Source organism: Aequorivita antarctica, from assembly GCF_007997155.1.
In the GTDB taxonomy this organism is placed as follows: domain Bacteria; phylum Bacteroidota; class Bacteroidia; order Flavobacteriales; family Flavobacteriaceae; genus Aequorivita; species Aequorivita antarctica.
In genome coordinates, this window is sequence record NZ_VORT01000010.1 from 1 (window position 1) to 192,944 (window position 192,944).

169 protein-coding genes and 2 tRNA genes are annotated in these 192,944 nt (G+C 37.7%); 86 read left to right on the plus strand and 85 right to left on the minus strand.

The genetic code is table 11. The annotated features are described in order from the left end of the window. Both ESU54_RS13350 and htpG read right to left on the minus strand, forming a co-directional pair. On the minus strand, positions 1-2,576 hold a 2,576-nt coding region (locus ESU54_RS13350; RefSeq protein WP_249041329.1), incomplete at its 3' end, for an HYR domain-containing protein. Between the two features lie 188 nt (positions 2,577-2,764). Next, entirely contained in the window at positions 2,765-4,657 is a 1,893-nt protein-coding gene (gene htpG, locus ESU54_RS13355; RefSeq protein WP_111845276.1) for a molecular chaperone HtpG, read from the minus strand. A gap of 236 nt (positions 4,658-4,893) precedes the next feature. Between htpG and ESU54_RS13360 the strand changes: the two genes are divergently transcribed. From ESU54_RS13360 to ESU54_RS13375, 4 genes are all read left to right on the plus strand, one after another. Beyond that, positions 4,894-5,583: a TetR/AcrR family transcriptional regulator gene (locus tag ESU54_RS13360; RefSeq protein ID WP_111845275.1), complete on the plus strand. Its 690-nt coding sequence runs from the start codon at positions 4,894-4,896 to the stop codon at positions 5,581-5,583. Beyond that, positions 5,583-6,890: an ABC1 kinase family protein gene (locus tag ESU54_RS13365; protein WP_111845280.1), complete on the plus strand. Its 1,308-nt coding sequence runs from the start codon at positions 5,583-5,585 to the stop codon at positions 6,888-6,890. Before ESU54_RS13360 ends, ESU54_RS13365 begins: the two co-directional genes overlap by 1 nt. Positions 6,891-7,172: 282 nt before the next feature. Continuing rightward, entirely contained in the window at positions 7,173-8,180 is a 1,008-nt protein-coding gene (locus tag ESU54_RS13370; RefSeq protein ID WP_111845274.1) for a 3-oxoacyl-ACP synthase III family protein, read from the plus strand. Between the two features lie 21 nt (positions 8,181-8,201). Further along, on the plus strand, positions 8,202-8,822 hold the full coding sequence (locus tag ESU54_RS13375; RefSeq protein WP_111845273.1) for a TMEM175 family protein: 621 nt from the start codon (positions 8,202-8,204) through the stop codon (positions 8,820-8,822). A gap of 197 nt (positions 8,823-9,019) precedes the next feature. Here ESU54_RS13375 and ESU54_RS13380 read toward each other — a convergent pair whose 3' ends face one another. Next, positions 9,020-11,458, minus strand: coding sequence for a TonB-dependent receptor domain-containing protein (locus ESU54_RS13380; RefSeq protein WP_111845272.1), 2,439 nt, complete (start codon positions 11,456-11,458; stop codon positions 9,020-9,022). 372 nt (positions 11,459-11,830) lie between these two features. On the opposite strand from ESU54_RS13380, the gene ESU54_RS13385 reads away from it, so the two are divergent. Next, positions 11,831-12,193: a CoA-binding protein gene (locus ESU54_RS13385; protein ID WP_170253290.1), complete on the plus strand. Its 363-nt coding sequence runs from the start codon at positions 11,831-11,833 to the stop codon at positions 12,191-12,193. On the opposite strand, the gene ESU54_RS13390 is transcribed toward ESU54_RS13385, so the two are convergent. Further along, positions 12,164-13,609, minus strand: a complete 1,446-nt coding sequence (locus ESU54_RS13390) for a sodium:solute symporter (protein ID WP_111845270.1) — start codon at positions 13,607-13,609, stop codon at positions 12,164-12,166. The genes ESU54_RS13385 and ESU54_RS13390 overlap by 30 nt on opposite strands. A gap of 135 nt (positions 13,610-13,744) precedes the next feature. On the opposite strand from ESU54_RS13390, the gene ESU54_RS13395 reads away from it, so the two are divergent. The 13 genes from ESU54_RS13395 to ESU54_RS13455 all read left to right on the plus strand — a co-directional run bounded on the left by ESU54_RS13395 (position 13,745) and on the right by ESU54_RS13455 (position 24,914). Next, positions 13,745-16,237: a T9SS type A sorting domain-containing protein gene (locus ESU54_RS13395; RefSeq protein WP_111845269.1), complete on the plus strand. Its 2,493-nt coding sequence runs from the start codon at positions 13,745-13,747 to the stop codon at positions 16,235-16,237. Positions 16,238-16,321: 84 nt separating this feature from the next. Beyond that, positions 16,322-16,942: a recombination mediator RecR gene (recR, locus tag ESU54_RS13400; RefSeq protein WP_111845268.1), complete on the plus strand. Its 621-nt coding sequence runs from the start codon at positions 16,322-16,324 to the stop codon at positions 16,940-16,942. A gap of 112 nt (positions 16,943-17,054) precedes the next feature. Then, complete coding sequence (locus ESU54_RS13405; RefSeq protein ID WP_111845267.1) at positions 17,055-18,176, plus strand: glycosyltransferase family 2 protein; 1,122 nt, start codon at positions 17,055-17,057, stop codon at positions 18,174-18,176. Between the two features lie 98 nt (positions 18,177-18,274). Continuing rightward, complete coding sequence (locus tag ESU54_RS13410) at positions 18,275-19,639, plus strand: dihydrolipoamide acetyltransferase family protein (protein WP_111845266.1); 1,365 nt, start codon at positions 18,275-18,277, stop codon at positions 19,637-19,639. 113 nt (positions 19,640-19,752) lie between these two features. Then, entirely contained in the window at positions 19,753-20,526 is a 774-nt protein-coding gene (locus tag ESU54_RS13415; protein ID WP_111845265.1) for a 3'-5' exonuclease, read from the plus strand. A 7-nt stretch (positions 20,527-20,533) separates the two neighbouring features. Beyond that, on the plus strand, positions 20,534-21,145 hold the full coding sequence (locus ESU54_RS13420) for a fumarylacetoacetate hydrolase family protein (RefSeq protein ID WP_111845264.1): 612 nt from the start codon (positions 20,534-20,536) through the stop codon (positions 21,143-21,145). Position 21,146: 1 nt separating this feature from the next. Further along, positions 21,147-21,488 carry an Hpt domain-containing protein gene (locus ESU54_RS13425; RefSeq protein ID WP_111845263.1) on the plus strand — a complete coding sequence of 114 codons (342 nt, stop codon included), beginning with the start codon at positions 21,147-21,149 and terminating at the stop codon, positions 21,486-21,488. Between the two features lies 1 nt (position 21,489). Further along, positions 21,490-22,737, plus strand: a complete 1,248-nt coding sequence (locus tag ESU54_RS13430; RefSeq protein WP_111845262.1) for a competence/damage-inducible protein A — start codon at positions 21,490-21,492, stop codon at positions 22,735-22,737. A gap of 77 nt (positions 22,738-22,814) precedes the next feature. After that, positions 22,815-23,054, plus strand: a complete 240-nt coding sequence (gene rpmB, locus ESU54_RS13435; protein WP_111845261.1) for a 50S ribosomal protein L28 — start codon at positions 22,815-22,817, stop codon at positions 23,052-23,054. Between the two features lie 27 nt (positions 23,055-23,081). After that, on the plus strand, positions 23,082-23,264 hold the full coding sequence (gene rpmG / locus ESU54_RS13440) for a 50S ribosomal protein L33 (RefSeq protein WP_014782808.1): 183 nt from the start codon (positions 23,082-23,084) through the stop codon (positions 23,262-23,264). 8 nt (positions 23,265-23,272) lie between these two features. Beyond that, positions 23,273-23,425 (plus strand): DUF4295 domain-containing protein, encoded by a 153-nt coding sequence (locus ESU54_RS13445; protein ID WP_111845260.1) that lies wholly within the window; start codon positions 23,273-23,275, stop codon positions 23,423-23,425. A 181-nt stretch (positions 23,426-23,606) separates the two neighbouring features. Beyond that, positions 23,607-24,560, plus strand: a complete 954-nt coding sequence (gene ftsY, locus ESU54_RS13450; RefSeq protein ID WP_111845259.1) for a signal recognition particle-docking protein FtsY — start codon at positions 23,607-23,609, stop codon at positions 24,558-24,560. Beyond that, positions 24,561-24,914 (plus strand): hypothetical protein, encoded by a 354-nt coding sequence (locus ESU54_RS13455; RefSeq protein ID WP_111845258.1) that lies wholly within the window; start codon positions 24,561-24,563, stop codon positions 24,912-24,914. Positions 24,915-25,017: 103 nt separating this feature from the next. Here ESU54_RS13455 and ESU54_RS13460 read toward each other — a convergent pair whose 3' ends face one another. Further along, on the minus strand, positions 25,018-26,916 hold the full coding sequence (locus ESU54_RS13460; protein WP_111845257.1) for a S9 family peptidase: 1,899 nt from the start codon (positions 26,914-26,916) through the stop codon (positions 25,018-25,020). A 152-nt stretch (positions 26,917-27,068) separates the two neighbouring features. Here ESU54_RS13460 and rimO point away from each other — a divergent pair, with 152 nt between their 5' ends. Continuing rightward, positions 27,069-28,373 carry a 30S ribosomal protein S12 methylthiotransferase RimO gene (gene rimO / locus ESU54_RS13465; RefSeq protein WP_111845256.1) on the plus strand — a complete coding sequence of 435 codons (1,305 nt, stop codon included), beginning with the start codon at positions 27,069-27,071 and terminating at the stop codon, positions 28,371-28,373. 69 nt (positions 28,374-28,442) lie between these two features. Here rimO and ESU54_RS13470 read toward each other — a convergent pair whose 3' ends face one another. Both ESU54_RS13470 and ESU54_RS13475 read right to left on the minus strand, forming a co-directional pair. Then, a complete protein-coding gene (locus ESU54_RS13470) occupies positions 28,443-29,201 on the minus strand; it encodes a LytR/AlgR family response regulator transcription factor (protein ID WP_111845255.1) in 759 nt (252 codons plus the stop codon). Positions 29,202-29,204: 3 nt separating this feature from the next. Next, positions 29,205-31,232, minus strand: a complete 2,028-nt coding sequence (locus ESU54_RS13475; RefSeq protein ID WP_111845254.1) for a histidine kinase — start codon at positions 31,230-31,232, stop codon at positions 29,205-29,207. 207 nt (positions 31,233-31,439) lie between these two features. Here ESU54_RS13475 and ESU54_RS13480 point away from each other — a divergent pair, with 207 nt between their 5' ends. From ESU54_RS13480 to ESU54_RS13520, 9 genes are all read left to right on the plus strand, one after another. Beyond that, the gene (locus ESU54_RS13480) at positions 31,440-32,648 is read left to right on the plus strand and encodes a Rossmann-fold NAD(P)-binding domain-containing protein (RefSeq protein ID WP_111845253.1); all 1,209 of its coding nucleotides are present in this window, start codon (positions 31,440-31,442) and stop codon (positions 32,646-32,648) included. A 510-nt stretch (positions 32,649-33,158) separates the two neighbouring features. Beyond that, positions 33,159-34,406 (plus strand): glycosyltransferase, encoded by a 1,248-nt coding sequence (locus ESU54_RS13485; RefSeq protein WP_111845252.1) that lies wholly within the window; start codon positions 33,159-33,161, stop codon positions 34,404-34,406. A gap of 126 nt (positions 34,407-34,532) precedes the next feature. Further along, complete coding sequence (locus tag ESU54_RS13490) at positions 34,533-35,168, plus strand: porin family protein (RefSeq protein ID WP_160113296.1); 636 nt, start codon at positions 34,533-34,535, stop codon at positions 35,166-35,168. A gap of 81 nt (positions 35,169-35,249) precedes the next feature. Continuing rightward, positions 35,250-36,443, plus strand: coding sequence for a porin family protein (locus ESU54_RS13495; RefSeq protein ID WP_111845250.1), 1,194 nt, complete (start codon positions 35,250-35,252; stop codon positions 36,441-36,443). Positions 36,444-36,509: 66 nt separating this feature from the next. Then, a complete protein-coding gene (locus tag ESU54_RS13500; protein WP_111845249.1) occupies positions 36,510-36,998 on the plus strand; it encodes a DinB family protein in 489 nt (162 codons plus the stop codon). 139 nt (positions 36,999-37,137) lie between these two features. Beyond that, positions 37,138-38,031 carry a hypothetical protein gene (locus ESU54_RS13505; protein WP_111845248.1) on the plus strand — a complete coding sequence of 298 codons (894 nt, stop codon included), beginning with the start codon at positions 37,138-37,140 and terminating at the stop codon, positions 38,029-38,031. Between the two features lie 135 nt (positions 38,032-38,166). Beyond that, complete coding sequence (locus ESU54_RS13510) at positions 38,167-38,838, plus strand: hypothetical protein (RefSeq protein WP_111845247.1); 672 nt, start codon at positions 38,167-38,169, stop codon at positions 38,836-38,838. Between the two features lie 86 nt (positions 38,839-38,924). Continuing rightward, complete coding sequence (locus ESU54_RS13515) at positions 38,925-39,500, plus strand: pentapeptide repeat-containing protein (protein WP_111845246.1); 576 nt, start codon at positions 38,925-38,927, stop codon at positions 39,498-39,500. Positions 39,501-39,994: 494 nt separating this feature from the next. Then, positions 39,995-40,393, plus strand: coding sequence for an RDD family protein (locus ESU54_RS13520; protein WP_111845245.1), 399 nt, complete (start codon positions 39,995-39,997; stop codon positions 40,391-40,393). A gap of 241 nt (positions 40,394-40,634) precedes the next feature. On the opposite strand, the gene ESU54_RS13525 is transcribed toward ESU54_RS13520, so the two are convergent. Together ESU54_RS13525 and ESU54_RS13530 are read right to left on the minus strand one after the other, a co-directional pair. Continuing rightward, positions 40,635-42,245 (minus strand): FG-GAP-like repeat-containing protein, encoded by a 1,611-nt coding sequence (locus ESU54_RS13525; RefSeq protein WP_111845244.1) that lies wholly within the window; start codon positions 42,243-42,245, stop codon positions 40,635-40,637. Between the two features lie 18 nt (positions 42,246-42,263). After that, positions 42,264-43,649, minus strand: a complete 1,386-nt coding sequence (locus ESU54_RS13530; RefSeq protein ID WP_160113295.1) for an Ig-like domain-containing protein — start codon at positions 43,647-43,649, stop codon at positions 42,264-42,266. Between the two features lie 551 nt (positions 43,650-44,200). Here ESU54_RS13530 and ESU54_RS13535 point away from each other — a divergent pair. Beyond that, a complete protein-coding gene (locus ESU54_RS13535) occupies positions 44,201-44,737 on the plus strand; it encodes a hypothetical protein (RefSeq protein ID WP_111845243.1) in 537 nt (178 codons plus the stop codon). 10 nt (positions 44,738-44,747) lie between these two features. Here ESU54_RS13535 and ESU54_RS13540 read toward each other — a convergent pair whose 3' ends face one another. Next, on the minus strand, positions 44,748-44,930 hold the full coding sequence (locus ESU54_RS13540) for a hypothetical protein (protein ID WP_146744020.1): 183 nt from the start codon (positions 44,928-44,930) through the stop codon (positions 44,748-44,750). On the opposite strand from ESU54_RS13540, the gene ESU54_RS13545 reads away from it, so the two are divergent. The 10 genes from ESU54_RS13545 to ESU54_RS13590 all read left to right on the plus strand — a co-directional run bounded on the left by ESU54_RS13545 (position 44,915) and on the right by ESU54_RS13590 (position 55,797). Next, the gene (locus ESU54_RS13545) at positions 44,915-45,718 is read left to right on the plus strand and encodes a PIG-L deacetylase family protein (protein ID WP_111845242.1); all 804 of its coding nucleotides are present in this window, start codon (positions 44,915-44,917) and stop codon (positions 45,716-45,718) included. The two genes, ESU54_RS13540 and ESU54_RS13545, sit on opposite strands and share 16 nt — an antisense overlap. 204 nt (positions 45,719-45,922) lie before the next feature. Further along, positions 45,923-46,876 carry a T9SS type A sorting domain-containing protein gene (locus ESU54_RS13550; RefSeq protein WP_111845241.1) on the plus strand — a complete coding sequence of 318 codons (954 nt, stop codon included), beginning with the start codon at positions 45,923-45,925 and terminating at the stop codon, positions 46,874-46,876. Positions 46,877-47,177: 301 nt separating this feature from the next. Next, complete coding sequence (locus tag ESU54_RS13555; RefSeq protein ID WP_111845240.1) at positions 47,178-47,747, plus strand: RDD family protein; 570 nt, start codon at positions 47,178-47,180, stop codon at positions 47,745-47,747. Between the two features lie 168 nt (positions 47,748-47,915). After that, the gene (locus ESU54_RS13560; RefSeq protein WP_111845239.1) at positions 47,916-48,977 is read left to right on the plus strand and encodes a DUF3471 domain-containing protein; all 1,062 of its coding nucleotides are present in this window, start codon (positions 47,916-47,918) and stop codon (positions 48,975-48,977) included. Between the two features lie 156 nt (positions 48,978-49,133). Next, positions 49,134-49,859 (plus strand): DUF6090 family protein, encoded by a 726-nt coding sequence (locus ESU54_RS13565; protein WP_111845238.1) that lies wholly within the window; start codon positions 49,134-49,136, stop codon positions 49,857-49,859. 159 nt (positions 49,860-50,018) lie between these two features. Beyond that, positions 50,019-50,768 carry a DUF6090 family protein gene (locus ESU54_RS13570; protein ID WP_111845237.1) on the plus strand — a complete coding sequence of 250 codons (750 nt, stop codon included), beginning with the start codon at positions 50,019-50,021 and terminating at the stop codon, positions 50,766-50,768. A 475-nt stretch (positions 50,769-51,243) separates the two neighbouring features. After that, complete coding sequence (locus tag ESU54_RS13575; RefSeq protein ID WP_111845235.1) at positions 51,244-52,341, plus strand: hypothetical protein; 1,098 nt, start codon at positions 51,244-51,246, stop codon at positions 52,339-52,341. 81 nt (positions 52,342-52,422) lie between these two features. After that, positions 52,423-52,767 carry a hypothetical protein gene (locus ESU54_RS13580; protein WP_146848137.1) on the plus strand — a complete coding sequence of 115 codons (345 nt, stop codon included), beginning with the start codon at positions 52,423-52,425 and terminating at the stop codon, positions 52,765-52,767. 178 nt (positions 52,768-52,945) lie between these two features. Continuing rightward, positions 52,946-54,943, plus strand: coding sequence for an excinuclease ABC subunit UvrB (gene uvrB / locus ESU54_RS13585; RefSeq protein WP_111845233.1), 1,998 nt, complete (start codon positions 52,946-52,948; stop codon positions 54,941-54,943). A gap of 206 nt (positions 54,944-55,149) precedes the next feature. Next, a complete protein-coding gene (locus ESU54_RS13590; RefSeq protein WP_111845232.1) occupies positions 55,150-55,797 on the plus strand; it encodes a hypothetical protein in 648 nt (215 codons plus the stop codon). Between the two features lie 154 nt (positions 55,798-55,951). Here the strand turns inward: ESU54_RS13590 and ESU54_RS13595 are convergent, their stop codons facing one another. Further along, the gene (locus ESU54_RS13595) at positions 55,952-57,481 is read right to left on the minus strand and encodes a GH3 family domain-containing protein (protein WP_111845231.1); all 1,530 of its coding nucleotides are present in this window, start codon (positions 57,479-57,481) and stop codon (positions 55,952-55,954) included. A 111-nt stretch (positions 57,482-57,592) separates the two neighbouring features. Here ESU54_RS13595 and rluF point away from each other — a divergent pair, with 111 nt between their 5' ends. Then, positions 57,593-58,507, plus strand: coding sequence for a 23S rRNA pseudouridine(2604) synthase RluF (rluF, locus tag ESU54_RS13600; protein WP_111845278.1), 915 nt, complete (start codon positions 57,593-57,595; stop codon positions 58,505-58,507). A 73-nt stretch (positions 58,508-58,580) separates the two neighbouring features. Here the strand turns inward: rluF and ESU54_RS13605 are convergent, their stop codons facing one another. After that, positions 58,581-59,015 (minus strand): Hsp20/alpha crystallin family protein, encoded by a 435-nt coding sequence (locus ESU54_RS13605; RefSeq protein WP_111845230.1) that lies wholly within the window; start codon positions 59,013-59,015, stop codon positions 58,581-58,583. 130 nt (positions 59,016-59,145) lie between these two features. Here ESU54_RS13605 and ESU54_RS13610 point away from each other — a divergent pair, with 130 nt between their 5' ends. After that, positions 59,146-60,438, plus strand: coding sequence for a DUF2254 domain-containing protein (locus ESU54_RS13610; RefSeq protein WP_111845229.1), 1,293 nt, complete (start codon positions 59,146-59,148; stop codon positions 60,436-60,438). A gap of 55 nt (positions 60,439-60,493) precedes the next feature. Here the strand turns inward: ESU54_RS13610 and sucC are convergent, their stop codons facing one another. After that, a complete protein-coding gene (sucC, locus tag ESU54_RS13615) occupies positions 60,494-61,684 on the minus strand; it encodes an ADP-forming succinate--CoA ligase subunit beta (RefSeq protein ID WP_111845228.1) in 1,191 nt (396 codons plus the stop codon). A 197-nt stretch (positions 61,685-61,881) separates the two neighbouring features. On the opposite strand from sucC, the gene lysA reads away from it, so the two are divergent. The 5 genes from lysA (at position 61,882) to ESU54_RS13660 (ending at position 74,548) form a co-directional block, all read left to right on the plus strand. Continuing rightward, positions 61,882-63,087 carry a diaminopimelate decarboxylase gene (gene lysA, locus ESU54_RS13620; RefSeq protein WP_111845227.1) on the plus strand — a complete coding sequence of 402 codons (1,206 nt, stop codon included), beginning with the start codon at positions 61,882-61,884 and terminating at the stop codon, positions 63,085-63,087. A 95-nt stretch (positions 63,088-63,182) separates the two neighbouring features. Beyond that, positions 63,183-64,865, plus strand: coding sequence for a phytoene desaturase family protein (locus tag ESU54_RS13625; RefSeq protein WP_111845226.1), 1,683 nt, complete (start codon positions 63,183-63,185; stop codon positions 64,863-64,865). A 160-nt stretch (positions 64,866-65,025) separates the two neighbouring features. After that, positions 65,026-65,217, plus strand: coding sequence for a cold-shock protein (locus ESU54_RS13630; RefSeq protein ID WP_014780844.1), 192 nt, complete (start codon positions 65,026-65,028; stop codon positions 65,215-65,217). Positions 65,218-65,375: 158 nt separating this feature from the next. Then, positions 65,376-71,987: a M36 family metallopeptidase gene (locus ESU54_RS17985; protein ID WP_211362150.1), complete on the plus strand. Its 6,612-nt coding sequence runs from the start codon at positions 65,376-65,378 to the stop codon at positions 71,985-71,987. Between the two features lie 317 nt (positions 71,988-72,304). Continuing rightward, positions 72,305-74,548, plus strand: a complete 2,244-nt coding sequence (locus ESU54_RS13660) for a T9SS type A sorting domain-containing protein (protein WP_146848138.1) — start codon at positions 72,305-72,307, stop codon at positions 74,546-74,548. Between the two features lie 96 nt (positions 74,549-74,644). Here the strand turns inward: ESU54_RS13660 and ESU54_RS13665 are convergent, their stop codons facing one another. From ESU54_RS13665 to bshC, 13 genes are all read right to left on the minus strand, one after another. After that, the gene (locus ESU54_RS13665; protein WP_111844823.1) at positions 74,645-75,586 is read right to left on the minus strand and encodes an NAD(P)H-dependent flavin oxidoreductase; all 942 of its coding nucleotides are present in this window, start codon (positions 75,584-75,586) and stop codon (positions 74,645-74,647) included. Further along, positions 75,586-77,220: a S8 family peptidase gene (locus tag ESU54_RS13670; RefSeq protein WP_111844822.1), complete on the minus strand. Its 1,635-nt coding sequence runs from the start codon at positions 77,218-77,220 to the stop codon at positions 75,586-75,588. Before ESU54_RS13670 ends, ESU54_RS13665 begins: the two co-directional genes overlap by 1 nt. 9 nt (positions 77,221-77,229) lie before the next feature. Further along, positions 77,230-78,420 carry a tRNA 2-thiouridine(34) synthase MnmA gene (mnmA, locus tag ESU54_RS13675; protein ID WP_111844821.1) on the minus strand — a complete coding sequence of 397 codons (1,191 nt, stop codon included), beginning with the start codon at positions 78,418-78,420 and terminating at the stop codon, positions 77,230-77,232. 82 nt (positions 78,421-78,502) lie between these two features. After that, on the minus strand, positions 78,503-79,195 hold the full coding sequence (locus tag ESU54_RS13680; RefSeq protein ID WP_111844820.1) for a toxin-antitoxin system YwqK family antitoxin: 693 nt from the start codon (positions 79,193-79,195) through the stop codon (positions 78,503-78,505). A 79-nt stretch (positions 79,196-79,274) separates the two neighbouring features. Continuing rightward, the gene (gene yidC, locus ESU54_RS13685) at positions 79,275-81,161 is read right to left on the minus strand and encodes a membrane protein insertase YidC (protein WP_111844819.1); all 1,887 of its coding nucleotides are present in this window, start codon (positions 81,159-81,161) and stop codon (positions 79,275-79,277) included. A 98-nt stretch (positions 81,162-81,259) separates the two neighbouring features. After that, the gene (locus tag ESU54_RS13690; protein WP_111844818.1) at positions 81,260-82,879 is read right to left on the minus strand and encodes a CTP synthase; all 1,620 of its coding nucleotides are present in this window, start codon (positions 82,877-82,879) and stop codon (positions 81,260-81,262) included. 99 nt (positions 82,880-82,978) lie between these two features. Next, positions 82,979-83,632, minus strand: a complete 654-nt coding sequence (locus ESU54_RS13695) for a spermidine synthase (protein ID WP_111844817.1) — start codon at positions 83,630-83,632, stop codon at positions 82,979-82,981. Next, positions 83,629-83,859, minus strand: coding sequence for a DUF3820 family protein (locus ESU54_RS13700; RefSeq protein ID WP_111844816.1), 231 nt, complete (start codon positions 83,857-83,859; stop codon positions 83,629-83,631). Before ESU54_RS13700 ends, ESU54_RS13695 begins: the two co-directional genes overlap by 4 nt. Next, positions 83,843-84,373: a DUF922 domain-containing protein gene (locus tag ESU54_RS13705; RefSeq protein ID WP_111844815.1), complete on the minus strand. Its 531-nt coding sequence runs from the start codon at positions 84,371-84,373 to the stop codon at positions 83,843-83,845. Before ESU54_RS13705 ends, ESU54_RS13700 begins: the two co-directional genes overlap by 17 nt. A gap of 54 nt (positions 84,374-84,427) precedes the next feature. Then, a complete protein-coding gene (locus ESU54_RS13710) occupies positions 84,428-84,832 on the minus strand; it encodes an OsmC family protein (protein ID WP_111844814.1) in 405 nt (134 codons plus the stop codon). Further along, complete coding sequence (locus tag ESU54_RS13715) at positions 84,829-86,763, minus strand: LysM peptidoglycan-binding domain-containing protein (RefSeq protein WP_111844813.1); 1,935 nt, start codon at positions 86,761-86,763, stop codon at positions 84,829-84,831. Before ESU54_RS13715 ends, ESU54_RS13710 begins: the two co-directional genes overlap by 4 nt. Positions 86,764-86,848: 85 nt before the next feature. Beyond that, positions 86,849-88,378 carry a glutamine-hydrolyzing GMP synthase gene (guaA, locus tag ESU54_RS13720; RefSeq protein WP_111844812.1) on the minus strand — a complete coding sequence of 510 codons (1,530 nt, stop codon included), beginning with the start codon at positions 88,376-88,378 and terminating at the stop codon, positions 86,849-86,851. Positions 88,379-88,531: 153 nt separating this feature from the next. After that, entirely contained in the window at positions 88,532-90,127 is a 1,596-nt protein-coding gene (bshC, locus tag ESU54_RS13725) for a bacillithiol biosynthesis cysteine-adding enzyme BshC (protein WP_111844811.1), read from the minus strand. A 113-nt stretch (positions 90,128-90,240) separates the two neighbouring features. Here bshC and ESU54_RS13730 point away from each other — a divergent pair, with 113 nt between their 5' ends. Beyond that, positions 90,241-92,715 carry a M14 family metallopeptidase gene (locus ESU54_RS13730; protein WP_111844810.1) on the plus strand — a complete coding sequence of 825 codons (2,475 nt, stop codon included), beginning with the start codon at positions 90,241-90,243 and terminating at the stop codon, positions 92,713-92,715. 154 nt (positions 92,716-92,869) lie between these two features. On the opposite strand, the gene ESU54_RS13735 is transcribed toward ESU54_RS13730, so the two are convergent. The 15 genes from ESU54_RS13735 to ESU54_RS13805 form a co-directional block, all read right to left on the minus strand. Beyond that, positions 92,870-93,526 carry a DsbA family oxidoreductase gene (locus ESU54_RS13735; protein WP_111844809.1) on the minus strand — a complete coding sequence of 219 codons (657 nt, stop codon included), beginning with the start codon at positions 93,524-93,526 and terminating at the stop codon, positions 92,870-92,872. Between the two features lie 70 nt (positions 93,527-93,596). Then, positions 93,597-94,160, minus strand: a complete 564-nt coding sequence (locus tag ESU54_RS13740) for a carboxymuconolactone decarboxylase family protein (RefSeq protein WP_111844808.1) — start codon at positions 94,158-94,160, stop codon at positions 93,597-93,599. A 73-nt stretch (positions 94,161-94,233) separates the two neighbouring features. Further along, the gene (locus ESU54_RS13745) at positions 94,234-94,797 is read right to left on the minus strand and encodes a TetR/AcrR family transcriptional regulator (protein WP_111844807.1); all 564 of its coding nucleotides are present in this window, start codon (positions 94,795-94,797) and stop codon (positions 94,234-94,236) included. A gap of 156 nt (positions 94,798-94,953) precedes the next feature. Continuing rightward, positions 94,954-95,709: a DUF6503 family protein gene (locus ESU54_RS13750; protein WP_111844806.1), complete on the minus strand. Its 756-nt coding sequence runs from the start codon at positions 95,707-95,709 to the stop codon at positions 94,954-94,956. Between the two features lie 128 nt (positions 95,710-95,837). Further along, positions 95,838-96,542, minus strand: a complete 705-nt coding sequence (locus ESU54_RS13755; RefSeq protein ID WP_111844805.1) for a VIT1/CCC1 transporter family protein — start codon at positions 96,540-96,542, stop codon at positions 95,838-95,840. A 79-nt stretch (positions 96,543-96,621) separates the two neighbouring features. After that, on the minus strand, positions 96,622-97,335 hold the full coding sequence (locus tag ESU54_RS13760) for a ZIP family metal transporter (RefSeq protein ID WP_111844804.1): 714 nt from the start codon (positions 97,333-97,335) through the stop codon (positions 96,622-96,624). A 57-nt stretch (positions 97,336-97,392) separates the two neighbouring features. Beyond that, positions 97,393-97,713 carry a hypothetical protein gene (locus ESU54_RS13765; RefSeq protein WP_111844803.1) on the minus strand — a complete coding sequence of 107 codons (321 nt, stop codon included), beginning with the start codon at positions 97,711-97,713 and terminating at the stop codon, positions 97,393-97,395. A gap of 109 nt (positions 97,714-97,822) precedes the next feature. Further along, a complete protein-coding gene (locus ESU54_RS13770) occupies positions 97,823-98,200 on the minus strand; it encodes a hypothetical protein (RefSeq protein ID WP_111844802.1) in 378 nt (125 codons plus the stop codon). A gap of 95 nt (positions 98,201-98,295) precedes the next feature. Continuing rightward, on the minus strand, positions 98,296-99,087 hold the full coding sequence (locus tag ESU54_RS13775) for a YceI family protein (RefSeq protein WP_111844801.1): 792 nt from the start codon (positions 99,085-99,087) through the stop codon (positions 98,296-98,298). Between the two features lie 84 nt (positions 99,088-99,171). Continuing rightward, entirely contained in the window at positions 99,172-99,639 is a 468-nt protein-coding gene (locus ESU54_RS13780) for an OsmC family protein (protein WP_111844800.1), read from the minus strand. A 55-nt stretch (positions 99,640-99,694) separates the two neighbouring features. After that, positions 99,695-100,414, minus strand: coding sequence for a peroxiredoxin (locus ESU54_RS13785; RefSeq protein ID WP_111844799.1), 720 nt, complete (start codon positions 100,412-100,414; stop codon positions 99,695-99,697). A 32-nt stretch (positions 100,415-100,446) separates the two neighbouring features. Next, a complete protein-coding gene (locus ESU54_RS13790) occupies positions 100,447-101,730 on the minus strand; it encodes a hypothetical protein (RefSeq protein ID WP_111844798.1) in 1,284 nt (427 codons plus the stop codon). A gap of 28 nt (positions 101,731-101,758) precedes the next feature. Beyond that, the gene (locus ESU54_RS13795; protein ID WP_160113282.1) at positions 101,759-102,358 is read right to left on the minus strand and encodes a YceI family protein; all 600 of its coding nucleotides are present in this window, start codon (positions 102,356-102,358) and stop codon (positions 101,759-101,761) included. A gap of 26 nt (positions 102,359-102,384) precedes the next feature. Further along, on the minus strand, positions 102,385-103,485 hold the full coding sequence (locus ESU54_RS13800; RefSeq protein WP_249041330.1) for a zinc-dependent alcohol dehydrogenase family protein: 1,101 nt from the start codon (positions 103,483-103,485) through the stop codon (positions 102,385-102,387). Positions 103,486-103,952: 467 nt separating this feature from the next. Continuing rightward, complete coding sequence (locus ESU54_RS13805; protein ID WP_111844796.1) at positions 103,953-104,474, minus strand: sigma-70 family RNA polymerase sigma factor; 522 nt, start codon at positions 104,472-104,474, stop codon at positions 103,953-103,955. Between the two features lie 771 nt (positions 104,475-105,245). On the opposite strand from ESU54_RS13805, the gene ESU54_RS13810 reads away from it, so the two are divergent. The 3 genes from ESU54_RS13810 to ESU54_RS13820 all read left to right on the plus strand — a co-directional run bounded on the left by ESU54_RS13810 (position 105,246) and on the right by ESU54_RS13820 (position 109,819). Beyond that, positions 105,246-106,490, plus strand: coding sequence for an ice-binding family protein (locus tag ESU54_RS13810; RefSeq protein WP_111844795.1), 1,245 nt, complete (start codon positions 105,246-105,248; stop codon positions 106,488-106,490). A 351-nt stretch (positions 106,491-106,841) separates the two neighbouring features. After that, positions 106,842-107,909, plus strand: coding sequence for a methyltransferase (locus ESU54_RS13815; protein ID WP_111844794.1), 1,068 nt, complete (start codon positions 106,842-106,844; stop codon positions 107,907-107,909). A 137-nt stretch (positions 107,910-108,046) separates the two neighbouring features. Then, the gene (locus tag ESU54_RS13820) at positions 108,047-109,819 is read left to right on the plus strand and encodes an ABC transporter ATP-binding protein (RefSeq protein WP_111844793.1); all 1,773 of its coding nucleotides are present in this window, start codon (positions 108,047-108,049) and stop codon (positions 109,817-109,819) included. Between the two features lie 222 nt (positions 109,820-110,041). Here the strand turns inward: ESU54_RS13820 and ESU54_RS13825 are convergent, their stop codons facing one another. Further along, entirely contained in the window at positions 110,042-110,620 is a 579-nt protein-coding gene (locus tag ESU54_RS13825) for a HutD/Ves family protein (RefSeq protein WP_111844792.1), read from the minus strand. A 250-nt stretch (positions 110,621-110,870) separates the two neighbouring features. Here ESU54_RS13825 and ESU54_RS13830 point away from each other — a divergent pair, with 250 nt between their 5' ends. Further along, a complete protein-coding gene (locus tag ESU54_RS13830; protein ID WP_111844791.1) occupies positions 110,871-111,641 on the plus strand; it encodes an RNA polymerase sigma factor in 771 nt (256 codons plus the stop codon). Positions 111,642-111,795: 154 nt separating this feature from the next. Here ESU54_RS13830 and ESU54_RS17990 read toward each other — a convergent pair whose 3' ends face one another. Together ESU54_RS17990 and ESU54_RS13840 are read right to left on the minus strand one after the other, a co-directional pair. After that, a complete protein-coding gene (locus tag ESU54_RS17990; RefSeq protein ID WP_200830110.1) occupies positions 111,796-112,590 on the minus strand; it encodes a hypothetical protein in 795 nt (264 codons plus the stop codon). 27 nt (positions 112,591-112,617) lie between these two features. After that, positions 112,618-113,073 (minus strand): DUF1772 domain-containing protein, encoded by a 456-nt coding sequence (locus tag ESU54_RS13840; RefSeq protein ID WP_111844790.1) that lies wholly within the window; start codon positions 113,071-113,073, stop codon positions 112,618-112,620. Positions 113,074-113,547: 474 nt separating this feature from the next. Here ESU54_RS13840 and ESU54_RS13845 point away from each other — a divergent pair, with 474 nt between their 5' ends. Together ESU54_RS13845 and ESU54_RS13850 are read left to right on the plus strand one after the other, a co-directional pair. After that, a complete protein-coding gene (locus ESU54_RS13845; RefSeq protein WP_111844789.1) occupies positions 113,548-114,822 on the plus strand; it encodes a T9SS type A sorting domain-containing protein in 1,275 nt (424 codons plus the stop codon). A gap of 144 nt (positions 114,823-114,966) precedes the next feature. Then, entirely contained in the window at positions 114,967-116,844 is a 1,878-nt protein-coding gene (locus ESU54_RS13850; RefSeq protein ID WP_111844788.1) for a B12-binding domain-containing radical SAM protein, read from the plus strand. Between the two features lie 53 nt (positions 116,845-116,897). Here the strand turns inward: ESU54_RS13850 and ESU54_RS13855 are convergent, their stop codons facing one another. The 8 genes from ESU54_RS13855 to ESU54_RS13890 form a co-directional block, all read right to left on the minus strand. Further along, entirely contained in the window at positions 116,898-117,662 is a 765-nt protein-coding gene (locus tag ESU54_RS13855) for a DUF4386 domain-containing protein (protein ID WP_200830109.1), read from the minus strand. Positions 117,663-117,752: 90 nt separating this feature from the next. After that, positions 117,753-118,457 (minus strand): porin family protein, encoded by a 705-nt coding sequence (locus ESU54_RS13860; protein ID WP_200830108.1) that lies wholly within the window; start codon positions 118,455-118,457, stop codon positions 117,753-117,755. Positions 118,458-118,537: 80 nt separating this feature from the next. Further along, positions 118,538-119,308: a LuxR C-terminal-related transcriptional regulator gene (locus tag ESU54_RS13865; protein ID WP_111844787.1), complete on the minus strand. Its 771-nt coding sequence runs from the start codon at positions 119,306-119,308 to the stop codon at positions 118,538-118,540. Between the two features lie 179 nt (positions 119,309-119,487). After that, a complete protein-coding gene (gene ppsA, locus ESU54_RS13870) occupies positions 119,488-121,881 on the minus strand; it encodes a phosphoenolpyruvate synthase (RefSeq protein WP_111844829.1) in 2,394 nt (797 codons plus the stop codon). Between the two features lie 42 nt (positions 121,882-121,923). After that, entirely contained in the window at positions 121,924-122,607 is a 684-nt protein-coding gene (locus ESU54_RS13875) for an ABC transporter ATP-binding protein (protein ID WP_111844786.1), read from the minus strand. Further along, positions 122,608-123,867, minus strand: a complete 1,260-nt coding sequence (locus ESU54_RS13880) for an ABC transporter permease (protein ID WP_111844785.1) — start codon at positions 123,865-123,867, stop codon at positions 122,608-122,610. Then, a complete protein-coding gene (locus ESU54_RS13885) occupies positions 123,864-124,949 on the minus strand; it encodes an efflux RND transporter periplasmic adaptor subunit (protein ID WP_111844784.1) in 1,086 nt (361 codons plus the stop codon). The genes ESU54_RS13880 and ESU54_RS13885 overlap by 4 nt, the downstream gene beginning before the upstream one ends. A gap of 65 nt (positions 124,950-125,014) precedes the next feature. Next, on the minus strand, positions 125,015-125,545 hold the full coding sequence (locus ESU54_RS13890) for a CIA30 family protein (protein WP_235004589.1): 531 nt from the start codon (positions 125,543-125,545) through the stop codon (positions 125,015-125,017). A 623-nt stretch (positions 125,546-126,168) separates the two neighbouring features. Between ESU54_RS13890 and ESU54_RS13895 the strand changes: the two genes are divergently transcribed. Beyond that, on the plus strand, positions 126,169-128,061 hold the full coding sequence (locus ESU54_RS13895; protein WP_111844783.1) for a vWA domain-containing protein: 1,893 nt from the start codon (positions 126,169-126,171) through the stop codon (positions 128,059-128,061). 70 nt (positions 128,062-128,131) lie between these two features. On the opposite strand, the gene ESU54_RS13900 is transcribed toward ESU54_RS13895, so the two are convergent. From ESU54_RS13900 to ESU54_RS13915, 4 genes are all read right to left on the minus strand, one after another. Further along, entirely contained in the window at positions 128,132-130,516 is a 2,385-nt protein-coding gene (locus ESU54_RS13900) for a T9SS type B sorting domain-containing protein (RefSeq protein ID WP_111844782.1), read from the minus strand. 104 nt (positions 130,517-130,620) lie between these two features. Then, positions 130,621-131,457, minus strand: a complete 837-nt coding sequence (locus ESU54_RS13905) for an ABC transporter permease (protein WP_111844781.1) — start codon at positions 131,455-131,457, stop codon at positions 130,621-130,623. Positions 131,458-131,462: 5 nt separating this feature from the next. Beyond that, on the minus strand, positions 131,463-132,359 hold the full coding sequence (locus ESU54_RS13910; RefSeq protein WP_111844780.1) for an ABC transporter ATP-binding protein: 897 nt from the start codon (positions 132,357-132,359) through the stop codon (positions 131,463-131,465). Between the two features lie 188 nt (positions 132,360-132,547). Next, positions 132,548-133,072 carry a hypothetical protein gene (locus ESU54_RS13915; RefSeq protein WP_146743997.1) on the minus strand — a complete coding sequence of 175 codons (525 nt, stop codon included), beginning with the start codon at positions 133,070-133,072 and terminating at the stop codon, positions 132,548-132,550. A gap of 328 nt (positions 133,073-133,400) precedes the next feature. Here ESU54_RS13915 and ESU54_RS13920 point away from each other — a divergent pair, with 328 nt between their 5' ends. Next, positions 133,401-134,333, plus strand: coding sequence for a peptidylprolyl isomerase (locus ESU54_RS13920; protein ID WP_111844778.1), 933 nt, complete (start codon positions 133,401-133,403; stop codon positions 134,331-134,333). A 174-nt stretch (positions 134,334-134,507) separates the two neighbouring features. Then, complete coding sequence (locus tag ESU54_RS13925) at positions 134,508-135,044, plus strand: YfiT family bacillithiol transferase (protein ID WP_111844777.1); 537 nt, start codon at positions 134,508-134,510, stop codon at positions 135,042-135,044. A 64-nt stretch (positions 135,045-135,108) separates the two neighbouring features. On the opposite strand, the gene ESU54_RS13930 is transcribed toward ESU54_RS13925, so the two are convergent. Next, complete coding sequence (locus ESU54_RS13930) at positions 135,109-135,666, minus strand: thioredoxin family protein (RefSeq protein WP_111844776.1); 558 nt, start codon at positions 135,664-135,666, stop codon at positions 135,109-135,111. Between the two features lie 178 nt (positions 135,667-135,844). On the opposite strand from ESU54_RS13930, the gene ESU54_RS13935 reads away from it, so the two are divergent. Genes ESU54_RS13935 through ESU54_RS13945 form a run of 3 tightly spaced genes read left to right on the plus strand, consistent with a single transcriptional unit; the run spans position 135,845 to position 137,039 of the window. After that, complete coding sequence (locus ESU54_RS13935) at positions 135,845-136,156, plus strand: phosphoribosylpyrophosphate synthetase (protein ID WP_111844775.1); 312 nt, start codon at positions 135,845-135,847, stop codon at positions 136,154-136,156. Beyond that, complete coding sequence (locus tag ESU54_RS13940) at positions 136,146-136,484, plus strand: tRNA-binding protein (RefSeq protein WP_111844774.1); 339 nt, start codon at positions 136,146-136,148, stop codon at positions 136,482-136,484. The genes ESU54_RS13935 and ESU54_RS13940 overlap by 11 nt, the downstream gene beginning before the upstream one ends. Before the next feature lie 45 nt (positions 136,485-136,529). Further along, complete coding sequence (locus tag ESU54_RS13945; protein ID WP_111844773.1) at positions 136,530-137,039, plus strand: DUF6265 family protein; 510 nt, start codon at positions 136,530-136,532, stop codon at positions 137,037-137,039. Positions 137,040-137,042: 3 nt separating this feature from the next. On the opposite strand, the gene ESU54_RS13950 is transcribed toward ESU54_RS13945, so the two are convergent. The 6 genes from ESU54_RS13950 to ESU54_RS13975 all read right to left on the minus strand — a co-directional run bounded on the left by ESU54_RS13950 (position 137,043) and on the right by ESU54_RS13975 (position 146,339). Continuing rightward, complete coding sequence (locus ESU54_RS13950) at positions 137,043-138,659, minus strand: SulP family inorganic anion transporter (protein ID WP_111844772.1); 1,617 nt, start codon at positions 138,657-138,659, stop codon at positions 137,043-137,045. 54 nt (positions 138,660-138,713) lie between these two features. Next, complete coding sequence (locus ESU54_RS13955; RefSeq protein WP_111844771.1) at positions 138,714-139,943, minus strand: DUF3999 family protein; 1,230 nt, start codon at positions 139,941-139,943, stop codon at positions 138,714-138,716. Continuing rightward, the gene (locus ESU54_RS13960) at positions 139,927-142,287 is read right to left on the minus strand and encodes a DUF2339 domain-containing protein (protein ID WP_111844770.1); all 2,361 of its coding nucleotides are present in this window, start codon (positions 142,285-142,287) and stop codon (positions 139,927-139,929) included. Before ESU54_RS13960 ends, ESU54_RS13955 begins: the two co-directional genes overlap by 17 nt. Positions 142,288-142,347: 60 nt before the next feature. Beyond that, a complete protein-coding gene (locus ESU54_RS13965; protein WP_111844769.1) occupies positions 142,348-143,988 on the minus strand; it encodes a phytoene desaturase family protein in 1,641 nt (546 codons plus the stop codon). A 130-nt stretch (positions 143,989-144,118) separates the two neighbouring features. Further along, positions 144,119-144,514, minus strand: coding sequence for a PUR family DNA/RNA-binding protein (locus ESU54_RS13970; protein ID WP_111844768.1), 396 nt, complete (start codon positions 144,512-144,514; stop codon positions 144,119-144,121). Between the two features lie 67 nt (positions 144,515-144,581). Continuing rightward, positions 144,582-146,339, minus strand: coding sequence for an ABC transporter ATP-binding protein (locus ESU54_RS13975; protein WP_111844767.1), 1,758 nt, complete (start codon positions 146,337-146,339; stop codon positions 144,582-144,584). Positions 146,340-146,459: 120 nt separating this feature from the next. On the opposite strand from ESU54_RS13975, the gene ESU54_RS13980 reads away from it, so the two are divergent. The 4 genes from ESU54_RS13980 to yajC all read left to right on the plus strand — a co-directional run bounded on the left by ESU54_RS13980 (position 146,460) and on the right by yajC (position 149,452). Next, positions 146,460-147,557: a Glu/Leu/Phe/Val family dehydrogenase gene (locus ESU54_RS13980; protein ID WP_111844827.1), complete on the plus strand. Its 1,098-nt coding sequence runs from the start codon at positions 146,460-146,462 to the stop codon at positions 147,555-147,557. Positions 147,558-147,645: 88 nt separating this feature from the next. After that, positions 147,646-148,590 (plus strand): transcription antitermination factor NusB, encoded by a 945-nt coding sequence (gene nusB / locus ESU54_RS13985; RefSeq protein ID WP_111844766.1) that lies wholly within the window; start codon positions 147,646-147,648, stop codon positions 148,588-148,590. Between the two features lie 55 nt (positions 148,591-148,645). Beyond that, entirely contained in the window at positions 148,646-149,137 is a 492-nt protein-coding gene (locus tag ESU54_RS13990) for a DUF1573 domain-containing protein (RefSeq protein ID WP_111844765.1), read from the plus strand. A 24-nt stretch (positions 149,138-149,161) separates the two neighbouring features. Next, complete coding sequence (gene yajC, locus ESU54_RS13995; protein WP_111844764.1) at positions 149,162-149,452, plus strand: preprotein translocase subunit YajC; 291 nt, start codon at positions 149,162-149,164, stop codon at positions 149,450-149,452. A gap of 116 nt (positions 149,453-149,568) precedes the next feature. Here yajC and pepT read toward each other — a convergent pair whose 3' ends face one another. Continuing rightward, entirely contained in the window at positions 149,569-150,831 is a 1,263-nt protein-coding gene (pepT, locus tag ESU54_RS14000; protein WP_111844763.1) for a peptidase T, read from the minus strand. Between the two features lie 85 nt (positions 150,832-150,916). Between pepT and ESU54_RS14005 the strand changes: the two genes are divergently transcribed. The 9 genes from ESU54_RS14005 to guaB all read left to right on the plus strand — a co-directional run bounded on the left by ESU54_RS14005 (position 150,917) and on the right by guaB (position 159,621). Then, complete coding sequence (locus ESU54_RS14005; RefSeq protein WP_111844762.1) at positions 150,917-151,978, plus strand: quinone-dependent dihydroorotate dehydrogenase; 1,062 nt, start codon at positions 150,917-150,919, stop codon at positions 151,976-151,978. Then, on the plus strand, positions 151,975-152,589 hold the full coding sequence (locus ESU54_RS14010; protein WP_111844761.1) for a LysE family translocator: 615 nt from the start codon (positions 151,975-151,977) through the stop codon (positions 152,587-152,589). Before ESU54_RS14005 ends, ESU54_RS14010 begins: the two co-directional genes overlap by 4 nt. 130 nt (positions 152,590-152,719) lie before the next feature. After that, complete coding sequence (locus tag ESU54_RS14015) at positions 152,720-153,583, plus strand: hydroxymethylglutaryl-CoA lyase (RefSeq protein WP_111844760.1); 864 nt, start codon at positions 152,720-152,722, stop codon at positions 153,581-153,583. Beyond that, entirely contained in the window at positions 153,584-155,125 is a 1,542-nt protein-coding gene (locus tag ESU54_RS14020; protein ID WP_111844759.1) for a bifunctional metallophosphatase/5'-nucleotidase, read from the plus strand. Positions 155,126-155,127: 2 nt separating this feature from the next. Beyond that, positions 155,128-155,607 carry a heme-binding domain-containing protein gene (locus tag ESU54_RS14025; RefSeq protein WP_111844758.1) on the plus strand — a complete coding sequence of 160 codons (480 nt, stop codon included), beginning with the start codon at positions 155,128-155,130 and terminating at the stop codon, positions 155,605-155,607. A 125-nt stretch (positions 155,608-155,732) separates the two neighbouring features. After that, complete coding sequence (locus ESU54_RS14030; RefSeq protein ID WP_111844757.1) at positions 155,733-156,911, plus strand: hypothetical protein; 1,179 nt, start codon at positions 155,733-155,735, stop codon at positions 156,909-156,911. A gap of 66 nt (positions 156,912-156,977) precedes the next feature. After that, on the plus strand, positions 156,978-157,508 hold the full coding sequence (locus ESU54_RS14035) for an FMN-binding protein (RefSeq protein WP_111844756.1): 531 nt from the start codon (positions 156,978-156,980) through the stop codon (positions 157,506-157,508). Next, complete coding sequence (locus ESU54_RS14040; protein WP_111844755.1) at positions 157,509-158,003, plus strand: hypothetical protein; 495 nt, start codon at positions 157,509-157,511, stop codon at positions 158,001-158,003. Positions 158,004-158,148: 145 nt separating this feature from the next. Next, positions 158,149-159,621 carry an IMP dehydrogenase gene (gene guaB / locus ESU54_RS14045; protein ID WP_111844754.1) on the plus strand — a complete coding sequence of 491 codons (1,473 nt, stop codon included), beginning with the start codon at positions 158,149-158,151 and terminating at the stop codon, positions 159,619-159,621. A 68-nt stretch (positions 159,622-159,689) separates the two neighbouring features. Here the strand turns inward: guaB and ESU54_RS14050 are convergent, their stop codons facing one another. From ESU54_RS14050 to ESU54_RS14065, 4 genes are all read right to left on the minus strand, one after another. After that, positions 159,690-160,262: a hypothetical protein gene (locus tag ESU54_RS14050; RefSeq protein WP_111844753.1), complete on the minus strand. Its 573-nt coding sequence runs from the start codon at positions 160,260-160,262 to the stop codon at positions 159,690-159,692. Between the two features lie 77 nt (positions 160,263-160,339). Beyond that, positions 160,340-160,846, minus strand: coding sequence for an OmpH family outer membrane protein (locus tag ESU54_RS14055; protein ID WP_146743996.1), 507 nt, complete (start codon positions 160,844-160,846; stop codon positions 160,340-160,342). Positions 160,847-160,914: 68 nt separating this feature from the next. Continuing rightward, complete coding sequence (locus tag ESU54_RS14060; protein ID WP_111844751.1) at positions 160,915-161,358, minus strand: DinB family protein; 444 nt, start codon at positions 161,356-161,358, stop codon at positions 160,915-160,917. Beyond that, positions 161,355-161,597, minus strand: coding sequence for a hypothetical protein (locus ESU54_RS14065; protein ID WP_111844750.1), 243 nt, complete (start codon positions 161,595-161,597; stop codon positions 161,355-161,357). Before ESU54_RS14065 ends, ESU54_RS14060 begins: the two co-directional genes overlap by 4 nt. A 239-nt stretch (positions 161,598-161,836) precedes the next feature. Between ESU54_RS14065 and ESU54_RS14070 the strand changes: the two genes are divergently transcribed. The 6 genes from ESU54_RS14070 to ESU54_RS14095 all read left to right on the plus strand — a co-directional run bounded on the left by ESU54_RS14070 (position 161,837) and on the right by ESU54_RS14095 (position 170,184). Continuing rightward, the gene (locus tag ESU54_RS14070; protein ID WP_111844749.1) at positions 161,837-163,795 is read left to right on the plus strand and encodes a peptidylprolyl isomerase; all 1,959 of its coding nucleotides are present in this window, start codon (positions 161,837-161,839) and stop codon (positions 163,793-163,795) included. Continuing rightward, positions 163,792-164,649, plus strand: a complete 858-nt coding sequence (locus ESU54_RS14075; RefSeq protein WP_111844748.1) for a peptidylprolyl isomerase — start codon at positions 163,792-163,794, stop codon at positions 164,647-164,649. The genes ESU54_RS14070 and ESU54_RS14075 overlap by 4 nt, the downstream gene beginning before the upstream one ends. After that, the gene (locus tag ESU54_RS14080) at positions 164,642-166,078 is read left to right on the plus strand and encodes a peptidylprolyl isomerase (protein WP_235004588.1); all 1,437 of its coding nucleotides are present in this window, start codon (positions 164,642-164,644) and stop codon (positions 166,076-166,078) included. The genes ESU54_RS14075 and ESU54_RS14080 overlap by 8 nt, the downstream gene beginning before the upstream one ends. A gap of 13 nt (positions 166,079-166,091) precedes the next feature. Further along, positions 166,092-167,045: an AAA family ATPase gene (locus tag ESU54_RS14085; RefSeq protein ID WP_111844746.1), complete on the plus strand. Its 954-nt coding sequence runs from the start codon at positions 166,092-166,094 to the stop codon at positions 167,043-167,045. A 211-nt stretch (positions 167,046-167,256) separates the two neighbouring features. Beyond that, on the plus strand, positions 167,257-169,521 hold the full coding sequence (locus ESU54_RS14090; protein ID WP_111844745.1) for an aconitate hydratase: 2,265 nt from the start codon (positions 167,257-167,259) through the stop codon (positions 169,519-169,521). Positions 169,522-169,620: 99 nt separating this feature from the next. Beyond that, a complete protein-coding gene (locus tag ESU54_RS14095) occupies positions 169,621-170,184 on the plus strand; it encodes a TlpA family protein disulfide reductase (protein ID WP_235004587.1) in 564 nt (187 codons plus the stop codon). 11 nt (positions 170,185-170,195) lie between these two features. Here ESU54_RS14095 and ESU54_RS14100 read toward each other — a convergent pair whose 3' ends face one another. From ESU54_RS14100 to ESU54_RS14135, 8 genes are all read right to left on the minus strand, one after another. After that, positions 170,196-170,780 carry an SET domain-containing protein gene (locus tag ESU54_RS14100; protein WP_111844744.1) on the minus strand — a complete coding sequence of 195 codons (585 nt, stop codon included), beginning with the start codon at positions 170,778-170,780 and terminating at the stop codon, positions 170,196-170,198. 119 nt (positions 170,781-170,899) lie between these two features. Beyond that, positions 170,900-171,604 carry a lycopene cyclase domain-containing protein gene (locus tag ESU54_RS14105; RefSeq protein WP_111844743.1) on the minus strand — a complete coding sequence of 235 codons (705 nt, stop codon included), beginning with the start codon at positions 171,602-171,604 and terminating at the stop codon, positions 170,900-170,902. A 3-nt stretch (positions 171,605-171,607) separates the two neighbouring features. Continuing rightward, positions 171,608-172,057, minus strand: a complete 450-nt coding sequence (locus ESU54_RS14110) for a sterol desaturase family protein (RefSeq protein ID WP_111844742.1) — start codon at positions 172,055-172,057, stop codon at positions 171,608-171,610. A gap of 34 nt (positions 172,058-172,091) precedes the next feature. Further along, positions 172,092-172,934: a phytoene/squalene synthase family protein gene (locus tag ESU54_RS14115; RefSeq protein WP_111844741.1), complete on the minus strand. Its 843-nt coding sequence runs from the start codon at positions 172,932-172,934 to the stop codon at positions 172,092-172,094. Continuing rightward, complete coding sequence (locus tag ESU54_RS14120; RefSeq protein ID WP_111844740.1) at positions 172,931-174,394, minus strand: phytoene desaturase family protein; 1,464 nt, start codon at positions 174,392-174,394, stop codon at positions 172,931-172,933. The genes ESU54_RS14115 and ESU54_RS14120 overlap by 4 nt, the downstream gene beginning before the upstream one ends. Positions 174,395-174,515: 121 nt before the next feature. Continuing rightward, entirely contained in the window at positions 174,516-175,418 is a 903-nt protein-coding gene (locus ESU54_RS14125; protein ID WP_235004586.1) for a MerR family transcriptional regulator, read from the minus strand. Between the two features lie 141 nt (positions 175,419-175,559). Further along, positions 175,560-175,642, minus strand: a tRNA-Leu gene (locus ESU54_RS14130). A 77-nt stretch (positions 175,643-175,719) separates the two neighbouring features. After that, positions 175,720-175,792, minus strand: a tRNA-Lys gene (locus tag ESU54_RS14135). 383 nt (positions 175,793-176,175) lie between these two features. Here ESU54_RS14135 and ESU54_RS14140 point away from each other — a divergent pair. Then, positions 176,176-176,697, plus strand: coding sequence for a shikimate kinase (locus tag ESU54_RS14140; protein ID WP_111844739.1), 522 nt, complete (start codon positions 176,176-176,178; stop codon positions 176,695-176,697). Here the strand turns inward: ESU54_RS14140 and ESU54_RS14145 are convergent. Both ESU54_RS14145 and ESU54_RS14150 read right to left on the minus strand, forming a co-directional pair. Next, positions 176,689-177,192 carry a phosphoribosyltransferase family protein gene (locus ESU54_RS14145; protein WP_111844738.1) on the minus strand — a complete coding sequence of 168 codons (504 nt, stop codon included), beginning with the start codon at positions 177,190-177,192 and terminating at the stop codon, positions 176,689-176,691. The genes ESU54_RS14140 and ESU54_RS14145 overlap by 9 nt on opposite strands. 28 nt (positions 177,193-177,220) lie before the next feature. Next, positions 177,221-177,607, minus strand: a complete 387-nt coding sequence (locus ESU54_RS14150; RefSeq protein WP_111844737.1) for an RNA-binding S4 domain-containing protein — start codon at positions 177,605-177,607, stop codon at positions 177,221-177,223. A 76-nt stretch (positions 177,608-177,683) separates the two neighbouring features. On the opposite strand from ESU54_RS14150, the gene ESU54_RS14155 reads away from it, so the two are divergent. Continuing rightward, positions 177,684-178,610, plus strand: a complete 927-nt coding sequence (locus ESU54_RS14155; RefSeq protein ID WP_249041331.1) for an FKBP-type peptidyl-prolyl cis-trans isomerase — start codon at positions 177,684-177,686, stop codon at positions 178,608-178,610. Between the two features lie 84 nt (positions 178,611-178,694). Here ESU54_RS14155 and ESU54_RS14160 read toward each other — a convergent pair whose 3' ends face one another. Together ESU54_RS14160 and ESU54_RS14165 are read right to left on the minus strand one after the other, a co-directional pair. Then, the gene (locus ESU54_RS14160; RefSeq protein ID WP_111844735.1) at positions 178,695-179,648 is read right to left on the minus strand and encodes a transketolase family protein; all 954 of its coding nucleotides are present in this window, start codon (positions 179,646-179,648) and stop codon (positions 178,695-178,697) included. A gap of 17 nt (positions 179,649-179,665) precedes the next feature. Then, on the minus strand, positions 179,666-180,511 hold the full coding sequence (locus ESU54_RS14165; RefSeq protein WP_111844734.1) for a transketolase: 846 nt from the start codon (positions 180,509-180,511) through the stop codon (positions 179,666-179,668). Positions 180,512-180,731: 220 nt separating this feature from the next. Here ESU54_RS14165 and tgt point away from each other — a divergent pair, with 220 nt between their 5' ends. From tgt to ESU54_RS14195, 6 genes are all read left to right on the plus strand, one after another. Further along, complete coding sequence (gene tgt, locus ESU54_RS14170) at positions 180,732-181,862, plus strand: tRNA guanosine(34) transglycosylase Tgt (protein WP_111844733.1); 1,131 nt, start codon at positions 180,732-180,734, stop codon at positions 181,860-181,862. 2 nt (positions 181,863-181,864) lie between these two features. After that, positions 181,865-182,944 (plus strand): LptF/LptG family permease, encoded by a 1,080-nt coding sequence (locus ESU54_RS14175; protein ID WP_111844732.1) that lies wholly within the window; start codon positions 181,865-181,867, stop codon positions 182,942-182,944. Further along, positions 182,931-183,833: a DMT family transporter gene (locus tag ESU54_RS14180; protein WP_111844731.1), complete on the plus strand. Its 903-nt coding sequence runs from the start codon at positions 182,931-182,933 to the stop codon at positions 183,831-183,833. The genes ESU54_RS14175 and ESU54_RS14180 overlap by 14 nt, the downstream gene beginning before the upstream one ends. A gap of 51 nt (positions 183,834-183,884) precedes the next feature. Beyond that, positions 183,885-184,838, plus strand: a complete 954-nt coding sequence (locus ESU54_RS14185) for an acetyl-CoA carboxylase carboxyltransferase subunit alpha (RefSeq protein ID WP_111844730.1) — start codon at positions 183,885-183,887, stop codon at positions 184,836-184,838. A 168-nt stretch (positions 184,839-185,006) separates the two neighbouring features. Next, on the plus strand, positions 185,007-186,560 hold the full coding sequence (gene dnaB / locus ESU54_RS14190; RefSeq protein WP_111844729.1) for a replicative DNA helicase: 1,554 nt from the start codon (positions 185,007-185,009) through the stop codon (positions 186,558-186,560). A gap of 97 nt (positions 186,561-186,657) precedes the next feature. Then, entirely contained in the window at positions 186,658-187,917 is a 1,260-nt protein-coding gene (locus ESU54_RS14195) for an asparagine synthetase B (RefSeq protein ID WP_111844728.1), read from the plus strand. Between the two features lie 42 nt (positions 187,918-187,959). Here ESU54_RS14195 and ESU54_RS14200 read toward each other — a convergent pair whose 3' ends face one another. From ESU54_RS14200 to thrS, 5 genes are all read right to left on the minus strand, one after another. Further along, a complete protein-coding gene (locus tag ESU54_RS14200) occupies positions 187,960-188,907 on the minus strand; it encodes an OmpA family protein (protein WP_111844727.1) in 948 nt (315 codons plus the stop codon). Positions 188,908-189,019: 112 nt separating this feature from the next. Beyond that, on the minus strand, positions 189,020-189,364 hold the full coding sequence (gene rplT / locus ESU54_RS14205; RefSeq protein ID WP_111844726.1) for a 50S ribosomal protein L20: 345 nt from the start codon (positions 189,362-189,364) through the stop codon (positions 189,020-189,022). A gap of 98 nt (positions 189,365-189,462) precedes the next feature. After that, a complete protein-coding gene (gene rpmI / locus ESU54_RS14210) occupies positions 189,463-189,660 on the minus strand; it encodes a 50S ribosomal protein L35 (RefSeq protein ID WP_111844725.1) in 198 nt (65 codons plus the stop codon). 106 nt (positions 189,661-189,766) lie between these two features. Then, positions 189,767-190,279 (minus strand): translation initiation factor IF-3, encoded by a 513-nt coding sequence (gene infC, locus ESU54_RS14215; RefSeq protein WP_262510806.1) that lies wholly within the window; start codon positions 190,277-190,279, stop codon positions 189,767-189,769. A gap of 58 nt (positions 190,280-190,337) precedes the next feature. Beyond that, positions 190,338-192,284, minus strand: coding sequence for a threonine--tRNA ligase (gene thrS / locus ESU54_RS14220; protein ID WP_111844723.1), 1,947 nt, complete (start codon positions 192,282-192,284; stop codon positions 190,338-190,340). Positions 192,285-192,944 lie beyond the last annotated feature (660 nt).

A 192,944-nucleotide genomic window follows, 5' to 3' on the forward strand; every position in this document is an offset into this window, starting at 1 on the left:
GGAGCATCAAGAACAACATTACTAGGTAAATCTGTACCAGCACCGGTTCCAGAACCAGTAGCGGCAACAGCACCCCAAGCAGCTGCGTTGGTTTCGTTACCTACATAAGTTCCTGTAAGAACATATAAATCTAAATCAAACGCCGTTGTACTCGTGCTGTTAATGTCTAGTTCAGTCACCTGAATATCAGCTGGGCCTACAGTTACGTCGTACATTACTGTCCAACCTGAGGCACCACCGTTTGTTCCTATAAAGAAAGTGCTTAAAGAACCTGTGGTTCCTCCACCAACACCGCCAGCGGTAACAGTGTATCCACAAGCTTCGTTCACACTAACAAGAAGATCGTTAGGATCTACACTAGCCATTCCGTTTGCATCAAGGAAAACATCAAGACCACCACCAGAAGCAGCTTCATAGCTCAACAAGAAGTTGTCAACACCAGCTCCCCAGCCCCATTCGCCTCCGTTGTCATCAAATGTCCAACGTACTTGGAAGGTTGCATTCACATAAACTGAAACATCGATTGATTCACTCTGGATGTCTGGATCCAAATCGGCATCGTAGAATGCAATTTGTTGCCAAGCTGCACCGTCGAATACCTCAACGGTAAATGTTTGTGTTCCGGATTCCTGGAAGGCCACATCATAGTCAACGGTTACGTTGGAAGCTCCGGTAAGGTCATATACCGCAGAAAGAAGTGATACATTGCTTGCGGGTGCGCCAGAACCACAGGCGTCATCGTCAAATAACATTGCCAAGGTAGGGAAATCATCACCAGTAGGCATATCTCCGCTGTTTATCCAATCGCAGGTCCCTGTATTCATTACGGTTGACCAGCCTGATGGAAGGCCAGCTTCAAAGTCCTCAGACTCTGTGAAGATTCCAAATCCTCCCACACAGAATACCTCAGGAGCGGTAACGTCCTGAACGGTAACGGTAGATGTACAGGTAGATGAATTACCAGAGTTGTCGGTAACTGTTAACACTACTGTATTTGCACCTGTCATAGAGCAATCGAACGAAGAAACGTCCAAGCTCATAGAGGCGATGCTACAGTTGTCAGTCGAGCCATTGTCCACATCGGCGGCAGTAATGGTAGCCATTCCTGTTACAGGGTCAAGGTCCACTGTTATATCTTGGCAAACAGCAACTGGAAGTTCGTTGTCCAAAACGGTAACCATAAACGAGCAAGTGGCGGTATTGCCATCGCTGTCGGTTACGGAAAGTTCAACCATAGTATCTCCAACCGGGAAAGTGCTTCCGCTTGCAGGGGTGGCCACGATAGAAGAGGAGATATTCCCATCTTCAACATCAAAGGCTACACCGGCAAAGTTTGCCACACCGCCACAAGTGCCAGCGGTATTGTTTATAGTAATGTCTGCTGGACAAGCAATGGTTGGTGCGTTGCCAACAACTGTTATTTCACTGAAGTTTATGCAATAGCTTAATAATGTTCCGCTATCACCAGCAGCACCATCACAAATTCTAAGGGTCCAGTTTCCATTAATAGGTTCTCCGGCAAAAGTAGCGGCAAAGGTTCCTCCTTCAGCTTGAAATGTTCCTGTAAAAGGAGCAGAACCAGTTGTGATGCTTGGCGCACCATCCATGAAAACTGTATTTGTATAATTGTCTCCACTACCGCCATTACCACTAGAAAGATCAAGAGATGTACCCATTGGGGAAACCAATGAAATTGACAAATCTGAATCCCAAGTGTGGGTAAGATTAATTTGTACGTTATCTAAGATATAATCTCCAGAGGCAGCACCTATATTACCAGTTGCGGTAACGGTTGCAGGTGAAAGGGTAGGGAAAGCACAGCCAGCACCTCCAGTTCCTGATGCAGGAATTGGTTGTGGATTGCCAGTGCCACATTCTGCTACTGGACCACCAGAAGCTGGACTACAATCTCCGGAAAGCAAAAACACCATATCTCTGGGTACCCCGAAAGTTAATGTTCCTGGCTGCCAAACATACCCGTTAGTAGAAGCCTTGTAGGCAGACTCATTTCCAGTAACTAAATCTTTTGCAAGCCAGAAAGGATTGTCAGCTACATTTGGAATAGCATTTTCTAAAGCTACCCAATATTTTGTGCCGGAAGCCCCTCCATTTAAGGAAACACCACTAGTGGAAAGATTAAAAACAACTTCCCTTAAGTTTCTGCCAAAGGCTGTGCCCACAATATTTTGAGATACAGGTACCTGCGAAGATAAGGTGGAAATCACCGTGCCTGGAAGACCCGCATTGTCTGAGTAGAAGACAATGGTAGTGCTACTTATAACGTTTGGGTCAAACAAAGCGACTACAAAAGAAAAATTGTCTGGTTCAAATACCTCATTAGCTGAAACCGTAAAATCATCAGCAACACTTCTCCCTGGATCGGTCGAAGTGATGCTGTAGCCATTTGGCGCACCTACAACAGGTTGCGAAAAGCTACAGGGAGCTAACATGAAATTTTGCAGTGCCCCATTTCCGTTGAGGTACACATCGGAATGTGCGCCTGTTGCCACTAAATTACTGGTTTGGGAATATCCAATACCAATGATAAAGAGCATTAATAATGTAATTTTTTTCATAATTCAATATATTTAAAGTTAGAACAATAAATATATGTTAAAACATTCACATTTAAGCTATTATTTCAGAATTTTATGTTAAAATATAGTGAAATTCATTTTATCGTAAAACATTGCGCAAACACCATAAAAAAAGCCATTCCTTTGATTTAGGAATGGCTTTTTTGTGATTTAAATTAATGAAAGAGCTATTTAATCATCTCATAACTGCGCTTTATAAATGCTGTAAGTTCTTCTCCTTTCAATAAATTCTTACTAAGTCTTGCCAAATCAAGTGCTTGGTTAACCAACCTTTCTTTCTTTTTTTCTGTTTTAGTCTTCAAAATTTCGCTAACCAATTCGTGATTGGTATTTACTATCAAATTATACATTTCAGGAAAACCTCCCATCCCGAACATACCGCCACCGCCAGTTTTCTGCATATCTTTCATTCTTCGCATAAATTCAGGTTCGGTGATGATGAAAGGATTGGCATTGCTATCCAAAGCTTCCAGTTGTACACTGAATTTTTCCTTCGGAATAATCCCGTCCAGAAATGTTTTTAAGCTTTCTTTTTCCTCATCAGATAGTTTTGAAATCTGCTCTTCATCTTTTTTGATTAGGTTTTCCACATGATCACTGTCTACACGCACAAAAGAAACTTTTTCTTCGCTTCCTTCTACTTTTTGAAGAAGATGTGTAATTATTGGTGAATCTAACAGCAATACTTCATAGCCTTTTTCCTTAGTAGCTTCAATATAGCTATGTTGTTCCTCTTTGTTTGAAGCATAAAGAATAACAAGATTTCCGTCTTTATCGGTCTGTACATCTTTTATCTTTTCCTTTAATTCTGAAAGGGTGTAATAATTACCGTCCACCGTTGGGTAAAGCGCAAAATCCTGTGCCTTTTCGAAGAATTTATCTTCTGTAAGCATTCCGTACTCAATGACAATTTTGATATCGTTCCATTTCTTTTCAAAACCTTCACGGTCACTGTTAAAAAGGCTTTTCAGCTTGTCGGCAACTTTTCGGGTGATGTAGCTTGAAATTTTCTTAACTGCACCATCTGCCTGTAAATAACTTCTTGAGACATTTAATGGAATGTCTGGACTGTCAATAACCCCGCGGAGCATCGTTAAAAACTCAGGCACAATTCCCTCCACGTTATCGGTTACAAAAACCTGGTTTTGATAGAGCTGGATTTTATCCTTTTGAATGCTCATATCGTTACTCATTTTTGGGAAATAAAGAATTCCAGTAAGATTGAACGGATAGTCAACATTTAAGTGAATGTGGAAAAGGGGCTCCTCAAATTGCATTGGGTACAATTCTCTGTAAAAAGAATTATAATCCTTGTCCTCCAATTCAGTAGGTTGTTTGGTCCACGCCGGATTTGGATTATTAATAATATTGTTAACTTCCTTAGTGGGAGCTTTATCCTCTTCTTTTGCATCCTCAGGTTTTGGAAGTGTTTCGGTACGGGTTCCAAATTTGATTGGAATTGGCATAAACTTGTTGTACTTCACCAAAAGTTCGCTAATACGACTTTCTTTCAAAAACTCTGTAGAATCTTCAGCAATGTGGAGGATTATTTCTGTGCCTCTTTCTTTTTTATCAGCTTTTTCTATAGTAAATTCTGGCGAGCCATCGCAAGCCCAATGAACCGCTGGTTCGTCTTTGTAACTTTTGGTAATGATTTCTACCTTTTCGGCAACCATAAACGCAGAATAGAATCCAAGACCGAAATGCCCAATGATTCCAGCATCTTTTCCGTTTTTGTCTTTGTATTTTTCAATGAATTCTTCAGCGCCGGAAAAGGCAATTTCGTTGATGTATTTTTCAACTTCGTCTTTGGTCATCCCAATGCCTTGGTCTATGATACGAAGCTCTTTTTTCTTTTTGTCCAGCTTCACTTCAATTATTGGATTGCCGTATTCAACGCCTTCTGCTTCACCAATGTTGGCCAAATGCTTCATTTTTAGGGTAGCATCTGTAGCGTTCGAAATTAACTCACGAAGAAAAATCTCGTGGTCGCTGTATAAAAACTTTTTTATCAGCGGGAAAATATTATCCACTGATACATTGATAGTTCCTTTGCTCATTTTATTTTATTGTTTGTTGTTATTTTTTATTGTGTTGAAATCTAATTCCTATTAGTCAAATAAAGTACCAAGCCCCAAAATGCTGACACGATGTCACGAAATAACCTTTAAAAATAGACCCGAAACTTTAACAGAATATTCTGTTTAAACAATCATACAAAACATTAAACAGTGGTTATCTTTGTGTTTTAATACAAGTAAATTTTTTTAATTCATTTCTAAATACTTACGATATAATGGATACTGCAAATATAATTTCACCAGCCTCCAAAAAACCCATCCCAAAAAATAAAATGAGCAAGGAGAAAATAATTTCCGCTTATATGGAATGGGTGCTTTTGAAGGAAAAAACGCCGCTCAGCGTTTTCAAATTCTGTAAAGAAAACAATTTTAAAGAATCTGAATTTTACAACTATTTTGGTTCTTTTGAAGGGCTGCAAATGGCAATTTGGAATTCTTTCTATGAGCAGACAATTATTTTGGCGAGTAAAGACGAAAATTACTCTGGCTATTCCAACCAAGAAAAAATGCTCACCTTTTTCTATACTTTTTTTGAAATGCTTACTCTAAATAGGAGCTATATTCTTTTCAGCTTGCAGGAACATCGAAATATGATGAAAAGCCTGAGCCAGCTAAAAGGACTTCGAAAAAATGTAAAACATTTTGCTGCAGAACTTATCCGCGAAAATAACGAAGACAAAAAACTAAAAATTTTGAAGCAATCCGTAACAATTTTCTCTGAAGGCGCTTGGTTGCAAACCCTTTTTTTATTGAAATATTGGATGGATGACAATTCTGCTGGTTTTGAAAATACAGATATTGCGATTGAAAAATCCGTTCGGGTTATCTTCGATGTTTTTGATACTCAGCCGCTGGAAAGCATTCTCGATTTTGGAAAATTTTTATGGAAGGAAAAAATGACTTAATGAAGACGATAGACAAAATTCCCACAAACAAAATTCAACGAGCTTCAAAATTAATGACCACCGGCGTAAAAGTTGGCGGTAATTATTTGAAGTATTACGGAAAAAAGTTAGTCAATTCTGAAACAACAAAAGATGAATTGAACGAAAGCAATGCCGAGGATATTTACGACGGCTTGAAAAATTTGAAGGGCAGCGCGCTAAAAGTAGCGCAGATGTTGAGTATGGAAAAAAACATTATGCCGAAAGCGTATGTTGAAAAATTTTCCTTAGCGCAATTTCAGGTTCCACCTCTTTCCGCGCCTTTGGTTCGGAAGACTTTTAAAAAATATTTTGGCGATACGCCCGAAAGTCTTTTTGACACTTTTGATGCAGAATCTGTTGCCGCTGCAAGTATTGGGCAAGTTCACAAAGCCACAAAAGACGATAAAAATCTTGCTGTAAAAATTCAATATCCCGGAGTTGCCAAAAGCATTAGCAGTGATTTGGCAATGGTAAAACCGGTGGCAATGAAAATGTTCAACATAAAAGGAAAAGACAGCCAAAAGTATTTTAAGGAGGTTGAAGATAAATTGCTGGAAGAAACCGATTATTTATTGGAAGTTGCCCAAAGCAAGGAAATAACGGAGGCTTGTAAAAACATCTCTAATTTGAAATTTCCCAAATATTACGAAGAACTTTCCGGCGAGCGAATCATAACGATGGATTGGATGACGGGAGAGCATCTTTCCGAATTCACAAATACAAATACTGATACTGAAAAAGCGAACAGAGTAGGGCAGACGCTTTGGGATTTTTATATGTTCCAAATGCACCATTTGAAACGCGTGCACGCAGATCCGCATCCGGGAAATTTTTTGGTGGATAAAGATGCAAACTTGATAGCGATAGATTTTGGTTGCGTAAAAACCGTCCCCGAAGAATTTTATGTTCCCTATTTTGAATTGGCAAAACCGGAAAACATCAACAATCCCGATGTATTTTTAGAGAAAATGTACGCCTTGGAAATTTTAAAGGAAGAAGATTCTCCCGAGGAGACAAAATTCTTTTCAGAACTGTTTTACGAAATGCTCAGTTTATTCACCCAGCCTTTCCACAGTGAAACATTTGATTTTTCGGATGAAGAATTCTTCGGGAAAATTGCAGAGTTAAGCACAAAATACTCAAAAGACACCGAAATCAGGAAAATGAATGGCAATCGCGGTTCAAAACATTTCCTTTATATAAACAGAACCTTTTTTGGTCTTTATAATTTAATGAATGATTTGGGAGCAAAAGTAGAAATCAACAACTATAAAAAGTACCTCTAAACTTTAACAAAACTTTGTTTAATCCTTTAACAATTACACTAAACAAAGTGTGGTATCTTTACAGAGAATAATCGAATATTAAATTGCTATGAAAAAGTAAAATGTTCTATTATTTAATTGGTTAGGTTGTTTAAGAAGGGCGCATCTTTTGCGCCCTTTTTTATTTTTGGAAACTCAGAAGACATGTTGCATTTGCTATGCATGCATACTATATAAACTGCAATTTGTTTCTCTGAAATGCGGTATATACTTATCTTTCCTCACTATTAAAAATTGAAATAAATGTACACTTCAAAAATTACTGGTTTGGGATATTACGTGCCCGAAAATATTGTTACCAATGATGATCTTTCAAAATTAATGGATACCAATGATGCTTGGATTCAAGAACGCACAGGTATCAAAGAGCGAAGACATATTAAAAAAGGTGATGGCAATTCTACTTCGGTGATGGCCGTAAAAGCTTCAACAATTGCTTTGGAACGCGCTAAACTTGTTCCTAACGATATAGATATGATCGTTTTTGCTACGCTAAGCCCAGACATGTATTTTCCGGGCGGTGGGGTAGAAGTGCAGGAAATGATGGGTATGCGTACCATTCCAGCCCTGGACGTGCGCAACCAATGCAGCGGTTTTGTATATGCGATTTCAGTTGCAGATCAATTCGTGAAAACAGGAATGTATAAAAACGTTTTAGTAATTGGTAGTGAAAACCACAGTGGCGGACTCGATTTTACCACGCGAGGCAGAAATGTTTCGGTTATTTTTGGTGATGGTGCGGGAGCTGTAGTAGTTTCAAGAAATGAAACAGGAAAGGGTGGAATTCTATCAACACATCTTCACAGCGAAGGGCAGCATAAAAATGAACTTTCATTAAAAGGCCCTAGCACCGAACATTGGGTACCGCAAATTATTGCTGAAAATCCGCAGGAAGATATTCCTTATTATCCGGTAATGAATGGGCAGTTTGTTTTTAAACACGCCATTGTCCGTTTTTCGGAAGTAATCAGGGAAGGTTTGGAAGCTAATAATCTTGAAGTGAAAGACATTGATATGCTAATTCCGCATCAAGCAAATCTTCGCATTTCGCAATTTATTCAGCATAAATTGAAATTGACTGACGACCAAGTTTTTAATAATATTCAAAAATACGGAAATACTACGGCGGCCTCTATTCCAATTGCGCTTACAGAAGCTTGGGAAGAAGGGAAAATTAAGGAGGGCGATTTGGTTGTTTTGGCGGCCTTCGGAAGCGGCTTCACCTGGGGAAGCGTAATCATTAGATGGTAAACAACCGAACAGAGATAATTTATGGATGATATTACTTTTGATAAAAGTAGAATAATCGGTTTTAGCGATGCTATTTTTTCAATAGCAATGACGCTGCTCATTTTAGAAATAGCAGTTCCAAATGTAGCATCTGTTAATGAATACGGAACTTGGAAAATTCTTGAAGCGAGAATACCTAGTTTTATTGGTCTTGTAGTAAGTTTTCTTGTTACGGCAATCTATTGGGTAGCTCATTTAAGATTGATGAAATACGTTACTGATGTTGACAGTAAACTACTTTGGCTAAATATATTTTTGTTGCTTTTTGTAGTATTGCTGCCTTTTTCTACTGCATTTTATGTCGGGAGCTTCTTCTTAACGGGACCGTATGTTTTTTACTGCTTTAATTTAGCCGTGATTGGTTTATTTAATTATTTGATGATTAGATATGTTGTTAAAAAGGAGAATGGCAAAACGGGTCTTACGGGAGTATTGGCGAAATGGCACAAAGCACGAGCAATAAATGGTATATTAATTTGGGTGATTTCAGGGATATTGGCATTTGCTTTTCCTATATTTTCCAGATTTGTTTTTGTATTTCTCTTCTTGATTATTTTGCTCATAAATAGATATTATAAAAAGAAGATGAAACGCGATTTATAGTCAATTCAAAGAACTTATGAAGTAAGAAAGCCTTTCATTTTTTTGAAAGGCTTTTCTTTTACCTAAAAAAGGTATAATTCGTTAAAGGCTAATTTAAATAAATTATAAAAGTAAATTTTAGGTGTTATATCTTAATAGACGATATGAAGTCTATAATTGTTTCATTCCATATTGTATTTTAACAAAAGAATAACGGTTTAGAAAATGCCCCCACCTCCTGAGGATGTGTTGTCATCTCTGTTTTTTCGGCTCTTCGCACGGTAATTTCCTCCGCCAAACCTATAGGATAACCCTACGTAAATAGTATTGCTTTCATTTCTGAACTCGCCGCTTTGTGGATATGGAGTGTTACCACTAAAAGCAAATTTCATAGAATCAAAAATGTCATTATAATTAACGCTAAAAGTTCCTCGTCCATCCCATAATGTATATCGAGCTCCCAGATTGACAAAATATAGTGGCTCAGATTCAAACTGAATGCCCTTGTTTTTTGCACGGTAAAGTCCAAATGCCGAAAATGTAAGGTCTTTTGTGAGGGTAAAATTATTCATCATTCTCACATTCCACGTTACTCTGTCTGCTTCTACAACTTGTGTTATTATGTCTTCAACAGATGGGGTTTCAGTAGGGTTTTCAAAAATTTCAGTAATACCTTTTTGAGTTCTCTTGTAAAGTTCAAAACTTGAGTTAAAGCTCCACCACTTAGTTGGTTTATAATTTGCTGAAACTTCAATTCCGTATGCATTGGTACTACTGAAATTTTGAAATGTGAGAATGGATCTGTCCAAATTTGTCCGATCTACAAGTATAGTGCGATTAATTTCGTCATCCACAACCCGATAGAATACCCCTCCAGTTAGGCTTCCCTTTTCGAAATTGCGGGTATAATTGACCTCTATTGAATTGGTAAATTGCGGCTTCAAGCTTATGTTTCCAAAGGATGAAATTAGTGGCGTGCTAAATTCGCGAATTGGGTTTACTTGATCAAGACCAGGTCGGTCCACCCTGCGACTGTAACTTAACTGAAATTGGTTTTTTTCACTAGGAGAATAGGTAACAAAGGCACTGGGATATACCTGAAAGTAATCATTAGTGAAAGCGCGCAAATTGTTGGTGTCGACTTTTACACTAACGTTTTCCACTCGTGCACCTAGCTGATATGACCATTTTTCATAGGTTTTTCCATAAGTGGCGTAAAGGGAATAAATATCACGGACATATTCAAAACGGGTTGAAGGTGTGGGCACCAGTTCGCCATCGGCATTGTAGCTTTTACCATTGGAGGCATAATCTATATTAGTCTCGAAAAGGCGTGCTTCTGCTCCAACTTCAAGCTTTACACTTTCTGAGAGGGGATTTACATAATCGAGATTGACGGTGAGTTGATTTCGGTCAGTTTCATCATTATCTGCAAAATTAGCTAATGGGGAAGCCCCGCTATACAAATATTTTCCATCGGTCTCATTTGAAAATACGTTATAATCAGCCTCCAGTTCAAGCGTATGGTCAGTCTTTTCAAAGTTCAACTTATAATCAAAATTATATTGTGAAGAAATATTTTCATTGTCAAAATAAAATAACTGTTTCTGGTTAAAGGAAGGTTGATCTAAATAGAATATTGAGGAACTGCCAACCCCAGTTCCATCATATAAATTTTGATTGGTGAAAAATGATATTGTGTTTTTTTCATTCAGATAAAAATCCAATCCCACCTTGAAAAGGTTGGATTTACTTTCATCCAAAAAATGAATCACTTCATTTGAATTGTTTAGTGATCGCGAGATGAGGCCGTTATTCTCGTTTTTGGAAACATTGTTACTTAGGTTGGCATATAGATTGAATTTTCCATTTCTGTAATTCATATCCAAACCAGCATTAAATTTAGCATTTTCTCTAAAAGTAAGACCTACGGAGGCGTTGCCATTAAAGCCCACATTTACGTTTTTATGAAGGATAATATTGATTATTCCGCTCATTCCCTCAGGATTATACTTTGCAGAGGGATTTGTGATGAGCTCAATTTGTTTGATGGATGAGGATGGAATCTGCTTTAACAATTGTGCTACGGGAATATTTGAAAGTTTTCCATCCACCATTACACGTACGTTTTCATTACCTCGTAACGAGAGTTCACCTGTTTGCTGGTCAACGCTTACGGTTGGTAGGTTGTTCATGATATCCGAAGCCGTGGGACCGGCGGTAGAAAGATCTTTCCCCACGTTTATCACCTTTTTGTCCAAACGTTGTTCAATGGTGGATCGTTCGGCAACAATGCTAACCTCATCAAGTGACGCTATGTCTTCCTCTAGAAATATATTTCCTAAGTCAATGTTTTCATTGCCTTTGGTGATATTTATTTCTGTGGTGAAAACCTTATATCCTATATACTGGATAAAAACATTGCCTCTGCCTTCAGGAATCTTGTGAATCTCAAATTTACCTGTATCGTCGGTTACCGCACCGGTAATAATTTCGCCATTTAGATTTTTCACCACCACGGTTACATAAGGAAGAGGCTCATTGAGAATTTTGTCTGTTACAATACCATAAATATTGCCGGGTTTGTCTGTAGGATCGACGGAAGCTTTGGTTGTTCCAAAGGTGATAAATACGATTAACAATAAAATGTTTTTCATTTGTTTGTTTGATTGATGTTAATGATTGATGAATTAAAAAAACTATATTGCATTAGATATTACCTTGCATAACATACTAAATGCACAAATGTTTCTCTGCTTATATATACAAGACGAAATAATTTTTTTTCTGTTACACCAGAAAGAAAGTTTTTTATAAAAACAAACAAACCCGAAGCAAGTGCCTCGGGTTTGAATCTTTACTGCAATTATTAACACTAACCATCAACGTAAAAAATACAGCAGTAAAGAATAAATCCTAACTTCTATATAGACGCTCAAACTTTCTGAATGTTTCATCGTCTTTTTCATTTTAACGAACATTTATGAAATCTTGAAAAAGAGTATTGTATTTTCATAAAAAAAATATCATTGATGAAGAATACATTAGTACTTGGCGCGAGCCTTAATCCCAGCCGTTATTCAAATCTGGCAATCAATCGTTTGGTAAATCACGGCCATCCCGTTGAAGCTATTGGATTAAAAAAAGGAGTGGTTTCAGGTGTAGCTATTTTGACTGAAAAAGAGCCTTTTGAGGATATTGACACCGTAACACTTTATTTAAACCCCAAAAGGCAAGTTGAATATTACGATTACATCATCTCCTTGAAACCGAAGCGCGTAATTTTCAATCCAGGTACGGAAAATCCTGAATTTTACACATTACTTAAAAAACATAATATTGAATCGGAAGTAGCCTGCACCTTAGTTCTTTTGGGTACGAATCAATACTAAACCGAAGAAAGTAATCGCTCCATTTAAAATAAGTATAAAAAATCCGAATTCAAAATTCAAGTATTCCGCACTTAAGGCACTTATTGCATATCCTAAAAAGGGAGTTAATATGGCGACTACTGGAACAAGTTTGTCCTTTACGTTCCATTTTGTAAAGAGCCCATAAGCATACAATCCCAATAATGGGCCGTAGGTATATCCCGCAAAAACAAAAAGTTTTGCAATCACGGAATCATCTGCAATTACGTATTTGAAAATTATAATTACCAAAATAAGCACTAGCGAAAACAGAATGTGAATTAATTTGCGGACACGTACCTGTTTTTTTTCGTCATATCTTTTTTCAATATTCAAAATATCAATACTAAAGGAAGTCGTCAGCGCTGTCAAAGCACTATCTGCGCTACTGTAGGCCGCAGCAATAAGGCCTAAAATGAATAAGACCGCGATACCAACCCCGAATTCATTTTGCATGGCAAGTGTGGGGTACAATTGATCTTTATGTACGTCAATCCCGTTTTTTTGAGCATAAACAGTTAACAAAAGTCCTAAAACTAAAAACACAAAGTTTACAATCGTTAAAACAATGGTAAACCAAAACATATTTTTCTGGGCATCTTTCAAGTTACGGCAGGTTAGGTTTTTCTGCATCATATCTTGATCTAGTCCCGTCATTACAATAGCGATGAATGCTCCGCTTATAAACTGTTTCACAAAATAATCGCTTGATTTCCAATCGTCAAAAAAGAAAATTTGGCTCATATCGCTATCTGCAATAAAGTTGAAAAGATTACTTCCAGAGAGTCCTAAGTCTGTGGAAACATAATAAACCGAAACCCCAACGGCCACAAGCATAAAGAGAGTTTGTAATGTATCTGTCCACACGATGGTTTTTATTCCACTTTTGAACGTATATAGCCAAATCAATAAGATTGTAATGGTTACGGTTATCCAAAAAGGGATGTTCATATCGTCAAAAATCAAACTTTGCAACACAACTGCCACTAAATACAACCGAAAGCTTGCACCCACAACTCTGGAAAGTAAGAAGAACGAAGCGCCTGTTTTATAGGAAGCCTTTCCAAACCTTCCTTCCAAATAGGTGTATATTGAAGTCAAATTTAAACGATAATAAAGAGGAAGCAATACAGTTCCTATAACCGCATAGCCCACAATATATCCCAGAACCACCTGAAAATAACTGAACTTTGAGGCTTCCACCCAGCCCGGGACAGAGATGAAAGTTACACCGCTTAGTGAGGCCCCAATCATTCCGAAAGCTACCAAATACCAAGGTGACTGCTTCCCGGCTTTAAAGAAATCGGCATTGCTTCCGTCTCTATTGGTTAAAAAGGAAACAAAAATTAAAACCAAAAAATAACCAACAATTAAAAGAAGTATGTGTAAGGGTTGCATAAAATTTAAGACTTTATTAGTAAAGAGATACTTTTAGTGGTAAAAATACAAAGTTTGGTTTCTCCACAATTTTTATTTTTAATACTTTTGAAAACTTTGAATATATAGTCATATAACTCCTTAAAAATTAATAAAATGCGTTTCAAACTACTTCTACTTATTGCGTTATTTTTTGGTTCTTTTGCCAGTCAGGCACAGGAATATCTTCAGATGATCGATGCCGGCACCTATAAAGTGCAGGATGTTATTGACAATGCCGAAGCCTACTTTGCTAACAGAGACAAAGGCCGTGGAACTGGCTATAAACAGTTTAAAAGATGGGAATACAACGCCCTAAGAATGGTAAAGGAAGATGGATATCTTCCAACAACTGAAGAGCGTTTGAATGAACTTCAACGATGGAACGCATATCTTAACAGCACATCTCAAAACCGTGCAGTCCTCAATGATAACTGGGAAGAACTTGGTCCTACAGCATGGAACGCTACTTCAGGATGGAATCCTGGCGTTGGTAGAATCACGGGCCTTTCTATAGATGAAGGGAATATTAACCATATGATTATTGGTGCCAATACTGGCGGTGTATGGCGAACCACAGATGGCGCACAAACTTGGACTCCACTGAATGATTATTTTTCAAACCTTTCAGTATATTCAGTTGCTATCGACCCTACAGATTCTGATACTTACTTTTTTGGTTCTACAGGTGGGAAAATATTTAAATCTACTGATGCTGGTGCAACATGGAATTTACAGGGACAAACAGGAAGTAGTAACGTAAATAAAATTCTTATAAACCCTTCTAACACAAACATGATGTTTGCAACTGCCGAAAATGTTGGTATTTATAGATCAACTGATGGTGGAGCGAACTGGGTAAAAGTTGTTACTGGAGACAACAGAGGCTATGATGTAGAATTTAAACCAGGAGATCTCTCTGTAGTTTATGCTTCTGGGAGTGGTTTTCATAAATCCATTGATGGTGGTGCAACATTTACAACTATAGGCGGATTTACAAACGGACCTAAAATGATTGGAGTTTCTGCTGATGATGCAAGCGTTGTTTATGTTGTAGAGGCTTCTAACGGAATATTTGGAGCTTTTTACACTTCAAGTAATAGTGGTGACAGTTTTACAAAACTTAATCACGGAGGTCTTAACTTTTTTGGATATAGTACCAGTGGAAATGACAACAATGGTCAAGCCCCACGAGATATGGGTATAGCTGTAAACCCTACCGATGTAAATGAAGTGCATATTGCAGGAATTCTTACATGGAGATCCATGGACGGAGGAACCAATTTTACCTGTACCGCAGATTGGATACCAGGAAATGCTGCTTCAGCAAATATTGGATACTGCCATGCCGATGTGGACGACCTTATGTTCTATGGAACAACACTTTACGCGATAACAGACGGTGGTATTTATAAAGCTACTGATACTGGTAATTTAAATGCGAATTATTACGAAGATCTTACAGATGGTTTAGGAATTCGTCAATTTTATAAAATTGGAGTATCCCAAACTGCTGATGTAATTGTTTCAGGCGGCGCTCAGGACAACGGAACTTCATTTTACAGTGCCGCAACTGGATGGAAAGATTGGTTAGGTGCCGATGGAATGGAATCATTTATTGATAAAACAAGCAGCAGTATATTTTATGGTACAAGCCAAGGTGGCCAACTGTATCGTACTAACAACGGTGGTACTAGTTACGTAGGCCTTAATGAGCCAGGTAGCGGTTCTGGAAACTGGGTTACGCCATTTGAACAAGATCCCGTTCTAGCAAATACTATATATGTAGGCTATAATATTGTATATAAATCCAGCAATTTTGGATCATCTTGGGCGGCTATTTCACAAAATTTTGGAGGCAATTTGGATAATTTGAAAATTTCCCCTTCCAACAATCAAGTAATGTACTCTTCAAGAGGTCCTATACTTCATAGAACCGCAGACGCAGGAGCTACAAATTGGGTTCAAGCTACAACACCAGGTGGCGTTATCAACTCTATAGCTATTCACCCAACAAATCCAGATAAAATAGCAGTGGCAACAACAAGTGTCAATCGTGTTTTTATTTCCAATGATGGTGGAACCACTTGGACAGATTACAAATTGAACCTTCCAAGTTTTAGTGCTTTGGCTGTTGTTTGGGATGATAACGGTAAAAATGGACTTTATTTGGGTATGGATTACGGAATTTATTATATTGATGATACTTTCACAGATTGGCAACCATACAGCAACCTTTTGCCAAACGTAATTATAAACGAATTGGACATTAACAACACAACCAATATGCTTTATGCGGCCACCTACGGAAGAGGTCTTTGGGTTTCCCCATTGGTTGATGGCACTGTAGGTATTGAAGATGTAATTTCTGAAAGCACCATGAGCATTTATCCAAACCCAGCAACTTCAGAATTTACAATCGCATTGCCAAAATCAATGAAGGCGGAAGTACGTGTGTTTGATATCACTGGAAAACTGCTTATTTATGAAGCAGATGCACTAATTGCAAATAAGCATACAGTTAATGTTTCTTCACTTTCTTCAGGCACTTATTTTGTTCGCCTAAGTACAGAGGAAGGGACTGCAACTAAAAAACTTCTTATAAATTAAGAACCTTTTTTACAACAGGAATGCTTCAGTAAAAACTTCTTTTTTCTGAAGCATTTTTTTTATCTTGGCTGCAGGTAAAATACTATGGAATTTTCTTCAAAACTTCTTGAAAATGCAGTGAATGAAATGTCCCAACTCCCTGGAATTGGGAAACGGACCGCGCTGCGTTTGGCACTTCATTTATTGAAACAACCCAAGGAGCAATCGCAAAAATTAGCTTCTAGTTTGGTAAAAATGCGTGACGAAATAAATTTTTGCGCAAACTGCCATAATATTAGCGATTCAAAGCTTTGCGAAATATGTGCAAATCCGCGTCGCGATGAGCAATTGGTTTGTGTGGTTGAAGACATTCGCGATGTAATGGCTATTGAAAATACCAGCCAATATCGTGGCCATTACCACGTTTTGGGCGGAAAAATTTCTCCAATGGATGGCATTGGCCCAGGCGATTTGACTATTCCTTCTTTGGTTGAAAAAGTAAAAGCGGGAAACGTCCGTGAACTTATTTTTGCGCTTAGCTCAACAATGGAAGGCGATACCACAAACTTTTACATTTATAAACAAATTGAAAATTTCAATATAACCACAACCACCATTGCCCGGGGTATTTCCGTGGGCGACGAGCTAGAGTATGCAGATGAGGTTACTTTGGGTCGAAGTATTTTACACCGTATTCCTTTTGAATCTTCACTTAAAAGCCTGTAGTTTTGAAAAGCCCATTTACAATTAACAAACCGACCCAAGATTTATTCAAGGGCATTCCATTCCTTTGCAGAGCGCAGTCGAAGCAGTCCTATTTTTCAAATAAATTTTTCTGATGAAACTCTCCGTTGTAATCCTTAATTATAATGTACACTACTTTTTAGAACAGTGCATTCGTTCCGTTCAAAAAGCAATCGAAAACTGGGATGCTGAAATTATTGTGATAGACAACGACTCCAAAGACGATAGTTGCCTAATGGTCAAAACTCTCTTTCCAAATGTGGTTTTGATTGAAAACAAAGAAAACGTTGGTTTCAGCAAAGCAAACAATCAAGCAGTTGCGATTGCCAAGGGCGATTACGTTTGCATTTTAAACCCTGATACCGCGGTTTCCAAAGATACTTTTAGACAAGCAATTGAATATTCCGAAAGCATTAAAAATATTGGAGCTCTGGGTGTTTATTTGATGGATGGTACGGGGAATTTCCTTCCCGAAAGCAAACGCAACCTCCCAACACCAAAGGTTTCATTGATGAAGCTTTCCGGTTTTACAAAGAAATATTATGCCAAGCATGTTTCCGAAACCTCCCATGGAGAAGTTGAAGTATTGGTGGGCGCCTTTATGCTTTTAAAAAGAAGCATTTATAACCAAGTTGGAGGTTTTGACGAGGACTATTTTATGTATGGTGAAGACATTGACCTTTCTTATAAAATAACTCAGGCAGGCTACAAAAACCATTATTTGGGAAGCGTGACAGTGCTTCACTACAAAGGCGAAAGCACCAAAAAAGACGATGCTTATTTTGAACGTTTTTACGGCGCAATGCAGATTTTTTACAGAAAGCATTTCAATAAAAATTTTCTTCTTGAAAGTTCCGTTTCCGCGGGAGTTGCTTTAGCCAAAGCGAAAAGTAAAATTACTTCAGATAAAAAAGCGAAGTCTGTCCCAAAACTGGAGCGAAATTATTTCTTCACTGAAAATATTGAGTTGCTGGAAAAGCTATCTGCTTCTACGGCGACAGTTTTTCAAATGGCTTCAAAAAATGTGCATTCGCAGATTATTCTCCAAAACAGTTTGCTCGTCTTTGATGCCGAATACATTTCATATGAAGAAATCTTCCAACTAATGAAACAGTTAAAAGGGCACAACAATCTTTTTCGCATACGTCCGCCTGGCTGCAATTTCATAATAGGAAGCGACCAAAGCGACGAAAAGGGTGGCGTGGTTGTTTTTTAAGAAATTTGAAACCTAAAACGAACAAATTTTGACTAATTTTGCAAGGTTTTTAAAACAAGTACTTTTGTGCTTACTAAATTCGACATTGAAATAATATTATGGCAAAATTTGAATTGAAACTACCCAAAATGGGCGAAAGCGTTGCAGAGGCAACCTTAACTAACTGGCTAAAAGAAGTGGGCGATACCATTGAGGCCGATGAAGCTGTGCTTGAAATTGCTACCGACAAGGTTGACAGCGAAGTGCCCAGTGAGGTAGATGGCGTTTTGATTGAAAAACTTTTCAATGTTGATGATGTGGTTCAAGTGGGCCAAACCATCGCTATAATTGAAATTACTGGCGGTAGCAACGGAACTGAAAAAGCTGTTGCAGAAAGCGCTCCTTCACCTGAAGCATCCTTAACTTCCGCTAAAGCTAAGGAGGACGCAGGAAAGGAGTTAGAAAAACATGCTGAAAGTGCAAAACAAGCTATTCAAACACCGATTGAAAATACGGGCGATCTTTTTTATTCGCCATTGGTAAAAAATATTGCTGCTGCTGAAGGTATTTCGCAAGCAGAGTTAGATAAAATTTTAGGTAGCGGAAAAGATGGTCGCGTAACTAAAAACGATATTTTGGCGTATGTAGAAAACCGTTCTTCTGCAAATGTACAGCCAGAGCAAAGCCAGCAACAAACTGTTGTTGAGGCTAAAAACCAAGAAACGCCACAAACTACAGCACCTGCAAAACCCAAAGCTGCAGTTTCAGTAAGCGGCGACGATGAGGTTATTGAAATGACAAGAATGGGGAAACTAATAGCCCATCACATGGTTGAAAGCACGCAAACTTCTGCACACGTTCAATCTTTCGTGGAATGTGATGTTACCAACGTTTGGAATTGGAGAAATAAAGTGAAAGGAGCTTTTGCAAAACGCGAAGGAGAAAATTTAACTTTTACTCCAATATTTATGGAAGCTGTGGCGAAAGCGCTAAAAGATTTCCCCATGATGAATATTGCAGTTGATGGCGACAAAATCATAAAGCGTAAAAATATAAACTTAGGAATGGCGGCAGCCCTTCCAGACGGAAACTTAATAGTACCGGTTATTAAAAACGCAGACCGATTGAATTTGTTGGGAATGAGTAAAGCAGTAAACGACCTTGCTAGCCGTGCTCGTGAAAATAAACTTAAACCGGATGATATTCAGGGAGGAACCTACACAGTTACCAATGTGGGAACATTTGGAAGCATTATGGGAACGCCCATAATCAATCAACCACAAGTTGGGATTCTGGCTTTGGGAGCAATCCGAAAAGTGCCTGCGGTTATTGAAACTCCAGAAGGGGATTTCATTGGTATCCGTTTTAAAATGTTCCTTTCACACAGTTATGACCACAGAGTTGTAAACGGTGCTTTGGGCGGACAATTCGTAAAGCGAGTTGCTGATTATTTGGAAGATTGGGACGTTAATAGAGAAATGTAACTTAAAACATAATTATGGTTAAAAGGGGATTTTGTTTTCAAAATCCCCTTTTCTTTTTTATAAGTTCTTTCAAAACTTCAATAAAAAGTATCTTTGCCTAACAAAACAAAACAATGGAACTCAACTTAAAAAAACCAATCTGTTTCTTCGATCTTGAAACAACAGGAATCAATGTGGCAACGGATAGAATTGTGGAAATAGCAATATTGAAAGTATTTCCAAACGGAAACAAAGAAAGCCATACGTGGCGGGTGAATCCTGAAATGCCAATTCCAGCAGAATCTTCTGCAATACACGGAATTACCGATGAGATGGTGGCAAACGAACCAACTTTTAAGGAACTTGCATCAAAAGTGTACGCTTTAATAAAAGACAGTGATTTAGGAGGATTTAACTCCAACCGTTTTGATATTCCGTTACTCGCAGAGGAATTGCTCCGTTCCGAAATTGATTTTGATATGAAAAAAGCAATGTCCGTCGATGTACAGACCATTTTTCACAAAATGGAAAAACGCACATTGGAAGCAGCCTATAAATTTTATTGCGATAAGGATTTAAAAGACGCGCATAGTGCAGCAGCTGATACGAATGCTACCTATGAAGTTTTAAAATCGCAATTGGACAGATACAGCGAACTTGAAAACGATGTAAACTTTTTGGCAGATTTCAGTTCGCACCGAGACCACGCGGATTTCGCAGGTTTTATAAGTTATAATGAAGATGGTGTTGAGGTTTTTTCCTTCGGAAAATATAAAGGAAGTTTGGTTACAGAGATAATGGAGAAGGATTCAGGGTATTTTGGATGGTTGCTAAATGCTGATTTTCCACTTTATACCAAAAAAGTATTGACCCGTATCAGACTTCAAAAGTTGAATACAAAACTTTAATTACAAGATGAAAATAATTTGTATTGGCCGAAATTATGCCGACCATATCAGTGAACTTAAAAGTGCCACTCCAACTGAACCTGTTATCTTCTTAAAACCCGACACGGCTATATTATTAAAGAAACAGCCATTTTTTATTCCAGAGTTTTCAAATGATGTACATCACGAGGTTGAATTGTTAGTTCGAATTAATAAAATTGGGAAGCACATCGATCAAAAATTTGCTCATAAATATTATGACGAAATTGGATTGGGGATAGACTTCACTGCTAGGGATTTACAAACGGAATTGAAGGAAAAAGGTCTTCCGTGGGAGAAGGCAAAATCATTTGACGGCGCTGCGGTTGTGGGAAATTTCTTAAAAAAAGAACAATTTGAAGATATAAATAATATAGATTTCAGCTTAAAAAGGAACGGAAATGTAGTTCAAAAAGGCAATTCTATGCTGATGATATGGAAAATCGATGCGTTAATCGAATATATTTCAAAATATTTTACGCTGAAAATTGGGGACATTATCTTTACAGGAACTCCTGCGGGTGTTGGCAGCGTTAAAGCCAATGATATGTTGACGGGATTTATTGGTGAAACAGAGATGTTTTCCATAAAAGTAAAGTAGAATGATAAAGTATTATGCAAAAGAAAATCTTGCCGAGATCGCCGATGGCGACCAAGATTTTTTAAAGATATTGGCTCAAACCTTTTTAGAGGAGATTCCACCGGATCTGCATTCCATGGAAGAGGCCATCGAAAACGAAAACCGCGAATTGGCATACCAATTTGCCCACAAAATGAAACCGAACATTGAAATGTTCGGCATTGATGCTCTTAAAGACATAACCAGCATTGAGGCTTGGTCTAAAACTTCTAAAAATAAAGCTACAGTTCTTCCGCATCTTAAAAACGTAACTACTACATTGAACCTCGTTTTTGATGATTTGAGAGAAGATTTCCAATTATAAAATGCTTGCAGAAATAATTACCATAGGCGATGAGATTCTCATAGGCCAAATTATTGATACTAATTCAGCCTATATTTCAAAAGAGCTGAACAGGATAGGGGTGAAGGTATATCAAATCACCTCGGTTCAAGACGATCAGCACCATATTTTGCAGGCTTTTGAAGATGCCAAAAAACATGCTGATCTTGTTATTGTTACTGGTGGCTTGGGCCCTACAAAAGACGATATTACAAAGCAAACCTTTTGCGATTTTTTTAATGATACCCTAATTGAAGACCAAAGCGTTATTGAAAACGTTAAGCAGCTTTTCAAAAAACACCAACTAAATAAACCGCTGCCTGCCAATTTTCAGCAAGCGATGGTTCCTTCCAAAGCAACTATTTTAATGAATCTTTACGGCACCGCTCCCGGAATGTGGATGGAAAGAGATGATGTTGTATTTGTATCCTTGCCTGGCGTGCCTTATGAAATGAAGCATCTGCTGCAGGATGAGGTTTTGCCCAGGATTATAATGAGATTCAATCGCCCCCATATTTACCACAAAACACTTTTGACGTATGGACTTGGAGAAAGCGCCATTGCCGAAAGAATTGCCGATTGGGAAAACGGTTTACCTGAAAATATAAAACTCGCTTATCTGCCTTCTTTGGGAAAAGTACGTTTAAGATTGTCTTCCAGCAGCAATGACGAAAGCGTTTTAATGGAAAGTATTGATTCGCGGATGGAAGTTTTAAGTGAAATACTTTCGGATATTGCTATTGGGTATGAAGACGAAACAAGCATTATAGATAGGATTGCACATATTCTAAATCAAAAGAAACAAACCTTGAGTCTGGCTGAGAGTTGCACAGGAGGTGCAATTGTACAACAAATTACGGCCGAGGCTGGTGCTTCTTCTTTTTTTATAGGAAGCATTATACCCTATAAAACCGAACTAAAAACTAAAATTCTTGGCGTTCCTGCTTCTTTAATAGAAGAGTTTTCTGTGGTGAGTATTCAAGTTGCTGAAAGTATGGCGATTAATTGTTGCAAGCTTTTCAGTACCGATTATGCCATCGCCACCACTGGAATTGCAGGACCCACTAAAGGCGATGGCGTAGATGAGGTAGGTACGGTATGTATTGCTATTGCTTCGCCGACAGGTGTTGTTTCAGAAAAATTCAACTTTGGAAATGACCGTTATAGGGTGATTGAAAAAACCATAAATAAAGTCTTTGAAATGTTTCTGAAAGAAATTTCAAAAAACTGATTTTCTTTTGTTGTACATCACAAAAGAATTACTTAAATTTGCACCCTGTTTAAAAAATAACTAATAAAGTAAAGGAAATGTCAAGAGTTTGTGAACTTACCGGAAAGAAAGCGATGGTTGGAAACAACGTATCGCACGCGATGAACAAAACCAAACGTAAGTTTGATGTAAATTTGCTTAAAAAGCGTTTTTACATTCCTGAAGAAGATAAGTGGGTAACCCTTCGTGTTTCAGCTTCAGCAATTAAAAACATCAATAAAAAAGGTATTTCTGCGGTTATGAAAGAAGCTCGCGAAAAAGGCTTTTTAACTAAATAATTGCAATAATCAATAAAGTCTATTACAATGGCTAAAAAAGGAAATAGAGTACAAGTAATTTTGGAGTGCACAGAGCACAAGGAGTCTGGTCAAGCTGGAACTTCCCGCTACATCACTACCAAAAACAAAAAGAACACACCGGACAGAATGGAGTTGAAGAAGTTCAACCCTATCCTTAAGAAAATGACCGTTCATAAAGAGATTAAATAATATAAGTCATGGCAAAGAAATCAGTAGCATCGTTACAAACAGGTTCAAAACGTTTAACCAAAGCAATAAAAATGGTTAAGTCGGAAAAGACAGGAGCTTATACATTTACTGAGTCTATCATGGCTCCAGAATTTGTAAATGACTGGTTGAACAAAAAATAACCAGCTTAAAATATTGAGATAAAGCCACTTTTTTACGAAGGTGGCTTTTCGTATTTTTGTACCCCTTCCGTCTTTCAAATCGCCTTAGGGCAATTTGAAATCCACCTTTCCTGAAAAAGGGAAAGGAGCGGTATAGATTAAACTTTATCAAAGCTGAACAACCGATAACTGACAACGAACGATGAGTCTATTTAAAAAAATATTTTCCAAAGAGAAAAAAGAAACGCTCGATAAAGGACTTGAAAAAACGAAAACTTCCTTTTTTGATAAGCTGAGCAAAGCTGTTGCCGGGAAAAGCAAAGTGGATGACGATGTTTTGGACAATCTGGAAGAAGTGCTTGTTTCCAGCGACGTTGGTGTAAATACTACGCTGAAAATAATTGATAGAATTGAAGCCCGTGTTTCTAAGGATAAATATTTGGGAACCGATGAGCTCAACCAAATTCTTCGCGAAGAAATTGCCGGACTTTTAAGTGAGATTGATTCTGGAAATGCCATAGAGTTTGAAGTTCCCGAAAACAAGAAGCCATATGTTATCATGGTCGTAGGTGTGAATGGTGTTGGAAAGACAACAACAATCGGAAAACTTGCATATCAGTTTAAAAAAGCTGGAAAGAAAGTTGTTTTGGGTGCAGCGGATACTTTCCGTGCAGCGGCAATTGATCAATTACAGATTTGGGCAGATCGGGCCGATGTTACCATCGTAAAACAAAGTATGGGCAGTGATCCTGCCAGCGTTGCGTTTGATACGCTGCAAAGCGCAGTAAACCAAAATGCCGATGTGGTTATCATCGATACAGCGGGACGACTTCACAATAAAGTGAATTTAATGAACGAACTCACAAAGGTGAAGCGCGTTATGCAAAAGGTAGTTCCAGATGCGCCACACGATGTGCTTTTGGTATTGGATGGTTCCACTGGCCAAAATGCTTTTGAACAAGCGAAACAATTTACTGCAGCAACTGAGGTAACTTCACTTGCCGTTACAAAGCTCGATGGAACTGCAAAGGGTGGTGTAGTAATTGGTATTAGCGATCAATTTCAAATTCCTGTGAAATATATTGGCGTAGGCGAAGGGATGGAAGACCTGCAGGTATTCAACAAATTTGAGTTTGTAGATTCATTTTTTAAATAGATGGAAGAAAAAGAACCACAGAAAAAAAACAAACTATTTATGTATGTTTTGTGGGCTTTGGTTGGCTACATAGGAATACTAACCGGGTACCATTCTTTTAAAATCATTGAGTACTTTATAAAGCCAGTTCCAAATCCATTAATGCCTTTGGATTTATACAAATACATCGCTTTTCCTTACTTATCTATTATTCCTTTTCTTTTTGGTTTGCTCTTTTTGGGAATCTATTTCATTAAAAAGAAATATGTAACAAAAGGATATGCTGTGTTTTATGGCATTTTAATTCTCTTATTGCATATTTCTCAGAATAGCCTCTTTGAGTTTTTTAATAGTTTTAATCCTTATGGGGGATAAAAAAAAGCCACAAACCCAAAAATAACTTTAAAGTTTATTTGTGGATTTATGGCTAGAATTAGACACTCACGTCTTTATTCTTTGCTCTTTTTTCTATCTTCTCTTACAATGTTTCTTTTAACCAACTGAAAAATTCCCGTTGCCAAACCAGTGCATTTTGAGGTTGAAGTACCCAGTGATTTTCTTCTGGAAGATAGAGAAGTTTACTTTTTATCCCTTTTAACTGAGCTGCCTGAAAAGCCTCCAAGCCTTGTTCAATCGGTACGCGGTAGTCTTTTCCTCCCTGAATGATCATAATTGGAGTGTTCCATTTATCAACGTAACTAATTGGATTGAATTCATTAAATGCTTTCTGTGCTTTTGCATTGTCTTTTTCCCAGTAAGCCCCACCAAAATCGTAGTTTACGAAGAAAAGTTCCTCAGTGGTTCCATACATAGAGCGGGTGTCAAAAACGCCATCATGGGCAATAAAGGTTTTGAAACGCCCATCGTGATTTCCTGCTAACCAAAATACAGAATAACCTCCGAAACTTGCCCCAATAGCACCCAGACGGGTTTTATCTACATAAGGTTCTTTAGAAACATCGTCAATAGCGTCAAGATAGTCTTGCATTGCACCACCACCCCAATCTCCACTAATTGCTTCATTCCACTCCACACCGTGGCCTGGCATTCCGCGACGGTTTGGTGCTACAATAATATAACCTTGTGAAGCCATCAATTGGAAATTCCATCTGGTGGAATAGAATTGTGACAAAGCAGATTGTGGTCCGCCTTGAGCATAAAGTAAGGTTGGGTATTTTTTATTTTTGTCAAAATTGGGAGGAAGTATTACCCAAACCAACATCTGCTTGCCGTCTTTGGTGGTAACCATTCTTTTTTCAACTGTTGGCAGATCCAACTTTCCGTAGAATTCGTTATTTACTTGGGTGAGTTGCCTAAAAGTTTTGCTCTTCAAATCAAAAGAGAAAATTTCTGAAGCGTGGTTCATATCGGTTCGGGTAACGATCAACTGACCATTGTTTTCGGCAACGATGCCAGTAACATCAAATTGTCCTTTTGAAAGTTGCTTCACAACGGGCATCTTTCGTGTTCTTCCCGGATGGTCCACTTTAAAAATCTGAATGGTTCCATCAACCGGTGCTGTGAAATAAATGTCTTTGCTATTGCTTCCCCAAATAAAACCATTTACCGTTCCGTCCCATTGTGAAGTAAGGTTTTGTTTCACGCCATCTTGCAGAACAACTATGTCATTTTTATCGGCTTCATAACCCTCTGTGACCATTTGTAGCCATGCCAATGAGCCTTCTTTTGAAAACGCTGGCTGAGTGTCATATCCTTTGTTTTCTTCAGTAATATTTTCAGTTTTTTTATCGGCTAAATTGAATTTGTAAATATCTGTATTAGTACTAACAGCATATTCTGTGCCCGCCAATTTCTTGCTTACGTAATAGATGTTTTCACCTTTAGGATCCCATATATAATCTTCATCGCCGCCAAAAGGAGCTTGCGGGGTATAATAAGGTTGTTGCGGTGTAATGTCAGTCTCAACTCCGGTTTTTACATCTTTGTAAAAAACGTGATTGTAGCTACCATCGTTCCATGTGTCCCAATGGCGATAATCTAAAGAGGTATAAACGTAAGCATCGCTTTTTGGAAGATCGCTGTAAATATCTTTTCCAGCAACATCTTTCACCTGAACGGCTTTGTTCATCAAAAGATACTGCCCGTTTGAAGAAAGATTTTTATCTGTCACTTTTGCTTCGTCTTTGGAAATTTCCCTAAAATTCCCACCTGTTATAGGCATTTTGTAATACTTGGAATCAAAATTGTTTTCTTCCATGTTTGGGGTTGAAACCTTATAAAAAAGGTCTTTTCCGTCGTTGGAAATTCCCATTGGGCTTACTTTTTTAACCTGCCATAAAAGCTCAGGAGTCATTGTTTTTTGAGCGAACAAAAAGCCAGCGCAAAGAAAGGCCAGCAGGAATGTTATTTTTTTCATCTGTATAAAATTATTGAATTTTTAAGAAGTGCAAAGTTACTTAAAAAAAGTTGGCAGAATTCTAGTATTCAGTACTCACTATTGAGTGGTGAATTTTATGATTTGTTTCATTTAATTCGTGGTATCTTTGCACCCCGATAATAAAAATTTATATGCGTACCAAAACCTTAAAGAAGAACAAGATAAACGTTGTAACCCTTGGTTGTTCCAAGAATGTATATGACAGCGAAGTGCTTATGGGCCAACTGCGCGCCAGCAACAAAGAAGTGGTGCACGAAGAGGAAGGCAATATCGTGGTTATAAATACCTGTGGTTTTATTGCAAATGCAAAGGAAGAGAGCATCAACACCATTCTTGAATACGTTCAAAAAAAGGAAGAGGGTTTGGTGGATAAGGTTTTTGTTACAGGTTGTCTTTCAGAAAGGTACAAACCAGATCTTCAAAAGGAAATCCCGAATGTAGATGAGTATTTTGGCACTACGGAACTTCCTGGTTTGCTTAAAGCTTTGGGCGCGGATTACAAACATGAACTTATTGGTGAACGAATAACTACAACTCCAAAAAACTACGCATACTTTAAAATAGCCGAAGGTTGTGACCGTCCTTGTTCATTCTGTGCAATCCCAATTATGCGAGGAAAACACAGAAGTACGCCAATGGAAGATTTGGTTATTGAAGCCGAAAAGCTTGCTGCGAAAGGAGTGAAAGAGTTGATATTGATTGCCCAAGATTTAACGTATTACGGTTTAGATTTATATAAAAAACGAAATCTTGCAGAATTGCTTCAAAAGCTAGCAAAGGTTGAGGGTATTGAATGGATTCGGTTGCATTATGCGTTCCCAACAGGTTTCCCTATGGACGTTTTGGAAGTGATGCGCAACGAGCCTAAAATTTGTAACTATATCGATATTCCGTTACAGCATATTTCAGATTCAATTTTGAAATCCATGCGCCGCGGAACTACAAAAGCGAAGACTACTAAACTTTTAGAAGATTTTAGAGCTGCAGTTCCAGAAATGACAATTAGAACAACACTAATTGTAGGCTATCCAGGCGAATCCGAAGAAGATTTCCAAACGCTGAAACAATGGGTTAAGGATATGCGTTTTGAGCGTTTGGGTTGCTTTACATATAGTCACGAAGAAAATACCCACGCGTATAATCTTGAGGACGATGTGCCGGAAGATGTAAAAATGGACCGCGCTAACCAAATAATGGAAATACAATCCCAGATTTCCTGGGAGCTGAACCAATTGAAAATTGGTAAGGAATTCCGAGTAGTGATTGACCGTAAAGAAGGCGGTTACTTTGTGGGAAGAACAGAGTTTGACAGCCCAGATGTAGATAACGAAGTGTTGATAAATGCTGAAGATGATTATTTGCGTACAGGTGAATTTTTCAATGTAAAAATTACCGCTGCTGAAGATTTCGATCTTTATGCTGAAGTTGTTAAATAGTTAAACTGTGCCTGGTCACAGAGCAAAGCCGAAGCATTTGCTCTGTATGTTGAGGTAGTTAATTCATAGTTATTTAAAGCGAAGCATGGTCTCTAAGATTTCATTGATCTGTTTTCGTTTTTGTCTTGAAACGGGAATTTCAGTGTTATCGCCCATAATTAAACTACCTCCGTCCTGTTTTAAAATTCCTTTTACAAATATGGGATTTATAAGGTGTGATTGATGAACCCTTATGAAGTTGTGATCCGTCAACATATCTTCTATTTCCTTTAAAGTTCGGCTGATCAAAATTTTTCTTTCGTCCTTTAAGAAGAAGTTGGTATAATTGTTATCAGACTGGCAACGAATAATATCTTTAATTTCAACAATATTATAACCAACTCCTGTTGGCAGCGCAATTTTTGTGCGCTCTTTAATTGAATCTTGAAGATTGTTCTGGAATAATTGCCACTGCTCCGGACTTGTTTTTTTTCTTCTTTTTTCCCAGTTAGCGAGTGCTGTTACAATGTTTCTCTCTGTAATTGGCTTCAAAAGATAATTGATGGCACTATAATTAAAGGCGCGAATGGCATACCGATCATAGGCTGTTGTAAAAATTATATCGAAATCTATCGGTAACAGTTTATCTAGTAAGGCGAAACCGTTTAAATTGGGCATTTCAATATCTAGAAAAAGTAAATCGGGTGGATTTTTTTGTATGAATTCTAAACCTTCTAATGGATTCTTGGATATGCCAGTAATCACATAGTCCGAATGAACTTTTTCAATAAGATTTGCAAGTACATTGGTGCAGTGCGCCTCGTCGTCAATTATTATTACCTTTGTCATATTTCAATAAGAATAGGTTAGTGTTACTCTTGTGCCGAGTGCTATATTTTCAGCTTCAAGATCAATAATCGCAAGACTTATAGAGGTGTCGTTAGAATGATTATATAAAGACAACCGTTCCTGAGTAATGCTCATTCCTATTGATTTATGAAGTTTTTTCTTTTCGCTACTTGCTTTTCTGCCAATGCCGTTGTCTTCAATTGTTATTTTTAAACATTCGCTCGTATCAAATGTAATAGTCAGATTTTTTTCAGGATTATTGCTTGTGTTCAAGCCGTGCCAAATAGCGTTTTCAACAAAAGGCTGCAATAAGAGCGGGGGAATTTGAAATTGAGATAGCTCTTCTCGTGAAGAAACTTGGATACTATAATTAAAGTTGTTGCCCATTCTATTTTTTTCTAAAGAGAGATAAAGTTCCAGAATTTCCAGTTCTTCCTCTACAGTAATAATTTCCCGATTACTATTCTGCAGTATGCCGCGAAGCAGTGTTGAAAAATCGTCAAGATATTTCACTGCATCGTCGTTACGAGAGGTCATTATTAAATGTTTTATAGAGTTAAGACTATTGAAAAGGAAATGTGGATTCATCTGTGAACGCAGGGCAAGCATTTCCATTTCCTGCAGCTTTTGGGTGAATGAATTTTTTATCTGTTCCTCCTTTTGTTTTTCTATTTTGGAATAAAGCTGAATAAGTTCTTCAGTTTTTTCATTTATTTTTTTATCTAGTTCAATTCGCATGTTCTCTTGCATGAGCTGGTTTTTTTTCAATTGCTCAATAAGATTTTGACTCGCTGTTTCTTTTTCCTTTTGAAGGAGAAAAATGTTTTCTCCAATAGCAATTGAAAAACAGAAGACCTCCGCAAGTAAACCGACCTGAAAAACAATGTTGGATGAATATGGAAAAGAAAAAATACTCTCTGGATGCGTAGGATTAAAACTATAAGCTAAATAAAAGGCCAAGATGGCACCTATAAAAAAAAACGTTTGGCCTACAATAAAATACTTCAGAAGCGGATGTTTTACTTTATATACTATCCAAAATATTAGCACAAAATTTAGTGGTAACACTATAAATCTTACAGTTGAAAATATGAAGTCCCCAACAGTAAGGTACTCCCAAAAAATATTATATATAAAAATGGCAATGGCATACAGAAAGCAAAACCTTCCAAAATAGATGAGAATCTTAGAAAGCCTTTGATCATATTTTTTAATTTCCAGCAAATTCAGAATAAAAAATATATAAAAACCAATGAACAAGAATTGGGAGGACTCTGTAAATTTTGTAGCAATTATCGGAAAATTCAAGAAAAAATTACCCACTGTTGCTGAAGAGGTTCGTACTACTGTAAAAGCATAAATTATTTGAAAAAATAAATATCCCAAATAATAGAGGTACAATTTTTGGCGAAGCCGCATCCAAAAAACTAACCCGAAAACGAAAACGGTTAAAAGTGAAACAATATAGAAGAAAATAAATGCTACTGGCTTGGCCTCATATTTTGATTGTATATATGTTTGTAGCAAGTACTCTTCTTTTGAATAGAGCATGGTATGTGAAAAGTCTTTTTTCTTTTTGATACTACTAAGCCTTACGTAAAAAAGAGATTTCTCAAACGAAGGTATTTTGAGTTCCGTGAAATAAAATTCATTTTTATTGGTGCGATTGTATAAAGGAACAAGGCTTCCATTTTTGAACATTTTAACGTCACTATCAATAAATTGATAAATGTCAGTGTAGTCATGGGCACTCAAGTAATATGCTTCTAATAATTCTTTTGAAGTGTTTTCAACATCAAATTTTAACCAAATAGCTGAACCTGGCTCGTTTTCAAAAAGGGAGTCATATTTTTTCCAAACACTTTCTTTTTGTACTTCTTCAAAAGTGGTTTCAAGGTTTGTACGTATTGCATATACTTCAGGATTATTGAATAGATGCACATTCCCAATTATGGAATCACTAACTATCTGTGCGGAAATCTGCCACACACCAGCCAAAAAACAAAATATTATTAATAAGGAGTTTTTCATTAATCAGCTAAAATACTATTCTAGCATCTATAATTTTAAGTTTTTTAGAATTCAGTTGTTTTTAATGAGTATTTGGTATTTTTTTCTCTTTCTGCCGAATTCTAATTTACACTATCCAAATTCTCGCTGCCCATTTTACAAGGCATAAGCAATCTTTAGGTTTGCCCTACAAATTCTACAATACGTAAAATCTAAACTATTTTAATTATGAAAAAGTTATTGAAAAACCTTTTTAAAAGTACAACTCTTATTATGTTGTCTGCACTTTCCTTGATAGCAGTTTCCTGCTCTAGCGATGACGCTGTTGAAACACCAGTAAGTGTCGAACCTATTCAACTAGACTGTGATTACTTTCTGGAAAATAGAACCTTAGTAGACAACCCAGCCGCGCCAGTGGATTACATAGTGAGTTGTAATGCCCAAGTAAGAGCTAATCTGATAATAGAACCAGGTGTGGTTATTGCTTTTACTCCAGATTCTGGACTTAACTTCTTTGAAACCGTATCTTCCATTCACGCGGTAGGAACAGCAGATAAGCCTATTGTTTTTACTGGAACTCAGGCCACAAGAGGTTCTTGGCGCGGTCTTTATATTGATAGCGGTAATGCGTCGAATATTATGGAGCACGTAACAGTTAGTTATGGCGGTGGCCAAGCATTCAACAGCAATGGCGACCGTGGAAATATTATTGTTTATGCAGGCGCTGCCCTAAGCTTGAAAAATTGCAATATTATCCAGAGTGAAACATCTGGACTTAACGCTGTTTATTCAAATGCAAATATTACTTTGCAAAACAATAATTTTACAGGCAATGCCCATCCGTTGCTTATAAATACTGTTTACGCAACGCAAACCTCTGCCACAGATAACTATGCTGGCAATGATTTAGATAGAGTGCTGCTTTACAACTATTCAGCAGAATTTCAAACCCCAAGTGTTTGGAAAAATATAAATGTACCCTACCGTGTTACAACTCTATACGGAGCTCAAGTAAACGCTAGAGGTGAATTAACAATTGAACCTGGTGTAATCATAGAAATGGCTGCTGGAACAAGTTTTAATATTCGCGATACTGGTGGTTTAAAAATGGTGGGAACAGCTGCATCGCCTATAATAATAAGAGGTGTTAACCCAGTAGCGGGTGCATGGAATGGTATCAAGATGGATGGAACAAACCCTATGAACGAAATTGGTTTTGCACAAATCAGTAATGCTGGAGAAGACCCCGGTAACAATAGAGGGGCCGTAAGTCTTTGGGTAAACACAAAATTATACATTCACGATACGGAGTTAAAAGATTTAGCTTCCTGTGGCGTTTACGGTAGATTGGCAGGAGGACAAACCGTCAATCCAAATTACTCCTCTTCAAATCTTATATTTAGTAATGCTCCCTGCACAGAATTTTTTGAATATTAACATAAATAGGGAGGCTATCTCCCTAAACTAATTAGCCAAACTTTGTTTAAACCTTCCCGCAAAATTATATTTGAGGGAAGGTTTTTTTGTGAAAGGAATTACTGTAATCAAATTATCTCTTGAATCCTTATCTTTGAAACAAACCTGCGCGCCATGGCAAACTCTCACAGATTTCGTTTTCCCAAGACAGTCGTCTTCATTTTTACGATACTTTCAATATTAATAATGTTGCTTAGTTATTTTCTTTATTACCGAGTAGACAGTACTTTTTGTGCAGACAACCTGATGATTGTTCAGGCCATAGCCTTGGGGCTTCAAATAATTCTTAATTATATCAACTATCGTTCCTCACAAAAAATAGTTGTCATTATAATCTTGATAGTCAGCTCTGTAGTGCTGTTTGGGGTGCTCTCGTCCTTTTTTTATTTTAATCTAATGTGTACTATTTTTGGATGATTACCATTTCGATTAACAGAGAAGCTTAACGGCGCACTACCTTAAACCTGAAACTTGAAACAACTTTTAATCCTTGGCCACACCTTCCCCGAACCTACTACTACTGCAGCGGGAAGTAGGATGATGCAGTTGCTTGAATTGTTTACTGAAGAAAATTATCAAATCACTTTTGCCAGTACAGCTTCTATTTCTGAGCGAACTGCTAATCTGGAAGCCCAGTATATTTCAATTAAGAATATTCTGCTTAATGATACTTCCTTTGACGAATTCATAAAGGAATTGAATCCCCAAATCGTAATTTTTGACCGTTACATAACAGAAGAACAATTCGGTTGGCGCGTTAATGAAATCTGTCAGGAGGCATTAAAAATTCTCGATACCGAAGACCTTCATTTTTTGAGAAAGGCTAGGGAAGAAGCTATAAAAAATAGCAAACCCATTTCTGAGGCAAACCTATTCTCAGAAACCACAAAACGTGAACTGGCAAGTATATTGCGCTGTGACGTTTCGCTTATCATTTCGGAATATGAAATGGAACTGCTTCAAAATACCTTCAAGATTTCTTGTGCCTCCGCTAAAGCTAAAGACGACACGCGGACGGAGCTACTTTATTATTTGCCCTTTTTGGTAGAAAGTTTTTCTGAAAATACATTTTTGTTTAAGCAACGAAAGCATTTTATGGCCATCGGTAATTTGCTGCACGCACCTAATGTAGATTCGGTTTTGCAGTTAAAGGAAATTTGGCCCGAAATAAAAAGAAATCTCCCCGACGCAGAATTACACATTTATGGAGCATATGCACCACAGCAAATACTTCAGCTAAATAATAAAAAACAAGGTTTCATCGTAAAAGGCTGGGTAGAAAATGTGGAAGCAGTAATGAAAAACTACCGCGTGCAACTTGCCCCACTTCGCTTTGGCGCAGGCTTAAAAGGAAAACTTTTGGACGCAATGCGTTACGGATTACCAACGGTAACTACCGAGGTTGGCGCAGAGGGAATGTGCGGAAAACTTCCTTTTGGCGGAACAATTACTATTTTAAAAGAGGAATTTATCACTGCCGCCATCCAGTTATATTCTGAAGAAAACCTTTGGAATAAGGCACAACAAAACGGTTTCAGCATCATTGAAAAACGCTTTCAGAAAAGGCTGTTTTCCGAAGCTTTTAAAAAACACATCCACACAATTTCCACAAATCTGGAAAAGCACCGCCAAGAAAACTTTCTTGGGCAAATCCTACAACACCACACTTTGCAAAGCACCAAGTATTTAAGCAAGTGGATTGAAACAAAAAATAGGTGATTGCAAATTCATTTTTATAAAGAGCAATGAGTTGAGGTTGGGAGCGGAACAACATATCTCAAATATATTTTTTCCATTCGCCCGAAAAAACTACTTTGCATGCATAAAATAGAAAAACGATTACTTATGAAAAAACAAATATGTTTGCTCCTCACTCTTATAGTATGTGCCGTTGGCGTAAAAGCACAGGAAAGCAATCTTGATTTTGGCTTTAAGGGCGGGGTTAATTACGCTTCCTACAGAACCCCAGATGCCTTTATAGATGTATATAAAGGAAAAATTGGCTTCTTTGTTGGCGGTTTCGCGAATATTGGCATCACTGAAAAATTTAAGGTACAGCCCGAACTTTTGTTTGCTATGCAGGGCGCACGTTTTGTGTTAAAGGATATTGAGATTCGTGATGGAGCCAACAATGAACCGAAAGTTGGTGATTTAAAAAAGAGCATTAACGAAGCCACCATATTGCTGCCCATAATGGGGCAATATTACATCAATGAAACCTTTTATGTAGAAGCTGGCCCACAGTTTGGTTTTATATTGAGCAACAAGGAAAAAATAATTACATCTCCAACAGACGACCCTAATTTCAACGCCCCAAACACTGTTGATCCTGATACATTTGATGCGGGTATTTCGTTTGGTGCGGGATACAAGTTCACTGAAAAACTGGGGCTTAGTGCCCGTTACTACTATGGGTTAATAAAGAGGGATTACGGTATCTATTCATCTGTGTTGAATATTGGCATGGAATACAGTTTGTAATAAAGGTGTTTCAAAAAGCTATTTTTGGAACGAAGTTTTTAAATTCTATTGAAATCAACCAAACCATTTTAAATAAAAATTATGAAGTATTCTTTTTTAAGTTTTCTGTTGTTGTTCTGTTTTGCGCTTGGCACCGCCCAAGTTAATTATGAAGCCGCATATTATATCAATAATTCTGGCGAAACAGTCACGGGATTCATAAAAAATGAGGGTTGGAAAAACAATCCATCCCAAATAGAATTCAAAAAAAGCAATGCGGCTGAAGGCGAACTATTGAAAATAGATGCCGTTTCTGAATTTGGAATTGAAAACAAGCTCAAATACATCCGTGCCAAGGTTGCTATTGATAGATCTACTGACGATGACAATTATCTAACATCAATTAAAGCCCCAAAACTAGAAGAGGAAAATCTATTTTTAAAAGTTCTTATAGAGGGCGACGCCACACTTTATGTGTATGAAGACAATAACCTTCTGAGGTTCTTTTACAATACAGAGACTGTTCCTGTTGAACAGTTAATTTATAAGCGATACAAAGCGTACCCTACTGTAATAGGGAAGAATGAACAGTACAAACAGCAGTTGTACAATAATTTGAAATGTGAAACTATAAACATTGGTATGGCCAATAAACTTGAGTACGATCAATCAGAATTAGTCCGCTATTTTAAAACCTACAACAAATGTAGAAATGCTATCATAGCAGATTATGAATTAGCCGAACCCAAAGGAGATTTCAATTTAACGGTGCGCCCTAGTATTCGCAGCGCTTCCTTTTCTTTTAAAAATGCAGTTGCCAATAAAAAGAATGCAACATTTGATACTAAAACCAGTTTTAACTTTGGTTTAGAGTTTGAATATGTTATTCCATACAAGCGTAACAAATGGGCGCTTATTTTGGAACCAACCTATCAATCATACAAGCCTTCCCCAGAAATTACAGAAGGCGGGCAGGGAGTGGAAGTAAACTATTCATCCATTGAAGTGCCCTTCGGCTTAAGGCATTATTTCTTTTTGAACGATAAATCGAAACTTTTTGCAAATGCCTCTTTTGTAATAGATTTAGTTTTGGATTCAAAATTCGCAATAGAATATGGCGATGACCTCGATATAACATCTGGCAATAGCTTAGCATTAGGAGCGGGCTATAAGTATAATAACAAATACAGTGTAGAAGTGCGTTACCAAACAGATAGAACACTGTTAGCGGATTATAACGCCTATACTTCAAAATACAACTCCTTCAGTTTATTGCTTGGTTACACACTTTTTTAAAATATTTAAACTTAGCTTTCCCAAGCTTAACACAATTTAATTTCGTGCTATTTATTTCTAGGAATTATGAATCCCAAAAAACAGAACGTCGTTAACGCTTTACTAGACGAGTACCGAAAAGCAGTGCACGAACTACAATCCGTTATTGTCAATCTCCAAAATGATAACCTATCAAAAATAGTAGATCCGTTAACGGACAATCCAGACTGCAAATCCATACAGACCATTCTTGCCCACGTGGTGGCATCGGGCTATTCCTATTGTGTGTATATCCGTAACCTGAAAGACCCAAGCGCCCAAAGACCACTTCGAATCAATCGCGAAACTTCACAGGAATATTGTAATGATTTGGATGCGGTGTTGCACTATACAGATGACACTTTTGCCCAAATCTTTGATGTTGAACTAGAAGTATTTGAAAGCGATAAAAAAATGCACACCAGCTGGCAGCAAGAGTACGACATTGAACAATTAATGGAACACGCCATCGTGCACATTTTACGACACAGGAGGCAGATTGAGCGTTTTAAAACGATCCTACAAGAAAGCAACTGATTTAGATGTTTGGAAAAAGTTATATTGCCCGCTTAAAATATGAAAACAACAACTGTGCATTAAATTGGAAGAGTTTAGTACGGTGGTAACGAAGTGATGAAAATAATGTAGCTTTCATATAAGCGCATAATTCCGATAAATGCATCCAACAAAAAAAGATATATTATCTGCTTTAATTAGATATAATTTTGTTCTAAAAATATTAGAGCGAATTACTAGCAATGTCGAATCAAAAAATATTAAAGATAAAAGATGGTTTATATTTTCTGAGAAAATCGCTAGAAAATACCTAAACCAAGCTTATACTTTTCAACAAATAATTCAAGACGATATTTATTTTGAAAAAGGAAATGAAGATATAAGGTTTGTTGATTTCTCATCAATGTTCTCCTTGTTAAGAATCCAGCTCGAAACTTATTCAGTTTTTTATCATCTCTTTGCCGACAAATGTCATATTGAAGAAAAAATTATCCGTTTTAGGTTATGGGAATTAGATGGATTGAGATCAATGGAGAGATATGAGAAGCCAAATGATGCTGATGTTTCTAAAAGGTTAAGTAAGAATAAAGAAGATATTGAATATTGTATATCTGTTATTCGTGGTTTTGATTTCTTTAAAAACCTCGATTCCAACCAACAAGACTGGTTAATAAAATATGCTAATTGGAAATTTTCTAGTGAATCTTTAAAAAACAAAAACAAGAAAAAATGGAAATTATCAATTAATGATATGATTATAAATACAGGTTTGAGTGAGTCTCTATTCAGAGATTGGTACTCTTTTACCTCAACACATACTCATTCATCATATTGGAGTGTTATTCAAAATGATACTCTGACATTAGAAGAAAAAATTACAATGGAATATATAGCAATAATGCAAGGTGGTTTTGTTACATCGTTTTTTATAAAAGATTTTTGTGGAATTTATGAAATAGCTCGTTTAGTGCTCGATTCGTTAACAAAAAATGAAAGAGAGGTTATTGATTCATTCGATGATAATGGAAGAAAAAATGAGAAAGAACTGAGATAAAAAATAATACATTATTTCGTTAATTTTTTGACATTATTTATTCAAGGCCGATTATGAAAATCATCGAGATTTTCTATTAAGGTTATGTTTGTTAAATTGGTTGCATAAACCAAACAATTCTATTCAGTTTCAAAAATGACCGATAAAGAATATCTAAATCGTATAAGTAAGATAGAAATTTACTGTGAAATAATTCGTGGAATTTTGCGACATGCACCTTCTAAAAAACTAAAGTTTCCAAGTGATGATGAATATCTCCGATTCGTATCATTCATCGATTTAATTGAAGATACACAATATGCAATAACTGATTTTTATGATAATGGATTAATAACAAATTCCGAAACTCAAGGACAAATGTATCTTCGATTATACGGAGTACTTAATGCAATCTATATGCAAATGCAGGCCGTAATTGATTTAATTGAAATACTCAAAATTCATCACAAGAAGAGAATCTCAACAGATTTACGAGAATTGAAAATAATAGAAGTAAGAAATAAAATTGGTGCACATACCTCCAATTATTTAATTGAAAAACTCAATGGTAAGCCAAATACTGAATCTTATAGAGTAGCCCAATCAAGAATATCAAAGTGGGGAGATCGTCTCATGATAGTTTCAAATAGAGGAATTAGCGAAGAATTTCATCTTATGAATTTAATTAAGGAGTTTACGAATTTAATCGAATTGAATTTAGATTCAATTTGTGAAACAAAAATTAAATCATTCTTCATTCAAGATTCTGAAAAAAAAGATTGGCTAATGTTTAGACTTAATCACACAAGAGGAAAAGAAACCACATAAAAAAAATTTTACGAAAATCATTAACTCCTTTTTTAAAAAAATAAAATAAACCAAAACAGAAATCATAGAACTGCAAATTACAAGCAATGCAAATAAAATACACAGAAGAGCAAACCTTCACAAAACTTGACTTTTCAAAAAAACCATTAGCAATAGGGGAGTATGAGTATTGCACTTTCGTCAATTGTAATTTTTCAAACACTGTTCTATCAGAAATTCGATTTCTGGAATGTGAATTTATAGACTGTAATTTTAGCAACGCCAATTTAAGAAATACATCTTTTCAAGAGGTGCGATTTAAAAACTGCAAAATGCTCGGCCTGCAGTTTGATGCCTGCAACGAATTTGGTTTTTCCGCGACTTTTGATAGCTGCCAATTAGGCCACTCCATTTTTTATAAGATGAAACTCGGCAGAAGTTCCTTTGTAAATTGCCAACTCCAAAGTGTAGATTTCTCTGAAGCAGATTTAAAAAGCGCCAAGCTTACCTACAGCAACCTGCAAAACGCCACCTTCCAAAACACCAATCTAGAACAGGCAGACTTCAGAAATGCAACCAACTATTCCATAAACCCTGAACAAAACCGCTTGAAAGGCGCAAAGTTTTCCCTGCCCGAAGTTGTTGGACTTTTGGATAGCTATCAAATTAAAATTGAGGAGTGATTAACTTCCAATAATTGGAAACTATGAAACCAATAATTTGTGAGTTGACTGAAGGACAGTATGGGGGTTTTAGAAGGTGTCTATGAGGTATCTATGGAGCATGGTCGGCATAGATTCGGCATAAGGTCGACTTACAGTCAGCATAAGGTCGGCTTACGAAAAAAAGAAATTTCTTTAAGTATATGTTAGGGGGTATGGAGGAGAACGAATATTTAAATATACAACATTCGAGGGGCGGTTTGCAAATTTTTATTAAAAAAACATGAGGGAATTTCCAACTTTCTGCAACACTGTCAGCCTGGCTGCATGTATTTACTACCAAAGTATTAGACCCCACATAGCCCTTGAAGGAGCGCATGGTCCAATAGGAGGAAAACAAACTACTGAATGCTAAGAAGGAGAAGCTGATGGTGACGGTGTTAATGAATGTTGGTATTTGTATTATATTTGAAGTTAAACTATATAAACGTTAACATACATTAAAAATACTGGGAATGGATAATGAATTAATAATTGATTACGCAAGTAAAGGGACTAGGTTTGGAAACAATTTTATTGACACGATTGGATTCTATTTTCTTATTTTTTTAAGTGCAATGGTTCTTGATGGTTGGCTTGGAATAATGCCCGAAGGTGGTTCTGATTGGTTCGTATTATATTTTTTTGTTCTATACTTCTTATATCATTTGATTTTTGAATACGCTTTTGGCAAAACACCAGGAAAGTTTATAACAGGAACTAAGGTTATTGACTTTGCCGGTAATAAACCAGATTTCAAGACTTTATTTATTCGAAATCTTTGCAGACTGATTCCATTTGACGCGCTCTCTTTTCTAATTTCGGAAAAAGGTTGGCACGATTCAATTTCTAAGACTTATGTTGTAAATAAATAAAAATATTTGCCAACAGTAACCTTTGCACAACCCCATAAATTTATAAAAGACCAACTCTTGCTAAGTGGCCAAAAAGTAAAAAGCAGTTTTTTGTCCAGTCTAGTCTTTCGGCTTCACTTAAAATTAGCTATAGTCGAGACCTTGTTGAAAGTCAGGAACTTGCAGTTCTCGACTGCGCTCGAACGGACACCGAAACAAACTTTTTAAACAGCTTCTGTTTTTTTAATCCTTCTTTTGAAAACTACCTTTTAATAAAGCGCTGTGCTTTTAGAGTATTGCCGTCCTGAATTTTCAGTATGTAATTTCCTGTTGTCAAATTTGAAACATTAATGTAGTTTGAATCTAATTTAGCGTCCATCACTTTTTTCCCTTGAATGTCAAAAATTGAATATGCCGGGTTTGTAAAATCGGTTAAATTGCCAAGGTTTAAAACTCCTTGTGTCGGATTGGGATAAAGAATAAGGTTGTTGACTATATTTTCATCTATACCTATGATCGTACCACCTTCCACTACAGAAATTACTTGATCAACAGCTACATTTTCTAAGACATCTACAATACCAGAAGGCCAAGTAATAGTAAGGGTCGTAATCTCAGTATCTGCGCCTAATCCAAAATGGGTGTTAAGGGTGCTCATGTATTTAAAACCTTCCCCACTTCGCACTTCACGAATTTGTGTTCCTAAGGTTGAGGTGATGGCAACTCGAGCTCCAATGCCATTAATATTACTTTCCACACCTATGGTGTTAATGGTTATCCAATGGTTAGCGTTCGCATCGTTATAATAAATATGTCCACCCGTAAAGGAATCGATAAACCCATCATTATTTAAATCGCCTAAAGAGCCATTATTGTTTGGCAAAGCAAAAGGAACTAAAGTAAAGGTTAAGTCTCCATTATTTAAAAGGATATTTCCATTAGAGGCAATATCTGCATAGCCATCGTTATTGAAATCATAGGTGCAATTTTCAATACCGGTAATAGTCAATGCATTTATCCCTGTGGTAGCAGAAATATCCGTAAAGGTTCCATCACCATTATTTCTATTTAATTTATGCGTGAAACTACCGTCACTACTTCCTATAAATACATCCAAAAGACCATCATTATCAAAATCGGCCCAAGCAGAAGACCAGGTTTGCATATTGTCTTTTAATCCTGTAGCTGCACCTACTTCTACAAAATTACCAGCGCCATCATTTTGATAGAGTTGGTTTTCACTTCTTTCATTTACGTTACCATTCACATTACATTTTGCTATAAAACAATCCATATCGCCATCATTATCATAGTCTATCCAAACGGAACCGTAATTCCCTCCTGTAGGATAGTCGCCAATATCTCCTTGATGAAAAGTGAAAGTTCCATCTCCGTTATTAATATAATATACGCTAGGAGCAACATCATGGCATACAAAAGCATCTAAATAACCATCATTATTAATATCTACAAAGTTTGAGCGCTGCGAAAACACATATTCTGGAAAAGAAATTTCTTCAAAGCCGTTACCCGTATTATCTGCTTTCATAAAAGTAACACCATTCGCACCTCCGTAAAGTAAATCGGTAAAGCCATTTTCATCATAATCTGCAGCAGCAAGACTCCAAGAAGGCGTATTGTCTGCATTTGAGGTGGTGATGTTTTTTTCTACAAAACTGCCATCAGGCTGTTGATAGTATATTTGAACATTGGTAGCGGTTACAGAAACCAAATCGTCCAAAAAATCGCCGTTCATATCAATTACGGCTCTCTCTGATCCAGTTGTTGAAATAGGAGTCGAGGTAAATGATACCTGTGCATTTCCGACTCCAAAAAGGGTCATTATTGAAAATAAAGTAAATAGTTTTTTCATGTTATTAGTTTTAATTGGTTAATCACAAGGTATAGTAAGGGAGTTGATCCATGCTTCTAAAACAGGAAGAAACTCCTCATCTGCTAAGGTTCGCCCAACCATAGGCATTGCATATTCTTCTAATGTGGTAGATACTCTAAAAAATAGAATTGAATTTTCAGGTTCGCCAGGGGTAACGAGTTTTGCGCCATCATATCCAGGAACCTGAAGATCGGGATCCACACAAATACCTAATTTATCAGGATCATTGCTTTCCCTAAATGCCAAACGCAACGAGCGCGCTCCACAATGACCGCCATATACATGGCAATGGGCGCAATTCATATCAAAATAGGAACGTACCCTTACTTCTAAACTTTGTGAAATATCTTTCCAGCTTGGCACTGTTTCAATATTAGCGGGAATATCGTTTGAAAGGTATCCAATTTCTTCCCATTTTTGAAGTTGATTTGCCATACCATCCGCATACTCATAAACAGCATTTAAATTTTGGGGTTTTGGCCCAATGGGAAAAATGATATCGTTTGACTTATGGCAAATAAAGCATTCCAAATCTGAAGGAATTCTATAGTTAACCGATTTTGTTTCTCCGTTTTCCACCCAATCAATAGGAACATTAAAGCCATATCCTGTGGTATTTAGAACAGCTTCTTGTTGGGCTTCATTCCATATGTAATTTGCAAAAATCCAACCATCATCCTTTTTTATCAGCAATCGGGTTTCTATATTTTTTTTGGTGTTATTGGGCAAAACATTTTCATAATAGAAGGTTTTAATTAAAACACTCCCGGTAGGAAAATTTAAAATATCTCCATCAGACGTGTAGGTTGCTTTTACATTATAGGGCATCCAGACAAAACGTTTTTTGTGTGCGTAATCTGAAAACAAAGCGTTTATGGGTTCAAAGGGTAAAACGCCATATACGGGTGATAAATCGGCTAGGTTTCCTTCGTAGAAATTATAATCGGAAAGTTTTTCATACGGAACGGCAGTAATGTCAAAATTTACAGGAGAAAAAGGCAAAACAGTAATGGTAACCGTACCGGTGTCGCAACTTTGTCCCGAAGGGTCGCAAACAGTATACTGAAAAGTAACTTGGCCTACAAAAGTAACATCAGGGCTATATTGCACTGTATCGTCTAGAATATTTGCTGGGGTTCCATTGTTATTGACAACCACCGTTCCACTTTGTGGGGCCGTAAGTGTAATTTCACCATCTTGGGGAACATTGGAGTCATTGGCTAAAACAGCAATTTCCAAGGAGGAATTTTGAAAAACCTCTCCAGTATCTGGGTTGGCTACAATATTTAAAGGAACATAGCCAGAACCTTCATCGTCTTTACACGCTTGGAGCGCAAGTATTGAAAACAACAGAAGTGATATTCGGAAAGCAATGGATTTCATAATGATATTGGGGTAGTTTTATTATAAATAAGCGTTTAGGTTTTTTGCAAGTCAATAAATGTAAGAAAAACTTATTGTCTAAAACAATAGTTATTAGTATTTTAAAAAGCAAGAAGCTAAAATCAAGTCGTTAAAATATTTTTTTGAGCTGCACACCCACATTAAAAAGCACCGATTGTTTAGAAGTGTAGTTGCCCGTATGTTGGGCAGGGATTATTCCACAGTGCATAAATATGAAAAAAAAGAAAGCAGGTAATGCCGCCTGCTTTGGGAACTCTCCCTAGCCATAAAGCACAACTTTTTTGCAGACCTCGCCGCCCAGCTGCCGCCAGACTTTACCACCCACGCCCCAGACCCCGCACTATCTTTGCAGGAACGCATTGCCGCGCTGTAGGAGGAGAAGTTGTCGAAAACTAGGGTGGAAACGCTTATAGCTGTGGTGCTGAAGTAGTTGGGTTTTTTTATTTATATTTGGAGATACACAATATAACCCTATATGGGGGAATAAATGCAAATGTTGCATATATCTGCATGTTAGAGCAAATTTAAGAATGAAACCAGCTTATAGAATAATAACAATAATTCCAATACTTATAATTCTTGCTTATATCGTATTGGATTGGAGTAATACTAATGTCCGTAGTTTAAGTTTTGAAAAAGCTGGAACAGATTTTACTAAATCATTTAACTCAGAACGAATTAAAATGAATCTTCCCATAATTCCAGAGAACTGGACTAATTTATGTCCATTGCAATGTAAAATACAAACTTGGGAAAACCCTATTTTAACTTTACCTTCTCATTCCGAAAAAATTGTCATCGCAACATATGAAACAGCCGAATTTGAAAGTGAAGTTGATAAATATAATTTAAAGAAAATTGGAAAAAAATATTATCAGGTAGTAATTGAATTTTCAAAAATTAAAAATAAATGGTACTGTACTTTGAGAGAAACTTCGCCAAACCCAATTGAAGTAAATCGCACCTATTCTACTTCTACAGACGATGGAAAGATTATTGCGGAATTGACTCTTGAACAGGCAACAGATACGCTAAGAAAATACGGAATTAAAAGATTGAATTATTAAAAAACTTGCTCTAGCACAGTATATGAGCTATGGCTTGGTCAGTCCCCACTTGGAACCCCGAAGCGTCGGGGCTGCGGATTTTCCAAAGCCATTTTTTATTTACAGAGATTCGTGCCGAGACACGCCACATCTCATATACAAACCGTTGTGCGGCATACCTAATTACCATCAAACAATATGAAAACATCTTCATTATTATATATTTTTTCAGCATTAATAATGTCTATCTCCATTGCGTGCAATGAAAAACAACATAAGACCAAAGACATTCTTGTAGTAGTTGCCCATCCTGATGATGAAACTGGATTTGGGTCCGTATTGGCAAAATTTTCGCGAATTGGATATAATGTCCATTTGGTAATTGCTGTTGATGGCCGCTATAGTTCACAATCCGAAAACAAAAATCCAGACTCATTGGCCCTAGCCAATAAAAATCAAGCCATCTGTTCTTGTGAAAAACTTGGAATTTCAGAACCTATTTTTTATGATTTGATTAGCCTTGACAGAAAACACGGACCAAAAGATGGTGTTCGAGCTGCTGTTGAATCAGGCGTACAAATAAGAGAAAAACTAAAAGAAACTATTCTTCAGATTCAACCCGACCTAATTATCACTTATGGACCCGATGGAGAATATGGCCATCCTGAACACATCATTTTAGGTAGCATTGTTACAGAATTGCTGTTGAGAGAAAAATGGGTGGATAAATATCCGCTGTATTATTTTGGATGGACTAAAACTCTTGAACAAGGTAATGATGGATGGGTAAGGTATGCCGATGATCAATATTTTAACGTAATAGCTAACTACACAGACGAAGATGAACAAAAAGCAATGGAATCCTTGAATTGTTACGAGCGTATGCCAAAAAATGAACGAGAAGAAATTATTGAAAATGAAAAGAATAGAGAGAATGAACTGTATTTTAGAGAGTTTGCGGTAGCTAAAGGTCAAAAACAAGATTTTTTTAATAATGAATAACCTAAATAGTACAACCGCACAACAATGGCTATAAGTATTTGCTTGTTCTAGACTACTTACGAAAATTTCTGAAGCCAGTTCGCTGCGCTCGTATTTAATTGGTTTAGCTATGCTGAATCTTTGATTTGTATTTGCTAAATTAGTTGCTTTAACACGCAACAAAATCATACAAAAAAACGATTTTTCCAATTTGAAGAAACCGCAATGAAAAAACTATTACTTTTTTTACTTCTATACACTCCAAGTTTAATTTTCGCTCAAATTAGCGGCTATGAATCTCGGAGCATTCAAGGATTTGAGGTGTATGTGCAAGAAGATGCCTTAAACAATCATCCGCAAGAGACCAATGAGGCTATTGATCTATTAACAGCTAAGCTAACCGAGATTGTTGATTTTGGGTTAAAAGCAGCGATAGTAGAAGAATTGCGATTGGTAAAAATATTCATGGATTGGAATACCACAAATGGTTCCGCAGTCTATCATCCGTATTTACAATGGTTGATTGATAACGGGTACATTGTGGAAAAATGGAAATCCATTGAAATTTCAAATATCACTAATTTCATTAATTGGACTGAATTAAACCAACCCTTTATGGTTATGCACGAAATGGCACATGCATATCACCATAGGGTTTTGGGTTTTTCGTATGCGCCCATTACGCAAGCATACAACAATGCAATGCAAAATGGCCTGTATGACTCCGTTCTATATCATGCCGGGAATGGAGTTTACTACTATCGAGAGGCATACGCCGCTACCAATGAAAAAGAATACTTTGGGGAACTCACAGAGGCTTATTTGGGGGAGAATGATTTTTATCCGTTCATCCGTGAAGATCTGGAAGTGCATGACCCTATAGCTTATGATTTACTGGTAAGCATTTGGGAGTTTGAAGATATCATGGGGGTTGAAAATTATGACTACACAGATGTTGCTCTTTATCCCAATCCTACCAGTGGCATGCTTACCCTTAAATGGAATAAAACATGGAGGCCAAAAACAATAACAATTAGCACCCTAGATGGAAAGACTCTGATGAAGCAGGACACAAACACGGTGGGCGATACAAGGCTTAACATTTCTAATTTAGCTGAGGGAATTTACATCCTTGTTTTAGATAACCTAAAGACGTATAAAATAGTTAAATCGAAATAATTTAATATTGCTAGCAATACCGCAAGCACTACAAAAAAATCAGCCAATTTTTATCCTTGCGCTTTAAGTAACCTGGTGCCGTCCACCTTTACCACATAGACTCCACGCTGAACATGCAGGGGCGCATTGCCGCGCTAGAGGAGGAGAATAAGCTTTTGAAAACTAAGGTGGAAACGCTTAAGGCGGTGGTGCGGAAGTAGTTGGGTTTTTAGGTATATTTGAAATTAAACCGTAAAACATATAATGGGAATAAACACTATATATTGTTTATCCGCATGTTGCCCACAATATTGAAAAAACTATGGCAGAAATAATAAACGCAGAAAATAAACCTGAAAAGCAGGTCGAATATGCAACATTTTGGAGCAGAGCTGGAGCCTATATTCTCGATGGAATTATTGTTGGAGCATTTACTCTGATTATCAATGCTATCAACATTGCGAATTTTAAAAGTTTTCTGATTTATATTCCAATCGCTATAGTTGCAATTTTTTACAAACCTTTTATGGAAAGTAAATATGGAGCAACTTTTGGAAAAATGGCGCTCAAACTAAAAGTAACCGACCAAAACTTTAATCAAATTGATTTTAAACAATCATTATTGAGGAGTATCATTCTGATTTTTCCAGCAATACTTTTCGTTCCGATTTATTATTTTGCATTTAACAATCCAAATCTTGCGGAATATTCTCAAATATTTGAATTTGCTCAAGGTTTGGCAACTGAATATCCAATTCAAAGTTGGATAAGTAATTTGGGTTTTCTAATAATCGTGATTGATATAATTGTTTTGTTGACCGACCAAACCAAAACACAAAGGTCATTGCACGACCGAATTGGAAAAACTTACGTATTATTTTACAGAAAATAGTACCGAGAATACTATGGGCAACACCCTATATAAGCTATGGCTTGTTCAGTCCTCACTTAGAAAATCCGCAGGATTTTCCAAAGCCATTTTTTATTTGGAAAGGTTTGTGCCGGGTCATTACACAGCTGATATACATAAACGTTAGGCAAAATTAATACTCGAAATATTATGGACGACTTTAAAAGAAGAGAGTTTATTAAGTTAAGTGCTTTTGGTTTTGCTGCGGTTGCGTTACAGTTAAATTCAATTACTACGTTTGCACAAAAAGCAAATGGATATTTAGGCAAATGGGACCCAAACACCAAACTAAACTGGGATGCTTTTTTAGAACGACTAACAACGCTGTCAAAATCGCAACACCAATTGCCTTGGAATGAAATAGAATATACCCAACAAGTCAAAAATTTATTATTGCAATGCAATTTTCCTGAGTTTGAAAATGTAAAAAAAGAAATAGATGGGTATGTAGACAAGCATCCAAACAAGTTTGAATCTTCTAGTTTACACACTGAAATTGATTTTCAAGTATCATTGTTTCAATTTGAAAAAGGAGAATACATTTCGCATCACGACCATCCGGATATGACTGGAGTAATTAATGTAGTATCAGGAAATGCATTGCTAAAGAATTACACCATCGAAGAACAGCTAAACAACCCTAAGAAGCTATTTGAAAACGGTTTGGAAATGTATACCGATACGTACCTAATTAGAGAGATAGAAAATGAAATTGCCAAAGCTGGTGATGTAAGTATACTTACTTCGCACGAAGGAAATATACATTGCTTAATGCCCAATGAGTTTACCCAATTGGTTGACGTGTTTACCCCAGCCTATAAAGCAGATACCAATACAAAGTGGTATAAAGTAAACGAAGATGGTTATTATCAAAACCGAAAAGGCATTTATGAAGCAGAATATAAGGTGACAGAGTTTTCTAAAGTAATGACCATTTCTATAGACGCTTCAATTTTAAATCGATATGTGGGCACCTATGTATTCGCGAATAACTATATGTTAGTGATTACAAAAAAGAATGATAAGTTGTTTTTGCAACGAGGTCAGAACCAAGAGAACCTTAGCCCAAAATTCGAAATGTTGCCCTATGAAGAAAATAAGTTTTGGCTTGATAATAAAAAAGTCCGTTATGTTTTTAATACGAATCAGAAAACACAAACAATGACAGTATATTTTGGTGAAAGCAGTGAGATCGCTACGCAAATAAAATAAACGTTGCCTAACACCGGGCATAATTAATTGCTCTGGCAAGTTTTTGTTTATTAAATTAGTTTCTAAATCACGCAACTATCCATACACTAACACGTTTTGCTTCATTATACCTACGCTGAAGCTTCGGAATAGAAACTATGACCAACCGCTAAACCAATGATAAAATTCTTTAGAAAAATTAGGCAAAATCTTATTAAAGAAGGAAAAGTAGCTAACTATTTTAAGTATGCGATTGGAGAAATCGTATTAGTAATGATTGGTATATTACTCGCATTACAGGTAAATAATTGGAATGAGAAAAGAAAAACAAAAAATCTGGAAACTGATATTCTTAAAGAAATTAGAACAGGACTTAAAAGTGATTTAAATGATATTCAGGGAAACTTTAATACCCAAAAAGAATTATTAAAAAGTGAAAATATAATTATAAAATGGTTAGAGAGCGATTTAGTCTATAACGATTCTCTATCTCCACATTTTTCCAAAATTTATATCGGAACTTTTTTTTCACCTAATGATGTTGCTTATCAAACATTAAAACAGCTAGGAATGAGAACACTTTCCAATGATTCTCTTAGAAATCAAATTTCTAAATTATACGATATAACTTACCACCGTTATTTCACTATGGATGCTTTCTTTGATAAACAACTGGAATATATGTTCAACGATAATTCCAAGTTTTTTAATGAATGGGCATTTAAAGAAGCTAATATGAAACCCATTGATATTAAAGGATTAAAGGCTAGTAATGAATACTCATATCATTTAAAATCTGTAAGGAATCTTAACGAAGTATTATTACAAAATATATTTCCAAATACTATTTCAGAAATTTCAAAAACACTGAGTCTTATAGACAAAGAGTTAAAAGACAAATAACGAAAGCACAATAATGGCTAAAATTCATTTTGGCTTTGTGCAACACTTAAATAAAAGTATTAATCAATGGCTGATTTCTAAGGGGAATAATCCTGCGGATGATTCCACAACGAAATCATAGTCCAACCGTTAGCCTTCATTATAACCAACCACTAAACAATGATAAAATTCTTTAGAAAAATTCGCCAAGGATTACTGACTGAAAATAAATTCAGCAAATACCTGCTCTATGCAATTGGAGAAATTGTACTTGTGGTAATCGGAATTTTAATTGCACTACAAATCAATAATTGGAACGAAACACAAAAAAATAAACAACAAGAACTAATAATCCTTGAAAATATTCTTCAAGACTTAAAAAATGATAAAGTTGGGTTAAATGACATAATTGAGAGAAGAAAAAGTAAAGTTGCTTCTGCAGAAATTATGGCAAGTTATTACAACGGAGTAAAAATAAAGAAGCTGTCTGATTATTATTTCCATTGGACAAATGTACTCTATTGGGAAGCTCATAATCCAAGAAATATTGCATTTAAAGAATTAGTTAATTCGGGGAATGTATCAATAATTAAGAATGCAGATATTAGAAACTCACTTCTTGAAATTAATGCTTCATATGATGAATTATTCGATGTTAGGCAGCATATGTATGATGATTATACTCTTTATTTATATAGTCCTTATTCTGAAATAATAAATTATGAAGATGGAATTAAAGTTTGGTCTAATCCCAATATAGAAATAGAATTATCCAAAGAAGATGTTTTAGTTGCTTTGAAAAATAAGGCAATAAAAAATGGATTTACACTGGCATCCTTTAATAATAATTTACTAAAAGACCAACTGATTCAAATATTGAAAAATGTTGAATTAACGATTACATTAATTGAAAAAGAAATTAAAAAATAACGAAAGCACAACACCCTATATACGCTATGGCTTGGTCTGTGCGTACTTGGTAAATCCTCTTTCACAAACACACAACTTTCCTTGCCCCACCCAAAACCGCACCCAGCGGTTTTTTTAATGCTTAAGCTTGCAGTGCAGCCTGCTTTGGGAACTCTCCCTAGCCATAAAGCACAACTTTCTTGCAGACCTCGCAGCCCAGCTGCCACCCACATTTACCACCAACGCCCCAGACCCAACCTTGCCCTTGCAAGAGCGCATTGCTGTGCTGGAAGAGGAGAATAAGGTGTTGAAAACTAAGGTGGAAACGCTTATGGCAGTGGTGGGGAAGTAGTTGGGTTTTTATTTATATTTGGAAATTACGCCAAGAAAATAATTTTAAAACTTGGTTAGAGTTAACTATATAGAGTGTATAAGCCCATTAAATTTTGCGGTATAAACAAGTTGTGTGTAATATTTTACTGACCCATCAAATTATATGAATAATTCCTTCTTAAAAATAATCTTCGCTTCATTAAGTGGTTTCGCTGCTATTTTATCAGTAATAGCATTCTTTTCTGAAGAGAAGATTGAAATTAAATATTCAATACTTGCAGAAACAAATGTTTTAGATCTAAATGCAGATGTAAATAAGCTTGAGGTAATCTATGACAGTATAAACTTGAATAGAAATAATTTAAACCTAAAAATTTATTCCATCAAAATAGAAAACATCGGGAATAAGAGTCTTTCTCCAAATTTTTATGAAGTCTCAGATTCAATTGGCGTAAAACTAAAAGGTGGGAAGGTTATTGATCAACCAGAAATAGTACAAACTAGTAGTAATTATCTAGACGAAAAATTAAAGGTTGTACTAAATAAAAGTTCAGAACTTAAATTTTCACAAGTAATACTGGATCCAAAAGAGTTTTTTATAATTAAGATTTTAGTCCTTCATAAAAATAATGCTAAACTGCAAGTTATATCTACAGGAAAAATTGCAAGTCAAAAAGATATTCCGGTAATAACAGAATTAGATAAAGAAAAAAATAACTCATTTATAGGGCGAATATTTGAAGGATCAATTTTAATACAAATAATTAGATTCCTAATACCATTAATAGTTGTATCGGGTTTATTTTTATTTATAGGTTTAAAAAATGGAGCAAAACATGATAAAACGCACATAAATTGGAGGCACAACAATATAGATGAATTTTTAAAATCAGAATACTATAATGACGAATTTGATTATAACGATATATTTGAAAAATACCGAAGATATGGTACATATCCATTTCTCATGCTTGCAGCATTTTTAGAAGAAGAAGGTTTATTTAATTCTTTATTCAGGAATTTTAAAAAAGAAATTGACAACCCTCTACCTCAAATCATAATGAATAATACAACTCCTTTACAAAAAGTTTTTATTTCTGATGTAAACTGGTGGTTAATTGGTCAATTGATTAAAGATGGATCAATAATTGAATCGGACGGAAACTGGTATTTCGAGGAGAATTTCCGAAGAAAAATTTCTAGTTTTATTAACTTTTTAAACAAAAATAATAAATTAGAATTTATAGACGATTGGAACTAAAAAATATTCCACACAACATACCCTACGGGATGCTACTGCTCATAGCCTAACGTTGGCAGCAATTGAAAAAAAAACGAAAAGATGGACTTAAAAGATTTTATTAAACAGACACTAATACAAATAACCGACGGAGTAAAAGACGCACAAGAATACATAAAAGATTCTGGCGCTTATATTAATCCAGAAGGATTTCACGATGGTGAAAACCTTAAGTCCGGATATCGTGGAGAATATAGACATGTTCAGAAAGTGAAATTGAGCGTTGCTGTAAACGTTGTTGAAAATTCTGAATTAAAAGGCGGAGTTGGGATAATTTCAGTTTTTTCAGCTGGTGTATCTAGTAAAGTTTCTGATGTAAATACTATAACAAATCGAATTGAATTTGAAATACCGATTTCATTACCTGTAATGGATATAGAAAAATAAAAACAACAGTTGCCAACAAAGTATAAGAATTTATGGCTTTCATTTTCCCCCTGGCGCGCTTTTCCAAAGTGTACCCAGCATATCACAACCACTGTTAAGAACCAAAAAACTTCTCACGACTCACTTCTCACTACTCACTTCTATTTTAGTACTTTTGTAACCCAATGCAAAAGAATCCATGAACTTTAAAATAGCCTCAGATTTTAAACCTGCTGGAGACCAGCCCCAAGCCATAAAAGCCTTGGTGGAGGGCCTAGAAGCTGGTGAAAAATACCAAACCCTGCTGGGTGTTACAGGCTCCGGGAAAACCTTTACAGTGGGCAATGTGGTGCAGCAGGTGCAAAAACCAACCTTGGTTTTGGCGCACAACAAAACTCTGGCGGCACAGCTATACACAGAGTTTAAGAACCTCTTCCCAGAAAACGCGGTGGAGTATTTTGTTTCCTATTACGATTATTACCAACCCGAAGCGTTTATACCCAGCAGCGGCACCTATATAGAAAAAGATCTTTCCATAAACGAAGAGATTGAAAAAATGCGGCTTAGCACCACCTCGTCCTTGCTTTCGGGTAGGAGGGATGTGCTGGTGGTTTCCTCGGTTTCCTGCCTCTACGGTATCGGGAACCCAGCGGAATTTCAGAAAAACGTTATCAGTTTGGAAAAAGGGCAGACCATCTCCCGCACCAAATTGTTGCACCGTTTGGTGCAAAGTCTCTATTCCAGAACCGAAGCAGAATTCAACCACGGCCGTTTCCGCATAAAAGGAGATACCGTTGATGTTTTTCCAGGGTATGCAGATGACGCTTTCAGAATTCACTTCTTCGGCGATGAAATTGAAGAAATTGAAGTGTTTGACCCATTAAACAACAACATAAAAGCGAAGTATGACCGACTGAACATTTACCCAGCAAATATGTTCGTGACCTCGCCCGATATTTTGCAAGGCGCTATCCGAAGTATTCAGGATGATTTGGTTTTACAAATAGAATATTTCAAAGAAATCGGCAAACATTTGGAAGCAAAACGTTTGGAGGAACGCACCAATTTCGACCTCGAAATGATCCGCGAACTGGGCTATTGCAGTGGTATTGAAAACTATTCGCGCTATTTAGATCAACGGCTACCGGGCACGCGCCCGTTCTGTTTGTTAGATTTCTTTCCAAAGGATTACTTAATGATAGTGGATGAAAGCCACGTTTCCATTCCGCAAGTTGGCGCCATGTATGGCGGTGACCGTTCCCGTAAGGAAAATTTGGTGGACTACGGGTTTAGATTACCAGCCGCCATGGACAACCGTCCGTTAAAGTTTGATGAATTTGAAGCTATGCAAAATCAGGTAATCTACGTAAGCGCAACGCCCGCAGATTACGAACTTGAAAAAAGCGGAGGCGTGTATGTGGAGCAGATTATTCGTCCCACAGGTTTGCTGGATCCGCCAATTGAAGTGCGTCCCAGTTTAAACCAGATTGATGACTTATTAGAAGAAATCCAACTTCGTATAGAAAAAGACGAGCGCATTTTGGTAACCACGCTAACCAAACGAATGGCGGAGGAATTGACCAAGTATTTAATCCGCGTACAAATCAGAACCCGTTACATTCACAGCGATGTGGACACCTTGGAACGTGTGGAAATCATGCAGGATTTGCGGCTTGGATTGTTTGATGTTTTGGTAGGGGTAAACCTCCTTCGAGAAGGTTTAGATTTACCTGAAGTTTCCTTGGTTGCCATTCTGGATGCTGACAAAGAAGGGTTTTTGAGAAGCGAACGCTCGCTAACCCAAACCGTAGGTCGTGCTGCACGAAACTTGAACGGAAAAGCAATTATGTATGCTGATAAAATAACCAACAGTATGCAGAAAACGATTGATAGTACCAATTACAAAAGGGAAAAGCAGATTGCCTATAACCAAGAACACGGCATTACGCCAACACAAATCAAAAAGTCTTTTGATAACGCTTTGACAAAATCAAAACAAGCGGCATATTCCTTTGAAACGGCCGAAAGTCTTGCCGCAGAATCGGAAGTGCAATATTTGACCAAAGCACAGATAGAAAAGAAAATCCGCGACACCCGCAAAGCGATGGAAACAGCAGCCAAAGATTTAGATTTCATGATGGCCGCCAAGCTGCGGGATAAGATTAAGACTTTTCAGAAGCAGTTGGAAGAGGTTTGATATTTGAGAGAAAAGCGAAGAGCGAAAAGCGAAAAGGGAAAAGAGACAAGTGAAAAGCGAAAAGCTAAAAGAGACTAGAGAAAAGAGAAATGATTGATGAGCTAATGTTGAAACTTGAAAAATATACTAAAACCCTAAACTAATCCCTAATCCCTAATCCCTAATCCCTCATCGCTATTCGCTAATTCCTAACCCTAAATTTTACAATGTCTTTAACGTACCTTACTGTCCCTATTTTGTATTTTGCCTGCTATATGTTACCAGCGCAAACTGTCAATTTAGACAATAAGATTATTCCGGAGAGCCTCGAAAAAGAAGTCATTGATGCAATTTCTTTTTATCCCGAATTGTACGATACTGCAATTGAGTTTAAATTCAAGGAGCACATTAAAAAATCGACCATGCAGGCGCAGCCTCGGTTTGCAAGTTTTTTTAAAGCGAAGGAGAATCGGGAATACGTTATATTGATAAGCCGAAGCATTCAGATTGAAGGCGAAAAATTCACTATGGAGGATATTCCTTCGGACGTAAAAGTGGGTTGGGTTGGTCACGAACTTGGCCATATAATGGATTACCGCGAACGCACTAACTTTGGGATGCTAATTTTTGGCATGAAATATCTTTTCTCGTCCATGCATATTAAAGAAGTTGAGCGTGCAGCTGATACCTATGCAATTGCGCACGGAATGGGTGATTATATTTTAAAGACAAAAAATTTCATTTTAGAAAATGTAAATCTTTCAGAACAATACAAAGAGCGAATCCGCAGACTTTATATTTCGCCAGAAGAGGTGATGGAGCTTATCAATGAAAATAAAGTGGAAGAGGAGCCTGAGATTGTTGGGAAGGAGTAGTTTTTGTTTAATTGTTTAATTGTTTAGTTGTTGAGGTGTTGAGTTGTTGAGTTTGTGGAATCGTTGAGTTGGGGTTTGACCCTTCTACTCCCCTCAGGGTGAAAAAATTTGTTGACGAATCACTCTGAAAGTTTTACAGTGCTTTTAAAGCTTACTATTTGTTCACTTCGGATTTTACGAAATCTTCCCATTCGGTGAATTTTTCCTCGTCCATCACCTTTTCCATTTTTACCTGTCCGCCCTTCTTTTTATTCTTGGCGTTCCATTCGTGAAAAATTGTGGGATTTATCGTTGTTACTTTTACTCCTTTTAAGGCTTTGGAGCGAGCGACGGAATAATTTTTATTAGCTTCTTTTAATGCGTTATCAAGGGCGTTGGCTATTTCTTCAGATTTAATTTCAGTTTCCGTACCCAAATACCAATGATGATAAAATTCACCTTCAATCTTAACTGCCGCCAAGGTAAATTCTGGGATTTTAATATCAAACTGCTTCTCCATTTCCTGTAAAGCAACTTCCATTTTATTTACGGATAACTGTGAACCCACTACATTTAAAAAGAATTTGGTACGTCCCGTGATTTTAATTTCGGCTTTTTCAACATCAGTGAAAGCAATAGTATCGCCAATTAAATAACGCCAAGCACCAGAAACGGTACTGATTATTAAAACATAATCTACATCCGCTTCAACTTCAGCGAGGGTTAGGGCAGGAGCATCCTGTGATAGCGATCCGTCTTCCTTGATATATTCAGGTTTGAAGGGAACAAATTCAAAATAGATGCCATTGTCTGATACCAATTTCATGGAAGTGGTACCGGGCCTGTTCTGAAACGCCAAAAATCCTTCCGAGGCCAAATAAGTATCGATTATAATAATAGGTTTGGCCAACAGTTGATTAAAACTCTTTTCGTAAGGTTGAAAGGCGACACCACCCGTAGTGTAAACTTTTAGATTGGGCCAGATTTCGTGAATGTTCTTTGCGTTGTGATATTCAATCACTTTCTTCATCATCAATTCCATCCATGAGGGAATGCCGCTGAGGGCGCCAATATCCCATTCTTTCGCCCGTTTACAAATAGTTGCAACCTTTTCGTCCCAGTCATCCATTTGTGCAATTTCTTCGCCGGGTTTGTAATAACCACGAAACCAAAAAGGAATGTTGCTAGCGCTGATTCCACTTATTTCACCTTCCAGAAATTGATCTTGTACCTCTAAATCTGTGCTGCTGCCTAGCATCATTATTTCCTTTTCATAAAAATCTGAAGGGATTTCAAAATTTGTTAAGGCGCCTACCTGCTTAATTCCAGTAGTGCGAATGGCTTCAATCATTTCATCTGTTACTGGAATTTTTTTAGAGGTTTTCCCGGTTGTTCCACTGCTTCGAGCAAAATATTTAGGAGACCCTGGCCAACTGATGTCTTTCAAACCTTCTTGGGTTTTGCACCACCATTCTGTTTCCATTTTGTGGTAATCAAAATAGGGCACCTTTTCAGCAAACGATTTCTGAATATTTTCAGATTCAAGAATTTTTCCGAAACCGTAATATTTTCCAAAAGCCGTATCCTTGGCTTTTTCGAGGAGATTTTTTAAAACTTCTTTTTGTGAAGCCACTGGAGATTTTTCTGAAACTATTGCGCCGCGAAGGTCAATTGCCGTTTTTATAATTGAACCGAGTAGTGCCATTCTATTTTTTTGTTTAAGCTACAATTTTTCAGAAAACTTAAAAGAGGAATTAAATCAATTTTAACCTTTTCCGTTTGCGCTTCAATAATGGTATCTTTGCAAAAAAAGGAGATGAACCACCCAGATTCCGTACGATTAAACAAAGCCATAAGCGATAGTGGCTATTGTTCCCGCCGTGAGGCCGATACTTTAATTGAAAAAGGCCGCGTAACCGTTAATGGCGAAAAAAGTGGACTCGGCGACCGTGTAATGCCCGGCGATGTTGTGATGGTTGATGGTAAACTCATTACAGAAAACACTACCGAAGTATTTATAATGTTGAATAAGCCTGTGGGAATTACGTGCACTACAGATACGCGCTTTGATGACAATGTGGTAGATTTTGTAAACCATCCCGAGCGTATTTTCCCCGTGGGAAGATTGGACAAGCCCAGTGAAGGCGTGCTTTTATTGACCAATGTAGGCGATATAGTAAACAAAATACTTCGTGCTGGCAACAAACATGAAAAAGAATACATTGTAAAAGTAGATAGACACGTAACAGATGAGTTTATAAAAAGAATGGGTTCCGGTATTCCTATTTTGGAAACGGTAACAAAACGCTGCAAGGTGGAACGTTTTAGTAGATTTGAATTCAGAATTATCTTGGTACAGGGTTTAAATAGACAGATTCGAAGAATGTGTGAATATTTGGGCTATGAAGTTGTGGCTTTACAACGAATCCGGATAATGAATCTGGAATTGGGCGATTTGCCAGTAGGGCAGTGGCGGGATCTTACTGCGGAAGAACTGAAAACGCTAAAAGATTCTGTGAAGGATAGCGATGGGCAGCCGAAGGCTTATGGAAAAGATGAAAGAAAAGAGAATATAGAAGAAAGAGGAAAGAACCAAGAGTCAAGAGTCAAGAGCCAGGATAAAAGACAAAAAACTGAAAACATTAAGCCTGAAGTAAAAAGGCGGGAGGAGCGCAAATTACAAAGGGAACAAAAAAATACAGAGGGAAGAAGGAGAAGGGGGCCGAATTAGGACCAAGAAAAAACCGCGCACCGATTGAGTAGCACGCGGTCATTTTCAACTAACTAACCAAATTAAATTTCAATTATGAAATCTCAACCATTTTCTTCAATGCTTTCTTTTCTTCCATTTTCGGAAGGGTAACCCGAAGGATCCCGTTTTCGTAATTGGCCTGAATATCTTCCGTTTTAATGTATTCAGGAAGTTTGAAAGAACGCTCAAAACTTTTGTAGTTAAACTCCCTTCTTCTATAGTGGGAATCGCCAGTTTCTTCTTTCTTTACTTCTGCCTTTTTTGAAGCGATTTTCAATGTATCTTCCTCAACCTCAATGGTGAAATCTTCTTTCTGCAATCCAGGTGCAGCTAATTCGACTACAAAACTCGGTAAATTTTCAATAATATTTACTGTAGGAATGCTAAATGTTTCATAATTGTGATTAAACACATCTAGCTTGTTGTCAAAAAGGAAGTTATCCAATAGTCCTGGTAACCAAATACTGTTTTTATTAACTGTTTTCATATTGATATATTGTTTTATTTTTAACTAATTTCATATCATAATAACCAATAACGATTCCATTGTTAAAAACAAGACATTTTGACTGTTTTCGAGTAATTACATATGTCTTTTTGTCTTATAAATTAAATTTATGAAACATTTTTTAATACGCTTCGCTACGTTTTTTAGAACAGTAAAGAGTAAGATTGCCTTTTATCCAACACTTATAGCCATCGCTGGATTCTTTCTTGCTTTGGGGATGATAATTTTGGAGCAACAAGGTATCTCCAGAAAAATAATCGATGTTTTCCCGATGTTGATGGTTGAAGATGGAGATACGGCGCTCAATGTTCTCAGTACGTGCATTGGAGGTCTGATTTCAATGATGGTTTTTAGTTTTTCAATGGTGATGCTTTTGTTGAGTCAGGCTTCCAGTAACTTTTCACCCCGTTTATTGCCAGGGTTAATTTCTAACAAAAGGCACCAAATTATTTTAGGTATTTTTTTGGCGACAATCGTTTATAACATATTTACACTCTTTTCTGTAAATACCAGCGAAGAGAAATACACGCTACCAGGTTTTTCAATACTTCTCGGTGTTTTATTTACAATTGTTTGTCTTTCTGCCTTCATATTTTTTATACATAATATTTCCCAGAGCATTCAGATCAATAATATAATGGATGGAATTTATGACCAGGCTATGGATCGATTAAATGAAATTATTGATTCTGAAGAAAATGCTACTAAAATGCTCGTTGCCCATTTTCCTAATACTTCGGAATGGCAAAGTTATACATCTTCTAAAAATGGTTATTTTCAAAATATTTCTATCAAAAACATCACTGAAATCTGTAAAAAGAATGATGTCCGTATTTATATAACGATACCGAAAGGCTTGTTTGTATTGAAGAATAATTCGGTTTTAAAAACGAGCAAGGTATTGGATGAAAAAATTGTAGATGAAATATTTTCTAATATGAATTTTGCACGCGGCGAATATATCCGCGATAATTATACGCTAGCTTTTAAGCAGATTACAGAAATTGCCGTAAAGGCAATGTCGCCAGGAATAAATGATCCTGGAACCGCCATTAACGCAATTGATTATTTAACGGAACTCTTTGCACTACGGATGAAAAAGAACAACTCAGGAGTTCTTATAGCAGATAATAAGGCTTATATAAAAATGGCTATTATTCAGTTTGAGGAATTGCTTTATAATGTTATGGCGTCTTTGCGCACCTATTGCAAACACGACCCAATAGTAGTTCAAAAACTGATCTGGATGCTGAAGTATCTTCAGGATCAACCCGCTGCCGACGAAACTTATACAACAGCCATAAAAGAAGAATTAAAAGTATTAATTGATAATATGAATTTTGATTCTGAAAAAGACAAACGTGTTTTAAGAAGATTGGCCGAGATGGAAAAAGATTCATAAAAAAAGCCTTCCGGGTTTATTTGGAAGGCTTTTTAATATTTTTACTCAAGAATAATTAAGCAAGCACTGCTTTCACTTTATCAGCAGCCTCTTGAAATTCAATTGCGCTTTGTACGTCCAAACCGCTGTTGTCAATCATTTGCTTTGCAAGGTCAGCATTTGTTCCTTGTAAACGCACAATGATAGGCACGTTGATGGTTCCCATGTTTTTATAAGCGTCAATTATTCCTTGTGCAACACGGTCACAACGAACAATTCCGCCGAATATGTTTACCAAAATTGCTTTTACGTTTGGATCTTTTAAGATCAATTTGAAAGCAGCTTCAACGCGTTCAGCATTTGCAGTTCCGCCTACGTCAAGAAAATTTGCTGGCTCTCCACCAGCTTGTTTAATAAGGTCCATTGTCGCCATTGCAAGTCCGGCGCCGTTTACCATACAACCAACGTTTCCGTCAAGATCTACATAGTTAAGCCCTTTTTCTTGTGCTTCAACTTCCACAGCATTTTCTTCACGTATGTCGCGCATTGCCAAATAATCTTTGTGACGGAATAGGGCATTGTCGTCAATGCTCACTTTTGCGTCAACCGCGATAATTCTATCGTCGCTTGTTTTTAAAACTGGGTTTATTTCGAATAGGGAAGAATCAGACTCGTTGTATGCGGTATAAAGCGCAGTTACAAATTTCGTCATTTCCTTAAAAGCCTTTCCGCTCAAGCCAAGATTAAAAGCAATCCTTCTTGCTTGAAATCCTAAAATGCCAACGGCTGGGTCAATTTCTTCGGTGAAAATTAAATCTGGGGTTTCCTCAGCAACGGTTTCAATATCCATCCCACCTTCGGTAGAATACATAATCATATTTCTTCCTGTGGAGCGGTTTAAAAGTACGCTTATATAATACTCTTCAGGTTCGCTATCGCCTGGATAGTAAACGTCTTCTGCAACCAAAACTTGGTGAACTCTTTTGCCTTCTGCTGAAGTCTGTGGCGTAATAAGATCCATCCCAATGATTTTTCCAGCAATATCCTCAACTTCCTGTAAATTCTTTGCAAGTTTTACACCACCTCCTTTACCACGGCCACCGGCGTGAACTTGGGCCTTAATAACGTGCCAGCCTGTTCCGGTTGTTTCAGTGAGTTTTTTTGCAGCTTCCACCGCCTCTTTTGGAGTGGTTGCCACAATACCGCGCTGTATTTCAACGCCAAAACTGTTCAATATTTCTTTTCCCTGATATTCGTGTAAATTCATAGTAGCGATTTTGTACTTGTTTATGGATTGCAAAAATAACAAATGTAACAGGAATGCACTAATGTTTTTTTAAAGCATTCTATATCTGAAAATTCAGGTATTTGCTAAAAATGAAAAATTAAGTATTTATTAATGAAGTATTTCGGCTTACATCCCTATTTTTGCGGCTTAATTTTTTAAAATTTATTGTTAAGACCATGAAAAATCAAGACCTTTTGGCGATTGCCAAAGAATTCGGAAGCCCTGTTTATGTTTATGATGCCGCTAAAATTGAAAAGCAGTATAAACGTTTAACTAGTGCTTTTGATAAGGTGGAGAAGTTGAGAATAAATTATGCGGTGAAAGCACTTTCAAATATTTCAGTGCTTAAATTGCTCATCAATATGGGCAGTGGGTTGGATACGGTTTCAATACAAGAGGTGATGCTCAGTCTGGAAGCTGGCGCAAAACCCGAAGACATTATCTACACTCCCAACGGAATTTCTTTGGAAGAGATAGAAAAGGCTGCAAAACTTGGTGTACAGATTAATATTGACAACCTTTCCATTTTGGAACAATTTGGAACCAAGCATCCCAAAACTCCTGTCTGCATTCGTATAAATCCGCACGTAATGGCGGGCGGAAATGCAAATATTTCTGTGGGACATATTGATAGTAAGTTCGGGATTTCAATTCACCAAATGCCTTTGCTGAAAAGGATTGTTGAAAATACCGGCATGAACATCAACGGAATCCATATGCATACGGGCAGCGATATTCTTGATATTGATGTATTTCTTTATGCTTCAGAAATACTTTTCAACGCAGCGGAAAATTTCGACAATCTTGAATTTATTGACTTCGGAAGCGGTTTCAAAGTACCTTATAAAGAAGGCGACATTGAAACCAATGTTGAAGAACTCGGTAAAAAACTGAGCAAACGTTTTAATGATTTCTGCAAAAAATATGGTAAAAAGCTAACCTTGGCTTTTGAACCAGGTAAGTTTTTGGTAAGTGAAGCCGGCCAATTTTTAGTAAAAGTGAATGTAATAAAACAAACCACTTCTACTGTTTTTGCGCAAGTGGATAGTGGTTTTAACCATTTGATTCGCCCAATGCTTTACGGTTCCCAGCATGAAATTTCAAATGTTTCCCGCCCACACGGAAGGGACCGTTTTTATACCGTAACGGGCTATATCTGTGAAACCGACACTTTTGCCAACAACCGCCGTATTCCCGAAATACACGAAGGTGATATTTTATCATTCCACAATGCTGGTGCATATTGCTTTACTATGGCGAGCAATTATAATTCACGTTACCGTCCTGCAGAAGTACTTTGGTATAAGGGTAAGGCACATTTAATTCGGAAAAGAGAAACTTTTGAGGATATTCTGAAAAACCAAATTTCGGTGGAATTGTAATTTTTCTGAAATTTTTACATTGTGATCTTACTTTTTCAATAAAAATCCTAGATTTGTTTAGATTCAATTAGAAAATTTTAAACAAAACTATAAGGTTGAAAAATACGTTCCCTGATTCCGTTGAACAACATTTTGATACAATTATTATTGGAAGTGGAGTGGGAGGTCTTTCCGCAGCTATTCTTTTGTCACGTGCTGGCCAAAAAGTTTTGGTTTTGGAACAGCACGATGTACCCGGCGGTTGGTGCCATAGTTTTTACTTAAACGGGCATCGTTTTACCCCGGGCGTTCATTACGTTGGGCTTATGGAAAAAGGTCAGTCTACGGCACAACTCTATGAAGCGCTTGGCATTGCAGACGATCTTGTTTTTTTCCGGATGAATCCTTCTGCTTACGAACACGCATATATTGGAGATGAATGTTTCGACTTTCCGGGCAATTTTGACGATCTGATAGCTGCGCTTGTTAAAAGATTTCCGAAGGAGGAAAAAAACATAAAAAAGTATTTAAATCTGGTCAGAAATGTGAGTTCGGAATTGCAATTGCTTCCTTATGTAGAAGGTTTTTGGCAACATCTTACCATTCCTTTTCGCACCAAACATATGGGTAAGTATGCGCTTTTCAGTTTGAAAAGGGTTATAGATTGGCACATTAAAGATCCGCTTCTAAAAAAGATTCTCAACATTCAGTTTGGCGACCACGGACTTGCTCCTGCAAAGGCAAGTTTTCCATTGCATTGCGCTGTTATGGATCATTATTTTAACGGAGGGTTTTATCCTTGCGGTGGCGGCGCGGCTATTGTAAAAGCGATGACAACTGCCATAAAAAAGAAGAAAGGTGTACTAAAAACACAGACGAGAGTTAAAAGAATTCTTTTAGATGGAAAAAGAAAAAAAACAGCGATTGGCGTTGAACTTGAAAGCGGGGAGAAGGTGTTTGCTAAGCGCATAATTTCAAATGCAGACCCCAATATTACCTATCAAAATCTTGTAGGTGAAGAAAATTTAAGCAAAAGTTTAAGGAAAAAGCTCAGCAAAACCGAGTATTCCTGCACTTCCTTAATGCTCTTTCTCACGGTAGATATGGATGTGAAGGCTGCAGGAATTGATTCCGGAAATATTTGGTTGATGCCTAATGAGGATATGGATTTAGTGTATGAACGGATGATGATGCCAGATACAACCAATGATGATGCATTTGAAGGAATGTTCGTCAGTTGCACTACTTTAAAAGACCCTTCTAGTTTCGATGGAAGGCACCACAGCATAGAAGCCATAACTTATTTGGATTATAAGACATTTGAAAAATTCAAAGACGAAGCGGATCCACGCTCCACAGAATATCTGCAATTTAAAGAGCTGCTAACCGAAAAAATGATAAAAACATTGGAAAAAGTAATACCCAATGTTAGGGAACATATCGTTCACAAAGAATTGGGAACGCCAATAACCAATGAGTACTATATAAATACAACAAAAGGAAGTGTTTACGGAACAGAGAAAAAACTGACCCAAATAGGTCCATTCGCCTATAAAGCGAAAAGCGAAATAAAAAACCTCTATTTATGTGGTGCTAGTATCGTGAGTCATGGTGTTGCCGGTGCTGGTTACTCAGGACTACAGACTGCTGGTGAAATTTTAAAATTGAAGCAAAAGAATCTTTTAAAAACAGACACCCAACAAGAAGTTACAATATTAGAAGCCGAGAATAATGCTAATTATCCCAAATGGCTTAAAAATAAAATAGAAAGCAAAAAAAGAAAAAATGCAAGTAGTTGATTAAAGAAATTAGTTGAAAATTATAAAATTTATAATTGAATTGTTAAAATTTAAAAGAAGCTTCAGTTTTTTAGTTTTTAAAATAAATATAGCTAAAAAGCGTATTTGTCAATAATAATTCTATCTTTGCAGCTTATTATAAATTTTTTAATTAAATACAATGAACAAAGGAACAGTAAAATTCTTCAACGACACCAAAGGTTTTGGCTTTATCACTGAAGAAGGAACAAACAAAGAACATTTTGTACACGTTACAGGCCTAATCGACGAAGTTCGTGAAGGTGACGAAGTAGAATTTGATCTTCAAGAAGGAAAAAAAGGATTGAATGCGGTTAACGTAAAAGTACTTTAATACACACAATTTTTTTAAGACAAAGCCTCCCAAACGGGAGGCTTTTTTTTGTGCCTATTTTTTTTTGGATAGAATTTATTTTGAAATTTATGATGACAAATAGTTGATTATTACGATTTTATTATAAATTTATATAACTAACTAAATCAAATTTCCAAATGAAGAAATCAACACTACTCTTGATGGTGTTGTGCATGCTGACTATTCAGCTTTCCGCGCAGCATAAAAACCCAGAAAAAGAAAAGGAGTCCGCTCGATTGGCTTCGGAGCCATCGACCATTTCGCTAGAAAAACTCATTACAAATAAAAGTAATTCTTATGTAATTACTAAAGAACATGTAAGCAGCATCAGTGGTATTCGCCACGTATATTTACGACAGGCCATCAATGGACTTGAGGTTTATGGCACCGAATCAAGTGTACATTTTGACAAAACTGGAAAAGTTTTAATGGAGCACAACAAGTTCTTGGCGGATATACAAGCTACCGTTAAGAGCAGTTCCCAAGGAATTTCAGCAAGACAAGCAATCACTTCTGTGGCGGGCCAAATGGGATACCGAGTTGCAAATCTTCAGGAAATAAAAAGTATTGGAGGCAAAAATAAAGCTGCTGTATTTAATAAAGCCAGCATTTCATCCGAAGATATTCCTGCCAAGTTAATGTATTATTACAGAGAAGGTATTGGAACCTACTTGGTTTGGGAACTTTCCGTTGCTGAAAAGACTTCATCAGATTGGTGGAATTTCCGCGTTGATGCAGCCTCTGGAAAAATTATAGACAAAGATAATTGGACGGTTTCCTGTAATATATTAGGGAATCACGAAGACCATGTACACGCCGCCAAGAGCATAACTCCTTTTGTGGGCCCAATGGAGGAGCCAATTAATTATAATACAGCGAACGCATCAAATATGGCACCCCCCCCGGCTGCAAGCTATAGGGTATATGCTATGCCCATTGAAAATCCAAATTTTGGAACACGTACTTTGGTAACAAATCCTGAAAATTTAACTGCTTCACCATTCGGATGGCATGATACAAACGGTGTTGATGGAGCAGAATTTACCAACACCCGAGGAAACAATACAGATGCATATGATGACGATAATGCAAACAACAATCCGGACGGTAAATATGCTTTTAGCCCCGGCGGAAACCTAATATTTGACTTTCCTTTAAATACCACATACAGTGGAGGTGATCAGTCTGAGAATGCAGCGATTACTAATCTTTTTTATTGGACAAATATCGTTCACGATGTTACCTATCAATATGGTTTTGATGAAGCGAGTGGAAACTTTCAGCAAAATAATTATGGAAACGGCGGACTTGGCAATGACCCAGTAAATGCTGAAGCCCAGGATGGATCTGGAACTTGTAATGCAAATTTTGGCACTCCTGGTGACGGTAGCAGACCAAGAATGCAAATGTACGTTTGTAGTAACAGAGATGGTGACTTGGACAATATGGTAATTATTCATGAATATGGTCATGGAATCTCCAATAGGTTGAGCACTTTAAGTGGTCAAGAACAAATGGGAGAGGGATGGAGCGATTTTTATGGATTGTTATTAACTATGGAAAGTGGAGATGCTGGGCCAGATTCAAGAGGTGTTGGAACTTGGTTGATAGGCGAAGGTCCAGGAGGTCCAGGAATCCGTGTTTATCCATATAGCACCAATTTTGGTGTCAACCCACATACCTATGACGATATTAAAACAGCCGTAGCACCTCATGGTGTAGGGGAAGTTTGGGCAACAATGGTATGGGAAATGACCTGGGAGCTTATTGCTATTCATGGTTTTGACACTGATTTTTATAACGGTATAGGAGGAAATAATATAGCCTTGGCGTTAGTGACTGAAGGTTTGAAATTACAAGCAAGCCAACCCGGTTTTGTTGATGGACGAGACGCTATCTTGGCAGCAGATATGGCAATGTATGGTGGAGCCAATCAATGCGCTATATGGGATGCTTTTGCACGCAGAGGCTTAGGCTATAGCGCCATTCAAGGTACTTCGGCCAGCAAAACAGACGGTACGGAAGCATTTGATTTACCTCCAACATTTTCAAGTTTAAATACTATTGATGAAGTTTGTCTTTCTGATGGAATTCAAACTGGACTTTCAGGTGGAAATCCAGCAGGAGGTATTTATAGCGGCACCGGTGTAACCGATGACGGCAACGGCACAACCTTTACTTTCGACCCAAGCGCTGGCGGTCCTGGTCTGGTAACCGTTACTTATACTGTTAACGATTTTTGTTCTGGTTTGCCAACAGCAATAACAGATGATATTAATGTAACCAATGACCCTCCAGAAATTGTATGTATGGGAACAGGGAATATACCAATGACGGGTTCGCAATCAAGCAGTCCTGGAACAGCAATTCCGGATAATAACCCAACAGGTGTTACGGTAACTATGAATGTTACCGAAAATGTTTCCATTACTGATTTGGATGTAAACTTAAACATCTCACATACTTGGGTAGGAGACCTTATTGTTACAATAAAATCACCAGCGGGTACTACAGCAGTAATTGTAGATAGACCAGGTAGAACAACTACTGGTGCGGGTTGCTCTGGAAATGATATTTTGGCAACTTTAGATGATGAGGCGGCTACACCAGTTGAAAATGAATGTGCAGGATCAGTACCAACAATTAATGGATCATTCACACCAAACAACCCATTGTCTATATTTGATGGCGAGAGCACATTGGGTATTTGGCAACTTATAGTTTCTGATAATGCAGGCGCAGATACAGGTACTATAAACAGTTGGGGAATAGATTATGATTATGAAGTAACCGCTCCGGTATTGGATGTTACCCTAGATGGTAGCGGCAACGCAACTGTAAATGCTGAAGATTTACTATACAGCGTTGCTGTTGATTGCGGAGGTTATACTGTATTAGCAGGAAATCCATTGGCTGCCACAGTAAGTTTTAGCTGTTCAGATACAGGTTTGAATACTGTTGCTGTTGAGGTAACCAATGACAGCGGCGCAACATCTACCTGCTCTGCTATTGTAAATGTTATTGGCGGCGGCGGCGGTGGCGGCGGTCCATTTACCTGTCCAGGTGATATTACACAAGACAATGATCCAGGTATTTGCGGCGCAGTTGTAACGTACACTGTTGATTCTCCTTCTGGATGTGGTGGTTCTGGGCCTTTGGCGACTGGGGTTGCTACTTTGGAATTGGTTTCTTCCGCAGGGGGAAGTGATTATAGAGCAGCTGTAAGTTATAATCCTTCAGCTGACAGGTACTATAGTGTAAATGGAGGTAATGGTACTTATCCGGTCGATTGTTTTGATGGGAGCACAGGAGCTATTATTAGCAGTATTGCCAGCGGTTTTGATTATAGAGGTGCTTGGTGGAACCCAAATTTAAATCAATCTGAAGGGAATGGTTATGGTTCAGGCGGTTTGGTAATTACAGATTTGGCGGGCGACTGTCCAGCTGGTACTATAACCCCCATTTTTCCAGCTAATCAGCCAGATGTTCATTCAGAGGGTGATTATGATTATGATAATAATGAAGTAGTTTATTATTTCACTGGAAATATCACACAAGTACATAGGGCAACAGGCACAACAAATGCAGTCTTGCCTCTTACCAATATACCTGCTGGATCTTCCTATATGGGACGATGTATTGGTTATACTGGCGTGCCAGGTTTTGAGTACGCACTGTATGACAATACCACATTATCTGTTCATTTATATGACCGTGCAACAGGAGCCTATGCTGCAACAACTACAGTTGGAATAACTCCTAGTATCTCTGATAGTGGCTTTAGTTATGAAAATGGCCAAGCATGGATATATGCTAACAGCAGATGGAGTGGCTTCACCATTTTTGGTGCTGCAAGTGGAACTATCACCCAAACGACAGGTCTGCCGAGCGGAGACACTTTCCCAGTGGGTACAACCACGAATACCTTTGAGTATGATGATGGTGTGAATCCAGTACAGACTTGTTCTTTTGATGTAACTATTAATGATACGGAAGATCCAGTAATTACTTGTCCTGGAGACATTACGGTAAATAATGACCCTGGGGTTTGCGGTGCTGTTGTTAATTATACCGTAACTACATCAGATAATTGTAGTTCAGGAGTTTCTGGATCACAAACCTTTTCATATACTGGCGCAGTTGATTCATTTGTAGTTCCAGCCGGTGTTACCGATATTACAATTGAAGCTTTCGGGGCACAAGGTGGTGGAAGTAATGGAGGCGCAGGGGGCCTTGGGGCTTCCATTTCAGGAGATTTTAGCGTAACTCCGGGTGAAACTTTAACGATTGTTGTAGGTCAACAAGGCCAATTACAGATTGGTGGTAATGTACAGAATAGCTCTGGTGGCGGGGGCGGAAGCTTTGTTTACAATGCTTCAGACGTTCTCTTTGTCGCTGCTGGCGGCGGGGGTGGTAAGTGCAATTATACAGGTTCACCACCGTTACACGCAGGTGCTGCTGGTCAGGCAGGAACCTCTGGAGGAGCATCTTCAGACGGTAATGCCGGTGGAACAGCTGGAAATGCTGGAAATGAGGGAACATGGAGTGGTATTCCTGATGCTGGAGGTGGAGCAGGATGGCTTTCAGTGAGTGGAGGACCTTATGGAGGATATAATGCACCTACTTGGGCTGGAGGTGATCCGTTTTGCGGCGGCGGTGGCGGCGGTTGCGGTGGCTTTGGCGGCTTCGGCGGCGGCGGCGGCGGTGGAAACCATTATGGCGGCGGCGGCGGCGGCGGCGGCTACTCCGGTGGTGGTGGTGGAACAGACCCAACCCATGGCGGTGGTGGTGGCTCCTTTAATGGAGGAACCAATCCTGTAAATATTAGTGGTGTTCGTGCTGGGGGTGGTGAAGTTACCATTAGTTGGAACGCAATATTGGTAACTAACCAAACAGCTGGTCTTCCTTCAGGAAGCACTTTCCCTGTTGGAACCACAACAAATACTTTTGTTGTAACCGATACATCAGGAAACACGGCAAGCTGTAGTTTTGACATTACGGTAAATGATACTGAAGCTCCTTCAGCAGTTTGCCAAAACATAAATGTTCAGCTAGATGCTACGGGAAATGTTTCCATAGTTGCTGGGGATGTTGATGGTGGCAGCACCGATGCTTGTGGAATTGCAAGTACTTCAATTGACAATACAGATTTCACATGTGCAGATTTAGGTCCAAACAACGTAACCTTGACGGTAACCGATGTTAATGGAAATACCAGTACTTGTATAGCTGTGGTTACTGTAGTGGATGATCTTCCACCAACAATAACTTGTCCGGCTGATATTACCGCCAATACCGATGCGGGAATGTGTAGTGCCATAGTTACCTTCCCGATGCCATTGGTATTGGATAATTGTAGTGCGACAGCAACCCAAACAGGTGGTCTTGCAAGTGGAAGTGCATTTCCGGTAGGAGTCAACACTGTTGAATTTACAGCAACTGACGGAAGCGGAAATACAGCGGTTTGTAGCTTTACCATAACCGTAGTTGATAATGAAGCGCCAATTATGGTTTGCCAAAACATAACCATTCAGTTGGATGCTTCAGGAAACGCATCTATTACAGCAGCAGATGTTGATGGAGGCTCTACAGATAACTGTGGAATAGCAAGTATATCGGTTAGCCCAAGTTCTTTTGATTGTAGCGACGTGGGAGATAACCCTGTAGTCCTTACGGTTACTGATATTCACGGAAATTCAAATACATGTACGGCAATTGTAACCGTAGAGGATGTTACGCCTCCAGTAGCAGTTTGTCAAAACATTACAGTTGAATTGGATCCAGTGACTGGCACTGTTACTATTACAGGAGCAGACGTTGACGGCGGAAGCACCGATGCCTGTGGAATAGATACCTATAGTTTGGATGTTGATACTTTTGATTGTTCAAATATTGGTGACAACACTGTTGTGCTTACTGTAACAGATGTAAATGGAAATGTTAGTACTTGTACCGCCATAGTAACGGTTGAGGATAATACTTCTCCAGAGCTTGTTTGCCAAGATTTCACTATTGAAATCGGTGCAGATGGAACAGCAACCCTTGCTCCAAGTGATGTGATAGCTTCTAACGATGATGCCTGTGGTATCTTGACGGTGGCTGTAGATATTACGGAGTTTACTTGTGCTGATATTGGTACGCCAGTAACAGTTCAAGTTTTCAGTCAGGATAATAATGGTAATCTATCTACTTGTACTGCAGTAGTTACAGCTGTAGATCTTTTAGCGCCAGTATTAACTTGTCCTGCTGACCAAACTGTTGATCCAGGAGCTGGCAACCTGTTCTATATAGTTCCAGATTATTTCGGAACCGGAGCGGCAACAGCAATTGATAATTGTACAGACCCAGTTACCATAACTACGCAGGATCCTGCTGCTGGCACACCGCTACCTGATGGTGTTTATACCATCACCCTAACAGCGACCGATGAGTATGGCAACACAAGTACTTGTGAGTTTGAGCTTACTGTTGAAAGTATATTGGGTGTTGGCGATAACAATGCTAATATTGGAAGTGTGCAAATGTATCCAAACCCTGCCAAGCATACGGTAATGATTGGAAACCCAGCAAGTCTTTCTCTTGAAAATCTAATGATATTTGATATAAGAGGAAGGATGGTTAAAACCATTGACCTAAGAAATATGGGAGCTGAAAAGGCTATCGATGTTTCTGAAATGGCAGCTGCAACTTATCTTGTAATTATTCAAGGTGAAAATGGGCAGACAACCAAACGGCTTATTAAAGAATAAGCATTAAATTTTAATTTAAAAGAAAACCCTTCCGATTAAATTCGGAAGGGTTTTTTAATTCTAAACGTTTGCTTAAAAAAGCAGTTTTAGCTTAAAAGCCATTTTTTTCATCTACGTAGCACTACGTAGCAAATATTATAACTAAATGGTTGTTAATATATTGACTATCAAATATTTTTATGTTCTTCCGGTTGATTAAAGACTACATTTATCAGGTTATGAAATCTCTTGTAATTAAAAAAATAGGGGCTTTCAAATGTTTTTTCTTTTTTACCAATTTCATCTTTTTTTACTACTAACGAATCAAATTTTCGATTATGAAAAAAATTATTTCTCTCTTCGCCGTGTTCTTTTTTCTTGTACAGTTTACCTTCTCCCAGACCCAGATTGGGCAGGATATTAACGGAGAAGCAGCTCTAGATCGATCTGGATATTCTGTAAGCATGAGCAGCGATGGTAGTATCGTGGCCATTGGAGCTTATGGAAATGACGGAAATGGAGCTGGGTCTGGTCATGTACGGATATATAAAAATATAAATGAGGTGTGGACCCAAGTTGGCGCAGACATAGATGGGGAAGCGGCTGGAGATATATCTGGCTCTTCTGTAAGCATGAGCAGCGATGGCAGCATCGTGGCTATTGGAGCTCCTTATAATGATGGCAATGGAGCTCTTTCCGGACAAGTACGGATATATAAAAATATAAATGAGGTTTGGACCCAGGTTGGTTCAGACATAAACGGGGCTTTTTTTGATAAATCTGGCAATTCTGTAAGCATAAGCAGCGATGGTAGCATCGTGGCCATTGGAGCTATTGGAAATGACGGAAATGGAACTAATTCTGGTCACGTACGGATATATAAAAATATAAATGAGGTTTGGACCCAGGTTGGTTCAGACATAAACGGGGAAGCGGCTTATGATTACTCTGGCACTTCTGTAAGCATGAGCAGCGATGGTAGCATCGTGGCCATTGGAGCTTCTGGAAACGACGAAAATGGAGCTGATTCTGGTCACGTACGGATATATAAAAATATAAATGAGGTGTGGACCCAGATTGGGCAGGATATTAACGGGGAAGCGGCTGGAGATTTTTCCGGTAAAGTAAGCATGAGCAGCGATGGGAGTATCGTGGCTATTGGAGCTTCAAAAAACGCCGGAAATGGAACTGATTCTGGTCACGTACGTGTCTATAAAAATATAAATGATGTATGGACCCAGGTTGGCGCAGACATAGATGGGGAAGCGGTTGAAGATCGATCTGGCACTTCTGTAAGCATGAGCAGCGATGGTAACATCGTTGCTATTGGAGCTGATAGGAACGCCGGAAATGGAACTGATTCTGGTCACGTACGTGTCTATAAAAATATAAATGAGGTGTGGACCCAGATTGGAACAGACATAGATGGGGAAGCTGCTGAAGATAATTTTGGATATTCTGTAAGCATGAGCAGCGATGGTACTATCGTTGCCATTGGGGCTCCTATTGATAATGGCAATGGAACCGGTTCCGGCTATGTGCGGGTGTATAACATACCGCCTCCCAACACAGCCCCCACGGCAGTTTGCCAAAGCTTTACGGCACAGTTGGGGGCGGATGGCAGTGTTACCATACAGGCAAGCGATTTAGATGGGGGGTCTTCGGATGCAGAAGGGCCAGTTACTTTATCAGTTAGTCCAGATACATTTGATTGTAGCCATGTAGGCGCCCTCCAAGTAGTAACATTAACAGTTACAGATTCGGAAGGTCTAACAGATACGTGTACCGCCATTGTAACGGTAGAGGACAATACCAGTCCAGTGCTTGTTTGTCAAGACTTCACAATTGAGATTGGAGCGGATGGTACTGCTACCCTTGACCCTATTGATGTGATAGCTTCCAACGATGATGCCTGTGGCATCTTTACGGTAGCTGTGGACATTACTGAGTTTAGTTGTGCAGATATTGGAACTCCAGTAACTGTGCAGGTATTCGCAAGCGATGTGAATGGTAACTTAAGCATGTGTACGGCAGTGGTAACTGTTGTGGATCTCTTGGCACCGGTACTTACTTGTCCAGCAGATCAAACGGTTGATCCAGGAGCTGGTAATTTGTTCTACATTGTTCCGGATTATTTCGGAACTGGTGAAGCTACCGCAATTGATAACTGTCTCGATCCCGTTACTATAACTACGCAAGATCCGGCGTCTGGTATACCGCTATCTGATGGTGTTTATATCATCACCATAACAGCGACTGATGGATATGACAATACAAGTACTTGCGAGTTTGAACTTACTGTTGAAAGTAGATTGGGTGTGGGAGATAACAATGCCAATATTGGAAGCGTACAAATGTATCCAAACCCTGCCAGGCATACGGTAATGATTGGAAACCCAGCAAGTCTATCCCTTGAAAACTTGAGTATATTCGATATAAGAGGAAGAATGGTCAAAACCATCGATCTACGAAATATGGGAGCTGAAAAAGCTATCGATGTTTCTGAAATGGCTGCAGCAACTTACCTTGTAATTATTCAAGGTGAAAACGGTCAGGTAACCAAAAGGCTTATCAAGGAATAAGCATTAGGCTTTAATTTAAAAAGAAAACCCTTCCGATTAAGTTCGGAAGGGTTTTTTTATGTTCAGAATATTTTAAATAAAGAAAAGAAGAAGTTCTTAAAGATTGGAAACCTCTTTTTTTGCAATTTCAAATTCTTCCATCATATCATTTAAAATTTGAGCAGCAGGTTTTATATCGTTGATTAACCCAGCAATCTGACCAATTTCCAGTTCTCCTTCTTCCAAATTACCTTCAAACATACCGTGCTTAGCACGGGCACGGCCCAAATGTTTTATAAGATCTTCTTTAGTAGGATTGGTGGTATAAAGTTGCATTACGCTTTCAAAGAATTTATTTTTCAGCATTCTCACGGGGGCCAATTCCTTCAAAGTAAGCTGTGTATCGCCTTCTTTGGCATCCACAACCATTTGCTTAAAAGCACGATGCGATGAAGCCTCTTCCGAAGCCACAAATCGGCTTCCTACTTGCACACCATCTGCACCCAAGACCATTGCTGCCAGCATACCACGACCGCTTGCAATACCGCCAGCGGCAATCAATGGAATATCCAATTGTTCTTTTACCATTGGAATCAAGGTAAAAGTCGTAGTTTCTTCCCTACCGTTGTGTCCGCCAGCCTCAAAGCCTTCGGCAACTATTGCATCAACGCCAGCTTCTTGTGCTTTTAATGCAAATTTCACACTGCTAACTACATGAACCACAGTAATTCCGTGTTCTTTCAGTTTTGAAGTATAAGTTTTTGGATTCCCTGCTGAGGTGAAAACTATTTTCACACCTTCTTCAATAATGATATCGATGATTTTTTCAATATCGGGATAGAGCATCGGCACATTTACGCCGAAAGGCTTATCGGTTGCCTTTTTACATTTCAGGATGTGCTCACGAAGAATTTCAGGATACATAGATCCTGCACCTAAAAGACCCAAACCACCAGAATTAGAAACAGCGGTGGCAAGACGCCAACCGCTGTTCCAAATCATTCCAGCTTGAATTATAGGGTATTGAATATTAAAAAGTTCGGTAATCCGGTTTTTCACTATTCTTTAATAATTTTATAGCTCGTTGTTTTGTTGTTTGAAGTAATTGAAGCAATATACATTCCAGAGGCAAGTCTAGATACATCAATACGATTCTTCATAGTAGTAATATTTGTTTGAAGAATTCTTTCTCCTAAAATATTGAAAAGCGTAAATTCAGCATTTTCTGAATTTTTTGGGAACGAAATATTTATTTGTGTGGTTACAGGGTTTGGATATAATGCAAAATTAGTATCAAGCATTTGCTCTTCCACACCTATAACCAAAAGGGAGTTCAATGCATCGCCAAAATTTGGGATTCCATAACCATATTGATCCGTAGGGTTGCTATATCTATCAGCAGATTCACGAATGGCCTGCATAACCACATCATTTTTTAAATTGGGAACCGCGCTCCATAAAGAAGCTACAGCTCCTGCGGTAATAGGGGAACTAAAAGATGTTCCACTTGCGGTGGTAACATTTCCGTTTTGGCTCACTATTGCGGCATCTAAACCTTTGGCCATTACGTCTGGCTTGATAACGCCTGAAGCATTGGGTCCGCGAGAACTGAAAGATACATAGTTTTCATTAGCATCTACTGCACCTATCGTAAACGAACCAGGAGCGTCTGATGGAGTAGCTACAAATCCAAAATCATTTCCAGCATTTCCAGCAGATACTACATTTATCATTCCTTTATCAAAACCTATATTTGAGCCACGGGCAGCGATGGTAGTTAGTCCGTCCAAATCGGGGTATTCGTGGTCAAAGCTAGTATTATCAAATGTTTGGTAGCTTAATGATGTATTTGTAACATAAACACCCAAACTATCTGCACGTTCCAGAGCTTCTACCCAAAAAGCCTCTTCTGCGGGTGACTCATTATCGTTATCTTCTGTAATATATAAATAATAAGAAGCTCCAGGAGCAGTACCAACAAACTGACCATTCAAAAATCCTGCGGCATCACTGAAAGTTCCAGCGCCGTGGCTTCCAGTTCCATTTGGATCTTCAACACGAGCCACAAAATCATAATAGCCTTTCAATCTACCTTCATTTCTAAGGGTTGCATAAGCAGGATTGGTCAATACTCCCGGATAACCATTATCCATAAACGCCACAACAATGTCTTGGCCTGTATAATCGTTTGCGTGAAGATAATCCACGTTAATCATTTCTGTCTGGTTGGTTGCACTTCCGTAGTTATAAACTGGTCTTGACGGAAACTGGTTTTCAACTTCAAATTTATCTTTGGTGATTTGTTTTCCTCCTGTAGGTCTGTTTAAGCTTTTATCAGCAAACTCTATATCCGTCACGAATGGAAGGTTCAAAAGATTGTTGATATTGTTTTCGGTTCCACGTACATAAACAGCATTCAGCCATTTTGATTTTGCGAGAACAGTGATTCCTGTGGCAGCATCAATAGCGGCTTTTTGGGTTTCGTTCAATGGCACATCACGATCATCGATTGCGATGCCTTGTGTATTTTTTCTATCAATGGCCGCTTGGGTCATAATGGTAATTGGGGCTGCCAAGGCTGCAGAAACCACAGCTGGATCTTTAGCTACCATAAACACAAGTGCATCTTCGGTTTGTGCAAAACTAAAGGTTGAAACAAAAACAAGAATTAATAGGGATAATTTTTTCATCATAGTATTTTTTTAAGAAATTACTCCACTTCCTAATAATTCATTACCGTTGTACCAAGCAACAAACTGGCCTTCGGTAATGGCGGATTGTGGGTTGTCAAATATAATATAAAGTCCGGAAACCGAACAATGTAAAGTTGCTTTTTCTAAAGGTTGCCTGTATCTTATGCGTGCCATGACCTCCATTGTTTGGTCTTCAGTAAGTTTTAGGTCTTCGCGAATCCAGTGTATTTCTTCATTTTTAACGAAAAGTCCACGACGATACAGGCCGGGATGATCCTTGCCTTGGCCAGTGTATATTACGTTTTCTTCTACATCGGTATCAATTACAAACAGCGGCTCTTTGGTTCCGCCTACTGCCAAACCTTTGCGTTGGCCCTTTGTGAAATAGTGCGCCCCGTGGTGGATACCCACTTGCTTGCCGTCGGTTTGTGAATATTTACGTTTTGCTGAAAGGTATTCCAGTTTTTCTTCTTCGGAAGAAAAAGTAGGGGTTTTCAATTTATATTCTGAAAAACTTGCTGGAACTTCCACAATTGCACCATCTTTTGGAGCCAATTTCTGTTGAAGAAACTCTGGCAGTCTCACTTTTCCGATAAAACACAAACCTTGTGAATCTCGTTTTTCTGCAGTAATCAGGTTTTGTTCTGAAGCAATTTTGCGAACTTCCGGTTTTAACAGTTCACCAATAGGAAAGAGCGTTTTTGAAAGTTGCTCCTGCGAAAGTTGACACAGAAAATAGGATTGATCCTTGTTTGGATCTTTTCCAGCTAATAGTTGATAAATTTCTTCGCCATCTTTTTCAAAAGTGCCTTTTCGGCAATAATGTCCTGTTGCCACAAAATCTGCACCCAAACCAAGTGCGATTTTCATAAAAACATCAAACTTTATTTCGCGGTTGCAAAGTACATCTGGGTTTGGCGTTCGCCCCATTTTATATTCGCGGAACATATAATTGACGATGCGTTCTTTATATTCTTCGCTTAAATCAACGGTTTGAAATGGAATCCCTAGCTTTTCGGCAACTAACATGGCGTCATTGCTGTCTTCCAGCCAAGGGCATTCGTCAGAAATAGTTACGGAGTCGTCGTGCCAATTCTTCATAAAAAGACCTATAACGTCGTAGCCCTGTTCTTTTAAAAGATAGGCTGCAACACTGGAATCTACGCCTCCGCTGAGTCCGACAACTACTCGTTTTTTCATATTAAGATTACTAATGCAAAGATAAAATACTTTTGTAATATGGTGGTCGAAAGCTTTTAGATAGCCTTACTTGAAAGGTTGATTATTTATCCGTGGGTTTGGGATACGTTTCTTCCAAAATCACTTTCCCGTCTTTATAGTATTTCCAAAGCCCATGTTTTTTGTCGTCCTTATAAAAGCCTTCAATAACCACATTGCCGTATGCATCATAATATAAGGCTGTGCCTTGTAGTTGGTCTTCCTTATAAAGCAGTTTTTTAAGCAAAACACCATCGGGCGAGTAATAATTGTCTTCGCCTTCCTTTATGCCGTTTTTATAGGTAGTTTCTTCAGTAATTTTTCCGTCAGGATAGTAAGTAATCTTTTTTCCGTCCAGTTTTCCGTTTACGTAATTTTCGTGCATCATCACGTTTTTGGACTTTTCGTGGTAGTAAACCCATTTGCCAATGCGGTCCTTGTCCTGCATTTTTCCTTCACTAACCAGTTTCCCCTTAATGGTGAAATATTTTACTTCGGAAATGTTGTCTTTACTATTGAAGTTTTTGGTTACCGTGGGTTTGTCTTTACACTCTAAGCAATAAAATTTGAATTCGCCCACTTCTTTTCCGTGTTCAAAAGTACCCTCGTAGCGAAGCTGGCTAGTTCCGTCAAATGTTTTTTTCCAAACTCCATGGCGCTTACCTTTGGCATCTACCTGATTGATTTCACTTTGGGAGAAAGCATTCATGGAGCAGAAGATAATTCCGAAGAAAACGATAAAAGCAATTTTTTTCATTGTTTTATTTAAACTTACATAAAAGTAAACGACGAAGTTCGTGTTCTATTACTTCATTGTTATGGAAGCGGAAAAGCTATTATTTTTTTCCACCCTTTTTCTGTTGCTCAGCTTGTTCCATCATTTCAGACATTTTGCGCTGAAACTTGTTTTGTTTTTTTGGAGTGGCTTTTTTCACTTGGATTTTAGCGTGAATTTTGTCCTCATCAATAATGAAGTTCTTTATCACAAGCATAATACCTATTGTGATTAAGTTTGAAATAAAGTAATAAAGTGAAAGTCCACTCGCATAATTGTTGAAAAACACCAACATAAACAATGGCGACAGATACATAAGGAATTTCATATTCGGCATTCCTGGTTGTTGTTGCTGTTGCATATTTTGCCCCATGGTCATCATCATATAAACGAAAATGGCGATGGAAGCAAGAATTGGGAATAAACTCACGTGCTCTCCATAAAATGGAATGCGGAAAGGCAATTCCGCAATGGTGTCATAACTGGAAAGGTCATCCGCCCAAAGGAAACTTTTTTGGCGTAAATCAAAAGCCGATGGGAAGAAAGTAAAGAGTGCATAAAACACCGGAATCTGCAGTAAGGCCGGCAAACAACCCTTCAGCGGACTTGCACCCGCAGAGTTTTGAAGCTTCATGGTTTCCTGTTGTATTTTAAGCTTATTGTCTTTGTATTTCTCTTTTAGTTCGTCCATTTCTGGTTTCAAAACCTTCATTTTTGCTTGCGCCAAATACTGTTTGTATTGAACTGGTGAAAGCAAAAGTTTTATCAAGATGGTCAAAACGATAATGGCGATTCCAGCAGGTAAAAAGTCAGTTAAAAAGCCAAATACAGGAATAATGATGTACTTGTTTATAACTCCAAATATTCCCCAACCAAGTGGCATGGCTTCGTCAAGATTACGATCGTATTTTTTGAAAATTTGATAATCCGAAGGACCGTAATACATATTCATATTGTAGGCCAATGCACCACCTTTTGGCTCCAAAAGCATTTTTGCACCGTACTGTTTTGTGAAGGTTGTATCTACTTCTTCGTCTTTCACTAAATCTATAGAGGTAAGTTTCACTTCTTTAAACGGAGTGTCTGTAAGCAACATGGAACTGAAGAAATGCTGACGGAAGTTCATCCAAGTAACATCTTTTTCCAATTCATCATCTTCGCCAGTAGGGGAAAGTTTTGAATGTTTTTCACCATCATATTCATACGTCAAACGCGAATAACGGTTTTCGTACGAAATACTTTTCGCGTGGCGATACCCCTTCAATTGCCAATCCAAATACATAGGCTGCGAAGTATTGATAACCCCGTCCAAGCCTTGGCTGTTGATGTTAAAATCCATCATGTATTCACCGGGATGCAGCGTATAGCGATATTCAATAAACCCGTTTTCAGAAGTTTTCAGCTTCATCGAGAGCACATTGTCTTCGCCATTTTTGCTCAAAGTAGGCTCGAAATATAGGTCTTGTGAGTTTAAGGTTCTGTTTTCTGCTGAAAATTGAAGATTTAATGAGGCATTTCCATTCTTTATTAAATAAACTGGAACAGAATCATATTGATGAAAATCTTTTAAAAGGGCTTCCATAATATAACCCCCTTTATTACTAATTTCCAACCTTAAAACATCGTTCTCCAGAATAGTTGAGGCATCAGTTGCCGAAGGAAGTGTTCCGGAATATGCAAAGGAACCGAGTTTGTTTTTTAACTCTTCTAAAGCCAAGGAATCTCCCGGTTTCACAGCATCCATTGTGTCAGATGTTGCCTGCGCAAGTGTGATGTCTTGTTTGCCCTTTTCGGCTTGTGCTTCTTCTTTAGCTGCGGCTTCTGTCTTGGCTTTTTCCGCTTGAAGTTCTTCTTCGGTAGGTTTGTTGAGATACAACATCCAAATAAGGATTCCTCCAATTAATAAAAAGCCTATCAGTGAGTTAAGGTCGAATTTCTTTTTTTCCATGTTTATTTCTTCTTTTGAAATAATTCAAAAGCTTGTTATCGTTAATTTTATGTGGCAGGGCAATAATCCCGCCTTTTTTAGTATTGCGTCAAATTGTCCTATTTGTTTTTTAGGGAATGTTCGTGAACCGCTTTTACAAAAGCTACAAAAAGTGGATGCGGATTGGCAACGGTACTTTTATATTCAGGGTGATATTGAACCCCAACAAACCAAGGGTGTTCTGGGATTTCTATAATTTCTACCAGTCCAGTCTCTGGATTTATTCCCGTGGCAATAAGCCCTGCAGCCTCAAATTGCTCACGGTATTTATTATTGAATTCGTATCTGTGACGGTGACGTTCTTCAATAGTTTCAGTTTTGTAAACCTTGCTGACAATGCTTCCTTTTTTCAAATCGCATTTCCAAGAACCCAAACGCATGGTGCCGCCTTTATTAGTAATGTGTTTTTGATCCTCCATAATACTGATTACGGGGTTTTTAGTCTGAGAATCCATTTCGGTACTGTTGGCATCTTTCAATTTCAGAACGTTTCTTGCAAATTCAATAACCGCCATTTGCATTCCCAAACAGATTCCCAAAAATGGTAAATTGTTTTCGCGGGCAAATTTTACTGCAGCAACTTTTCCTTCAATACCCCGTTCCCCAAAACCGGGAGCGACTAAAATACCATCGAGTTTTGATAATTTCTTACCGATTGTCTTAGCGTTTATATGTTCTGAATGTATAAATTCTACTTTTACTCTAACTTCGTTTTCCGCACCTGCGTGTATGAATGATTCAAGAATGGATTTGTAGCTATCCTGCAATTCCACGTATTTTCCAATGAGCCCAATATGTACTTCGCCTTTTGGATTTTTATGTCTTTCCAAAAATTTGTTCCAGCGTTTTAGGTCAGGCTTTTTTGAATTCTTCAAATTTAACTTCTGAAGTGTTACGGTATCCAAACCTTCCTCAAGCATCATATTTGGAACGTCGTAAATGGTAGAAGCATCAATGGATTGAATAACCGCTTCTTCTTTCACATTACAGAAAAGCGCAAGTTTTTTTCGCAAATCTTTTGAAAGTTCGTGCTCGGTTCTGCAAACTAAAATATCTGCGCGTATTCCGCTTTCCATCAAAGTTTTTACAGAGTGTTGGGTAGGTTTTGTTTTCAGTTCACCGGCGGCAGACAGGTATGGCACAAGCGTTAGGTGAATTACCAAAGCATTGTCATCGCCCATTTCCCACTTCATTTGGCGTACGGCCTCAATGTAGGGCAACGATTCAATATCGCCCACTGTACCGCCAATTTCGGTTATAATTATATCGTAATCGCCTGTGTTTCCAAGCAATTGTACGCGTTCTTTAATTTCGTTTGTGATGTGTGGAATAACCTGTACGGTTTTTCCTAAAAATTCACCTCGACGTTCCTTTTCAATTACACTTTGGTAAATACGGCCCGTAGTAACATTATTTGCTTGAGAAGTATTTACGTTAAGAAAACGTTCGTAATGACCCAAATCGAGGTCGGTTTCGGCGCCATCATCGGTCACATAGCACTCGCCATGCTCGTATGGATTAAGTGTTCCGGGATCCACGTTAATATATGGATCCAGTTTTTGGATGGTAACACGGTAGCCTCTAGCTTGCAGTAACTTAGCTAGTGATGCCGCTATAATTCCTTTTCCTAAAGATGATGAAACCCCGCCCGTAACGAAGATGTATTTTGTAGTGCTCATGAGTGCCTTTGCTGAAATGACTATACGGGATGCAAAGGTACATTTTTATTGTGGAAAGGAAAGATTTATATTTCAAAATATGATGAGGCAAGCATGGACCTAATTAGCTATAGATTTTGCCCCAATTAATAATGTATTGGTACCATTTACTTTTTGATGCAATTGAAACTCGAAACCTTTTCCGAAATTGGATAGCAGTGTTTCGATTACGGCCGATTGTTTTTCGAGATTCACGCCTACATTAAAAATCACAAAACCTTTTTTTTGAATCATTTTTGAAATGTTTTCACAGAATTCTCTTCCATAAAAAATAGAAGGGACCTTAGTGTCAATAAAAAGGTCAATGATTATAAGTTGAAATTTTTCTTTGGAAGTTTTTGCAAATTGAAAAGCATCAGCTTCAATAATTTGAAGCTTTTCTGAAGTTGCAATTCCAAATTCATCCTCAGCAAGTTTTATGATTGCGGGATCAATTTCAACGGCAACTATGTTATTAGTGTATTCAAAAGTATTCCGCAGGGAATGAATAATACTTCCGCCTCCCATTCCTAAAAGCAGTATGTTTTCAACAGATTTTAAATCAACTTTCGTCAATCCAAACTCCAGTATTTTTTGAAGCGAGCCATACGAATAGTTTGCATTTTCGGTATCTAAAACCTTTTTCCCATTAATATAGGTTATTTCCAAAGTGCCGTTAATTTCAGAAGAAAAGCGCCTTGTGCTTGGCCAAATATAGCTGAGAAGTTTCTTCACTTTTTAATAAGCCTTTTGAGTAAACCTTCAAGCCCGTTCAATTTCAGTTCATACATTTCGGCCATCATCCGGCCCAATTTTCCCTCGGGAAATCCTTTTTGCTTGAACCAAACGAAATAATATTCGGGAATGTTTGCTAGATAATAGCCTTCGTATTTTCCGAAAGGCATTTTGTAGTTTGCCAGTTCCACCAAGTGGTTTGGGTCTGGGCTACTTCCAAGATTCATAGTCGGCGAGTTGTTGAGCGATAAATTTCTGCCAGAAAGCTTCTTTTTCCTCATTACGGGAATGGTCGGTTTCAGCGTCGAATTTGGTCTGCATTGCCCGTCTTTTTTGCTCTACCTGTTGATAGATGGCTTCTATTTCAGACTTTATTTTTTTTGAGAATTTTTTTCCTGAAATATTTTTCCGAAGCATTCGTGCGTGCAATTCTGAAATATCAAAATGGGCCTGTTCATGTCTTAAAATATGCGAGGTGGCATGCTCAGGGATATACCAAGAGCTCTCTGGAGTAAAAAAACTTTCAACGGAATATTCCACATCCATAATTCCATTTTTTATGGAGTATGAATATTGAAAACCGATACCTGAATTGGTAATCGCCGCAAAATTGGCACTGCGCATAGGTTTTCCACGAAAGTCTTCCCAACTTAGTTTTTGGTTTTCATTCCAAATAATCTTTTCCGAATTGAGCTGCGGGAAGAGGAGTAAGGAAAATAGAAAGGCTACAAATAGTTTCATGTTTACGGATTATCAAATATTGTACCTATTTAATTTCCCTCTCAAGAGGGGAGTTTAACCCCAATTAAACTCAATCACCCTTTCAATATCAGGGTGAAGGCTGTAATGAACAGGACAAGTTCTTGCTGTATTTTCGAGTATTTTTCGAGATCTTTCATCAATTCCTGCCGGAAAATTCAAAATCACTTCTATTTTTGAAATGCGCCGTGGATCTGCAGCCATGGTTTTTGTTACCATTGCCGTGGTGCCGTCTATGTTTACTTGCATATCGCGAGCCTTGATTCCCATCATGGTAATCATACAGTTTGCAAGTCCTGTGGCAACCGTATCTGTTGGAGAAAATGCTTCACCCTTGCCATTATTGTCCGTTGGTGCGTCCGTAATAAATTTACTGCCTGATTTTAAGTGTTCGTTCTCTGTGCGGAGGTTTCCCAAATAAGTTACTTTAGAAGTGCTCATTCTACTACTTCAAATTTAAGTTCGTTGTTGTATTTTAAAATATAGGCGGCTTCATTGCAGTAGCCTTCCGTGTCTGATTTTTGATAGCGGAATTTATTTTCAATATAAACCGTTTCGCTTTCAGGCATTATAGCGTCGTAAATATTTTTTTCCGAAGCCAATCTAAGTAGCACATCGTAGGTTACATCGAACCCGCGAATGGCGTAGCGGTTTGGGAAAACGCCGTATTTGTTTTTATAGCTTATTATAAAAGGATTGCGGTCGTCTTCGGAAATATTTCGGTTTACCGATGGGAATGTAAAGTTAAGCTTCGCTAAACGGGTACTTGAAACTTCGTGCCATTCATAGGCTTCATTACGGTCCAAAGTGAATAAACGCACTTTATAATTGTTGGGCATTGAGGAAAGCACGTTTACAGCACTGCTCACCAAAATAGGATTTTGTGACTCGAGGATTACCCAGTTTTCCATGCCTTCTGAAGCTACAGAAGTAATATCGCTTGTTTGAATGTAGCCACTACCGCGGGCTGATACCGTTTTAGCCGTAGGAATGGCGGTTTGAATCATCTCTCTTTGCTTCGCTCGCTTTGAATCTGAAACAATGATGATGTTTTTCCCTGAACTGTGCTCTTTTAAATAGCGAATCATCGTTTTCTGAAGTACTGCATCTGTTGGAAGCGTCTGGAAAAGATTGTCATTCATCGCCATCTCTCTATTGCTCAAAGGCGAAAAAACTGGAATTTTTTCATCTTTCAGCATATAGGAAGCTTTTTCAACATTTTTTTGAAGTAACGGACCAATAACGGCATCCACGTTTTTGAATTCGCTTTTTGATATTATGGAAGCAACTTTGCTTTCACTATTTTCGGTGTCATAAACGTTCAGTGTTACCGAAATTCCTTTATCCTTTGCAAATTCGGCAGCCATCAGGGCACCGCTGTAAAAATCCAAAGCCACCCGAAGTGTTGGATCTTTTTTTAGCAAGTCGTTGTCGTTACTCGTTGAATCGCTTGCGCTTCGCATTAAACGAAAAGGAAGCATCAAGGCTACCTTTTTCATCTTTTTGTTGTCAATTCTATTTTCTAAATTGACTATTGAAATATCTTCGTTTGAAATAAAGGTCTCTTCTTTCGGGATTTTTAAAATCATCCCTTCCTTCAGCCCCTCTTTAGCATACGGATTTAAGGCGATGACCTCTTCTTCAGAAAGGCCGAATTTTACTTTCAATCTGTAAAAGCCTTCCTTGGGTTTTACTTCGTAATACTGAAAGTTTTCTTCATCAATCTCAGCATTTTCGATTACTGTTTTATCGGGAACAATAAGTGTTTCACCTATATTAAGACTTTCGCCCATAGCTGGGTTTAAATCTTCCAATTCAGCAATGGAAACACCAAATTTTCTAGCGATTCCAAACTTTGTTTCTTTTGCCGCTACCGTATATTTTTGAGTTCCCGGTAAAGGGGTTCCAGTACTTGAGCCAATTATTTCGGTGTTTTTGGAAGCCGCAGGAATCAACAATCGCTCGCCTTTATTCAGGCCACGGGAATATAAATCCTTATTCAACTTTTTAATATCGTCAACACTCACGTTGTATAATTGCGCGATTCCGTATAGTGTCTCCTTCTTTTTTACTTTGTGTTCCCGAAAGTTGTTATTATTGGTTCCCGAGCTAATGACGCTACTGGAAGGGAGAATAAGCACACTATTGACCTTTAGCCCATTTCTGGATTCAGGGTTGAGGTTGTATATGGTTTCTTCGGAAATGTTGTATTGCTTTGCAATACTGTAAATCGTTTCGCCATTTTGAACAGCGTGGCTTTTATATTGTTGTTGCGCTGCTGAGCCGCAACTAACCATAAAAAGCAGGGTAACCGAAACGTATATTAAACACTTCAACATAGGGATAATCAATTTTTTAAGTTTGTCAAACATAGTCTCGATTTCAGTTTATAAAAACACTGGACAAGGGGGTTGAGTGAATTTCAGACTGCAGCGCAATGATGAAATTACTACCACCTTATTCCCACTCAATGGTCGCGGGCGGTTTAGAGCTGATGTCGTAGACTACTCTATTAACGCCTTTAACGCGGTTTATTATATGGTTGCTCACTTCCTGTAAAAATTCATAGGGAAGATTCACCCAATCTGCAGTCATTCCATCGGTGGACTCTACGGCGCGTAAAGCAACTACTTTTTCATAGGTTCTTTCATCACCCATTACGCCAACGCTGTTTACTGGCAACAAAATTGCTCCTGCCTGCCATACTTTATCATATAAATTCCACTTTTTCAATCCGTTGATAAAGATGGCGTCAACCTCTTGTAATATACGAACTTTTTCAGCGGTAATATCGCCCAATATTCTAATTGCAAGTCCAGGTCCGGGGAAAGGGTGCCTCCCCAAAAGTTCTGGGTCTATGCCCATTTCTTTTCCAACGCGTCGCACTTCATCTTTAAAAAGCATGCGCAAAGGTTCTACGATTTTAAGTTTCATAAAATCTGGTAAGCCGCCAACGTTATGGTGGCTTTTTATGGTTACTGAAGGCCCGTTAACCGAAACACTTTCAATTACATCTGGATATATGGTTCCCTGCGCTAGCCAATCCACACCAGTTACTTGATGTGCTTCATCATCAAAAACTTCTATAAATGCGTTGCCGATGGCTTTGCGTTTTCTTTCAGGATCGCTTTCGTCTTTTAAAGCTTTCAAAAAGCGCTCCGAAGCATCAACGCCTTTTACGTTTAGCCCCATATCTTTATATTGGTGAAGTACGCTTTCAAATTCGTCTTTACGAAGTAAACCGTTGTTTACGAATATACAATACAGGTTTTTGCCAATGGCTTTATTCAAGAGAATAGCCGCCACTGTAGAATCTACACCGCCACTTAAACCGAGAACAACTTTCCCATCGCCAATCTGCTCTTTTAGTGTTGCAACAGTCGTTTCCACAAAAGCTGCCGGTGTCCATGTTTGGGGAACTTCGGCAATGTTTACCAAGAAATTTTCAAGCAACTGCTTGCCGTGGGTTGTGTGATACACTTCTGGGTGAAACTGGATTGCGTAAGTTTCTTCGCCCTCAATTCTGTAAGCTGCATTCAAAACATCTACTGTACTAGCCAATCGTACCCCGTTTTCAGGAAGTTGTGCAATGGTATCGCTGTGGCTCATCCACACATTTGTGTTTTCGGGAATATCTTTAAAGAATTCTTCCCCAGATTTTATCATTGAAAGTTTCGCTCTGCCATATTCACGAAGGTTAGATGGCTCTACGCTTCCACCACTGAAATGTGCTAAATACTGCGCACCATAGCAAACCGCCAAAAGAGGTTTGTGGCCACGAATCTGCGAAAGATCTGGATGGGGCGCATCTTCCGCGCGAACGGAGAACGGACTGCCCGAAAGTATTACGGCCTTAAAAGGCTCCAAGTTTTCTGGAATGTGATGGTAAGGGTGAATTTCGCAGTAAATGTTCAGTTCCCGCACGCGTCTAGCGATCAATTGGGTATACTGCGAACCAAAATCTAAAATGAGGACGTTGTTTTGCATAGGCAAAAATACTTTAAATATATAAGTTGGTTAAATGGTTGTGTGGAATTTTTTATGATATTTATTTTGTCAGGTCGAGCGCAGTCGAGACCTCATTAATAGTTAGCAATCCAAAGTTCTCGACTGCGCTCGAACGGACATTGAGCATTTTATTCATAACTCCAAAACAGTGAAATTTGAATCCAGCGGCTCCAAGTTTTCTTTCAAAACATCAAGCAATTCTTCCCCATGCTCCAAATAAAACTCTGAGAAATTAAGCTGACGTTCCTGTAAACTTTGCTTTGGAAATAGTTGATTTTGAATATTTTTTAAACGGTCAATTTCTTCTGAATGTTTTCGTTTTTGAGCTTTAAGCAAACGTTTTTCAAGATTCTCCAAACCGTTCAATTGCTTTTTTTCCTGAGCGCCAACGGCTCCCAAAAAGGAAACATCGGTTTTTTCGGCTAAAGTGTACAAATTTTTGAATTGCTGTTTTAGGAATTCTTTTTGTTTGGAAAAGTCTATTTCAATTTTCGAAATTTTATAGGTATGTCGGGTAATCAGTTCGTGCTGTGGAAGAAATAAATCCTCAATTTTCACATTGAGTTTTATTAATTTATCGGAAAGCATTTTTGGAACTAAAACCACCGAATTCCGAAGCAACAAGATAGGGAAGGGCACTTCCACTTTATTGAAATAGTCTTTCAATTGGAACCAATACGCCAGCTCGCCACCGCCGCCAATGTAACAGAGGTTGGGTAAAATCTCTTCTTGATACAAGGGACGAAGCAACGCATTAGGAGAAAACCGCTCAGGGTTTTCGTGTAATTCCTTTAAAATTTCTTTTTTTGAAAAAGAAATATCCGTTTCATTTACATAAAACTGTCCTTCACGTTCAATGATACGCTCCCGAAGTTTTTCCTTTAAATAAAACAGGTTTATTTCACGAGGATGCACTTGTTCTGAAAACCCTAAATCAGTAATCTTCTCAGTGGTTTCCGAAACCATTTTATAGCTGAGGTTTTCTGTAAGTTCCTTTTCGGCATAAGGAATAAAGCATTTTTTTAATTCTTTGTCGTTTCCGTCAATAATCACCAAGCCGTGATGGTAGAAAAGAGAATTCGCTAAAAATCGTGTGGCGTCGGCTAGATTATCGTGTTTTGTATATGCATCGGAAAAATAAGAAATCAACTTTTTGGCGTTTTCGCTTTCGCCGAATTCTTTTTTCAGTTGCTGTTTCACTTCCTTCAAACCTTCGGTAGAAAGTTCGCCAACGGCACCAGAAGCTTTTCTGTCCCACTTCACCTTTTTACCAAACAGGTTAAAATAATTGATTTCCTCAAAATCGTGATCTTCCGTTGCCATCCAATAAACAGGGACAAAATGGTTGGTAGGATATGCCTTGTTTAGCTGTTCAGCCAGATTTATCGTTGAGAATATTTTATATAAGAAATAAAGCGGGCCAGTAAAAAGATTGAGCTGATGTCCCGTGGTTATTGTGAAGGTTGTGTGTTCTCGCAATAAATCTATATTGCTCAGTGTAGATTGCGAAAGTGAATTGTCGCCATACTGAAACATAATCCTTTTCGACAGCAAATGCCTTTTTTCATCCGTAAAATACTGCTGCTTTTCCTGTAATTGATGTTTAAAATTTTCCAAGTTTGGAAAACGATTGTAAAACGGCTTTAATGAAACATCTTCAGCAAGATAATCGCATATCAAATTGGAAAAATAACCTGTTTTTTTATACGGAATGGATTGGTTTGGCATAAATTCTTCAGAAAGATTCAAACAAAAATATAGTATAATTCATAATTCAGAATTCACAATCGAGAATTTGGTAAAACTTTAGTAGTTTTAGACCACTTTTTAAAACCCACAAGATGACTCGTTATTTCGTATTTTTATTTCTGGTTTTCCCTGTTTTTATTTTCGCCCAACTGAAATCACCTTCAGATTTTTTGGGCTATGAAATTGGCACTCAATTTTCCCGCCATGCCGATATTGTTGGCTATTTTGAACATGTGGCGGCAAACAGTGGGATGGTGAAGTATTTCGACTACGGAAAAACCAACGAACGAAGAAGGTTGACTTATGCCGTAATCTCTTCGGAAGAGAATCTAGGGAGTCTTGAAAAAATACGTACCGATAATTTAAAAAACATCGGAATCCTTCCCGGTAGTGCAACGCCTGATAAGGCAATCGTTTGGCTGAGCTATAACGTACACGGCAACGAAACCAGTAGTAGTGAGGCTGCGATGAACACAATCTATAAACTGATTACGGAACATGGGGATTGGCTAAAAAATACAATTGTAATTATGGATCCCGGCGTTAACCCAGACGGACGCGACCGTTATGTAAACTGGTACAACCAAGTGAAAGCTTTGCCTTACAATGCTTCACAAGATGCCATTGAACACAACGAACCTTGGCCTGGCGGTCGTGCCAATCATTATCTTTTCGATTTAAACCGCGACTGGATGTGGGCAAGCCAAGTGGAAACCCAACAGCGTTTAAAAATATATAACCAGTGGATGCCGCAGGTACACGTAGATTTTCACGAGCAATCCATGAATAATCCCTATTATTTTGCGCCTGCAGCGGAACCATTTCACGAAATAATAACTCCTTGGCAGCGCGAATTCCAAACAAAAATAGGAAAGAACAACGCCAAATATTTTGACAAAAACGGCTGGCTTTTCTTTACACGCGAAAGTTTTGACTTGCTGTACCCTAGTTATGGCGACACCTATCCACTTTATATGGGCGCCATCGGGATGACCTATGAACAGGCAGGCGGCGGAAGGGCTGGTTTGGGAGTGATGAATGATGATGACATTGAAGTCACTTTGGTGGATCGCATGGCGCATCACACTGCTACGGGACTTTCCACCGTTGAAATAGCGTCGCAAAATAGTGGTGCGCTACTTTCTGAATTTGGGAAATTCTTCAAAAACGATAATCTAAAATATAAAAGCTTTGTTCTGAAAGGAAATCCCGATAATATAAAAGCGCTGACTGACCTGCTGGATATGCACGAAATAAAATACGGATATGCAACTGGCGGAAGTGCAACTGGATTCAGTTATACTGAAAACAAAAAAGGCTCGATGGATGCCAAAGGCGCGTTGGTGGTGAGCACCAACCAACCAAAAGGGAAAATGGTGCAAGTGCTTTTTGAACCTAATGCAGCGCTTAGCACTCCAGTTACTTATGACATTACCGCTTGGAGTCTGCCGTATGCTTATGGCTTGGAGGCAGTGGCGAGTGCCATTTTGGTTTCTACAAATGCTACCGTTCCGAGTAATACGGTTTCCAATATGCCTTCGCCCATGGCGGCAGGATATATTGCCAAATGGAACAGTTTGCAGGACGCGGAATTTCTTTCAGCATTATTACAGCGTGATATAAAAGTCCGTTTTACTGAAAATGAGCTCAGCTTTGGCGGTACTGCTTTTGGTCGTGGCAGTTTGATTATTACGAGAAGCGAAAATAAACCCATTACAGATTTTGATAAAGCCCTTATAGAAATAGCAAACAAAATGGAACGGCAATTATATGCTTCGCCAACCAGCTTTGCGGATAAACTGACCGACTTCGGCTCGCAATATGTGCATTTAATTAAAAATAAAAAAGTAGCGATGCTTCAAGGCGAAGGCACTTCTTCATTGAGCTACGGTGCACTTTGGCACTTTTTTGAAACACAGTTGAAATATCCAATCACTTCAATAAACACTGATGATGTGGGCAGCATACAGTGGAGTGATTACGATGTGTTGATTCTTCCCGATGGAAATTACAAATCCATTTTGAAGGATGAAACTTTTAAAACCCTTGAAGAATGGATTGACAAAGGTGGAAATGTGATAGCAATTGGCAATGCCGTAAGTGGCTTTGAAGGTAAGGAAGGTTTTGACCTTAAAAAGAACGGTGATGAAAAGACTGAAAAGGAGAAGGACACCTTAGGAAATATGATCCCCTACGCCCAACGCGAACTGGAAAGCACAAAAGATTTCATTACTGGCAGTATCTATAAAGTGACCTTAGACAATACACATCCGTTAGCGTTTGGCTACGGCGATACTTATTACAGTTTGAAACTGGGTAGCGATTCCTATAAATTTTTAAACGATGGGTTTAATATTGGATATATAAAGGAACCCGAAAGCGTTTCTGGATTTTCTGGGGAAACAGCGAAAGCTGCTTTAAAGAACTCCATTGTCTTTGCCCAGGCGAAAAAGGGTAGGGGCAGTGTAGTCTATATGGTAGATGACGTTTCCTTTCGTTCTTTTTGGCAGAATGGGAAACTGTTTTTAGCGAATGCGATATTCTTCGTTAATACCGGGAATTTCTAATGAATTTGGTTTAGTTCTAAATCTCAATAGTTAATCGCACACACTATTTTTTATAACAAAGAAGGCACAAAGAAAACGCTGTGTACTTTGTGCCTTCTTTGTGTTCTTTGTAAAAGTCGTTTAAACAACAATTTCACTAGCCGTTTACAATAGGTTATTTGCTTTGTGCCGCTTCAATCAATTCGGTTAGAACTTCTTTGAACAAAGCTATAGGTTGTGCACCTGTAACGGCACTTTCTCTATTAAAAACAATTGTAGGCACAGAGCTTACTCCTAAGCTTTGCCAATAGCTTTCTTTGCTTTTCACTTCATAACGTGCGTCATCATTATCTAGTTTCGCTAAAGCTTCTTCAGCATTTAAACCTACATCCAGTAAAGCTTGTTTTAAAACTTCTCTTTTAGAAACGTCTTTCCGTTCGCTAAAAAAGGCTGTTGTTAAACGCATATTTAATTCGGTTTGCTTTCCAAAATCTTTAGCGTAATCTAGTAATACGTGCGCATCAAAGGTGTTTACCATACGCATATCGTCAAAATAATCGAATGTAAAACCTAGTTCAGCACCAGTTGCGGTCATGAATTGCTGTGATTCTTTTTGTTGTTCTAAGCTAGAACCATACTTTTCTGTAATATGCTCTTTTACATTTTGACCTTCAGTAGGCATGTTTGGATTTAACTCAAAAGGTTGCCATTCAATTTCTACTTGGTCTTGAATGCCCAATTCTGAAATGGCTTTTTCCAAGCGCTTGTAACCAATGGTACACCACGGGCATACTACATCTGAAACGATATCAATTTTTATTTTTTCTTTCATTTTTTACTTTTTTTAATAAACCTTCCGCAAATATAGCGGAAGGTTTAAACCTATTAATCATTTTTTTAGATTAGGCTCCTACCTTGTCTTTAGACCAAGCAAATTTTTGAAATGGTGCATCTACAGGTGTATTTGCAATATGGTTTGTATAGTTGCTGATCACTTTTTGGGATAGACCCAAAATGATTTCTAGTACTTGTCTTTCTTCATAACCCGCTGTATAAAATGCATCTAAATCATCTTGGGTTACCTGACCGCGATTGCGAACAATAGTTAAAGTCATAGTGCGCAATACTTCTAATTTTGCGTTTTCAAGAGGCGTTTCATTGCGCAAGGCATCTGTTATGGCATCATCTACTTTCATCATTTTTGCAATTCCTGTATGTGCTGGAACACAGTAATGACAAGCGTGTTCTACGTTTATTGTTTGCCATACAACTGTTAACTCCTCATTATTGAATGAAGACTCTGTAAACAATTTGTGAATTGTTTGATAGGCCTCAAGTAAACCTGGAGCACCTGCTAATACACCGTGTAAACCCGGAATCATTCCGTTTGCTTTAAGTGATTGTTCTAATAATGCCTGGCTTTCTTCAGGTGCTGATTTAATGTTGTGAACTTTTAATGTTGTCATAGTTTCAATTTTTTAATTAATAATTATTGTTAAATAGCTAAACAATCGTTTAGCTATGATTTAAAAAAAATGTTTAAATATTTTTAAAGGTCATTTCTATGTAATCCTCAATTTCTTTTGGCGTATTTACTCTGGTCGCAGCAACTAGACCATGTTTTGCTAATACTAAATAGTTAGCTTGTTTATTTATGGTTTCTTGGTCTTTAGAAGGATCCATTCTCAGTTTTTCAATGAATAAGTTTTTAAGATTACCCATAAAGGAAGTCATCTGTTCGTTAACCAATGCATCATTACTTTCTGAAAATTCGTTGTATGTATTAGTCAATAAACATCCCTTTTCATTGCCTTCTTCTTCGCAAAGATCTACAGAGTCATAAAAAAACTGTTTAATGTCTTCCACACCATTCGAATTGTTTTTAAATTTCTCGAACATAGTGTTTACCTTAGCTTTATAACATTTTAAACTTTCAAGAAAAACTCCGTGTTTATTACCAAAACTGGAATATATAGAAAACTTATTGATGCCCATTTCTTTTTCAAGTTGCTGCATAGAAGTATTCCCATAGCCATTCCGCCAGAATAAGCGCATTGCTTTTTTAATAACCTCTTCTTCTTTATATTCCTTTTGACGTGCCATTTTTCTAATTACGGAACAAAACTAAACAATCGGTTAGTAAAGAGAAAACAGTTTAACGTTTTAATGATATAAGTGAGATTGGAAGTGATTTTAAGATTGGTTTTAGAAGGGCAAGTTTTTAAAAGTGGAGTGATTGCTTTGCAGGTATTAATGAATTTAGTTGCCTCTATTTGAATAGTTTACAGTTACATCTTCTGTTTTAATTTCAGAAAGCAACTCAAGTTTTCCCGCTTCAAACAGCTCGTCAACAGTTTGCATGTCTACCGATTCCCAAGGTTCTACTTTGTAATTTTTATAATCTACAAACCTTATTCCATTTACCATTCTTGGGTTATACGCTTTTCTAAAACGGATGCCTCCTTTGCCTGTATAAAATTTATAAGCCAAATAATCCACGGTAAAGTCATCCTGCGCTATCCAGTACATATAAATATCTTCATGATCCACGCCACCACCTTCTTGCCCGAAAGTCACTTTTATTTCAAAGTATTTTTTACCGTCAATTTCAGTTTCACCCACCAATTCCTTGTTTACTGCCGGCGCGTTTAAGCCATAAGGCAACTGTACAAAATAAAGCACAGAGTTTAATGAATTGGAGTATATGCTTGCCGTAGAATCTGCCAAGCTAAGTTTTGTTCCATTTGCGAAACGCTCAAAGTTGGAGTTGGTAAGTATATCCTGAGTTTCTCCTAAGGAATCTATAATAGTTCGTGTAAGTTTAAAAGCACCATTTTTTCTTTGGCTGCTGTATTTAATATCGCGAAAAGTAAACTTTATTGTTGCTGCCTCATAGATTTCGCCCCCAGCATTTTCAATGGTTTTATCAATAATCTGCTGGGCGGTGAGTGGTTTGTTTTCTTGTTTGCAGGAAATGAAAAGGGGTATAAGTATAAAAAGTTGGAGGAGGCGCATAGGTTTTCTTTTTTATTCGAAGATACGAAAGAAAAGGATGAATGTTTTATAGCTTCTTAGTGGACATGGCGAAAATGTCAGTGCCCGCAGAGGGCAAACAAAATTAGCATAGCGGTTTATTTTTTAACTTATAAAGTTGCTCCGAATAAATATCCTACCAAAGCTGTCAAGCCCATTGCAACCGTTCCCCAAAATGTAACCCTTATAATTGCTTTTCCAATACTTGATCCCCCTGTTTTGGCGGCTACTACCCCTAAGATAATCAAGAAAACAATGGCAAAGCCATATAGAAAGTATTCCATATTATCAATTGGTAGAAATAATGCAACAATTAGCGGAAGCACTCCTCCGAACGTAAATGCTGATCCAGATGCAAGAGCTGCCTGTATTGGTTTTGCTTGACTTATTTCATTAATCCCCAACTCATCTCTCACATGAGCTGCTAGCACATCGTGTTCCGTTAATTCTTCAGCAACTAGCAAAGCGGTTTCTTTTTTCAGGCCTCTTTTTTCATAAATTTCGGCCAAGCGTTGTAATTCAAGCTCGGGTGTTTCTCTTAATTCTATAATTTCTCTTTCAATATCAGCTTTTTCCACATCAGTTTGGGAGCTTACAGAAACGTACTCGCCCGCAGCCATTGATAAAGCACCCGCAACTAATCCTGCTAGAGTTGCTAAAATAATGGGTTCTCTTAAATCACTTGCTGCAGCAACACCAATGGCAAGACTGGCAGTAGAAAGGATGCCATCATTTGCACCAAGTACAGCCGCTCTTAACCAATTACTTCTATGGATGTAATGGTTGTCTAAATAATCATCTGGCATATCGCTCATGGTTGCTGATTTAAGTATAGTATAAAGTTACTTTTTTAGGCTCATATTGAGCCCTCAAATTGTATTTGAATTTCTGGATTTATCCCAACATTTTTAAGCCAATCATTCCAACCATAAAACCAAAACATGCCCCGAGTGCCGGAATCCAATTTTTTTTCATCTTTGACAAAGGCGCTATATCTTGAAAAATCAAGTAGATTATTCCGCCCGAGGAGAATAGCATGAGTGCTCCAATGGTCTTGGGCATACCGGATAAAAAATAATACCCTGCAAAAGCAGAGACTACTCCCGAAAAGCTCAAGAGAAAAAGGATTGCCAAACACTTCTTGGCTGAATATCTAGTCTTTAAGTCAAAGTAGGCATTGAATGCTTCTGGGAAATTTTGAATTCCAATAATGATTGCCAATAATATCCCTAATTGCGGATTCTGTGAAAACACAGCGCCCATAGCAATAGATTCTGGGACAAAATCTGAGAGCATGCCTAACAACTGTGCCATCGTTCCGCCTTTTCGTTGAATATATCTATCTATAAAAAAGAACGTTATAGCACCTGTTAAAAAGGATATTGCCATTGGTATTATTGAAAGGGCCTGCATTCCTTCTGGGATCAATACCAAGGCTACGGCGGCCATTAGAATGCCACCACCAAAGGCTGTGGAACTATGAATGATTTCTGCCTTTATTAATCCGCTTTTTACGTGATCCCCAAAATAATAGGATAATAAACCTCCTAAAAAAACAGTTGAGCCTGAAAGCAAAGAGAACAGTATTATAATTTGAAGTTCTGCCATCTTAAATTATAATGGCTAATTGTTATATCTGTTCATTGTATCGTTTTTTACTTTTTTTTAACCCTTGTCTTCATCAAGGTCATTATGGTTATCTCCTCCCAAACTGTAGTAGTTGTTTTCTTCATCCTCACTACCCACACTTTCCTGTTGATCGTCTAGTTCTGATCCTGGTACATCTAAATCATTTCCCGATTTATCATCCTTAAAGCCTTTTTCATTTGGCGTTCCTTCGGCTTCATTTGGGGTTTTTGATTTTGAAGGATCTTCCGGGTTTAGTTCTGTTTCTTCCTTTTCTTTGTTATAAATATCTTCTGAAGGAGGGTAGGTTGGATATCCTTCATAATTCTTTGACTCTGTGTCATTTTTTTCTTTTTTCATAATGTGTGTATTTGAGTATTCTAATAATATATCCCGCAAGGAGTCATAATATTATTTAAAATCTTTATTAATTTGCTTTATTGATTATTATAAGGAAGTTCAAAATATATTATTGTTCAAAATGATTCTTGACAAAAACATTTTTTTCATTATCCGTCATCTTATCTGCTGCTTCCACGTCAATTTTTATATCCTTAAAATGTGAGTTCTGCTTTAAATAATTATGTAGTTCCGATTTTGCATTCGTTGGACCAAATAAGACCACATGGTTGTATTTCAAAATCTCCTCTGAAATTTCTTTATAAAACGCTTCTTGCATTTGCTCTTCCTTATTATGCATAGTGTATTCACTTCTATTCAATACCTCTTCTTTTGTATTGGACGTAAATTTTGATGCTATGGAATGATTATTTTTAATGGAGTCTAAATCAATAAAATTTGCTGTTGAATGATCCATCCAAATCCCTAAATTCTTTTGTGTTCCCATATTCTGTTTTTATAATTAATTAAATGATTTTTTCTATAAATGTTTAATCCGCTACAATCTCTCTCATTGCCATGCCCCAATGCAGTTTTCATAATTCAATTATTAATTTTAGAAAGCACAAAGTCAAAGATTACCGTTATTTCGTCTCCCACTTTTATGGTTCCAAGAAACATTACAGGTGGCTCCATGTTAAAGTCAGTCATATTTATTGTTTTGGAAACATTTAGTTGCAAATCACCATTAGGCAATAATTTTCCATATGCCGAAATAGGAACCGACTTACTTACACCGGCCATGCTGAGCTTACCAATAGTTTCCATGCTTACCACATGGGACTTATTCATTTTCACCTCTGCATTATTGAAAGAATATTTTATATACGGGTACTTATCTGATTTAAAGGTTTCATAGGTTTTTGCATCCATTTTCTTCCCTTCTCTACTTATAATACCCTTTACAGGAATTTTAATTTCCGCATCTTTAATTGATGCTAGCATATTATCTTTTAGTTGAAATGAGCCTTGGCCTTCTATAATCGTAACATCTGACTCCCAATCGTGCAATGTAGAAGTACCTTTGATTGTTGCCTTCACCGATTTCATGAAAAAGTCTGTAGGTAAAACTACTGACTCCTTTTCGAAAGCTGGGGTATGGAGAGTAGCAAGAACTAGAGGCTTAGGGATATCAAAAGTTATTTTTTTTGGCTCAAGAATAGCCATTGCTTCAGAAATATCCATATACTTTTTTGTTTCAGAGCTAATCTCTAAAATTGAAGTACTTCCATAAGTTTTTAAATGCGCTTCGGTATTTGTAGGGCTTTTATATTCTACAAATGCCAGAGATGTTACAATACCAAATGCAACGAGTAATAAATAATATTTCGTCATTATTTAGCTTTTTAAGCACCCGCCATACTATTCCTCATTAACCTTAAAGAGGGGTTCAGAGTTCCCTACTGCGGATACATTTTTTCATTTGCCTTCTATTAAAATGGGTTTTACCTCAACAGTTATTTCCATTGTGATTTTCGACTTAATGGAACGGGATATCAAACAAGCATTTTCAGCTTTTTTTAAAATACGCGTTGCTTTGTCTATATAAACTTCATTATGGATAACCACTTTAGGTTTTAGCAAGATTTCGCTCATCATTAATTTACCATCAACCATTTCTAGCTTTCCTTCTGCCTGACAGCCGAAACTTTCAAACTCAAGTGTTGAGTTTTCTGCTATAGCTAAAAAAGTAGTCATTAAACAACTACTAACTGAAGCTACAAATAAGTGTTCTGGAGACCAAACACCTTCTATTCCTTTAGGAAATTCTGGGGGAGTTGCTACTTCAATACAAACGCCATTTTGTTTGTTCAATTCAGGAGAACAAATAATGCCTCTACGAGTGTTTTCCCAATTTATAATTACATTGTAATAATGTGATTCCATGGTTCCTGATTTCTAAAAGTTAACTTTAATCTCCAGACCATTCATCTGCAGTTATTTATTTTTTTAGCGGATTCATTACTTGCTCCAAAGAGAGATTTTTTGTGCAAAAAAACCAATCATAACAAGTAACGCCTTCTTCTTTACTTTCCATTCTGTCTTTGGCTACCCCACAAGATCCTGCCGTAGGCACAATAACGTCATCGCCAGGTTGCCAATCTGCAGGAGTAGCTACCCCATAAGCATCGGCTGTTTGCATGGCTATGAGGGCTCTTTTTAATTCATCAAAGTTCCTGCCCATTGAAAGCGGGTAGTAAATTAACGCACGAACTATTCCTTTTGGGTCAATAAAAAAGACAGCTCTTACTGCTTTGGTTGTGCTTTCACCAGGTTGAATCATGCCGTATTTTTTGGCTACTTTCATACTGATGTCTTCAATTAAAGGAAAAGTAACTTCTATATTTTTCATTCCCTTAAATTCAATCTTGTCCTTTATGGTCCGCAGCCAAGCTATATGGCTGTATAAGCCATCGATGGATAAGCCGACCAATTGACAGTTTAAAGCGGCAAATTCAGACTCTCGGTTTGCAAAAGTCATAAACTCTGAGGTACACACAGGGGTGAAATCGGCAGGGTGACTGAATAAAATAATCCATTTACCTGCATAATCCGCTGGGAAATTGATTTCCCCCTGAGTTGTTACCGCTTTAAATTCAGGAGCAACATCCCCAATTCTGGGGATGCTGATTATTTGTTGCTCTTGAGTTTGTTCTAACATAATAGTTATAAATTGTTATTAATACTTGATCTCTAGAAACTAATAGCTGCTTCTAAATTAAAGCCGTCAAATTTTGCTCCTGCAAATCTTCCGCTCCAAGCATCGCCAGCGTACTCTTGATTTACATATTCTGCTTTCACTATAATATTTTTTGAGAGAAACCAGCCACCGCCTATATTAAAACGATTTATTTCTAAATCATTTGTAGCACTTTCTACAGTTTTTCCTTTTACGGTATTATATCTTCCACCTACGTAGAAATTCTCATCACTTCCAAAACGATAGATTAGTTCTGCAGCTAGTTGGGTAAAAGAACCTTCTTTATCAGCTGCTGGGGTAGTAATTTCATCACTTCCTGAGGCCACTTCAAAAATACCGAAGAACTCAAGTCCTTTAAATTTTACGAAAGGGTTAACTTGTATAGCAGTAAGTTTTTTGAATCGGGCATTGTATCTGCCATCAAAATCACTACCCTGTGTATTCCCATCAGCGTCTGGCAATGTGTGCAATACATTGTAATATCTGCTACCTCCACGGTCGCCTCCATATAACCAAGTACCAGTAGTTGTACCATGATTGGTGTAGATAGAACCAGTTAATCGTACTCTTAAATCATCGTTCATTTGTTTATCCACCCCCAACTTTGCATAAAAAGAAGGCTTGTTGTCAGTATTATCGTTCTTAACTACATTTTGATTAAGCTTACCATTGGTAACCCCAACCACTGCAAGTAATCCACTATTCTGAACAGTTACTTCACCAAAAGCTTCAGTTGAAAAGGAATCCATAATATAATTTCCTACAAATGGGTTAAATATAGCTCTTGCATTATCTGTTCTGCGAAAATGGGCATCACCGTAATTGAATTCATCCAAACCAATTCTAATAGTTGTATAATCCATGATTCCCTCTAAAAACCCAGGGCTAACGAAATCAAGTTTGTCCATTTGAATATATCCTCCTTTAACCCATGATTCTTCATGGTGTCGTGCTGAAAGGTATACTCCAAGGTGCATCCTAACCCCATCAATCAATTGTGCGTCAACGTTAAGGTTGGCTGTGGGTAGGTTAAAGTCAGAACCAAGCTCAACCAAATTGTTGGCGTCATTTTCTTGGCTTATGGTCTGGAACTGCATGGCAAAGTCTCCGCCTACGCGCACTTTTACGCCCTCAAAGGCAGTAGTGTCTGTTTTGGGGGTTTCAAAAACATTTAGACCACTCTGATCGTTTGCTCTAAAATATTGCAGTTTTTTTTGTTGTGCATTTACGCTCATTGCGAAAAGGCAAATCATCGAAAGTAATAGGATTTTTTTCATCTTGTTTATTTTTATTGATTAGGGAAGGTTAACCTTCATTTTGTTTACTATATGTTACTTCAAAACTGAGTTTTGTAGCGTCGCCGGTTGTCATTGCACCAAACATAAATGATGGCGGTTCAACATTATAATCGGTCATCTTTAGCTGGTGGGAACCTTTACAGGTGATCGAGTTATTATTCACTATTAGGTGAATATCCATTGCTATATCCTTGGTAACACCTGCTATGGTTAGTTTGCCTTTGGTTTGGGCCAAATACCCACCCTTTTCTGGCGATAGTATAGCAGATGCTAATTTGTAGTTTATGTATTTATACTTGTCTGTATTTAATGCTTTGTAGGCATTATTGTTAAGTCCTTGACTGTCACTTTTTAAAGCTTTAACTTCTAAAGTGTATGTTAGCAATTTCATTGAGGTAAGCGCCCCTTCGTTTGATGCGTCAAACATAAACTGTGCTTCTCCCTTTGCACGAGTGGCATCCATTTCCCAATCGTGCATAGTTGAGGTTCCAGTTAGTTTCATAGAGACATTATTGTTGTCTTCAATTTTGTATATAGCTTGTGTATATGCGGTGCTGCTAATTCCTATCATCATGATAAGTGCTAAAACTTTTATGTGTCTTCTCATTTTCATTATGTTTTAAATTGTTTCTTTTAGTTTGTCAGTATTATTTTTAAAGCTTTTTCTTTGGCCGCATTGCCAAACACTTCATAGGCCTGCATAACCTCGCTCAACTTAAAGTGATGCGTGATTAACTTTTCTGGTTGTATTTTTCCAGAGGTCACTGTTTTCAGCAACATAGGAGTGGTGTTCGTGTTTACCAGTCCCATAGTAATTGTGATGTTTTGAATCCATAGATCCTGAATTTTCAGATCTACACTTTTTCCGTGCACCCCAATGTTTGCGATATGCCCACCAGGACGTATAATATTTTGACAGATATCGAAAGTAGCAGGAGCACCTACGGCTTCAATAGCTACATCTACACCATCAGCTGTTTCAGCCATTATCTTTTTAACTGCATCTTCTACGCCTGAATTTATAGTGTCTGTAGCACCCCATTTTTTGGCTAGTTCCAGGCGGTTTTTATCCAAGTCGATCATATAGATTTTGGCAGGGGAATAGAATTGTGCAGTAAGTAGGGCAGACATACCTATAGGCCCAGCACCCACAATAGCGATAGTATCGCCTGGTTTTACACAACCATTTATTACGCCTATTTCATGACCGGTTGGCAGAATATCGCTAAGCATTACCAAGGCTTCATCATCAACACCTTCTGGAGCAGCATAAAGACTGTTATCTGCATGCGGAATACGCACATATTCTGCTTGCGTTCCATTAATAAGGTTTCCGAGTATCCAGCCGCCATCCTTACAATGGCCATACATTTGTTTTTTGCAATATTCACAAGTTCCACATGCAGTGATGCAGGAAATGATTACACGATCACCTTTCTTAAAATGACTTACACCAGTACCTACTTCTTCTATAATCCCAATACCTTCATGCCCTAAAGTGGTTCCAGGTTTTACACTGGGGGTTTTGCCGTGCAGGATGCCTAAATCCGTTCCACATATCGTGGTCTTAACGATTTTCACAACGGCATCAGTTGGCTTTTGAATTTCGGGTTTTGGCACTTCCTTATAGGCTATTTTACCCGGGCCGTCATATACAAGTCCTTTCATTGTTGTTTTCTTTTCAGAAGCATCTTCTGAAAGGATTTTTTTAGTGGAAACAATTGTATTTGACATCTTCTTAGGGGTTTAGTGGCTAATTATTAATATTTTAACTTATACAAAGGTAGAATGTGATTAAGGATCAAAAGATGATATATGTCAGCTAAGCTATTTATTTCCAAAATGAATTTTTAATAGCTATTTAAAAGCAGTGTAGTAAGGGGGGTGGAGCGTGGTTTGTGTGTGTTATCAACTAAAAAAACAAGCCAAGGAGAATATTCTAAGGGAAGAATGAAAATTGAAGGGTACGATAGTTTGGCAAATAAGAAAGCGTCTTTATATATGTTCTCGAAGTACTATGGAAAGGAAGCATCTTACTTCTTTTTGGCAATAAGCAACACTGGTTTTAGTAAACGAAATAGGAAGAGCATTCTAAATACTTTTTAATTGAGCAGTTTTTTTAAGTATGTTCTGGTAAACAGCGTCAGCGTGTAGCATTGGGTTTCTTTGAATTCAGGTAGGAAGTTCTGGAGAATAAAGGATCACTTACATTTCGAACAATCAGGCTCCCCAATCAAATTCCCTTGTTTGTCCAATTCATATTTGCAGCATTGGCTGAATTTTTCCTTTAGAATATCTTTGGAGCGCCTTATCCGTGCCTTTACGTTTGCAAGACTTATTTCTAGGATTTTTGCTGCCTCCTCTTGTTTCTTTCCCTTTATATAAACCAATTCGACGGTTTCTCGATACAAAGTAGGTAAATCATTTATAAATCTATCAAAACAACAATAGGCTTCATTCTTTTCTGAACCGCTCTCCTCAATTTCCTCAATGGGAGCTATATATTTTGATTCCTTTTTGAAATGATTGGCAATTTCATTCCGCGCAATCTGAAAAAGCCATGCTTTTACTTTTTCTTCCTCCTTGACCTGATGCAGGTTTTTATGAATTTTCAAGAAGGTATTTTGAAAAATATCGCTGGTGGCGTTTTCGTTTTTTACTTTTTTTAAAATAAAAAAATAGAGTTCCTCATTGAACCTATTCCATATCTTTTCTGTTTCCATATTTAAAAATAACATAAAGGTTGGCTTTTATACCAACCTTTATTTAATTTAACAACAACTGCATTTGTCGCATTCACATTTTACACAAGGGCAGTTATTTTGCGAACAGTCGTTGCAGTTACAATTGGTGCAATCGCAGTTGGTACATTTACAAGTATTCATAATTACAGTTTTTAATATTCATAGAGTAGACTTATAAATGGGGAAAAGGATACATTTTATAGATTAATGTTTCAGTTTACTTCGGTGGCAAGTTCTATATGACCACTAATTGCTGGATATGGACCATTCTAATAATGAGTGGAAGTGGTGGTTTTAGTCTTTAGTTAAATAGAGGGACCGTACTATTTTGCTATTGGTGGAATTTGATGGATACAACTGAAAGGTTTTTTGCTATTTTATTCGTTTAATCTATTATCGAGATGCCTCCTAAAATATATAAATACGATTATTGAATATAAAGCTACTATACTCATAAAGATAATATACCTTCGGCGGGTGTAAGGCCTTTTATTTTCATCAGAATTTCTCAACTACACTGTTAAAACAACCAATCATTCTAATTGGTACTTGTTGATTTCTCGCCTTTATATTCCCTCAAACACATTAGTATTATTTTTTATTTATTTGGCTTAGCAGATTACTGACCAGTCGATGTTGTATTCTATATAGTTATTTATATTGACTATTCAGATAGCATTTTCAGCCTGCTTTTCCAACTTAATTTATATTAACCTAAATACTATACAGCTTTACTTGTATAAAAAACTTATGAAAATTATTTTATCCTGTTTTATCCTATTGATTTCTAGTAGTCTTTACCCTCAAGTTGGTATAGGTACTTCAGTGCCTGATTCATCTGCTGCTCTAGATGTATTTTCCAACAGTAAAGGACTTTTAATGCCGCGATTATCCACTGTAGAAAGAGATGCAATTTTACTTCCAGCTAATGGCTTAATGATTTACAATCATACATTGAATGATGGTCAATTAAATATTGGAACTCCCTTAGCTCCAGTTTGGATAGGTATCAAATCGCAAGAGGGCCCTATGATTGATTCTGTAACTGAAAGTGCGGTTGCAACTATCGCATCACCAACTAAAATATTGGTGCCAGGGATGACGATGTCGCCTGCTTTGGGCACTTACCTTGTTTTATTCAATGCCCAAATGTCTAATGAAACAGTGAGTCCTGCACAAGGTGTTATAGATTTAAACAAGATATATAATGATTTAATGGCTATCCCGGCCACTAACACAACCCACGGGCCTGTGTTTGGTAATGGGGAGGTTTTGACGCCGGGTATTTATGACTTGGCTGCGGCAACATCGGTTGCGGGAACACTTACTTTGGATGGGGGTAGCGACTCAAATTCCGTATTTATTATCAGAACTGGCGGTGCATTTTCTACGGGAGCTTCCTCAACGGTAGTTTTGACCAATGGAGCAAGCTCAAATAATATATTCTGGGTGGCAGAAGGAGCTATATCTATGGGCGCTACCACAACAATGAAAGGAACCTTGCTAGCACATACTGGGGCGGTTACAATGGGTGCCGATTCAAATCTTGAGGGAAGAATGTTTTCTACTACTGGTGCTATAAGCATGGGGACGGGTACTCTTAATGCTCCCTCGGGAGTTTCCTATATTGATTTAGGAGTCCTTTCCACATTCGTAAAATTTAGCACTAATGGCGCAATTTCAAATTCTGGTGTCTCTACGATCAATGGTGATGTGGGCAATGCCGAAGGAGCCATTACTGGTTTTGGTGGGATTAACGGGAACGTCTATGGAAGCGGAGGAACATATAACTCGGAGGCCACTTACGGTATATATAAAAATGGGGTGGAAGTAGTGAATTCTAGTAGAACAATTAATGTGCATCTCTCAATAGTGTCTCTACAAGCAGTAGTTACTGTAATCGCAGGGGACGAAATTGATATTCGGTGTAAAGTTGATACTGGCGAAGCAGTGCTTAACCATAGAACCCTATCGCTGATTCGTTCCGGATATTAATTGCTTTGAAATTATAACTCGTGAATTCCTCGCTTCTCAACAACTAGCTCATGAAAATGCACATTTTTGTAAGTGTAGAAGAAGACAATGGGCGAGAGGCCTTTGCCAGCAGGTTTTAAAACTAATAGATAACTGCTGGGTTTATAATTACCTAAGTATTAATTCTAGATTGGATGTTATAAGGTACCTTTGCAAAAGTCTTAGTTAACCGTAGCTATTAAGTATCCTTTCATACGATTTCAGTGAATTGCTGAGGTTTTCTTTTAAATCCTTTTTTCTTATTAAGCACCTAAGACATAGCGGAATCAGTAAAAAATAGTTCCTCTTTTTAAGCAAAAGCAACCTCAACCCATGAGTACAGACATACAAATAAACAAGCCAGCACCTATTGCTTCCATTAAAGAAGTAGCGCTATTTGATAGCACTTCAGATATTGAGTTTACAATTAAAACCCTAGAAGCTGATAAACCTGTGTTGATAACAGAATTTTACAGCGACGGCTTGTTATTGCTCAAGGAGTTGAAAATGCATCTTAAAAGAAAGCTGTCCAACAAGACTTTTAAGGAGCAACGCGAGTATCGGGCGGAATATCACAAGCTGTCCAATCTTATTGTAATAGAAATTGTAGCGCATCGGTTGACAGTAAAAAAAGCCCCTGCAATTGGCTGGTTAGAAAAACTATATCCTGAAACGCCCGATTTCTTTTTGTCCTTCTCACAAATACAAGGATTAAACAGTGCATGGCAGTGGTACAAAAACGGCATCTCCATTCCTGTATTGCGAAATAAAGTACATCCGTATTACGGCACCTATTTCCCTACACGTTTTGATCATTTGGAACTTTTTGAGCAATGGTTAAAACGCTATACCGGGCCTAAAAAAACAGCCATAGACGTTGGGGTGGGCAGTGGCATCCTTGCCTTTCAAATGGTTAAACACGGTTTTCAAAAAGTTTTTGGTACTGATACAAACCCCAATGCAATTGTGGGATTGACCGAGTTTATGGGAGACACAAAGTTGTCCAGAAAGATAGAATTGGATCTAGGGCATCTTTTTGGGAATTTTGATAAACAGACCGAACTCATTGTTTTTAATCCGCCCTGGTTACCTGAATCGCGTAGCTTAGACAACATTGACCAAGCTATTTATTACAACAAAAACCTATTCCCTGATTTTTTTGCAGCCGCAAAGAAACGTCTTTTGCCAGACGGAAAACTAGTGCTTATCTTTTCTAATTTGGCACAAATAACAAAGGTGACCAAGGAGCACCCAATAGAAAAGGAACTAGCCGAAGGCGGCAGATTCCAGTTGGAAAAATGTTATAAAAAAACAGTAAAAGCGGCTTCTGATAAAACAAAGCGCGATGCGCATTGGCGGGCTTCGGAAGAAGTAGAACTTTGGGTGCTGACAAATAACTAGCTTTTTTATTTGACATAAGCAGTTCGAAATACAAGGGCTGGACGGCCTTGTCCGCAGATACATACTTTTAGTTAAGTGTATCCAATTAACCCTGCTTTAATGCCTATTTTTGCAGCTTCTATTATTTATAAGAAAATATGCGGCATTTAAAAGAAACAACAAAGAACAAGGACAAATCGAAGCCAAAAGTTACTATGGTACAGGCTTTCAAAACGATAATTTGGCCGAGGCGAAATTTAGTTTTTATAGGTTTAATCTTAATCGTAATTAAAAGTTTGTCCGGTTTGGTTTTACCGTGGCAGAGTAAAGTATTACTCGATGATGTTGTTCCCAATAAAGATTACTCCCAACTCTATACCTTAATAGCCATAGTAATTACTGCCATAACAGTTCAGGCTTTAACCTCATTTTTACTTACCAGGATACTAAGTGTACAAGCGCAATATTTAATTAGTGAATTGCGGTCTCAAGTACAGAAAAAAGTACTTTCATTACCTATCAGTTTTTTCGATAACACCAAATCTGGGGCGCTGGTTTCAAGGATTATGACCGATGTGGAAGGCGTTAGAAACCTAATAGGCACAGGCTTAGTGCAGTTGGTAGGCGGTTCGTTTACGGCTGTAGTATCCTTAATTATTTTGATAAAACTAAATGCCTGGATGACGCTTTTTGTGTTTGTTCCCTTGTCCATATTCGGCTTGATAGCATTGAAGGCCTTTAAATATATTCGTCCCATTTTTAGAACACGTGGTAATATTAATGCCGAAGTTACCGGAAGGCTAACCGAAACCCTTGCGGGAGTTCGGGTTATTAAGGCATTTAATGCAGAAGAACAAGAAAACATTGTTTTTGAAAAAGGCGTTGATAAACTATATCAGAATGTAAAGAAGAGCTTAACGGCAACTGCTTTTATGACGAGCTCTGCAACGTTCTTAATTGGAGTAGCCACCACCGGAATTATGGGAATGGGTGGTTATTATATGATAATTGGTGAAATGACCACTGGGGACTTTTTATTCTTCACCCTAATCCTTGGGTTTATGATTGCGCCCATTGTTCAAATGAGCAATATAGGAAGTCAGTTAACAGAGGCATTGGCAGGTTTGGATAGAACGGAAGAACTCATGAACATGACTGCCGAAGAGGATAACCAAAACAGGAATATTCAATTGAATACCATAAAAGGCGACATTGAATTTAAGGATGTTTCCTTTTCTTATGAAGAAGGCAAACAGATTTTGCACAACATTAGTTTTAAAGCGCCGGCGGGTTCTGTTACTGCTTTAGTGGGAAGTTCAGGTTCTGGGAAATCGACTATTGCTGGTCTTTCGGCTACATTTTTAACCCCACAATTAGGGAAAGTTACCATTGATAATCAAGATTTATCGCAAGTTAAATTAAGCAGCTACCGTAAATATTTAGGGGTGGTTTTGCAGGATGAATTTTTATTTGAGGGCACTATTCGCGAAAACATCATGTTCCCAAGACCCAATGCCACGGAAGCAGAAGTACAATCTGCAGTAAAGGCAGCTTATGTAAACGAATTTACCGACAGGTTTGAAGCAGGTTTAGATACTTTAATTGGCGAAAGAGGGGTAAAGCTTTCTGGCGGACAAAGGCAACGTTTGGCAATTGCCCGTGCTATTTTAGCAAATCCAAAAATTATTATTTTAGACGAAGCCACTTCTAGTCTAGATACCCAAAGTGAGGCCTTAATCCAGAAGAGTTTGGCTGAATTAATTAAAGACAGAACCACGATTGTTATTGCACACCGTTTAAGCACTATTAGAAAGGCAGATCAAATTTTGGTCATAGAAGCCGGCCATATAGTAGAACGTGGCACCCATGACCAATTGATCGCTGCAGAGGGTAGGTATTTTGAGTTGTATACTTATCAGGCGAAGATTTAGGTTGGTGGCTTTAAGCTTTAAGCTGTAGGCTTTATTCTGGTTTGTGAGCTTGTGAACGTCATTACGAGGGAGGCACGACCGCCTGTGCTGAGCGGCGTCGAAGTGACGTAATCTGCCGTGGTTTAGTTTCAATGATGATACAAGATAAGCTCAAAAGATTAACTACGTTGAATCTTCGATTTGCCACGGCCTATCGGCCTCGCAATGACGGTATAGAAAAAATTAATCTAGTTCCAAAACCACAAGCCCAAAACCATTATTACTACTGATAGCAATCGAAGTAACGCTGCCGTCTTCAATGATCATTAAATTTCCGGTTTCCAGTATATAATCTACATCCAAAAGCTGCAATTGGATCGTACCGGAAGTTGCGTATAAGAATACATTCTTGCACTCCTCCTTAGGTTGGAGGGTAAAACTGCTACCTGCCCCCATAGCTATATGATATAAATCACTTTGCTGTTGGCCTGTGCACATAACATTAAAATCAGTGCAAGTGCCTATAGCGGTGGTTTTCCAATCGCCACTAAATTCTTCTACCTCAAAAGGTTTTAGTTGCTTGCTGTAGTGCCCCTCGTGGGTAATGGTGATTGCTCCCTCCAAAATCATAAGCTTCCGATGTACACCCGGCAAGGCCGTAAACGTAGATTCTGCAACTGCTACTTTCGCTGTACTTATTCTTACCTCAAAATTTCGCGCTGCATAGGTAGCGTTGGCAGGGAATATATAAAGTTGCGTAGTGCTGCCGCCAGACCATTGACTGGTGCTAAAATGCTGCTGGGAACGGATTGCTATTTTCAAAAGGTGAAAGCTTGTTTAGTGGGGCAAAGATATGGGAAATGTTAGTAGTGAGTAGTTAGTAATGAGTAATTAGTAATGAATAATTATTAAAATAGAGCATGTTGTATGCTCTCTGATGGTGTGTTAAGCCAATATTTTATTTAGAGTTTTTAGCATTTATTCAGGGCGGGTTATTGTTTGCTGATATATATCATTTTATCCCTTGCGATATCATACTATCTTTAGTATTCACAATTTAAGCATACAGATTATGAAACCCAATGCTTCCTATTACCAAAGTAAAAAAGAGTTCCGTTTATTAGTAACCACTTCATTTCCTACTCTTATTCAACTAAAAAAAGAAGGCAAGCAAGCTTCTTTTAATGAATTGGTATTAAAAATAATGCCCCAGATAAGACAGTATGTAAATGAAAGATTGAATAGAGCCATAAAAAAAGGAAACTTTTCCAAAGGGAAGTATAAAGCAGATGATTTTATCGATCAATTATTTATTGAAATCTACGATAATATTGAAGCGGTTGAACATGAAAAATATTTCTATCTATGGTTGTTTAAAAAAACCAATGAACTCTTGGAAGATGCTGTAGTAGAGGAGGAGTATGATGACTTATTCTTTAAAAATATTGATGCGTATTCCAAACCTGAGTGGGATGCAATGCAGGAAAAATACAGTACGGACGGCGGTGGAGATTTACTGATGATTGAGGAACTGGACGATATGTCGTATAACCACAATGATTATACCTTGAACCATGTATTTATAGAGGATAAGGAGAAGGGTTTGATTAAAAAAATAGATAAAGATATAAGTGAGGAAGCAATTCAAAATCACATAAACCTGGTGTTACATAATTTACCCTTGGCATCGCGAAATGTTTTTGAATTGTATACAAATCAGCAGCTGGAGTTAGAAGAAATTGCACATATACGAAATACGACCGTTAGTGAAGTTGAGCAACTTTTAAAAGATGCCAGAAAAGCGTTACAGCTAAGTTTTTTCAATAGATACCCTCGGGATTGAGTTAGTTGTTAGTATTGAGTATTGAGTATTGAGTAATTAGTAGTGAGTAATTACCAATACTAAGGATACTTTAGGCTGTAGGCTGGGTGAATCTGTGAATGTGTGAATCTGTGAGTACCCAGCAGGGGTCTGCACCAACGGGGGCTGGTTTTCCTCAGTTTAATTTTCCAAGTTCAATGTCAATTTCTTTATGGATCTGTTCCAATTGCGGCGCATATTTTTCCGTATTTTCTTCAATTGCTTTTCGGAATAACTCAAAAGCTTGAATTCGAAGCTTGGAATATCTTAGTAAAATTTGGTTTTGTTCATTTAGCTCAGAGGGTAAATCCTTAAAGGAATTTGTTTTGTTTATTATCTCAACATTTTCTTTCCATTTTGGAATTGTTTTTTCATCCAACTCTTGAAGTAGAGAACTTCTCGTTTCTGTATTTAGATGGTCAAAAAAAACTAAAGTCTCGTTTTCATTTTTTGAAAACTGCTCAATTTCAGCGTCATATTTGTCATACAGCTCGTTATCTGTTGAGAGGTAAACGTACCCAAAAATTCCAATCCCAATTATTAGCAACGAAACAATTCCAACTCCTGCAGCCCTCCAACCAGAGAAAAAAGAATTGTTATTTTCTTTATGGGCTTTTAGAATATCACCTTGTTTCCATTCTACAAATCCCCAAATAAATGCGGTATAGATTAAAGGAATTATTTGTCTCGGAATTTTGTCAATCAGTGTTGTTGAAAGCATAAATAAACCGCCAAATAGAAGTATCGTTGTAACAATCCCGATAATTAAAGCTGTACGACCTTCATCAGGTTTGTTTAAAGCCTTATAATTTTCGCCAATTAAATAACCTGCGGCTAATGGACCACCTAAAAATGTGGCTCCACTTATTGCTACTGAAGAATAAAGCTTACTATTTTTAGTATTATTTTCTTGTAAATTTATATCGGTCATATTTTTTTAGAGTGTTGGCAGTGGTTTTTAATCTCTTTTCATGCTTGTCCATACAATGAGGCAAAGACCAATAAAGGCGCTCAAGGTTCTTATTTCATGATAAAACCACCACTTGTTTCTTAATTCCATCCAATTATTTGGAGGGCTATTCATATCCCAGGTCATTACAATACTATTAATCGGTTGATTTCCAAATTTGGTTATGAGGCCGCTTAAAATCAAAAATGCACTGGCAACTAGCAGGACTAAAAAAGCCATTTTTTCTTTTCTCCGTAGAAAAGCCGAAGCTAATGTCAATAAAATTGTAATCAGTCCCAATAATGGCATTAGAGTATTTAAGGCAATAATTACATTCTGTTGCTGTTCAATGAAGGTTGCGGCAGATAATGCATTTGGATTGTATCCAATCCATATTCCAAAGACTGTTCCAGCTACCAAAGCTGCCATAATTATGTTGCTAAATCGAATAATTTGTATTGTCATATTTTCTGATTCAACTATTTAGATTTGTTGCGTTAAGTTATTTAATTCGGGTCTGGATGTCCAAATTACTGCCAAAATGGGAATAAATGCAATATTGCATTTATTCATCCTTATACGGTTATATTGTTTATCTTCAAATGCATCAATAATTCAACATCACCATTTACGGAAAGCCTTAACGGTGAGTATTTTATGTGAGGAGAATATCAAATATAGGAATTTGCTATTAACAATGAACAATTAGTAATGAGAAAAAGCTGTAGGCTTTAGGCTTTAGGCTGGGTGATGAGTTCTTGTTAAATTGTGTAATTGTTGAATTGTTGAGTTTATGAAAAAATACGTTTAATATGTAGCGTGTTGCAAGTGCTTTATAAGCCTGGCAAGCTTCACAACATACAGTTATTACTGTTTTACAAAGTTTTGAAATACTTTTACTCAACTAATTTTTTATCTTTATTCCCATTAAAAAAGATTATGAAAAACTTCTACCTTATTGCTTTAATATTGGTTTCTACTTTTGCGCAAGCACAAATTGTAACCATTCCGGATGCTAATTTTAAAAATGCTTTGGTTAATACCCTTTGTGTAGATACTGATGGAAATGGGCTAGGAGATTCTGATGCAGACACAAATAATGATGGTGAAATTCAACTAAGTGAAGCAGAGGCTGTAATAAGTTTACTTATAGACGCTCAAAATATTTCCTCGTTACAGGGTATAGAAAATTTTAATAATTTAGAAATGATGTCTTGCGGCGGTAATGATTTTACTAGCCTAGAATTATCGCAAAATTCTAACCTTAGGAGCTTAAGTTGTATTAATGGTCAATTAATTAGCCTAGTTGTAACGCAAAATCCCAATCTAGACTACTTAGCTTGTTATGGTAATCAAATAACTGCTCTGGATGTAACGCAAAATCCCAATCTATTAATACTTTATTGTTATCAAAATCAAATAACTGCTCTGGATGTAACGCAAAACCCCCTTCTATTTCAGTTACGTTGTCAAGAGAATCTGTTAACAACCCTAGATGTAACGCAGAATTCCGATTTAGAATGGTTGCTTTGCTTTGAGAATCAATTGATTAGTCTGGATTTAGGGCAACACCTTAATCTTATACATATATCTTGTTTTGATAATCAATTAACTAGCCTAGATTTAACGCAAATTCCCAATCTAGAAACATTTTTATGTTTTAATAACCAATTAACAAGTATAGATGTAACTCAAAATCCTATTCTGGATTGGCTTTATTGTGATGGTAATAACCTATCTAGTTTAGATGTATCACAAAATCCCATTATAGACCAGCTACGTTGTTATAGTAATCAATTAACTAGTTTAAATCTTAAAAACGGCAATAATTTAAATTTGACTGGATTATTTGCCTATGATAACCCAAATCTTAATTGTATTCAAGTTGATGATGAAAACTATGCAAATACACTTGATTGTGCGAATGATTATTGGTGTAAAGATGAATGGGCTGAATATAGCGAAGACTGCGCTTTAGGGCTGGAGAATAATAATTATATTACCTTTTCAATGTTTCCAAACCCTACCCAAAAGGTTTTAAACATTGAGTCTAAGGAACAAATACAAAATGTGAAAATATACTCTATACAAGGACAACTTATTAATGAGGTATCTGTTTCTAAGGTAGATGTTTCTTCCTTAGCTAAAGGATTATACTTTGTACAAGTTACTATTGAAGGTAAAACACTTTCTAAGAAATTTATTAAGCAATGAGAAAATGGCTTTAAGCTTTAAGCTGTATGCTTTAGGCTTTAAGCGACTTGGTGAATTAATGAATTAGTGAATTTGTGAATGGGTGAGTTTTAAAAAGAAATACCAATTCAACCACCATATTTCAAAGAACCCTACCTTTGCAGCATGCAATCCAAAATTCTTTTTATAACGCCCCCGTTTACGCAGTTAAATACTGCCTATCCGGCTTCGGCGTATTTAAAAGGTTTTATGGAAGGTCATGATATAGCAGTGCAGCAATGCGATTTAAGCATTGAGCTTTTTACTGCCATTTTTACGGGCGATTTTCTTCGGGCTGTGTTTCAAGAAGCACAGGACTTAAAGCATTACGATTATCCGGAAGTTCGTAAAATGAAAACCCTGTACATTGCTCGGGTAGATGTAGTTATTGGCTTTCTTCAAAAGCAGGATCTAGCAACCGCACATAAAATCTTGGAGCCTAATTTTTTACCGGTAGGACATCGACTGTCTAAGGTAAATACCGATATTAAATGGGCCGCTGGAGACATTGGCATCATCGATAAGGCAAAACACTACGGAACCCTGTTTATTGAAGAGATAGGCGATTTTATCCACGCCAATGTAGATGAGTTTTTTGCCTTTACTAAATATGCCGAGCAAATTGGCACCTCGGCAAGTAGCTTTAATGAGATAGATGAGTTTTTAAGCTTTCAGCCAACCCTCATTGAAGAGAAGATGCTGGATATTTTAATAGAAAAGATTAAAGAAGAGCAGCCACTTTTGGTTTGCTTTACCATTCCTTTTCCCGGAAATCTGTTTGCAGCCCTGCGCTGTGCCCAGTTTACCAAACAGTTTTTTCCAGACATACACGTTGCTTTTGGGGGTGGTTATTGCAATACCGAACTGCGTTCGCTTACCGATTCACGGATATTTGAGTTTGTGGACTTTATTTCCCTGGACGATGGGGAAGGGCCATTATTAAAAATAGTTAACTATCTAGAAGGTAAGGTTGGAGTTGATGAATTGGAACGCACTTATGTGTTGGAAAATACACAAGTTGTGTATAAGAATAAAATTCCAAACACCATTTACCATCATAGAAACTTACCCGCACCCGATTATTCTGGTCTGCCTTTTCATAAATATGTGTCCTTTTTGGATGTGGTAAACCCCATGCACCGTATGTGGACCGATGCCCGATGGAATAAAATGACCATCTCGCACGGCTGTTATTGGAAACAGTGTTCCTTTTGCGATGTGAGCTTGGATTATATAGGGAATTACCAAAACACTACCGCAGAAGATTTAGTAGATAAAATTGAAAAAATAGTTTCTGATACAGGCATCACCGGCTTTCATTTTGTAGATGAAGCCGCGCCGCCTAAAATGCTTCGGGCATTATCCCTTGCCTTAATAGAGCGAAATGTAAAAATCACCTGGTGGACTAACATTCGCTTCGAAAAGACTTTCAGCTTTGAACTCTGCGAATTAATGGCGAAATCAGGGTGTATCGCCGTAACTGGCGGCTTGGAAGTTGCTTCCGACAGATTATTGGCCAAAATGAAAAAAGGGGTTGATATAGCCCAAGTAACGCGTGTTACCCATAATTTTTCTGAAAACAATATCATGGTCCATGCCTATCTTATGTATGGCTTTCCCACCGAAACGGAACAAGAAACCATCGATTCCCTAGAGGTGGTTCGGCAGTTGTTTGAACGGAATTGTATTCAGTCGGCATTTTGGCACCTATTTACCACTACGGTTCACAGTCCCATTGGCAAAAACCCTGAGGATTTCGGAATCATTGTAACGGGACCTGAATTTGAAGGTTTTGCCCAAAACGATTTATGGCATGAAGATCCGCAAGGTGCCGATCATCCAAAATATACCAAGGGATTAAACCTGGCATTGCACAATTATTTGAATGGAACTGGTTTCGCAGAACCATTACAAAATTGGTTCGAATTTCCGGTGACTGCTTCAGCACATCCTGCGGATTTGATCGAAAGTTTTTTATTGGAGGCAGTGGGTTCTACGCTTTAGACTTAAAATTTCTTGTTTTTTGCTCTTAACTCTTAAACTACAATCCCGCTTTTCTAATCACGTCCAAATTGAATTATTTCATCTGAAGTGTATTCATTCTCTGTTGCTTTTAATTTGAAGCCTTTAACGATGAGGTAGATGCCCAGAGAAAACTCAAATACCGCAACAGGAACTGCGAACAGTCCGGTTAAGGAGTCATGTTGGCCCATAAGGCCGGACAGCACAAAAATATCGCCTGTCAGGAGCACAGGGCCGCCAATCAGCCCAATCAGAGAAAGACTCCGAGGCACCAGCCGCGACTGGTATAGGAGGAATCCAAGCAGGATGTCGTTCACGGCTGGCAAAAAGCTCTGTCCAATAAGAAACATCCGGTCGTACATGGTGACTAATGTTCTGCTAATAACTAATGCATCTGCACCAGCTGCATTCTGCCGCATGGTCACAACCGTAAGAAGGAACATGACGCCAGCGAAGATGGTGCCGGCTTCAAGTACCCGGGAGCCGACCAACCCCAGCGCTACCCCTTCGTTTTGCTTCTTAAGCACAGGGTATAGTGCAACTGCAGTACCAATACATGCAAGGGCCATTATGATCTCGAGAATACCGCCAATGATTACCGAACTGTCCGGGCCAGTGCCTATGATGTAGTTCGGTTGGTGTACCGAACTGTAAAGAGCGAGCGTAGGAATGGAAACAAAGGTTAGTAAGTAGAGCACGCCAGCTGCCAGGGCGTGCTTCCGCATTGAACTCATCGGTGCCCGTTCTGTTGATACAGCAGTGACGCTTGTGTTTTTTCTATTTGAATTTATTTTTATCATTTCCTTAGTATTGAAGAAGTATATGTTGCGGGGTGTAAAATTTGTTATGTTAGTAGTCTGTAATATCTCCATTAGACAGATGCCTATGATTTATGAACTTCTTTTTTTTCCTAGTGGATTTTTTTTCCATTGCGTGGTGAAGTATAAACCTATATTTAGATACCTATTATACATTTCATTGGTATTTGAAATGTTTGTTAGCCCATAGGCATACCTAATATCTAAGGCAACTGGTTTTTGCTTTATTTTAAATCGGTAGCCTGCACCCGCCTGAATACCTGCATCCCAGCGTTTAAAGTCTTCAGTTGAGTTGTTAAATGAAAGGTTTTTTGATATGCCTTCAGTTTTATAGGTTCCGGAAACATTGTATGCAATAGAAGGCCCTGCATTTAAATAAAACCTGCCGATATTAAAACGGGCCAGCAAAGGAGATTCTATTGTATATAAACGGAGGCTGCTTTTGGGGATACCGGCTGATATGTTTTCTTTTAACTTTCCTCCCTTCGTAATAAAATACAATTCGGAAACAAGAGAGAAATTAGGGGTAATGCCAGCTTGAAATGTTGCCCCGATTTGTAAACCTTGCTCTGATTTCTTACTGTCCGTTAAGGTATTGTTTGACTTTCCGTAATTGAGGTCTGTGTTGACCATATTCAGCAAAGGGCTTAAATAGGTTTTAGCAGTTTCTGTGTCATTTTTACCCTTCTCTGGGCTGAATTCATTTGTTTGGCTAAATGTGTTTGTTTGTAGGAAAATCATACCTAGTATGAGTCCTATACTTACCTTTTTTTTCATGTTATTTGTTTTAGTTTTAATTAACTGGAACAAAAGTATATGAGTGGAAAAGGCCTTACAATACTGATTTATCAGTAACTTTATTCTAACAGTCCAAATCTTGAAGCAAACATTACTGCTTCTAATGAATTATTGGCTCCCAGTTTTTCTAGAAACCTTTGCCGGTGTGTATTTACGGTATGTAAACTTATTGAAAGCATATTAGATATTTCTTTACTTAAAAAACCATCCTTAACCAATTTCAATACTTCCCTTTCTCTTTTCGTTAATTCAATCTGGGCTGTGGGGGAGGGCTCTAAAGAAATGATTTGCCCTGTTCTGAAATTTAGTAATTGGACTTTAATCCCATTAAACTCTTCTTGATTCGGTGAAATATCAGTTACGCCCATCAACAGCCAGGTTTGGCCTTTCTTATCCAATTCTATTATTTGATACTGCTCAATGAGGCGTACATATTTATTTTGGGCATTTAACATTCTATATTCTTTGATCTCTTTATGATTTAGTTTTTCATCACTCGACAAAGAGTTGAGTATTTTTAATGTGGAAATGCCTTGTAGACTTAATTTTAATTTATCCTCAGGATGAATTTTGTCAGCAAAAAATTGTTGCCCTAGCTTTTCATAATCTGATTGAATATAACCCAATAATGTTCCGAAGTTTGAAGAGTAGAAAACGACTTGTCGTTTGTATATATCGAAAACATTTATTCCTGAATTAGAAATAGTGGATAATGCTTGTAATGCAACTTTATGTTTATCTAGTATAGAATAATCTAAATCTTTTTCATTAAAATTATATTGCAATAAAAATTTGAAAAAGATTTCATTGATACTGTCTTGCTCTGTCATTGGACTGAATATTTATTCGTTAAAAGATCATCATTTCAAAGTTTGTAATACACAAAATGTCTTGTAGGTAAAGGGCTCGCCTATGAGTAGTTGCGTGGTTTGAACTATTAATTTAACAAATACAAACCGAATAGAATATTCTTGTAAATTCCGAATTTAACAATCCAACAACCAGAATTCTATTCTCCCTCAGCTACTGCAATATTTTCAATTCCTTTTATTAAGGCATCAGGATTAAAGGAAATGCTATTAATTCCATTCTTAACCAAAAACTGAGCATATTCAGGATAGTCGCTCGGTGCCTGCCCGCAAAGACCGGTATGTGTTTTTGTTTTCTGCGCTTTTTTCAAGGTCATTTCTATTAACTGCATTACAGCGGGATCAAATGGATTGAATATTTCACTCAATAATTCAGAATCTCTGTCTGCCCCAAGTGTAAGTTGGGTAAGGTCGTTGGAGCCTATAGAGAAGCCATCAAAGTGTTTTGCGAATTCTTCGGCAAGCAACGCATTGCTTGGTATTTCTATCATTACATACAATTCCAAGCCGTTTTCATGGCGTTTTAATCCACATGCGCGCATTACTTCAATTACCTTTTCGGCTTCAGAAATTGTTCTGCAAAAAGGGATCATCAGTTTTACATTGGTCAGGCCCATTTCATCACGTACCATTTTCATCGCTTTGCATTCCATCTCAAAGGCGTCTTTGTATAAAGGATGATAATAACGGGAAGCACCTCTAAAACCAATCATGGGGTTTTCTTCACTAGGCTCAAATTGCTTTCCTCCAATGAGATTTGCATATTCATTCGATTTGAAATCACTCATCCGCACAATTACATCTTTGGGATAAAAAGCGGCTGCCATTTTTGCTGTTGCCTCAGCCAGTGTCTGAATAAAATATGCTTCCTTGCTTTTATACAGGCGCGTAGTTGCTTCAATTTTTTCTTTTGCAACCAAATCCTTCACTTTATCAAAATGCTTTAATGCCATAGGGTGAATGCCAATGGTATTGCTAATAATAAACTCCATACGCATTAAACCCACGCCATCGTTTGGCAAAAGAGAAAAGCCAAAAGCCTCATCGGGATGCGCCAGTATAAGCATCGCTTTTGTCTTTATTTTTGGCACATTGGAAATATCTATTACTTTTTCGTCCCATTTTAATACCCCATCGTACACAACCCCCATATTTCCGTTTGCCGTAGAAACGGTTATTTGTTGTCCATCCGCTATATTCTTTGTTCCATCCCCTGTTCCAACTACGGCACTGGCTCCTAATTCACGGGCAACAATGGCGGCGTGTGATGTTCTTCCGCCTTGGTCTGTAATGATAGCGGCTACTTTTTTTAAAACAGGATCCCAATCTGGGTCTGTGCGCTCCGTCACCAAAATATCTCCCTTATTTAATTTTGATATTTCAGATGGAGAACTTAGTATTCTTGCTTTTCCTGAAACAATCTTATTTCCTAAGCCTGCACCACTACAGAGCGTCTTTCCTTTTTCAAGTAGGGTGTATTGCTTGAATAGATTTTGTTTTTTATTGCTGTGAACAGTTTCTGGACGTGCTTGTACTATGTACATTTTTCCGTCTTCTCCATCTTTTGCCCATTCTATATCCATATGGCATTTGTAGTGCTGCTGAATAATACAAGCCCATTTTGCAAGCTGAACCACCTCTTTATCAGACAATACATATTGGTCTCTTTTTTCAGCCGTTGTATCCAGATTTACAATGGCCTCTTCTGGCTTTAAAATTTCATTTGCATGAACAGAAGAATACACCATTGTTTTTATTTTACTTCCCAACTTACGGGCAATGATAGGCTGTGAAACCTTTTCCAGCAAGGGCTTAAAAACCAGAAACTCATCTGTATTCACAGATCCTTGTACCACATTCTCACCCAATCCCCAGGCGCCAGAAACGAGTACTACATTTTCAAAACCTGAATCAGGGTCCATCGTAAACATGACACCCGAACTGGCAATATCTGACCGGATCATCGCTTGAACTCCAATAGATAGTGCCACCTTCATATGGTCAAAGCCGTTGTCGAGCCTGTATTTTATTGCTCTATCGGTAAACAAGGAGGCGTAACAACGTTGACAGGCCTTTATAAGGTTTTCTGGTCCTTTAACATTCAAATAGGTTTCCTGCTGCCCTGCAAAGCTTGCATTTGGAAGATCTTCGGCAGTAGCGCTGCTTCGAACGGCAAATGTTTTTTCTGAGCCAACAGCTAATTGCAATTTGGAATACGCTTCAATGATATTTTCTTTAAGTATTTCAGGGAAGTGACCTGAGAGTATCAAGCTTCTAACTTGGAGTCCGATTTCAGACAGATTATTGAAGGTGGTGGTATCTAACTTTGAAAGCAATTCGGTTAATTGAGGAACAAAATTATTTTCATTTAAAAACAGCCAATAGGCTTCCGCGGTAACTGCAAAACCTTCAGGCACCGCCACCCCTTTTGATAAAAGTGCTCGATACATTTCCCCAAGAGAGGCGTTTTTGCCACCTACAGTTGGAATATCCTTTATACTTACCTCCGAAAAATGTTTTATTAGTTCCTTCATTATTTCTGTTTTTTTAATCAACAATCAACAATCAACAATCTTTCAATCGCCTACAATCCTCCCATCATCCAGTTCTATAATTCGCTCCGTTTTATGGGCAAAATCTAGATCGTGGGTTACTACCAATAGTGTTTTGTTAAAAGTCTCAGTGAGTTCTTTAAAAATATTGAAGACAATATCGGCATTCTTGCTATCCAGGTTTCCAGTTGGTTCATCACACATTATTATTAGCGGATCGTTAATCATGGCCCGTGCAATAGCGACCCGCTGCTTTTCGCCACCTGATAATTGATACGCCATTTTGTGCGCCAATTTTTCGATGCCTAGATCTTTTAAGAATTCATAGGCATTGTGTTCTAATTCGGCTTCGCTTAACTTATTCAGTTTAAACCCGGGGAGCATTACATTCTTTAATGCCGTAAATTCATTTAACAAATAATGAAATTGAAAAACAAACCCAATCTTTTCATTGCGAATGGCAGCTAGTTCCTTTTCTGATTTGTTGCGAATACTAACGTTATCTATAAAGAGCTCTCCCGTGTAGTCTGTATCCATCGTTGAAAGGATATAGAGCAAGGTAGATTTTCCACTTCCAGATCTGCCAATTATAGAAGCATATTCCCCCCGTGAAAGTTTAAAAGAGACATCTTTTAGAACATCAATCTTAACTGGGTCATGGAATGATTTGCAAATTGAACGCGCCTCTAATACTATATTATTTTCCATCTACTTACCTCTAATTATGAGTACGGGATCAACCTTACTAGCCTTTCTTGCCGGTAGCCATCCTGCCAAGTAGGTTGTTGCCAAGGCAAATATTGCTGCAATTGAATAATATTGAATTCCATAATTTATGGGGTAGGTGGTTACCGTTGGCAAGGAAGACGTATGGAAAGGAATGGCGTCAATGATTAATGAAAGTAAAAATCCGAAAAGTAAACCCGCCAAAGCTCCTGCAATACCAATACTCATTGAAATGGTGATAAATATTTTCTTTACATCGGCACCCGCAAAGCCTGTAGCTTTTAAAATGGCAATGGTATCCATTTTTTCATAAATCAGCATATTGAGGATGTTATAGATTCCGAACCCCGATACTATCAATAAAGTAATACCCACAGCATATGAAATTATAGAACGCACACTGCTTCCTGTTTCAAACTGTGCATTGGCAGTTTGTATATCTTCTGCATCAATCTTAAAAAAGTTTCCGTATTCACGGGCTAGGGCAGGAGCTTGGTCTATGTCTTTTAATTTTATTTGAATATCGCTTATATAATTGCTGTTCTCGCCAAGAATTTTCTGTGTGGTTGATAAGCTGGCATAGCTTTGCACCTTATCTATATCAGCAATGCCCGACTGAAAAAAACCGATAACTTTTAAGGAAAACTGCTCCCCCTCGGTGGAAGTCACGGTTATTATGTCGCCAATTTTGGCCATCATTATGTCAGCTGCCCCTTTTCCAAGAATTATGCTATTTGGAATGATTTTGAGTTCTTTGTAATCCCCATCAATTACATAATCACTAAAGGAAAAAAGCTTAGCCTCTTTTTCCGTATCTACACCATTTATAATTCCGTTGAGGTCAATATTTCCAAGGTTATAAAAAACTTGGGCGGTAATTTTAGGAGCTACACCTATAACACGTTCGTCTTTGTTTAGTTGGTTGATAATCTGTTGTGCATTGTAAATTTCTTTTCGGGTATTGGTCGGCTTTACAGAGCTAATAAAATTATGGTGATTCTTGTATTCTTTGCTCAAATCAATAGGCTGCAACTTGGAGGGTAGAATATCGTTGTACAGTCTTACGTGCGGGGTTCGGTTTAAAACCATGCCATCTAGCAACTCATTTAAACCTTCCATAAAACCGAGCAGGGATATAAAAAAGGCAATGCTAAACGTTACACCAATGGCAGCAACAAGGGTTTGTTTCCAACGAGCAAGCATAAGGGCAATAGCAATTTCTGTAATATGTTTTACCTTCATTCTTCCGGCAGTTCTATTATAGTGGTCTTATTTATCCCACTTTTTATTTCAACTAGATCATAATCCATTAAGCCTGTCTCTACTTTTTGGAGCGTACCTCCTTCTAGCATAACATAGGTATCGTTGATTAAATAATTTCTCGGAATGGTTAGGGCATCTTCTTTTGTGTTGATCAAAATATTAGCCTCTGCCGTAAGATTTGGAAAAAGAGCGCCAGGTTTTTTAGTAAAGATTGCTTCAGCCTGAAAGGAACGCGTTCTTATGTTCATCATTGGATCAATAGTGATAATTTCAGCTTCAAACACCTGATTTTTATAACTGTCCATCCTAATAAGTACTTGCTGGCCTTTCTTTACTTTTACGATATCAAGCTCGTCAATGCTCAATTCTATAATAAACTCATCTGTACCAATTACAGCTTCGGGTTCTAGGCCATTTGTTAACTCGCCTTCCTCTTTGTTAATTTTGTAAACCACACCATCTACCTCGCTTCTTATAATGAAATCATCTTCCATTAGCTTTGCGATTTCTAAATTGTTCTTACTTTGGTCTGACAGCAGTTTTAACTGACGTTTTAAGTCCTGATAATTAGTACTGGCACTAGCTAAATCTACTTTAGCGTTTTCAAAACTTAATTCCCTTTGTTCAAGTTCTACCTTGCTTCCTATGTTATTGCTCCATAGATTTTTTTGCCTATAGTATAACAGGGAATCATTTATGCGTTTTTTAGTTGCCATATCAATGGCTTTTCCTGCATCCTGTAATTTGTCGGCATTTAATTTATAGTCGGCAGTAGCTGAGGCAAGCCGCGCATTTTCAGTAGCTATTTTTAAATCTTTATTATCCAATTGAAAAATCGGGTCGCCCTTTTTTACCTGCATCCCTTCTGTGACAAATATTGTTTTGATTATGCCACTAAACCTACTGTACACTTCGTACTGCTTATTGCTTTTTATAAACCCCGAGGCGTAAACGCTTTCAGTAATGCTTTTAACTTCAGGTGTAATGGACTCTCTTTTGTTAGTGCAGGATAGCGTTAAGTAAATAAATACTGAAAGTAGAAAAAGCAGTTTGTAATTCATTAGGCTAGGGTTTGTTTTTTAAAGGGTTTATTCTTGGGAGCAATTCGTTTTTAATTGTTGGAGTTTTATCTTAATTCTATTTTACCTATCAAAAGTTTGAACTTCTCATTTTTTTTGTTTCCTATTAAAAAGGCGATCTCTTCAATATAATCTTCAGAAAAATTTGGTTGATCAAGCCTTCTTCCCCTAAAAGAAGGATACATATCTTTTAAATCAATTTCTATTTCTTGCCATTCTCCCGAGCTTTTAAAGGGTGCTATGTATGAATAATAATCTCCTGAACTGGATTTTATCCTAAATTGATATTCCTTACCATCACCTCTAAGTCTTAAAACAACCTTAGTGCATTCCTTTACTTGTATTCTTTGAAATCGATAACGCACAGAAGAAAAACCTCCATTGTTTTCCATGGATACATTGCCTTGGAAAACACCAAAACCATCGGGATTTAATTCAAATGTGCTTGATGACCTTCCACCCATCACAACATCATCTAAAATTACCCAGTCTTGAATGTCTGATTCTTTGTTAAAATCAAAAATTACTTTTGAGGCCATAGAAGAAAATAAAATTATCATACAAATAAAGAATTTCATTATAACTCGTTTTTAAATCATTTACAATAATCTTAGCTAATTCAGAAGCCCGCTATTTTAGAACTAAACCTTTTCAGTTTATGAGGTCTTGATCTCATTTTCAAGCGATGTACTGGGCCTTTTGAAGTGTAATTACATGAACAGTAACTTGTTCTTTCTAAATCAAGTTCCTATCTATAAATATAAGGAAATTTTTGGAGTTAACAGCAATAACAAGGGCTTTGATTTAATGCTCAATGCCAGTGTTTACAATCAATTAAAAATTATATAAACGTTTTGTCTTGTCCTAAAAACAATTCGTGGATACTCCATAGCAAAGTCATTAAAATGTAAGAAAAAAGTCATTTTTTCCTACAAAATAAAATACTTCTTTTTGTAGCGATTAACGAAGAGCTGTGAGTGACCAGAGAATGAGATTTGGCCTGGGCTCGATCAGACAATTAATAAAAAACGACTAAGAAATATTAAGTGGAACTTTAACGCTTATTGTTTATACTATAATTATTCAAAAAAAGCATTTACAGCCTTTCCCTCATCCAAACCTTCCGTTCCCTCATTCCTTATTTTACAGTCCTGTTTTGTACGGTAGTTTTACTTCAAGTTTAACACTAAAACCACATATTATGAAAACACTTTTCACTCTTTTAGCAGTTGCGTTGCTGAGCTTTCAGCTTCACGCACAAACAGTAACCATTACAGGTATAGTATCTGATGACACTGGGCTTCCGTTGCCTGGAGTAAATGTTATTATTAAAAAAACAAGTAAAGGCACCCAAACGGATTTTGATGGCAAGTATAGTATTGAAACTCAAATAGGACAGAAATTGGTTTTCTCCTATGTTGGTTTCGACACTAAAGAAGTTAAGGTTAGAAAGTCGGGGGAAATAAATATTAGTTTAAATCCAGGTTCTGCTTTGGATGAAGTCGTTGTTACGGGATATGGAGCAACTAGAGAGAAAAAATCTATGAGTTATTCGGTGACCACAATTAATAGCGAATCCTTCGATAGAAAGCTACAAGGAAAAGCCGCGGGTGTTCAAGTTACAAATGGTAATGTAGGAGCAGCACCATCTGTGGTTATGCGGGGCACTGCTTCCAATTTTTCAAACCCAGTATCCGACAATGAATCCTACGGCCGTATAGAAGAAAACATTTTTAAAAGCGTTTCTACCGCGCCACTTTCTACCTTCTCTATAGATGTAGACAAAGCAGGCTACAGCAACATCCGTCGAATGCTCAACAACGGACAGGAAGTGCCGCAGGATGCCGTGAAGATTGAAGAAATGGTGAACTATTTTGCCTATAACTACCTAGAACCCACAGGCAAGGATCCATTCTCAATTACTGCAGATGTAGTAAACTCACCTTGGAATCAAGATGCCAAGTTGGTGCGAATTGGTTTAAAAGGAAAGGATATTTCTATGGACAATGTGCCGCCTTCAAACCTAGTATTCTTATTGGATGTTTCTGGCTCTATGGAAAGCCCAAACAAATTGCATTTACTGAAAGCAGCGCTAAATGTATTGGTTGATAAGCTAAGAGAAAAAGACAAAGTTTCCATTGTGGTTTATGCAGGTGCTGCTGGCTTGGTGCTTCCTCCAACTTCAGGCGCAGAAAAACAACTAATCCGCAATGCAATAGAAAACCTCAGTGCAGGAGGTTCTACTGCCGGGGGTGCCGGTATTCAGCTTGCTTATAAAGTCGCGGAAGAAAACTTTAATAAAGGTGGCAACAACCGCATAATCCTAGCCACCGATGGCGACTTCAACGTGGGGGCATCCAGCGACCGTTCTATGGAAGACTTAATTGAGGAAAAACGCAAAAGCGGTGTATTCCTAACCTGTTTAGGTTTTGGAATGGGTAACTATAAAGACAGCAAAATGGAAACCCTAGCCGACAAAGGCAACGGAAACCATTCCTATATTGACACTATGCAGGAAGCACAGAAAGTATTGGGCACAGAGTTCTTCGGAACGCTTTACACCATCGCTAAAGATGTAAAAATTCAAGTGGAATTCAACCCTGCCAAAGTACAGGCCTACCGTTTAATTGGTTACGAAAACCGTTTGCTAAACGATGAAGATTTTAAAGACGACACCAAAGATGCAGGCGAATTGGGCAGCGGCCACACAGTTACCGCTTTGTATGAAATAATTCCCGTTGGAATAAAGAGCAAGTATTTGAAGGATATAGACAACTTGAAATACACCAAGCAAACCAATCAGAACTATACTGATGAAATGCTTACCGTAAAATTCCGCTACAAAGAACCCGATGGCGACGTGAGCAAGTTGATTGTAAAAACAGTGAAAGACGATAACAGCTCTATGGAAAGCGCTTCAGAAGACTTGAAGTTTTCAGCAGCAGTTGCCCTCTTCGGAATGCAGCTACGCAATTCTGAATTTATTAACACCAAAAAGAAAGAAGACGTAATAGCCCTGGCCGAAGCAGGTAAAGGAAAGGATAAAGACGGCTACCGCGCCGAGTTTATCCGCTTGGTAAAAAGCAGTAAGTAATTCTGAACTATAGTTTTGTGAGGTGGTTTGGTTTTTTTGATGGAAAGAGCGCGAAAGCGCTCTTTCTTTTTTAGTAATTTACATAAACCCAGCCGATAAAAGCCTCGGGATATTTGGGGTCGTTTAAAACCAAAACGTAATAATATATACCCACTGGCACTGTGCTTCCTGTAAAGAGAAGGCCTTGTGTAGCTACCCCATCCCAAAAGCCATCGGCGTTGTGGGCAGTGTGTATTAGGTTGCCATCGCGTGAGTAGATATTCAGTTCAAAGTTTTCGTATATGTTTAGGAGATTGCTTATTTCAAATTCATCATTGATGCCATCATTATTGGGTGAAAAGCCATCAGGGATAAAAGGAGCACATTTTTCCGTAGTCAATAAAAAAGAAGCGGTGGCAAAACAGATATCGTTTTCCAAACGCAAATAAATTGTCTGTGGGTCGTTACCGTTTTGATAATCAGTTGGATTGGGAATAGGATTAGTGTTTTCCAAAGCATTTTGCATAGTAGTAAAATACTGCACCACATCATCTGCCCCTGTTCTTATTAAATCATCTTGTACAGTTAAATCGAAAATAGCAGTATGAAAACCTTTGTCGCATTCCAAAAGATTCGGCAAATTGGGAATAGGAGGGATGCTTTCAAAAGAAATGGTTTGGGTAAAACTATTGTTATCCTCCCGAAGTTCTTCCACAGAGCCGTTGCCGTTGCCGTCATCATCTACAACAGCGATAATTGTAAAAGTATCTGGTAAACTATCGGGGAGTATCAGTTCTACTTCACCATTTTCACTTCCGCCAATTGGAATGGCTTGTTGCGTTTGTGAAAGTGCCAACAACCCCCCATCAACATAAAACGCTATCGAGGTATTGGCTGGTAAAGCTGCGGTGGCTTCTAAATTATAGACTGTAAATGGTAATAGCAGTACCCTATCGCGACAAGCAGAAATTTCAGGAAGTTCTATAGAGGCATCAGGCAAAGGACAGGTGAGTACTTCCACCGTAAAACTATCAATTAGAAAACAGTCAGGGTTTGAAACACGGATGTAAATAGTTTGTGGGTTTTCAGTATTTTGAAAGGTTTCAGGGTTTGGAATTGGGTTTAAATTGTTCTGCGCATCGGGTTCCGTAAAGTGAAAACTCAATGTGTAAATAGGATCTATTTGGGAAGTGACTTCGGTAAGATCGAAATATTCTTCGCCAACAACATCACAAGTTTCCAGATTGTGAATCCCTGTAATTACTGGGTTTAGAAGTAAATGGAATGGTGCTTCATCTTCATTGTTATCTTCGTTTATTTCATCGACTATTCCAGTACCATTACCAGTATCGTCAACTACAGCTTTCAGTATAAAATCGGCTTCAATATTGTTGGGAATAGTGAACGTAATAGTTCCGCTTTCCTGTCCGTCAATAGGAATAACAGCAAAGGTTTCACTTTGTGCTACCAAAGTTTCGTCTGCATAAAAAGCAATAGGTGTTCCCGCAGGTAAAAAATCGGTACTGTTTAGGTTGTAAACGGTATAATCTACTGTAAGCTCCCGATTGCCACATTCCGTCCCGCCAATAATACTATCCATGGAAATGGTTGCATCAGGCAATTCGGTGTTTAGGACGGTGATAATATTATTCACCATTACAAAATCCTGTCCGCTTGTTAGTTGGATAGTCGCCGAAGTATCGCCTGTATTTATATAATTTGAAATAGGATACACATCAATATCCATATTGTAAAGCACATCACTGCCCGTAAAACTATTGGTGCCATTAAAGGCATTGTCCGCAGGGTTAAGTGGTGGATTGCTAAGAATATTTCCATTGATTCGGAGGGTTTCGTTTATTGAAATCTCGCGATCCCCTTCCCAAGCCAGAAAACCAATCTTAGCGCCTTGAGTATCCAGCACCATCAGGTTGTCTAGCGTTATGTTCAAGGTTTGGTTATTTGCCGAAACACTTTCCAGACCGTCAAAAACATTTATTTGGTTGTTGGGTAGCGTATTGTCTTCATAAATCACCGTCACCGCCCAACCGCCAAAGTTGGTGCCTGAGCCTGGCGGACTGCAATAGGCTGGAATTATGAGGGTAAGATCTAAATCGGAGAGCGTGTAATTGCCATTGCCCGTGGTTTGGATTTGCTCAGTAACATCGGCAAATGCTGAAAAGTAAATATATTCATTGCCACCACTTGTAAAGAGCAAATTAAAGGTTCGTTCCGCGGTGATGGGAGTTTGATTAAAAGTAACATTAAAATCCCCAGGGCCAGAACCAGCCCAATAGAGATAAGCGGCAACCACTTCTTGGTTTGGTTGCAGTTGAAAATCGGCACTACTGCTGGTAAGAATAAAACATTGACCACCTTGGCCGTTTTCTTCAACGTTTAACGTATTTCCAAAAGCGGTGTAGTCGTAATGCCCGTTAAACTGTTTATACAGCGCAATGTCCTGTGAGAAGATCACGGTTGAAAATAAAAGGCAAAGTATGAAAAGGTAATGCTTCAAAAAAACAAAGGGGTTGATTGCTTGCTAAATATAGACAAAAAATCAACGGGAAGCATTGTTTTTTAAAGGTCTCTTTTCTTTAGGATGGCGTAGGACCAATAGATAAAAAGGGTTGTCCATACAAGCACAATTATAATATTGACTGCGCTTACGTTATAATCTTTCGTGAAATTTTCACCCAATTGATTGGCGGCAGACTGTATTGCTCCCAAACGGCTTAGCGGTTCCTTTATAAGGTTAGCCATTGCATTTAATGGGAAGAATTGTGCAACATTGTCAGCAATGTCTGTATCCTTAAAAAACTGCCATTTCATCAAGCCGTAGAGCAGCCATTCAGCAATTTGCCAAACAATTAAAAAGCCCAAGGCAAAAGCAGATCGTTTCACTAAAACTCCAAGAAATAAACAAAATGAGAAAAAGGCTACCAGTTTTATGAAATAAGCACCAATGTATTCCATATCACTAAAAATGATACTTATTTCATTATAATCAGAAAAACTTAAGCCTAAAATAAGAGATACCAAGAAGATAAATACTGTAGAAATTCCCGCAAAGAGAAGCACCGTGAGAAATTTTGAAAGTACAAATTCCTTTTTGCTAAGTCCGTCAATAAGATTTTGTTTTAAGGTTCTATAGCTATATTCATTGCTCATCATAGAAACAATTACGATGGCCAAAAATAATTTCAAGATGGCCGCCATATACGTATTGAAATGCCAGATATACGGAAAGTTAAAAATCCCTTGATCAGCCACACGGAAGTGAAAATCACCAAAATTGAATTCAATGGAAGCAATCAAGGCGATAAAAGTAATGAGTATAAAATATATAATGGAGATAACCTTGGCCGACCGGTTATAGCGCAGTTTTTGTAGTTCTATGTTTAGCAATCGTAGCATGCTGCTTAGTTTTGTTTGGTTAGTTCAAGAAATTGTTCTTCAAGGCTTTCCTTGCGTTTCACAAGGTGTGAAAGGCTAATGCCTTTTTCAAAAAGAAGTTTGTTCACTTCCGAAGCATCCATAGGTGCGTTGAGGTAAGCGATTAAAAATTCGCCTTCACGTTTTACGATGCCAAAGGCGGGATTCCCTTCCAAAGCAGTTTGAAGTAATTCCATATTGTTGCTTTGCATCGTCAAGAAACCGTGACTGGCGTTCATCCCGTCCACACTGCCGGAATAGAGGCTGACTCCTTTCCGAAGAATAACTACATGCGTACAAACCTTTTCCACTTCATCCAACAAATGCGAAGCCAAAAGAATAGTAGTTCCCTGCGAAGCAATAGTTCTGATTATTTCCCGAATCTGATGGATTCCTTGTGGGTCCAATCCGTTAGTAGGTTCATCGAGAATCAATATTTCGGGATCATTCAGTAAGGCCGAAGCGATTGCCAATCGCTGTTTCATTCCCAAGGAAAAGGCACTGAACTTGCTATCTTTTCTGTCTAACAGTCCAACAAGCTTTAATTTTTCAGTAATCTTTTCTTCGGAAACCTCTTTTATTTTACAAACCAGTTGCAGGTTTTGTACCGCCGTCATATAGGGGTAAAAGTTGGGGTGTTCAATAATGGCGCCCACTTTCTTTAAAGCATTGTGGGTATCGATGTTGCCGTCAAACCATTTAAAGTCGCCGCTGGTTTTGTTCACTACATTCAGGACAATACCCAAAGTGGTGCTTTTCCCGCTGCCGTTTGGGCCAAGAATGCCGTAAACGTTGCCTTTTTCAATAGAAAAGGAAAGATTGTTCACAGCTGTGAGCGCGCCATATTTCTTGGTGAGATTATTTATTGTGAGAATATTTTCCACAGGATAGTTTTTGGAAGTTGTTGTATGTTTGACGAATGGGTTGGAGATTTGTTACAATTTTTTGAAAGCGATTATGATTAGCGAAGAGCGAAGAGGGATTAGGGATGTGGAAGTTATTTAAGGAGAAAAAAAATATGTATTATATATTGCTTAAGTTGTTTTTCACCTCAGTTTTTTGTTGTAGCACGTTATTTCTTCATTTCTTTATTTTCAACAAGTTGGTCATTCTTATATTTTTCAATTCTTAAAGTATCTCCTTTTTTGTCATAATAGACCCAAATTGAATCTTTTTTATATTCACTATCATCATAACCTGTCCAGTTTTCTGTATCTAATTTCCAAAATTTTGTAACTGATGTTTGTCCAGAGTTATAATTCCACGTTTCGGATTTTATAATAATTCCATTTCTTGGATTATAACTAGTTCCGCTTAATTCCATTTCAGGTCTTGCTAAAGAAGAAAATCCCCAAATCGATAATGGTGTGCATAAAATCAAAAGAATTATAGTGGAAACTTTCATTTCATTACTAAACCATTCTTTTCGATTTTTATAAGCTAAAATGCCAACTGTAATTAAAGTCAGAATCCAGAATAGAGGAAAAATAAATATATAAATCATTGCTCTTCCTCCATTTAAAGTTTCTGCATTTTTAAAAAAGAACAGATTGATTATTAAAAATCCTATAGCAATAATTGTTAGTGTTTTATTCAATTTCATTTTCGTTATCTAATGTGTACAACATGCGGATAAACACCATTATAGTGTTTATTCCCATTGTATCTTTAATATCAAATTTACAAATTTACCCCCTCCAAACCTTTCTGTATTTTCCCAACCACGCCAAATACGTTTTCCAATCCTAAATGTATAGTTCCTATATTTCTAATCCCTAATCCCTAATCCCTAATCCCTCTTGGCTCTTGGCTCTTGATTCTTGGCTCTAATTTTAATACTTCTAACTTCGTATTTCCAACTTCGTATTTCTAATTTCATACTTCGTATTTTCTTACCTTTGCATTTCAATTTTAAAAAAAAAGCAATGCAAGACGGTATTTACGCAAAAATAACGACAGAAAAAGGAGAAATTCTTATAAAACTTACACACGACAAAACCCCGGGAACGGTTGGAAACTTTGTGGCTTTGGCTGAAGGCAATTTGGAAAACACAGCAAAACCTCAAGGAACACCTTATTATGACGGCTTGAAATTTCACCGAGTACTACCAGATTTTATGATTCAGGGCGGCGATCCAAAAGGAACAGGTTCTGGTGGACCGGGTTATGATTTTGAAGATGAATTTCATCAAGACCTTCGCCATGATACTCCAGGAGTGCTTTCTATGGCCAATTCTGGTCCTGCAAGCAATGGAAGTCAGTTTTTCATCACCCACGTTGCCACCCCTTGGTTGGACAACAAACACACCGTTTTTGGAAATGTGGTTGAAGGACAGGATGTAGTGGACAGTGTTGCGCAGGGCGATACTATGAAGAGTGTTGAAATTATCCGTGTGGGCGAAGAAGCTAAAAAATGGAATGCCGTGGAAGCTTTTAGAAGTTTTACGGGTGAAAGAGAAAACAGAATTGCGAAAATAAAGGCAAAAGAGGAAGCAGAACTAAAGAAAGTTTCAGAAGGCTTTGATAGAACCGAAAGCGGACTTCTTTATAAAATAATTCAAAAGGGTAACGGTATAAAAGCCGAAAAAGGAAAGACGGTTTCTGTGCATTACAAAGGCGCACTGATTGATGGAACTGAATTTGATTCATCATACAAAAGAAAAGAGCCAATCGATTTCCAATTGGGCGTTGGGCAAGTAATATCTGGTTGGGACGAAGGTATCCAATTATTGCGGGTGGGTGATAAGGCTCGTTTTGTAATCCCTTCACATCTTGCCTATGGCGAGCGTGGTGCTGGCGGGGTTATACCTCCAAGCGCTACCCTGATTTTTGATGTTGAATTGATGGATGTAAAATAGTTATTCGGGATTCGGGATTTGTTAATTCGGGATTTGGGAATTGAAACTATCAATTTTTGTTTAGAATCTGAATTTCTTAATTGACGAATTAACGAATCCCAAATAATAATAAAAACACTTTTAATAAATAAGCAAAACGTGTCGAGCTATCGGGGCGTTTTGTACTTTTAACACATGGATTTAGAGAAACTAAAATACCCAATTGGCACCTTTGACTGCCCTTCAAACATCACTCCTGAAATACAGCAAGCCTGGATTTCCATTCTGGAACATTTTCCGAATAGATTGGACAATTTGGTTAGCAAGCTTTCCGAAGCCCAATTGAATACGCCGTATAGACCAGAGGGTTGGACGGTTCGTCAAACAGTTCATCATATTTATGACAGCCACCACAATGCCTATACACGTTTTAAATGGGCTTTGACAGAAACTTTGCCAATTATAAAAGCGTATGATGAAAAAGCTTGGGCAGAAACTGCTGATGCCAAAAATGCACCAATTGAATTGTCTTTAGCTGCAATAAGCGCTTTGCATGCGAAATGGGTTTATTTAGTAAAGGGATTATCGCAAGAGCAATTGCTAAAAGAGTTTCATCACCCCGCAAGAAACCGTAACTACACACTTGTGGAGACAGTGGGTAGTTATGCTTGGCACAGCAACCACCATTACGCACATATAGAAAATCTACTGAAAAGGGAAGGGTGGAAGTAATATTTTGGTAATAGGTAATAGGTAATAGGAATTTGAACAGATCAACAATCAACAATTAACCAATTCACTTTTTCCATTTAATATTACAGCCCATACTTGGCTTTTGATCTTTTCGCTGTGGATTGTTACTAAGTACACTATCCAACGCTTCGCGAAGATCACGACCGTTAGTGGGAATTCCGTTTCCGGGGCGACTGTTGTCTAATTGACCTCTATAAACCAATTTCAATTCCCCGTCAAAAAGATAGAAATCTGGCGTGCAGGCGGCATCGTAAGCCTTTGCCACTTCTTGGGTTTCATCGTATAAATAGGGAAAGGGGTAGCTGTTTTTTTGAGCCGTCCGCCACATTTCAGCCGGTGAATCTTCAGGATAATTTTCAACGTCGTTACTGCTAATTGCGACAAACCCAAAACCCGTAACGCGGTAATCGTTACACAACCTTACAAGTTCTTCGTTTACGTGTTTTACAAAAGGACAGTGGTTGCAGATGAACATGACGACAGTGCCTTTTTCACCACGGACATCTTTTAATGAAACAACTTTGTTGGTCACTGCGTCAATAAGTGTGAAATCTGGCGCTTTGGTTCCTAAGAGAAGCATTTTAGATTCTATTCTGGCCATTTTGTTCTTTTCTAAATTGGTTGTAAACTATGGTTTAAAGTTACAATTTTTGAATGGTTATTGAGTAATAGATAAATGCTTCTAAAAATTTAGAAATACTTCCACTTTTCCTAAAGAATTTATAAAACTTTGCTGTTGCAGAATATCTCCATTAACTTTAAAAACTAAACCAACTATTATGAAAAATTCATATTCATCACTCTCCGTCGCAATTGCAGATTTACAAGACCACGGTTTTAACGAAGATTTTAACCTTGTAGGCGAAGGCATCGAATCTAAAACACTTAAAAAACAATGGAAAGCAGGTGAGTTAGATGTTATTAAGTTCTATCGCTTTGAAGGGATGACCGATCCCGGAGACAATACCATTCTCTATTTAATTGAAGCGCATGACGGAACCAAAGGCTTGCTTGTAGATGCTTACGGTGCCGATCAAGGCGAGATTTCTCCAGAAATGATTAAAAAACTTACCATTCATTATGACGAATAATCTTTCCTGGACCGATTTTGAAAAGGTAGAAATGCGAGTGGGAACTATTATAGAGGCCAATGACTTTCCCGAAGCACGAAATCCGTCCTATCAACTTTTGATTGACTTTGGTAGTGAACTTGGCCAGCGAAAAACTTCGGCACAGATTACTTCAGTTTACTCCAAGGAGGAACTGTTAGGCAAACAAGTGGTGGCAGTTGTAAATTTTCCGAAGAAACAGATCGCCAATTTTATGAGTGAATGTCTTGTTTTAGGTGCTGTGGAAGGGAAGAACGTAACACTTTTGCAGCCAGGTAAAGAAGTTCAGAATGGTTTAAGAATACTATAATTAAATACTTTTTTTGATACCTTCGCCGAACACACTCTGACTACTATGAAAAAATATTTGTTTTTTATACTGCTTCCAATTATACTAAATTCCTGTAAAGACAATGCTGAAGCGCAGAAGCCTGAAGTTGAAATAACTGAAAAGAAATTTGAAAAAATAGATCAACTACAATGGCTTTTGGGAACTTGGATCAATGAAAATGGCGAAGAATTTTCACAAGAAACTTGGTCGAGGGAAAATGCCAGCACATTTACCGCATTTAGTTTCACGCAAGTTGCTGATGAAACCGTTTTTGCCGAAACGATGGCACTTGAGCAAAAAGCAGATAGTTTGTTGTTAACTGTTGCAACCGCGAACCAAAACGCCGAAAAACCTGTTACTTTTAAAATGATTTCCTCTGAAAAAGGACAATTCACTTTCGAAAATAAACATCACGATTTTCCTGAGCGCATTACCTATACAAATCCCGTTAAAGATTCACTTCACGCTTGGATTGAAGGAACGGTAAATGGCGAAGCCAAGAAAGTTGATTTCTACTTTTCGCGAAAGAATTAATGGTTAAACATCCGCATCCAAAGTGTTGGTAACCACATAATATCGGGGATCTTCCACTGAATCTTCTATAATAGTTTCAAACTCTGGGTTCCATTTTAAAAGAAGTGCTTTGCAATCTGGGCTGAGGTGTGTTAGCTTTACTTGCTTTCCGCTATCGAGATATTTATTGGCAATATTCCGAACTGCTTCCACCCCTGAATGATCGGAAATCTTCGATTCAATAAAGTCAATTTCAACAGCGTTTGGATCGGTTGAAACATCAAATTTACTATTGAAAGCAGTTGTTGACCCAAAGAACAAGGGTCCCCAAATTTCATAAACCTTGGTGCCATCTTCTTTAATTCGTTTTCTCGCACGAATCATAGTAGCGCTTTTCCAAGCAAAAACAAGAGCGCTCATTATTACACCAACAAGCACCGCAATAGCCAAATCCTGCCAAACAGTTACTGCAGATACCGTAATCAATACAATAGCATCTGCTACTGGAATTTTATGAAGAATCCTAAAACTACTCCACGCAAAGGTGCCAATTACTACCATAAACATTACGCCCACCAACGCAGCAATTGGAATTTGCTCAATCAACGGTGCGCCGAAAAGCACAAAACACAATAATGCAATAGCTGCCGTAGCACCTGAAAGTCTTCCGCGGCCCCCAGAGCTTACATTGATGATAGATTGACCAATCATTGCGCAGCCACCCATTCCACCAAAAAGGCCATTTAGCATATTTGCACCGCCTTGAGCCACACATTCACGATTACCGCTTCCGCGTGTTTCGGTCATTTCATCTATTAAATTCAAGGTCATTAAAGATTCAATTAAACCAACGGCTGCTAGTAAAAACGCAGTTGAAAGTATTAAATCCCAATGCCCACTTATAGTATCTATAAAAGTAAAAATTTGTGTTTGAAAGACGGGAAGAGAACCTTTTAAACCACTTCCACCACCATCGCGGATGAAGGAACCAACAGTGCTTACATCAAGACCTCCAAAAATTGTGATACAGGCAACAACAATTATGGCGATTAAGGCGGCTGGCAACTTTTTGGTGAGTTTAGGCAAACCGAACATAATACCCATCGTTAAGCCAACTAAGGCCAACATTACCCATAGATCGAGCCCATTTAGCCATTGCGGAACTGTACCGCGACTTTCTTTAAAAAGACCTAATTGCGAAAGAAATATTACTATTGCCAATCCATTTACAAAGCCCATCATTACTGGGTGTGGAATAAGCCTAACAAACTTCCCGAGTTTAAAAACCCCTGCCATTATCTGAATAGCACCTACAAAGAGAAGCGTTATAAAAAGCCATTGCAGACCGAGATATTCTACTGGTTCTGCCAATGATATACCTACTTCGTTTCCTTTTTGGATTAAATGAACCATAACCACAGCCATAGCCCCTGTAGCACCAGAAATCATTCCTGGACGCCCCCCGAAAAGCGCTGTTATAATTCCCATAATAAATGCGCCATAGAGGCCTACCAATGGGTCAATGCCAGCGACAAATGAAAAGGCAACAGCTTCCGGTATCAAGGCTAAAGCTACGGTAAGCCCCGAAAGTATGTCGTTTTTTGGGTTTTGGGTAAAGGATAATAAATATTTTGCGAGCATTTTGATTTTTTAAAGGCGGCAAATATAGGGTTTTCAAAAAGAATGAATTCGCGATTATTTTTTTCGAATCATTTTTATAGTAAACCAACCCAAAAGGATGATTATTACAGCCATAATGAACCACAGCCAAAGTTTGTTTTCAAAAAGTGGGGAGCGTTTGGAAACCTCTTTTTTATGAATTGTTTTTTCTTCGGAAAGTTTTACTGCGGCAATGTTTGTTGGAATGTTCTCAGTAAATTTTGTAATGTCATAATTTGGTTTGTTGGCTTTTGGATTGCCGTAAACCAAATAATAAGTTGCGGGTTCTGCAAAACGAGCAACCAATTGATGCACGTAACCTTTTGCGGTAACACCTTCAATTTTTAAAGGACGATTGTCAAAATTTTCAATTTCTATCCGTAGTTTTTTGGTAATCGTGCTGTAAAAATAAAGGTCATTATTTTCTAATGAACTGAGCACACTTGTTTCCATGGTATTAAAATTATACTTCCAGCCCTTTTCGGTATTAATACTATCCCTCAAATATTTTATAGTTACTGGGCGATAATAATCGATGGAATCATTAATTTTCAGGGATATCAAACTTATTGGCAAAGGTTCCGAAAAATCAATATCCAAGATTGTCTTTTTAGAATCTTTATTTTCTGTGGTAACAAAACTTTTAACGGGATATGTTTTAAAAACAGGCGATTCAAAACTGCTTAGTTGTGTTTCGGCAGTAATCAAGTCAGGTTTTTCTGAGGCCTTAATTTGAAATCTTAAATAGCGATATTTTGACTTTGGAAACCTAACATTCGTAAACTGATAGTCCGTCTGTTCATTCTTTATGGAAAGGATGCGATAATCTTTAACAATTGAAAACCATTCACTATTATCTTGGCTTCCTTCCAAGTTGACCAGCCAATTGAAATTTTGCTGTTTAAAATTCAATTGTATTTCATTGATGGCTTTTTCTGAAGGAATTTCAAAAGTGAAAAAATAAGCCTCTCCCTTTTTTGAAGCATTCAGCAAAGTGAAATCTATTTTTTCATCTGTTTGTTTTTCCGACGCTATTTTTAATAAATAGGGGACTTCAATAGTGTCGGTTTCGGTTATTCCATAGATTCTGAAATCATTCAAACTGTTGGACACTTTCCCAAAAAGCGCATCGGGTAATTCTATGGAATGCCAAGTTTCTGAAACGCCGTTTATTTCTCTCGAATAATTATAATCATCAATTTGCGAAAAGGAAATTTCGGCAATTAAAAGGAATATAAAAAACAGTGATTTATTCTTCCACATCATTAGTAATCTTTGTTTTAAACTTGTTGTATAAAAAGGAAATTATCAAAAGCAGCAGGCCCAAAATAACAAAAACGATGGTTTTTGAAATGGTATTCATATCTGAAATATCGTAAAGGAAAAGTTTCAGCAAGGTAAACCCAAAAAGTACAATAGCCATAATGCGAAGCGACGGTTTGCGTTTCCAGATACCAATGGCTATGAGCAATAATGCATAAAGTCCCCAAAGGATGCTCAGTCCCAATTTATAGGATTGTGTTGAGCCAGCAATATCCATCCAGGCAATGAGCTCGGTGCTTAAAATTGCAAGAATAATAATGTGCAGCAAAATGTTGAAAGGCGTTTGGAGTCCTTTTTTCAGAATACCTGATTTCACTGAAATCAAACCCGCAAAGACCAAGGCCAGCACACTAATAATCGCTATATAACGAATCAATAAATTGAAAACGCTTCTGTTGTAGTATTCAGACAATGTGTTGTTGATGTATGTTTGTCTTAAATCAGTCAAAGCAAAAACTCCTTCAGTGAAAAATAGCAAAAAGGCAAACGTACTTGCCACAATCAGCACATATCCTAAAACGTTATTTTTAAGTTTTTTAATGTTTACAAATGAAAGTGCTGCAAGAAACAATAGCGTATAGATATAAATCCAAACGATACGGAAGTGGGTGTAATCTTCATTTTGATGATAGTTTGTGTAGGAATCATTCCCTTCGTTTATTTCCAAATAAGAAGCAACGTATTTTGTATTCCAGAAGTCCGCAATTTCAAGTCTAAAGCAATTGTAGAGTACAAAAATAAATATGGCTGGGATGATAATTGAAATTAATTTTTGGGAAAACCCACCCTTCTTTAAAGGTGACGGGAATTTCTCGTTCTGCAAAAGGTAATTAATAAAGCCAAATGCCGCGAGAAACAACACACCCGTCAAAAACCGAAGATTGAAAATAGGGGTAAATGTGCTTTCTTCCCCTAAAGAATTATAGGAAGAATAAAACATCCAATCCTGAGCTAAGCTTATAAAGGCAAGAACCATTAAAATGTAAGAAAGCTTTTCATAAACAGGAACATTTTTTGTCCTTCCAATCCAAAAAAGTAAAGCAGCTTCCCCAGCCCAAACAAGCGTTACCCAATTGCCATCCAATTGTACGGGAACGGCCACGGTTATAAAAACCAAAACCAATCCGGCAATTAAGTAAAAGAGGTTTTTATCGGCCAGGTTTCGCTTATAGATAAAGGCACTTACGCTAAAATGAACTATTGCGTTTGCCAATGTGAAAAGACCTAATAACTCTTCACCTGTTTCATAATCTGAAAGTAACGAATAGCCCACGCAATAAAAAATAAAGGAATTTGCCAAAAGCAATAGAATATCACCAATATCATATTTCTCCTTTTTGATCAATTTATAAGCTAAAAAAGTACAGTAAAAAATCACAAAAAAGACTGTGAGAAATACAAATGCAAGCGTGAAATTTTCAGATATATAGGAAAAGAAATACCAGGATAAATAGATAATCCAAGTTAAAAGAAAGGATGAATAGTAAATCGACTTCCAGTATTTTTTAAAGGAAATAAAAAGAATTCCAATATTGATAATCGCTACATAACTGAACAATATTTCAAGCCTCCCCGAATCGTTGCTCAACAAAAAGGGAACCGCATAGGCTCCCACCAAACCTAAGTGTGCAATGATTGAAAGATTGTAATTTAAGGCCGCAACTACGGTGAAAACAGTAAAAATCACCATCAACAAAAAAGTTAATGTTTGTGGTATTATTTCATAAAAGGAATAGGCCGCAAAAGTGATAAAATACATAATCACCATTGCGCCACTAACCAAAACTGCGCTGAAATTTTTGTATTTCTCTTTCAGTTTTATTCCAAAACCAAGCAAACCTAAACCCATTACATACCCTAGAATTATACGTGTCAACGGACTTATTAGGTCGTTTTCAATGGAGTATTTTGCGCCAATGGCAACACCGATAATTGTAATAAGTATCCCAATTTTATTGATGAGATTTTCGCCAATAAACTTTTCGAGATCTGACTTCTGTTTTGCACTATATCTCGGGGTTGAGGTAGGAGGGATAGTTTGCTGTTTTAACGCAATTAAAGGTTCTTCAGTCTGTTTTCTTGGAAAAACCGGTTCTGGGGAAATAGGATGGTTTTCAGGTTCTGTTATTTGCTCAATTTCTTTAGGAATATCCTTATTGGCTTCAATATTAAATGCTTGGATTTGCCCTTTAATTTCCCAAATTTCCCTTGAAAAGAGCTCCTGCTTTTTAAGCAACATTTCCAATTTTTCATTAAGGGCTTTTAAACTTTCCGAATTGTTTTGCATAGCTGGTTATGAAAATAATAAGCTAGCCAAAATGCTGACAGCGATTAAAGATATGGAAATTTATAATCTGTTATTGGTTCCTTGATTTTTTCCCGAAAAAAATTGGTTTTTTTTATTCCTTACTTCCTTAAAATTTTTCCAAGAGCCAAATTTCAAAATTGCTGTTGCACAAAGCAAACCAGAAAGCATGGCGCCTGCAACGCCAACAAGTGTAATGTCTTGCCCAGTTAAGAAGAGTCCTTTGATTTTAGTTTTCGGTCTTAGAAAAGGAAGCGTAAATCGTTCTGGTGAATGAGCCAATCCGTAGATTTCACCACTTTTATAATTGGTGAAGTTTTCTGTTGAAAGCGGTGTTGAAACTTCGGAAGCCACAATGGTTCCTTCAATTTGTGGGAAAAACTTATATAAAACCTTTAGCATTTGGGTTTCAAAATTCTTTTTAAGAACAAGATATTCATCACCGCGTTTCATCCATTTGGTGTCTTTAAAAGTTTCGAACCATTCCATATTCCCCACTGAAATGGCTTGGATGGTAGCCGTGCCAGGGTTTTTGTTTTCCCAGTTTGGGTCTTTAGCAGAGGGAAAGGAGATATAGGCAAAATTTTCGGGGGCGTTTTCCAAAGTGGCTTCCTCAAAAATTTTATCAATGCCATCGTGTTTGTAGTACCACAGATTGTGTTTCGGTAGGTTTAAAGCTTCGCTGGATTGGTTCAAGCCAAGATACAAACAGATATGCGCGCTGGCAGGTTGCACATTTTTTAAACTAAAATCACAAATTTTGCGATCTGCTTCCGAAAGTAAATGGTTAAAAGTATTGTTCACTCCAATATTGCTTAAAACACTTTTACAAGGGATGAATTTTTCACCGAGTTTGATTCCTTTTACCCGATTGTTTTCGGTTACGATTTCCGTAACATCAGCGTTTATATAAACCTTTCCGCCGTGAGTTGTAAATACTTCTAGGGTTTTTTCACAAATCTGGTCGGCGCCGCCAACAGGGTAATAACCACCTTCTAAAAAATGGCCAATTACCATAGCATGAGCTCCGAAACTGCTATTTTTAGGTGAAAGTCCGTAGTTGCCGCACTGCGCGCAAAGCACGGAGATCAAGCGTTGGTTTTGGGTAATTTCATTTAAAACATCCCAAGTAGTTCTTTGTGAAAATTTTGAATATCTTTTTCTTAAAATCCATCCTAAAGCTTTGCTTAACCAAGGTTCAAAGATTTTTTCAAAATAGAAGGCACTTGCGCGTCTGTTGGTTTTTTCAATGAGTTTTAAGTAGGCTTCAATTGCTTTTTCTTCTTCTGGAAAATAAGCTGTCATTTGTTTTTTGAAGTTTTCCTTTCCAGCTTTAAAAACATATTCTGTCCCTTCAATATTTGCAACATCATACACTTCGCCCATCGATTCCCAATCCAGTTTTCCATCAGTCAAAAAGTCGAAAAAACCTCGTAGTGAAGAATCTTTGGCCATATTGCCCACATAATGTACACCCACGTCCCATTGAAAACCGTCCTTTCTTTTAAAACTATGCGTGAAGCCGCCAGGAACATAGTGGCGTTCAAAAATGGCCACCTTTTTTCCCGACTTTGCAAGCCAAGTGGCAACGGTAATTCCTCCCATACCACTACCAACCACAATATGGTCCAAGCCCGAAAAATCCAGACTGGGTTTATAGGGTTGATAACGTTTTTTGACCATTGAGAGAATTTGTGATTAAGGATTTAAAGAATGAAAATTAAGCAAAGTATTCCAGTTTTGATTACTGCAAAAAATAAAAAACCGGCAACAGTTTTACCATTGCCGGTGTTAAGTTTAATATGTTTTCTTTTTATATATCGTCAAATTCTATATCGGTGAAATTGCTTGTGGCGGTCGCATCTTTTTCTTGGGCAGGTTCTGCTGCTTGTGGCAGATCGTCCGTTTCTTTTTTGTAATCTTTTTGGTGGCGTTCGCTAATTACTTCTTCACCTTTCTCATCGATCACATAGTTTATCATTTCGTCCAAGGTGTCCTTAAACTCATTGAAATCCTCTTTGTAAAGATAGATTTTGTGTTTTTTGTAATGGTAGGAACCATCGTCGTTTGTAAACTTTTTGCTTTCTGTAATGGTGAGGTAAAAATCCCCTGCCTTTGTGGACCTTACATCAAAAAAGTAGGTTCGTCTTCCGGCGCGCATCACTTTTGAAAAAATTTCTTCTTGCTCCATCGTATATTGGTCACTCATAATTTCTGTTTTATTTGCTAACGTTTAGCCAAAAATCCAAAAAAAAACCAAACCAGCCAAAGTAAATTTACATTTCTTTTTCCAAAAGTTGTTTCGCATAAAGTTCCTTGTAGTATCCTTCGGAATTTATCAATTCATTATGAGTTCCTTTCTGAATGATTTCGCCTTCGTCCAAAACAATAATCTTGTTAGCATTCTTAACTGAAGAAATACGGTGGCTAACAATAATGGTGGTTTTGTTTTTTGAAATTTTATTGAGGTTTTGAAGTATTTCTTCTTCGGTTTCCGTGTCTATAGCTGAAAGACAGTCGTCAAACAATAATATTTGTGGGTCTTTAATGATGGCTCGCGCAATGGAAACACGCTGTTTTTGGCCACCGCTCAAGGTGATGCCTCGTTCCCCCAAAATAGTGTCGTAGCCTTTATTGAAGCCGATGATGTTTTTGTGAACGGCTGCTTTTTTAGCAGCTTCTATTACTTCTTCTTCGGAAGCATTTTCCTTTCCAAAGCGTATGTTGTTGCTAAGAGTATCACTAAACAGAAAAGAATCCTGTGGTACATAGCCAATACTCTCACGCAAATCGTTGAGGTTTAATTTTCTAATTGGAGTGCCGTCAATTTTCAACATTCCTTCTTCAACATCGTACAGCCTGCCAATCAGTTCAAGAATGGTAGATTTTCCCGAACCTGTGTTGCCGATAACAGCAAGTGTTTCGCCAGGTTTTACGGTAAAAGAAACACCTTTCAAAGCTTTAATTCCTGTATCTGGATAGGTAAATGTTAAGTTGTTGAATTCAATGTTTCCATCAACAGGTGTGCTTTCTTCCACCAAGTTTTGAATGGTAGGTTCGGTTTCCAAAAACTCGTTGATACGTTTTTGAGAAGCTTCCGCTTGTTGCACCATCGAGGTTACCCAACCAACCACTGCTACTGGCCAAGTGAGCATATTCACATAGATCAAAAATTCTACAATGGTCCCAAATTCTGCAATTTCCCCACTAATATATCTTGTTCCACCAATATAAATAACAAGGATATTGCTAACGCCGATAAGCAGCATCATTAATGGAAAAAACAGGGCCTGTACTTTTGCGAGATCTATATTTTTTACTTTACTGCCTTCGGCGAGCTCTTCAAAATTGGTGTTGGTTCGCGGCTCAATTCCATAAGCTTTAATTACCGCTATTCCACTGAAACTTTCCTGCGTAAAGGTGGTGAGTTTAGAAAGGTATTGCTGTACAATTGTGGTTCGTTGGTTGATGAGAACACTCAGTTTATAGATGGCTAATGAAAGAATGGGCAATGGAGCAATGGCGTAAAGCGTTAAAGTAGGCGCCTTGTAAAACATATAACTCACCACCACTATAAAAAGTGTGACAGTAGTTATGCTATACATTAGTGCTGGGCCAACGTACATTCGCACCTTGGAAACATCTTCGCTAATTCGGTTCATCAAATCGCCCGTACGGTTCTGTTTGTAGAAACCGAGCGAAAGTTTCTCATAATGCTGAAAAATTTCGTTTTTAAGGTCAAATTCCACATAGCGAGAAACCACAATAAAGGTCTGCCGCATCATAAAGGTGAATAAAGCAGAAAGTAAAGCCGCTCCCAAAAGCAATAAAATGTTAATAAGAAGTTCGTGCTTTACAAAAGCAAGATCTGTTATTTCTCCATTCATATACTGCTTCACGGCAGTTACTGAATCGCCTATCTTCATTGGCACAACCAATTTGAATACAGTTGCAATGATTGTTATAAAAACCCCTAACAGCAGGCGTCCTTTGTATTTTAGAAAATATTTATTGAGATATTTTAATTCTTTCATTTTTTAAAAATAGAATTTTTTTAAATTCTTAAATTAACAGCCGATGTTTTGTGAAATTGACAACAAAAAGGTATTTTTGCACCGCCTTTTTAGAGGATGAACAAAATAATTAAAAAAGCTATGGTAACTGAGGTAATTAATGCAAACGAACTTCATAAAATGGATCCGGTTTTCGGGCAACTTTCCTTTGATAATCACGAACAAATCGTTTTTTGCAACGACAAAGATACTGGTTTAAAAGCAATAATCGGCATTCACAATACCGTTTTAGGACCTGCTTTGGGTGGTACAAGAATGTGGAATTACTCGAGCGAGTGGGAAGCATTGAACGACGTGCTACGTCTTTCTCGCGGAATGACTTACAAAAGCGCAATCACAGGATTGAACCTTGGCGGTGGAAAAGCAGTATTGATTGGCGATGCAAAAACACAAAAAACTCCAGAGTTAATGTTGAAATTCGGTGAGTTTGTAAACTCCTTAGGTGGAAAATATATTACAGCCGAAGATGTGGGAATGGCAACTTCTGATATGGACTTGGTACGCACAGTTACTCCTTATGTTACTGGAATTTCAGAATCGAAAGGCGGCGCGGGCAATCCTTCTCCAGTTACTGCGTATGGTGTTTTTATGGGAATGAAAGCTGCTGCAAAATATAAATTTGGAAGCGATGTACTTGAAGATAAAGTAATTTATGTTCAGGGAATTGGAAATGTAGGTGAGGCTTTGGTAGAAAACTTGAGCAATGAAGGCGCCAAAGTATATATTTCAGACATTAATCAGGATCGTTTAGAAGAGGTTCGAGACAAATACAGCGTTAATATTTACGGTGGAGACAACATTTACGCAGAAGAAATGGACATATACGCTCCTTGTGCTTTGGGTGCTACAATAAATGATTTTACCATCAATCAATTCAAGGCTAAAATCATTGCTGGTGCTGCAAACAACCAACTGGCCGAAGAGCAGAAGCACGGAAAAATGCTTCGCGAAAAAGGGATTGTGTACGCGCCAGATTTCTTAATTAACGCTGGTGGAATCATAAACGTTTATGCCGAACTTGAAAATTACGACCGAAAGGAAATAATGCGCAAGACTGAAAATATTTACAACACTACGCTTGAAATATTGAAAAAAGCTGAGGCAGAAAACATTACCACCTATCAAGCGGCATTTAATGTGGCCCAAGCCAGAATTGATGCAAGAAAAAACGAAAAATAGACTTCGGATTTTTTAAAACACTATCTTTGCAACGCACAAGGATTTCCTTGTGCGTTGTTTCTTTAAAACAGTTCTTTCAAAAAAATATATGCTTACAAGAAGACATATCCGAGTAAAAGTTTTGCAGTCCGTTTACGCTTATAACCAAAGTGAAAACCCGAAAATAGATACGCAAGAAAAATTTTTACTATACAGTATAGATCAGATGCTAGATCTTTATTTGTTGCTTTTGCAATTATTTGTTGCACTTCAGGAGCAAGCAGATAATTATCTTTTAATATCCCAAAAAAAGCATCTTGCCACTGTTTCAGAAAAAAACCCGAGTCGTGTGTTTGTTGACAACAAGTTAATACAGGTAATTGCCAACAACACTACTTTTTCAGACGTAATTAAAAAGAAAAATCTTAATTATTGGTCACTGGACGGCGAGTATGTTAATATCATTCTAAAAGAACTTCGCCAATTGGAATGGTACGAAACCTATCTTTCAATAAAAGAAACCACCTTTAAAGAAGATCAGGATTTTGTGACCAAGGTTTTTAAGGAAGTGATTGCGCCCAATGATAAACTTTATGATTATTTGGAAGACAAACGATTAACTTGGGTTGATGATTTCCCAATAGTTAATACTGCTATCGTTAAAATGCTCGGCAAGCTTTCAGAAAAAAACGCATCTTCTCTTTTGGTACCTAACCTTTATAAAAACGACGAAGATCGCGAATATGCACTGCAACTTTTCAGAAAAGTAATTTTGAATGAAGACAAGCTAAACGCGCAAATAGAAGGAAAAACCCCAAACTGGGACCAAGATCGAATAGCCGATGTAGATTTGATTATCTTGAAAATGGGCATTGCAGAATTTTTATACTTTCCGTCAATTCCTGTAAGGGCCACCATCAACGAATATTTGGAAGTTTCCAAAGAATATTCAACGCCTAAAAGTAGCATCTTCGTAAACGGTATTTTAGATAAAATAGTGAAGGAATTTGAAGAGGAAGGCAAATTGAATAAAATTGGCCGTGGCCTTCAATAAAAGCAAAAAAATACCTATTTTTGGCGTGCTAAAAACATAAAAAATCTTAATTATCATGAAAAAATCAGTTTTATTAGTTGCCTTACTATCTGTTTTTGCCTTTTCTTCTTGTAAAGACAATGCTGCAGACAAAGTAAATGAAGAAAATGTTGCCACTGCCGAAGTACGCGATGCAGAATCTGGTAAATTCCCAGCAATCACTTTTGAAGAAAGCCAGTTTGATTTTGGAACTATTGATCAAGGAACGGCTGTAGAGCACATTTTTAAATTTAAAAATACTGGGGAGGCTCCTTTAATGATCGTAAACGCTAAAAGTAGCTGTGGTTGTACTGTTCCAGAATACACAAAGGAACCGGTTGCTCCAGGTGCTTCAGGTGAATTATTAGTAAAATTCAACGGAAGTGGTCAAAACCAAGTAAGCAAAACAGTAACACTTACAACGAATACTAAAGCAGGAACCGAAACTTTAACCATTAAAGCTTTTGTAAACCCTAAAGCTGGTGCAGGAAATGCACAAGCTCCTATTAAAACCCCAACATCTAAATAATTATTTGGAATACTAAAAATTGCTATGGAACAAATACAAAGTTTTTTACCTATAATATTATTGTTTTTGGTGATGTATCTTTTTTTGATACGTCCCCAAATGAAAAAAGCCAAACAGGAAAAACAGTTTGCCGCCCAACTTAAAAAAGGCGATAAAGTAATTACCACTGGCGGATTGCACGGTAAAGTACTAGAGCTTAATGATGATGGAACCTGTATTATTGAATGCGGTGCCGGAAAAATAAAGTTTGAAAGGTCTGCCATTTCTATGGAAAGAACAGCAAAACTTAACGCTCCTTTGATAGAGAAGAAATAGTAAATTGTTCCTTTTTAAATAAAAACTCCCTCACTATGTTTTAAATAGTTGAGGGAGTTTTCTTTGTTATTTGTTCCTTCGACTGCGCTAAGGACGACAAAATTGGAATTGATTTTTTATTCTTCTTCCTTTTTAAATTTTGAAAGATCCTGTGCGGTAATTTGGGCAATGTTTACTATGACTTCTACAGCCTTTTGCATGCTCTCAACGGGAACATATTCATATCTTCCGTGAAAATTGTGGCCCCCCGCAAAAATGTTTGGGCACGGAAGTCCCATAAAACTTAACTGCGAACCATCGGTTCCGCCACGTATTGGTTTTATGAGTGGCTCTAGGCCTGCTTGCTCCATTGCTTGTTTTGCAATTTTCACAATATGCATCACAGGTTCAATCTTTTCTCGCATATTGAAATATTGATCTTTTATTTCAACAGTAACGACTTCCATTTCAAATTGTTCGTTTAGCTCGTCGGCTAATTGTTGGACCATTTCTTTTCTTGCCTCAAAGTGATTTCTGTCGTGATCGCGGATAATATACTGGATTTTGGTTTCATCTACAGATCCATTTATGCCGTGCAGATGAAAAAAGCCTTCGCGACCTTCGGTGTGTTCTGGGGTTTCAAGTCTTGGTAAAGAGTTGATATAATCAGTTGCTATATACATACTGTTCACCATTTTCCCTTTTGCATAACCTGGATGAACAATTTTTCCCTTTACGGTTACTACGGCACCAGCTGCGTTGAAGTTTTCATATTCCAGTTCTCCCACTTGGCTACCGTCCATAGTGTATGCCCAATCTGCGCCAAATTTTTTCACGTCAAATTTATGTGCGCCACGACCTATTTCTTCATCAGGGGTGAAACCTACGCGGATTTTTCCGTGTTTAATTTCTGGATGATTGATAAGGTACTCCATTGCTGAAACAATCTCCGTAATACCAGCTTTATCGTCTGCACCCAAAAGGGTAGTGCCGTCGGTAGTGATTAGGGTTTTTCCTTTGTAAAGCAATAAATCCTCAAAATAATCTGGGGAAAGAATGATGTTCTTTTCTTTATTGAGAACAATATCCTTTCCGTTGTAATTCTCAATAATCTGAGGTTTAACGTTTGCACCGGTAAAATCAGGGGAAGTATCAAAATGTGAAACAAAACCGATTACGGGAACAGGATGCGAAACGTTGGAAGGCAAAGTAGCCATTATGTAGGCGTTTTCGTCGATAGTAACGTCTTCCATTCCTATCTGCTTAAGTTCTTCGGCAAGTTTATTTGCGAGATCCCATTGCTTTTTGGTGCTTGGCGTAGTGTCACTATTTGGATCACTTTCGGTGTCCACGGTAACATAACTTATGAAGCGGTCAATAATGTGTTGTTTTTCAATCATAGCTTTTCTTTTACACTGCAAAATAAAGCATATTCAAAATAACAAATACATAGATTAGTGTATTTTTGTACCACATTTTTCAACCATGTACAAAACCATCATTCGCCCACTGTTTTTCAGTTTCGATCCTGAAAAAATTCATCATTTCACATTTTCATTGATTCGGTCTTTTAATAAAATGGGCTTCGGAAGTATTTTCCGAAGTATCTATAAAATTGAAAACCCAAAGTTGGAACGTGAACTTTTTGGTTTGAAATTTCCAAATCCCGTTGGACTTGCCGCAGGTTTTGATAAAGATGCGAAGCTCTACAAAGAACTTTCAAATTTTGGTTTTGGTTTTATTGAAATAGGAACCGTTACCCCAAAAGCACAACCCGGAAATGACAAACCGCGTTTGTTTCGACTAAGGGAAGATGCTGCAATCATAAACAGAATGGGCTTTAACAATGGTGGTGTAGAAGAGGCTGTTGAAAGATTGAAAGCAAACGGAAAGGTCGTTTCAACTCCGCTCAACGACCGGGTTTTAATTGGTGGAAACATTGGTAAAAACAAAGTCACGCCTAATGAAGAAGCGGTGAAAGACTACGTAATCTGTTTTGAAGCGCTTTTTGATTATGTGGATTATTTTGTGGTAAACGTAAGTTCACCCAATACGCCAAACCTTCGTGCTTTGCAGGAAAAGAAACCGCTGACGGATTTATTACAAACGCTTCAAGACAGAAATAATGAAATGTCACTTCGAGCGCAGTCGAGAAGCCGCAAACCAATTCTTCTAAAAATAGCCCCAGATTTGACGGATGAGCAACTTTTGGACATCATCGAAATAGTTGCCACGACAAAAATTGACGGCGTTATTGCAACGAACACAACCATCTCCCGGAAAGGAATTTCTTCGGAAAACAAAAAAGAAATGGGCGGTTTAAGCGGAAAGCCATTAAACAAAAGAGCTACGGAAGTCATTCGTTTTCTTTCTGAAAAAAGTAACAAAGCATTTCCTATTATTGGGGTTGGAGGAATCCACTCTGCAGAGGACGCTATGGAAAAACTGGATGCTGGTGCAAGTTTAGTGCAACTTTACACAGGTTTTATTTATGAAGGCCCAGGCTTAGTAAAAGAAATAAATAAAGCGATTCTGAAAAGGAAATGATTGAAACCCTAATTTCATTTTCCATCGCTACCCTCGCGCTCGCCATTTCTCCGGGGCCGGACAATATATACGTACTTACACAGTCCTTGGTCAATGGCACCAAAAGTGGTATTGCTACCACTGCGGGACTGATTAGTGGCTGCATTGTTCATACAACACTTTTGGCTTTCGGCATATCTGCAATTATTACCGCATCTGAAGAAATTTTCTACGGAATAAAAATTTTGGGTGCTTGCTATTTACTTTACCTAGCGTACACAGTCTATAAAAGTGATGAACACATTTCGTTAGCGGAGAATGCTCCGAAAAAATCATACTCTCAACTTTTTAAAACCGGGGTAATTATGAATTTGGTAAACCCAAAGGTCATGATTTTCTTTTTGGCATTCTTTCCTGGTTTTCTTTGGGACAAGGAAGGGAATACCATTGCGCAATTTTATATTTTGGGAATTACCTTTATGATTGTTTCTTTTATAACTTTCAGCAGTATAGCACTGGCAGCTGGCAGAATTTCATCCTTGCTTTTGGAATGGAAAAGTATGGGCGTAGTTTTGAAATGGGTACAAATACTCGTTTTTGTCGGGATTGCTATTTTTATTTTAGTTCCGTAATTAGACATTTATTTACATTAAAATTTATTTCGAAAGTATTTCGCATTTCAAACTTTCCATTTCCAATTTGGTCATTATTTTTTAAAATTGAAAGATTACTGCCTAAGTTGGAATTACTATCTTTGAGGCAATGCAGCAAGTAAAAATTATAGAATGTCCGCGCGATGCTATGCAAGGCATCAAAGACTGGATTCCCACTGAGCAAAAAGTGCAATATATACAGTCGCTTTTGCGCTGTGGTTTTGACACCATTGATTTTGGAAGTTTTGTATCTCCCAAAGCAATCCCACAAATGCAGGACACGGCAGAGGTGCTTTCAAAGCTGGATCTTTCCACAACCAAAAGTAAATTGCTCGCCATTGTCGCCAACCTTCGCGGGGCAGAAGATGCTGTTAAACATCCCGAAATTGATTATTTAGGCTATCCTTTTTCTATCTCTGAAAACTTCCAAATGCGAAATACGCACAAAACAATTTCGGAGTCTTTGGTGATACTTCAGGAGATACTAAACCTTGCGCATAAAAACAATAATGAAGTAGTTGCCTACCTTAGCATGGGTTTCGGAAACCCTTATGGAGACCCGTGGAATGTTGAGATAGTAGGGGAGTGGACAGAGAAACTTTCTGCTATGGGAGTGAAAATTCTTTCACTCAGTGATACCGTGGGTTCATCGACACCTGCTATTATTTCATATTTATTTACTAACTTGATACCCAAATATCCCCACATAGAATTTGGTGCACATTTGCACACCACTCCAAACGCGTGGCACGAAAAAGTAGATGCAGCCTATAAAGCAGGTTGTAGAAGGTTTGATGGTGCTATACAAGGTTTTGGAGGCTGCCCGATGGCAAAAGATGAATTGACTGGAAACATGCCCACCGAAAAAATGCTCAGTTATTTTACTGCTGAAAAGATTTCGTGTAACATCAATCCAATGTCTTTTGAAAGCGCGCATAATGAAGCAACTAAAATTTTTACTAAATACCATTAAATGAGAAATTTTTTACTTTTAGCTGTTGTGGGCTATTTTTTTTCGAGCTGTGAAATTCTTCAACAAGTATATCCTGATGACCCAATAAAAGGTGCAGGCGCTATTACCCTCAAATTTGTTCAAATTAACGATGTCTATGAAATTGCTCCTCTAAACGGTGGCGAATACGGAGGTTTGGCACGTGTGGCCCATATTCGTGATTCAATTAAAGAAAGATTTCCAAACACCTATATTTTTTTGGCAGGCGATTTTTTAAATCCTTCTTTAATAGGGACACTAAAAGTTGATGGTGAACGCGTAAATGGTAAACAGATGGTAGATGTGCTTAATGCAATGGATATCGATTTGGTAACCTTCGGTAACCATGAGTTCGACTTGAGCGAAAAAGATTTGCAAAAAAGACTGAATGAATCGAACTTCACTTGGACTACCGCAAATGTGCGGCACGTTACCGAAAAGGGCATAGTGCCTTTTACAACTAAATGGGACTATACTAATGTACCAACATCAGATTACGCAACATTTAACGCCATTGATGCGGATGGCAATAGAATGAAATTTGGAGTATTTGGTGTAACCCTTCCTTCAAATCCGAAAGATTATGTTTCCTATGGTGATATTTATGAGAATGCGGTGAGAACTTATGATTTAGCAATTCAAAAGTCTGATTTTGTTGTTGGCCTTACCCACGTTTCCATAGATGAAGATAAAGAAATAGCCAAGCGTTTGAGGTCGTTACCTTTAATAATGGGTGGGCACGAACACAATAATATGCTGGAGAAAGAAGGGAGAACGATTATTGCAAAAGCAGATGCTAACGCGAAAAGCATTTATGTGCATACCCTTATTTATAACCTACGCACAAAATACCTTTACATCAATTCCGAATTGATGATGGTAACCGATAAAATAGCATCCTCCGCTAAAGTAGAGCGTGTAGTAAACAAATGGACTGATCTTGTGAACGAGAAGCTTAAAGAAGTAGTTGAAAAGCCCGATGAGATAATCTATAAAACCACATCACCGCTAGATGGTACCGACACAGCCAACAGAAGTAAACAAACCAATATGGGCGAGCTAATCACGCGATCTATGGCCTATGCTTATAATGATAAGGTAGATGGGGCTTTGGTGAACGGCGGTTCAATAAGAATAGACGATAGGTTGGTGGGTGATGTAACAAGTACCGATATTTTTAGGGTGCTTCCTTTTGGAGGAAGTGTGCTGAAAGTAGATTTAAAGGGAAGCCTTTTAAAGGAAATTTTGGAATACGGAAAATTACAAAGTGGTGAGGGTGCTTATCTTCAACGCTACAAGTTTTCGCAAAATGAAAACGGAGAATGGCAAACAGGCGATAAAACAATTAGTGATACTAAAACATATACTGTTGCCTTCAGCGATTTTTTGTTGAAAGGATTGGATATATCCTTTTTAACTCCTGAAAACAAAGGTATTGTAAAAGTTTATACGCCAAAGGAACCCGAAACAGCTGCTGACATTCGGAAAGCAATTATTTTCTATTTAAATTCATTGAAAAAATAACTATGATTAAAAAAAGTATAAAAATCTTACTTGTTCTGTTGCTTATTGCATTGTTGGCTATTCAATTTATTCGTCCCGAAAAAAATAATCTTGGTTATGAAAGCGTAGCTCTTTTTGAAACTGAAACCAAACCATCTGAAAATGTAGCAACTATTTTGAAGGAACGCTGTTATGATTGCCACAGTAACCATACCCAATATCCTTGGTATGCAGAGGTTGCTCCTTTTTCACTATGGCTTAAAGACCATATTGATGACGGAAAAAAACATTTTAATGTTTCTGCTTGGAGTGATTATTCTGTTAAAAAGAAGGAACATAAATTAGAAGAATTGGTTGAAATGGTTGAAGACGACGAAATGCCTTTAAAATCCTATACAATAATACACGGTAATCTTTCGGAAGACGACAAAAAATTATTGCTTCAATGGGCTGGATTGGTTAGGCTTCAGTATAAGCACCAATTGGAAGTTTCTGCTAATTAATATGTTCCACAAAATTCTTTGATTTTATTTAAATTTATTCTAAATAAACTTGCGAGTTTTCTTTTACGTTGTTATTTTTGCGCCTGAAAAATCAATCTATTTTAATTCAGTCTAAATAACATTAAATGAAAAAATTCATCACTTTATCCGTTTTATTTTTTAGTGCGATTTCATTTTCGCAAACCGTTTCTGACTCAATACCTCCAACTCCTCAAGAACAACAAAATTCAATCCAACGCATACTTTCGGGTACTTTTGGGAAGGCAGTGACTCTTGGTGGATATGGAGAAATGGTCTATAACCAGCCAGAGGGCGACAACGGCACCCTCGATGTACACCGCTTGGTTCTGCTTTTAGGCTATAAGTTTGATGAAAAAACACAATTCATTACCGAGATTGAGGTGGAACATGTAGAAGAAATATATATAGAGCAAGCGTTTGTAAATTATGCCGTAAGTAACAATGTGAACCTCCGCGGAGGATTGATGTTGGTTCCAATGGGAATAATAAACGAATACCATGAACCCACCACCTTTAACGGTACAGACCGCCCTGCCGTTGACCACGATATAGTGCCAACCACTTGGCGCGAATTGGGAATAGGGGTAACCGGACGTTTTCCAGAAATCTCTTTGGGTTACCAAGCCTACATTTTTAATGGCTTCAAATCTACTGCCCTAGACAACGAGGGTGGAATAAATGGATTTTTAAAAGGCAAGGACGGTTTGCGAGGAGGACGTCAAAAAGGGATAGAATCCACCGTGGACAGCCCAACTTTTTCGGCAAAATTAGATTACTATGGAATCCCCGGCCTGCGTTTCGGATTAGCTGGATATTTTGGAAAGACTCAAGCTGATGATGAAGTAGAAGATTTGGATGGTGCAAATATTGGTATTTCCATGGTTGGTTTCGATCTTCGTTATGCTTTCCGTAAATTTACTGCGCGTGGCGAGTTTGTTTATGCTTCCCTTACCGATACGGACCAATACAACACCCTTACTGGAAGGGATCTGGGCAGTACCCTTATGGGCTATTATGTGGAAGGAGCTTATAATTTGCTACCACTTACCGCCAAACAAAAACTTTTTGCTTTTGCCAGGTATGAACAATATGACACTCACGCCGGTACAGAAGGCGGTTTGGTGCGCAACGATGCTTATAACCGCCAGGATATAACCGCAGGTTTGTCTTACCACATTGCAAATGGAGTGGTAATAAAAGGCGATTATCAAATTAAAGACAATGCGCTAGATGGAGCTGAGGTGAAGAACCAACTCAATTTTGGAATTGGCGTTTGGTTCTAATAAACCTTAGTTAACACTATTTTAAATATGGTTCTGCATAATTTTTGAAATCAATACCTTTGCTTTATGAAAACAAGATTGTTCATACTCTTTTTTGTCCCGCTCGTCTTGGCAGCCTTTACCGTTCCAGATAACGTGGCCAAAAAGGCCCATAAAGAGATGGTGAAATTTTACGGGACCGAAAATATTTCAAAAGAAATCATTTCGGTTCCTAAAGATTTGAATTATAAGACGATTTCGGAATTTGGAGATGAAAACCTTTTTAAGATCAATTCGGGCGGTAAACTTCTCGGGTATGGATATATAGGGAATGCACCCAGTAAAACCGCAACTTTTGATTATTTGGTGTTGTTTGATAAAAACTTCGTCATTACTACGAGCAAAGTACTTTTTTACCGCGAAGAGTACGGCGGCGAAATAAGCAGCAAACGTTGGCTGAAACAGTTTGAAGGCGAATCCCCCACTTCCAAGGAACTTGTTTACAACCGAAATATCATCCCAATAAGCGGGGCCACAATTTCGGTAAGGTCCTTGACCTCAGAAATGAATTCCCTTCTGAAGAGTATTGCTATCCTGCAAAAATCAAATATTTTTTAAATGCAACTCCACGGCCGTATCCAAAATCTTCCGCGTTATGCAAAACAATTTATTGTGGCATTTGTTATTGTTTTGAGCGTGGGATATTTCACGGGTCTGAACTTTGTCCGCGAAACAGGCTCAGTAAGTCCGCACGGGCTTCAGGAAAATTACCTTGGAAATGAAGAAGTGGAAGATGTAGCGGTAATGAAATTCAAAAAAGGGGAGCGCGAGATGCTTACCATTTTGCACACTCACATTCTTTCTATTTCGTTTATTTTCTTTTTGTTGGGCGGCTTGGTGGCTATCACTTCCCTTCCACCAAAATGGAAAGCTTTCTTAATGATAGAACCTTTTGTTTCTATCCTTTTGACCTTCGGTGGAATATATTTTATGTGGAAAGGTATGCTGTGGATGAAATGGGTTGTCATGATTTCAGGCACTTTGATGACCGTAGTCTATGTGGTAGCGGCAGGAGCGGTGCTGATCCAATTGTTTGCTTCGGAAAAGAAATAATAATTAACAGCCAGCCCCCCATTCAATATGCTATGCTGCTGTTGAAGTTATAAAAGAATTCAGAATTCTTAATTATTTTACCGTACATTTGCACGCAATTAATCCATAATCACTTTCGCAAGCTTCGGAAGATAATTTAATTGCAATGACCGCACACAACAACAAAATTCTTGGAGAAGGCCTAACTTACGACGACGTACTTTTAGTGCCTGCCTATTCTGAAGTTTTACCACGCGAAGTTTCCATCGCCACCAAATTTTCACGAAATATTACATTAAACGTTCCCATTGTTTCCGCTGCAATGGACACCGTTACTGAAAGTGCTATGGCAATCGCTATGGCTCGCGAAGGTGGTATTGGCGTACTTCATAAGAATATGAGTATTGAGCAGCAGGCTGCTGAAGTTCGGAAAGTGAAACGTGCTGAAAGCGGAATGATTATCGATCCAGTAACTTTGAAAAAAGAAAACACCGTGGGCGATGCCCAAAAAACGATGCGGGAATATAGCATTGGTGGAATCCCGATTATCGATGATGCAGGAAAGTTGATAGGAATTGTCACTAACCGAGATCTTCGTTTCGAAAAGGATTTAAAACGTCCGTTGAGCGAAGTGATGACTTCAGAAAATTTGGTTACCGTGGCACAGGGTACTTCATTAAAGGAAGCTGAGATAATTCTTCAAAAAAATAAAATTGAAAAACTACCCGTGGTAAGCGATGCGGGTAAACTATTGGGACTTATTACATTTAGAGATATTACCAAACTCACTCAGAAACCAAGTGCCAATAAGGACCAATATGGAAGACTTCGCGTTGCTGCAGCGCTTGGCGTAACAGCTGATGCTGTAGAAAGAGCCGAAGCTTTGGTGAATGCACAGATTGACGCAGTAATTATTGACACTGCCCACGGACATACTAAAGGAGTTGTTGAAGTTTTGAAAAAGGTGAAACAAAGATTCCCTGAGTTGGATGTGATTGTTGGGAATATTGCCACAGCTGATGCTGCAAGATATTTGGTTGCCGCTGGTGCTGATGCGGTGAAAGTTGGAATTGGACCAGGCTCAATATGTACTACAAGAGTAGTTGCTGGGGTTGGCTTTCCGCAATTTTCAGCAGTATTAGAAGTTGCCGCAGCCATCAAGGGAAGCGGAGTTCCTGTAATTGCAGATGGAGGAATTAGATATACTGGAGATATTCCTAAGGCTATTGCTGCTGGGGCGGATTGTGTGATGTTAGGTTCATTGTTAGCAGGGACGAAAGAATCTCCTGGGGAAACCATTATTTTTGAAGGAAGAAAATTCAAGTCTTACCGAGGGATGGGTTCTGTGGAAGCTATGAAACAGGGTTCCAAAGATCGCTATTTTCAAGATGTTGAGGATGATATTAAAAAACTGGTTCCCGAAGGAATTGTAGGACGCGTTCCTTATAAAGGAGACTTAGTTGAAAGTATGACCCAATTCATAGGCGGACTTCGTGCAGGAATGGGTTATTGCGGGTCAAAGGATATTGAGACTTTAAAAGAAACTGGGCAGTTTATTAAAATTACTGCTTCGGGTATTAATGAGAGTCATCCGCATGATGTTACCATTACCAAAGAATCACCAAATTATAGCAGGTAGTTTTCTTGTTTTCAGTGTTTACTGATCAGTTTGTAATCAGCAATGCTTCATAATAGCGAATTATTTTTTCAGACATTGACTGTGGTTATTTTTTCCTCTAAGAATTTTAAAATTGAGATAAAGCCTTCAAATTGCACTTCGGTGTCAATTCCTTTTGTTGGAGTAAGAATGATTTTTGAGGTGTTTTCTTTAGGAATGCGGATATAAACCTTTTCTTTTCTGAGTTTGTTGAAAATTGACTCTTCTTCAGTAATTTTTTTAATTAATTCCGAATCACTTTTGAATACATATTCGTCTTTGATTTTTTTACTGGTTGAAGGAAAAACGCTTTGCAGAATTTTATCCCAATAGGTAACTGGATATATTTCTAAGATTTTTCCGCACTTATTGTCTAAATGAAGTGTTATTCTGAAGGGTTCCGCAGTTGGAATTGCTCCGCCAACTTCATTAAGATTAACTGAAATTTTTGATCCGCCAATCTTAAAGTAAGCACTTTTGGGTTGATAAATCATTTTGCCAATTGGTGAAAAGGCTTCTTTTAGGCTTTCTTCTGTATAGTGACCGTCATTTTTTTCTGCAAAACGTTTAAGAAGATTCATGAAATACAATTCTGAAGTTCTTTCAAATATAACTATTTCCATAAAGCATTGTCAAAAAAAAACGTGAAGCAATAGCTCCACGTTTAATATTTTCCAAAAGAAAAGTTGAATTATTTTCGCTATTCTTCGGTAGTTATAGTAATGCCTAGTTCTAGTAGAATTGGAACGGTAAGATCATATTCTGGATCTAAATAAACCAAATCCTGAGTAGTCTGCATCACTTGTGTGTAGTTTTTTGATTTTGCTACTTTATCCAAGGCTTCACCAATTTTTTTATAGAGTGGTTTAAGCGCTTCTGTTTGTCTAATGTCCATTAGTTTACTACCGTTCTCTTGGAATTTCTGAATGTCTTTGTCCAAGTTTATCAGTGTGGTCTGTTTTTCCTTTTTCTGTTCGTCGGTAAAGGTGGCTTCGCCTTTTTTGTATTCATCAACTAGTTTTTTGTATTCGTCCACTTTTTTGTTGAGGTCTATGTCCAGTTGTTGTCCGTAGGTCTTTAATTCAGTTTGAACAGAGATCAGTTCAGGCATTTTAGAAAGAATATATTCTACGTCAACTGCGCCTACTTTTCCTTGAGCGAAGGTTGAAAGACCGATAAAGAAAATTGCAATTTTTAAAAATTTCATTTTGTTTGTTTTTAAATATTCAAAGCGCAATATTACTATAAATATTGCAAATAAACTGACAGTTGCTTTCAGCGTTTATAAAAAATATAGTCCGTAACAATTGGTTCCATTCCTTGTGTCTTCATAAGACTGATTAGTTGTCCGCGATGATAGGTACTGTGATTGATGATATGAAAAAATATTTCGCTAACGGTATTTGTAAAATTGTGACCCTTACTATTAGTGTAGTTTATTGGTTTGTTTAATTCTTTTTTATGAAGAATATCTTCACTATGCTCAAAATTTTCGTTGTTGATGTTTTGCAGGTCACTAATTTCCAAATGTTGCCAAACCGAAAGAGCAGGGGCAACGCCAAAAATGCGGTGGTTCCATACGTGGTGGGCATTTAGGGTGTGGCTGGCCAAAAGGCTAATATTTTCTGCGTAGGCTTCAGGATTTTTGATTAATACCTCAATAAGCTGCTGATTGCAATGGTTTGTGTATTCAAATGTATCTTGAAAAAATGCTTTCACGGGTTGTCATAAATTTGCCCACGAGTGGGTTTCAAGGTTTCCCTTAGTGTATTCATTAAAGACTTATCAACCACAAAATATGCAATATGGTGCATTGGTGTAATTTCTTCTTTGCCAGTAAAAGCATTTTCTAATTTTTTTGCTTCAGCAAACTCAGTAAGATGCTTTGCGTGATGCTCAGCAATGTGTTTTGAGTTCGGACCGTGGAAGTCCCATATAAGTTTTACTCTTTCAGTCATTTATATATTGTTATGAAGGTAATGGCTTTATCTTAAAAAATACTTGTATTCGTTCTTTTTTATTAGCTTCTGCAAGTTACGGGTTTTAAGAATATTTTAAAATGCGGGTAACACTATATTTATATTAAATTCGTTTGCTTTTCGGGTGTAAGTTCCCATAGCTTTTTGCTATTTTTGCACCTTTGTCCGCTGAAGCATAAACATAGGCGGGTTGTTTCATTAAAAATAAATATTCAATAATGATGAAAAATTTTCTTACTGTATGCATTTTGGCCTTTTTGAGCGCCACAACCGTTTTTTCGCAAAATAAAAAAGAAGTGTTGATGACCATAGACGGCAAGCCTGTCTATGCAAACGAATTTGAGCGTGTTTATATGAAAAACCTCGACCTTGTCCAGGACGAATCGCAAAAAGATATTGATGGTTACCTGCAGCTCTTTATTGATTATAAACTGAAAATAGCCGAAGCCCAGGCACAGGGTCTGGACAAAGAAGAAAATTATTTAAAGGAATTTTCAAAGTACAGAGATCAACTTTCAAGAAATTATCTTTTTGAAGACAAGGTTACCGAAGAACTTGCCAAAGAAGCTTACGAACGTGGCAAACAAGATGTAGACGCTTCTCACATTTTGATCCGTGTAGATTATGAAGCTTTGCCGCAGGATACATTGGCTGCTTACAACAAATTGAATTCCATTCGCGAAAGAGCTCTTAAAGGTGAAGACTTTGCAAAGCTCGCAAAAACCTATTCTGAAGAACCCGGAGCGAAAGAGTCTGGAGGCGACTTAGGCTATTTTTCAGTATTCAATATGGTTTATCCGTTTGAAAATGCTGCTTATAATACAAAGGTTGGCGAAATCTCAGGCATTGTGCGCACTAGTTTTGGATACCATGTTTTAAAGGTTAACGACAAAAGAGCAAGAATGCCAAAAATTTCGGTATCACATATTATGATATCTGATAAAAAGGGCGCACGTACATTCAACCCAGAGGAACGCATCAATGAAATTTACAGCATGCTGATGCAAGGACAGAATCTTGAAAGCCTTGCTAAGCAGTTTTCTGACGATAAAAATTCAGCAGTGCAGGGTGGTAAACTGAAACCTTTCACAAAAGGTGACCTACGTGCTCCAGAATTTGAGGATGCGGCCTATGCCCTTAAAAACCCTGGTGATTTGAGCAAGCCTGTAAAAACTGATTTTGGTTGGCACATTATCCGTTTGGAGGAAAAATTTCCTATGGAAACGTTTGAGCAGCAAAAAGAAGAACTTGAGAAAAAAGTGAACGAAGGCGACCGTTCTAAAATTGTTACTAGTGCCACCAATAAAAAAATAAAGGAAAAATACGGATTTAAAAAAGAAGCAAGTTACTTGCCTTATTTTGACACCTACCTTGGCGATGATATTTTGAAAAGAAAATGGGTTATGACTCCAATAACCGCTAATGAGGATAAAACACTTTTTGTAATAGGTGATAAAAAATCTACCTATTCAGATTTTGCAAGATATATAGAAGAACGTCAAAAAACCACTCGCCCATACAAGCTAAAGGAGACGTTATTGGTAGATTTTTATGATGAATTTGAAACCGAGGAGCTAAAAGATTACTTCAAAGAAAGACTTGAGTTCGAAAATGAAGACTACGCCGCCATTCTCAACGAATACCGCGATGGTCTTTTAATTTTTGATGTGATGGACAAAAACATCTGGCAAAAAGGCAAAAATGATTCTATTGGTATTCAGGAATATTATAATAAAACTAAACAGAATTACCTGTGGAAACAGCGTATAGACGCTGATATTTATGCGGCCACTTCAGATGTACTTGCACAACAGCTAGTGAAAATGTTAGGTGAAGGAAAAACCCCAGAGGAAATTAAAATCATACTGAATGCAGAAGATAAAGTAAATGTTCTTATCACTCCCGGTGTTTTTGAAATTGACCAACGCGAGCTTCCCAAGAATCTTGAAATTAAGAAAGGAGTTTCTAAAATATATCCAAGCAATGATTCATTCGTCGTTGTGAACATTAAAGAAATAATTGCTCCTGGGTCAAAATCATTGGAAGACGTAAAAGGGAAAGTATTGAGCAACTACCAAAACGATATTGAAGCTTCTTGGATTGAGGGCCTACATTCAAAATATAAAGTAGAGGTAAACAAGAAATCTTTGAAACACGTTAAGAAACAACTAAAGTGATAAAGCAATTTCTTTATATAATACTGTGCTGTGTTTTTTTTGTTTCCTGTGATTATTTTAAACAGGAAGCCGAGCAAGATGTAATTGCCCGTGTGAATGACAGTTATTTATATAAAGCAGACATTGCAAAATTGATTTCTGAAAATACTTCGCCAGAAGATAGTACGCTCATTGTAAACAATTATATAAACCGTTGGGCGACTCAGCAATTGCTTATAGACCAGGCTAAAATAAATCTCACCACTGAAAAGCTGGAGCAATATGATAAACTAGTTCAGGAATATAAGATGGATCTGCTTACTGAAGCTTATAAAAATGTAATCGTTGACAAGCAGTTGGACAGTGTAATTTCGGAACAGGAATATCAGAAATACTACGAAGAAAATAAAGAAAACTTCAAACAAAGAGATTTGCTAGTTAAGCTTCGTTATGTAAAGCTTCCATTAAATTATGATGGATTGGCTTCTGTAAAGGAAAAGCTGAATCGTTATAATGAAAAGGACAAAAAATCGCTAAACAGTCAGGATTTCCAATTTGTATCTTCAAATTTCAATGATTCGGTTTGGATCAAAAAAGACGTTTTGCTCAATGCCTTGCCAGTGTTAAAGGGCAATAGCGAGCAAGTGTTAAAAAAATCCAATTTTGCACAATTGCAAGATTCATTAGGAGTATATTTGGTGAAAATTGAAAACGTGCTTAATCCCAATGATACAGCACCCTTTTCCTATATTAAGCCAACTTTGAGACAAATCATTTTGAACAAAAGAAAGCTCGATCTCATAAAAAAATTAGAAACAGATATTACAAAAGATGCTATTGAAACAAATAATTTTGAAATCTATAAAAATGAATAAGTTTTTATTGGTATTGTTATTCTCCACTGCTGTAATGCAAGCTCAGGTGGTATTGGAGCCAGACAGTACAGGCGTTGTGAAAAGCAATGACTCGCTAGTGGTTCAACAGGTAATGAAGCGCGATACGCTGAAACCTTTCAAAAGATATAAAGCCGAAGGTGTTAGCGCAGTAGTTGGTGAATATGTTATTTTGGACAGTGATATTGACAAAGCCTACGTAGAAATGCAATCACAAGGAATGTCAATAGAAGATATAACCCGTTGCCAGTTAATGGGTAAATTGATGGAGGATAAACTCTATGCGCACCAAGCAAAGCAAGACAGTTTGTTGGTTCCAGATGCCGAAATCAATGGTATGATAGACCAACAGATGCAATATATGATAAGTGAACTTGGTAGCGAGGAAAAAGTTGCTGCCTATTACAGAAAAGACAATATAGCACAACTGAGAACTGAACTTTTTGAAGCCAACAAAAGCATAAAACTTGCCCGAATGATGCAAGATAAAGTGATTGAAAAAGTTGAAGTTACCCCAGAAGAGGTAAGAACATTTTTCTTTTCAATCCCAGAAGAACAACGCCCGGTTTTTAGCGCTGAAATAGAGATTTCACAAATCGTGGTAGATCCTGAAATAACCCAACAAGCGAAAGATGAAGTTATTGCGAAACTAAACGCAATGCGCGCAGATATCATTGACAACGGCGCCAGTTTTTCCACCAAGGCAGTTTTATATTCCAAGGATCCCGGTTCGGCTTCCAAAGGAGGTCTTTACACAGGCGTAAAAAGAGATTCGCCTTGGGCAAAGGAATTTAAGGATCAAGCATTTTCCCTTTTGGAGGGTGAAATAAGTGAACCTTTTGAAACTGAATTTGGGTATCATATTCTTTATGTTGAAAAAATTCGTGGACAAGAAGTTGATGTAAGACATATTTTGATGTTTCCCGAAGTTTCGCAAACATCAATAGATGTGGCACAGAAAAAAATAGAAGGAATAAAATCTCAAATTGATTCAGGGGAAATCACATTTGCGGAAGCAGCCCGAAAGAATTCTGACGACAAAGAAACCCGAAACAATGGGGGTCAGTTAATCAACCCTATAACCTTTGACACGAAGTTTGATCTTACCAAAATGGATCCAACCCTTAGTGCCCAAGTATATAATTTAAGTGAAGGTAAAGTTTCAGAAATTTTTACAGATCGGGACCGCACCGGTAAAAGCAGTTTGAAAATACTTACAGTTACCAAAAAATACCCCGAACACAAAGCCAATTATTCCAAGGATTACGAACGCATCAAACAGTTGGCGCTTCGCGAAAAGCAAATTAAGGTAATCAACAAGTGGCAGAACGAGAAAATAAAAGATACGTATATTAGCATCAACCAAGACTACCAAGATTGTGATTTTGCTGGTAATTGGATGAAAAAATAATAGCGGAAAAAATATGTCAGACGTAGCAGCGGTAACGCAACTGGTTTCAAAATACAATGCCCTTCGGCAAGAAATTAAAAAAGTAATAGTAGGTCAAGATGAAGTGGTTGAGCAGGTGCTACTAGCCATCTTTTCGGGCGGTCATGCTTTGCTGATTGGCGTTCCTGGGCTTGCGAAAACCTTGTTAGTTAATACTGTTGCGGAAGCACTTGGCTTAAAATTCAAAAGAATCCAGTTTACGCCAGATTTGATGCCCAGCGATATTTTGGGTTCTGAAATTTTGGATAAAGACCGTGAATTCAAGTTCATAAAGGGGCCAATTTTCGCCAATATCATTCTTGCAGACGAGATAAACAGAACCCCACCAAAAACCCAAGCCGCACTTTTGGAAGCAATGCAGGAAAGGGCTGTTACAGTTGCAGGACATCACTATAAATTGGATTTGCCTTATTTTGTACTCGCCACGCAAAACCCAATAGAACAGGAGGGAACCTATCCGTTGCCCGAAGCACAGTTGGACCGTTTTATGTTTGCCATCAATCTTGACTATCCTTCGTTTTCTGAAGAAGTTGAAGTGGTTAAACAAACAACCTCGGGTGATACCCAAAAAGTAAACCCACTTTTTACAGCACAGGAAATCATAGATTTTCAGCAGTTAATCCGAAGAATTCCAGTTGCAGATAACGTTGTGGAATACGCCGTTACCTTGGTTGGAAAAACCCGTCCAAATAGTTCTACAGCTACAGAAACTGTAAAAAACTATATCGATTGGGGCGCAGGTCCCCGAGCCTCACAGAATTTAATTTTGGCTGCAAAATCGCACGCAGCACTTCACGGTAAATTCTCACCGGATATTGAAGATGTTCAAAAAGCAGCAATCGCTATTCTTAGACATCGATTGATTAAAAACTACAAAGCCGAAGCCGAAGGATTGAGCATTGAAGAGATTATTAAAAGCTTATATTAAATAATCTTTGTTTTCTTTTCAAATTTCGCAGATTCTGGAATTGTAATATTTTGAAATTCTTAATATTAGCTATCTAAAATTACCAAATTGATAATTATATTCAATTATATTTAACTTTTAGTGAATTATATTCACTAAATAAGCAATTCTATTAAATATTTTTTAATTATTCTATTTTTTTTGTAATTTCGCATCAACAAAAAATACAACTATGGCTTTTGATATTGATATGATTAAAAAGGTTTATGCCCAGATTTCAGAACGTGTGGACAAAGCACGCGAAATCACTGGAAAACCACTTACTCTTTCTGAGAAAATATTATACTCCCACCTTTGGGAAGGCAACCCCACTAAAGCTTTCCAACGTGGTAAAGATTATGTGGATTTTGCCCCTGATAGAATTGCTTGCCAGGACGCAACTGCGCAGATGGCGCTTTTGCAATTTATGCAAGCTGGAAAGAAAACCGTTGCTGTGCCAACTACAGTGCATTGTGATCACTTAATTCAAGCCAAACAGGGCGCTGCACTCGATTTAAAGCGCGCAAACGAAACGAGTAACGAAGTTTTTGACTTTTTGGAATCTGTATCAAACAAATATGGAATTGGTTTTTGGAGACCCGGAGCTGGAATTATTCACCAAGTAGTTTTGGAGAATTATGCTTTCCCGGGCGGAATGATGATAGGTACCGATAGCCACACAGTTAATGCTGGTGGTTTGGGAATGGTAGCCATTGGCGTTGGTGGGGCAGATGCTGTTGACGTAATGGCCGGAATGGCTTGGGAATTGAAATTTCCAAAGCTTATCGGTGTTAAATTGACTGGTGAATTAAATGGCTGGACCGCTTCCAAAGATGTTATTTTAAAAGTAGCTGGCATCCTTACTGTAAAAGGTGGAACTGGAGCTATTGTAGAATATTTTGGTCCTGGAGCGAAAAACCTTTCCTGCACAGGGAAAGGAACCATTTGTAATATGGGGGCTGAAATTGGTGCAACTACTTCAACCTTCGGTTATGACGATGCTATGGAGCGTTTTCTTCGAGCAACTGACCGTTCAGACATCGCTGATGAAGCAAATAAAATCAGAGCGTATTTAACAGGTGATGATGAAGTTTATGCGAATCCAGAACAATATTTTGACCAAGTTATTGAAATAGATTTATCGACACTTCGTCCGCATTTGAATGGACCTTTTACTCCAGATTTGGCAACTCCAGTTGGTGAATTAGGTGAAAAAGCGAAGAAAAACGATTGGCCTATAAAAGTGGATTGGGGACTGATAGGTTCTTGTACCAACTCTTCCTATGAAGATTTGTCTAGAGCAGCTTCCATTGCACAACAGGCCGTCGACAAGAATTTAAAACCTAAAAGTGATTTCGGAATAAACCCCGGTTCGGAACAAATTCGTTTTACTGCGGAACGTGACGGATTGTTAGATGTTTTCGAAAAACTGGGCGCTACAATATTCACAAACGCTTGCGGGCCTTGTATTGGGCAATGGGATAGAAGTGATAGAAAAGGTGACGAAAAGAACACAATTGTACATTCCTTTAACCGAAACTTTTCAAAACGTGCCGATGGAAACCCAAACACTCATGCTTTTGTAGGTTCTCCGGAAATGGTTGCTGCAATTGCAATATCGGGCCGTTTGGATTTTGATCCAATGAATGATACCTTGTTAAATGAAGATGGACAAGAAGTAAAACTGGATATACCAGTTGGTTTGGAACTTCCTCCAAAAGGATTTGAAGTGGATGACAATGGTTATTTAGCTCCAAAAGAGGACGGAAGCTCGGTTGAAGTTAAAGTTGCAAAAGACAGCGAGCGTCTTCAACTCTTGGAGCCTTTTGTGCCAATAAAAGATTCTGAATTACAGGGCGTAAAATTATTGATAAAGGCTTTCGGAAAATGTACCACAGACCATATTTCTATGGCCGGACCTTGGTTGCGCTACCGTGGACACTTGGATAATATCGCCAATAATACCTTGATTGGTGCCGTGAATGCTTTCAATAAAAAGACAAATTTTGTAAAAAACCAACTCACTGGCGAATATGGCGGTGTGCCAAATGTGCAACGTGAATACAAAGCCAAAGGAATAAAAACTATAGTTGTGGGCGACCATAACTACGGCGAAGGTTCTTCTCGTGAGCACGCTGCTATGCAACCAAGATTTTTGGGAGTTGCGGCGGTTTTAGTGAAATCATTTGCCCGAATCCACGAAACGAACTTGAAAAAGCAAGGAATGTTAGGATTGACATTTGCAAATGAAGCAGACTACGATTTGATTCAAGAAGACGATACTTTCAACTTTGTGGATATTGCAGATTTTTCCGAAAACAAACCATTGACTCTTGAAATTGTCCATAAGGATGGCAACAAGGATACTATCAAAGTGAACCATACTTATAACGATGCACAAATAAAATGGTATCGCGAAGGTTCAGCTTTGAATTTGATAAAAAAGCAGGATGCTTAAATAAAAAGGCTAAAGCCTAAACCTCACAGGTCTTTTTTTATTATTCGTAGCTTTATGCGAAGATTAAAAGATCTGTGAGGTTTTTTATACAATAAAATTATGATTCCCTTTCTTAAAAAAAATTGGAGCAATATTCTCTTTTTTGCTTTTTTAGCACTTTTGATTATTCCGCAAACGCGAATGCCCATTCAGGTTTTTGTGCAAAGGCTCATTTCATTTTCTCCTTCCGAAAAATCTGAAACAGAACGGGAAATACTTCAAGATTACGATTGGAATTTACAACAATTGAATGGGGAAGATGTAAATTTTTCACAATCGAAAGGGAAAGTGGCCATAGTAAATTTTTGGGCTACGTGGTGCCCGCCCTGTGTTGCTGAAATGCCTTCATTCCAAAAACTATACGATACGTATGGCGACAAAGTAGATTTTTATTTTGTCACCTCCGAAAAACCAGAAAAGATAATGAGCTTTATGACGAAAAACAGTTATTCTTTGCCCATTTTTCTTCAAACTTATGAAGCGCCAAAAAAACTGGAATCCAGCGTTCTGCCCACGACATATTTGATTTCTAAAACAGGGGAGATAATTATTGGTGAAGAAGGTGCCGCCGATTGGAACAGTAAAAAAATGCGCGCACTTTTGGATCAACTTCTCAGTAAATAATCTGCTGAATATTAACCCGGAAAATAATTTTCTTTAATAGACTTCATCTCTTTCTTTCCTTCAGCAATAGCAGTAATGTCATTCCACAATCTTGTTGTAATCAGTGGCTTCAAAGGTTGTTCTACTTTAATGATTTTCGAGAAATTTTTAATGAGCTGTTTATCCCAAGCTTCATAATGATTTAAAAGATCATCTGGATATACCGTTTTACGGCGAGTTCCTTCATCTATTCCTTTAAAGGGTTCTGAAACATTTAAATAGCCATAATCGTCAGTCAGTTCTTCACCAGGTTGAATATCGCGGATTGCAATTTCAAAATCATAGGCAGTGGATATACAATTGCTTTTAAAACTGTGGTTTACGTAGCGGCCATAATCCCAGCAAAGTACAAAGTTTCCTTTGTTGTTTCTGTAGCAATAGGTTTCTAAAATATTTTGGTAGAGCGGGTTCATTTTCTTTAGTTTGGACGGAGTAAACTCACGGTCCAAATCATCTAAAGCCCATGTTATGGTTCCAGCGGGTAAAAATTCAGTAGCAACAACACCGTATCCAATTTCGTTGCTAATAAACTTTAGTTCTGTTTTAGGATGTATCATAAATAATCGAAAATTTTGGATTAAATGTAATGCAAAATCTCAATTGAATTACATTCTTTAAGCTATTGTATATGAATTTTTAATACCGTTAATTTGCCGATTTTTTCTGCAAATCTATCTTAATCTGCGATATTTTTAGAAGGATATTTTTCTCTGAATTTTTCCATCAAAACATAAACAGTTAAGAGCATACTTAAGGCATAAATACTGTCTTCAATTGGTACAGTTCCAATTCTGATTCCCAGATTTTCAGCGTCATTGTACCAAACCACTTGTTCATTAATCCAGCTGCCAGTAAGATAACCGTTCACAATAAAAAAAGGAATTAAAAGAATGATGAAAACAGGGAAGAAAACCTTTAAAGCTTCACGTTTGTAATTATAGACCAAAGCCAATAACACAATTGCATAGCCGAAGTTTATAGCCGTATACCAGCGATCGTAAAAATAGAGTAGGATAGCTATTAGTATTGTTTGTAGTGAAAAGTAAACAAGGTCTGTAGTTCTATCTGAAAACGAAAAATTCGGAAGTAGCTTTTTAAACGCATAAATTGTGAAAAGACAAGCATAAGAAATACAAATGAAAAAGAGCCATTCCTCAAAAGGAAGCTTTCCCAGTTTTATTCCAGAAAGATATTTTTCATTAAACCCCCAAATTCCGTTTTGCGCAAATATGATGTCCCATGGAATAAAAAAAGCCATCATTATAAATGTGGCTGGGAAGAAATATTTCCAAAGCTTATAAAACTTTAGTTTTGGGTGAAAGCTGAAAAGAAAAGGAATACTGAACGAAGCAACATCCAACAAAAGATACAGATGCCACATAGCCTATTTTTTGAAATATTTTAACGGTGGAAAAAGCATTCCGAAACATTCGCCTTTTTCTTTGCCCAAATGTTTGTGGTGTATTTTATGTGCTCTTCTGATTGCGCGTGCATACCAGTTATTAGCATTTCTGAACAGTTTGAAACGCTGATGGATAAAAATGTCGTGTACAAAAAAATAGGCTAGTCCGTAAGCGAAAATCCCTAAACCAATGGGTAATCCGGCCCAAAAACCAAAATAGCTCCAACCCAGAAAACAACTTATGCTCACAAGTGCGTAAAACAGAAAAAAGTAATCGTTGCGTTCCCACCAACTTCCGTGATTTTTGTGGTGGTGATCTTTGTGAAGCTTCCATAAAAAACCGTGCATAACGTATTTATGCGTAAACCACGCCATAAATTCCATAATGCAGAAAGTGGTTATGAAAATTAATATCCAAAGAACTGTTGTCATTTTAAGAAGTTAATTTGGGAATCTTGAATTTTTATCATCTCACCAAATTTAATTGATATTTCACATAGCTCCTCGTCAAAAGCCCAATTTTTTCAATATTTGGCACACGTATTCTGGTATTTTTTATTTCTATTGCTGGTGTTTGTTGCAATTTTTTCAACAGTCTTTTGTAGTATCTGTATGCGATAAAAACTCCGAGTTTTGCTTCGTGTGGCAAAAACAGAATTCCTTCGTAACCTTTGTTGAAATTTTCTTCTATTTCCGCAATTATTTGTTGTTTTGAAATTTCATCCAGCGATTCCAAATTGGTGTTTGGAAAGTATGTTCTGCTAAGGGTTTCATGGTCTTCTTTTAAATCGCGTAAAAAATTCACTTTTTGAAAAGCGGAACCCAAGTTCATCGCAGATTCTTTTAGTGAGTTATACTTTTCTTCATTGCCTTTTACGAAAACTTTTAGGCACATCAATCCTACCACATCTGCAGAACCGTAGATATATTCATTGAATTCTTCCGCAGTGGAATAAGTGCTTTTTGTAAGATCCAATCTCATACTATTCATAAAGATATAGATCAATTCTTTGTCAATATTGTATTTGTAAACTGTTTTTTGAAAAGAGTTTAAAATTGGATTGAGACTTATGCGGTCTTGCAGTGCTTCCTCCAAAGCATTTTCAAAACGTTTGAAAAGAATTTCCTTTTCATAATCGTGAAAAGAATCCACAATCTCGTCCGCAAAACGAACAAAACCATAAATATTATAAATATCCTGCCTAATGGAAGGTCCCAACATTCGTGTGGCCAATGAAAAGGACGTACTGTAAGTTTCAGTTACCTTTTTGCTACAAGACTCGGATACTATGTCAAAAAGTTCTTTCAATTTCTTTGTTCTTTTTCAATTAAACCTGCTACTAATTTTCCAGAAATCAATGCGGGGGGTACTCCGGGCCCCGGAACGGTTAGCTGTCCCGTAAAAAACAGATTTTTCACTTTGCTGCTTTTCAGTTTTGGCCTCAAAAAAGCAGTTTGCATCAACGTATTTGCCAGTCCGTAGGCGTTTCCTTTATAACTGTTGTAATCTGAAACGAAGTCATTGACACAAAAAGATTCTTTAAATATAACGTATTTTTTAACTTCTTGGTTGGTGATTTTTTCAAACCTATCCATTATTTTTTCAAAATACTCTTCTCGAATTTCCGGTATATCGTCTAGACCAGGGGCCAATGGAATTAAAAAAATCCCAGCTTCTTTACCTTCTGGCGAAATATTTGTATCGGTTTTGGAAGGAAAGCTGGCATAAAAAAGTGGATCATCTGGCCATTTCGGTGCGTCATATATTTCTTGGGAATGTTTCTCAAAATCCACATCGAAAAACAAAGTATGGTGATCTACATTCTCGATTTTTTTATTGAATCCTACATAAAAAAGTAGGGCAGAAGGTGCAAAGGTTTTCTTTTGCCAATATTTTTCAGAATACTGTCGGTGTTTTTCATCTAAAAGTGTTTCTGTGTGGTGATAATCTGCGCCGCTTAAAACCATATCGGCTTCAACCTTTACTCCATTTATAATTAGGCCTGTAGCTTTTCCATTTTCAACAGTTATCTTTTCTACGTTTTGATCCGTTTTAATTATCACACCAAGTTCTTCTGCAAGAGATTTTATTCCATTAACTACAGAATACATTCCTTTTTTTGGGTGAAATGTTCCGAGTCCAAAATCTGCATAATTCATAAAACTATAAAAGGCTGGAGTTTTGGAAGGTTTCGCTCCTAAAAACAAAACAGGAAATTCCAAAATTGAAATAAGCTTTGGATTTTTGAATTCGCTGCGTACCTCTTTGCTGATGGTGCTGAAAAACTGGCTTATTTTCAGCATAGCTTTAACGGTAACTAGTTCCAATGGTGAAACGCCTGGCCTATAAACCAAATCTTTAATGGCAATATTATAATTGTCCAAGGCTTGATCTATAAATTTCTGCAGTTTTATTGAACTTCCAGATTCCTCTTTTTCAAAAGCGGCATAAATTTTTTCAAGTGTATGTTCAATGGTTATATAATCATCGGTTCCAAAGAAGACACGATAGGCGGGATTCAATTTCTCCAGTTCGTAAAAATCTGAAGGAACTTTTCCAAAATCAGCAAAAAAACGTTCAAAAACATCGGGCATCCAGTACCACGTTGGTCCCATATCGAAAGTAAAGCCGTCTTTTTTGAACTGTCGTGCTCTACCACCAATGGTTTGGTTTTTTTCGTATACGGTTACATTATTTCCCGCTTGTGCCAGATAGCACGAAGCTGCGAGCGACGAAAACCCAGAACCAATAATAGCAACTTTTTTCATATTGTTTAACAAATTTACATTTTATTTAAACAAAAATGAGATTTATAAATAAATTTTGGCTTTTATTTAATAAGCTAAAGAGATATTAGATGCTAAAAGTTTACTTTAAAAGTGTTTGAAATTAAACGCTTGAAAGGCTATCAACTTGATCTGTAAAACTCTTGACCTCTTTAAAAAGCTTAATATTTTTTGAGTTTTTGATATTTTTAGAGGCTTTGCTGCCCAATACCCAGAGTTCACTTGAACCTTTAGTACAAACCTCATTTTGAAAATCATTAATATATTTTTGGAGGTTGTCGTTTTCCGGAAGCAATGTGAAATAGGTTACAAAAATGACTTTCGTTTTGGCTTTAAGAATATGTTTTAAGCTTGGCATTGGAATATTTGCGCCTAAGTATACTGTTTTAAAACCCGCGGAAAGAAGTTCGTAATTTGCATACAGCAAGCCAATTTCATGAATTTCTTTGAAGGGAAGGTAAAGTGTAAATAACTGTGTATCTTTTTCGGAAGCATTTTTTTTATAATTGGCCGAATGCTCGATAATGGTATGTTTTATTTTTTCTGAAATAAAATGTTCGTGCGATGGGTCAATGGTTCCCGAATGCCATAGAATGCCCATTTCATTAAGCAATGGAACAAATACTTCTGAAAAAACTTCGCGAAAGGATTTCTTTTCTAACAGTTTTTCAAGGGTAGCATCAAACAACTCCCCGTCAAATTCAAACATTGCCGATTTAAAAATATTGCCTAAGTATTCAGAATCGACTCCTTTAATATTTTTTTTAATTAACTCCTGGAGCTGTATTGAATTTAAGTTTGCAAGTTTTGAAATTTTATGTCCAGCGTTGTATAAATAGGCAATATTCAATAATTTTTTCAGGTTCTCGAGATCGTATTTTCTGATATTTGTATCAGTTCTATCTGGTTCAAGAAGGTTGTATCGTTTTTCCCAAATCCTAATGGTATGGGCTTTAACATTTGAAAGGTTTTCAAGATCCTTAATGCCAAACTGTGTTTTGATCACTGAACAATAGTTTAAGTTAACAATGTGAATGTACTGAAAAGAAGTGAGATTGTTTAAAAAATTATTAAAAACTCTAAACAGATGAAAAGCTACTGATTTAAGATTGCTGCGCAGATAAAGAAAATCTACATTTTAAAAAAGTACCCGGAATGGGACTTGAACCCACACGTCCTGAGGACACATGGCCCTCAACCATGCCTGTCTACCAATTCCAGCACCCGGGTAGGTACTTATTAAAAAATTAAAGCAATTCAGAAATTGCACTAAACAAAAAAAGTTAAACCGTGGGCTTAACTTTTTGTGACCTGGCCGGGGCTCGAACCCGGGACCACCTCCTTAAAAGGGAGGTGCTCTACCAACTGAGCTACCAGGTCTAATACCCTATTTGGGCTTACCCTCCGAAGCATAACAAGAATGTGTTTTGCGTTGGAGGGTGCAAATATACTATCATTAAATTAATTTTTCAAAACGAAAATCAATTAAATTTGATAAAAATTCAAAACAGCTGAGAAACAGGGGTTCACAAATGAATTTTTTGCTTTAAAATTGGTTTCTGTGTGTAAATTCTGTAATATTCTTTCAGCTGTTTGATTTTTAAAATTAAAAAAATGTACTTTGATCTATATGAAATGCTTTAGAAAGATATAAATCAATCAAAAAAAATGACTGATGCCATTCTAATCATTACTGAACCATTTAACTTCGCTCAGGGTAAACTAAAGTTGAATTACTCCATTAAAATAAATAGTACATGCAGATGAAAATAGTCTTGATTGGTTATATGGGAAGCGGAAAATCTTCAGTTGGTAAAAAGCTTGCTGCTGTTTTGGGAATTCCATTTAAAGATATGGATGATGAAATTGAAAAACAAGAGGGTATTTCTATTCCAAAGATTTTTTTAGAAAAAGGAGAAATCTATTTCAGAAAAGTTGAAATTGAAGTTTTGAAAAACATTCTTTCAAAGTCCGAAGGTTTTGTCCTGGCTACCGGAGGGGGGACGCCTTGCTATGCTGACTCAATGAATTTTTTAGTGAAACAAAAAGATGTAGTATCAGTTTATTTAAAAACACCAATTGATGTTTTAACAACTAGGTTATTTTCAGAAAAGGAAAATAGACCATTACTGGCACATCTTAAAACCGAAGATAATCTTAATGACTTCATCAGAAAACATCTTTTTGAAAGAGGTTATTTTTATAATCAAGCAGCGTTGACTGTTGAAAATGGAGGAGAAAGCGTTAATGAAACCGTAGAAAAAATAATTTTGAAATTATTCTAATATAGCCCTGTCGTTGTTTTCTTCAAAAATCACGGAAACATTTTCATTCAAAGATGTTGATAGTGAAATTCCTTTGAAATCTGCTTTTATTGGATATTTTTTATGGTTTCTGTCTACCAGTACTGCGGTTTTAAATTGCTTTAGAGGCACTTCCAGAAAATGTTTTACACCGTATATCAACGTGGTTCCGGAATGCAGCACATCATCTACCAAAAGCAACGATTTGTTTTTGTATTCTTCCTGCTTCAGAGAGGTGTTTATTTTGTTAGTTGGATGCTTTTTATCAATAACAACTTCGCAAAGCAAAACTTTTATGGGTGAAATTTTTTCCAATTCCATCTTTATCTTTTTTGCGAGCAGAAAACCATTAGCCATAATACCGGCAATCACAACTTCCTTTTCGTCCACATTGGTTTCATAGATTTGATAGGCAATCCTCTTTATTTTGTGGGCTATCTGTTTTTTATCGAGAATAACTGTGTTCATTTCCTGCATTTGCTACTATTTTTTTCAAATATAATTATTACGTTTCATTTTCTTCTTCGGGAGATTCTGTAAAATCATCCAAATCTCTGCGGTCTTTTTTGGTAGGTCTGCCCACCCCTTTTTTTCTGTAATAGCTTTTGGCGTATTGAAGCATTTCATTGGTTTCAAAGGCCTCTTTTGGAGTAGTGTCCTTTCTGTAAATATCAACAAGCTTTGCTCCAACACGGCTTTCAGGCAGATCGAGAACTTCAAGTTGATAATTTATTTGTTCCTTCCGAAGCGTTATAATATCACCCGGATAAACATCCCGAGAGGGTTTCACGATGTTGCCATTTACGCGAACCGAGCCTTTTTTGCAGGCTTGGGTTGCAATATTTCTGGTTTTTAGATACCGAACACTCCATAAATATTTATCAATCCTCATACAATTATCATAAAAACAACGTTAATGTGGCATGCAAAAGTAGCGGAAAATTGTATCTTGCGCCCACAAAAAATTGATGATGAAAAAAATAAAATTCGGAGTTACCTCTTTAATTGTGATGCTTATCGTTACTGTTTCCTGTAAAAAGGATGACGGATCTGATATTTATATTGTTCCGCCTAGAGATAGGGGCGAAGAGGCTATACGTGCTCAAGCAGAGATTGAGGCATTTTTGGAAACCCACTTTTATAACTACGAAGAATTTCAGGCCGACCCTGAAAACTTTAAGTTGAAATTTGATACCATTGCAGGTGACAATGCCTCAAAAACTCCATTAATGGAGCAGGTGACATCTAAGGAAGTAAAAGATTTGGTGGACAATACCGTTATTTATAAATTGTATTATCTCAAGGTTCGCGAAGGGGGTGGAGATGAACATCCTCATTTTTGTGATAGAACCACCAACACTTATGATGGAAGGTTGATGAACCTCGATTTATTTGATAGTTCTGTGATACCAGTTAAGTTCGATCTTGTGGACAATCCTCCTACTTCAGCAATACTTCAAGGGTTGCAACAGGCAATTATTGAATTTAAAGGAGCACAAGGGGATCCAATTGTTAATCCAGATGGTACCTTAACTTTTGAAAATTATGGTATTGGGGCGGTATTTATACCTTCTGGATTGGCCTATTTTCAATATCCACCTCCTACAGGCGGTCTTAATTCATACGATCAAGTAATTTTTTCTTTTGAGTTGTTTGCTTTTGAAGTAGTAGATCACGATCTAGATGGAATAGATTCATATCTGGAAGACCTTAACGGTAATGGTTATCTATATGATGATGATACCGACTCAGACGGCGTTTCAAATTATTTGGATACCGATGATGATGGCGATGGAAGACGTACAGAATTCGAAATTGAAATAATAAACGGAGTTGTTACTTTTCCAGATAGAAATGGAAACGGTATTCCAGATTATTTGGATCCATCTATTTAATAAATCCTATTTTAAACGATAAAAGTAAGCCCCACTCATTTAAAGTGGGGCTTTTCAATTTATAAAGAATCTGGAGTTCAGTTTTTATTTCCGCGCAATGACTTTTTGAACAGCACTTACAATGGCCGAAGCATTCAAGCCGTATTTATCCATCAATTGCTCTGGAGTTCCAGACTCTCCAAAAGTATCTTGTGTAGCAATAAATTCTTGCGGTGCTGGATGATGTGTAGAAAGTAAACGTGCCACACTTTCGCCCAAGCCACCAAGGAAGTTATGTTCTTCAGCAGTTACAACACAGCCTGTCTTTTTAACGCTCTTCAGAATCGCCTCATCGTCCAAAGGTTTTATAGTGTGGATGTTTATTACATCGGCGGTAACTCCGTGTGCGTTTAAAGTTTCTGCAGCCTGTAAAGCTTCCCAAACCAAATGCCCTGTGGCAATGATGGTAACATCAGTTCCTTCCTGTAATTGAACAGCTTTGCCTATTTGGAAATTTTGATTAGCAGGAGTAAAATTTGCAACTTTCGGCCTCCCAAAACGAAGATAAACAGGGCCTTCATATTCTGCAATGGCGATGGTTGCTGCCTTGGTCTGATTGTAATCGCAAGTATTGATTACTGTCATTCCTGGAAGCATTTTCATTAACCCAAGATCTTCCAAAATTTGGTGTGTAGCACCATCTTCGCCTAAAGTGATGCCGGCGTGTGAGGCGCATATCTTTACATTTTTTCCACTGTAAGCAACGCTTTGGCGAATTTGATCATAAACTCTTCCTGTTGAGAAATTAGCAAAAGTTCCAGTGAAAGGAATCTTCCCGCCAATAGTCAATCCTGCTGCAATTCCAATCATATTTGCTTCAGCAATTCCTATTTGAAAGAAACGTTCTGGATTATTTTCCTTGAACTCGTCCATCTTTAATGAACCTGTAAGATCTGCACAAAGTGCTACAACATCTTTGTTTTTCTTTCCAAGTTCCGTTAATCCATCTCCAAAACCTGAACGTGTATCTTTTTTGCCTGTATCTGTGTATTTTTTCATCTGAAATGTTTTCAATTTTAATAATCTCCCAAGGTTACAGGGTTTTGTGCAAGTGCGTTCTCTAATTGTTCGTCATTTGGAGCTTTTCCGTGCCAGTCGTGGGTGTGCATCATAAAGTCAACACCATTACCCATTACAGTATGAAGTAAAACACAAATAGGCTTTCCGTTACCAGTTTTTTCTTTCGCCTTTTTCATCCCAGCTACTATAGCTTTCAGATCATTTCCGTTTTCAATATCCATCACATCCCAGCCGAAAGCTTCAAACTTTGCTTTTACATTTCCCATTGGAAGCACATTATTAGTAGAACCATCAATCTGTTGTCCATTTAAATCTACGGTTACAATCAGGTTGTCCACATTATTTCCAGCGGCATACATTATAGCTTCCCAGTTTTGACCTTCTTGCAATTCGCCATCGCCACAAAGTGTATAGATTATATGCTTGTCTTTATTGAGTTTTTTAGCGAGGGCCGCTCCAATGGAGACGGAAATACCTTGACCTAATGAACCAGAAGCAATACGAATCCCTGGCAACCCTTCGTGCGTAGTTGGATGGCCTTGCAAACGCGAGTTCAAAAGACGGAAGGTATTCAATTCTTCCACTGGAAAATATCCAGCTCTTGCCAAAACACTGTAGAAAACAGGTGAAATATGTCCATTTGAAAGAAAGAAGAGATCTTCCCCAATTCCATCCATTGTGAACTTTTCATTGCGTTCCATCAATTCATTGTAAAGCGCAACAAAAAATTCGGTACAACCCAATGAACCTCCTGGGTGGCCAGAATTTACTTTGTGTACTTGTCGTAAAATATCCCTTCTGACTTGAACCACCAAATCTTCGAGTGCTTTGTAATCTGCCATAATGTGTTTTAATTTTCAGTGTCAAAAGTAAAGCATTCAGCGAGCCCTTCAAAGTTGAAGCGTGTGCTTTTATTAACGATTTGAGGGTTTTGTTAACATGCCCTTCAATTCTCAATTCATATTATAGAAGGTTTCGGTAAGTTGAAGCAATATTCATAATTCATAATTCACAATTCTGAATTAATAAAATTATCTTTGCCCCCTCAATAAAAATTGCTGAATGCACTTTAAATTAGAAGCCACAGATTTACAAAGCAGCGCCCGCGCTGGAACTATAACCACAGACCATGGAGTTATTGAAACTCCAATATTTATGCCCGTTGGCACCGTTGGTACTGTAAAAGGAGTGCATCAGCGGGAGTTGAAGGAAGATATTAATCCAGACGTCATTCTTGGGAATACCTATCATTTATATTTAAGACCCCAAATGCCAGTTCTTGAAAAAGCGGGTGGGCTTCATAAATTTATGAATTGGGACCGCAATATTTTGACCGATAGCGGTGGTTACCAAGTGTATTCACTTTCGGCAAATAGAAAAATTAAAGAGGAAGGGGTGAAATTCAAAAGTCATATAGACGGTAGTTATCACTTTTTCACTCCAGAGAATGTGATGGAAATACAGCGCACAATTGGCGCCGATATAATTATGGCTTTTGATGAATGTGCTCCATACCCTTGCGATTATAACTATGCAAAACGTTCCATGCACATGACCCATCGTTGGCTGGATCGCTGCATAAAACATTTGGAAAAAACACCTTTGAAATACGATTACGGACAGACTTTTTTTCCAATAGTTCAAGGAAGTACTTATAAAGATTTAAGAAAGCAATCTGCGGAATACATTGCTTCGGTTGGAGCGGAAGGCAATGCCATTGGCGGACTTTCTGTTGGTGAACCAGCGGAAGAAATGTATGAAATGACTGCGATTGTAACAGAAATTCTTCCGAAAGAAAAACCGCGCTATTTAATGGGTGTTGGAACACCTATTAATATTTTGGAAAATATCGCACTTGGTATAGATATGTTCGATTGTGTAATGCCAACCAGAAACGGCCGTAATGGAATGCTTTTCACTTCCGAAGGCATTATAAATATCAAAAACAAAAAGTGGGAAGCCGATCTTTCAGTGATAGACCCAATGGGAATAACTTGGGTGGATACCGAGTATAACAAAGCCTACCTTCGGCATTTGTTTACCGTTAATGAAATGCTAGGAAGGCAAATTGCCACCATCCACAATCTAGGTTTTTACTTATGGTTGGTTCGCGAGGCGAGAAAACATATCTTAGCGGGTGATTTTGCGCAATGGAAAAATAGCATGGTCAAAAAACTGGATCAAAGACTGTAAAGATGCTCAGCATACTGGACAAATACATATTAAAAAAATATTTGGGCACTTTTTCGCTCCTTTTATTGCTGTTTATACCTATAGGAATTACCGTCCACCTTGCGGAAAAGATTGACAAAATCCTAGACAACGAAGTGCCTTTTACGGAGGTTATGATATATCTCTATAATTTCACTATCTATTTCGCAAACCTACTGTTTCCGCTGTTTCTTTTTCTTTCGGTTATTTGGTTCACTTCAAAATTGGCTAATAATACCGAAGTGATAGCTTTTTTAAGTAGCGGTGTTTCTTATTACCGCTTTCTTCGGCCTTATATTATTGGAGCTACCATTGTTTGTATTGCAGCGCTAGTTTTCAGTATGTATTTGGCTCCTAAAGCCAGTAAAGGGTTTAATGAGTTTTCTTATGATTATCTCAAAAAAGGAAAACAGGATAGGGACCAAAGCAATGTTTATACACAGATAAATGACAACGATTATATCTATGTGAGCTATTTTAATGTGAACGAAAAGATAGGAAGTAACTTCACTTTGGAACATTTTGATGGCAACAAAATGACCTATAAAATTAGCGCGTCTCAGATAAAATTTAATGACAAAGACAGCACTTATACGCTGTTCAATTATAACAAACGAAAAATAGGCGAAACAGGAGATATCCTGGAAAACAAACACACACTGGATACTGTTTTTGCTTTTTCAATGGAAGATTTAACACCAGTAACTTACATTGCGGAAACACTCAATTTTACAGAGCTTAACGATTTTATCAAAAAGGAAAAGGCACGTGGATCATCATATATCAATCGGTATGAGGTAGTTCGTTACAAACGTTGGAGTTTACCTGTTTCGGCCTATATTCTAACCATTATTGCTGTTGCGGTTTCATCTGTAAAAAGGCGTGGCGGAATGGGTGTAAACCTTGCCATTGGTATAAGCATTGGAATGGTTTTTATCTTTTTCGATAAAATTTTCGGCACAATGGCCGAACAAAGTTCATTTTCTCCGTTTATAGCAACTTGGTTCCCAAATTTTGTGTTCGGTTTATTGGCAATCTATCTCTTAAGAAATGCGAAACGATAAGCTCCTCAATTACCTACACCTACATTTTATAGTTTTCATTTGGGGATTCACCGCTGTTTTGGGTGCATTGATATCTTTGGAAGCCATACCATTAGTTTGGTACCGGATGCTTTTGGCAACGGTAATTATTTTTGTGTTTCTAAAAGTAAGAAAGGAAAACCTGAAATTTTCATTAAAAACTTTGGGCAGTTTTGCCTTAGCGGGTATTATTATCGCGCTGCACTGGCTCACGTTTTTTGGAGCAATCAAAGCTTCCAACGTTTCCGTTACACTTGCGGTACTTTCAACGGGAGCCTTTTTTGCCTCCCTTTTGGAACCCTTGCTCTACGGAAGAAAAATAATTCTATATGAAGTATTGTTCGGACTCATTGTGATAGTGGGGCTTTACATAATCTTTGACGTTGAAGCGTCTTATACTTTGGGAATTATTCTAGCGCTAATTTCAGCATTTTTAAGCGCTCTTTTCTCAGTAATAAACGGAAAATTTGTTCTCAAGCATAAAGCATCAGCAATATCCTTTTATGAATTGATGTTTGGCGTTTTGGGAATAAGTATCTATCTGGCATTTTCCGGAAAGTTCACTCTTGAGTTTTTCACGGTTTCTACCCATGATTGGATATATCTCGCCATTTTGGCATCCGCTTGCACGGCATATGCATTTATAGCCTCAATCCACGTGATGAAATGGATCAGCCCTTACACGGTAATGCTCACTATAAACCTAGAACCCGTTTACGGTATTATTTTGGCGCTCATTGTTTTAGGTGATTCTGAAAACATGAGTCCACAGTTTTATTATGGAGCCCTTATAATATTACTTACAGTAATTGCCAATGGTATCATTAAAATTACACAAGAAAGAAAACGAAGAAGATTGTCCAACACCTAAAACAAAATTTTATCTTTGTACACCAACCTTTATAAAACGAAGGAAAAAATTATGGAATATCTTGATTTTGAACTCCCTATAAAAGAATTGCAGGAACAGTACGAAAAAGCATGCCTTATCGGCCAAGAAAGCGATGTGGATGTTTCTAATACTTGTAAGCAGATTGAAAAGAAACTGAACGACACCAAAAAGGAAATATACAAAAACCTTACTCCTTGGCAGCGCGTGCAGCTTTCCCGTCACCCGGATCGTCCTTATACAATGGACTACATTAATGCAATTTGTGGAGATTCTTTTTTGGAACTTCATGGAGACCGAGGTTTTAAAGACGATAAAGCAATGGTTGGCGGCCTCGGAAAAATTGGCGATCAAAGTTTTATGTTCGTAGGCCAACAGAAAGGTTATAACACAAAGACCCGTCAATTCAGAAATTTTGGAATGGCGAACCCCGAAGGCTACCGAAAAGCATTACGTTTAATGAAATCTGCAGAAAAATTCAATCTACCTGTGGTATGTTTTGTCGATACTCCAGGAGCATTCCCAGGTTTGGAAGCTGAAGAGCGCGGACAGGGTGAAGCCATTGCCCGAAATATTTTAGAAATGACTCGTCTAAAAGTGCCTATTATTGTGGTTATAATTGGAGAAGGAGCAAGCGGCGGTGCCTTGGGAATTGGTGTTGGCGATAAAGTATTGATGCTCGAAAATACTTGGTACTCTGTAATCTCTCCAGAAAGCTGTTCTTCTATATTATGGCGAAGCTGGGAGTTTAAAGAACAAGCTGCAGAAGCCTTGAAACTGACGGCAATTGATATGAAAAAACTAAAGCTTATTGATGAAATCGTAAAGGAACCTTTAGGTGGTGCCCATAGCGACCGAGAGAAAACTTTTAGAACAGTTGCAGGTGTAATTGAAAAACAATATAAAGTATTAAAAATGTTATCCCCAACCGATTTGGTGAAAAATAGAATGGAAAAATATTTAGAAATGGGCGAGTTCAAAAGTTAGATTGTACTATAGCTTTACATTACGTAAATCCGAGGTGGAAGCCTCGGTTTTTTTATGGGGTTATCAACAATATTATAGAGTTTTCAACAGTTCAATTGTTGATGAGTGGTTAATATCGTAATGATGAAAGTTCTTCCTTCCTCTTAACATTTTCTTTACATTCGCATAATGGAAAAAATCAAACCTCAAACTAGTTTTTCAACCCGCTCAGCCCAAGTTATATCACTTGAAAAGGGAAAAATACCCCCACAAGCACTTGATTTAGAAGAGGTTGTGCTTGGAGCCTTGATGATTGACAAAAAAGGGGTTGATGAGGTAATAGATATCTTACATCCCGAGGTTTTTTACAAACAGGCGCATCAACACATTTTTGAAGCTATTCACAATTTGTTTGAAGACAGCCAACCAGTGGACTTATTAACCGTTTCCACGAAACTCAAGAAGCAAGGAAAATTGGAACTTGTGGGTGGTGAGTTTTATCTGATTCAGTTGACCCAAAAAGTGTCCTCTTCGGCACATATTGAGTTCCATGCGCGCATCATTCTTCAGAAATATATTCAACGGAGTTTGATAAAAATTTCGAACGAAATAATAGAAGATTCCTATAATGAAAGCACTGACGTTTTTGACCTTTTGGACAATGCCGAATCTAAATTATACGAAGTAACACAAGGGAACATAAAGCGCTCTTCCGAAACCGCTCAAAACCTAGTAATCCAGGCCAAAAAAAGAATCGAAGAAATAGCAAACAAAGAAGGACTCTCTGGTGTTCCCTCGGGTTTTGCAAAGGTTGATAAGTTAACTTCGGGCTGGCAACCGAGTGATTTAATAATTATCGCCGCTCGTCCAGGTATGGGTAAAACCGCCTTGACACTCTCTATGGCGCGAAATATTGCAGTGGAACACAACATCCCAGTTGCTTTTTTCTCCTTGGAAATGTCATCTGTACAGCTTATAACACGTTTGATTTCTTCCGAAACACAGTTGAGTTCCGAAAAATTACGTACGGGAAATCTTGAAAAACACGAATGGGAACAATTGAACGTAAAAGTGAAAGGTCTTGAAAAAGCACCACTTTTTATTGATGATTCTCCTTCGCTTTCTATTTTTGATTTACGTGCAAAAGCACGACGACTTTCATCGCAACACGGCATCAAGCTGATTATTGTAGATTATTTGCAGTTGATGACTGCTGGCGGAAGCCAAAAAGGAGGTAATCGCGAACAGGAAATTTCAACAATTTCCCGAAACCTTAAAGCATTGGCTAAGGAATTGGCCATTCCAGTAATTGCGCTTTCCCAACTTTCCCGTGCCGTTGAAACCCGTGGTGGCAGCAAGCGCCCATTACTTTCTGATCTTCGTGAATCTGGAGCGATTGAGCAGGATGCAGATATTGTTTCTTTTATTTATCGCCCCGAATATTACAAAATTGACGAGTGGGATGATGAAGAACACACCCCAACGGCAGGACAGGCAGAATTTATTGTAGCAAAACATCGTAACGGAGGTTTAGATGAAATTCGTTTGAAATTTATCGGTCACCTGGGTAAATTTGAAAGTCTCGATAATTTTGATACACCAACTGAAATTCACTCCAGAATGAACGATGCTGCTAATGACGACACTTTCAAAACAAAAAATCTTCCCTCGCCAAATGAGGCTTTCGGAAGTTCTATGAACAATGATTTCTCAATAGAGGAGGATAATGATGTGCCATTTTAATTGAAATATTAACTTCGGATCAGTCGAAAGGACTTAGATTCCAATTATATTTTTCATATCTAAAACATGGCTTAAAAATTGTCGTTATCTTCGCAAGATGGCACGTTTTATTTTTATCATATTTCTATTCCTTTTCTCCTTAAAAGCTTCAGCTTCCTATATACTTATACCAATGGATGTGGAAAGCCAAAAAGAACATTTAAAAGCTTACGGAATTACCTATTGGGTTTTAGAAAAGCAACAAAAAGTGAAATGGTTACTAAACTATCGCGGCGGTTCTTTTTTAATGCCCGATTCTCCTGAAATCCAAAAAGAATGTCGGATTCGTGGGGTTTCCTTTGAAGTGATTTCCGATAGTAAAACCGAACAAATCCTTACAGATATAAGCAGTCCTTCCAAAAATATGGACGCAGTGGTTCTGGAAAAAGCACCTAAGATTGCTGTTTATTCTCCAAAAGGAAACCTTCCTTGGGATGATGCCGTGACTATGGTTTTGACCTATGCTGAAATTCCATATACAGTAATTTATGACGAAGAAGTTTTGGGCGATCAGTTGATTCTTTATGATTGGCTGCATTTGCATCACGAAGACTTTACCGGGCAATACGGAAAATTCTACCGTGCTTATCGTTCAGCACCTTGGTATATTGAAGAAAAGAACAAAGCTGAAGCGCTCGCAGCAAAATTGGGTTATAATAAAGTTTCCGAAGAAAAGCTGGACGTCGCAAAAAAAATCCGCGATTACGTAATTGGCGGAGGCTTTATGTTCGCAATGTGTAGTGCAACGGATAGTTTTGACATTGCCCTTTCCGCTGAAGGCGTTGATATTTGCGAACCTATGTTTGACGGCGATCCAAGCGAACCGGGCTATCAAAGTAAAATAGATTACAGCAAAACTTTTGCTTTTAAAGATTATATTTTGGAACGAAGCCCAATGGTCTATGAGTTTTCGAGTATTGATATGACTGAAAAACGGCGAATTTCTAAAGAGTCCGATTATTTTACATTAATGGATTATTCAGCCAAATGGGACCCAATCCCGACGATGCTTTGCCAAAACCACACTGCCTTGGTAAAAGGTTTTATGGGGCAGACAACTTCTTTTGATCCTGATGAAATTAAATCTAACGTCTTGGTGATGGGCGAAAACAAAAGTAATGGGGAAGCACGTTACATTCACGGTATTAAAGGAAAAGGATTCTTTACTTTCTACGGTGGTCACGACCCAGAAGACTACCAACATAGAGTAGGGGATGCCAAGACTGAATTGGCACTCCACCCAAATTCCCCAGGATACAGACTTATTTTAAACAATGTTTTGTTTCCAGCAGCTAAGAAGAAGAAACAGAAAACCTAAATTTCTAAAATCCCAAATCTCAGATATCAAATTTCCAGTTCGCTATTGCCTAATTAAACTTTCGTAATAATCTTTGGGTGGTAAAACCGTAATTTCCACTCTTCTGTTTTGCTGTTTATTTTCTTCGGAATCATTTGGAAAGCGTGGTTTGCTTTCCCCGTATGACTTTATTTCAAATTCATATAAAGAGTTTTCTCCAAAAATTTCCATCAACCTATCCTTTACGGAAACACATCTATTTTCAGAAAGCGTCATATTTGAAGTTTCGTCTCCGTCACTATCCGTATGGCCTTGAATCAATATAGTTGCCTTATCCACTTTTTTGATGAATTTTGTAAGTGAGTCAATGCTCTGTTTAGCTGTTTCCTTTAAGTCGTATTTTGCGACATCAAACAAAACATCAGCATCAATAGTAAGTTTTATTACACTGTTAATAGCCCCAATGGCGTCTATGTCTGCTCCAGCAGTTTTACTTTTGCATAGGTCTTTTAAATCGGTAATTTTAAGAAAATAGAAAACGGTTTCATCGTCAATTCCTGCTTTGCTTAAATCTATTGAAGACTTTCCTCCTGCAATTTTTCCAGCATATATCCAATCTGTACCGTTTTGCGAAATCTCAACTTTTGCCGGTTCTTGGGAGGGTCCAACCTCAAATAGATAAAGATCATCGCCTGGCAGATTCATAAAACCATTGTCAGTAAATTCAACGGTCAAACTACCACCGCATCCCAGAGAAATAAAATTTGGGGTTTGGTAATTTTTGTAGTTTGGTTCGTGAAGACATTGCATACTGTCTCTGTATTTTTGAATAGGAGCAGGCGCCCCAACTTTATATTCAATCAGTTTATCGGCAAAGGAAATCTTTCCCAAGGGAAGATAAATAGATTCATATCTATCTATTCGGTATAGTTTTCCTATTCCTTTTTGAGCAAAAAGAAAACCTTGAGAAACAAAAAACATTATAAAAAGAAGAATTAAGGAACGAAGCATTCGTCTATTTTTAACGAAGATACTGAAACTTCTTTAGTTGAAGTTTTTACATAAAAAAACCGCCTCATTGCTGAGACGGTTTTTAGGCGAAATAATATAGTTTATAAATGTCTTATTTTACTTTGTTTACTATAGCGGCAAAAGCCTCTGGGTGATTCATAGCCAAATCTGCCAAAACCTTACGGTTAAGTTCGATTCCACTATTTTTCATACTTCCCATAAATTGTGAATAAGACATTCCATGCTGTCTTGCACCCGCGTTGATACGGGTAATCCATAAGGATCTGAAATTTCTCTTTTTGGTACGACGGTCACGGTATGAATAAAGCATCGCTTTGTCCACAGCGTTTTTAGCAACCGTCCATACGTTTTTACGTCTTCCAAAGAAACCTTTGGCTTGTTTAAGAACCTTTTTTCTGCGGGCTCTCTTCGCAACTGAATTTACTGATCTTGGCATAATTTTAATTGTTTTTGTAGCAGGCGATCCATCTTTGTGAATACTTTTATTGCACTACTCCAGGGTTTAAATGAATTGTTTTAACCGGTTAAACGTTATTACTTCAATCGAAGCATTTGCTTAACATTGCTTTCGTCGGCCTTGTCAACCAACCCATCATGGGTCAATGCAAGTTTGCGTTTTTTGCTTTTCTTTGTTAAGATGTGGCTTTTAAACGCATGCTTTCTTTTGATTTTACCTGTACCTGTAAGCTTAAAACGCTTTTTTGCACTGGATTTTGTTTTTTGTTTCGGCATGTTTCCTACTTTTTATTTATTATTTCGCTTTATCGTAAACTTCAAATTCAATAAAAATCTGAAGTGTTCTTTTTAATTTGAATCAATACTATTAACTAAATACTGATTACTTCTTTTTCGGCGCAATGAACATAATCATTCGCTTGCCTTCCAGTTTTGGCATTTGTTCCACTTTTCCGAACTCCTCAAGATCTCGGGCAAGACGTAAAAGCAAAATTTCACCTTGGTCTTTATAGATAATGGAACGGCCCTTAAAGAAAACATAAGCTTTCAATTTTGAACCTTCTTGCAAAAACTTTTCGCCGTGTTTCTTTTTAAAATCGTAATCGTGATCATCTGTATTTGGACCAAACCTGATTTCCTTAATGGTAACCTTGGTTGCTTTTGCCTTTAGGACTTTTTCACGTTTTTTCTGCTCGTAAACAAACTTTTTATAGTCTATTACTTTACAAACGGGAGGGTTTGCATTTGGTGAAATTTCCACAAGATCAAGTTCTTGCTCTTCAGCAATTTCACGTGCTTTTTTTAAAGGATAAACTCCTATTTCAACATTGTCTCCTACAAGGCGTACTTCTTCAGCACGAATCTTTCCATTGATTCTGTGTTGATCTTCCTTAATTATCCTTGCAGGTCCTCTACTTCTTTTTCTTCGTATTGCTATGGCTGACTAATTTTAGTTAAACATTAAATTCTTTCGATTCTTTTTTTATCTCTTGTTGAATCATTTCAGAGAAGGCTTTTGGAGTCATTGTGCCCAGATCGCCTTCGCCGTGTTTACGTACAGAAATCGTTCCATCTTTTTCTTCCTGCTCTCCAACAATCAACATATATGGGATTTTGTTCATTTCTGCCTCCCTAATTTTCTTGCCAATTGTCTCGTTCCTGTTGTCAACAAGGGCGCGAATTTCGTCATTTTCAAGCAAATTTAAAACTTTTTGTGAGTATTTTTCATATTTTTCACTTAATGATAATATACTTACTTGTTCGGGCATCAGCCAAAGCGGAAAGTTTCCGCCGGTATGCTCCAAAAGAATTGCCACAAAACGCTCCATACTTCCAAACGGTGCGCGGTGAATCATAACAGGGCGGTGCATCTCGTTGTCACTGCCTTTGTACTCCAATTCAAAGCGCTCGGGAAGGTTATAATCTACCTGAATTGTCCCTAATTGCCAGCTTCTTCCAAGTGCATCCTTCACCATAAAATCTAACTTTGGACCATAGAATGCAGCTTCGCCGTATTCAATTTTATAATCCAGTCCTTTTGATTCAGCAGCATTAATGATTGCATTTTCTGCCTTTTCCCAATTTTCAAGACTTCCAATATATTTTTCTGGCTTTTCTGGATCTCGTAAGGAAACTTGTGTATAAAAGTTTTCGAATCCTAATGAGCCGAAAACGTATAAAACCAAATCAATTACTTTTTTGAATTCTTCATCCAACTGATCTGGTGTGCAAAATATATGTGCGTCATCTTGTGTGAAACCACGAACACGTGTCAATCCGTGCAGCTCACCGCTTTGTTCGTAACGATAAACTGTGCCAAATTCAGCAAAACGCTTCGGCAAATCTTTATAAGACCAAGGCTTACTATTATATATTTCGCAGTGGTGTGGGCAGTTCATCGGTTTCAAAAGAAACTCTTCGCCTTCGTGTGGTGTTTTTATAGTTTGGAAGCTATCAGCGCCATATTTATCATAATGACCAGAAGTAACATAAAGTTCTTTTTGGCCAATATGTGGCGTAATAACCATTTCGTATCCAGCTTTTTTCTGGGCTTTCTTCAGGAAATTCTCAAGTCTTTCGCGAAGCGCCGCACCTTTCGGCAACCAAAGCGGAAGTCCTTGACCAACTTTTTGTGAAAAAGTGAAAAGCTCGAGTTCCTTTCCTAACTTTCGGTGATCGCGTTGTTTGGCCTGTTCTAGTAATTCAAGATATTCAGTTAAGTCTTTTTGCTTCGGAAAACTGATTCCGTATATACGTGTAAGTTGTTTGTTCTTTTCATCACCTCGCCAATAAGCTCCGGCAATGCTCATTAATTTAATAGCTTTTACAATTCCGGTATTGGGAATATGTCCGCCGCGGCATAGATCTGTAAATGTATCGTGGTCGCAGAAAGTGATTGTTCCATCTTCAAGGTTCTCAATCAATTCAATTTTATATTCATTGCCTTGTTTTTTATAATAACTCAAGGCATCAGCCTTTGAAGATTCGCGCAGCGAAAATTCGTGCTTTCCGCGAGCTATCTCTAGCATTTTATCTTCTATCTCCTTTAAATCTTTTTCCGCTATGGTTCTATCTCCAAAATCTACATCATAATAAAAACCGTTTTCAATAGCCGGGCCAATGGTCAATTTTATACCAGGATATAATTGCTCCAAAGCCTGCGCAAGAATATGAGCGGAGGAATGCCAGAAAGCCTTTTTTCCTTCGTCGTTGTTCCATGTATATAGCACCAAGCTTCCATCTTCCATTAATGGCGTGGTGGATTCAATAGTTACATCATTAAAGGATGCCGAAATAACGTTTCGCGCAAATCCTTCACTAATACTTTTGGCTACTTCCATTGGCGTAACGCCTGCATCAAAATGCTTTACACTTCCATCTGGTAGGGTAATGGCTATCATATACTGAAAAATTTTAGGGTGCAAAGATACTATTAGTTTCTGCGGTTTGCAATAATCATTATGAGGTTTGTTATTACTTTTTTTAGCGTTTCCATCAGCAGTTTTACTGTTAACCTTAAGACTTTCGTTACCTGATTCACAATATGCCGAAGGGCAGATTGGGAGGGGGCAAACAACTTGCACAATCCCTAGCGCATTTACATTCTTGAAAATAGTATATATATTAAGGTATATTTTAATTTAAAATTATTTTTCAGGCTAAGTTATAGCTTTTCAAATGCTTAGTTAATTGCTGAAAAAATAATTCAAAATAAACGCCAATTAAGTTTGTGGGATTGAAAAAGCAATCTATATTTGCACCCGCTAAAAAGAACAAATAGAAATGTTCGGAACAGCAAAAACAACGCTCTTGAAAATTTTTGAAATATTTTTTAAAAAGTATTGCAGGTTTAAAAAAGAGTTGTACATTTGCACCCGCTAAAACAATGAGTGACTACAAAACACGATTTGAAAGCGAGCAAAAATAGAAACATAAGTTCATTGAGATATTGAAATTGACAGCGTAGATTAATTACCGAAAGGTAGTTAGTCAACAAAGAAACTAAACTAAGTGAGATTTTCTGAGATTTTTTTGAGGGAGTCGAGCTCTTACTGGAGTAT

Coding starts and splice junctions, on each gene's coding strand:
- htpG (WP_111845276.1), bottom strand. CDS start 4,657: ATGAGCAAAGGAACTATCAATGTATCAGTGGATAATATTTTCCCGCTG.
- ESU54_RS13360 (WP_111845275.1), top strand. CDS start 4,894: ATGGATACTGCAAATATAATTTCACCAGCCTCCAAAAAACCCATCCCA.
- ESU54_RS13365 (WP_111845280.1), top strand. CDS start 5,583: ATGAAGACGATAGACAAAATTCCCACAAACAAAATTCAACGAGCTTCA.
- ESU54_RS13370 (WP_111845274.1), top strand. CDS start 7,173: ATGTACACTTCAAAAATTACTGGTTTGGGATATTACGTGCCCGAAAAT.
- ESU54_RS13375 (WP_111845273.1), top strand. CDS start 8,202: ATGGATGATATTACTTTTGATAAAAGTAGAATAATCGGTTTTAGCGAT.
- ESU54_RS13380 (WP_111845272.1), bottom strand. CDS start 11,458: ATGAAAAACATTTTATTGTTAATCGTATTTATCACCTTTGGAACAACC.
- ESU54_RS13390 (WP_111845270.1), bottom strand. CDS start 13,609: ATGCAACCCTTACACATACTTCTTTTAATTGTTGGTTATTTTTTGGTT.
- ESU54_RS13395 (WP_111845269.1), top strand. CDS start 13,745: ATGCGTTTCAAACTACTTCTACTTATTGCGTTATTTTTTGGTTCTTTT.
- recR (WP_111845268.1), top strand. CDS start 16,322: ATGGAATTTTCTTCAAAACTTCTTGAAAATGCAGTGAATGAAATGTCC.
- ESU54_RS13405 (WP_111845267.1), top strand. CDS start 17,055: ATGAAACTCTCCGTTGTAATCCTTAATTATAATGTACACTACTTTTTA.
- ESU54_RS13410 (WP_111845266.1), top strand. CDS start 18,275: ATGGCAAAATTTGAATTGAAACTACCCAAAATGGGCGAAAGCGTTGCA.
- ESU54_RS13415 (WP_111845265.1), top strand. CDS start 19,753: ATGGAACTCAACTTAAAAAAACCAATCTGTTTCTTCGATCTTGAAACA.
- ESU54_RS13420 (WP_111845264.1), top strand. CDS start 20,534: ATGAAAATAATTTGTATTGGCCGAAATTATGCCGACCATATCAGTGAA.
- ESU54_RS13425 (WP_111845263.1), top strand. CDS start 21,147: ATGATAAAGTATTATGCAAAAGAAAATCTTGCCGAGATCGCCGATGGC.
- ESU54_RS13430 (WP_111845262.1), top strand. CDS start 21,490: ATGCTTGCAGAAATAATTACCATAGGCGATGAGATTCTCATAGGCCAA.
- rpmB (WP_111845261.1), top strand. CDS start 22,815: ATGTCAAGAGTTTGTGAACTTACCGGAAAGAAAGCGATGGTTGGAAAC.
- rpmG (WP_014782808.1), top strand. CDS start 23,082: ATGGCTAAAAAAGGAAATAGAGTACAAGTAATTTTGGAGTGCACAGAG.
- ESU54_RS13445 (WP_111845260.1), top strand. CDS start 23,273: ATGGCAAAGAAATCAGTAGCATCGTTACAAACAGGTTCAAAACGTTTA.
- ftsY (WP_111845259.1), top strand. CDS start 23,607: ATGAGTCTATTTAAAAAAATATTTTCCAAAGAGAAAAAAGAAACGCTC.
- ESU54_RS13455 (WP_111845258.1), top strand. CDS start 24,561: ATGGAAGAAAAAGAACCACAGAAAAAAAACAAACTATTTATGTATGTT.
- ESU54_RS13460 (WP_111845257.1), bottom strand. CDS start 26,916: ATGAAAAAAATAACATTCCTGCTGGCCTTTCTTTGCGCTGGCTTTTTG.
- rimO (WP_111845256.1), top strand. CDS start 27,069: ATGCGTACCAAAACCTTAAAGAAGAACAAGATAAACGTTGTAACCCTT.
- ESU54_RS13470 (WP_111845255.1), bottom strand. CDS start 29,201: ATGACAAAGGTAATAATAATTGACGACGAGGCGCACTGCACCAATGTA.
- ESU54_RS13475 (WP_111845254.1), bottom strand. CDS start 31,232: ATGAAAAACTCCTTATTAATAATATTTTGTTTTTTGGCTGGTGTGTGG.
- ESU54_RS13480 (WP_111845253.1), top strand. CDS start 31,440: ATGAAAAAGTTATTGAAAAACCTTTTTAAAAGTACAACTCTTATTATG.
- ESU54_RS13490 (WP_160113296.1), top strand. CDS start 34,533: ATGAAAAAACAAATATGTTTGCTCCTCACTCTTATAGTATGTGCCGTT.
- ESU54_RS13495 (WP_111845250.1), top strand. CDS start 35,250: ATGAAGTATTCTTTTTTAAGTTTTCTGTTGTTGTTCTGTTTTGCGCTT.
- ESU54_RS13500 (WP_111845249.1), top strand. CDS start 36,510: ATGAATCCCAAAAAACAGAACGTCGTTAACGCTTTACTAGACGAGTAC.
- ESU54_RS13505 (WP_111845248.1), top strand. CDS start 37,138: ATGCATCCAACAAAAAAAGATATATTATCTGCTTTAATTAGATATAAT.
- ESU54_RS13510 (WP_111845247.1), top strand. CDS start 38,167: ATGACCGATAAAGAATATCTAAATCGTATAAGTAAGATAGAAATTTAC.
- ESU54_RS13515 (WP_111845246.1), top strand. CDS start 38,925: ATGCAAATAAAATACACAGAAGAGCAAACCTTCACAAAACTTGACTTT.
- ESU54_RS13520 (WP_111845245.1), top strand. CDS start 39,995: ATGGATAATGAATTAATAATTGATTACGCAAGTAAAGGGACTAGGTTT.
- ESU54_RS13525 (WP_111845244.1), bottom strand. CDS start 42,245: ATGAAAAAACTATTTACTTTATTTTCAATAATGACCCTTTTTGGAGTC.
- ESU54_RS13530 (WP_160113295.1), bottom strand. CDS start 43,649: ATGAAATCCATTGCTTTCCGAATATCACTTCTGTTGTTTTCAATACTT.
- ESU54_RS13535 (WP_111845243.1), top strand. CDS start 44,201: ATGAAACCAGCTTATAGAATAATAACAATAATTCCAATACTTATAATT.
- ESU54_RS13545 (WP_111845242.1), top strand. CDS start 44,915: ATGAAAACATCTTCATTATTATATATTTTTTCAGCATTAATAATGTCT.
- ESU54_RS13540 (WP_146744020.1), bottom strand. CDS start 44,930: ATGAAGATGTTTTCATATTGTTTGATGGTAATTAGGTATGCCGCACAA.
- ESU54_RS13550 (WP_111845241.1), top strand. CDS start 45,923: ATGAAAAAACTATTACTTTTTTTACTTCTATACACTCCAAGTTTAATT.
- ESU54_RS13555 (WP_111845240.1), top strand. CDS start 47,178: ATGGCAGAAATAATAAACGCAGAAAATAAACCTGAAAAGCAGGTCGAA.
- ESU54_RS13560 (WP_111845239.1), top strand. CDS start 47,916: ATGGACGACTTTAAAAGAAGAGAGTTTATTAAGTTAAGTGCTTTTGGT.
- ESU54_RS13565 (WP_111845238.1), top strand. CDS start 49,134: ATGATAAAATTCTTTAGAAAAATTAGGCAAAATCTTATTAAAGAAGGA.
- ESU54_RS13570 (WP_111845237.1), top strand. CDS start 50,019: ATGATAAAATTCTTTAGAAAAATTCGCCAAGGATTACTGACTGAAAAT.
- ESU54_RS13575 (WP_111845235.1), top strand. CDS start 51,244: ATGAATAATTCCTTCTTAAAAATAATCTTCGCTTCATTAAGTGGTTTC.
- ESU54_RS13580 (WP_146848137.1), top strand. CDS start 52,423: ATGGACTTAAAAGATTTTATTAAACAGACACTAATACAAATAACCGAC.
- uvrB (WP_111845233.1), top strand. CDS start 52,946: ATGAACTTTAAAATAGCCTCAGATTTTAAACCTGCTGGAGACCAGCCC.
- ESU54_RS13590 (WP_111845232.1), top strand. CDS start 55,150: ATGTCTTTAACGTACCTTACTGTCCCTATTTTGTATTTTGCCTGCTAT.
- ESU54_RS13595 (WP_111845231.1), bottom strand. CDS start 57,481: ATGGCACTACTCGGTTCAATTATAAAAACGGCAATTGACCTTCGCGGC.
- rluF (WP_111845278.1), top strand. CDS start 57,593: ATGAACCACCCAGATTCCGTACGATTAAACAAAGCCATAAGCGATAGT.
- ESU54_RS13605 (WP_111845230.1), bottom strand. CDS start 59,015: ATGAAAACAGTTAATAAAAACAGTATTTGGTTACCAGGACTATTGGAT.
- ESU54_RS13610 (WP_111845229.1), top strand. CDS start 59,146: ATGAAACATTTTTTAATACGCTTCGCTACGTTTTTTAGAACAGTAAAG.
- sucC (WP_111845228.1), bottom strand. CDS start 61,684: ATGAATTTACACGAATATCAGGGAAAAGAAATATTGAACAGTTTTGGC.
- lysA (WP_111845227.1), top strand. CDS start 61,882: ATGAAAAATCAAGACCTTTTGGCGATTGCCAAAGAATTCGGAAGCCCT.
- ESU54_RS13630 (WP_014780844.1), top strand. CDS start 65,026: ATGAACAAAGGAACAGTAAAATTCTTCAACGACACCAAAGGTTTTGGC.
- ESU54_RS17985 (WP_211362150.1), top strand. CDS start 65,376: ATGAAGAAATCAACACTACTCTTGATGGTGTTGTGCATGCTGACTATT.
- ESU54_RS13660 (WP_146848138.1), top strand. CDS start 72,305: ATGAAAAAAATTATTTCTCTCTTCGCCGTGTTCTTTTTTCTTGTACAG.
- ESU54_RS13670 (WP_111844822.1), bottom strand. CDS start 77,220: ATGATGAAAAAATTATCCCTATTAATTCTTGTTTTTGTTTCAACCTTT.
- mnmA (WP_111844821.1), bottom strand. CDS start 78,420: ATGAAAAAACGAGTAGTTGTCGGACTCAGCGGAGGCGTAGATTCCAGT.
- ESU54_RS13680 (WP_111844820.1), bottom strand. CDS start 79,195: ATGAAAAAAATTGCTTTTATCGTTTTCTTCGGAATTATCTTCTGCTCC.
- yidC (WP_111844819.1), bottom strand. CDS start 81,161: ATGGAAAAAAAGAAATTCGACCTTAACTCACTGATAGGCTTTTTATTA.
- ESU54_RS13690 (WP_111844818.1), bottom strand. CDS start 82,879: ATGAGCACTACAAAATACATCTTCGTTACGGGCGGGGTTTCATCATCT.
- ESU54_RS13700 (WP_111844816.1), bottom strand. CDS start 83,859: ATGAATCTTGGAAGTAGCCCAGACCCAAACCACTTGGTGGAACTGGCA.
- ESU54_RS13705 (WP_111844815.1), bottom strand. CDS start 84,373: ATGAAACTATTTGTAGCCTTTCTATTTTCCTTACTCCTCTTCCCGCAG.
- ESU54_RS13710 (WP_111844814.1), bottom strand. CDS start 84,832: ATGAGCACTTCTAAAGTAACTTATTTGGGAAACCTCCGCACAGAGAAC.
- ESU54_RS13715 (WP_111844813.1), bottom strand. CDS start 86,763: ATGTTTGACAAACTTAAAAAATTGATTATCCCTATGTTGAAGTGTTTA.
- guaA (WP_111844812.1), bottom strand. CDS start 88,378: ATGCAAAACAACGTCCTCATTTTAGATTTTGGTTCGCAGTATACCCAA.
- bshC (WP_111844811.1), bottom strand. CDS start 90,127: ATGCCAAACCAATCCATTCCGTATAAAAAAACAGGTTATTTTTCCAAT.
- ESU54_RS13730 (WP_111844810.1), top strand. CDS start 90,241: ATGACTCGTTATTTCGTATTTTTATTTCTGGTTTTCCCTGTTTTTATT.
- ESU54_RS13735 (WP_111844809.1), bottom strand. CDS start 93,526: ATGAAAGAAAAAATAAAAATTGATATCGTTTCAGATGTAGTATGCCCG.
- ESU54_RS13740 (WP_111844808.1), bottom strand. CDS start 94,160: ATGACAACATTAAAAGTTCACAACATTAAATCAGCACCTGAAGAAAGC.
- ESU54_RS13745 (WP_111844807.1), bottom strand. CDS start 94,797: ATGGCACGTCAAAAGGAATATAAAGAAGAAGAGGTTATTAAAAAAGCA.
- ESU54_RS13750 (WP_111844806.1), bottom strand. CDS start 95,709: ATGCGCCTCCTCCAACTTTTTATACTTATACCCCTTTTCATTTCCTGC.
- ESU54_RS13755 (WP_111844805.1), bottom strand. CDS start 96,542: ATGAGCGATATGCCAGATGATTATTTAGACAACCATTACATCCATAGA.
- ESU54_RS13760 (WP_111844804.1), bottom strand. CDS start 97,335: ATGGCAGAACTTCAAATTATAATACTGTTCTCTTTGCTTTCAGGCTCA.
- ESU54_RS13765 (WP_111844803.1), bottom strand. CDS start 97,713: ATGAAAAAAGAAAAAAATGACACAGAGTCAAAGAATTATGAAGGATAT.
- ESU54_RS13770 (WP_111844802.1), bottom strand. CDS start 98,200: ATGGGAACACAAAAGAATTTAGGGATTTGGATGGATCATTCAACAGCA.
- ESU54_RS13775 (WP_111844801.1), bottom strand. CDS start 99,087: ATGACGAAATATTATTTATTACTCGTTGCATTTGGTATTGTAACATCT.
- ESU54_RS13780 (WP_111844800.1), bottom strand. CDS start 99,639: ATGGAATCACATTATTACAATGTAATTATAAATTGGGAAAACACTCGT.
- ESU54_RS13785 (WP_111844799.1), bottom strand. CDS start 100,414: ATGTTAGAACAAACTCAAGAGCAACAAATAATCAGCATCCCCAGAATT.
- ESU54_RS13790 (WP_111844798.1), bottom strand. CDS start 101,730: ATGAAAAAAATCCTATTACTTTCGATGATTTGCCTTTTCGCAATGAGC.
- ESU54_RS13795 (WP_160113282.1), bottom strand. CDS start 102,358: ATGAGAAGACACATAAAAGTTTTAGCACTTATCATGATGATAGGAATT.
- ESU54_RS13800 (WP_249041330.1), bottom strand. CDS start 103,485: ATGTCAAATACAATTGTTTCCACTAAAAAAATCCTTTCAGAAGATGCT.
- ESU54_RS13805 (WP_111844796.1), bottom strand. CDS start 104,474: ATGGAAACAGAAAAGATATGGAATAGGTTCAATGAGGAACTCTATTTT.
- ESU54_RS13810 (WP_111844795.1), top strand. CDS start 105,246: ATGAAAATTATTTTATCCTGTTTTATCCTATTGATTTCTAGTAGTCTT.
- ESU54_RS13815 (WP_111844794.1), top strand. CDS start 106,842: ATGAGTACAGACATACAAATAAACAAGCCAGCACCTATTGCTTCCATT.
- ESU54_RS13820 (WP_111844793.1), top strand. CDS start 108,047: ATGCGGCATTTAAAAGAAACAACAAAGAACAAGGACAAATCGAAGCCA.
- ESU54_RS13830 (WP_111844791.1), top strand. CDS start 110,871: ATGAAACCCAATGCTTCCTATTACCAAAGTAAAAAAGAGTTCCGTTTA.
- ESU54_RS17990 (WP_200830110.1), bottom strand. CDS start 112,590: ATGACCGATATAAATTTACAAGAAAATAATACTAAAAATAGTAAGCTT.
- ESU54_RS13840 (WP_111844790.1), bottom strand. CDS start 113,073: ATGACAATACAAATTATTCGATTTAGCAACATAATTATGGCAGCTTTG.
- ESU54_RS13845 (WP_111844789.1), top strand. CDS start 113,548: ATGAAAAACTTCTACCTTATTGCTTTAATATTGGTTTCTACTTTTGCG.
- ESU54_RS13850 (WP_111844788.1), top strand. CDS start 114,967: ATGCAATCCAAAATTCTTTTTATAACGCCCCCGTTTACGCAGTTAAAT.
- ESU54_RS13855 (WP_200830109.1), bottom strand. CDS start 117,662: ATGATAAAAATAAATTCAAATAGAAAAAACACAAGCGTCACTGCTGTA.
- ESU54_RS13860 (WP_200830108.1), bottom strand. CDS start 118,457: ATGAAAAAAAAGGTAAGTATAGGACTCATACTAGGTATGATTTTCCTA.
- ESU54_RS13865 (WP_111844787.1), bottom strand. CDS start 119,308: ATGACAGAGCAAGACAGTATCAATGAAATCTTTTTCAAATTTTTATTG.
- ppsA (WP_111844829.1), bottom strand. CDS start 121,881: ATGAAGGAACTAATAAAACATTTTTCGGAGGTAAGTATAAAGGATATT.
- ESU54_RS13875 (WP_111844786.1), bottom strand. CDS start 122,607: ATGGAAAATAATATAGTATTAGAGGCGCGTTCAATTTGCAAATCATTC.
- ESU54_RS13880 (WP_111844785.1), bottom strand. CDS start 123,867: ATGAAGGTAAAACATATTACAGAAATTGCTATTGCCCTTATGCTTGCT.
- ESU54_RS13885 (WP_111844784.1), bottom strand. CDS start 124,949: ATGAATTACAAACTGCTTTTTCTACTTTCAGTATTTATTTACTTAACG.
- ESU54_RS13890 (WP_235004589.1), bottom strand. CDS start 125,545: ATGAAATTCTTTATTTGTATGATAATTTTATTTTCTTCTATGGCCTCA.
- ESU54_RS13895 (WP_111844783.1), top strand. CDS start 126,169: ATGAAAACACTTTTCACTCTTTTAGCAGTTGCGTTGCTGAGCTTTCAG.
- ESU54_RS13905 (WP_111844781.1), bottom strand. CDS start 131,457: ATGCTACGATTGCTAAACATAGAACTACAAAAACTGCGCTATAACCGG.
- ESU54_RS13920 (WP_111844778.1), top strand. CDS start 133,401: ATGCAAGACGGTATTTACGCAAAAATAACGACAGAAAAAGGAGAAATT.
- ESU54_RS13925 (WP_111844777.1), top strand. CDS start 134,508: ATGGATTTAGAGAAACTAAAATACCCAATTGGCACCTTTGACTGCCCT.
- ESU54_RS13930 (WP_111844776.1), bottom strand. CDS start 135,666: ATGGCCAGAATAGAATCTAAAATGCTTCTCTTAGGAACCAAAGCGCCA.
- ESU54_RS13935 (WP_111844775.1), top strand. CDS start 135,845: ATGAAAAATTCATATTCATCACTCTCCGTCGCAATTGCAGATTTACAA.
- ESU54_RS13940 (WP_111844774.1), top strand. CDS start 136,146: ATGACGAATAATCTTTCCTGGACCGATTTTGAAAAGGTAGAAATGCGA.
- ESU54_RS13945 (WP_111844773.1), top strand. CDS start 136,530: ATGAAAAAATATTTGTTTTTTATACTGCTTCCAATTATACTAAATTCC.
- ESU54_RS13950 (WP_111844772.1), bottom strand. CDS start 138,659: ATGCTCGCAAAATATTTATTATCCTTTACCCAAAACCCAAAAAACGAC.
- ESU54_RS13955 (WP_111844771.1), bottom strand. CDS start 139,943: ATGATGTGGAAGAATAAATCACTGTTTTTTATATTCCTTTTAATTGCC.
- ESU54_RS13960 (WP_111844770.1), bottom strand. CDS start 142,287: ATGCAAAACAATTCGGAAAGTTTAAAAGCCCTTAATGAAAAATTGGAA.
- ESU54_RS13965 (WP_111844769.1), bottom strand. CDS start 143,988: ATGGTCAAAAAACGTTATCAACCCTATAAACCCAGTCTGGATTTTTCG.
- ESU54_RS13970 (WP_111844768.1), bottom strand. CDS start 144,514: ATGAGTGACCAATATACGATGGAGCAAGAAGAAATTTTTTCAAAAGTG.
- ESU54_RS13975 (WP_111844767.1), bottom strand. CDS start 146,339: ATGAAAGAATTAAAATATCTCAATAAATATTTTCTAAAATACAAAGGA.
- ESU54_RS13980 (WP_111844827.1), top strand. CDS start 146,460: ATGGTAACTGAGGTAATTAATGCAAACGAACTTCATAAAATGGATCCG.
- nusB (WP_111844766.1), top strand. CDS start 147,646: ATGCTTACAAGAAGACATATCCGAGTAAAAGTTTTGCAGTCCGTTTAC.
- ESU54_RS13990 (WP_111844765.1), top strand. CDS start 148,646: ATGAAAAAATCAGTTTTATTAGTTGCCTTACTATCTGTTTTTGCCTTT.
- yajC (WP_111844764.1), top strand. CDS start 149,162: ATGGAACAAATACAAAGTTTTTTACCTATAATATTATTGTTTTTGGTG.
- pepT (WP_111844763.1), bottom strand. CDS start 150,831: ATGATTGAAAAACAACACATTATTGACCGCTTCATAAGTTATGTTACC.
- ESU54_RS14005 (WP_111844762.1), top strand. CDS start 150,917: ATGTACAAAACCATCATTCGCCCACTGTTTTTCAGTTTCGATCCTGAA.
- ESU54_RS14010 (WP_111844761.1), top strand. CDS start 151,975: ATGATTGAAACCCTAATTTCATTTTCCATCGCTACCCTCGCGCTCGCC.
- ESU54_RS14015 (WP_111844760.1), top strand. CDS start 152,720: ATGCAGCAAGTAAAAATTATAGAATGTCCGCGCGATGCTATGCAAGGC.
- ESU54_RS14020 (WP_111844759.1), top strand. CDS start 153,584: ATGAGAAATTTTTTACTTTTAGCTGTTGTGGGCTATTTTTTTTCGAGC.
- ESU54_RS14025 (WP_111844758.1), top strand. CDS start 155,128: ATGATTAAAAAAAGTATAAAAATCTTACTTGTTCTGTTGCTTATTGCA.
- ESU54_RS14030 (WP_111844757.1), top strand. CDS start 155,733: ATGAAAAAATTCATCACTTTATCCGTTTTATTTTTTAGTGCGATTTCA.
- ESU54_RS14035 (WP_111844756.1), top strand. CDS start 156,978: ATGAAAACAAGATTGTTCATACTCTTTTTTGTCCCGCTCGTCTTGGCA.
- ESU54_RS14040 (WP_111844755.1), top strand. CDS start 157,509: ATGCAACTCCACGGCCGTATCCAAAATCTTCCGCGTTATGCAAAACAA.
- guaB (WP_111844754.1), top strand. CDS start 158,149: ATGACCGCACACAACAACAAAATTCTTGGAGAAGGCCTAACTTACGAC.
- ESU54_RS14050 (WP_111844753.1), bottom strand. CDS start 160,262: ATGGAAATAGTTATATTTGAAAGAACTTCAGAATTGTATTTCATGAAT.
- ESU54_RS14055 (WP_146743996.1), bottom strand. CDS start 160,846: ATGAAATTTTTAAAAATTGCAATTTTCTTTATCGGTCTTTCAACCTTC.
- ESU54_RS14065 (WP_111844750.1), bottom strand. CDS start 161,597: ATGACTGAAAGAGTAAAACTTATATGGGACTTCCACGGTCCGAACTCA.
- ESU54_RS14070 (WP_111844749.1), top strand. CDS start 161,837: ATGATGAAAAATTTTCTTACTGTATGCATTTTGGCCTTTTTGAGCGCC.
- ESU54_RS14080 (WP_235004588.1), top strand. CDS start 164,642: ATGAATAAGTTTTTATTGGTATTGTTATTCTCCACTGCTGTAATGCAA.
- ESU54_RS14085 (WP_111844746.1), top strand. CDS start 166,092: ATGTCAGACGTAGCAGCGGTAACGCAACTGGTTTCAAAATACAATGCC.
- ESU54_RS14090 (WP_111844745.1), top strand. CDS start 167,257: ATGGCTTTTGATATTGATATGATTAAAAAGGTTTATGCCCAGATTTCA.
- ESU54_RS14095 (WP_235004587.1), top strand. CDS start 169,621: ATGATTCCCTTTCTTAAAAAAAATTGGAGCAATATTCTCTTTTTTGCT.
- ESU54_RS14100 (WP_111844744.1), bottom strand. CDS start 170,780: ATGATACATCCTAAAACAGAACTAAAGTTTATTAGCAACGAAATTGGA.
- ESU54_RS14105 (WP_111844743.1), bottom strand. CDS start 171,604: ATGTGGCATCTGTATCTTTTGTTGGATGTTGCTTCGTTCAGTATTCCT.
- ESU54_RS14110 (WP_111844742.1), bottom strand. CDS start 172,057: ATGACAACAGTTCTTTGGATATTAATTTTCATAACCACTTTCTGCATT.
- ESU54_RS14120 (WP_111844740.1), bottom strand. CDS start 174,394: ATGAAAAAAGTTGCTATTATTGGTTCTGGGTTTTCGTCGCTCGCAGCT.
- ESU54_RS14140 (WP_111844739.1), top strand. CDS start 176,176: ATGAAAATAGTCTTGATTGGTTATATGGGAAGCGGAAAATCTTCAGTT.
- ESU54_RS14145 (WP_111844738.1), bottom strand. CDS start 177,192: ATGCAGGAAATGAACACAGTTATTCTCGATAAAAAACAGATAGCCCAC.
- ESU54_RS14150 (WP_111844737.1), bottom strand. CDS start 177,607: ATGAGGATTGATAAATATTTATGGAGTGTTCGGTATCTAAAAACCAGA.
- ESU54_RS14155 (WP_249041331.1), top strand. CDS start 177,684: ATGATGAAAAAAATAAAATTCGGAGTTACCTCTTTAATTGTGATGCTT.
- ESU54_RS14160 (WP_111844735.1), bottom strand. CDS start 179,648: ATGAAAAAATACACAGATACAGGCAAAAAAGATACACGTTCAGGTTTT.
- ESU54_RS14165 (WP_111844734.1), bottom strand. CDS start 180,511: ATGGCAGATTACAAAGCACTCGAAGATTTGGTGGTTCAAGTCAGAAGG.
- tgt (WP_111844733.1), top strand. CDS start 180,732: ATGCACTTTAAATTAGAAGCCACAGATTTACAAAGCAGCGCCCGCGCT.
- ESU54_RS14175 (WP_111844732.1), top strand. CDS start 181,865: ATGCTCAGCATACTGGACAAATACATATTAAAAAAATATTTGGGCACT.
- ESU54_RS14180 (WP_111844731.1), top strand. CDS start 182,931: ATGCGAAACGATAAGCTCCTCAATTACCTACACCTACATTTTATAGTT.
- ESU54_RS14185 (WP_111844730.1), top strand. CDS start 183,885: ATGGAATATCTTGATTTTGAACTCCCTATAAAAGAATTGCAGGAACAG.
- dnaB (WP_111844729.1), top strand. CDS start 185,007: ATGGAAAAAATCAAACCTCAAACTAGTTTTTCAACCCGCTCAGCCCAA.
- ESU54_RS14195 (WP_111844728.1), top strand. CDS start 186,658: ATGGCACGTTTTATTTTTATCATATTTCTATTCCTTTTCTCCTTAAAA.
- ESU54_RS14200 (WP_111844727.1), bottom strand. CDS start 188,907: ATGCTTCGTTCCTTAATTCTTCTTTTTATAATGTTTTTTGTTTCTCAA.
- rplT (WP_111844726.1), bottom strand. CDS start 189,364: ATGCCAAGATCAGTAAATTCAGTTGCGAAGAGAGCCCGCAGAAAAAAG.
- rpmI (WP_111844725.1), bottom strand. CDS start 189,660: ATGCCGAAACAAAAAACAAAATCCAGTGCAAAAAAGCGTTTTAAGCTT.
- thrS (WP_111844723.1), bottom strand. CDS start 192,284: ATGATAGCCATTACCCTACCAGATGGAAGTGTAAAGCATTTTGATGCA.